Source organism: Bacillus sp. 37MA, assembly GCF_000372765.1.
Lineage (GTDB): Bacteria > Bacillota > Bacilli > Bacillales > Domibacillaceae > Domibacillus > Domibacillus aminovorans.
Genome location: NZ_KB889752.1, coordinates 1,599,806 through 1,830,491, shown reverse-complemented (window position 1 = coordinate 1,830,491; position 230,686 = coordinate 1,599,806). Strand labels below are relative to the sequence as shown.

Sequence of the window (230,686 nt, the reverse complement as noted above, 5' to 3'; positions counted from 1 at the left end):
GCCCCCGGACAATTTCAAAAAGCAGTCTATACACAAGAAGCTCCATATACTTGGACAGATGCAGCGATGAATACGTTCATCCTCATCACTATTACAGCGGCAATCTATTTAGTCGGGCGCGGCATCCTTCGCAACTCCACATATGGAAGTTCTGTCTAAAGAGGATCGAAACGGGAAGCCGGCGCAGGACATATGGTCAACGCGCCGGTTCTTCTATTTGTTCGATCATCGATGATACGATAAAATCGTCCATCATAAACTCACGCTTCACTTCACCGAAGCCTTCAGCGAAATAGCTGCGTACGATTGACCCGTCTTCACTGATTTTTTCCAAAACAACAGCGTGATCAAACGTTTGAAGCGGGGTCTCGAGGGGAGACGAATCATCGATCACTGTCCAGCCGTCAAACGACTGTCCCACTTCAAGCGGCAGCTGCAAGTACGTATACAGTGGCTTGAGGCTTTCAAGCTCTCCATCAGAAGGCACATAATCCTCATATTGCTCGCCTTCCTCGCGCACGACGACAATCCGCTCATCCTTTACACGAAACGTCCGCGTCATCACCGTCCCGCCATTATCTTCATACACCGTCACATGACGATCATCATGCCATACCGTCCGCGCCGTATACGACGCAAACTCATTCCCTTCGCCCACAAAATGGGCTATTTGACCATCTTTCAAGAAATAAGATGAAAGATTCACTTTTAAAGGAACATTTGTTTCTTTTTCGATTACTGGTTTCTCAACCGGCGCAGGCACCTGAACAACTTCATCCCCACAGCCAGCCGCAAGCACAACAACCGCAAATAAAAACGGTCTCCATTTCACCAGCACCCACTCCTTTTAAAAAGGATTCAGTCTCATTCGAAACAAAGCGCCCGCTTCAAATGTCATCTGTCTTTCTCTATACCCCAATCAAAAGAAAAAGAACAAATTATTCTTGATTCTTTTTAAATGCTAAAACAGCATTATGGCCGCCAAAACCAAACCCGTTTGAAAGAGCATACGTGATCGGTGCCCGAACCGCATGATTTGGAACATAATCAAGATCGCATTCCGCATCTGGATTGTCCAAATTGATCGTCGGGGGGAGGATGCCATCCATTAAACTTTTCAGTGTAATGACCGCTTCAATGCCGCCAGCTGCGCCAAACAGATGGCCAGTCATCGATTTAGTTGAACTCACTTTCAACTCATAAGCGTGCGCACCAAAAGTATGTTTAATCGCATTCGTTTCGGATTTGTCACCTTCAGGTGTGCTCGTTCCGTGCGCATTAATATAACCGATGGCAGAAGGGTCAATCTGTCCCATTTCAAGCGCTAACTCCATTGCACGAGCGGCACCTGTAAAATCAGGAGACGTAATGTGGTGAGCATCTGTCGTCGATCCATACCCCACAATCTCGCCTAAAATGGTCGCGCCTCTTTGTTTCGCATGCTCATACTCTTCCAAAAATAAAATGCCAGACCCTTCAGACATGACGAATCCATCTCTATTTTGATCGAACGGACGACTCGCCTGCTGTGGCGTGTCATTTTGCGTTGACATCGCTCTCATCCGCGAAAAACCAGCAAATGCGAGCGGATTAATCGGCGCCTCCGCACCACCAGCTAAAATCGCATCTGAATAGCCGTGCTTAATATTCAAAAATGCTTCGCCAATCGCCTGATTTCCCGTCGCACACGCAGAAACAGGAGAGAAGCTCGGCCCTCTAAACCCGTACTTAATGGCAATGATCCCGCCCGCCATATTGCTGATCATCATAGGAATCATAAAAGGAGAAACCCGTCTCGGACCGCTATCACGTAAGCGCGTATGGTTTTCTAAAATCGTATCGATGCCGCCAATCCCCGAGCCAATGTACACGCCGACCCGTTCCTTATTGATCGTTTCTAAATCAAGATTCGCTTGATCAAGCGCTTGTTTAGCCGCAGCATACGCATATTGGGTAAACAAATCGTATCTGCCAGCATCCTTCTTATCAATGTATTGTTCAACAGGAAAATCCGTCATATATCCGCCAATGCGCGTCGCCATTTCGCTGTACTCTTCGGACTCCAGCTGGCGAATGCCCGACTTTCCATTCTGAATGTTTTTCCAAAACGTATCCACATCATGTCCTAAAGCGGAAATGACCCCCATACCTGTGACAACCACTCTGCGTTCCATTTACAAAACTCCTTTTTCCTTCAATTTTACCATAACGTTCATATAATTTAAAAAAGCGCAGCTCACTAAAAGATGCTTTGACATGCTTGAATACTAACTTTCTAGCCCGTCACTGTCAATGAAACTGTGCTGTTAAAAGGACAAAATGACAACACAAGACAAGCGTGCGATTCAAACCTGGTCTGCCATATGAAAAATGGGGAATAAACGACCGCGTGTGGGAAAGTGAACGCTCTAATCTAAAAAGCATGATGGGAGTCCATCATCATACATATATAAAGGGAGGAAGTAGAAGGAGGGGATAAGAATGGAAAAAGATGAAAAATACTTGAGAGCGAAAAAAAGGGTAGAAAATCTAAAGGCATTTTACATCCATCTCACTGTTTATGTTTTAGTAAATACGTTTCTTTTTGGAATTAATCTGTCTTCTAACGCGGGAGATTGGTGGTTCTTATATCCACTTGGCGGTTGGGGGATTGGGCTTCTCGCACACGGTATATCGACCTTCGCGTATGGTAAATTTGGGGTAGAGTGGGAAGAACGAAAGATAAAAAAGTATATGGAAAAAGATGAACGAATCGACTGAATAAAGATCTATCGCTACATTTGAAAGATCCAATTCCTGTCCAACATATTTAAAAAAGGGGCTCAGCGTTGAGCCCCTTTTTTGTGTCATTCCATATTCACACCTTTTTAACAAATTCAGATTTTAATTTCATTGCTCCAAAACCATCAATTTTGCAATCAATATCATGATCTCCATCAACTAAACGTATACTTTTTACTTTTGTTCCTATTTTTACGACGGATGAACTTCCTTTTACTTTAAGGTCTTTAATGACTGTGATAGAGTCACCATCGTTTAAGACATTTCCATTCGCATCTTTGACAATCTTTTTATCATCACTATTTTCAGTTTCTGATTCTAAAGTCCACTCATGAGCACATTCTGGGCAAACAAAAAGACTTCCATCCTCGTACGTGTATTCTGAATTACATTTAGGGCAATTTGGCAAATTAGACATAATTTTATTTCCTCCATTCGTTATCGTTCATTCTAATTATGTAAGAATTATTTTCAATTTCAAAAGAAGAACAATGACGAAATTGAAATAGACAAAAAACATATAGGGAGTGCCTTATATGCTTATATACTGCCATAGACACCTCATATTGACAACCCTTCCGCTTTATTGTTACCGTACAACTTGACGGTTGGGGAATTGGGCTTAACCCACGGAAAAATGAAAGATAAATGAATCGATTGAATCAAGATCCTTCAAGAGAGTGTAGGGGCCAGTATTGGCTCCTTTTTTCTTTGTTTAAAGGGAGTTCGACAAAAGGACGAAGCGAACTTCTGAAACAAAGCAGGCGATTCAAATATGGCCTGTTTCAGAAAAGGGGGAATAAACCGACAAAAAATCCTACAGTTCTGGTAAAATAGTAGGATATAGATGAAATGAGGAGGAGTATGATTGGATGAAAAAGTACTCTTACAAAAAATCAATAATATGTCCATTTGGAAAAAAAGAGATCAACGGGCTCCTCACAAACCATTATTAATCCTGTATGCACTGGGCAGATTGCAGCAAGATCAAGTGAAATATATTCCATATGTTGACGTGAGAGAAAAATTGGAAGAATTGCTGATCGCATTTGGACCAATTCGCAAATCCTATCATCCTGAACAGCCATTTGTCCGTCTGAAAAATGATGGAATTTGGGAACTCGATATGCCAGTTGACCAAAATTTCACGAATAAAAAGCTGATGGCAAATAACGTGTCCGGCGGTTTTACGGAGGAAGTATTTGATCTTCTTTTAAAAAAGGATCACCTTATTCAGGAAGTGGCTAACATCGTCTTGAATACACATTTTCCTGAAAGCATTCACGAGGATATATTACAAGCTGCGGGACTTGATTTCAGTTTGACAAAAACGAAATCACGCGATCCAAAATTCAGAGAAAAAATTCTTCGCGCCTATGGCTATAGCTGTGCCGTCTGCGGATTTAACGTCCGACTCGGTCATACGCTAGTGGCGGTTGAAGCAGCGCACATAAAATGGCACCAGGCTGGCGGGCCAGATCATGAAGAAAACGGCATTGCACTCTGTTCGCTTCATCATAAGCTTTTTGACAGAGGGGTCTTTACGCTATCTGATTCGGGGCTGTTCATCGTGTCAGAGGATGCGCATGGAACGCACGGATTGAATGAATGGCTTATGCAATTTCATGGAAAAGCCGTAAGAGGACCGATTCAAACGATTTATGAACCAAATAAACGCTATCTGGATTGGCATGTAAGAGAGGTATTTCGGGGGCCTGCGAGATATACGCTTAATTAAATGAAGGATAAAGTAAAAGGTTTTATGAGAGGAGCCAGCACTAGGTGAGTAAATTGATGCAAGAGCGAAAAGCATTCAGGAAACACTTCACAACGCCAAATATGGCATTGACTATTATCAACGAGAATACAAATGGGAAACGAAAAATATTAAAGAGCTACTGGAAGATCTTGAAACAAAGTTTAGCGATAATTACGACGCCAACCATGAACCGAGAGAAGTTGAAAATTACGATAATTATTTCTTAGGATCAGTCGTCATCAGCAACAAAGAAGGAAAGAAATCAATTATCGACGGCCAGCAACGGCTTACATCTCTCACTTTATTATTAATTTATCTTCACAATATACAAAAAGATAGAACGGGAAGAACAGTAAACGTAAGTGAGTTGATTTTCTCGGGAAAGTATGGAAACAAGGACTTCAATCTGTTTGTAGAGGAAAGAATGGAAGGGATGGAAGCACTTTTTGAAAAAGAATTAGCAAGCAACATCTGGAACTGGTCTTTCTGTCGTCCTACAGTCCGCATTTCAACCTGAAAGAATCTGTTATCAACAATATCTTTTTTGAAAGATTACGCTCGCCGTGCGTGCATTTATCCGCAAAGTCAGCCAGTACCCAGAAGATATTATTAATCATTGGTGTATGAAGCCGTAAATTTAAAGTTCAAGTATCATTTTTTAATGTGAATGTTTATTCCGCACTTCACTCTTCTAACGTGATACACATCTCCCCATTCTTTTTAATCCATACTCGCTGATGAGCATCAGTATATTTAAATTTCCACATTTGCCGATACCATTGCATTTCTTTTGCCTGCACAGGCAATCCGATTTTCACACGGTTAAAGCCAGTACCCATTTGAATGTTTTGATAAGATGATTGGTTCGCCCAATGGAGTAAAAGATAAAGGATATCTTCCGGTTTTCGACAATCCGCTAGTTCGATGTTATCCATCACAAGACATGTCAGGTCTTCAGTAAGCCAGATCCATGATTGTGCCAAAACTTTGGACCCTCTTTCAAATACTAGAAATCCGCTGTCAGGATTGATAAGTCCTTCAATCATGCAAGCTTCCCCCGTACCGTCCAGCCGCTGGCAGCAAGCGGTCAATACACCCAGCATTATTTGCAGTTCATCATTAGCGTCTAGAATTCGGACTTGTTCATTTTCATTTTTATAGGGAGTGTCTTGAATTCTGCATTTAAATGGCTGAATGAATATTTCCGGGTATTTTCGTTTAGCTAGTTCCCATTCGGTGACGGCTCTGTGATTGAGAATATAAGCTTTCATTTCAGCTAATGACTTGCCTCTTGGGAATTTAGGATGGTTCCACAACCGGGCTACCGAATGAATAGCCAGGTTATCCGTCGCCCCTGCATGACGAACAATCCATTGCTTTAAAGCTTCATCTTGAAACGGAATCGCTGGCAGGCCTCCGACAAAATTATAAAGATCTTTCCCGTGTTTTCTTAATGTAGCTTCTACATCGTAAATTTGATTGCCAAAAGCCAGGCTGATGAAGACCTGGTATTGAGGATCCAGCTCTTTTATCGTCAAAGCATATTTCATGCTTTTCACATTGAAATTTGAAACAACAAGATCCGTGTTCAATGCTTCTGTTGCTGAGATAATTATCGGGAAAACTTTAGGGATTCTGCTAAAACGGCTAATAAATTGCTTATATAATTTCTTTACTTTTTTCATAGTCTCAACGTCGGTTATTTTTGCAGTATCCATTTTATTCTCTTTAATCAAATTGTCCAGTATATTGATGAGTTCGAAAGGAACGTTATGGTTAAATAGAGATTGCAGAACGAACCAATCATTAACTAACCCTTTTTTGTTCCTCACGAATGAAACACTCCTTGTATGGTTGTATTTTTGTTCATATGTATTGTTTTGCAGCATATCTACCTTATTTGTTTCATCTTATGTGCTGCAATTTTGGTCGCAACGGCACTTGTCTATTACCTGGTATAAATTTATCAAAAAATAGGCGGGAACACCCCTATCTCAAGGAATGTGAAGGGCGTTAGCCCAATGAGTAGGTGGGGGATGAATCGCCTTCGGACAAGGGATCGCTTTAGCGGTCTCGATTGTCCGATACTTGTAAACCTTTGCGAATCAATTCGTATACAGCCCCAGCAAAGCTGGAAATATAATTTTCTGCTTGGTACTTTTCGATTTCCGCTACTAAATCAGGAATTACGTTCTTTAAACCGAGGATGTGGCTTTTCTTATTTTGTATACGGATAGGGATAGCTTGACACAACGAAAGCATTTGGTTTAATTTTGGATTCAAAGAAATGGAGAAAGATAGTAGGAATTTAAATTAATCTAATACAATTTAGATGGGAAAGCATGTGATATTCGTTCACTGTCTTTCCTGTATATATAGTTATAAGGAAAGGGGACGAATATACTGATTAGGAATTACCTTAATGATAAATTAAAATTAAGGTGCATCTTCAAAGGCACGCATTAGTTGTTTTTAAGACGCCTAAAAAAGAACAACACTAATACTTAATAGAAACGTGATAAAAAAACAGAGCTCGGCAATAGCTCTGTTTTCATGATCTAGCTTAACTATTAAATAATATCCAAAGGCATTTTTTTACGGGGTTTTGGAAAAACGTCGTCAAGACGATTTAAGTCTTCTTCTGTAAATTGGATTGTAGCAGTTTCAGCATTCTGAATGACATGCTGTTCTTGTACAGATTTTGGAATAGCCATGACATCATTCGTACGTAGTACCCATGCCAGTGCGATTTGCAAAGGTTTGACATTGTATTTTGCAGCCATCTCTTTGACAATTGGGTCGCTTATCAATTGGCTTCTTAGAGAACCTCCTTGAGCAAGAGGGCTGTAAGCCATAATGGGCATATCCTGTTCTCGGTGCCATGGTAATAAATCAAAATCAATTCCTCTTGAACCTAGATGATACAGTACTTGGTTTATCATACAATTTCGCCCGTTTGGAGTATTCCATAACTCATTCATATCATCTGTATCAAAGTTAGATACTCCCCACCTTAAAATTTTCCCTTCTTTCTTCAGTTTTTCCATTCCTTCAATCGTTTCTGCTAAGGGAACACGCCCTCTCCAGTGTAAAAGATATAAGTCTAAATGGTCTGTCCCTAACCGTTTCAAACTGTTTTCACAAGCTGTTGAAATCATATCTAAACTGGCATGATGAGGATAAACTTTAGAGACTAAAAACACATCTTCCCTAAGTCCTTTGATTGCTTCTCCAACTAATTCTTCAGAATCACCATTTCCGTACATTTCAGCTGTGTCAATTAGCGTCATCCCTAATTCCAATCCTAAGCGTAAGGCTTTAATTTCCTTATCTCTCAATTTGGGATTTTCTCCTATCTGCCAAGTCCCTTGACCTAAACTAGGAAGGAAAGTGTCATCAGGCAAAGTTACTGTCCGCTTTTTTAGGTGATTCTTTATTTCCGCCATTCTTTTTTCAGTAAGTAAACTCATTGAAGATCTCCCCTTTCTTTTTAATAGTTGGGAAAAGATGATCCATTATGTTTTCTTTCATTTAACCATGTACATTTTACCTTTCATCCTTTTATCGTGGAAGTAAAATGCATTATCAATTAAACATCTTATTGTCTTATGCACAGAAGAAAACAAATTTTTTAATACGGAAAGATAAGGAATGCTGTTTAAGATAAAGGTAAAGGAAGAAAAGGGAGGCTATTATAATTGAGAGGGCGGTGAAAATAGATTGATTGATGCATCAATAGGCTGAAAAGCATGCTGTCTTTCGTTTCGTGCATTTCCTGTATATACAGCTATAAGGGCTTACGCCGTTTCAAAAGACGTTTTCATGTATACGCTATACAGTACGGGCCAGCGATCGATGGCTCTTCACATATACGGCATCCGTCAGGCGACGGGTGCAATTTTTTTGTTCATTACTCCGGCCACAACGAGTTTAGCAGTCGTATAAAACAAGCTGTCGGAAACGATGATGATAGAAAAAATAAATTCATTTAGAAAAGGAAAAGGGGAAAGGTACCGGCAAGAGACATGGGTAACGGCGATAAAGAGGGTCCAAAATGAACAAGAGCCTTCCATCGATTTTATTATCTTGATCAACGCCATCGTTTATGCCGTTTTTGTGTTTAAGAAGCGAAGAACTGGATATGTTGACCGATATTTTGAAAAAGCATGTAAAGAGCAGTAATATTGATAATCCTTATCTTATTATAAAATCAACATTTTAACCTTTATCCTTTTTGTATGCAAAAGAACAAAATTATGAAGAGGCTTTATTTTATGAAGATCTCTCAATGAAGCTTGGGATTAATCAAAAGTTAAAAAATAAACTCTTCTGTAATAGAATGTTATGTCCTTGTAAAGAAGGGTACTATTGGAGTGTAAGAATAGAATAGGATAACCACTGTGAAATAAAAACGGGATAGACTTAGCTGAGCTTCGTACTCATCATGAAGTTTTGTCCATCATCTGTGTTAGACTAGATAAAACCAACAACAAGCCTTAAAAAACAGGAAAAGAGGTCAAAAATGTTTAAAAAAATAATGAAACAAATCAAGCAGCTCTCCCAAGGCAGCAGCGAGCGGAGACATGGCCGTTATCGCGGAGGCAGCAGCAGTGACCGAAGAAATCGTCATTATCGTGGAAGCAGTAGCAGCAGCCAACGAAATAAACGATCTCCGATGAGTGGGAGTAACCGTTATAAACGAAAGGGTCGAAGCAGCAGCTAATTTAGGCGGTTAATGGACGTTTTCGTTCGCTTTAATTGCAGCATGAAGATCGGCTGACATGTCTCTCGTATTTGAATATGGTTCTGTGATTCCTAATAACCTTTTCAGTAAGTGAACGGTTTCCTTTTCTAAAGAAAGTTCTTCTGTCCAGGGAAGGGCTTTTTTGTTTTTGGAAGAGTAGGTCGTGTAAAGCAAATATAAAAGAATTTCGCCTAAATCATAGTAGTCCTGTTGTTTCATCTCTAGAATATGTTGTTTATTATGTAAAGAACGGGATGCTGGATCCATGGAGACGCTTTGCTTGGACAAACCGAAGTCGATTAAAAAAGGCTTCTTGTTTTTGAGTAAAATGTTCGGTATACGCAAGTCTTGATGGTAAATGCCTTTTTCGTGAAGATCATCGACTAATTCGAGCAGGTGAGCAAGAAAGAGAAGAGATTCTTTCTCGTTAAACGTTTTCTTATTTAAAAAAATCTGGTCTTCTAGGTTGTCCCCTTCCATGAAACTCATGACATAAAAAAAAGAGCCGTTAGTTGAAAAATGTTCATATAACATGGGCATCTTTTTGTGGTTTAGCGTACGCAAAATCGAAATTTCATTTTCAAATAGCTCTACCTCTTTTTGGTTACGGCGCTTACTTGGCCGAAGCTGTTTGATCACTCTATTCTCCTTTGTTTTCAAGTCTTTGCAAAGATAAACCATCCCATAGCTTCCCGTTCCTATCACACTCAAAACCTCGTATTGATCGTTCAAAACCGTTCCTTCTTTCATCGGTATATCAATAAAAAACTGATATATTTTTCGAATGGAACGTAAAATGGACATTGTTCCCACCTCTTCTTTTAAATTAGGAGATGACATATAGCTTAAAATTCTTTCATGATCAAACTCTTGAGTGCCTTAAGTATACAACTTGGGAAGAATTTTATGTACTACAGCTACTCTAGATCGTCTATATTTATCCGGACAGAAAAATGTAGGTCACGTACACTTGACCTAAAACAGCTGGGAAATCGAAAAAAGAAGAAGCTGGAACGCCGCACTTTCACGCTAGAATTCAACAATAAATGATGCAGCTGCATCAGAATGGGAAATTGCCGTCTGAATTTTATACAATTTAGATTTGAATTTAGTTCACTAAATTTCCGGTATACATAGCTATAGGGGGCTTACGCCGTTCATGTCCGGTTATCCGCGATCAACGGTGCCCGACCGGCCATACCGAGTGTGGACGCCGTATGAAAAAAGGAAAACAGTTACGGATGGATAGGCTCGTTACAGATGAACAGGAAGAAGATCTGTAACACCCATGATCCGTTATAGGCCGCGGTTTAAGACTGTTTTACAGATCCAAAAAAGATCTGTAACGCCTTCCATCCCTTATCCTATATAGGTTTATTCTTTCTTATATAAGAATGTTACAGATAAAAGAATACATAACAATATAAAAAAATAATGAATATAGAAAATAAAAACAGAAAAAGTTCTGGCGGAGGGGATCTGTAACGATGTTTTATCTTGGGAAGAAGTATTAAACTAAGGACATGGCCTTTCTTATTTTGTATAACGATTGGCATAGTTTGAAGCAACGAAAGCATTTGGTTTAATTTTAGGTTCAACGCCCATGGATTCCATTCTAGCGACCATTTCTTTTACAAATTCACTTGTTTTGTTTCGTTTACCGGCTCCAATATCAATATGGCCTTCCATCGTGAATGTTGCCCCTTCGTATACAGCAGGAAGAACGATATTGATTAACTGATTTTTTCTACCTTCCGTAAACATAGAAACAATTTCCTCCGTTAAAGATAATTCTTGGGAAATCCGTTCGTGCAATTGTGTCATTCTTCTAGGGATGATCACTTTACTTATACATGCCCATACACCATGTCCTTCCTGCTGTATCACAATCCCTGTAATAAAAATGGTATGTGCGGTATGAACTTGGGAATCTGTACCTATCATTAATCGATACTTGCCCCTTGGATTTATTGTCATGAACCTGACAATATGATTGAAAACATCTTCAAATGACATATTATTTTCCTGGAGATTTTGAAATGAATGATTATAAACTGGAAAATACTTCATATTGTAGCACCACAGCTTTCCTTACTTATTGATAAAATCAACATGACGGAAATATAGTAAAATATATATGCACTCTCCATACATCATATGGCAAATGTTTTGCTGTCGTGCAGGGGAAAGGGAGACTATAGCCATCCAAAGATAGGGACAAGTTTTCGAAACTGACATTTTATTTGAAGAATGGCTATTACCCAAAATACACTTGAATTCTTTAGCTATTCAACGAATGCACGCTTTGTGATGTGTTTCCTTGCTTGTTCCCACCAATCCTATCATGTACATTATATAAAGAAAAGCACTAGGCGGGTGGTGTTAAATATGGGACATAAATATGAGTTTATTGAACTTCAAGAAAATTTACCTTTTAAAATGTTTATCAATAGTGTGAATTATATTCCATTTCATTGGCATAAAGAAATCGAGCTTATTTTTGTTGTACAAGGATCTATTGAGTTAACTGTAGAAAGTAAGCGATATGTACTGAATGAACGAGATTTTATTGTGATCAATAGTATGAACGTGCATAAAATTGATAAAACCGATTCGGAAAATGTGTTGTTAACGTTACAAATTGATCTAGAGCTGACGAATCATTATATTCCTGAATTAGAAAAAGTAATATTCCACTGTAATTCACAAGATACAGAGCAACAAGAAGCATATGATATTATTCGGCGTTATCTTGCACAATTGGCCTGGGAACTTAATAAACGTGTAAAAGGATATCGATCAAATCTAGTGGGGATTCTTTATTTATTAATTGGCTATTTATTTCGCTCTTTTCCTCATGAATTGAAAGATGAGAAAATGATTCTATCCAATAATCATGATATGGAACGATTAAGCCAGATTATTCAATACATTGATGAAAATTATATGCGAAAGCTGTCATTAAATGAAATGGCTGAACGAGAGCATCTTAGTTTTTACTATTTTTCGCATTTTTTTAAGGATAAGATTGGCGTGCCTTTTAAGAAATATTTAACTTTAATCAGGTTAGATAAAGCAGCGAGCCAGTTGTTAAAAACAGATAAAAGTGTCTTGGATATTTCCTATGATTGCGGCTTTGCGAATAATAAAGCGTTTAACAAGAGCTTTAAAGATAAGTTTGGGATGACGCCAACCAAGTATCGTCAGCAGCATATGGAGCATCAATCTCTTCTTCCGCCGTCAATCCCATTAATTATCGAGGAAACGCCTAATGGCATTTATTCAGATGTTTCTAAAGTAAACACCTTAGAAAATTTATTTGAATATTTGCCTAGTGAAGAGACTCATGTAGCGAATCAACTTACTACGCTCGACCAACTTTTTGTGGAAGTTGATGTAGACCAGTCTGGACAACCGTATGTGCCATATTGGCAAGTATTAACGACTGCGGGAAGAGCATCAGAAGGTCTTCGTGCCGATTGGCAAGAACAATTTCTTATGTTGAAAGAAGAATTAGATTTTCAGTACATTCGTTTCCATGGAATCTTTAATGATGAAATGATGGTTTATCATGAATCTCCTGATGGAAAAAGTATTTATAATTGGAATTACGTAGATAAATTATACGATTTCTTGATTAAGATGAAGACACATCCTTTTGTTGAATTAGGGTTTATGCCGTCTAGTTTAAAACGTTCGGATGAGACGATATTTTGGTGGAAAGGCAATATTGCTCCGCCCCATGACATGAAAAAATGGATCGATTTAGTTGAGAATTTTATTCGTCATTGTATTCAGCGTTATGGAATTGAGGAAGTGAAGAATTGGTATTTTGAAGTATGGAATGAGCCGGATTTAGAAGGAATCTGCTGGGCTGGGACCCGTGAGGAGTATTTCGACTTTTATCAAGCGACAGCGAATGCGATTAAGTCCGTTTCGTCTGAATTGAATGTAGGAGGTCCTGCTCTCAATTATGGCACAGCCTTGCAAAAAACGTGGCTGACAGATTTTCTTAATTTTTGCGAACAAAACGAAGTACCGATTGATTTTGTTTCGTTTCATATGTATTCAGAATACATTGATACAGAGAAGATGACATCCACTAGTTTAACCGAAATCAAGCAAGCGACTTTTTATCAAGAAATTATTAACAGTGTGCAAGAAACATTGTCTCGTGTTGATCGAAACGATTTAAGTCTGCATGTTACAGAGTGGAATTTTTCTCTTTTTTCGCGGAATCTTATTCACGATACGATGTTCATGGGTCCGTTTATTCTCAAGCATGTCCTTGATTCAATCGGCAAGATTCAGTCATTAGGATTTTGGACATTTACCGACATCTTTGAAGAATTTCTTGCAGGTGCCTCGATTTTTCATGGTGGGTTTGGCTTGATGAATATGCAAGGACTAAAGAAGCCATCCTATTACGCCTATTATATGCTGAAAAGATTAGGGTCTCATATTCTTGTGAAAGGTGAACGATATATCATCACGAAACAAAATGAGGACATCCAAATACTAGCCTTTAACTATAGTCATGTGGATCAACTGTTTATGGAAGGTGACTGGTCTGGTATTACGGAAAAAAATCGGTACAGTGTGTTTGAATTAAAAGAACAAGTAAGTCTTGAATTGACGATCCATAACTTATCCGGAGTTTATAAATATACGCACTATCAGTTGGACCGCAAGCATGGCTCTGTCTTCGATGAGTGGTTAGCAATGGGTGCCCCTGAATCTCCTTCCGTAGAGGAAATTAATTATTTGAAAAAAAGAAGTGGGCCAACGATTCGAACGGAACAGCTTGTTATTGATTCCTCCTTCCAAGTGACAATGGAAATCCCGTCTTTTGGTGTTCAATTAATTACCCTTAACAAAATCATCTAATGAAAAAAAGGCATTCTTGCTAATTAGCAGGGGTGTTTTTTGTTGTCTTTTGATTTTCCCTAATGTGAATGTATGATTCGATTTATAAAGACAACAAAAAATGCCGTAAAACTCAACAAAATTTACAATGTAAACGTTAACAATTTACATTAAAATGTGATTGTAAGTTCAATTAACACAAATAGCTTAGAAGAAATACGATAAATAGATTCTACATCAGGAGATGAAGAGATGATGGAAATAGATGAAATCTACTCAACGCTAACATTAGAAGAAAAGGTATCCCTACTATTCGGAAAAGGGATGTGGGAGATTGCTGGTATTCGCGACATTCCAGATGTGATTATGGTAGATGGACCTCATGGTGTTCGTAAACCAATCGACATTCATACTACTGGAATATTCGAGGGGAATAATGCAGCGACAGCTTTTCCTATATTAGGAGCGCTTTCTTCAACTTGGAATGTCGATTTAGCCTACCAAGTAGGAGAAACATTAGCAAATGAATGTCACCATTACGGTGTTCATGTACTCTTGGCACCTGGGGTGAATATCAAACGAACTCCATTAGGAGGCAGAAACTTCGAGTATCTTTCCGAAGATCCGATTTTAGCAGGTGAAATAGCTAGTGCTTATATTAATGGTTTACAAGAAAACGGAATTGGTACGTCTCTTAAACACTATGCAGCGAATAATTCTGAATTTGAACGGATGACGATTAGTTCAGAAGTTGATGAACGAACACTACGTGAAATTTATTTAACTGCTTTTGAAATCGCTGTGAAAAAATCGAATCCTTGGCTTGTCATGACTTCTTATAATAAAGTCAATGGTTACCGCTCGGAAGAGAACCCGCTTTTAATGAACCAAATTTTGCGAAGTGAATGGAATTATAACGGTGTAACGATTTCCGACTGGGGAGCTGTGACGAATCGCTTAAAAGGATTGCAAGCTACACTAGATATTGAAATGCCAGGACCATCTCTTTCTAGACAAAAACAATTAGTCGAACAGATTCGTAATAGCGAAGTCGATGAGGCTGTGGTTGAAGCTAGTGTGAAACGAATCCTTGAATTAGTTGTGAAAGCGATTGAAGGGAAAAAATTTGCGAAAGACACTTATGACTTCGACCAACATCATTTAATCGCAAAGCAAGTAGCTGTTGAAGGAACAGTGTTATTGAAAAATGATAACGATGTCTTACCGATCAAAAAAGAGAAAACGAAATCGGTGTTAGTGATTGGCCAACATGCAATTAATCCTCGGATCGGCGGTAAAGGTGGAAGTGCAATGGTTACGCCGTATAGCTTAGACATTCCATTGGAAAAAATGAAGGAAATTGCTGGTGATGATATTACGATTCATTATGTGAGTGGATATGATGATTTTGATCCGAGTAAAAACGAAAGGAATCAGAAAGAAGCGATTGCTTTAGCGAAACAAGTAGACAAAGTCATTATCTTTGCCGGAATACCAGAAGAATTAGAGGAGGCAGAGGGATTTGATAAGGAAGTGACTAAATTGCCAGAGTCACAAATCAATCTTATCTTATCTGTTGTACAAGAACAACCGAATATGACAGTTGTCTTATCGAATGGTTCGCCACTAACAATGACTGGCTGGATAGATCAAGTACCTGCCTTAGTTGAAGGCTGGTTCGCTGGACAAGCAGGTGGAAGTGCGATTGCTGATATCTTATTCGGTTTAGCCAATCCATCGGGTAAGCTGTCTGAAACATTCCCTGAACATATGGCCCATAATCCGGCGCATTTAACTTCCCCAGGTGAAAATGGCAAGGTTCATTATCATGAAGGAGTCTTCGTAGGCTATCGTTATTATGATAAAAAGAATATCAAGCCACTGTTCCCATTTGGACATGGTTTATCTTATACAGAGTTTACGTATGAATCGATTCAAGTGAATAAAAAAGCAATAAACGATACTGAAACAGTTGAAGTGTCTGTAACGGTTCGTAATAGTGGAGCAATGGCTGGAATGGAAGTGGTCCAACTTTATGTTCATGACTACGAATCTAGTGTGATTCGTCCATTAAAAGAACTAAAGAAATTCGAAAAAGTTCATTTACAATCTGGTGAAGCAAAGCAGATTACCTTTACATTAGCGAAACGTGATTTTGCATTTTATGATATGGCTTCTCAAGGATGGCGTGTTGAAACAGGATTATTCGATCTTTTAGTTGGACGTTCCGTATCGGACATTCGTTTATCGACTACAATTCATGTAACATCGACTGAAGTGAAGAAGCCTGTATTTACACAAAAAAGTTTAACAAAAGAATGGTTACAAGATGAAAATGGCAAGAAAATTATTATGGAATTCTTTGCTCAACTTAGTGACGAATTGAATGTGAAAGATAAATACACCTTATCTTTTCTTAAGGAATGTCCAATTCCAGCGGTGATTTCTCTATTCGGTCAAAAATGGATGGATACCAATGATGCTGGTGCTGCATTAGATCAGTTGATTGCCCAAGTTAATCATGAAAATAAAACTTCTGAGGGGGGATTGTAAGTGAATAAGTTAATTAATTGGATGAATGAAAAGTTTGCGCCCAAATTAAACAAGTTTACAGAAAATGTGTGGATTTCCTCCATTTCAGAAGCGATCATGATTATATTACCAATGATCCTTGTTGGTTCATTGTTAACCTTATTCTCGATTTTAAATGATTTTATCTCTTGGCTGCCTAATTTATCACCAATAACGACATTCAGTTTCGGATTATTTGGCTTGTTTATCTCTTTCCTAACGCCATACTATATTATGGATAAAAAAGGCTATGATAAAAACAAGATCATTGCTGGTGCAACTGGACTATCACTATTTTTAATGCTCTTATCACCAACAATCTCAGATGATGGGAACATTAGCTTTATTTTAGAAAGACTTGGACCAACTGGCATGATGAATGCACTAATTGTCGGTATGTTCGTCGGCTTAGTGATGAGTATTTTTAAACGCTTTTCATTCTTTAAAAAAGGCAGTGAGCTTCCGGAATTTATTATAGAATGGATTGATTCATTAGTTCCGATTACCTTTATTTTACTTGTAGGTTGGGTATTTATTTATCAACTGCAAATTGATATGTTCGATGTGATAGTAGGAATGCTTCAACCACTTACGTTAATTAGTCAAAGCTTTGCTGGATTTGTGATCATTAATTTCATTCTCGTTTTCCTTTATTCATTTGGGATGAGTCCATGGGTATTAATGCCAATCTTAATGCCAATCTGGCTACAAGCGATTAATGAAAATGCTTCACTTGTTGAACAAGGATTAGATCCAGCTAATATTAACACATTTGAAACGTTTTTCTCTGGCTGGCTTGGAGTCGGAGGTTTAGGTGCAACACTGCCATTGGTGATTTTGCTACTCTTTGCGAAATCCTCTCGCTTAAAATCTATTGGGAAGACAACACTCGTTCCGTCCTTATTTAATATTAACGAACCAATCGTTTATGGAGCAGTTGCCTTTAATCCAATCTTAATGATTCCTTTTTGGCTAAATGCATTAGTATCACCAATCATTGTATACATTGTTCTTAACAGTGGACTTGTTCCAATTCCGAGCATGCTATTCCAGCTCTGGTATACGCCACTTGGTATATCAACGTACATTATTTCAGGGATAACTGGATTAATTTTACTAGCAATTGTTTTAGCGATCATGTTCCTCATTTGGTTCCCATTCTTTAAAGTGTACGACAAACAAGAATGGAATAAGGAACAAGGAAAATAAGAAAATATGTATAGTTAGTAGAAATGGACTTACCTCTGTCCAGTATACAGCTTTAAAAAAGGCTATGACCATATTCACGAAAAAGGAACGGAACGAGACATCATCGAGCATATTGAAACAGAGAAGGCGCATCATCCAGTCCAACTGATGGACCGTGTATTAAAGGTGCCCAAAAGCACGTAATTATCATTCTTTCCACAAGAAACCGAGCGTCTACGAGGGAGAAAATCAAGCGATTACAGAAAGAATTCGAACGATTCACAAAGCCAGCGATGGACGATATGGCGTCCTGAAAATTCATTATCATCTGTGCGGAAATCGTGTGGAGAAATCGAAGCAATTGTTTGGGAAAGGCAAGACAAAACAATGGATGTATTTTTTAATGATTTTATGGGTTTCTTCCTTGTTAAGACACCCAGAACCATTCATGCATCTTCCTTATAATGAATCGAATAACAGCCAAATCCACATACAGAAACCTAACAAGAAAACCATCTGCTTCTTGTTTCGTATAAACCTTTACTTTCTCTCATATATGAATATAAGAGGGGAATTGGAGGTGGTGGAGTTTGGTATCAAGAAGTTTAAAATGGACGACAGGCGGTCTTGAGGCTCTTTTGGGCATTCCTTACATCAGTCTTGCATTTGTCGTATCATGGGAGTGGCGTCCGCTTGTTATTATGTTATTTTTACACATGTTCGCTTTGTTTTACAGTGCGAAAGAAAAAACCAACAAAACAGCTTCTATCTTAGGGATTGTCACATCCATCGTCGGGTGGATTCCTGTTGTCGGCGTGGGCATGCATCTTGTCTCCGCGTTCTTCTTACTAAAAAGTGCAGCCAAGCATAAATCGGTCACGGAACAAGAGACACCGACAACGTCTAATTGAAATGCATAGGATGAAACAACGCGTGACTTGAATCAAAATAATCCTTTTGTCACAGGAGAGCAGCATAGTCCTAAAAAAGACCTATTGCAGGCTTATTTGGCATATCTTTCTTTAGTCACATGGACGATTATCTTGTAGAAATGGATCTACTTTAAGTACTCATTGATGTTAGCTTGATGGGAATGTGGCCATTACACCTACATGCATTTTCGTACGCTCATGCTGGACACATGAAAGAAGCAGGAAACATAATTGGTTCCTGCTCCTTTTTTTACAAAGACGTAATCCACATGCGTTGAATGATTATTCATGATGATCATATTTGAATTATTAATTGCCTTCTGTTAAATCTGAACTCACTTCTTCTAATAATGGCGGAATAGGTAAAATGACATCGACGGTTGTTCCTTTATTGATTTCACTTTCAATTGTGATCTTTCCTTGATGCTCTTCAATAATTTTATAACACATCATTAGTCCTAAGCCAGTTCCTTTTTCTTTGAGACTGTAAAAAGGTTCTCCAAGGTATGGAATACGCTCTTTTTGAATCCCACATCCTTGATCAATACAACGAATTAAAACGCGGTTGTGGTCGAGTTTCATTACTTGGACCACTATTTTTCCTCCACTTTGCATCGCTTCAATAGCGTTTTTAAAGATATTGATAAATACTTGTTTTAATTGATTCACTTCGCATCGAATTAATGGAATTTCGGCTTCCGCCTCAATGATGATTTGTATATTGTTCATGATCGCTTCAGGATAAACAACAACTGAAACCTGTTCGATTAACAATCTTAAATCTTGGAGTCGAATAGTGACAGCCTGCGGCTTAGCTACTGCCATAAATTGATTGGTAATTGATTCAATTCGGTTGATCTCAGATACCATCACATCCAAATACCAATCATTGTTTTCACTTATAGAAGATTGTAATAAACTCAGAAATCCTTTGACGGAAGTCAATGGATTTCGAATCTCATGGGCAATTCCTGCTGATAATTGGCCGATTACAGCAAGCTTCTCCGATTTTCTTAATAATTCTTCCGTTTGCTTCAGTTCTGTGATATCACGTCCTATGATCACAAGTGCTTTACGCCTGCCATCAGGATAAAAAATTGGAACCTTAATAACATCGAAAATAATTGATTTGCTATCAGATTGTGGAATCACTTCTTCACTTCGGGTAACACAGCCATTTTCCCACGTTTTTTGATCTGATTTCTCACAACAAGATAATGTATCTCGATAGAACTCATTATAGGCAGCCAATTCACTATCTTTTTTACCTTGATAAGGAACATTCTCAAACTGAAAACAAGAAATAGCATAATCGTTCGCTTCAAGCCATCTTCCTTCACCATCTTTAAAGAGAACAACATCAGGCATGGCATTAATTAAAGTACGTAATCGTTTCTCACTTTCTTTCAATGCTTCTTCCATTCGTTTATGTTCCGTAATATCCCTTAAGATGTATACAAAAGCTGTCACATTTCCCTTCGCATTTACAATTGGGGAAACGAAGCTGCTAACATCAATGAAACTTCCATCTTTTCGTTGCCTAATCGTATCAAACGACATAACATGCCTGCTGTTCAATATTTTTTGATGGATTTCGTTACACTCATCAATCAAAAAATCGGGAACGATAGATAGTTGTCTTCCTATTACTTCTTGTTCAGTCCAACCAAATACTTCTACAAAAGCTTCATTCACTTTTATGACATTACATTGTAAATCGAAAATAATAATAGAATCCACTGTATTTTTAAGGAATAAGCCCAATTGTTGTTTGGTCGATTGCAGATCTTCTTCCATTTTCTTATTTTTGGTAATATCTTTTACAATTCCATAAACTCCAACAATCTCATTATCTATAAAAATCGGGAAATTATTTACTTTTAAATCTACTCGGTATCCATTTTTGTGCTTAAACGCCATCTCATATTCCTGTGGCTTTCCTTTCATTGTTTTTTCAAAATATTTCAATCCGTTTTCTAGATAATCTGGCAGAAATAGTGATGGAAGTGTAATCTTTTGAAGTTCTTCAACCGTGTATCCAATCAATCTCTCCAAAACCGGATTCGCATCCAATAAATTTGCCTGTAAATCACAAGAATAGATACCATCAGGATGATGATCAAAAAGGGATTTATAAAACTCTGCACATTTAATCGATTTTTTCACCATAACTTGTTCCTTGTCATTAAGATTGGGAGTTAAATCCCTACTATTTATACTTGATAAAGATTGGAGCGTTCCATCTATCACACTAGGGAGGGAATATTTTGTAGCAAAGGATATGTCCTTAGAACTTGGTATGGTTGGAGGAATAACGTGAACAACGGCACCGATAGGCATTCCTCCATAAATATACGGGGTTAGTTCAAAGCGCCAAATTCCTTTTGGATGTTCATATTCCCAATGTTTCCTTGAGGTTAAGGATAGCGATAGAGAAGGGGTGCTGACCAAGAAATGGTTCGAATCGATCAAACCTTGTTCATATAAAATAGGAGATGCTTTAATCACTTTCCATCCGCGATCTAAAACTACTAAATAGGACTTTGACTGCCGAGAAATATTTTGGCTTTGATAATATTCGAATAGCTTAGAGCGTTCCAACTTTAATTGGTTAAGCAGCATCCGAGCTCCATCTTGTGCCGCTGAAGTTACTACTGACAAAAAATGAGGATGATTGACTGCCCATAGCCCTGTTAAATCAATGACTCCCAAAATTTTTTGGGTAGCTGGATCACGGATAGGAGCAGCCGTACATGTCCACTTTTGTACCTCTTGACAAAAGTGTTCTCCAGCAAACACTTGAATCGGAGAACCGGTGGCAATTGCTGTTCCAATAGCATTCGTACCTGCGTTATTTTCTGCCCAAGATGAGCCAGCGACAAAATTCATATCTTCAGCTTTGAGCATTAAAGACAAATCTCCGTCTAAATAAACAATATCGCCGGAAGGATTACAAAACGTTATCAAATGGCCGGAATCCATATACATATCCTTTAATTTCGTGAGTACCGGTTTTAAAGTGCGAAATAAGGGATCTGTTGACACATATTCCTTAATTTGTTCTTCATTGAGGTTGATGGAAGTCTTACTTTGAAGCGGACTGATTCCATGTTCCAAACAACGTTGCCATGAATCATACATTAAAGATCGGATTGTTGGGGTTGTGTTATTACCAGTAATAAAATTTTCCCATTCATGTTCAAGCTTTAGCTTTTCTATTTTCGGACAAGTATACTTATCCAGAGCTATTAGGTTATTCATTACCATAGCTATTCCTCCAAATAAATGTATTATCATGGATTTTACGTCAAAATGTTAGTGGGACCCCTGTAACGAAAATAAACAACCTTATTCATTCTGATCAGAATAATAAGGTTGCTTACACTTATTTCCTTACTCATTATGTTTATTAACTCTTTCATTGCTATAGAATCTTATTTTAAGAGGGCTTAATGATTAACTCATACTAGAGTTTTAAAACCAAACTAATACCCAGCATATACATAAGCATGACTTCACCTGCCGTTAGTATCACCCACTTTTATATATTAGCTATAGTTTGTTAAGCATACAAAAAATTTTTTTTGTTGTAAATACTTAAAATTATAAATTTTCAAAAAACAGATTTTATTGTAAACAGATTAAGCAAAAGCCTAAAATGATGGGAGTGAATGGTCTCCATTTTACTGGACAAGCGTCATCAGTGAATACCAAGCCTCAGGATGACCATCGCTTTTCCAGTCTACATTTGCTCCGATGTCTTGATTCTTTCATTAGGAGTACAGATGATATGAATAAGAAAAAAAGGAATGTTATAGATAAGGCGTATGAATTATTTATTGAACGGGGATATCATGCTACGTCCATATACGAGTAACGCTTTTCAAAAGGAGCAGGCAACAATGGCAGTGAAATGGTTAAAAATGTATGCCTTTGAATAGCTATGTGGATAACGATAAATGCCATTTCTCTCATCTTAAAACTTTTCGAATTTAAAAAAGAAAGCGCAACGTTTCCGGGGTGGTAATCACCATTTGGAAGCGTTGTGCATTTTAAATAAAAGCTTCTTGGGGAATTTTTCAATGAAACGTCAAACAGGTTTATTTATTGTTTCTTATCCCCTTCTGGAGCATTGACATCTGGATCGAGCTGATCATCGATTTCACCATCCCCAATCCCATTATTTTGATCGAGTCCATCGTCTGGATTGTTGTTTTCATTCGCAGGATTGTTTTCTGGATCGAGCTGATCATCTTCGCCATCATCCATTCCATTATCTTGATCAACGCCATCGTTTACACCGTTGTCTTCATCGACAGGGTTGTTTTCTGGATCTAACTGATCATCGACTTCACCGTCATCCACTCCATTATCCTGATCTTTTCCATCTGCACACCCGGCTAGTCCGCCAAGTGTTAATGTAGCAGCCATTCCACCAACGATTAATTTCTTTTTCCATTTAAAATCCATTTCTATGTCCTCCTTTATCTAAATCTGAATTATTATGTAGCATACCCGTTGTTTTAAAGTTTAAACAAAGACGAAATATCAACAGGAATGCTTAATAAAGCCTTTATGAAAAGGTGTAAAATTCCTTCTACGGAAGTATTTTAGAAATAAAATTGCATAATCGTTTTTATCGATTTTTCGTTAAGTTATCGGAATAGGCAGGTATTAATAGGAAACTAAACGAAGTTATTCAATCAATTGCTATTCTCTTATTTATGATCATGATAGGGGCTATTCTCAGGAGTTGATTTTACGATATGGACGGTCGGGGTGCTTATGCTTCAACGGAATAAATTTTTTGATATCCAAACATTCGAATCCATAATTAACATACCAATTATCGTGATTGTAGGAGGATTGGTTATGGCTTATTTTCATGTTAAACCTCCGTTTTTGATCATTAATCTTGTGGATTAATTAGGAGCACTATTAGCGATGTTTTATATAGGGATGCTCGTCATGACGTTACAGGGGACAAAAGTGAAAGAATACGGATCGAAAGTATGGCTGCCTTTAACAAATAAATTGTTCATTTTTCCTGCACTAGTCGCTTTGCTCATGATCTTCTTAAAGAGGAACCTATTTTTAGCCGAACGGCCATAAATAAATAAGCAGCCAAGTGCTTTTTTAACAAAGTCTTGGCTGTTTTTCCTATTTATAGTAACTAAATTTAACCTAGAACGAATTAAAAACGAAAAGAAACGATTATCTAAATATATACAAATGATGTAAGAGAATCCTTTTTCTTTATTCATCTCCTAGCGGCTGCACCTGCTGCAATCGCTCCTTATTTTGATTTAACTGCTCTTGAAGTCTGTTAACGGGTTCTAGATGCTCACTGTTTTGGAGCGCATTATTGAGCGCATTATCTGCCCGATCCATCACATTTTGTGCTTGTTGAATCAATTGCGGAGTAGGATGCGATTGAGCTTGTTCTACAGCTGTCGTTACATGATCTACAGAATTACGCAATTGAGAGATGACATTTTCATTTTTCCAGCTCACTTTCGTGTGGTCCACCATAGTAAAATCCTCCATATCATTTTTTTGATAATAGTACGCTCTTACTATGCAAAAACAGCCCCTTTTTTATTCATAAGTTTTATACATTCATTCCAACAAATTTATTGGGCACTCTATCTTTCGTCTCGTGATGACAGAACTTGTTTTACATGCTTTAGACAATGCTGTTTCTGTCTAACAGACGGAGCCTGACCTCATTTTGCATATGGATCTTGGCTTGCCATACACGAGTAAAGATGTTGGCCAGGCGCTTGAAAAACAAGAAATCATTCTGTCTTTTAACCGCAAAGGATGCCTGTACGATGTGTTCGAGTTATTGACTTAAGTCCAGTTTGACTTATAAACATTTAAGGCGTTTATTGTAAGTTGTTTAGGGATTTTTCATAAATATTTTAGAAAGTTTTAAGATATGTGTGATAAGGTTCTTTTAGATTATTAATGAATGATCTCTAAATGTGAAAGTGTGGTTTGTAAACGAGATTTTCGAACTTTAAGAACAAGCCAATTATCAATAAAAATTTTCTAACAGAGTGAAAGGCGGATAAGGAGTGATTAATCATATCGATTAAAACGAGATTTTTGTTGTCTTACGTTGGAGTGATACTTATCTCTATTGCTTTACTGTTGGTAGCAGGGTTTTTAATTATTTTTACGATTACAGGCGATATAAAATCGATAGAGCATTTTTACAAAAAATCGTATGTTCAAAAACCATTAACTACAGTAGAAGAAAGTGTGTTTCTCGATTTAAAGCTATTGGCTAAAAATAATCCTGAGCAGCTTCTAAACGAAGAGCAGCTGAAGAAGATTGAACAGAAGGATATCGAAATTGTCGTTAGGAAAGATACGAATGTCGTGTATGCTTCCCCAACACTTGACAAGCAGTCATTGCTTAAGTCTCTTCCTGGATTTGAAGAAACGAACATTAATACGCGTGATACGATAAAAATGGAAAAAAATTTTTTCACGTATGTGAAGTTTGACTTTTATTTTTCAGATAAAAGCAAAGGAAGCATTTTTGTGTTGACAAAGGCAAGTTCCTATGCTGAGTTGATCCGAGAGTTGTTTCCCATTTTATCGGGCCTGTTGCTTTTTCTGTTTATCATGATTATTGGACTTTTGAACTATTTAGTTTCAAGAAGCATCATTAGGCCCATTTCCATTCTTAAAGAAGGTGCAGAACGAATCAAATCAGGCGATTTAAATTTTGAAATCAAGGTTACTTCGAATGATGAAATCGGACAATTGAATCAAACGTTTGAAGAGATGAGAATAAAATTAAAGGAGTCTGTAAATCTCCAGCTTCAGTACGAGGAAAATCGAAAAGAGCTTTTGTCCAATATTTCGCATGATTTGAAGACACCCATTACTTCGATTATTGGATATGTTGAGGGAATCAAAGACGGTGTGGCAAATACTCCACAGAAAATGGACAAGTATTTATCAACTGTATATTTAAAAGCAAGAGATATGGATTCATTAATTGATGAACTGTTTTTATTTTCAAAGCTGGATTTAAAAAAAGAGCCCTTTACTTTTGAAACTGTCGAACTGAATAACTATATGAGAGACTTCGTTGAAGAACTTTATCTCGATTTACTTCAACAAGGAATCCGGATTGACCCTCAACTTATAGATCAGCCTGTTTATGTGACAGCAGACAGAGAGAAATTAAAAAGAGTAATGGCTAACTTAATCAGCAATTGTGTGAAGTATATGAATAAAGATCAAAAGAACATTATCATTTCTCTACAGGAAGGAATGAATGATGTCACTGTACAGATAACAGATAATGGGCATGGAATAGAACCTTCCGCTTTACCTTACATTTTTGATCGCTTTTACCGTGCTGAACAATCCAGAAATTCTCAGACAGGAGGAAGTGGCTTAGGACTTGCAATCGCAAAACAAATTATCGGGGAGCATGGAGGGGATATTTGGGCTACTAGTGAGATAGGAAAAGGCACAAGTGTCTTCTTTTCTTTAAAGAAAGGTGAGAAAATGTGAAAAAAATATTACTTATTGAAGACGAAGTAAGCATTGCAGAATTGCAAAGAGATTATTTAGAAATTAATGATTATTATGTCGATATTCAACATACAGGTGATGGTGGACTTCAACAGGGTCTTCAAGGAAATTATGATTTAATTATTCTCGATATTATGCTTCCAGGAGTAAATGGATTTGATATATGCAAACAAATACGCGCTGTTAAAAACATTCCTATTTTGCTTGTATCCGCTAAAAAGGAAGATATCGATAAAGTTCGAGGTCTCGGTTTAGGGGCAGACGATTATATTACTAAGCCATTTAGTCCAAGTGAACTAGTAGCAAGAGTGAAAGCGCATTTAGCACGTTATGAACGTTTAGCAGGAAGCCAAGCGATAACAAATACCATTTTTGTCCATGGGATTTCGATTGATAAGTTGGCTCGTAAAGTTCATATTAGCGGAGAGGAAATTCCATTTACTACGAAGGAATTCGATTTGTTAGTGTTTTTTGTGAAGCACCCTAATCAAGTGTTGAGTAAAGAGCAGCTTTATGAACGTATTTGGGGGTTGGAGTCAGCTGCAGATGTTTCAACTGTGACTGTCCATATCAGAAAATTACGTGAAAAAATCGAGAGAGATCCTGCACATCCAAAATTTTTGGAAACCGTTTGGGGTGCAGGATATCGCTTCAATGTTTAAATAGTGTGTCTCATGTCCTGTCACAAAGGTGGCGGGATTTTTTTATAAATATTAAGAACTTTTATTAATAAGTTTATCTTTTTTTAAGAAATTGTTTAGAGGGAGTTTAAGATTAAGTACTAACATACATTTTAGACGGAATCACAAAGTCCAACTGAAAATTTATAAGGGGGGAATTCTCATAGAACCTCAAAAATTTTTGGAACAAGCAATGTCATTGGCTCGTCAGAATGTAGCATGGGTCAAGAGCAGTGACAATACCAAATAATAATAGGGGCGCGTATTTTATGAGGAAGTGGCTAGCAGCAGTTATAGGATGCATGATCTTCCATCAAGGGTGTGTCTCAGATGACAAGGAAGAGTCCAAAAAACAGGTAAAGGAGGTAGAAGTAGGAGTGGATGAACAACTTATTCAAGCAGCTGATCGTAAAGAAACTGAAACGATAAGCAAATTGATTAAGAAAGGGGCCGATATCAATACACAGGACTCAGAAGGACGAACTGCCACTATGATAGCGACTTATAACAATGATGCCATGACCGCAAAAGTTCTGATCGACGCGGGTGCGGACGTCAACATCCAGGATGACATGAAAAACAATCCGTTCCTGTATGCGGGTGCGGAAGGATACTTTGAAATTCTGAAGCTTACGATTGATGCAGGTGCCGATCCAACGATTACTAACCGCTATGGAGGAACTGCTTTGATCCCTGCTTCGGAACATGGATATGTGAATGTTGTTAAAGAACTTCTTACCAACACGGATACCGATGTTAATCATGTAAATGACCTAGGCTGGACGGCTTTATTAGAAGCAATTATTTTGAATGATGGAAATGAAAAACAGCAGCAAACGGTGCAATTGCTTATAGATCATGGGGCGGATGTGAACATATCTGATCATAATAATGTGCCCCCTTTACAACATGCACGTGAGAAAGGTTTTAAAGAGATTGAACAAATTTTGTTAAAAGCAGGAGTAAAATAACTATTGTACAAGCCTTCATCAGTGAAATCACATGGTTTTATTGAAATGATTATCAATAAACAAAATTAAATAATTAGGAGCTGACAACATGAATAAAAAAGCAAAAATATTATCACCTTTACTACTCGGATTAACATTAGTTATAACAGGATGTAACACGAACACACAAGACACCCAAAGTGAACAGAAGCAAGAACAACCTCAAAAAGAAACACAAAACGAAGCACAAATTAAGGAGTTACAGCCGTTAAATATGATGACATTACAAATAACATTTACTGAGCCATTACTTGAGGAAGATGTAAATACAGAAAACTTGGAAAATATTAAGAAAAACTTTGAATTTGATAATGATATGAGCATTGTCAACGTTCCACGATTAAAGACGGGTACAGAAAGTACCTATATTGTGCCCGTGACAATCCAAAAACCAGGAACCGCATATACAGTTAGTTATAAAGGCGAAGAAAAACAGTCCTTTGAAGCGAGTAAGGAGAAAATCAATATACGTCAAACCAAACAGGTTACAAACGATACATTTGAAATTGAATCCTTTAAAGAAGATGGCGTAACCGATTATGCGAATATTATTGAAGCGTATCGGGCTGATAGAGGTGATTTGGCTTTTCAAGTAGATAACGAAAATAAAGATGAAAATGGAAAACAATATCAAGTGATCTCATCTTTACGAGATCGTGTAGTTACAATGACATCGGATAAAGGGGAAAAAATCACAGCAAATTATGTTCCGTTTACCCAAGCTGCAGATGGCAGACAAGCGCCAAAATTCCGTTTACCAGAAGGGCAAACATTAACGCCTGGTACAGAATATACGGTGACATCTGATTGGGCAACGATCAAGAACCCAACCTTTACTGCTGAAGAGATTGCTCCTCTTACAATCAAGTCAGCAGAAGCAATTGACAGCAAATCGTTCCAAATAACAGTAGATAAAGATCCGGGTATGGAGTTATTTGCTGGTCGTAAAGTGCAATTAAAAGGTGATGACGGCAGCAATATAGAAGCCCAATATCGCTTCTCCTCCCGCAAAGGACCTGTCGGAATCTTTGATGTGCTGAACGATAAAACATTGCAACCAGGCGTCAAATACACAGTAGTACCAATGAACAATTGGGCAACTGCAGATCATGTATCTTTAATAGCTAAGTAGAATTAGAAATAAAAGGAAGAGAGGCGATTCATCGTTTTTCTTCCTTTTTTATTATTTAAGGTCTTTGAGATGGAAAAGAGGGGTATGGTAAATAATTCTTCTGTTTTTAGTAAATGTTTTGCATCAGAACCATTTTCCTGAATACGTATTTGATTATAATATTGTTATTCCAAACGATCGCTTATTGGAAATTATCGATAAACATGTACCCATGCTTGAAGCATTCCGTGAAGCAGATCATATCCTTTGTAGAATACGTCTCCAGCATGGTACAATACTCCTGTACAGACTGCTTTTTGAAAATGGAAGATATCATGAGACAACATATGGTACAAACAATAATACAAATAAACTTACTTAAGTTATATTTCTGAACGCTTCCGGACAAAGTCCGGGGCGTTTTTTTGAAAGGAAGTAAAAAATGGTGAATGACGAAAACTTTTTAAAATTAAAACAAACGGTGGACACGCTTATTACCTATAAGGAAAAAGGTGTGGACGTCAGTGGAGCGGATTATCCTGTTTACATAAAAGAGATAAAGAGGTATTGGCAATTGCTTCGGGTGGAAGAACTCGACGCAGTGAAGCTATTTATATTTAAGCAGAATATGTTCGAGATGACGCCGAGTGAACGGTCGGTTGTACTTGGCTCGTTCGGTATTCAATTGACAGATAAGGATAAAAAGAAAGGGATCACAGGTGCGATGGAGCGACTGTACAGGCACTATCATAAGCCGACTGTACGCGCGCGCGTAGAGCAAATCGTTGCATCGTCGGTACGTGAAGCGGCGGTCGCGTTACGAAAAGAGGAGACGATGGCAGATGCGTTGGCGGAACTGTCACTTGTATCCATATTGTTCACGGCACTAAACGACCAGCGCTCAGACTGGATGGACGACTTGATTAAACACGCCCCGCTCGAGTATGTGAAATTGCAAATAGACCTGTTGACCTTTGCCAGTGATGTTCCGAGTGATGTCTTTTCTTTTAAAAAGACGCAAGATATAGCCCCATCCAACCTTCTAGACGACGAACGAAATGATGGGGAGAAAGACCGCGAAATAGCAAAATTGACCGAACAGGTTCGTTTGTTGCAAAAGGAAAAAGAGGACATACAACGTGAATTGGATTCTTTTTTGGAAGAGGCGACGAAGGAAGTGACTACGCTGCAAGAAGAGTGCAATATATGTCATGATGTCGTGATGCAACTGAATGATAAAGTGGAACAGCAGGCGCTTGTCATTCGCACGTTGAAACGTGAAACAGATGGACAGAAAGAGGAACCTATTCTTGATTTACGTGGTGCGGTTGTCGCATTCATCGGTGGGGAAAAAGTGCGCCATTTCCAAAAAGTTGTTCATAAATACAACGGGAAAATGAACTTTGTATCAGAAACCGATTTGACACTTGTCGACGGTGCAGTAAGCCGGGCAGACGTCGTTTTTTTTATGCACGGTTTTGCGGGCCATTCACTTTATTATAAAACGAAAGAAGCGGCAGCCAAATACGATGTTCCGTTTGAATATGTAAACACGACAGGCGTCAGCGGATTTGAACGACAATTGAAAAATTTTATCGTTCAAACCATTTGAAAGAAGGAGTGATAAGGTGTTGGAACTGTTAATGATAACGCGGACAGTGCTCGTTGTCCTGCTTGTTGTGCTGATCGTAATATGGCTTCTGAAAAAATTATTCCGATTGGCTTTTTTTGCGGTGGTGATTTTGGGGATTTGGTATGTGTGCACGCATTATTTTGGGCTCTGATGAGGGGCTCTTTTTTGTTTTGATTTTTGGGAGAATAGATAAAATCCACTTTCCATCCGATTGTTGAATCTCACCTTGCCCATACGAATAGCATAACGTATGGGCAGAGAGGTGAAGACCGTTTTTGTCTGTAAAATCTCGTGATCCAGTGCCGAAATATAATTTCACTAGAGGGAAGTGATAAAGATGCAATTTTTTTATACGGTTCGTCCCGGTGATACATTGTACCAGATTGCGAGGCGATGGGAACTTCCAGTTGAATCCGTTATTGCGGCAAGCAATTTGACGCCTCCCTATACGATTTTTGTGGGGCAACAGCTGTCGATTCCGCCTGGTGTCAATGCATACCGCGTACAGCCAGGAGATTCGGTCAATCGGATTTCTCAAATTTATGGAGTACCGTCAACCGTGATCATTGAAGCAAACCGGCTTCAGCCCCCTTACGTTATACAGGCCGGTCAGCTACTGAATATTCCGCCTGGTGTCCCTTACTATGTCGTGCAATCCGGCGATACACTGTTTCAGATCGCGGGACGCTATAACGTGACAACGGGAGGACAAAGTAATTACGAGCTGATCCGGCAGGTCAACCGACTTCCATCCTCGACCATTTTTCCGGGAATGAAATTAGTCATTCCTTACGCCCCTCCTGGTGATCGAGGGCTGATTGTGTATACATCGGATCGCGGCGGACATGACGATATTTGGTTATATCATCCTCAAAATGGAATGAATGTGCAGCTAACAAACGAATTAGGCGACTCTTTCTCGAAACCGATATGGTCGCCGGACAGCCGTAAAATCGCTTTTGTAGGGAAGAACAGAATTCTCTATGTTATTTTTATCACTACCGGTTCAATAGCCCGTATTGATCAGTTGGAGGAAGGGGCGGAATTAGGTTTGGGTTGGTCGCCGGACAGCCAACAATTAGCCTATACGAAGCAGGAACACATGGTTTTGTATAACGTCCTATCACACGAAGCGCAAAGCATTAGGCAGCCTGGTGCATCCGATGTCGGATGGTTTCCAAACGGGACGGAACTGCTGTTTCAAGCACCAGACGCATCGAGTATAAGTCAGCTTTTCCGTATTCGAACAGACGGAATGGGTAAACAGCCAATCACAAGAAACACGGACGGTCCTCTCCATAATGCTCGTCTATCTCCCGATGGAACATTTGCGCTTTATACAACGCCTGGTGCTAGTATTTCGATCATTCACACCGTAGAGCTCTCAACAGGCAATGTGTTTGAAGTGAAAGGAGGTCCGCTTGCCAAAAATTATTTCCCGGAATGGTCTCCTAACTCTTCGCAAATTGCTTACAGCGCGACTGCTTTTGACGACAGAGGATCTTTCTCGCAGATCAGAACCGTAGGACGCCAAGGAGAAAATGATCGGATAGGGGCGATCTCCAATTGCTTTGCGACACCTGTTACCTGGTCACCAAATGGTAGAAAAATCGCTTATCTTTCCGGCTGCAAGGAACAGGAGTTTGCCAGTGAGATGTGGGTTCTCGATCTCCATCACCCTGTTCCCATTCGCCTTATCGAAGGAGTTAGGATCATGTCTCTGCAGTGGTCACCTTTGCCGATTCTTGATTTATCGAGAAAGACATATACGAACCCAGTCTACAAAGTTAGATTCCAATATCCATCGCACTGGCAAAAAGTAAACGATGAAAGATATGAAGGGGGTGAAGGCTTCTTTCAAATTTCAGCCATTTCCGCCGGTCAAAACATAGATGAGGTATGCCGTAGTGAAGCTTTTCATCGTTTAATGCCCTATGGCTCAATGCCCCGTATCGTTAACACACAAATTCAACATGAACAGGCATGCACCATTTTTCCTTCTGCTGACCAATCCACTGAAATGAAGGGCCAGGCAGCTGTGATTGTCAAGTATCCAAAGCCGATTGAAATCCAAGGGGCAACTTACAATTACTTTATCTTATGGGCAGACAAGGAGCATCTAAACGAAATATCCTCAACATTGATCTTTTTACTGTGAAAGGATGGATAGTTGATAACTTCGAAACGGACAAACATAGAAAGTCTGAAAAAGTTCTCCTGCCAGGGAGAGCTTTTTCAGACTTTCTCATAAATATTGATTTATGGGAGACGATATAAACATCCATTTGATTAAAATAAAGGACGTGAATATAATGGATTTTGTTCATGGACAGGAATCACTCATGGCCATTCAATGGGTTTTAAGAGCAGTTGTTGCTTTTTACTTTTTGCGGCTAAACAAACAGAAAATACATAATCTAATGCAGCATAAGGACATTATGTTGTATTAAAAAGCCCACATATTTAAAATATGTGGGCTTAAACCGTTGATACTTTCTGACAGCTTATTTATAAATCTGTTTCAGGCGCTGGTGTTGCCCCTATATTTATGGGAATGGGGATGAGAGCCGTTAACGGTCGTTACCCCTTGAAAAGTATGATAATGCCCACCATTAGGTAATGGAATAGCAGGACCAGTCAATCCTCGGATTTCATGTTTGTGTCCATCATCAAATGAAGTAATCGTAAAGTATCGATGAGTATGGGGTACTCCGGTAGGCGCAGGTTCCGTTGTTCCAGCATAGTGATGATGATGCCCTTCATTAAAAGAGGTCACTCCTGAAAAATGATGGATATGGACGGGTACGGGCCGGCCATTCCATGTCGTAATATACAAATGGTGAGAATGGCCAGAATCTGAATTTGAATCGTCTGAATGCATAATCAAACCAGTAACCGGTATTTCCATATGTGTTTTTCGCCACCTTTCTTATCCTTCTCCTACACTTTATGAAAATGAGGGCCAAGAATTCCTCCTTTAAGAGTGCTTGATTTTATTATGGCGATTTTAATTGGAAACATTATTGCCCATCCTTTGTCGGATGAACAATTGGGACTAAAGGGATCTATGATAACGATGACTGTCTTAGTTCTTTTATATAGCTGGTGTATTTTTGAGTTTAAAATGGGTCAAATTAAGACGCTGGCTTGACCCTTCCCCTTATCCACTCATAATAAAAGTCAAAATAAAGATAGAAGAAACATGTCAAAATGAGACCGTTTTTTATCAAAGGAGGATAAAGTTTAGATATCAACTAAAATGGTTGCTTTTATTAGAGCGGTGCCGACTGTGCTATGGGTACTGATATTCACGGTTGCCGCCGGTTTAGGAGCCCAGCTGCAGTAATTGGCATGACCTTTCATCCCATCGGCTACTAAATCAAGGTGTATTCAGAGTCATTCGAAAAATTGGATCAAGGAGTGATTGAAGCCCTGCAGGCAAGCGGCGCCAATTGGTGGCAAATTGTCTTTCAAGCGGTCATTTCTTCATCCATCACTTATATGATTTCCTAGACGTTCCTCCGCTTTGAAATTAACTTTGCGGTAGCAATCGCCACGGGAGCAGCTGCAGGAGCCGGAGGAATCAGGTACGACATGTTCATGGCTAGCAGCTTTTATTTAGATATGAGGGAAATCGGAACCATCACCTATTTTATCCTTGCTGTTGTCATTACTCTTGAAAATGTTGCGATAACAATAAAGAGGAAGCTGAAGGCGGTGTAGGGATCGAACTGCATAAACAAAAACTCCTGCTATCGAATCAATAGCGGGAGTTTTTATATGAACCTTCAGCAAGTGTGCCGGCAGCTTTTTCAAGAAACGAAAAAGCTGCTTACAACAAATAATACAACTGCTATTACTCCTCCAATAGCTGAGACCTTCAATTTATAGCGGGCATAGTCAACAAGGTCCATATCCAAAATGGAGGCAGTCGTAATGGTCGTATCACCAAGAGGGGAGGTGATTGCCCCGAATGCGCCGCTTGCAAAGACAGCGCCGACTGTTAAAGGAATGGATGCATCCGTTGAAACAGCCAGTGTAATTCCCAATGGCATGAACAGTCCCCAGGTTCCCCAAGAGCTTCCAATAAAATAACCGACGATAGAACCAAGCACAAAAATGGTAGCAGGAGTCAGAAAAGCAGGCAGAAAGCTTCCGAGTGAGCCGCCGATAAACACGGAAAAACCAAGATCCTCAGCAGCCAGTGTTAATGCCCAAATGAGAATGAGCAGGCTGATTGCTTCCATCATTTGATTGCCGCCATCGTAAAAATGATAGAGAATTTCATTCATCTTTACGCGTCTGATTATGTAAAAAATAAACGTTAATACGAGAGTAATAAAAACAGCCAGCAGCATCACAAATGTAGCATCCGCCATTGAAAAGGCTTCAAAAATGGTGTTAGCTCCTTGTGTCATACCGTCCTGCCATAACAGATAGAGTGAAAGTGCCAGCAGCAAAAATACCGGGAAAATCAAATGCCATGGCTGCGCTTTAACGAGCGATAATTCTTTCTTAATCCCCATCCGGTGAAACTCATGTTCTTTTTCTTCAAGGTCTGAATGGATTTCCTTATTGCTGCGGCCCGTCCTTTTATGTGGCCAAAATGTCTGCACAATCCCAATAAGCAGCATAACGATCGCATAAAAGTTAAACAAAATACTTAATAAGAACACTTCATAAGGGGACATGCCAAGGTTAAGGCCACTGATTCCACCCTCAACCAAAGAAACCATAAACCCGACAAAAGCCGTCGCAACCGGCAGCAGTACGATGACAGACTCAGTAGAAATATCGAGTGTCATCCCTACTTTTTGCTTGGAGAGGTGCATTTTTTTAATTAAGGACTTAATAATCGGTCCAATCATCATAATCCGAAACATCGGCATCATGAACGTAAAAGGGATGGTCATCCAAATAAAGACCAGAAGGCTCCTTTCCGTTTTAATCCTCGTACCAGCCCACTCCGAAAAACCTTTAATTCCGCCTGCAATATTCATCATTCCAACGAGACCGCTAAATAAATATAAAAACCCGATGATTTTGATATTTGTTTCATCTGAGAGGGTTGTAACAATGTAAGAAACAGATTGCTCAATACCAGCCAGCAATCCGCCTGACACGATTATGGAACCAATGAGAATGCCTACCACAAGCCCGGGCAGGATATTTTTAAGCCAGATAGACATCGCGATGACGATCATAAATGGAATAATAGAAAGCCATGTTTGATCCAAAATTTACCTCCTCCATTGAATACGCCATTACTGAATTAGTATAGCCAGCGGAGTGAGCTCCATTCATAGAATCTCGTTAGCTCATGGTTAGCTAAGCAGGCACCTGAATTAAATTTCCCTCATGTATTCCCCGCGTTCTTAATAAAATGATCATAGAAGCAAGTAGCCGGTAAAATGGCGTGGATCATTTTTAGCTTACCCTTTCATGCCCTGTATGGCATTTTCGGCAAATGGTATTCCTCTCCAAATAAAAAGCATTCATACATATTCTCTATGGAGGAATGGTGGAATCAAGGCGTTACGGATTAAGGATTTAGCTGGAAAAGCAGGGACGTCTCCTGCTTCCATTTATAATTATTACGGGAGTAAAGAGAAATGATTATATAAGGTAATGAGAGGATTTTACGAACAACAGATTGACGCATTGAAAGGCCTTGTAAGTAATGAAGAACCTTTTATTGAGCAATTAAATGGTTTTTTTCTTCAAAAACCTAAAGATACAAACTTGCTCAGAAAAGACATTATGGAGGAGATTCTTAAATCCAATAGTGAACTAAACTCATTGGTTAAGGAATATCAGCAGAAAACCATTCCTATTTTCTTAGAATGGATTGAAAAGGGACGAAAACAAGGATACGTAAAAGAGGGAATCTCTAACGAACTTATATTGTATTACTACAACATGATGGCAGCAGCGATGGAGAATTTATATAAGCAATTGGCGGACCACCCGGATATTGATCAGATTTTTCAGCAACTAAAACACATGTTTTTTATGGTTTTATCAAGGAATCAGAGTAGTGTCCGACACGCTAGTTCGGTTCTGAAAACCTTAGGGACAGTTGCAAAGGCCGAGATTATAAACAACATTTTATTATGAATTCAAAATAAAGATGGAACAAAATCATCCTCGCTTTTGTTCCATCTTATAAAAAATATAGGCGTTATTTTGTCAGTTCTACTAGCCAGTCTTTAAAATCGACTAACCGCTGGTGCTTAGGCGCCTGATCTGTTCCCGTGATAATCAGGGGTACCTCAGAATCTATTTTGTGTAAGGATCCGTGAGCTGCTCCCCCAGCGTGATTGGGGCTATGTGTTCCGACAAATTCATACCCGGGTTTTGCATCAACGATGATATATTGGCCTTCGTGTGAATGAAGTGCTCCATATAGTCTTGCAAGGGCATCAGGGTAATCATCATAGTTGATTTCATTTTGTTCATTGACGGATAAATCCAAAACGGAACGATCTCCTTTCAAATCCCAGGATTGTCCATACTGATCTGTGTATGGGCCGTTAGGTGAAAAGGTAAATGGTTTATCGGATCCTTCCGCCAGTACATAGCTGATATTGTCCTTTTTCCAAGCAATGAAATCAATTCTGGAATCCGTTTTTAATTTTGATGTAATGTCAGATATCTCAATCCTTTCATCTTGTATATAAATGTACGCCATCCGTTCATTGACAGCTAAAGCCAGTTCCTTGTTAGACGGTTGATCCGGGTTCCAAAAGGTATATTCATCCAGTAACGTGTTTAAATCAATCAGCGCCTTATTGCGATCCTTTATAATAGCGGATTGCCCGCTGTCGCCATGCACAATCCAAATGGCTTTTTGAATCGCGTCATCCCATGATGAATAGGCGTTCAAAATCGTCTGAAGCTGTTTATCCACTTCTTCAATCCCTTTCTGTTCCTTTGGCCCATGTTCATGAACTTGCTGATCTAGGTTCGGGAAATAGGCAAGAGTGAAGGCAGGCAATTTATCTTTTTGAATGAAGTATGTCAGCTCATTTGACGTGAATTGATTATTGATGCCCATCGATTGCCACACATAATTATACCGGTCATTTTCCGGGTTGAATTGTGACAAGCTCCCCATGGATAGAAGGGCCGGTCCGTTTACTTCTACGTCTTGTGGCAAAAGGTTCATCCCTGAAACAAGTGTTGGAATATGTAAACGATGAGTTTGATCTCCACGATGGATCAGACCATTTATAGAAGCGGATTGAATATGACTTTTCGCCAGCTCCTCATAAATGGTAGGTATATTCTTGTTTAAATGCGTCTCGTTTAACTCGATGAGGCCATCTCTTACCACATTTTTTATGCCGAGGTTCCACATTTCGCTTTTTCCGCCTCCATAACTAATGAGACGGTTTTCATCTTGCTTAAACCAGCTAAGACCTGGGATCTTATGCTTATCAGCGTAAGTACCCGTTAAAAGAGTACTGTCAATGGTCACGGACATCGTGGGATAAGAGCTGACCATTTCAGGAAGATACTGTCCATGTTTCATTAAAAATTCGAGTGCGGGCGCTTTCCCTTCATCTATTGCTTTTTTCAACGGCTGATCCATTAGGGAATCGATTGCTAATACGACTACTGGTTTAGGAGCTGCCGTGATGGAAACTTTATTTAGATCTTTTGTGGGCGTAATCAACAAATACCAGCCTAGACCGGCGATAAAGAAAAAGAAAATAATAACGGACACGAATATTTTGCGTATCATGACGTCAACCTTTCCTTGATGAATATCGTTAGTATGGATAAAAAGAGGAGGGTGGATACTTAATTGAAAAAATAAAAAGCTTATAGAACGGCCTTGATACAGGCCGTGTCTATAAGCTAAGCTGTTTTAATTTGATTTATTACTTACACTTTATTTGACATTGTTCGGTGTTTGATTTGATGATTGCTGTTGAGAAGCTTGATTATTCATCATTCCTTGAAGGGGCTGTGCCATTTTTTGTGTGGCCTGTCCGTTCATCATTCCTTGTGTAGCCTGTCCGTTCATCATTCCCTGCGCAGCCTGTGGAATTTGTTGGGCTGCGGACCCAGTCATGGAACTCATAATGGTTTGCAGGAACGGCTGGAAAGTTCCACTGCGCAATCCTCTTGCTATTCCAAAAATAGCCGCACCTATTGCACCTAGTGATAACACAGAGCTGAGCATGCCGTTTCGATTATTCACTAAACATCCTCCTCCTTCTTCTTGTTTTGAAAAAGCTTTTTTATTATGTGAAAGCAGGCTGTAATTATTCTGGGTTTATTTTCTTCGTTCTGTATAACTCCTGCTTTTATTTAGGTAAATGAGGAAAATGAAGATTTTTCAAAGGATGCGGAAAACATGAAAATGATTGGTAAAATTACATACTAAACCATCTTGTAGATCAACGTATTATACTTTTTTCATGAACTGGATACATTTAAAAAACATAGAAAATCGTCTTTTTCCTCATTCTAAAGAGGAAAAGGGACTAAAATATCAGTTAACACCTACTTCAACAGTAGTGAAAGGAGATATCGATCAACTGTGGGAAGTAGCAAAAGACATGCATCAAGAATCCAGTGACTGAATACGACGGTACCCGTAATAACTCCTGCTTTTTTGCCTCAACATTGCCCAGCAAGAGACGTTGCTATTATGGCAAGCAATCATGCCCCGACGAAGGAATGAGTGTAGAATACATAAATCATCATGCTGGTATAGCCGTCGTCGCCCAATGGCTCGATTATCTCTACTCCAACTAAACTAAACGGAGCAAACGCAATTAGCCTTTACGCCCTTTTGGTGAATGTTTTCGTATTTTATGCAAATGCAGTAAGAATAATAGCAATGGCATTAAGAGTGCCATGAATGATGATGCCAGGAATGACTGAATGAGTCTTTTCGTATGCCCAAGCAAAGATTAGACCAGATGCGAAAGCGACCGGTAAAACATTAAATGTTGGGATACGAACAATCATGAAAATGAAAGAACTCGCATTGATCCCTGCAGTCATCCCATAATGACTTCTCAGCCATCGATAAAGGAAACCTCGATATAAAATTTCTTCATATTATATCTTTGAAAATAAGTAGACCGTTCAAGTAATTATTCTAATGTAATTTAAAAACTAGTCTATCTAACCTTTTTTCTTAAACTGCTCTAGACAGTTTTTGCATATGCACGTTTTTCTTAATTGATCAGGTGATACAAGATCAAAAATCTTTTTTGGAAAGACTTCTTCGTGACACCAACATATTCCTATTGATTTATCTTTAGAATTGCAGCAATGATTGCTTTTACCGCAGAGCGGACAACTCTCAGATTCATTAATCCCTACCGTCATGTTTGATCACCATCTTTATTTTCTATATTTCACCTAATTATACCAGGGTGTCAGCCCCCTCACTTTATACGTCCATTATAATCAAATATACGTTCCTTTTGTAAGTGACAAGCGTTGAAAAGACAAAAAAAGTCGAACGATTGACGCACCATAGGACATGCCTCGTTCGACCTTACTCTCAATCCCATCTCTAAAGACGATGGGATTTCCCGTTCGGAAAATCTGTAAAATTGATTAACTGCAAACCATTTGAAATAGAAGGAAGTGCCTTTTCGATATATTGCTCCGCTGTGAGATGGCTATTATGCTGTCAATCGACAGAGGCCAATACCCCAGCTTAACATGACTGAACCGATTCGAAGTGTTTCAAGATTCTCCGGCAGTTGATTTTTCCTTAATAGCTTATAAAACAGGTCTTCTAGCTCCGCCTTTAATTTTGTTTCGATTTTAGACATAAAGGCATCGTAACAACTTTCGACGTGTTCGCGGAAGATCTGCCTTACTTCGGTCAAGACGTATTCAACGCTTTTGGAAAAATGCAAAACGCAGAAGATTTATTAGACGTCGAGTAACGTATTTTAGCTGCTAAACAAAAAGCAATGGATGCGTTAACAGCTGCCGATGTAGTTGTTTTCGCGTTCCCATTATGGAACATAACAATTCCAGCGAAAGTACAAACATTTATTGATTATATGTATTGAGAAGATTGCAAACACATCATTTGCTCAATCAGTTAAGAAATAGTAATGTAGGATGGAATTAAAATAATACTGAATTCTGATCCTTACCAAAAATCTGTCATGATGAATAAGGAAAAAGAGATAGAGAAAATATTTTAATCTATAGGGGTAGTACCACCTTTATCACCATTTCCACGCCAAGGTTAAAACCTTTGCCATATAAGAAATTTCCTTAAAATGGTCGGTTTAGGAAGGTTGTAAAATACAATTACTGGAGGAATTATAATGTCAAATACACAAACCACCAATACCATCGAACAGCAAACCTTCTTCGATGTTATTCGGGAACGTCGTTCCGTTCGTACGTATGACCCATCAGTGCAGATCTCGCGCGAAGAAATGACCGAAATACTGGAGCAAGCAACATTGGCTCCTTCGTCTTCGAATCTGCAACCATGGCGTTTTCTAGTAATCGATACACCGGAGCTGAAGCAAAAGCTCCTGCCGATCGCGTTTAACCAACAGCAGGTAGTCGACGCGTCGGCTGTTATCGCTGTGCTCGGCGACGTGGAAAGCTACAAGAAAGCTGAGAAAATTTACGGACAGGCAGTCGAATCAGGCTTTATGCCTGAGGATACGGCTAAGTCATTCATCGAGCGTACGGTCGGCACGTACTCAAGCTTGCCGCCTGAAGTGGCTCGCCAAATCGTATACACGGATGGAGGCCTTATTTCGATGCAGCTCATGCTTGTCGCCCGAGCCAGAGGTTACGACACCGTTCCGATGGAGGGTACGATAAAACAAAGTTCTTTGAAGCGTTTGGCATCTCCGGACAGTACGAGTCGGTTATGCTCATTGCTATCGGTAAAGCAATGAAACCTGGACATCCGACTACACGTCTTCCTATCGAGGATGTAGCTTTCTTTAACGAAATGCCATCGGTATAAGCAAGCATAGTGTAAAAGAAAAGACCTTCGTGTACGCTTTACACCGATGCTCGAAGGTCTTTTACATTAGTATGTTGATTTGGCACACTTGGCACACTAAATTTCCGGTTTATGCAGCTATAGGGGGCTTATGCCGTTTCGGAAGTCAATCTCATGTATACACTACATTATGGGTCAGTGATGGCCCCCCTCACATTTACTGCATCCGTCGGACGACGGGTGTGGTTTTTTTGCATCTATCGCTCATATTTGTTTATCCTCAATCATCAGCTTAGAAAATCTAAAATGAGGAAGGAAATCATTTATTAAATTTTATAGTATACTTCTTGACACTATTTGATAATAAAGTGCGTACTTTATTTTCTAAACATTGGCACATATAATAAGTATAGCATCAAATTAGTAAAAAACTAACAAACCATTAGAAGGAGAGACATATCCATGAAATTACAATTAGCACTTGATCTTGTCAACATCCCAGAAGGTATCGCTGTCGTTAAAGAAGTAGAACAATTCGTTGATGTCGTTGAAATCGGCACACCAGTTATTATTAACGAAGGCCTTCGTGCAGTAAAAGAAATGAAAGAAGCATTCCCTAACTTAACAGTTCTTGCGGACTTGAAAGTAATGGATGCAGGCGGTTACGAAGTAATGGTAGCCTCTCAAGCAGGCGCAGGCATCGTAACGATTCTTGGCGCAACTGATGATGCAACAATTAAAGGTGCTGTTGAAGAAGCGAAAAAACACGGTTCTGAAATCTTGATCGACATGATCAACATTAAAGACCTTGCAAAACGCGCACAAGAAGTAGACGCACTTGGCGTAGATTACATCTGTGTACATACAGGTTACGATCTTCAAGCTGCAGGTGAAACACCGTTTGAACAGCTTAACACAATCAAAAGTGTCGTGAAAAACGCGAAAACAGCTGTAGCAGGCGGCATTAAATTAGAAACACTTCCAGGTGTTATTGCAGCACAACCGGATCTTGTTATCGTAGGCGGCGGCATCACAGGCGCAGACGACAAAAAAGCAGTTGCGGCAGAAATGCAACGACTCATTAAAGGTGCAGTTACAGCTTAAATTAAACGAACCACTTTTAAATGTAAGATGAATGAAAGCCGTCTCAACGAGGAATCTCTTGAGGCGGCTTTTTCTCATGAAATGGAGCTGTACGGATATGACGAAAGAATTGTTGTATTTGGTGCTGCAGGTGTTAGCGAAAGCTGCTTTAAAGGCATTTAAAGAGATAATAAGGAAACACTTTTTGTTTGTTTACCAAAAGTTAAAAATTTATAATCAATTCTTTCCAGGAGTTGTAAGGACAAAATCAAAAACAGTGCGGGTTTCAGTGTATGGAGACTTGCGTTGTTTTTATTTGTTTTACAAACAGACATGATAGTGGCATCCTTTCATTTCTCGAGTGAATATGAACGTAAGAACCGGGAAAGCTATCGGTGGTTCATTATAATTGGAAGGGAGATGATTAGATGGTTAAGCGTAAAGCTGAAAGAAATGCTGTAGAAAAATATGCTAAGACCCCGAAAAAAAATGTTACGGAAGCAGATTACTCTGTAGAATTTGCTGATGGGGAAGATCCAATGAAAGGGGCAAATCGTAACTCTAATCTTGGCCGGAAAGGCAGAGGCAATTGACGAAAAGAAAAGTTGGATCACAATGAGTGTAGCATTAAATTAGTAAAAAACTAACAAATCAATTAGAAGGAGTGACATATCCATGAAATTACAATTAGCACTTGATCTTGTCAACATCCCAGAAGGTATCGCTGTCGTTAAAGAAGTAGAACAATTCATTGATGTCGTTGAAATCGGCACACCAGTTGTTATTAACGAAGGCCTTCGTGCTGTAAAAGAAATGAAAGAAGCATTCCCTAACTTGACTGTTCTTGCGGACTTGAAAGTAATGGATGCAGGCGGTTACGAAGTAATGGTAGCCTCTCAAGCAGGCGCAGGTATCGTAACAGTTCTTGGCGCAACAGATGATGCAACAATCAAAGGTGCTGTAGAAGAAGCGAAAAAACACGGTTCTGAAATCTTGATCGACATGATCAACATTAAAGACCTTGCAAAACGCGCACAAGAAGTAGACGCACTTGGCGTAGATTACATCTGTGTGCATACAGGTTACGATCTTCAAGCTGCAGGTGAAACACCGTTTGAACAACTTAAAACAATCAAAAGTGTCGTGAAAAATGCGAAAACAGCTGTAGCAGGCGGCATTAAATTGGAGACACTTCCAGGTGTTATTGCAGCACAACCGGATCTTGTTATCGTAGGCGGCGGCATCACAGGTGCAGACGACAAAAAAGCAGTTGCGGCAGAAATGCAACGACTCATTAAAGGTTGAGTTACAGCTTAAATTTAAATATGAAATAATCAGCTTTATTAAAGCTGGCGTTTCGAAAAGTACTATCCACTGTAATTACAAAAAAATATACCGATAATGTAATGATAAGACATTCTATAAGGAGCTATTCCTTGTAGAATGTCTATCGTTTTCTAAAAAACACTTATATTTTATGAAGGAGGAAAAAAAGAATGGATAAAGCCACTCCTACCCCTGTAAAAGTCGTGAAAGTTCCAAATCGGCCTATAGCAGACCGTTTCCCATGGCCGTTTAAGGGAGACACGCATGACTTTTCTAATAATTCCAAACCACTAGAGCCCCCAATTATGCTTGATATTACTCCTGAATATGTTGAAGAAATCAAACTGAAAAGGGAACTTCTAGACACCAGAAAAGAGCAAACGTATCAATCTGCTCCGCATTCTTTTGAAGCACAATGGGAAATTTTAGAGATGACTATGGATGAAATGGCATCCATTTTTCCACACTATTTCAGTGTTGTTAAAAACGGAAATGAGTGGACATTCCAAAATCACATACTTGGGGAAGAACAATCTTTTACTTTCGGAGATAATTCAACTTTACCGTATGAGCCGTTAGACTTTATAGGCCGCCATGTTCAAGCAGATTTGATTTATCTTGCACAAAGAGATGGGGATCTGTACTTAGACGCCGGACAATTATGTTTTCCGGCCAACTGGTCGCTTAATTTCGATTTCGGGATGGATTTTATGTCTATTCATTTTCCTGTGCCATCACGTTTTACGACAAGCGGTTTAGCTGAGAAAATTCGTAATTTTATTATGAGAATGGAACCTGGAAAGCCGTGGACTCGATTTAACTGGACAGTGACTGTTGAGCCAATTCTTGATTCATCTCCTGAAGCATTTGATGAATGGGGAATAAAAAAAGATAACGTAACAAGTGAAAATGCAGGAGAATTGGTTTATTTCAGAGTAGAAGATCAAAAGCTCTTTCGACTTCCGCGCAGCAATGGAATTTTGTTTAGTATCCACACACATTTAATTAGACTAGATGAAATAGCTAAAAATCCTCAGTGGACGAAACAATTAAATAATATATTGGTTACTATGGCTGACGATATCACCGAATACAAAGGATTCTTATCTTATAAAGATAAATTAGTCACATATTTGGAAAACACGGTAGAAGAGACTTCTTCAAATTAATCAAATTGTTGTATTTGGATAGCGGGCTTCCTTAAAGATAGAGGCAATTGACGTAAAGAAGAAAAGCTAACTCGGTTACAATATTAATTTGTGGTTCGCTTGGACTGCAACTTAAAAATAGAAGCAATCGGCGATTCGCCGGTTGCTTCTATTTATTTTGTGTTTTTCTTTTTAGCTGCGTTTTCCAGTTTGCTTTTTGGCTCTTCAGCGAATTCCGTATCTCCGTAACCTTGAGGAGTTACACTAGGAGCTTTTTTGCCTCTATTACTTTTTTTGCTATTTCCCATCTTTCTCACCCCCATCTAGATACCACATCAATTGTTTTTAGCTCGAATTGTAGTATTTCCAAAAAGAATAAATATAATCCCTTTATTTTGCACTGAGGAGGGTAGTATTCTTTGTTAACACCGGTAGCCCGGGAGGGCGTATCTTTGAGGATCTAGTAACAATCTAAGAAGAAAAAGAAATAGTCCGCAAGATATATGGAACGAATTTCAGAAAAATTATAAAAATAGTTTGTTAAATAATTCATTTAATCCCTTTAAATTTGATCCATAAACACGTATAGTGAACATTCAAAGATTATTTATCTGTTTGAAATTTTGGAAAGGTATTATATGATAAGTATTGTATTATTATATTAAGTTAAGAAATATTGGATTTTTATACGGAAGAATGAAAATTAAATAATTAATTTAAAAGTGCCCGAAGCGTCATGCTCGGGATAATAGGGAAATCGGTGAAAGTCCGATGCAGCCCCCGCTACTGTAACGCTGATGAAATTGTCAAAACCACTGGTTTAAAAACTGGGAAGGGACAAGAGTAAATAGAAGCGTAAGCCAGGAGACCTGCTTTTAAATGAAAGTAATACTTTTCGGAGGGAAGGGTAGAGGCGATACAGTATATGGAGATGCATTTTATGCTATTTCATTTTATTGAGCTTCTTAAAAAACCTTAACTCAAAGAGTTAAGGTTTTTTTATTCCCTTCTACGATACAGGAGGTAACATATGACAACATGGAATTTAAAAGGGACAAAGTCTCATCTGTTCATCTGCAACGGAAGTAGTTGTATGAGAAAGGGCGGCGAAGAAGTGACGCAAGCTGTTCGTGATGAAATTGGTTTACTAGGGTTAGATGAAGAGGTTCATACGACAAGAACTCGTTGTAACGGAAGATGTAAAGATGCTTGTGTTGTCATTGCTTATCCAGAGGGTACTTGGTATCGAGTAGATTCACCTGAAATTGGTCGCCAAATTGTTCGGGATATGCACGAACCTATTCTTGAAACGCATAAAGTGTATCAATTTGTGAATGGAGAAATGTCGCCTAATCCAGCTGCTTCCGCTCTTGTAGGGATTTCAAAGAAAAAGTAGAATCCTGTTACAAATTATGAAAGGAGATGTTTGTATGGAACAAAAAGGGAAACTATTTGTTGTTGGATTTGGTCCAGGAGACTTTAAACATATTACGACGCGGGCTGTAGAAGCGCTTCAAGAAAGTGATTTCATTATTGGTTACAAAACGTATGTGGAATTGATTCAAGACTTATTGACAGATCAAGCGGTTATCAGTACGGGAATGACCGAAGAAGTATCGAGAGCACAAGAAGCAGTAAAACAAGCGGAAAATGGCAAGAAAGTGGCGGTCATTTCAAGTGGTGATGCAGGGGTTTATGGAATGGCAGGTCTTGTGTATGAGGTTTTGATTGAAAAGGGCTGGAAAGAAGCAACAGGTGTTGAAATCGAAATTATTCCGGGCATTTCAGCGATTAACTCTTGTGCATCGTTGCTGGGTGCACCTATTATGCATGATTCTTGTACAATTAGCCTTAGTGATCACTTAACACCGTGGGATCTTATTGCCAAACGAGTTGAAGCAGCGGCACAGGCCGATTTTGTCATTGCGCTTTATAATCCACGCAGTGGTCGGCGAACAAGACAAATTGTTGAAACACAGAGAATTCTACTTAAATATCGTTCACCAGAAACACCAGTAGGGCTAGTGAAAAGTGCATATCGTGAGCGTCAGGATATTGTGATTACGAATCTAGCGGAAATGTTGAATCATGATATTGGTATGCTCACAACCGTTGTGATTGGGAATTCATCGACGTTCTTATATGACAATAAAATGATTACGCCTCGTGGCTATCAAAGAAAGTATACGCTGAATGCAGAAAAGCAACCATTGAAACCGCATCAACGTTTACAAAAAGAAGCAGAACCATGGGCGATGGATCAAGAAACGGGCCTAACACAAGGCTCTTATGAGGAAGCGGCTGTCGGTTTGTTGACGAAAGCGCCTGCGCCTGAGAAAAAGAGTACATCTTTTGAAATAGCGATGGAAGCTTTGTCGAGAGTGTCTGGTCAAAGCGCTGCGCAGTCTATCACTCCACCATTAGTTCAACAAAAAATGGAATCGTTGTTTGAACTAGCTGTTAGTCCGGGTGTGGCGAATAAGCAATTTACACCAAGGCAAATGATGATGCTCGCGGAAGTTGTTGGTGAAAAAGGAACGATGGAATACACGCCGAATCACAAAATTATTTTAAAAATTCCAACAACTGAACCAGATAGAATTACGGAAAAGTTGCAATCAGTTGGCTTCTTACTGTCTCCAATCGGCGATGTTGTTACGCTGAAAGCATGCGACTTTTGTGATGGTGAAAAAGCAGAATCGATTCCTTACGCGGATGAAATACAGCATGTGCTTGGTGGAATCGAGATACCGAAGGAGCTTAACATCGGGTTTAACGGATGCGGCATGGCTTGTTATACGGCAGTAAGTGATGATATTGGAATCGTCTTCCGTAAAGGGAAATTTGATTTATTTTTAGGAGCAAAGCCGGTCGGTCGAACCGCTCATCCGGGCCAGCCAGTTGAGGAAGGAATCGAACCAGGTCGTCTCGTCGAATTAATTACGAATATCGTTGAGGAATACAAACAAAACGCGCATCCAAATGAACGACTATTTAAATATTTCAAGCGAGTGAAAAAGATTCAAGGCTATCAATATCAAGATATGGCGCCAAAAATTAAAATAGAGCCAGCACCGTGCGGAGATTAATAAAGAGGGGGAAAATGACGAATGAAAGCAGTATTATTTGTTGGACATGGAAGCCGATTAGAAGCTGGGAATAAAGAAGTGAGGGCGTTTATTGAACAATTAATCCCTACGATGGATGATCGCTTACTCATTGAAACATGTTTCCTTGAATTTGCATCGCCTACTATTTCACAAGGGATTGACAATTGTGTAAACAGAGGGGCTACAGAAGTGATTGTCATTCCAATTATTTTGCTGCATGCAGGTCATTCAAAACTGCATATTCCAGCTGAAGTCGAGGATGGTAAGACGAAGTATCCAGATGTTCAATTTACATATGGACAAACGATTGGTGTTCATCAAGAAGTATTATCGATTTTAACGGATCGTCTTGAGGAAGTAGGTTTGGATACGTCTGCTGAACATACTGACACGGCTATTTTGTTAATTGGTCGTGGTGGCAGTCACGCGGATGCGAATAGTGATTTTTATAAAATCTCCCGTTTGCTTTGGGAAAAGTTAAATGTTAAATGGGTCGAAAGTGCTTTCATGGGTGTGACGGCTCCACTAGTGGATGAAGGAATCGAACGTTGTATAAAGCTTGGTGCAAAAAAAGTGGTGATGTTACCGTACTTCCTGTTTACTGGCATTTTAATGGAGCGAATGGAGAAGATGGTGTCGGGCTATCAACAGCAATATCCCGAGCAGGAATTTGTCTTAGCTGAATACTTTGGCTACCATCCGAAACTACAAACGATCTTGAAAGAACGTGTAACGGAAGCGATCGAAGGAAAATCGAGTGGAGCTCGTGATTTAGAAAACTATCGTTTATTTGCGGAGGAGCATGGTCACGCACATCATCACCATCATGACCATGATCACGACCACGACCACGACCATCATGACCACGACCACGATCATGATCATCATCACGACCACGACCATGATCATGTCCACGAGGTGGAGAAGTCAAAATGATTTTGTTCTTGGCAGGCACAAGTGATGCGAGGGAATTAGCGATTGAAATGAAGCAGACGGGTTTGCAAGTTTTGGCAACAGTAGTGACGGAACCAGCAGCGAAAAGTTTGCAGGATGCGGGAATAGACACTCAAATTGGGCGGCTAACGGCAGTTGATATGGCGTCGCTCATTGTTGAAAAAGGATTTCAAGCGGTCGTCGATGCAAGTCACCCGTTTGCTGAAGAAGCTTCGAAAAATGCACTTCAAGGAGCGAAAGAAGCGAATGTTCCTTACATTCGCTATGAACGAGAAAGTCAACGGTTCCAAGATGATAAATTAATTCTTGTTAATGATTATGCTGAAGCAGCCAAGCTTGCTGCAACAAAGCGGGGCGTTATCATGCTGACAACAGGTAGTAAAACGTTAGAGATTTTTGCAAAAGAATTAGTGGGTCTTGAGGATACTAGACTCATTGCGAGAATGCTGCCGCGTATCGATAATATGGAAAAATGCGCGGAACTTGGCGTTGAACAAAAAAATATCGTCGCGATTCAAGGTCCGTTTTCAAAGGAGTTAAATAAAGCACTTTACAAACAATATAATGTCACCTTGATGATTACGAAGGAAAGTGGCAAAGTCGGTTCGGTTGATGAGAAGCTGGAAGCCGCTTTGGAATGTGGCATTGAAACGATTATGATTGCTCGTCCAAACATCAACTATCAAAATGTGCATTCTAACTTTGAAGATGTGATTAGCGATGTGCAGCAACAATTAAACAACAATTAGGAGGAAGATACGATGGATTTCAAAACAGATTTCAAACCATTAACAGTTGATCCTGACAAAATTTATGACTATAGTTTTGCCATCATTGCGGAAGAAATGGGGCCACATGATTTTACAGAAGACGAATGGAAAATTGTCCGCCGTATTATCCATGCGTCAGCAGACTTCGAATTAGGAAAAAGTGTGATCATTCACCCCGATGCCATTAAAGCTGGGGTAGAAGCGATTCGTAAAGGAAGACATGTGATTGCTGACGTGCAAATGATTGAAAGTGGAACTGGGAAAAAACGTTTCGAAAAGCATGGTGGGGATCTGCATTGTTATATTGCAGACGAAGATGTAACGATTGAAGCTAAACGCCAAAACACGACAAGAGCAATTATTTCGATGCAAAAAGCTGTACGTGAAAACGAAGGTGGCATTTATGCAATCGGGAATGCACCAACAGCTCTATTAGAACTTATTCGTTTGATTAAAGAAGGAATAGCTAAGCCGGATTTGATTATTGGAATGCCTGTAGGCTTTGTTTCTGCGGCAGAATCAAAAGAGGAGCTAGCTAAAATTACGGAAGTTCCTTTCATCACGAATGTTGGGCGGAAAGGTGGAAGTACCGTTACAGTAGCAGCGTTAAATGCGATTTCTCTTTTAGCTGATCAGGTATAAAATCATGCAAAAGAAAGCCAAGAAGGACCCATCTGAAATGAGACATGGCTATACAACAGGGGCCTGTTCAACAGCCGTAACGAAGGCAGCTTTAACAGCTTTAATTACCGGTGAAGAGCAAGAAAATGCGACCATTCATCTACCTGTTGGACGTGACGCTACTTTTACAATAGAAAAATGTGAAATCACGAAAGACTCAGTGAGTTGTGAAACGATTAAAGATGCTGGTGATGATCCGGATGCGACTCATCAAGCACTTATTATTTCTACAGTGAGTTGGTTGGATACACCAGGCATTATTTTGGACGGAGGAGTCGGTGTTGGTCGTGTGACCAAGCCGGGTCTTCCTGTTCCAGTCGGTGAAGCGGCGATTAACCCAGTGCCGCGAAAAATGATATTAACCACTGTTCAACAGACGTTAGAAGAGTTTCAGATTAATAGAGGTGTGAAAGTCGTTATTTCTGTTCCGGCTGGTGAAGAAATTGCGAAGAAAACATTAAACGGCCGACTAGGAATTATAGGTGGCATCTCGATTTTAGGGACAAGAGGCACCGTAGTTCCTTTTTCTAGTTCTGCCTATATGGCAAGTATTGTGCAAGCGATAAGCGTTGCCAAGGCAAGTGGCTGTGAGCATCTCGTCTTAACGACAGGTGGCCGCAGTGAGAAATATGCGATGGGGTTACTTCCTGATTTACAAGAGGAAGCTTTTATTGAAATGGGTGATTTTGTCGGCTTCTCATTAAAGCAATGCAAAAAACAAGGAATCAAAAAAGTCACACTTGTTGGGATGATGGGGAAATTTTCAAAAGTTGCGCAAGGCGTCATGATGGTTCATTCGAAAAGTGCGCCAATTAATTTTGACTTTCTCGCGGAGCTGGCACGCGATGTTGGTGCTAGTGAAGAGCTTGTAGAAGAAGTGGTGAGTGCGAATACCGCTTCTCAGGTCGGCGAGCTTCTGTCTGAGAAAGGTCATGATGCATTCTTTGATCATCTTTGTGAAGCTTGCTGCTACTCGTCACTCCACCATATCAAGGGTGGAATAGAAATGGGAACGGCGATTTATTCAATGAAGGGACAATTATTAGGAAGGACTGTTGGTATTGACTCAATCGATGAAATTAATTGGGATCGGGGATAACGGTCAAGAAAGCTTGTTGCCACAATATGCCGAGTGGATTGAAGAAAGCGAAGTGCTTATTGGTGGTGAGAGGGTGTTATCTTTCTTCCCGAATTATCAAGGAGAGAAGGTCGTCGTGAAGGGTGGTTTAAAAGCGATTGTTGAGCGATTGCAAAAAGAAACGCGTCCAACTGTTGTTTTAGCTTCAGGCGATCCGCTTTATTACGGGATTGGTGGCTATCTTTCTAGCAAAATGAATATAGAAGTGTATCCATATTTAAGTTCTGTCCAACTTGCTTTTTCAAAAATGGGCGAAAGCTGGCAAGATGCTTATTTAGTCAGTGTTCATGGTCGAAGTATAAAAGGATTGGCACAGCGAATAGATGGTAAAGCAAAAGTGGCGTTACTCACGGATGAAGAGAATAGTCCTAATCGTATTGCCGAATATCTTCTTTCTTTCGGTATGACGGAGTACCGCGCATTTGTCGCGGAAAACTTGCAGGGGGAAAACGAAAAGGTAGGCTGGTATGAACTCGAAGAAATGGTTAATCATGAGTTTTCTTCGTTAAATGTTGTGATTTTGAAAAAAGTAGCCGATGGACCAAATTGGACGCTAGGTATTGATGATGAGGAGTTTTCACAACGTAAGCCAGACAAAGGATTAATTACGAAAAAGGAAATTCGTGTGTTAAGCCTTTACGCATTAAACCTGCAGAAAGATAGTGTTGTTTGGGATGTTGGAACGTGTACAGGTTCGATGGCGATTGAAGCAGCGAAACTGGCTCCAGAAGGGCACGTTTTTGCGATTGAAAAGAACGAACCAGATTTAGACAATTGTTTTCAAAATCAACGCAAGTTTCGTACTGATTTAACGGCGATTCATGGAAAAGCACCGCACGGGTTAGAAACTTTCCCTGATCCGGATGCGATTTTCATCGGAGGAACCGGTGGCGAAATGGTCGATTTGATCCAAACATGCTGTCATCGCTTGAAAGAAGGCGGACGAATTGTTCTCAATGCAGCTACGATTGAGAACTTGTACCGGGCGAATGAAGCTTTTGCACAAGCTGGCTTTCAAACGTCGATCATGCATGCACAAATTTCACGGAGCAAGCCTATCTTAGGGATGAATCGTTTTGTTCCACTTAATCCAATTTATATTATTACGGCACAACGAAAGGAAGTCACGAATGAGTAATCTCGGCACATTATACGGTCTTGGCGTTGGTCCAGGAGATCCAGAGTTAATTACAGTTAAAGCGTTTCGCGTTATTCAAGAGTCACCTGTTATTGCCTATCCACGAAAACGTAAAGGCAGTAAGAGCTATGCGCATCGAATTGTTGAAGTATATATTCGTCCTGAAGAGAAGGAAATGCTTGGCCTTGTTTTTCCAATGACGAAAGACCAAACAATTTTAGATCGTGAATGGAATGGGACGGTCGAGAAGGTTTGGCAAAAGTTGAATGAAGGGAAAGACGTTGCTTTCGTTACAGAAGGTGACCCGCTTTTATACAGTACGTTTATTCATATGATGAAATTAATGCAAAAATTGCACCCGGAAGTGGAGATTAAAACCGTACCTGGAATTTCATCCTTTAACGGTTCAGCTTCAAGGCTCGGTATTGCTTTAGCGGATGGCGATGATCATGTTGCGATTGTTCCCGCTCGCGATGACTACGAAGAAATGAAAAAAGCCATTGAAGATCATGACGCTGTCGTGTTTATTAAAGTGGCTAAAGTGATTGATTTAATGATTACCGTTTTAAAAGATTTAGATCTTTTAGATAAAGCATCTGTTGTTACGAAGGTTACGTCTGACGAAGAAGTAATTTGGAAGGTCAGTGAGCTAGAAGGAGCTGAGCTTGAATACTTAACATTAATGGTGGTGAGAAAATGAAGAAGATTTATATAGTAGGAGCGGGCCCGGGAGATCCGGATTTAATTACGGTTAAAGGTTTACATATTCTTCAAACGGCAGACGTTGTTTTATATACAGATTCATTAGTAAATGAAGAATTAATTGCAAAGGCAAAACCTGAAGCAGAAGTGTTAAAAACAGCTGGCATGCATTTAGAAGAAATGGTGAATGTCATGGTGGAACGTGTAAATGCAGGTAAAATGGTCGCTCGTATTCATACAGGAGATCCTGCGATGTATGGGGCGATTATGGAACAAATTGCTCTTTTGAAAAAGGAGGAAATCGGTTATGAAGTGATTCCGGGGGTGAGTTCCGTATTTGCTTCTGCTGCGGCAATCGGTGCGGAGCTGACGATTCCAGATTTAACCCAAACACTTATTTTAACAAGAGCCGAAGGACGGACACCTGTTCCAGAATTCGAGAAGTTAAAAGACCTTGCAAGTCATCATTGTACAATCGCTCTTTTCTTAAGCGCAACATTAACGAAGAAAATTGTGAAAGAACTGCAAGCTGCTGGTTGGAAAGACGAAACACCTGTTGCAGTTATTCAGCGGGCATCATGGCCAGATCAAAAAATTGTCCGCACAACATTGGTAAATCTAGATGAAGATATGCGGAAAAATGGGATTCGCAAACATGCGATGATCTTGGCAGGATGGGCATTAGATCCAACTATTCATGAGAAAGATGAATATCGCTCGAAATTATATGATGCGAGCTTTACACACGGATTTCGTAAAGGGATAAAATCATGATGATTGAATTGCAAGAAGGAATACAGCCGTCTGTTGTCCAAAAAAATTCCTATGCAATTGTAGCGATTACGAAGCATGGTGTTGAACTATCCCGCCGTCTACATACAGTGTTTACTCATTCAGATTTGTATTATATGAGTAAGTTTGAAAAAGGCGATGAAGAGCATAAGCATATTCAGCTTTTTTCAGGAAGCGTGCGGATGTTACTGCCCACGCTTTTCAGGCAATATAAAGGCATTATTATGATTATTTCTCTCGGTGCCGTTGTGAGAATGATTGCTCCGATTTTAAAAGATAAAAAAACGGATCCTGGTGTTGTCGTTATTGATGATCGAGGAGAAAATGTAATTAGCGTATTATCCGGACATCTAGGTGGTGCAAATGAGCTTACTCACGAAGTAGCAGCCGCTTTGGATGCAAGAGCGATTATCACGACCGCTTCAGATGTTCAAAAAACGATTCCTGTCGATTTATTTGGCTCTCGCTTCGGTTGGGTATGGGATTCAGCAGAAAAACTAACACCTGTAAGCGCGTCGGTTGTGAATGAAGAGCATGTCGCGATTGTTCAAGAATCAGGAGAACCCAATTGGTGGATGTATGATAGACCACTTCCAGAGCAAATTATCAGCTATCCTTCTATTGCTAAAGCGATCCAAGCAAAACCAAAAGCCGCTTTAATTGTTACGCATCGTTTGTTAGCGAAAGAAGAAGAAGTGATTTTGGAAAATGGGATTGTGTTTCGACCAAAAACGGTTGTGATTGGCATGGGATGCAATCGCGGAACCTCAGCAGAAGAAATTGAGCAAGTCATTCTCGATACACTCATTGAACTGAATATTTCTATTAAAAGCGTGAAGGCACTTTGTACGATTGATTTGAAAAAAGACGAAGTAGGCTTGCTTGAAGTCGTAGAGAAGTACGGCTGGGAATTTGTCTATTATCCGCCGGCTGAATTAAACACAGCAGCTATTGAAGCACCATCTGATACCGTGTTTAAATACACAGGCGCTTATGGAGTCAGTGAACCGGCTGTTCGCTTATATTCAGGAGCCAAGCAACTTGAGCTCGTTAAGAAAAAATCAGGCAATGTCACGATTTCTGTCGGTGTCATTCCTTTTTAACAAACAAGAGATCATGAAATTTTCGAGGCGTTTTGGTGTCTAGCTCCAGGCGCCATCGGCTTGAGGTCATAAGCTAATCGCTTCGGAAGGCAAAAGCACCTTCTGTCAGCGTTCATCTTATGCTTGTCGCCGATTACGGGCACCTTGCGCTTTTCTTAAACGGAGGAAACGGTATGAGTACAAGAAGATTAGTCATTGCTGGGACTGGCAGTGGGGTCGGTAAAACGACGTGTACAATCGGCATTATGGCCGCGTTGCAACAAAAAGGCTATACCGTACAAGGGTTTAAATGTGGACCGGACTATATTGACCCTTCTTATCATACGGCTGTTACGGGCAGAGTTTCGAGAAATTTAGATAGCTGGATGTTTGAGCATGGTACTGTACGTGAGATGGTTGCACGAGCAAGCGAGGGTGCTGATATTTCAATCATTGAAGGTGTAATGGGCTTCTATGATGGGAAAAGTCCATTAGAGAATACAGGCTCAACGGCTGAAATTAGCATGATTACGGAAAGCCCAGTACTGCTTATTGTGAATTGTGCTAGCATGGCGCGCAGCGCAGCGGCTATCGTTAAAGGTTTTCAAACGTTGGCGACCGGTCCAAACATTGTTGGAGTGATTGCGAATCAAGTCGGTAGCGTTGGGCATTACAATATTGTGAAAGCAGCCATTGAGCAAGAATGTGCTGTGCCAGTGCTTGGCTATATGAAACGGGAGCAAGATATTGATATTCCTAGTCGCCATTTAGGGTTAATTCCAGCCATTGAACGAGGTGAACTTAATCCGTTTTTTGGAAGACTCGCAAATCTAATTTCGGAAACAATTGATGTGGATCGACTATATGAATTAGCAGAAACGACGGAAATGACGAATGAGTCTTCAGGTTTATTTGAACAACGTGAAGATCAAGGTGTTTACATCGCTGTTGCCAAAGATGCGGCGTTCAATTTCTACTATCAAGAAAACCTTGAATTATTAGAAGCATACGGGGCGAAACTGACGTATTTTTCTCCATTAGAAGGTGAGGAAATTCCTTCTGAAGCGGATGGTTTATACATAGGGGGAGGTTTTCCCGAAGAGTTTGCGGCTGAGTTAGCGCGTCATGAACGTTCAAAAGGGTCGATTCGAACTGCGATTACGAACGGTTTGCCGACGCTCGCTGAATGTGGAGGCTTTATGTATTTAACAGAGTCGATTGCTGATACAGCAGGTGTTGAGTATCCGATGATTGGACTGATTCCAGGGAAAATTATGATGCAGAAGAAACTAGCTGCTCTTGGCTATCGTGAAATATTCGGAACAGAAGGGAATTTCTTAATTGATCCGAATCAACAAGCGAAAGGCCATGAGTTCCACTATTCTACATATGAACGAGCTGAAGGTTTGCCATATGCGTATGAAACAAAAGGGCGTTTTGGTAAGAAGCAAGAAGGATATTTGAAAGGAAATCTTGTTGCCGGTTATACTCATTTTCACTTCGCTTCTAATCCGGGGCTTGTTGAACGTTGGATTACGGCATGTGTCAACTATAAGCAGAAGGCATCGAAGTAAACATGGTTTACTTGAATCATTGAAAAGGGGGATTACGCGATGAAAAAAGGAAAAGTCTATTTAGTCGGTGCAGGACCAGGTGATCCAAAGCTATTGACGGTTTATGGGCTCGAATGTATTCAAACATCGGATGTAATTGCCTACGATAGGCTCGTTAATCCGAAATTATTAGAATATGCAAAAGAAGGTGCTGAGCTAGTCTTTTGTGGGAAATCACCAGGGAGACATCATCTCATTCAAGATGAAATACATACACTTTTAGTGGATAAAGCGATGGAAGGTAAAACGGTGACCCGTTTAAAAGGGGGAGATCCGTGTGTGTTCGGACGTGTTGGGGAGGAAGCAGAAGTGCTGGCTGAACACGGAATCGAATATGAAATTGTTCCTGGCGTGACGGCAGGGATTGCAGCACCAGCGTATGCGGGTATTCCTGTGACACATCGTGATCATGCCTCAAGCTTTGCTATTGTAACGGGCCACGGCCGTGATAGCAAAGGGGAGGATCATCTCAATTGGCCAGCACTTGCAACGGGTATCGATACAGTTGCTTTTTACATGGGCGTTGGCAACTTAGAATATATTTGCAAACAACTGATTGCGAATGGAAGACAGGCGACAACACCAGTTGCGGTCATTGAATGGGGAACAACGGAAAAACAAAGAACGCTTACTGGAAATCTTCAAACGATTCATGAATTAGTAATAGAGGAGAACATCCAAAACCCGGCAATGGTACTCGTAGGTAAGGTTGTCCAATTACGTGAAAAAATAAAATGGTACGAAAAAATGCTAGAAGCAGAAACCATTACGACCTGAAAAAGGAGAGATAAAATTTGTCTATTATTCAAGCATTGAAAGAACGTCGCGCCATCCGAAATTATGAGAACACGCCAGTCGAAGATGAGAAAATTGAACAATTACTAGAAGCAGCGACATTTGCACCGAATGATCGTCTACGTGAGCCATGGAATTTTTATGTGATGAAAGATGAAGCGAAGCAGCGCTATGAAACATTAGCAGAGGAATTTTTGCAACAGCGTTTTCCGACAAAGCCAAATTTAGTAGAAAGCTCGCTGAAAGTGATTACTTCGACACCGGTAGTCATTGTCGTAACGGCAGATCTTGTTCCAGGTGATTCCGAAGCCTCCGAAGATAATATATTTGCAGTATGTTGTGCGATTCAATCGATGTGGCTTGCTGCAGGGGAGCTTGGTCTTGGGTTTGTTTGGCGTACAAGAGGAGTGGGTCTTGTTCATGATGAAAGAATGCACCGGTTTATCGGATCACCAGAAAATCAAAAAGTGGTAGGGACGATTTTTATCGGGTATCCGAAAGCAGATCAAGAAGTGCCAGCGACGAAACGAACTCCTTATACAGAAAAAACAGTTTGGCTCTAAATTAATCGAAAAGAGGTTGTTACGGTGACGGGTTCTGGTGCAAATGCTTATTTGCATCAGAACCGTTAAAATTCTATATTGAAGGTGAGAATATATGTTTTTAAAAAAGTCTAAATTAGTCACTTCTATTGTTGGACTATTAGTGATTCTAACAGTCTTTGTTGCTGGTTGCAGCAACACAACAAAAGATCAAGAAAATACATCAGATAAAGATAAACCAAAAGTTCTTACTTTTTCCTGGTCTGGAGATATAGGTGACTTAAATCCGCATACATACTTTCCAAATCAGTGGTTTTCGCAGGCTATGGTATATGAACCTCTTGTTTACTACGGTGAAGGCGGAGAAATTCAGCCTTGGCTGGCCGAGAGTTGGGATGTATCGAAAGATGGAAAAGAATACGTATTTCATCTGAGAGAAGATGTTAAATTTTCTGATGGTTCACCATTTAATGCTGCTATCGTCAAGAAAAACTTTGATACCGTTTTAGCTAATGCGGAACAACATGAATGGATGGAATTAATTAATCAAATTAAAAGTACAGAAGTAGTGGATGAATCTACATTTAAACTGAATTTGCACAAGCCGTATTATCCAACTCTTCAAGAACTAACTTACATAAGACCGTTGAGATTTGTAGGAGAAGGTGCTTTTCCTGACAGTCAAAACACATTTGAAGGGCTCAAATCTCCAATAGGCACAGGTCCGTGGGTATTGAACGAATATAAGGAAAATGAAGAGGCTATATTTACAAGAAACGAACAGTATTGGGGGACAAAACCGAAAGTAGACAAGGTAGTTGTTAAAGTCATTCCTGACGGTGAGTCTAGAGTATTAGCTTTTGAGAAAAAGGAAATCGATCTTATTTTTGGTAACGGGGTCATTAGCCAAGATTCATTCCAGTTTTTAAAAGATTCAGGAAAATATGAAACTAAAATATCAGAACCTACAGCTACAAGGGCGCTGCTTTTTAACACGAACAGAGAAGCGATCAAAGACATTAAATTACGGTCAGCTCTCCAACATGCTTTTAATAAACAAGCCGTCATCGATAATATCTTTTACGGTAATGAAAAAAAGGCTGATACTTTGTTTGCACCTATGTTGCCATACACGAATATTAGTGTAAATCCTTATGAATACGATGTAGAAAAAGCAAAACAGTTACTGGATGAAGCCGGATGGAAACAAATAAAAGGAAAACCATTTCGAGAAAAGGATGGAGAAACATTACAACTGGAATTACTGTTTATTAGTACAGACAACATTCAAAAGGCGATCGCAGAATTTATCCAAGGCGATTTTAGAAAACTGGGGATAGATATTAAGTTGACTAGTCAGGAAGAAGAGACTTTTTGGACAACCGCATATCAAGGCGATTTTGATTTATTATTTACAGCAAGCTGGGGTGTACCGTTTGATCCACATTCCTATTTATCAGCTATAACGAAAAGCTCGGAAAACGGAAGTCCAGATTACAAAGCTCTATTAGGTTTGCCGGCAAAGAAAGAAATAGATGAGAAAATTAAAGAAGTATTATTAAGTACAGACGAAGAAAAGAGAAAAATGTTATATGAAGATATTTTAACTACATTGCACGAACAAGCTGTTTACTTACCAATATCTTATCAGTCTAATGTAGCGGTTTATCATAAAAATATTAGCGGAGTAAATTTTTTACCTCAAGAATATGAGGTGCCTTTCACTTCAATTAATGTTAAATGAAGTGAGGATACTTTAAAAACGGATTAAGGAGTAATAAATGGGCTGGTTTATTGTTAAACGTCTTACCAGTTTAATTCCAATATTATTTGGGATTTCTCTCATCACTTTTATCCTGCTTCACTTAACTCCTGGAGATCCGGCCGTAGCTTACTTAAGGGCGTCACATATTCCTCCTACGGATGAGGCAGTGGCTGCTCTTCGAGTGGAATTAGGGCTGGACAAGCCCCTTTATGCCCAGTATGTAGAGTGGTTGGGAAAAGCGGTGCAATTGGATTTAGGGATGTCTTATTTGTCAAAGAAATCTGTATGGGGCGAGATCATGTTACATTTCTTCCCGACAGTTCAACTAACATTTGCTTCGTGCATCCTTATTGTTGTTATTAGTTTACCGATAGGAATGATGTCTGCTATTTTCAAGGGAAAATTGGTTGATCAGTTGAGCAGAATAATAGCCTTTGTTAGTGTCTCTATGCCTGCTTTTTGGTTTGGATTTCTCTTGATCTATTTTCTATCCGTAAAGTTAGACTTATTTCCTGTATTAGGAAGGGGCACTTTTGCTCATTTGGTGCTTCCTTCCTTGACGTTGTCTTTTGCTTATATAGGTACGTACACGCGATTGCTTCGGGCTAGTATGCTAGAAAATTTGAACGAGCCATTTGTAATGTATGCCAGAGCGAGAGGATTGAGTGGAAGATTAATCGTTAGCAGGCATGTCTTAAAAAAATCCTTATTACCTGTGTTAACTGGACTTGGCATGAGCTTCGGGAACATGCTAAGCGGGGTAGTTATTGTTGAAACAGTTTTTGCTTGGCCCGGCATGGGACAGTTATTTGTCACGTCTATTTTAAATCGGGATTACCCGATGATTCAGGGTTGTTTATTGTTTATGGGTGTGATCTTTGTAGTCTGTAATCTCCTAGTGGATATCGCCTATTCTTTCCTGGATCCCCGTATAAGATGGGAAGGAGAGAAATAAGGTATTGAAAAACGTGAAGCGAAAGTTGCTGTCACATAAGCTCATGATGATCAGCAGCATGATTATTTTCATCATGACATTATTGGCTCTTTTCCCCCCTATTTTGGCTCCAAATGATCCGAATCTGATTGATATCACTCATAAATTGCAAGGGTCTTCCTCCAAGTTCCCATTGGGGACCGATCATTTAGGGAGATGTATATTATCTAGACTAATCTATGGGACACGGACTTCGTTGGGAACGGCTTTCCTTGTTATGGGGTTGACGATGATGATTAGTATCCCGCTTGGTATTTATGCAGGTTTTAGAGGGGGTTGGGTTGATTATCTCTTTATGCGAATGTGTGATATTCTCATGGCATTTCCAAGCTTGCTTCTGTCCTTAGCTTTGATAGGAATTTTAGGACCGGGTCTTGGTAATCTGATTTTGGCGATGGTGCTTGTCCATTGGGTTTTTTATGCTCGCGTCATTCGAGGAATGGTTCTTAGTGTAAAGGAGCAAAACTTTATCTTAGCGGCCAAAGTATGCGGAACCCCAAGGTTAGTCATTGTTATAAAACATATTTTACCTGCTATTATCTCTCAAGTGGTTGTATTAGTCTTTATGGACATCGGAGGAGTGGTTTTAGCTATTTCTAGTTTCTCCTTTCTAGGTTTTGGCATACAGCCGCCAGGGGCAGAGTGGGGGATGATGATCAATGACAGTAAGCCGTTTTTTAGAAATGCACCTTCATTGATGCTGTATCCGGGGATGATGATCTTAATCGTTGTGATTGCTTTCAACTTGTTCGGCGAAGCCTTGAGGGATGCTCTTGATCTAAGAAGGGAATAGAAGGGAGAATGGAAGATGGGGCAGCAACCCATTCTAACTGTAAACAATTTGAACATAGATGTCTCAACACCGTATGGAGTGACTCGCACTGTCCATGATGTAAGTTTTAAGATTGAGGCTGGGAAAGTGTTTGGCCTCGTTGGAGAGAGCGGATCAGGGAAAACGATGACGTGCATGTCTCTATTAAATCTTTTACCCGATGAGGCAAAGGTGGTAAAAGGGAGTATCCAGTTTAGAAATAAAGACATTCTAAATTATTCAGAAGAAGATATGAGAAAAGTACGGGGCAGTGAGATCGCCACGATTATGCAAAATCCTATGACCGCCTTTAATCCTGTGAGGACGATCGGACGGCATTTTATTGAAACGCTTAGGACTCATTTGCCTATCACTAAGCATCAAGCGCGGGAAATGGCCGTGGCTTATTTGGAAAAAATGGACTTGCCTTATCCAGAGAATTTGTTGAAACAATATCCGTTTCAGCTAAGCGGCGGCATGCTGCAGCGTGCTATGATTGCAATCACCATGTCATTAAATCCATCTATCCTCATTGCTGATGAGCCGACGACCGCACTCGATGCGACAAATCAACTCCAGATTTTGAAACAGTTGAATTGGTTAAGGGAAGAATACGATACAGGCATTTTATTGGTTTCGCATGATCTAGGTGTGATTGCTCAGTTGGCTGACGAAGTGGCTGTGATGTATGGTGGTTATATCGTTGAGAAAGCACCAGTGTTTAAGTTATTTAATCGCCCAATGCACCCATATACCCGAGTCTTGTTAGAGTCTAGAATTGGATTAACGAGAAGAAAGACAAAGATTGTAAAGCATATAAGCGTTCCTCCTCCTAATCTAATAAATAGAGAAAATACATGTCCATTTTTAGAAAGATGTGAGGATGCAGACCACACTTGTTCAAGTTATAATCTTGAATTGAAAGAGTATGAAAAAAATCATCTAGTACGATGTCTAAAATCAGGATAAAGAGTTGGGTGAATGAAGAGTGAGCTTGCTTGAGTTGAAAGGTATAAAGAAAACATACTTGCTCGGGAATTCGGTTTGGGGGAAGCGCAAAACGGTTGAAGCCGTTAAAAACGTCTCTCTAACTTTGGAAGAAAGAGTATGTTTAGGGCTCGTAGGAGAAAGCGGATCGGGCAAGAGTACCCTTGGTAAAATCATTCTAGGACTGGAAAAGCCGGATCAGGGAGAGGTATGGTTTCAGGGGAAGAATCTTTCTAATTTAAAAGCAAAAGAATTAAAGGAATTACGGCGAAATCTGCAAGTTGTCTTTCAGGATTGCTATAGTTCTGTTAATCCAAGACTAACTATAGGAGAGATTATTGCTGAGCCGTTAAGAAATTACGAAAGGCTTACGTCTGTTCAAGAGAAAAAGAAAGTACAGGAGCTTTTAGAGATTGTTGGGTTATGTACAGAAGATATTCATAAATACCCTTATCAGTTCAGTGGAGGACAGTTACAAAGAATCAATATCGCAAGAGCGATTGCATTAAAGCCAAAGTTAATTATATTTGATGAGGCTGTCAGTGCTTTAGATGTTCTTGTCCAAGTACAAATACTAAATCTTTTGGCACAATTAAAAGAAGAGTTTCATCTGTCATACCTCTTTATTTCTCATGATTTACAGGCAGTCAATTACATCGCAGACCGTCTAGCGGTCATGTACAACGGGGAGATTGTAGAGTGGTTGGATAATATGGAACTGCTTGAACGATTAGAACATCCTGTTTCTAAAAAGTTATTGTCTTCCGTGTTACTCCCATATCCAGGACATGGGTCTGATGCGAAAATGATTTACTAGAAGCATAAGTCGTAAGAAATTCCTTTTAACTTCTGCATTAAAAGATGGAGAGGTGTTTGTAACTGGAACACCTAAACAGTATGAACAGATTACAATAGTAGATAAGTTTATGGCAAAGAGGTACGTTCAGTTTATTATGGATTAGATCTAAAGCAATTTGCTCTATTTAAAAAGACTAAAATGAGTATAACAGAGCAGGAGGGATAAATAGCAATGAAAATTTCAGGTGTACCATTAGGGTGCAACTACATTGATTTATGGAAGGAAAATATGAAGGAATGGGATGGAACTCTTTCTAACCGAATGATTCATGATGAAGCGGAAGAAGGTTTTTGGCATTCTTTTATGGAAAAAAAGAAACAAATGGGCGGGGACTACATCAATTCTTATGCTTATAGAATTCAAGAAGAGCTCCTGACGTTGTTACGTACGAATGATCGTGTAGTAGAAATTGGTCCCGGTTGGGGAAATTATACATTCTGTGTGGCTGAAAATGTTAAACATCTTACATGTGTGGATAGCTCTCAGAGTGTTATCAACTTCTTAAGTGATGAATCTGAAAAGCATCAATTAAACAATGTAAGCTTTATAAATGACAAATGGGAACATATAAGTATGAAGGAAAGTTATGATGTAGTATTTGGAGTAAACTGCTATTATCGTATAAGTAATATAGAAGAATCATTGCTTAAAATGAATAAGGTTGCATCCCGGCTTGCTATAGTAGGAATGACAAGTGGGCCAGAAAAGCCTCACTATGTAAATTTACATAGAGAACAAGGTTATTCTATTAAGTTTAGACGTAGAGACTACATTCATTTACAAAATATTTTGTACCAACTCGGTATTATGGCTAATTGCAAAATTATTGAAATACCAAGTGTTTCCATATACCCATCATATGAATCTCTTATACGTGATAATGTAAGTAAAATTTTAACAAAAGATTATAACAAACAAGAAGTTGAACAAGCTTTAAGTCCATATGTTATAGAAAAGGATGGAAGATATGAATATCCATATACTTTTCATGCTGCATTAATTTATTGGAAACCGATAAAATTTTGAGTTGCAAAATACTGTAAAGCTAATTAAGTTATTTTTTTAAGAATATAGATAGATCTGGAAGTTGAGGTTTTGATGAAATAACGGTCAAAACATCCGGGACTATGCCCCGGACGTTATTGACTGTGTGCTGCGCTCATTTTTGCGCTCATAGGCAATGAGCGTGCATTCTAACTCACTTTCCAATTGCTGTATTCTTTCCGTTTGTTCAGACGATAATTGTGCAATTTCGAAATTTTCAATCATTGTTATTCACCCTCCTGCTTGTAGAATCCCCGAAAATAAGAAATTTAAAGTAGTTAGTTTCTCGTATATTTATCATTTTTTAACAGTGATGAAAATGATCAACTAGCCGTTTTAGGCATAATGATTGAAGAAAGCGGGTCAAATTCTGTTTCGAGTGAACATGAACGTACTATTTGCTTTGAATATTGATACATAAAATAAAAAAGTATCAACTACCTCAAATTTGTTCAAGATAACAAAAAAGGAGGTGTGATACGATGGCGAAAGATGTTCTTTGTGAAGTCAACAATTGCAAGCACTGGAGTTCAGGAAACAAATGTCAGGCTGATTCCATTTATGTCGTCAGCCATAAAGGCAAACAAGCATCTAACAGTGAAGAAACAGATTGCCAAACGTTTGTACCAGAAGTTTGATTTTCTCAGGGTAACCATTCATTAGGTTACCCTTTATTTTTTATAGTATTAATAATAAGTATCATTTTCATGTGTATTTACGAAGTTTTATTTTGTAAACCTACTAGCAGTCTTTTTAAAAAAATAGCGTTCTACCTAGTTATTATTTATCTCTATAAACGATTCGTAGGAGATATCCTTTTTCTAGGCAGTTGACATGTTTTTAAAAAAATTATAATATATAAACATTAGGAATGAACGTTCATTCCTTGTTGGGGGTATAGCATGACAACGAAACGAGAAGACATTTTAGCTGCTTCATTAGAGCAGTTTTCCATACGTGGGTTTGACGGAACGACAATCCCTATGATTGCTAACCGTGCAGGAGTGGGGGCTGGTACGATTTACCGGTACTTTGCTGATAAAGAAGCGTTGGTGAATGAGCTATTTCAACATTGTATGAAGCAGCTAACAAAAGTCATTCAAATCGATTTACAGAATAAGTCTACAGATGAACAATTTCGTTTTTTATTCCATCAATTTTTTCATTTCTCTAAACAGAATCCTCACGTCGTGCGTTTTATTCAAAGTCAAAAAGGGATGCCCTATTTAAATCAGGACAGTGAAAATGCTTATCAAAACCTGATCGACTCTATTGAGAGAATTATTATAGAAGGCCAGAAGAAAGAAGAGGTATATGAATTTCCTCCTAATGTACTCATTTCGTTTATTGTCGGAGGCATCATTGAGGTTTTGAAATTATTTGAAAGTGAGAGTCTAGAGGATTCGACAGAATTAATTGAACGAATGGGCACTTTCGTTGCACGAGCAGTACGGATTGACTAACAATCCAACTGCTGTTGTTCAGAAAGGAATGAATATTCATTCCTTTCTGAACTGATAAAAAGTATCAAAATAACATAGTGTTTTAAAAAACCTTATACAAAAAAGAATGAAAAACAATTAACTTGTAAAGGATGGTTTATATGAAGAAGATTCCGAAACCTAAAACGTTCGGTCCGCTCGGCAATATCCCTCTTATCGATAAAGAAAAACCAGTTCAATCATTTTGCAAACTGGCAGATGAGTATGGTCCCATTTTTGAATTTGAATTTCCTCGTACAACAAACACTTTTGTTTCCAACCATCAATTAGTAGCAGACGTTTGTGATCCATCACGTTTTGATAAACATCTTTCGTCGCCGCTGAAAAAAGTTCGTGCATTTGCGGGAGACGGTTTATTTACGAGTGAAACGCAAGAGCCTAATTGGCAAAAAGCTCATAACATACTCCTGCCCAGTTTTAGTCAGCAAGCGATGACGGGATATTACCCGATGATGTTGGATCTTGCTTTGCAGCTAGTTCAAAAATGGGAGCGTCTTAACCCAAATGAATCAATTGATGTGCCAAAAGATATGACCAACCTTACACTTGATACGATTGGGTTATGCGGTTTTAATTATCGATTCAACAGTTTCTATCGTGAAAAGCCACACCCATTTATTACGAGTATGTTTCGAGCACTGAACGAATCGATGAACCAAACACAGCGCTTAGGTTTACAAGATAAACTGATGGTACTGACAAAAAACCAATATAAGCATGATATTAATGTGATGTTTTCTTTAGTGGATAAAATCGTTTCCGAGCGTAAAGAGAATGGCCATCAAGGTGAAGATGACCTGCTCTCTCTTATGCTTAATGCGAAAGATCCGCAGACAGGCGAGAAATTGGATGATATCAATATTAGATATCAAATGATTACTTTCTTAATAGCAGGGCACGAGACAACGAGCGGCTTGCTGTCATTTGCTCTCTACTATCTTTTAAAGAATCCAGATAAGCTTAAGAAAGCATACGAGGAAGTGGATACCGTTTTAACAGATCCAATTCCTTCATATAAACAAGTGAAAAATCTTAAGTACCTTAAGATGATACTCAATGAATCTTTACGATTATGGCCAACTGCTCCAGCCTTTTCATTGTATGCAAAAGAAGATACGGTCATTGGGGGGGAATATTTGATTGAAAAAGGGAGAAGTGTTGCCGTTCTCATTCCGAAGCTGCATCGTGATAAAGATGCTTGGGGAGATGATGTGGAAGCGTTCCGGCCTGAGCGCTTTGAAGATCCGAGTAAAATCCCTCACCATGCGTATAAACCATTTGGAAATGGGCAGCGTGCTTGTATTGGAATGCAGTTTGCTCTTCAAGAGGCGACACTCATTTTAGGCATGGTTCTTCAGCATTTTGAATTGATTGATCATACGGATTACGAGTTAAATGTGAAAGAAACATTAACGTTAAAACCAGACAATTTTACGATTCGTGTAAAATCAAGAAAAAAACAGGTGGCTTTGGCTGTTTCTAGTCAGGAAACAGCACCTGCAGAAGAAAAGAAGTCGAAAAGTGAGTTTACACAGGCTGTGGATGGCCACAATACACCATTACTTGTGCTTTACGGATCAAATCTTGGAACAGCAGAGGGGATTGCAAGAGAGCTTGCGGAAACAGCCCGCTATCAAGGATTTCAGAGTAAAGTAGCCGCCCTTGATGAATATATAGGAAAACTGCCTAAAGAAGGGGCCGTTTTGATTATCACATCTTCGTACAATGGGAAAGCGCCTGATAATGCAGCTGGGTTTGTAGAATGGATCGGTCAGGTGGAAGCCGGAGAGTTTAGAGGAGTGAAGTATGCTGTTTTTGGATGTGGAAACCGTAACTGGGCAAGCACATATCAGCGGATCCCTCAATTAATAGATGAACAAATAGCTGTCAAAGGAGCAAAGCGTATTGTTCCGATAGGTGAAGGTGATGCAAATGATGATTTTGAAGCACAATTGGATCATTGGCACGATCGATTGTGGACCGATTTAATGAAAGAATTTAATTTGAAAGAGACAGAACAGAGAGAGAAAGGTGAAAGTACACTTACTGTGGAGTTTGTGAATGGGCCGATAAGTACATCACTTGTCGCAACGTACGACGCCTTTTCAGCACAAGTGAAGGAAAATCGTGAACTTCAAACAGAGAAGAGTGAACGGAGCACACGCCATATTGAAATTCTTTTGCCGGAAGGTGCAGCGTATCATGAGGGTGATCATCTAGGTGTCCTTCCACAAAATAGAGAAGAACTTGTAGAGCGTGTTCTAGATCGATATCGATTAACTAGAAACGATCATATCATTCTCAACGGAAGTGGACGCAATGTTTCACATCTTCCGCTCGGATATCCAGTCAGTGTATATGATTTGCTTACTTGCAATGTGGAATTACAGGAAGCGGCGACGCGAGCACAGCTTCGTGAATTAGCCTCCTTCACGGTGTGCCCGCCTCATAAGCGGGAATTGGAAGCTCTTTTAGAAGGAGAGGAGTATAAGAAAAAGGTTCTTCAAAAACGTCTCACGATGCTTGATTTACTTGAGCAATATCCGGCTTGTGAGTTGCCATTTGATCGATTCATAGAGCTTCTTCCATCATTAAAAGCCCGATATTATTCCATTTCCAGTTCACCTAAAATGTTTTCAGAATCTTTAAGTATAACGGTAGGGGTCGTATGTGAACGAGCATGGAATGGACGGGGTGAATACAAGGGAGTTGCATCAAATTATTTAGCAGATCGTCAAATAGGAGACAACATTACTTGTTTTATCCGCACGCCACAATCGGGATTTCAATTACCGGAAAATCCTGAAACACCTGTCATTATGGTTGGTCCAGGGACTGGGATTGCGCCATTCAGAGGCTTTTTACAAGCTCGACGGATTCAGAAAGAAGAGGGGAAAAAGCTGGCGGAAGCACATTTGTATTTTGGTTGCCGTAATTCCGAACAGGATTATCTTTATCGTCAAGAATTGGAACAAGTTGAACAAGATGGATTAGTAACGCTGCACACGGCTTTCTCTCGTTTAAACGGACAGCCGAAGACGTACGTTCAGCATTTAATGAAACGAGACGCGGCTGCATTAATTCATTTACTTGATGATGGGGCCCATCTTTACATTTGTGGTGACGGAAGTAAAATGGCGCCAGATGTAGAGGCAACTTTGTGTCACGCTTATCAAGAGGTTCATCGTGTAGGCGGACAGGAAGCTGAAAATTGGCTAGAACAATTGCAAAGTGAAGGCCGATATGCAAAGGATGTTTGGACAGGAATATAAATCATCATTTAAGGAGCTGTGTCAAAAGTATGTATTTTGACACAGCTCCTTTCCTTTTTTAAATGGAACGTCTAGTGGTGGGATTTCTCCTTGTTTTGGCGAATTTTTGCTGGGAGATAGCGGGATAAAGTGGCCGAGTGGCGGAATAAGTTCTAATCCAGCCGATCTTTTTACTTCTGAGACAACCCCTTCATTTTTGCTTTAAACGAGTTGTTTTAGGGAATACATAGTTTATTCATCTTCCGGATTGACAGCTAATATCAGCCATGGTAAAATTATTTTGAATTAAAGATATATGAATTAAAGATATTTAGTTGAAGAAAAAATTCGGATTAAAAAATGAGTTCAATAAGAAGAGGTACCTTGCTTTAAAAAACAAAATGAGCACAAATTAAGGATTAATTGGAGGAATACAAAATGAACGAATTAAAAGGAATACATCACGTAACGGCCATTACAAGCAGTGCAGAAAAGAACTATGAATTTTTCACGTATGTGTTAGGGATGCGTTTAATAAAGAAAACCGTTAACCAGGATGACATTCAAACGTATCACTTATTTTTTGCAGATGACACGGGTAGTGCAGGGACAGATATGACGTTCTTTGACTTCCCTGGCATTTCAAAAGGCGTACATGGTACAAATGAGATTTCAAAAACATCTTTCCGCGTACCGAGTGATGCAGCAATAGAGTATTGGGCCAAACGATTTGATCGTTTAGAAGTAAAACATACAGGAGTAAAAGAACAATTTGGTAAAAAGACACTTTCTTTCGTTGATTTTGATGACCAACAATACCAATTGATTTCAGATGAAAACAATGAAGGCGTTGCGGCTGGTACACCGTGGAAAAAAGGACCGATTCCTTTAGAATACGCTATTACAGGATTAGGCCCCATCTTCGTTCGTATCGCTGAATTTGATTACTTTAAAGAAATGCTGGAAAAAGTTCTCTTATTTAAAGAAATAGACAAGTCCGGCTCCTTTCATTTATTTGAAGTAGGTGAAGGAGGAAATGGTGCGCAAGTCGTGGTAGAAAAAAATGTGATACTACCTCAAGCGAGACAAGGATTTGGTACCGTTCACCATGCAGCATACCGTGTTGAAGACCGTTCTGTTTTAGAGGAATGGATTAAACGTATGCAAAGTTTCGGATTTCAAACGTCTGGTTATGTCGATCGTCACTTTTTCGAGTCATTGTACGCAAGAGTGGCACCACAAATTTTATTTGAATTTGCAACAGATGGTCCAGGATTTATGGGCGATGAATCGTATGAAACGCTTGGAGAAAAATTGTCTTTGCCTCCATTTTTAGAACCAAAACGGGAAAAAATTGAAAAATTAGTACGCCCGATTGATACAGTAAGAAGCACAAAAGAATTCATTCAAGAATAAAGGAAAAAGTCTGGTGAGGATTGATTGCCCATCAGACTTTTACTATGAAAAATTACAAGAAAAAATCAACCAGCCTACATTCGAGAAAAAGAATGTAACGAATAGAACATTAGATGTAACCGGGACACATTAAGACTCCTCTTTTCCGACGTTTGAAAAAATAATCAAAGAACGATAGCAGTATGTTATTTTCATCCTAACATCCAATCAAAGAGTAAAGGGCGGAAGCTAAAATGAAAAGTTTTCTTTATGAAGCTCAAGCTGCGAGGGTTATTTTTGGGCCAGGGGAAATAAAACAAGTGCAGACTGAACTGGAAAAGATCAGTGCCAAAAGGGCTCTCGTTATTTCTACTCCGGGTCAAGAAGAGCTTGCTAATAAAGTCTCAGATTTAATTGGTGATTTATGTGTGGGAATTCATGCAAAAGCGGTTCAGCATGTCCCGACGGAAAAGGTTGAGAAAGCGTTAGAGATTGTGCGGGCGCTTCATGTAGACAGCCTCGTTCCAATTGGTGGAGGTTCCTCCATCGGCTTAGCGAAAGCCATTGCTCTGAACACCTCTTTGCCCATTGTGGCGATACCTACTACATATGCGGGATCGGAAATGACACCGATTTGGGGACTCACGGAGAATGGAATCAAAAAGACCGGAAAAGATCTCGTCGTTAAGCCGAAGACGGTCATTTATGATCCTAATCTTACGGTCAACTTGCCAACACTTGTGACGGTAACGAGCGGAATGAATGCGATCGCTCATTGTGTAGAAGGGCTGTATGCAGAAAATGTAAACCCCATCATTTCTCTTTTAGCCGAAGAGGGAATCCGTGCTCTTCATTCAAGTTTACCGGCTATTTTAGCTGATCCATATAATATAGAGGTACGCTCGGAAGCACTTTATGGTTGTTGGCTGGGAGGGACTGTTCTAGGATCTGTAGGGATGGTCTTGCACCATAAGCTATGTCACGTATTGGGAGGTAGTTACAACCTTCCACATGCAGAAACCCACTCGGTCATGTTACCGTACGCCATCTGGTACAATGCCGCCCACGCATCGAAAGCGATTAAATCCATTGCACGCGCACTTCGTGTAGAGGAAGAGGATGTAGCGGGTTCTCTTTTTGACTTGACTGAATCTCTAGGTGTCCCTACGTCGTTAGCTGAAATTGGGATGAAGGAGAGTGATTTGGATCAGGCTGCAGAACTGGCTGTGAAGAATCCATATTATAACCCCCGGTCTATTGAGCAGCGAGCAATCCGGAAATTACTGGAGTATGCTTTTACAGGGAAACGACCTTTAAAAGGGATTGAAATTCAAGGAGAAATCAATTCATAATCAAATTAAAAAATGATGGGAGTTTTAACAATGCTCTTTCGTAATGCCAAAAATCAACATTCTACATGGTTGCAGCAAGTACATAAACAAGTGAGTCTTTAATGGCTTTAACGGAGGAAACAAGTGCAAGTGTAGAAGACTTAATTTTTAAAAGCAAGAAAGTGAGTGAACAAGGCCAGCAAAGTGCTGAAAAATCGAAAACGAGTCAAGTACTCGCTGAAAATTCGAATTAAATAATCCTTTGAGTTTATGTCACTTTGGCAGTATCTTCTCCATACAATTCGTCCATATGTTTTACGTGTGACATCCCCCACTCATGTAAAGCACTTATTACAGGAACTATACTTTGACCTTAGGAAGAGATGGAATATTCGACTTTTGGTGGGATTTGTTAATGAAAAGTCTAGTAACACCTTTTGTTGAGAATACAAGCGGTATGAACAAGATTCCTCGATTTCTCATGTTCATAAAACATTGCAAAATTAGGAAGGAAGCTGCTTCATACAAGCTTCCTTTTCTTTTAGAAAATTGACTAAGTTAGAGACAATTAGACTGTTAAACGGAAAAATAGACTTTCATCCTTTTTTCTTTCAGCTATCTTTGATATTATTTCTAAAATGATCGTAATCAGTTTTAATGTAACGAAATAACTTTGCGTTGCCGCCATGATCTGGATGAGTTATTTTTAATAACCCTTTATATTCTGATAAGACATCTTTATTACTCGCCAATTTTGAAAGTCCTAGTTTTTTACTATAATCATTTGATTGAGTAGTGGAGTGGAAATGGTCTCTTTTATTTTCTTTTAATTTTATTAATTCATTATGTAATTCAGTATTTTCTTTTAATAAATCCGTTGTTTCATTTTGTAATTTCCTTGTCACATTCTTTAGTATTACAATTTCCTTATTTAGCTTATCTAACTTATCTCTTTGCTGGATTACTATATTTTTTGCAGTCTTATGAATTTCTTCAATTCCTTCTATATGCTTATCTTGTGTTTTTATTTTTAATTTCAATTGGTGTATGATCTCGTCCTTATTTTGATTAGTGTGCTCATTTATAAACAGCTTTGAGGCTGTGTCATCAATTATATATTCAGTTGTCCTATTCGTGGTTCCGTCGTATTTAATCTTACCTTCATGCAGCCAACGTCTAACAGTTTGAATACTCATACTTTTGGTTAATCCTGCATCTTTTAACAGGTCAAAAGCTTGATCTGTGTCATCAATTATGTATCCAGTTTTTCTATTTCCAGTTCCATCGTATTTAATTTTACCTTCACGCAGCCAGCGTCTAAGAGTTTGAATACTCATACTTTCTGTTAATCCCGCATCCTTTAACAGGTCAAAAGCTTGATCTGTGTTCACGACGTTCCCCCCTATCCCTTTTATTATGCTATGTAATGTTACATTAAGTGATATTAGTCTATTATAAGAAAAAATGAGTCGTTTTTTGTACCATATCGCAAAATGTCAATCATTCATAATCTTTATTACAATTTTGACATAAAAGGTTATTGTGTATTGATTCGCCCAATACCGAGTAAAACACAAGAAATTGAGATTGCTCCGATTCTGAATACGAAGGATTAAGGCAAAATAATCGAATTGCTTCGCATCGAAAAAGAATTACAAAATCAAGCTGCACATCTTGCATAGTTTGTTGTCTTTCCGTTTGTTCAGATGCACTTCTAAATGAAAAAGGAGTTTCTTCAATTAGAGAAGAATGATTTAGAGGTATACGCAAATACCAATATTGAGGTGTAACCTATGTTGAATAATGAAATAACGGAAACTTTGCACATTGAGTATCCGATTATTCAAGCTCCTATGGCAGGCGGAGTAACAACTTCGGAATTAGTAGCCGCTGTTTCGAATTATGGGGGTCTAGGAACAATTGGAGCCGGTTATATGAGCCCGACTCAAATGCGTAAACAAATTAAGGAGGTAAGACAGTTAACATCAAACTATTTTGGAATAAATGTATTTGTTCCTAACGAGTTTAATGCTTCAGAGAGTGAAATAAAGTCAGCTAACCATTTATTACAACCGATTCGTGAGCAATTGAATGTACACGAAAAAGATCAATTTGAACGGCCTAAATCTAAACGTATGTTTGAAACATTTAATGAACAAATTAAGGTTGTGATGGAAGAAAACGTTCCTATTTGTTCCTTTACATTTGGTGTTCCTTCTAAGGAAGTTATTGCTGCGTTAAAACAACAGAACATTATTTTGATGGGAACAGCTACAACTGTAAGGGAAGCAGTCGAAATTGAAAAGATCGGAATGGATATTGTTGTTGTCCAAGGTAGTGAGGCTGGTGGACATCGAGGGCATTTCATGAATAGTTTTCAGGAGAGTTTAATTGGATTAATGTCACTTATTCCACAGGTAGTTGACTCCGTAAGCATTCCGGTTGTTGCTGCTGGAGGAATTATGGATGGGAGAGGGTTAATGGCTTCGATCTGCTTAGGAGCAAAGGGTGTGCAGATGGGTACGGCTTTCTTAACTTGTATTGAAAGTGGAGCTCATCATGTACATAAAGAAGCCATTCTTCATTCTAAAGAAGACGAGACGGCTTTAACTCGTGTATTTTCAGGTAAATGGGCGAGAGGCATTAAAAACAAGTTTATTGTGGAAATGCAGGAACATGAAACGTCTTTTCCGGATTTTCCAATTCAAAATACATTAACTCAAGCTATTAGAAAAGCATCTACTTCACAAAATAATCACGATTTCATGTCCCTTTGGTCTGGTCAAAGTACAAGGTTAGCTAAAAATCAAACCGTTGAAATGTTAATGAAAAATATGATGGCTGAAGCGACAAAAATCAAGAAAGATATATAGAAAGGTTGAACCGGCGCTTATGTCTCTTGGGAAATGAGCTACACACCGAGTGATTTTTCTTTAGTAAACAATGGACATACGGTTCAAGCGAATGCCGCAAAAACCGATAATGTCATTGTTGTAGAGGGTAAAGAATATACACTCGTACAATATCACTTTCATACACCAAGTGAGCATCAATTTATTGACATGTCTAAAGAGCAAATCGATGCATTCCGTCAAATTTTCCTAGATAACCATCGACCTATCCAAGCCTTAGAAGGTCGTGAAGTGATAGAGAAGTAAATGCCGTGGAAGAACTCCATTTCTTAAAAGAGAGCAAAGAGTTCTTCCACGACTTATTTAATGTAAATAACTGACGATCTGTTTGACAGCTTGTTCACCGGCATCTTCCCATTTGTTTTTATTTTTTATTTGTCCGTCTGTATCTAGAGGGTCTTGGAACTGATTAAATCCTGTGGCAGTTGCTAATGAACTTTCGTCGTTGTCCAAACCAGTATTGACGACATGTTTGATCACAAAGGGTGTTTGAAACTCAATCGAAGCATCGCAATTCTCGAGTTCTCCATCCACCACAAGAAAAGGGATTCTTAGATAAATGGTCTCTCCTCCATCACGCCACAAAATGGAATCGAAGCTCCCTTGCTCATAATCCCAATGCCCTCCTAAATCATACCCAAGATTTTTAAGCGTATCCTGCATATCACCAAAGTAGGCTTTTTTTCCTTCAAGATCTGTTTGTAACTTTAACATGATGATCCACTCCCTTTAAAGTATTCAGTAGTTATCCTTCACTAAAAATAGAACGAAAATACGTAAGCATGAAATTAAAAAAAGAGCTCTGAATACGTTCACTTATAGTGCGCGGTCATGGGGCTATGTATGACTTAGCAAAAAGTGAGAATTTGCATCGTATCGTTAATACAAATTATGAGAAAAAAGGGATTTAACGGAAATAGCCTATGCCGTATGGACGGATGACCAAATTGTTACTATCCGGGATCTTTTTTCTTCTGAATGAATAGGGGAAGAATTAGTAAAAGCCCTTAAAAAAGAAAATAATAGAAAATATTTGTTGGGGAGAACTGGTATACAAAGAATTAAAGCTTGAACCATATAATTTTCAAAGGGATATCCACGTTTTTGTGAGATATCTCTTTTTACTGAACCTTACGCTGTTTCAATAGAGAAGCTCTTATTTTTTCATACTTTCTGTCTTACGGCTGAAAATGTGAAAAAATGAGGGCTCTTTATATATAAAAATTATCTTGGGGAATAATACAGCACAGGAGATGATAACATGTATTTTTTGTTAAATGCACTGGGAGTATTAGTTATTCTAGGTCTCATTTACCTATGTTCACCAAATAAAAGAAAAGTTAAATGGAAATCCATTTTGACATTGTTGATTGTTGAACTACTTATGACGTGGTTTATGTTATCGACTAAAATCGGGACATGGGTCATTAATCAAATAGCATCATTCTTTACATGGTTAATTACTTGTGCAAATGAAGGGATCTCTTTTGTATTCCCATCCGTCATGGCTAACGAGCAGGTTGATTTCTTTTTTAGTGCATTAATGCCGATTATCTTCATTGTCACCTTCTTTGATATTTTAACTTATTTCGGAATATTAACATGGCTTATTGATAAAGTAGGCTGGATCATTTCTAAAGTATCAGGTTTGCCAAAGCTTGAGAGCTTCTTTTCCATCCAGATGATGTTTCTTGGGAATACAGAAGCATTAGCAGTCCTCCGCTATCAATTAGCGACTTTAAGAGAACAGCGTCTGCTAACATTTGGAATTATGAGCATGAGCAGCATCAGCGGTTCGATTATTGGAGCTTACTTATCCATGGTGCCTGCAACCTACGTATTTGCCGCAATCCCATTAAACTGCTTGAATGCTTTGTTGATCGCAAACATGTTAAACCCTGTCGATGTGAGTAAAGAGGAGGATATCGTTTATGTTCCTGCTAAACATGAGCGAAAAGATTTCTTTTCCACCATCTCAAACAGTATGCTTGTTGGAATCAGAATGGTCATCGTCATCACGGCGATGGTTATTGGATATGTAGCCCTAACGGCTAGCATAAATGGAATTTTAGGATTCGTCGTTGAAGGTTTGAGCATTCAGAAAATATTCTCTGTTGTTTTTAGTCCATTCGCGTACTTGCTTGGTTTGTCTGGAAAGGACGCCATGTATGTTGCTCAATTAATGGGGATAAAGCTTGCTACCAATGAATTCGTGGCAATGCTCGACTTAAAGGATAAGATTAGCGGGCTAGCTCCACATACCGTTGCGGTTGCGGTCACTTTCTTAACTTCATTTGCCAACTTTAGTACAGTCGGTATGATTTATGGAACGTTTAATTCTATCCTCAGTGAAGAAAAATCACATATAATCGGAAGAAATTTTTGGAAGTTATTGGTGAGTGGAATGGCTGTTTCGTTGTTAAGCGCTATGGTTGTTGGATTGTTCATATGGTAACCAATAAAGAATTTTTATGCTAGTGGAGCGTCTAATTGAAACAATAATTTAGAGAAGATTTTACCGAGAAGCTTATTAGAGAAGTTTACGAAATACAGAAACTTATCTATTGATAGTGAATTGAAGTTTATATCAAAAGCTAAATTTTAAATGTTGTTCAAGTCTTTCAATTTAGGGAGTTGTTATTGGTATAACTTACAATTGAAGGACTTCGATCTTGCTTTACTTGACTTTTGTAATTTTGCAACGTAAGATAAACACAAATAAAATATTAATTCAATGACGAGAAAGAGTAATTATGTAATTCTTATCCAAAGAGAGTTGACAATTTGCTGAAAGTCAACGTTAAGACCATAATGAAAATCCTCTCCGAGAAGCAAAGCTGAAAACATATAGGCTTTGACGGTATTCTACCGATAAAAAGAACACGTATGATAGTACGTAGTGAGATGAATTAAAAACCACTGCTTATGGTTTTTTATTTTTGTTATCAAAGGTTATATAGCCATATATATAAACTCGATCCTACGTAGTTAGGGATCGAGTTTTTTTATTTTAAAAATGAGGTGGTCGAAGTGAAAGAAACTCCTTTACAAAGAGAACGAAGAATCAGAGAAGACTGGAAGAAAAATGATACTTTTCAAAAATCTATTTTGAGCAGAGAAGGTAATGAAACCTTTGTATTTTATGAGGGACCACCAACTGCCAACGGTATGCCGCATGCAGGTCATGCATTGGGCCGAACAATTAAAGATTTTGTTGCCAGATATAAAACAATGGCAGGATATCAAGTAATAAGAAAAGCTGGATGGGACACTCACGGTTTGCCTGTAGAACTAGGAGTGGAAAAACAATTACAAATCCGTGGCAAAGATGAAATTGAAAATTATGGTGTAGAGCGGTTCATTGAAAAATGTAAAGAGAGCGTTTTTGCTTATGAAAAAGAATGGAGACAATTTACCGATTCACTTGGCTATTGGGTAGACATGGGTAATCCTTACATCACTTTAGAGAATAGTTATATCGAGTCAGTCTGGAACATCCTTTCAACTATTCATCAAAAAGGCTTCTTATATAAAGGACATCGTGTCGTCCCTTACTGTCCAGATTGTGAAACATCACTCAGTTCCCATGAAGTTGCACAAGGATACAAAGATGTTACAGATTTATCGGTAACTGCAAAGTTTCGCGTAGTTGGATCAGAAAACGAGTATCTTTTGGGGTGGACAACAACCCCCTGGACACTCCCTGCTAATGTTGCAATTGCTGTAAATCCAGACATGAACTACGCCAAAGTGAAGAGAGACGCAGAGGTATTTATTGTTGCCGAAAGCCTGGTAGAGACTGTTATGGGAGAAAGTTATGAAATTGTTAGTGTCTTGAAGGGTAGGGACTTGGCGGGTATTTCCTATGAAGCACCTTTTGACTTTATTTCTGTTTCTAAAGGACATCAGGTTGTGGCTGCTGATTTTGTAACAGACACAAGTGGAACGGGTCTTGTTCATATAGCACCAGCATATGGAGAAGATGATTACCATGTAGTTAAAAATAATGAATTTGATTTTGTGAACGTTGTTGACAGCAAAGGCTGCTACAAAGAAAACGTAACACCTCTTGCGGGACGATTTGTAAAAGATTGCGATGTAGAAATTATCAAAATGCTGTCAAAAAGTAATTTGTTGTTTGAAAAACAAAAATACGAACATAGTTATCCTCACTGCTGGCGCTGTGATAGTCCTCTTATTTACTACGCAATGGAAAGTTGGTTCATTAAAACAACGGCAGTAAAGGAACGTATGCAATCAATAAATCAATCAGTTGAGTGGTTCCCTCACCATATAAAAGACGGAAGATTCGGGAAATTTTTAGATAACATGGTCGATTGGAATATCGGAAGGAATAGGTATTGGGGTACACCGTTAAATATTTGGCAGTGTAAAGAATGTGGAAATGAACTGGCTCCAAATTCAATCGAAGAGTTGCAGCGCCATGCCACTAGTGTTGTGCCAAACGATATTGAGTTGCACAAGCCATATGTAGACGAGGTGCACTTAAAATGTTCATGTGGATCGACTATGAAAAGGACAAGTGAAGTTATAGATGTTTGGTTCGATAGTGGTTCTATGCCTTTTGCACAATATCATTACCCTTTTGAGAACAAGGAATTATTTGATAAACAATTCCCTGCAGATGTTATTGCGGAGGGTGTGGACCAAACACGGGGTTGGTTTTATAGCTTACTTGCGGTATCAGCTCTGTTTACTGGGAAAACACCATATAAACGTGTACTCTCTTTAGGACATATTTTAGATGAAAATGGCCAAAAGATGTCTAAGAGTAAGGGCAATGCTCTTAACCCGGTAGATCTTATTGAAGAATTTGGTGCTGATGCGTTGCGATGGGCTTTGCTCGCTGATAGTGCACCCTGGAATAACAAACGTTTTTCTAAACAAATAGTCAGCCAGGCTAAATCTAAAATTATTGATACATTGCTAAACGTACATTCTTTTTATTCTATGTATGCCAAAATTGATCAATTTGATCCGAGTGTTGACCTTGGTGGAACTCGTTTAATCTTAGACAATTGGATTCTGTCCCGGTTGAATACCGTCACAGGAGAAGTAAGAAAGAGCCTAGATGCTTATGATTTTACAGGAGGTGCAAGAACTATTTCATCTTTTGTAGAAGAGCTAAGTAATTGGTATGTGAGAAGATCGAGACAGCGTTTCTGGAGTAGCGGTATGAGTGAAGATAAGAAGGCTGCCTTTAGTACACTTTATGAAGTACTTGTGAGGGTGTCTCAATTAATCGCACCTTACACACCATTCATTGCGGAAGACATCTATTCAGATTTAAAAAAATCAAGTGTTCATCTGTCAAATTATCCAAAACCTGACGACAAACTCATAAATAAAGAATTAGAAAAGGACATGAATGGCGTTTTACAGGTTGTTGAGCTAACAAGATCGGTAAGAAATACAGTTGGTATTAAGACCAAACAGCCTTTGGCGAATTTATACGTTCTATCATCTAAACAATCAGCCATCTCTAACTTAAATTCGTATGCGTCGATTATTAAAGATGAAACAAACGTCAAGCAAGTTCATTTTAGTGCTGATCATTCTAGGTTGTTACAATATAACCTTAAATTAAATTTTCCTGTTGCTGGACCAAAGCTTGGAAAAGTAGTTGGTGAAGTTCAAAAAAAGGTTAATAATTTCAGTAGAGAAGAAATTAATGCTTTGCTTGAAAATGGCCATGTTAAAATGACACTAAAAAATGGTCAACTAATTAAGCTTGATGAAGAAGATTTTATTGTACAAAAGATTGCAAAAGAAGGATTCAGTCATGCGGAGAGTGAATCATACCTTGTAATTCTTGAAACAATCCTAAATAAGGAACTAAAAGAAGAAGGGATGATTAGAGAAATAATAAGAGCTGTGCAAACTTATAGAAAAGAATTAAATCTACCGGTAGATTTAAGAATTAATTTATATATGAGTATAGCCCCTGAAATGCAGGAAATGCTCATGAGATATGACTCGCTATTGCGGAGTAATCTCATTCTAAATTCCATTTTTTTTAAGGAAGTTGCGGGCATGAAAAGTTTCAAAGTGGAAGGAGAAGGTTTAGGATTATTTATTGAAAAATAATTGTTTATGGAAGGGGCTGTCTCAAAAGTCTGTGAAAACTGATTTTTGAGACAGCTCTATTTTTGTGCATAATCTGGTGTTATGTTAACACTTAATGAATATACATGTATCGTATATTCGTTGTTTTTTGGTTTGAGGAGTTTTTATTAAACTTAGATACTATTTTAGATAGTTAGTTTATGATATGAGCTAACGATTGGCACCTTGTGTTTTGTGCACACATTTTCGAACACCTACATATTATTCTGATGAAGAGGTGGTGAAAATGAAGGATATAAAAAATCCAATCGAAACAGAAAAACAAGAATGGCGCAAACAACAAACAAAGCGAAGACTGAAGACATGGTTAACCATATTTTCTCCCATATGTCTTTTGCTTATTTGGCAATTTTTATCTCAAAGTGGACTGATTGACGCACGATTTTTCCCGCCACCCACCGCCATTATTTCTACATTTATTGAATTACTCACAAGTGGTGAATTGTTTCATCACATAAACATTTCCTTGTTTCGAATCTTCGCTGGTTTCTTACTAGGTGTCATTCCTGGGATCATCATCGGTTTGTGCATGGGCTTGTATGCACCTATTCGACATTTTATTTCTCCTCTTATTATGGCGTTAATGCCCATTCCCACACTTGCTTTATTACCGATTATTTTAATCATCTTTGGCATTGGTGAAATGTCGAAAGTCGTCACCATTGCGGGAAGTGTTTTTTTTCCCGTTGTGATCAATACAGTCGCGGGTGTCATCTCAATCGACTCCATTTACTTGGATGTGGCCAAAAACTACGGAGCCAGCAGGAAAGACTTCTTTTTGAAAATCGCTTTACCTGGCTCGCTTCCAGTCATGCTAGAAGGGATTCAGATGGGGCAGGCCATCGCCTTGCTGACAATAGTCGCAGCTGAAATGATGGGGGCAAGGTCAGGAATTGGTTATTTGATTTGGACGTCCTACAGTGCCTTTTTATTAAAAGAAATGTTTGTTGGATTGATTCTTATTTCGTTTTTTGGTTATATCTTTTCATTGTTATTACGGGGGCTGCAACGAAAACTAATACCATGGAGGTGACGACGTGAGCCCGAACCCCAAAATATCGATTCATGAATTGACGAAAGTGTTTTATAAAAAACAAAATAGCGTTACTGCGCTTGAGAATATTTCAATTGATATCGAAGAGGGAGAATTTGTTTGTCTCGTTGGACCGAGCGGTTGTGGAAAAACAACATTGCTTCGCATATTAGCTGGACTTGAAAACCAAAGTTCAGGTGATTTCAAAATTGAGAGAAGTAATGAAGATCGTCCGAACCAGTCTATGGTGTTTCAAGAACGAGGCGTTCTGCCGTGGTTAACGGTTGAAGAAAATGTAGCGTTCGGCCTGAAGATGCGTCATTTACCAAAAACGCATGTAAAAGAACGAACAAACTATTTTTTGAATAAAGTGGGACTAGCAAAATTCGCAAAAATGTACCCGAAAGAGCTGTCCGGTGGGATGAAGCAACGGGTCAGCATTGCAAGAGCATTTGCGAATGATCCTGAAATTTTGCTGATGGATGAACCATTTGGGGCGTTGGATGAGCAGAACCGATATATTTTGCAAGAAGAACTGTTATCCATTTGGTCTGAAACAAAGAAAACGGTGTTGTTCATTACGCATAGTATAGACGAAGCGTTGTATTTAAGTGATCGGGTATTACTCATGAGTGCACAACCTGGCAAAATCATTGATGAGGTGAAAATAGATTTGCCGCGGCCAAGAAAACTGGAAGACATGCGATCAAATCCAGTAATGTCTTCTAAATTTTTGGATATTTGGCAGCATTTGCAGGTGGAAGTACAAGGGTCAAGAATGTGAAGGGGGCGTATTAATGAAAAGGTGGTTAGGGATGTTAGGCGTTTTACTTTTACTGGCGGGGTGTGCGGAAGAGGGATCGATGAAGATCAATGACGACGTAAGTAAAGATAATCCGTCTGGCGATTTAGCACCTTTAAGTAAGGAGACGAAAGTTGTCATTGCGGAAGATGGTTCTGCGTCAGGCGCAGGTTTTTATATTGCCAATGAAAAAGGATATTTTGATGATTACAACATTGAAGTGGAGTTTGCGACATTTTCGAATAGTGATGATATGTTACCAGCCCTCGCATCCGGTGATGTGGATATTGCAGGCGGCATATCGTCCGCGTCATTTTTTAATGCTATTGCCCAAGGAATTGATGTGAAAATTATCGCCGATAAAGGGCACAATGAAAAAGGAAAATCGTATTTCACGTTTGTTATAGGTGCTGATAAACAAGGTGAAATAAAGGACTACAGTGATTTGAAAGGCAAAAAAATTGCCGTTTCCACTGAGCATGCTGTGGATGATTACATTTTCCATCAAATGCTTGAGCACGCAGGTCTGACGAAAGACGACGTTGAATTTGTGATTATGTCTGACTTTGGCAACATGATGGCAGCCATCGAAAATGGCTCGATTGATGCGGCGCTGCAAATTGAACCACTCATTACACAAGGTGTAGCAGAAGGCATTCACGTTCGTTTCGGTGATGCAACCGATTTCGCACCGGAAGCACAAATCGCGATGGTACTTGGATCACCGCAATTCATGAAAGACGAACAAGATGTGTCGTTACGCTTCATGGCCGCGTATTTAAAAGGGGTTCGTGATTATAACGATGCCTTCAAAAAAGGCGAAGGGAAAGACGACATTATCGACATCATGACACAATACACCGCTTTAAAAGATGCTGCCGTTTGGGAAGATGTATTTGTGACAGGGCTTGATCCAAATGGCAAGATGTTCATTGACGATATTCGCGATCAGTATGAAATGTATAAGAAAAATGGAGCCATTCGTGGGGAATTCAATTTTGACGAAGCGATTGATACGTCCATAACAGAAAAAGCAGCCAAGATTATTGGAGAATATGAATAATCATTAAAACGATAGCGTAAGAATAGTTGCGATTGTGCAACTATTCTTGCGCTATTATCGTGAAATAAACCATTATAAAAATGTTTTTCATATGATGTGAAGAATGATTAATAACATTGATTGCAAAGCCTATAAAAGGATTAGAAATTAATTATGTAAATTAAACACCTTTTGCAATGCTAAGAGAACACCATAATGATCATTATCCTCTGTTATCCAGTCAGCGCTCTTTTTTACAGAGTCGGGAGAATTCCCCATAGCGATACCTAAGCCAGCGGCCGTCAACATTTCTATATCATTTGTGCCGTTTCCAATTGTTACGACTTCGTCCGAGGCGATGCCCAAGTCATTGATTAGAGGCAATATACCGGTCCATTTTGAACCTGAAGGAAAAACTTCCAGCCGGTCGCCTTCATCAAAACTGGCTGCATCATTTATTTCTTCTTTCAGAACTGCGCGGTGTTCTTCATTGAGATATAGAGCCAGACGATGAGCATCGCAATTAGTATCTAGGACATTGGATGGTTTGGCTTTCGGGAGCAAGTATTCAACTCCAACCGGAGGATGATTAGAACGAGCAGAACGATCAGAAAAATGGACATACGTTCCATTGAATTCATTTGTTTTTTCACAAAGAGAAAAGGCTAAATCAGCAGGTATTTTCGTGTCATGAATAATGGTATTATTCGAGATTACGTAGGCCCCGTTATAAACAACGTAATACGAGCATCCAAATTTTTCTCCATATATGATGGATCCATCCAATGATCGTCCGGACGCTAAGCATACTAAAACATTTCTTTGTTGCAACTCTTGAATTGCCTGAATGAGCTTTTCCTCAAATTCATCGTTAGAGTTTAAGATGGTTCCATCGATATCAAGAAATACGATACGATACATTAGAAATCCCTCCATTTTGTACAGGTGTGCAAAGAGGCAGAAACCTGTTTCTTTAATATGATATACAATATACAGATTTTTGTATATAGAATAACTTGTTAAAATTTTTTTTAAAAAAGTTGTTGTAAACGCTTTTTTTATGGTGTAGAATTCAAACTAGAAAATACAAAAAATCGTATAATGATCTGGTTGGTGAAATGTAATGTGGGAAAACTTCTATTCAAAGCAAGGTCTTATCCTGCAAAAAATAGCAGAAGAGTTGTTATTCATAGAGATAAATGAACGATTGCCGAAAGTCAGTGATTTTTCGGAAAAGTTTGCGGTTGGCAGAGGCACTATACAGTCTGCCCTAAAGATTTTAGAAAATGAAAAATGTATTAAACTTGAAGCGCGAGGACATCTAGGTACTTTTTTAAGGTTTAAAGACATTGCCAGCTTATTGAAGTTCTCCGGAGCGAATCAAATACTAGCAGTAATGCCGCTGCCTTATTCTAAAAAGTATGAAGGTCTTGCAACCGGATTCACTTCGGTATTGGAAGGTTTGGGGCTCTCACTTAATATTGCGTTTATGCGTGGCTCAAAGCCCCGTCTTGAAGCAGTGCGAGAAGGCAGATATGACTTTGCTTTAATGTCGAAGTTTTCTGCGATCGAAGACTTGAATGGTGAAACAGATTGCCATATTGCATTAGGGTTTGGCGAAAATACTTATGTATCAGAACACGCTGTCATCTTTTCTGATCCGAAAAAGAAAAAGCTGGCTAACGGAATGAAAATCGGGATTGACAGTTTATCTACTGACCAAAAGATCTTAACGCATGCAGAAGCAAGTGGACTGGATATTCAATATTTGGAGTTTAACTATATGCACTTACTTCAGCATTTAAAAGCAAATACGATTGATGCCATGATCTGGAATATAGATGAGATCGATTCGGCTTCTCTAAACATTCAGCCACTTTCGTCCCCGCTTGCTATAGAGTATGAGAAGCAAATGAATGAAGCGGTGTGTGTAATTAGAAGCGATAATCGAAAAATGGATTACATCGTTAACCTACTTTCTCGGAATAAAATAGTGGAAATTCAAACTAGCGTAGTGAAAGGTGAAGTTATTCCTAAATACTAATTTTTTTTCGAACTAAAATACAAAAAACTGTATATTGATTATTTTTCATTTAAGGAGGTGATGAAATTCAACTGATTAAGCCAGTTATAAACCGTAAACAATAAAAATCAGTGCTTGCAATAATTAAACACTTTTTGTCATTACTGATATTTATAATAAAAATCACGCTGGATTGGAAGGGGAAACGAAAATGGATGTAAGTTTAAATGAAAGACTTGATTTGTTGCATGATACAAATCAAATAAGTGAGGATATTTACAATCGGTTACCGGCTATTTTTGAAAAGGTCGAGGAGTATTTGGGAGTAAATCTGAAAGAGGAAAATGCAGGCTCCTTTGCAAGCCACTTGTCGGTTGCTTTACAAAGAATCTCTGAACATAAACCAGCAGTGGACATTTCAAGCGAACTCGAAAACGTTATTCAAACGAACCGTGATTATTATCAATTTGCGAAAGATTTGCTGAGAGATAATAGTCAAACAGGTGCAGATATTGGTGCTGAAGCGGCATTTATTACATTATACTTCTGTTTATTAACAGGAAAGGAGAATGCGTAATGTTAAGAATCGTAGTTGGAGGACTTAAGAAAGATGTTATTGAAAGAAGCGCAAAAGCTGCAGGTGGAGATCAAGTAGAGGTTACGATTACTTCGGATTTTGAAGGCGCTAAAAAAGTAAAAGCTGGAGAGGCTGATTATTATTTAGGTGCTTGTAACAGCGGTGGAGGGGCAGCCCTTTCTGTAGCAATCGGTATTTTGGGATATGGGAATTGCTCCACTGTTGCAAAAGCAGGCGGAAAGCCTAATGCACAGACAATTGAAAAGCTAGTTCAAGAAGGGAAAATTGCCTTCGGTGTAGCCGTTGAAAGTATTGAAGAAGCTGTACCGCTGATCGTTAACAACTTGCTCAAAAAACATGGTCTTTAATTTTTAATAGGGGGGCGGTACTATGAGTATTTTACAAAATGTATCATTTATGGAAATCTCTGTTATTATGCTGCTTACAGCATTAACAGCAGTGGCAGCTCATTTAGGAAAGGCGGTATTTCATGATGGAATCCGCCCGATTCTTCCTGAGTATTTAGAAGGCAGAATGAAGCGTTCTGAGCTTGCTTCGATTTCATTTGGCTTAAGTATTGGATTTATCGTTTCTGTAGGCCTTTCCTTTGCGGTGTCCTTTGAGTTGTTAAATCCATGGCTGCTCTTTCTTCCTACGGATATTTTAGGCGTTATGGCCACTAGATGGTGGATAGCAGCTGCACTTGGCGGAGCATGGGGTCTAGTTGCCCTCTTTGGACTTACAGGTGTACAAGCAGCCTTTACTTTATTGCCAATTGATTTACTCGGTGCTCTAGGTGAACTTTCAACGCCAGTGCTTGTTGCTTTTACAGCGTTCCCAATTATTGCGATTTTATATCAATTCGGTTGGGTTAAGGCATCGATATCGGGGCTTATTGCCTTGGTTGTTCGCCAGCTACTTCCAGTTGTAGGTGGCGTCTATACCGATAAAGCCGAAATGAACGTGGAGCAAGCCAGTCAATTAACGGGTATTTCATTTGCAAAAGATGCTGAATTTGCAGAAAAGATTGATGCATTAAAAGCGGGAGCTGGGCAAAACCAGCAAGTACTCGATTTGATATCACAAGCTGCAAATAATTACTCATTAGGTACGACCATTTCCAGTTTTACAATGCAAGTCGCTGTTTTAATGTTAATCGGCATGATTCTCTTAGTCAGTTTTGCTATTATAAAAGATCTTAAAAATAAAGGTGATATTGTTATTAACAGTGAAGAAGAGAACATTTTTGATGCCCGTACAAAAAGAATTTATAAAGGGATTCCTCTTTTAGCAGGAATCGGGGCGCTTCTGGCAATGGCGGCTAATCTCGGGTTGATGACTGGTTCCGAGGTTTCAGGTCCAATCCTTCAACAAGCATGGGATGCCACAGGTCAAGAGCAAAGAGAGCTTTTACAGAGCGCTGCGATTGCAGATATTATCCGGGGGATTAGCTTTATCCCATTAATCGTTACAACGGCTATTGCCACAGGTGTTTATGGGGTTGTAGGTCTAACATTTGTTTTCCCTATTGGCTATTTATTACCAAACCCAGTCCTAGCAGGAATCGTTGGAGCTGTTTGGATTTGTTTAGAAATTGTTGCTTTGCGCGGAATTGGACGTTTTCTGCAACGATATCCATCATTACGGGAATCATCCGATAATATTCGTTCATCGATGAATTCCATGATAGAGCTAGCATTGTTTATCGGTGGAGCATTTGCTGCAATGAAGATGGCACCGGATGCAGTAGGATTGTCACTGACCATTTACATTCTTCTATACGCTGCAAATGAAGGTCTTGGACGTCCGATTATGAAGCTGGCAGCAGGTCCAGTTGCCATTATCTTAACAGGAATTATTCTTAACCTGTTATATGTTCTTCACCTAGTTTAAATCAATTGAAAGATAAGTTTATCGCTTTTCTTTTAGGAGGAATTTAGCATGAAAGTTCATTCCGTTACAGGAGAAATAGATCCACAGCATATCAAAAATACGATGATTCATGAGCATCTCGTCTTTGATCTATCGGGTGTCAGACAAGAAGAGGATAAAGATTCTACTCTTGTTGATTCTCCAGAACTTGATCAAGAAATCGAGAAACTTAAAAACTCTGGAAGCAATACGATTGTCGAAGTTTCTAATATTGGCATGGGACGGAACGCACAGTCTTTGTATGAGATTGCCAAAAAGCATGATCTGATTATTGTTGCGTCGACTGGATTTTACAAAGAATCCGTTTATCCCTCCTTTGTGTTTGAAAAATCGGTGGAAGAACTTGCAGACATTATGATTCAAGACATTTTAGAAGGAATGGATCAAACAGCTATTAAAGCGGGCTTGATCGCGGAAATTGGCAGTAGTTATAAAGAAATTACGGAAACGGAAAGAAAAGTTTTCCATGCATCCATCATGGCTCATCAAAAGACAGGAGCTCCGATCAGTACACATTGTGAGATTGGAACAATGGGCAAAGAGCAGCTTGCTATTTTTCAGGAGAAGGATGTACAGATGAACCGTGTATCTTTTGGACATCAGGATTTAAATGAAGATATAGAAGAACAACTTCTTCTTTTGCAAAGCGGTGCCTATATCCAGTTTGATACGATTGGCAAAAACAGCTATCGAAAAGACACGGACCGCCTTCGCAATTTAATTGAATTACTCGATCAAGGATATGAAGATCAGATTATGCTTTCCTGTGATATTACGCGGAAATCTCACTTGAAAAGCTACGGAGGACATGGATACAATCATCTTTTTGAGTACTTTATCCCTGCCCTTAAAGAAAATGGAGTATCGAATATAACAATTGATAAACTACTTATTCATAATCCGCGTGCGTTCTTAGCTTATTAATACTTTATCTCTAGTTGAACACAGAAAGTCAAATAACTCGTTTTGAGTCAGAAAAAGGGGCAGCGTATGAAGAATAAATACGAACAATCTGTATTGGAAAATATGACGTTAGAGGAAGCAAAAGGTCTACAATTCCGGTTGTTGGATGAAGTGACTAGAGAGTTCTCAAATAATGAATTTTTTCAGATTGGTGATGTAGGGATTCAGCCAGAACATCATCGCCCAATAATAACGGCACGCGTTGAAAAAGTACTTGCCCGGACATTTAAAGCAGAGGCTTGTGCATTAGTGAGAGGGAGTGGGACCGGAGCAATCCGGGTCATTCTCAGCGCGCTGCTTGAAGCGGGAGATCAATGTATCACTCATACTGCCCCTATGTATACAACGACAAAAGAGACATTCCGTTTGATGGGGTTAAAGCAAAACCGAGTTAATTTTAATGACAAAGAAGCGCTCCTGCATGCTCTGGAACAAGATAAAGATTCGAAGGCTTTCTATATACAGCATTCTCGTCAACAGCCAGGGGATGTTTACGATTTAAATAGAGTTATTTCGCTCATTAAAGAAAGACGCCCTGATTTACCAGTTGTAGTAGATGACAATTATTGTGCAATGAAAATGAAAGAAATCGGAACCGATTTTGGAGCGGATTTTTCAACTTTTTCGGGATTCAAGTTGCTTGGACCAGAAGGAATCGGCATCATTTTAGGCAGAAAAGAAACCCTCGCCCGAATTCACGAGCGAAACTATTCTGGCGGTGGACAAGTCCAGGGTTTTGAAGCGCATGAACTGCTTCGAAGCCTGGCTTTTGCACCGGTTATGATCGCTGTGCAAAATGAACAAGTCGAAGAACTGGCTCTTCGTTTAAATAATGGAGAGGTTCAAGGAATAAAAGAAGCATACATCACAAACTCACAATCTAAAAACGTGATTGTAGAATTTGAACAGCCGATTGCATCAAGAGTAATTGAAACAGCTTCTAAATATGGAGCAGCCACTTATCCGGTTGGTGCTGAATCACGTTATGAATTAGTACCGATGATTTATCGAGTATCTGCGAGCTTTTTGGAAAGCGAACCTGAATTACGACAACATGGGGTCCGGGTAAATCCAATGAAATCTTCTGCAACCACGGTGATTCGAATTTTACGCAATGTAATAGAAGAAATATCAAGGGAGTGACCAGCCCATGTTTTTAAATATGACGCTGAAACGAAATGAAGGACTAGTAAAAGCAGCCGTGAAACTTCATCAAAATGGGGAAATTCCGGCAAACACTTATGTCATTGACGCAGACTCACTTGAGCATAATGTGAAGCAGCTGAGTAAAACAGCAAAAGAGCATGATTTTAATTTGTATTATATGACGAAACAAATTGGCAGAAGCGGTTTTGTCGGTCAGTTGATCGAACAAAATGGAATTGAACGTGCTGTGGCGGTTGATATTGACGAAGCATTTGAGCTAAAAAAAGAACAATGCCATATCGGGAATATCGGTCATATTGTTCAGCCGGGCAAGTCACAATGGGAAGAAGTATTAACGAAAATTCAGCCGGAAGTTGTCACTCTGTTTTCTGTTGAAAGAGGGCAGCAGTTATCTGATGCGGCAGAGAAATTAGGACTGAAACAAGATGTCATTCTCCGAGTAATCAGATCGACGGATATGGTATACCCAGGTCAATTTGGAGGGTTTTTGTTAGATCAGCTTGAAAGATCTTTGGATGAACTTCTCATACTAAAAGGAATTAATGTGATTGGCATTACGAGTTTTCCAGCTGTTCAAATAAACGAGCAAAAAGATGATTTTATTTTCACATCTAATATGGAAACATTAAAGATGGCACGCAAAATTCTTGAAAATAAAGGAATTAACGTTACACATGTGAACGCTCCAAGTGCAACAAGTTGTTATACGATTTCGATGCTGAAAGAGGCTGGGGTGACTCATGGGGAGCCAGGTCATGCGTTAACAGGAACAACGCCATTACATGCATTTAATGAAGATTTACCAGAAATTCCAAGCATTGTTTACGTATCAGAAATTTCTCACATGGACGAAGCAAACGCCTATACAATAGCGGGTGGATTTTATCCGCGTTCAAATGTAGAAAACGCATTATACGGAGCCAATACAACTGATATTGTGAAACAGCGAACAAAGGTGCATGAAGCATCACCTGAAAATATTGATTATTACGGCTCCTTAGTGCGGGAAAACAACATGAATGTTGGCGATTCTGTTATTTATGCATTTCGAACTCAAATCTTTGTCACGAGAGCACATGTAGCATTCGTAAGAAATGTGAATTCTCAAAAACCAGAGGTTATTTATTTTCAAAGAAGAGGGATGTAAGAAATGAAAAGAATGACATTGCTTGTTTTAGATGGATTTGGTGTAGGTGCTATGGATGATTGTAAAGAAGTAAAGCCTGAAGACGTGACGGCCCATACGTATAAGCATATAAGAGAAACAATCGATCTGAAAATCCCTACTTTATACGATCTAGGCTTAGGCAAGATCGTAGACGATGCGGGTACGCCGAAAGCGGCCTATGGCAAGAGCAACCTGGCACATCCCGGGGCAGATACATTTATGGGACATCAGGAATTAATGGGAAGCAAACCTGGTGTTCCTAACAAACGTTTAATGAAGGATGTAGGGCATCAAATCAAGGCAGCGTTAGAAACTAAAGGATATGATGTGCGTCGTCCCATTGACGGGGCAACGCTCTTACTTGTCAATGAGGCTGTTGTGATCGGAGACAACCTTGAATCACAGGTGGGAAATATTATTAATGTTGTAGGCGATTTAAACCAGTTAACTTTTGAAGAACTGACGAAAATCGGGAAAATTGTGAGAGAAAATGTAGATACAAGCAGGGTAATTGTTTTTGGAAATGAAAAGACGAATATTGAGACGATTTTATCTGTTGTAAAAGAGAAAAATTCTGGTCAGCAATGGGGAGTCGATAGTCCAAAAGCAAATGTGTATGGAGAAGGGTACCAAGTTCTTCATTTAGGATATGGGATTGATTTCGAAAAGCAATTTGCCTATATGGCAGAATTAAATGAAATCCCTGTATATCGGATTGGGAAAACCGCGGATGTTATCCATGCGCGTGGTGCTAAGTTTCCGATTGTAAACACAAAGGATGTGCTGGAGACGTATCGAGAGCTTTACGATAAAAGTGAAGAGAATGCTGTTTTCCTTGTAAACGTTCAAGAAACAGACTTGGCGGGGCACAAGGAAGACAGTGAATGGTACAAGGAAGTTTTAGAGGAATCGGATCGATTTTTGGCTTCGTTTCTCCCAGAATTAAGCGATCAGGATATCTTAATTATCACGGCCGATCATGGCAACGATCCAACGATTGGACACTCTAATCATACAAGAGAGCAAACCCCGATTTTAATTGTAGGACCAACGATTAAACAGGTTTCAATTGGTACTAGAAAGACGATGGCCGATATCGCAGCCACAATGGCTGAATACGCAGGTATCGAAAGTCCGGAATTCGGCAATAGTTTTTTAAAGGAAATTATGTAAGATAAATTTGGTTTGAAACATGTCTTTTAACGAGAGGAATGAGATGAATGAGACTTGTTAATGTTAAAAGTCATGAAGAAATGAGTACTTTTGCGGCCGGACGTATTCTGGAAAAAGTGAAGTCCGGTTCAAGCGTATCGCTTGGTTTGGCAACAGGCGAGACACCCGTGCGGACGTATGAATTATTAATCGAAGACTATAAAAAAAATCACACGTCTTATCAACACGTGAATTCTTACAATTTAGACGAATACGCAGGCATTGCGCCAGATCATCCAAATAGTTACCATTACTTCATGCATGAAAATTTGTTCAATCATATTAATATACCGAAAGAAAATATTCATATTCCAAATGGGCGTGCTGATCATATTGAAAAAGAAGCGAAACGCTACGAATCCATCATTGATGAAATTGGCGGCGTTGATTTGCAGCTATTGGGGATAGGTGAAAACGGTCATATTGGCTTTAATGAACCGGGTACACTTTTCGACACGGTCACCCATATAGTGGAATTGACTGAATCCACACGCCAGGCAAATGCCCGCTATTTTAATGAATCCTCTGAAGTCCCGACTCATGCAATAACAATGGGTATTGCCACCATTTTAAAAAGCAAAGAAATCATGCTTCTTGCATCGGGTAAACAAAAAGCAGAGGCGATTTATCAAATGTTCACAGGAGAAATTAGTGTGAATTGTCCCGCTTCTGTATTACAGAATCATCCAAATGTTATCATAGTAGCAGATGAAGAAGCGACTTCCAAGTTAGAAAAGAAGTTAAATTTTAGTTGATTAGAGTTTACTGCATATAAGAAAAGAGCCCGAATTAAAAATCGGGTTTTTTCTTATATGCTTTGAGACGAATTCTATAATTACATAAGTTGGATTCATCCTTATTGCATATGCTACAATTTGTAAAAATGATATGAAAGAGGTGCTGAGAAAAATGAAGCCCGATTTGAAATTTGATTTCCATACCCATCACGACCGCTGTGGACATGCCGCGGGAAATATACGGGAGTACATAGAAGCTGCTATTGATTATGGACTGGATATGATCGGGATTTCCGATCATTCACCTTATTTCTTTAGTGAAGAGGATCATCTGTATCCGGGTATTGCCATGGCTAAAACTCAATTTTCGGAATATGTATCAGAAGTTTTGCAGTTGAAAAAGGAGTATAGCGGGAAAATTGATGTTCTATTAGGTGTAGAATCCGATTTCTTTCCCGAACATGCAGATTTATATCGCCAGCAGTATGATTTGTACCCGTTTGATTACATTATCGGTTCGGTACATGTTGTAGATGGCGTTAATATTTTTAAAAGAGGCCGCTGGGAAGGCTTGTCGGATAAAGAAAAACGGCAAACGAAAGAAAATTATTATTACTTAATAGAGGAATCTGCCCGGAGTGGATTGTTCCAAATTTTAGGTCATATTGATGCGATGAAAGGTTTTTATCCTTCCTTTTCGGCCATTCAAACGGAGGCGATTGACAAGACATTAAAAGTTATTGCAGAATATGATCTAGCGATAGAAGTGAATACGTCGGGGAAGACAAAGGACTGCGGTGGATGGTATCCGGCAGATGAGATCCTCGAGCGGGCACTGCATTATGGCGTAAAAGCCACATTTGGATCGGATGCTCACACGCCAGACCGTGTAGGTGATGATTTTGAGTTGGTGAGACAACGACTTAAAGAAATTGGATATAAAGAGTGGGCCTATTTCAAGAGTAAAAAAAGATTTCTTACAACATTATAAAAGGGTGCCAAATGAGAAGAAGTCAAATTAACTGCGATTGGCTCCGAAAATAATAAAGGCCGGATACATCATTCTTTTTTCGCGTCTGTCTTTGCCTGAGTGCATGTTCTACATACCTTGAGCATTAAGAATAGATCTAAAAAAGGCACGGCTCGCGTTATTGGGCAGTGCCTTTGTAAACATTTTCCGGTTTTAGTATTCTCTCATGTAGACGCCTCAAACATTATTAGAAAGTTCTTGAGCAGCAAAGATGATATCTTTATTTCCTTTCAAATGAAAAAAAGGGATATCCCTATTACAGGAAGTCCCTTTTCTCATTATTTATTAGACTAAAGTTGAAACATTGAAACTCGCTCTTTTTTGCCATGAAGGAAGGAATCCAAAATAGTATGGTTAGGACTGCCTATCACATTTTTACTTTATCGGTATTGACAACACTCTTCTCGCCATATGCTTTTTGCCAATCGTCACTGAAGGATTGAACATTTGCTTCCGTTGCCGGGTGTGTTAGAAAACCTTTGATAATATCGGGTGCAGCTGTCACACCGTGCGCTCCATCTAGACAAACGTTATGCACTTGTTGAACATTTTTAAAACTGGCAGCCAGTACTTGGCAGTTATAGTGATGCTTCTCTAATAGTTGTGTAATCTCTTTCACTACGTTGACACCGTTTCCTGTAAGGTTATCGATTCGATTCACGTACGGTGCTACATAAGAAGCGCCTGCTTTTGCTGCTACATATGCTTGTAAAGGCGTATAGACAGTCGTCCCTAGTGTGCGTATTCCTATCTCTTTTAACGTTTTAATCGCCTTTATCCCTTCATTCGTAACAGGTATTTTAACGACCACATTACCTGGTACGGTCTCGCGTATATACTTCGCCTCTTTAATTATGTCTTCTGCCTTAAACGTAAGTGTTTGGACGAATAATTCTCTTTCATTTCCGATCACTTCGCTAATTTCCTTAAGCAATGGCAAAAAATCCGTTTTTTCTTTTACAATGATACTCGGATTTGTCGTCACTCCGTCAATTGGATAATAGTCAATGAGTTCTCTAATCTCTTCTACATTCGCTGAATCAATAACTAATAACATATGGATAACTTCCTTTCCTTGTGACTTCATTTAATAGAATTCTCCAAACAAACGCCGATCCCTTTCTTTTGACGACATATGCACTTAACAACTGAAAGATGAATAAAGTAAAGCAGTAATCTTTTTTCAACAAAATCAAGAATGAGGTGAGAGAAGATGTCATCCTATTTCTCTAATGTCCTTCAATATGTTATATTAAGATATTTCTTCTTTAACAATCGGGCGAAATTGTGAAGTAACGAAAGCCCAATTTCTCATAATAGCATTGAGAGATTGGGCTGTTAATATTCGGCTAACCCCTTATGTTGTAAATAATAGGCATATTCCTGGCTGTACCCCATGCCCATCAAGCTAAGTTAGAACCATACCCCAAAAACGAAAAAACGCTATGCTTATCGTAAGAAGTTTACGAGAAAGGATGGTGTTTTTTGATGAATGATGTCATTTCAGGTACTCTAGACTATTTAAGCCCGATTGAATACAACCGGTCGTCCCTTAAAAGAGTTGTCTGATTAAGTATTGACAATTCAATAACATGGGTTAATACGTTCTGATCAAAGAAGTTCGGGGATACTAGAAATATTTCGCTATACGGCCCTTAAAAGCCTCCTAGATTTATTTTGGGAATGTTTAAATATTCATGAGAGTTTTTTAAGAAAGCTTAAGAGAATTGGAAAAATGAAAGCGTTTCCAGTTATGGCTCTTATTAATCATTGCTTTAAAAAGACTTAATGGGATAATGATAATAGGGGACTACTCATAGTGGTAGACAAGTCCTTATTTTAATCGGTACAGCTAAATAAAGAAATGTCAGGTGACATAGAATAAATACAGGAAGGAGTAAGTCGCATGTTGAGAAATGGAGATTGGGTTATTGCTCAGATCGATAATTATCAGGTGATCGGTTTTATTGAGATTATTTCTGTGGCGCGCAATGAGGTGTTTATCACAAAAGTAGCAAATTACGTTGAAGGTGTGATGCACTCGATGAAACCAACACCGAAACTATTTACCATAGATCGCGTTGAAAAACTCAATTTAACACTTGAAAAAGAGGATTGGGATTGTTTGATTGATCTGGCCATTCAGACCGGTGACGAGAGATGGTTCGATCAACTGGCTGAAAGAATGTTACTTGATGTACAAGAAAAAACAAAAATACCGTCAACTCCCTCTGACATCAAGCTTAACGGCTTTTGAAGTGGGAGCTTGTAAACAGTCATCTAGTACAAAATTCGTCGTGTCAGAATAGTCCTTCCATTTTATGTGTGTCCAAAATATCCAAACAAATAGAATAGATTAGCAAGAAACCATCGACTGTTTAATAAGAAAGTACCTAAAAGCTAAAAGAGAGATTGAAGCAATCCTTAATGAACGATCCTTTGAGGATTTATTTAAACCTGCCAAACCAGTTAAAACTGTTTACGTAAAAGGAGCAAAACCACACAACAAAAGACGCAAAAAAATAATGGGAAATCAGCATTAACCAAAGTGAAATAATCTAAAACCCAATCACGATTTTGTTTATTGGTAATTTTAATATAGAAATAGCTCTCAACACGGTTGGGGGTTATTTTTTTATTCAAACTTTTGATCAAACTATTTGTAGACCGGTGTCCGTGAAACTATACTAACTCCCATTTACTATTTTCGGAAAATTGGGATTTGTGTAAAAGAACAGACTTGGATATAATATACTTAGTTGAGAGATAATTAATAGTAGGGGACAAGAAATGAATACATGTAGTCGTTTCCTTCCCGAACTTTATTGTAAAAATCGATAAAATCCTTTTGAGTCTAAAGTGGGATCTCACTGCCCGTTCATGCAGGAAAAGTATGCGCTTTTTTAGATAATATGGAAAAATACACGAACGGAGGACAAAATGATGATTCATTTACAAGACAAAACATTTAACTGTGAAAAAGAACTTACTCTTTCTATGTTTAGTGGGAAATGGAAAATGCGTATCTTGTGGCATTTAGGGAAAGATGGAATGAAGCGTTTTGGCGAACTAAAAGCGTTAATTCCAGGAATTACTCAACGAATGCTAGTGAGTCAATTACGAGAACTGGAAGAAGATCATCTTGTCCATCGTGAAGTTTATCCAGTTGTTCCGCCTAAAGTAGAGTATTCACTAACTGAAAAAGGAGAAAGTTTATTGCCTATTCTAGAACAAATGGATGAATGGGGAAAAAACTATATGGAAATCCATGCAATGAGTGAATTGCGGAGTAATGGAACTCGATAATGGAGAGATATTATTCGAATTAAAACGCAAAGGTTTAGTTAAGAGGACAAATAGTAGGAAAGACGGTAGAGTTAAAAAATTAGTTTGACCGATAAGGGTAAACAGTTAGAGGAAAGCCTATGAAGCATTAAAGAAGAAGTGAAAGCACAATTAGCACAGTACATAACCGAGAACCAACTTACTCTACTTATAGAATATTTAAAGTTAGTTAGAAAAACTTAGTGGATTATCTAATCATGTAGCAAGTATGAAGTTGCTAATATTAACAAATATCTGAAATAATTAAAATAAAATGACGGTGTCAGTCCCCAATACAGTAAAAAATGGGGGACTGACACCGTTTTATTAATAATTAATTTTTGTCGTGTCTTTCGGGATCTAGTGCGGATCGAACAAAATGGAAAAATACATTGCCAATTAGTGCAAGAATAAGAAGAAAACCTATCGTGATCGTCCATAAATAAGCCAAGAAAACCCCTCCTTTTTTGATGTATATGCATGCCGATAAACAAAATTTCCGTTTGAGCATGTATTTCAACAGGTCAATTTCATCTTGAATGTACATAAGGTAGTAAAGCATTTGTCATTTTAAAAAGGAGGGGACAAGATGTGTGGGAGAAAACGAAGCTGCACTGATCCTCATAAGAAACGACCGAATATCCTCATCTTAATGGTTGATCAGGAAATGCTTAAAGTCTTTAAAACCCTTCAACAATCGAGTTCCTATAAAAATACAATGCAATTAGATGGAGGACGGACAAGCACCGTTTTCACGGATGTAAAAGCAGCACATGGAGCGAGCGGATATATTCAATCTGCTTTTGAAAGCGGCATTATTCAAGGTTTTCCTGATGGATCTTTTAAACCGAATGAAAAAGTGATACGTGGACAAATGGCGATTTTTTTGTCGAGAGCATTTGACTTAACAGAAGAATCACCTATATAAAAGTGAAGACCAGCTGCATACGCAGCTGGTTTTTTAGTTTTAAAAATAAACAGCGTTTGAAGAAGAGTTAGGCCACGGTCTTTAAAAAGACGCTGTGGACTGAAATTTATTCTGAACAGCGGGACACAATAGAAGAAACAAGTTAAAAAGTAGCCATTGCTCAACAGGAGCAGAGGTTATTCACAATAGGATTTCTTACTTTCCATGTTCCTTTAAAGATTTCGCTTTGGTCCAATCTATTTCGAATGGACGTGGATTGAAAACCTTTATCAATAAATAATTGATGAGCCGTTTTTAGCCCAAACTAGTTTCCTGACGTTCATATTTCCGCTTTTTTGTTTATACTCTCTGTACAAATATTCATAATACTCATTTATAAAGTATATATAAACTCAATTATTAAAGGGATATTTTTATATTGTAATATTTGAACTGCTAGTATATTATAGTCTATACATGAAATATAAGTACAAAAAAATGAACTGTAAGTTTATAGGGGGAACTATAATGGATCACGCTATAAAAAAGACTGATCGTCCACCGTATGGGCTAATCGCTGTACTGATGATCGGAGCTTTTATTAGTTTTTTAAACAATACGTTACTAAATATCGCACTGCCGTCGATTATGAAGGACTTAAATGTAGGCCCATCGACTGTGCAGTGGCTAACGACAGGATTTATGTTAGTAAATGGGATTTTGATACCTACTACGGCTTTCTTAATTCAAAAATTTTCTGTTCGCCGTTTATTCTTAGTAGCTATGGGTTTATTTACACTCGGGACCATTCTTGCTGGTTTTGCCCATGCATTCCCTCTTCTATTAACGGGCCGGATGGTTCAAGCCTCTGGTTCGGCCATTATGATGCCATTGTTAATGAATGTCATGTTAACGAGCTTTCCTGTGGAAAAAAGGGGAGCTGCCATGGGTGTTTTCGGTTTCGTTTTAATGGGTGCACCAGCGATTGGTCCGACTTTATCGGGCTGGATCATTGAACATTATGACTGGAGAATGCTTTTCCACTTTGTCACGCCAATTGCAGCTGTTATTGTTTTGATTGGCTTTTTTGTACTTAAAGATAAAAAGGATAAAGTGGATATCCGCCTGGATTTATTTTCGCTTCTGCTATCAAGCGTAGGCTTTGGCGGATTGCTATATGGATTTAGTTCTGCTGGTAGTAAAGGCTGGGATAGCCCCCAAGTCTATGGGACGATTATTGTTGGAGCTCTTTCATTAGTTTCGTTTATTTTACGTCAATATAAATTAGACAGACCAATGCTTGAATTCAGGATCTTTCGGTACCCGATGTTTGCCTTATCATCGGTCATTTCTATGGTTCTTATGATGGCCATGTTTTCTGCTATGCTGCTGCTGCCTATTTATGTTCAAACCATACGGGGAATATCTCCAATAGATGCAGGGTTAATGATGTTGCCAGGGGCGATTTTGATGGCCGTCATGTCACCAATTACAGGGAAATTATTTGATAAGTATGGAGGACGTGTATTAGCGGTCATTGGCTTAATCATTACAACGGTCACGACTTATTATTTCAGTAAATTAACTCTTGATACTTCCTATACACATTTAATGATTTTATATTCTGTACGGATGTTTGGGATATCGATGGTGATGATGCCGGTTTCGACGAATGGCTTAAATCAATTGCCCAGACGCTTTTATCCACATGGTACGGCTATGAACAATACGTTACAGCAAGTATCAGGCGCCATTGGTACGGCGTTGTTAGTTACAATCATGTCCACTCGTACGGAAACACATGCGACTGAAATGGCTGCAAGTGCTACGGGAAATGTGGCAGGGCAGCCAACAGCTGAAATGCAACAACAAATGGCCATGAAAGCCATGTTAGAAGGAATTAATGATGCTTTCTTAGTGGCTACTTTTATTGCAGGTGTAGCACTTGTTCTTGCTTTTTTTATTAAACGAGCAAAACAAGCAGAAGATACACTAGAGGGAAAACCGTCTAGTGGAAAGATTAAAACAAAATTGGTGGATAATTAAACGTTGATACCTGTTGTTAATTTCTGTTAAAGTATTTGACTCCATTCGTAAAGCATTTTCTAAAACAAAAAGAGAGGAGAAATTGTCATATGATGATTTCTCCTCTCTTTTTTTAAATGAGAATAGTGCTGTGATCGTAGATTAATTAGAACTTCTTTTAAATTTCGTTTCACCACGAAAAAAGGGAGGATTCATGATCCACCCTTTTTTTACTTCTATTATAATGGTTTTTATCGCAACGTTTTTAATGCACCGCTCCATGCGATCACTTGGTCAAGCATGCCATTCACATTATCAAGGTGTAAGTCAGCTGGTTTGAAATCCGTTCCGTTTTCAAAGTCTGTAAATAATGACAATGTTGGATGTGTACGAACGTCTGCAACGAGTAATTCTCCTAAGATTCCACGTAAATGCTCAGCGGCACGGGCTCCACCTGTTGAGCCATAGCTTACGATACCTGCTGCTTTATTGTTCCATTCATCACGCGCTGAATCAAGTGCATTTTTCAATGCCCCTGTAATGCTATGATTGTATTCTTGAGCAATGAAGACGAATCCATCTAAGCTAGCAAGTTTTTCTGACCAAGCTTTGATTCCTGGTTCATCACCAGCCGTTGTAAATACAAATGGTAAATGGAAGTCTGCGATATCAACGATTTCATAATTTGCATCTCCACGTTTGTCAGCAATTCCTTTTACCCATTCTCCTACTTGTGGACTTACACGTCCTTGACGAGTGCTTCCTAAAATAATTCCGATATTTAATTTTGACATTGTTTTTTCCTCCTCATTAGTTGATTTACCAAATAATTTGTCTAAAAAACCCATATACTTCACCACCAATAAAGTTGTGTTTTAACTAAAATTTATGAATAATATCAACCCCTTTATCTGGAATTGAATATTCCCTATAATGTTCTTTTCTTAAGGAAGGGGTTTTATTCTTAAATTTTAATTATCTTAAATTTGAATATCTTGAATATGAGGTAATGTTAATACACTCCATTTCATTTGTCAAGACATTGAATCAAATTTAAAAAATGCAGATGGTTCCCAGTATAAAAAGCTGGCAGACAAGAAGGAGGCATCGTCATGTTAAGAAAACTTGCAGAATGAAAAGAGCGAGTGCTTATTTTTACTAATAAGAAACGAAAAAAAAAGGGATATCCCTATTATAGGATGTCCCTTTTCTCATTATCTATCAAACCGAAGTCGAAGCATGGATCGCCTTTGCTGCGCTTTCTTTCTTGCCGTGCAGGAAGTAGTACAGAACAGTCGTTGCCAGGATCACAACACCCATGATGACATACAGAGTACTGTAGCCAGTTAATGGAATGATGAATCCAAGTAGATAAGGACCGAATCCAAGTCCTGCGTCAAGAAATATAAAGAAGGTCGACGTAGCCAGTCCCATGCGATGAGGAGGGGTCAATTTAACGGCAATCGCCTGGGTGCTTGACTGCATATTACCGAAGCCGAGGCCAATCAGGAAGCCGGCTAATAATAAAGTGATGCTTTTGTCTGCTGAACTTAAAAGCAACATTCCAGCTCCAAAGATAAGAAAGGCGGGATACATAATAAAGTTCGCGCCTTTTACGTCCATTAAGCGGCCTGTGAATGGGCGTGAGGCTAATACGGCTGCTGCATATACGACGAAGAAGAAGCTTGCTGTATTCACCAGGTCGATTTCAATGGCATAGAAACTAATAAAAGAAAGGACGCTGGAGTAACAAAAGGCGATTGCTAGAGTAATGAATGCGATGGGCAGTGCCTTTGGCTCAATAAAGCTGGAAAGATTGAATCCTTTTGTTTCAGCATTTTTTGTTGATGCTTCTAGTGCCGGCACATATACGAAGAATGCAGTGATCAAACTGATGATCCCTAAAGCAAGGCAGAAACTAAAAATCATTTGGAAGCTTGTGTGCTGGCTCATATATAATCCGATGAATGGTCCGATGGCAGTAGCCAGTGTCGCACTCATGCTGTAGTAGCCGATGCCTTCTCCTTTTCGTGTTGCCGGGATAATCTGGGCTACAATCGTTCCGGTTGCTGTGCTCGCCACGCCGAGTGCAATACCATGGATGAAACGGTTAATAAGCAGGAAGGTGATCCCGAAATTGACAAAATATAAAAGTGTCGTCAACGTAAAAAAGATTAACCCAATGAACAACGTTCTCTTGCGGCCAATCGAATCCATAATGCGGCCGATAAACAGCCGCCCAATTAAAGTTCCGATAATAAAAATCCCCGATATAAGTCCGGCCTGACTTGTAGAAGCATCCAATTCATTTACTGCGTAGACCGCGAGGGTCACCATTAATAAATAAAAGATTAACGTTAAGAAAAAATTGACGGAGGAAACAATGATAAAATCCTTTGTCCACAGTTTAGGTCTTGATTGATTCACTTTATTATCCCCTTACTCTATAATATTGTTCCGTATTTCTGTCATAATGCGGATGGCCTCGAGCTGCTCCTCCTCCGAGATACCTTTTAAAATATCCTGTTCAAATTGGTCAATCGTCACACGGACATCCTTATAGATGTTTTTACCAAGCTCTGTTAGCTGCATTCTTTTTTCGCGTCTATCTTTGCCGGGGACATGCTCTACATACCCGAGTTCTTCCAAGCGATGAATGGTCCTCGTAACGGTAGGTTTCTCTACATATTGATAATTAGAAAGCTCTACAAGCGTTGCAGAACCGTTGTTGAATAAATAATACAAGGTGGACCATTGCGCTCTGTATAGATCATGCTTGGCGAGCTGGGCATTAAGTCGATTCTCAAAAGGCCGGTACAATAGCAACAGTTGTTGAAAAAATTTTCGATAAGTCTTGATTAGAAACACTCCTTTATTAAAAAAGTTATCGAAGGTAATAGTTAACGTAGGTAACTATTTTAATATACAGATACGATCGCTATATGTCTAGTAAATGAATGGGTATTTCATTTACTTAGAAGGGGAAGCTATGGATCATGTCCTGAAAAAATGAACGGATAGTAAAAGTGAATGAGGTAAGTCCGGTTGTATCTCCTTATATTGCTTCCAAACATGCGGTAGTGAGACTTACAAAAGCGCAGCTATTGAATCAGCAAGTGCTAATGTACGTGTAAATTCAATTCATCCATCACCCAGGAAGCAATCTTGGCCAGAGTAGTAGGCGTTATTTTAATATATATTGGCGTTGTAATCGTTCAACTTTTTAAATACAATCGTAAAAGGACTCAAGCATTAGCCTGAGTCCTTTTACGATTAATTGAAGTTATTTATTCGTTCAACTTATATTATCCAATCATATAAACTACTTTCGTAAAGCATCAGCGAATCTTTTTGTAATATTTTGTGGTCTTGTAATTGCTCCACCTACTACTACTGCATGAACATTGATATTTAAAACAGAACGGGCAATTTCTGGCGTAGAGACGTTTCCTTCCGCGATGACCTTTGCCTTTTTAACTTCTTTGACAATTTGTTTAATTACAGCATAATCGTTATCGTCAATTTTCAATCCACTTGTTTCTTCCGTGTATCCATATAAAGTGGGAGCTATAATATCAAACCCAAGATTGTCGGCAGAGATCGCTTCCTCGACGGAGGAAACATCTGCCATTAGAATAACATGGGGATATTTTGATTTTATCTCCTTATAAAATGATTCTAATGTACTTCCGTCAGGTCTTATGCGTGAGGTTGCATCTGTTGCAATAATTTCTGCACCTGTTGTCATTAATGCATCAATTTCCTTCATAGTGGGTGTGATAAAAACAGGATTCTCTCCATAAACTTGCTTGATGATTCCGATGATTGGAAGATCTACTTGTTTTTTTATTTCTAAAATATCAGAAACAGAGTTTGCACGGATTCCGATTGCTCCACCTTCCTTAGCGGCTAAGGCCATACGTCCCATAATGTATGAACTGTGTAAAGGTTCACCCTCTAATGCTTGACAGGATACAATTAATCCTTTATATAGTTGATCTACTACTGGTTGCATGTAAAACACTCCTTGTACAGATAGATTCTATTCTCATTGATCCAAGTACTCTTCAACTTCGTTTTTAACAATCGTCACTTGTGGACCGTAAATAATTTGTACGCCAGTTCCTTTTTTAACAATACCTTTTGAACCTGTTTGTTTAATAATACCTTCATTTAATAATGATTCATCTTTGACTGTGACACGCAAACGAGTTGCACAACAATCCACTACATCAATATTATGTGATCCGCCTAAACCTTCAACAATCGTTTTAGCACGCTCAGTAGCTGCTACTTGATTATCGGAAACAGCTTGTTCCTCATCTTCACGACCAAGGACTTTGTAATTGTTTTTCTTAATGAGAAATTTGAATGTAAAGTAGTACAAGAAGAACCATGGAATACCGACAACTAATACATAGAGCCAATTGGTTTTATCTACTCCTTGGAGAATACCAAATAAGACGAAATCAATGAATCCACCAGAGAAGGTTTGTCCAATTGTGATATTAAAGATATCAGACATCATAAAAGCTAATCCGTCAAATAGAGCATGGACGAAATAAAGAACAGGAGCGACAAATAAAAAGCTGAATTCAAGTGGTTCGGTTATTCCTGTTAAAAAGGAAGTTAATGCAGCAGAAAGAAGAATTCCTGCGACTATTTTTTTATTCTTTGGCTTAGCACAGTGATAAATAGCGAGTGCTGCCCCAGGTAGACCAAACATCATCGTTATAAACCTACCAGACATAAACCTTGAAACTCCCTCGTAATATTGTTCCGTTTGAGGATCAGCTAATTGCGCAAAGAAGATGTTTTGGGTACCACTAATCAATTTCCCGCCAATCTCCATTGTGCCACCTAAAGCAGTTTGCCAAAATGGCAAATAGAAAATATGATGTAGGCCTAAAGGACCTAGCATTCGTAAAATAAAACCATAGAAGAATGTTCCGATTGTTCCTGTGCTCGTCACTAACGAGCCTAATTGATTAATGAAAAGTTGGAAATAAGGCCAGACGACAAAAAGAACGGCTCCTACAAAGATCGATGTAAAGGAAACAACGATCGGAATGAATCGAGATCCTCCGAAAAATCCAAGAACTTGAGGGAGTTCAATTTTATTGTATTTATTGTGGAGTGCGGCTGCGACAATCCCGATGATAATCCCGCCAAATACTCCTGTTTCCAGTGTCTGAATCCCAACAGCCATACCCTGTCCGGCTCCAGCTAAATTGTCTTTGGCAAGTTGCCCAGTAATAGAGAGCAAGGCATTTATCGCACTATTCATGACAAAATATCCAATCATGGCAGCCAATCCAGCCGTTCCTTTATCTGAACGAGCTAGACCAACCGCAACACCGACTGCAAAAATAATCGGTAAGTTACCAAATACAATACTTCCTGCCGAACTCATAATCGTAAAAATCGCTTGAAGCCATACAATATCTAAAAATGGATAAGCTGAAACCGTATTTGGGTTTGATAGCGCACCGCCTATACCAAGCAGCAAACCTGCAGCGGGTAAGACAGCGATTGGGAGCATAAACGACTTCCCAAATTGCTGAGCTTTTTCAAAAAACTTTCCCATAAGTACTACCTCCTATAAATTTATTGAGCGGATACTATACCGTAATCTCCTTGTCTTACTTCACCCTGTTTTTTCACAGTGATATTTGTTGCATTAGTAAATATCACTGGTGTGACAGTAGAAGGAGCAGAATTCTTAATGTACTCAAGATCAAACGTCAACAATTCTGTTCCTTTTGAAATTTGATCTCCTTCTTTAACGAGAGCAGTAAAGCCTTCGCCTTTTAAATTGACGGTTTCTAAACCTACATGAATTAGAATTTCATACCCTTGTTTTGATTTAATTCCAATTGCATGTTTAGTCGGAAAGACATTCATAATTTCTCCATCAACCGGTGATACAACTGAACCATTTGCGGGAATAATGGCAAAGCCATCACCCATCATTTTCTCTGAGAATACTGGATCTTCAACTTCTGTAATCGGAATGATTTCACCTTCAATTGGCATGACAAAGTCTTGATCATTTAGGGGCAACAGACCTGTTGTACCAGATGGTCCAGCTATATCCTTTTTTACTTCTTTCTCTTTACGCTTAAAAAATCCAAACATGTGAATAACACTCCTTTTTTGATTTTCTGGCTAAACGGGTTGAAAAGGCTTACTAAGATAAAAATAGCATAGCATCTTATAGTTATAGATGTCTATACCATTTTTAAAATTTTTAAGCCCGTTTTTTATAAAACAGATAAATGCGTATCGATTTTTAGTGTATAATTCAAGAGGTACTGGTGATAGTCAATTAAATAAATTAATTGGTATAGACAACTATACTTTAGGAGTGTTAAGATATAATTAGATGAGAAAGGATGAAATTTCAATGAATCCAAAAGGTAAACCTATTTTGCTCAAGGGCATGCAAATATATTCTGAAGATATGAAAATTGAACGTGGATATATCAAAATAAAAGATCAGAAAATAATGGAGTTTGGATCACTTGAAAAAGTAGACAACGAGGAGCAATTTGACGTTATAGAAGTGGCCTCTACTTATAAGGCGATTCCTGGTTTTATCGATGTTCATATTCATGGAGCCAATGGTGCTGATGCAATGGACACAACGGAGGAAGCATTAGATATAATGGCAAAAGCACTCCCACAAGAAGGTACAACTGCCTTTTTAGCAACTACAATGACACAAAGTGGTGTGGCCATTGAAGAAGCATTAGCCAATGCAGGTAATTATATTTGTGATCAGCAAACGCCAGGAAAAGCTGAAATAATTGGAATTCATCTTGAAGGTCCATTTGTAAATAAAAAAAGAGCAGGTGCACAACCACTGAACTATATCATCGATCCAAATGTAGAGGATTTTAAAAGATGGAATAGACTAGCGAAGGAAAAGATTAAGCTCGTTACGTTAGCACCCGAACAACCAAGAGGTTTAGAAATGGTGAAGCATTTAAAAGAGAATGGGATCATTGCTTCCATCGGTCATTCTGATGCTACCTATAATGAAGTAATCGAAGCGATTAATGCAGGAGTCAGTCATGTGACACATCTATTTAATCAAATGCGTGGCATGCATCATCGCGAACCTGGTGTAGTTGGAGCCTCTTTTTTGTGTGATGAATTAAAAACGGAACTCATTGTTGATGGCGTTCATGTTCGACCAGAAATGGTCAAGCTTGCTTACCAACAAAAAGGGAAGAAAGGGTTAATTTTAATAACAGATTCAATGCGTGCAAAAGGTTTGAAAAACGGTATCTATGATCTAGGTGGTCAAGATGTGACCGTTAAGGATGGAAAAGCGGTTCTTTGTGATGGCACCCTTGCCGGGAGTATTCTGAAATTAGGACACGCAGTGAAAAATGTTATAACTTTTACAGGCTGCTCACTAGAAGATGCCATTGAAATGGCTTCTGTCAATCCCGCCAAACAATTAAATATCTTAGATCACAAAGGCAGTATTGCGGTAGGGAAAGATGCAGACATTGTCATTTTGGATGAAAATCTAAATGTAGTGATGACATTTTGCCGCGGAAAGCGTGCCTTTCACAGCGAAGGAGAAACGATATGAATATAATTGAAGTAAAAGACTATCAAGAAATGAGCAAAAAAGCTGCTGAATTTGTTCGTGATAACGTACGCCGTAATCCAACGATCAACCTAGGGTTAGCAACAGGTGGAACACCTGTTGGAATGTATAAACAGTTAATTGAAGACCATCAAAAAAACCACACGTCTTACAAAAATGTAACAACATTTAATTTAGACGAGTACATAGGGCTTTCAGAATATAATCACAATAGCTATCGTTATTTCATGAACGATCACTTATTTGATCATATTGATATTCAAATGTCTAAAACAAATGTACCTCATGGGAATGTGAATGATTTGAAAAAAGAATGTTCAGATTTTGAACATTTGATTAAAGAACATGGTGGAATCGATCTTCAAATCCTTGGAATTGGAAGCAACGGGCACATTGGATTTAATGAACCTGGCACATCTTTTGATAGCCAAACCCATATTATCGACTTAACTCATTCAACTCGAGAAGCAAACGCAAGATTTTTCGGCAATCGTGCAGAAGTTCCTGCCCAAGCGATTACGATGGGGATTGCAACCATTATGAAAAGCAAAGCAATTCTGCTACTAATATCAGGTACTAACAAAAGAGAAGCTTTTTTCCAACTCGTACATGGTGAGATCAGTGAAAACTTCCCCGCATCTGTATTAAGAAAGCATTCATGTGTTACAATTATTGTAGATGAAGCAGCACGTGGGAATGTACAGGTTTGACGGTACACCTATGATAAATACCTGTAACGTATCATTAAGTAACCTGCTCAATGAAGCTTCATTCATGTTTTTTGATTCGCATGGAAAGGATACAGGTGAATGAAGAATGATTAAAAAGAATGTCCCTATTCCTATTTATTATCAAATAATAGAACTTATTCAAGAACAAATTGAAAAAGGTGAGCTAAAGCCAGGAGATAGTCTTCCCTCTGAAAGAGAGTTTGCAGAAAAATACCAAATTAGCAGAATGACCGTCAGGCAAGCTTTTACTCAACTTGTAAACAATGGCTACTTACATCGATTACAGGGAAAAGGGACTTTTGTTGCTGAACAAAAAATCGAACAGACTCTTCATGGCTTAACAAGTTTTACTGAAGATATGATAGCACGAGGAATGGAGCCAGGTAGTCAACTTATCCACTTTGAAATCATTCCTGCGACAAGTCAAATTGCGAGACAGTTAGCCATTAAAGAATATGGGCCTGTATATGAAATTAAGCGAATTCGTTTAGCAGATGATGTTCCGATGGCGCTAGAAACAAATTATATTTCGGCTAATCTTATTAAAGGACTAACCGAACAAATTGTAAATCAATCTTTATATGCGTATATTGAAAATCAATTAAATTTCAGAATCGATCATGCTTCCCAAGTTATTGAATCGTCCGTCGCGAATCAAATGGAATCACAACATTTAAACATTCAAAAAGGCGCACCAGTCATGCGTATTCAAAGAAATACATTTCTGCAAAATGGGACTCCTGTTGAACTTGTCAAATCATCATACCGCGCAGATCGTTATAAGTTTATGATTCAGATGAAACGGTGAAAATGAATAAAGGTGGGAAATTTTCAGCATGTTCAATCACTATTTTCAAAAGTTGAGGGAACTATTAGACATTGTCGAAAAAGATGAAAAAGAGAAGGTAAAAAAAGCGGCTCAAAAGGTTTCAGAATGTGTCCAACATGATGGAATCATTCATCTATTTGGCTGCGGTCATTCTCATATGATTGGGGAAGAGTTATTTTATCGTGCAGGTGGGCTTGCTCCTATCAGTCCAATACTCATTGAAGATGTCATGCTGCATAAAGGAGCAGTACGCTCGTCACAATTAGAAAAACAACAACATTTTGCCGAGCAATTCATGATTCATGACAGGATTCATCCAGAAGATGTCGTGATTGTTGTCTCAACGTCTGGAAGAAATCCTGTTCCGATTGATGTTGCTGAAATCGCTAAAAAACAAGGTGCTTTTGTTATTGCTATAACCTCTCCAAGCTACGCCAAAAGCCAATCATCCCGACATGAAAATGGACAATATTTATATAGTTCAGTCGATCTTTCGATTGATAATCATATTGAAGTCGGAGATGCACTTATGACACAAAAATCCCTCGATGTACCCTTTGGCTCAGGCTCAACAGTTATTAGTGTGGCTATTGCGAATGGAATAATGGTCGAAGCCGTTAAGATCATGCTCGAAAATGACTTTACCCCCCCTATATTTAAAAGCGGCAACATTGACGGAGCCGAAGAACATAATAGAGAACTGATCAATAAGTACAAAAGCCGAATTCCGATGCTGGAAATCTAACTTATTTCGTCTAATCTGAGACATAGTCGATCAAGAAAAAGGTTATTCTTTTTCTTGATCAGCTATTTTTTCATGAATCTCTGCTTCAATTGCCTGGACGTGTTCATCTTTAAGCTCTTGATGGGGATGAGGATGGAACCATTGTATTTCCCCTTCATGGACAAAGCCTTTATATTCTTCACCTTGAATTTGAATTGTAAATTGTTGACGTTCATGCAATCTTCCCTCAAATGCTGGAGTGAGTTCGACGTTTTTAACACCACTAGTCGTACTATGTTCTTTCATCAGCTTATAGATACTTTTTTCTAAAGCATCCGTTTTATCATCACCGATCATTTGCCTCGGATGTGGTTGAAGCCATTGAATTTCCTCATTGTGAAAATGACCTTTAAACTCACTACCATGAACTTTAACTGCGAATTCATAACGTTCGTGAAGACGATTTTCAAATACAGGCTCTACTTCAAACTCTTCTAGTTCGTTTTTATCAGACATTGTTTACACTCCTTTTAAAAGCATTCTCTTTGAGGTATTCCCTAGATTCATAATAAGTATTCTCTTTTTCAGGTACATTCATTTAAAGGTTAGGCATTCGCTTTTGGGCAAATAAAAACAGCCATGTGCTTAAAACGAACGGCATAGTGAGGGGTGGCAGACCATATGGCAGTAAGAAGCTATCCAGACTTGCGGTGATCAGCACAGATGTTGCCGCCGCCATAAGACCGGAAAAGGGCATACGCTTCTTTTTGTTATGAAAGACGTCGGAAATGGCGAAAATCGTTAATATGGCGTTGTAACCGTATAACCCAGAATACAAAGCGGAATGTTCACCACCGATAAAAGAACTTGCGAGATCCCTTTTAGTGAAGCGGAAAGCATGGCGAGCAAGCTGCTTGCAATGACATGTTTTACATAAAAAAGCTCCTGACCTTAAAATATCTAGCAAAAAACCAACGTTTAATATGTAACAATTGATATATGTGAGGTCATCTTATATTATTTAGCAGAAAGAAATCAAAAATGTTGATACAAATGGAGGAATTTATATGCACTTGTTGCCTCGTGAACAGGAAAAGTTATTAATTGTTGTGGCAGCGGATCTGGCAAGGCGCCGGAAAGATCGAGGACTGAAACTGAATCACCCGGAAGCGGTTGCGTTGATTACGTATGAAATTTTAGAAGGAGCTCGTGACGGCAAAACGGTTGCCGAGTTAATGGAGTATGGGACGACGATTTTAACGGCAGACGATGTCATGGAAGGCGTGGCAGAAATGATTGATGATGTGCAGGTAGAAGCGACGTTTCCAGATGGAGTAAAACTGGTGACTGTCCACGTGCCGATACGATAAGGGAGGGATTTTTGACATGATACCTGGAGAATACATTTTAAAGTCGGACGATATCGTTTGCAATGTAGGACAGGAAACGAAAAAGATTTCCGTTTTGAATAAAGGAGACCGTCCTGTGCAGGTAGGGTCCCATTTTCATTTTTATGAAATTAACGAAAGTCTTGAATTTGATCGAGATGCTGCCTTTGGATTTCGCTTAAATATTCCAGCGGGTGCAGCTGTTCGTTTTGAGCCGGGCGATAAAAAAGAAATACAATTGGTCGCATTCACAGGTGAAAGACGTGTATATGGATTGAACAATAAAACAGAAGGATCATTAGACCGGGGGTAATACACATGAGCTTTCGTATGACGAGAAAACAATATTCTGATATGTACGGTCCAACGACAGGCGATGCCGTTCGTCTAGCGGATACGGATTTATTTATTGAAATTGAAAAAGATCATACGCAATATGGAGATGAAGTCGTTTTTGGCGGAGGTAAAGTGATCCGTGATGGAATGGGCAGTCACCCGCTTGCCGTTCGTGCCGATAACGTTCCGGATCTTGTTATCACAAGTGTCATTGTTTTGGATTATACAGGTATTTACAAAGCGGACGTAGCTGTTCGTGATGGCAAAATTTTTGCGATTGGAAAAGCGGGCAATCCGCTTTTGATGGATGGTGTCGATATCGTGATCGGTGCATCCACTGAAATTATTGCTGGGGAAGGAAAAATTTTAACAGCAGGCGGAATTGACACACATGTCCATTTTATTAACCCTGCTCAAGTAGAAACAGCTCTAACTGCTGGATTGACAACGCTGATCGGTGGCGGAACAGGACCAGCGGAAGGCTCAAAAGCAACGACGGTTACACCGGGTGAATGGAATATTCACCGCATGCTTGAAGCGGCAGAAGATATGCCGATTAACGTCGGCTTCTTAGGAAAAGGACACGCCGGTGCAGAAGAGCCGCTTGCAGAGCAAGTTCGAGCTGGTGTGATCGGGCTGAAGGTTCATGAAGACTGGGGGGCAACACGTTCAGCAATTGATTTGTCTTTAAAAATCGCTGATGAATATGATGTTCAAGTCGCACTCCATTCCGATACATTGAATGAAGGTGGTTTTGCGGAAGATACAGCGGCCGCATTTAAAGGCCGTCTTATTCATACGTACCATACAGAAGGAGCCGGCGGCGGTCATGCACCGGATATTATTAAACTGGCTGGCTATCCGAATGTGCTTCCTGCTTCGACAAATCCGACGCTCCCGTACACGGTGAATACGATTGATGAGCACCTTGATATGTTGATGGTGTGTCATCACTTAAATCCGGATATTCCGGAAGATGTGGCATTTGCCGATTCGCGGATTCGGGGAGAAACGATTGCAGCGGAAGATATTTTGCAGGATATGGGTGTGTTTAGTATTACGAGCTCCGACTCACAAGCGATGGGCCGTATTGGAGAAGTTGTTTTACGGACATGGCAAACAGCGGATAAAATGAAAAAACAGCGGGGCAAATTTGAAAATGACAATGGCGTTGGTGATAATAATCGTGTGAAACGTTACGTTGCGAAATATACAATCAATCCAGCCATCGCACACGGAATTTCCGAGTACGTCGGTTCGATTGAAGTTGGAAAATTCGCCGATCTTGTATTATGGGATCCGAAATTTTTTGGTGTAAAACCGAACATGATTTTAAAAGGCGGCCAGGCTGTCTATAGTTTAATGGGCGATGCCAATGCATCCATCCCGACGCCTCAGCCAATTTTGTATCGTCCAATGTACGGGACAATGGGAAAAGCAAAATATAAGGCCTCTATTACATTCGTCTCAAAGGCAGCGTATGAAGGCGGCGTTCATGAAAAACTAGGACTTCAAAAAACAGTCCTTCCTGTACACGGCATTCGATCATTGTCGAAAAAAGACATGAAATTGAACGATGCAACACCTGAAATTACGGTCGATCCAGAAACGTATGAAGTACGTGTGGATGGCGAACATATTACGTGTGACCCGGTAGAAGTCGTACCAATGGGGCAACGCTATTTCTTATTTTGAGGTGAAAAGATGATTATTGAGAAAATTGTGGGACATATTGATGAGCTTGATCCGGAGCTTGTTGCCCGTACACATAAAGAAAAAGTGTATTTAGAAAGCAGTGACTTAGTGAAACGCATTCAGCGCGTCAAAACGGATCATGGCCGTGAGATTGGCATTCGTTTAAGCGAATCCCGTGAGTTAAATGCGGGCGACGTGCTGTACATGGATGAAAAGAATATCGTTTTGATTGAAGTATTTCCGGACGACGTTATCGTTATTCAGCCGCGAAGCATGAATGAGATGGGAACGATTGCTCATCAGCTTGGCAACCGGCATTTGCCAGCCCAATTTGAAGAAGATCAGATGCTCGTTCAATATGACTATCTTGTCGAAGAACTACTTGAGGAGCTCGGTATCCCGTATGCGCGTGAAAAACGAAAAGTGAAAAAAGCATTCCGGCATATAGGACATAGTCATGGATAACTATTTGCTGTCTTTATTTCAGCTATGTGATTCCAACTTGCCGACAGGAGCGTTTAGTCATTCGTTCGGTTTGGAAACATACATACAGGAAAATAAAGTACACGATAAAGACAGTTTTTCAGAATGGCTGCGGATGTATGTAACAGGGCAGCTCGTCTATACAGATGGACTGGCCTGCCGTCTTGCTTTTGAAGCGCTTGAACGAAATGATGCCGAGGAGATTTGGGCGCTTGACCGGAAAATAACGGTACAAGCTCTTCCGAGAGAAACGAGAGAGGGCACGTATAAGATAGGGGAGCGCATGTTGACCATCGGAAATGATCTTTATCCAGCTCCTTTGCTGTCTCTGTATAAGGAAAAAACAGCGAACGGAGAGGCATTTGGTCATCCTGCTATTGTATTTACAATGATTGCTCACCAGTTAAATGTGCCGGAGAACGTCATTTTATCTACTTATCTTTATTCGACAATCTCGGGTCTGACTCAAAATGCAGTACGCGGTATACCACTTGGTCAGACGGCCGGTCAGTTTATTTTACGTGATATTCAGCAATCGATCACAAAAGCGGTCGAACAAATCAGGACAATGGACATCGCTGACTTTGGAGCTGTGGCCCCGGGTCTGGAAATTTCTCAAATGAAACATGAACGGGTACATATCCGTATTTTTATGTCTTAATAATGAAAGGACGTGCTTTTAATATGGAACCGATTAAAATTGGTGTAGGCGGCCCGGTTGGTGCCGGTAAAACAATGCTTGTCGAAAAATTAACGCGTCACATGCAGGGTGATATTAGCATGGCGGCGATTACGAACGATATTTACACGAAGGAAGATGCTAAATACTTAATGAACAATGGTGTTTTGCCAGATGACCGAATTATTGGCGTTGAAACAGGAGGCTGTCCTCATACAGCGATTCGTGAGGACACGTCAATGAATAGTGCGGCGATTGAAGAGTTGAAAAAACGCCACCCTGATTTGGACTTGATCTTTGTGGAGAGCGGTGGCGATAACTTGGCGGCTACATTCAGCCCTGAACTTGTTGATTTTTCCATCTACATTATCGATGTGGCTCAAGGAGAGAAAATTCCGCGCAAAGGCGGACAAGGAATGATTAAATCAGATCTTTTCATTATAAATAAAATCGATCTTGCTCCGTATGTACATGCGAATCTGGATGTAATGGCTGCTGATACGAAAGTATTCCGAGGCGAAAAACCATTTATTTTCACGAACTTGCAGGACAATACAGGTTTGGATGAAGTCATTAACTGGATTAAACAAAACGTTTTACTCGCAGGGTTGAATTAAGATGGACAAATGGACAGGCGTTTTGCGTCTGAGCATGGAGAAAAAGCGGGATAAGACGGTAACAAAACAAGTATATTTCCAAGGTGCATTTAAAATGCTGCGTCCCCATTATCTTGATAACAGCGGACAAGCATGTTATTTTCTCATTAATCCAGGAGGCGGATATGTAGATGGGGACCGTTACCGGATGGAAATTACACTTGAGGAACAGGCTGAGCTGATCTTGACGACACAGTCTGCGACGAAAGTTTACAGAACACCGCATACACCCGTTCTTCAAGAAAATGAAATCATCTTGAAAAAAGGCAGTGTGCTCGAATACATACCTGATCCGCTTATCGCCTATCGTGATGCCAAGTATAAGCAAAATACGATCATTCAGATGGAGCGTGGGGCCACCCTTTTTTATAGTGATATTTTAACACCGGGCTGGTCTCCAGATGGAGAGTGGTTTCGGTATGATTTGCTTCAATTGAAAAATGAAATTTATTTAGATGAAAAATTGATTATGTTCGATCATTTAAAACTGCAGCCCGATGAAGCTGGTGTGGACGGGATCGGTTATATGGAAGGATATACTCATCTAGGTTCGATGATTGTGATGAGTGAACAAGTAAATGAGGACGTTCTTCAACGATTATACAGTGTAATCGGAAAAGATTTAGACGAGTGTAAAGCAGGACTGTCTCTATTGATAGAAGGTGGCTTTACATTGCGTATACTGGCTCATTCCACACAAAAAATTGAAGAACTCATGGCTGCTTGCAGCTCGTTTCTTCGAAAAGAATGGTATGACCGCGATCCAGTGGCTTTACGAAAATATTAATAAATAGACGATCAACATAGTAAATCGCGTATGGCAAGGTGGGGCATACACGTTTAGTTCTACTGCAAAAAGAAGAGCTGGAATGGTGAAATTGGGCACTGAATCTCGTGTCCAAAAGGAAAAAGAAAACGAACTACTTACTTTCACCAACCTAGAAGAAGCATTGGGGCTGGCTGTTTTATTTGTATAATAGGGACGTTTTTAAAAGGATTTCTTTTGAAAACGTCTCTTTTTTGTTTTTTAAGAATGTAAAGCGATGGTTAATTAGCAGAACGTTTGCTACATTTAAAATGATAAGTAAAATATGGATGAGATAAGGGGATTAAAACTTGTGAAGATACTATTTCCGTTACTTGCAATCATTGGCGGTATCGCCGTTGCCGCTCAAAGTCAAATCAATGGAGGACTGGGGAAAAAAACAGGCATCCTTGAAAGTTCGTTTATTTCGTTCGGTATTGGAACGCTTGCTTTGTTCTTTGCAGTCCTGTTCTTCGGAAAAGGCAATCTGTTAGCCGCAACGGCAGTCCCAAAGTGGCAATTGCTCGGAGGATTGTTAGGTGCTTTATATTTGACGATTTCGATTTTAGTCGTACCAAAAATTGGCGTGGCGTCTACTTTCGCCGCGGTTATTGCCGGACAAATCGTGATGGGCGCGATTATTGACCAATTTGGGCTATTTGGTGGAATGCGCATGCCAATTGATGCGAAAAAGGCCGTTGCGATCTTCTTGCTATTTGTTTCGCTCTATTTGTTTAACCATAAGTAGACGTCCATAGTCATCACAGATTCGTCCGGTCAAACGCCATAACACTAAACGTGCCTGTAAGAAGGTCACAAATTCTTTATTTATCACATGTGACACGGAAGAAGAAATTAACCGCATTTATGAAAAATTAACGGAGGGCGGGAGCATTTTAATGCCGTTAGATGATTATTCCTTTAGTAAGAAGTTTGGTTGGGTTGCTGATCAGTTCGGTGTTTCATGGCAATTGACCCTCCCAAAATAAATGATGTAAATGGAATGAGGATAAATAAAAAAGTCGATTCTATTACAGAAAATCGACTTTTTTATGTTGTCGTTTACAAAATCAAAGGGAGTCAAAAAAATATTTGCTGCTGGGCCTTTCCACTGCATAAGCTTCCATTACTTTTATCCACGAATCTTCATGTTCTTTACCGAGTTGATTAAAAATCGACTCCATTTGTTCAATTTGAACTTCAGTCAGCTCATCTAACAATTGTTTGCCGCTTTCTGTCAGAAACAATCTTTTAATGCGCTTATCGCTTTCATCTGTATCGGTGATGATATATTTTTTATCTTTTAATTGTCGAAGAGGTCCGTTTACGGCTTGTTTCGTTACTTCGAGGAGAGTCAGTAATTCGTTGATACTGAGTCCGGGAAGGTTGCCAATAAAAAAAAGAAGACGATGGTGAACTCGCTGGATATTATATTTTTCGGCAATGATGTCTGGCTTTTCATTGAAACTGCGATAGGCGAAAAAAAATAAAGCGATTTTTTTAAAATGCTGGTTATCATGAACAGTATTTGACAAGGCAATGAAACTCCTTTTTGTTTTCAGAATATCAAAAAAAACAAAATAGGTCAAAAACATTGACATAATTCACAGGGAAGGGCTAAAATGATTGAGGCAAAAATATTGACCTAATCATTTTATTGGCGCTTGTATTTATAACCTGTAAGGAGGGGAAAATCGTGTTCTTTTGATTTGTTCAAGGTGAACGCGCATTTGTCTATGAAGTTCATAAAGGTTTTTCTGCAAATTGTAGTGTTATATATATTTTACATCGTGGGCGTTTGGTTGTCTGATAGGCTTCATTTGCCACTTCCGGGAAGTATAATTGGATTATTGTTATTATGGTTAACTTTAATGTTTAAGGTTTGTCCAGTGAATTGGATTGAGTCCGGAGCGAATTTTATTCTCTCCTATTTGCCGTTATTTTTTATACCGGCTACCGTTGGAGTGATGAATTACTTCCATGTTTTCGCTGGAAAAGGGATCTTTTTAATCTTGATCGTTGTTCTTAGTACGCTTATCACGATGACAATAGCCGGTTACACGAGTCAATATCTTGCTCAACGTGAAGAGACGAAACGAAAGGAATTAAAATCATGGAAAGAACGCTTATAGCCATTCTGATTATTGTTTTAACGGTTGTGATTTATCTCGTTATGAACCGACTTTACTTTCGTTTTCATTACCCTATTTTAATGCCAGCCATCACAGCAGCCGTTTTGATCGTTCTAATTTTAATCGGATTTAATATCCCTTATCAAACGTATATGATCGGAGGAGACTGGATTAATCTGTTGTTAGGTCCGGCTGTTGTTTCTCTAGCCTATCCATTATATAAACAGAGAGTAACCTTATGGGAAAATTTAGTCCCGATTATGGGCGGATTATTCATCGGTACGGTCGTAGGAATGACAAGTGGGATATTGTTTGCTAAATATTTAGGATTCTCTAAGGAAATCATCTATACACTGTTACCTAAATCCGTTACAACACCTGTCGCGATGCAGATTGCCTCGGATTTGGGCGGCATACCTTCATTAGCTGCGATATTTGTCATGATCGCTGGATTTACAGGTGTTATCTTCGGACCGAGTCTATTAAAGGTTTTCCGAATTCACCATTTCATCGGCCAGGGGGTCGGATTTGGAACAGCTTCTCATGCGATTGGCACAGCGAAAGCATTCGAATATGGAGAAAAAGCAGTCTCCATGAGCTCTGTTGCGATGACAGTCTGTGCAGTCATCGGTTCTTTATTAGCTCCTCTCTTTGTATGGATCTTTTTAATGTAACAGTTTAAAAAAGTTAAACTATTTTCCCTCTTTAGATATGATTGTCTAAAAAGGAAGGCGGTTCTCTCGTTTAACTTAATTCATCTTCTAAAGGCTAGTAAGAAAAAAGCATTGAGCTGATTTATACAGCTCAATGCTTTTTTTGTGAAATCAATTAATTAGGAAGTACTATTTTAAAAAGCGTATAATAAGGAACTGAAAAGCTTGTTCTTATCATTTAAATTAAGAAGGAGTTCACACGAAATGAAAAGGTTATGTATAATCCCATGTGGTGCTAAAAAGATATGGGATGTCGATCCATCGAAAGGGGCTACGAAAGCACGCTATGTATATAGGAGCCCATTTCACACTGCTTGTCAAAAGTATGCAACGGCATTTTTTAGTGATTGGGTCATTCTTTCAGCTAAACATGGATTTTTATTTCCAGATGATCTAGTGCTTGCTAATTATGATGTAGCATTTGGTACAAAGAAAGATGACATCATCACATCGGAAACTTTACGTCACCAACTGAAAGAAAAAGGATTAATGGACTATCAAGAAATCATCGTATTAGGAGGAAAAAAGTACAGGAAAGTGATAAGTGAAGTCTTTGATGAATCGTATCATTTTACTTACCCCTTATCCGTATGTAAGGGGATTGGTTACATGTTGCAACGATTGAACAAGGCAGTGGAAAGCAAGGAAGAGATCAAATGATTTCATCTGAAACAATATGCAAAATTCAATAATAATAATTAAATAAACCGATTTTAAGTAAATTTTAAAATGGTGATATAATCATTAGACAATGTTTAAAAAGATAAGGGGATAAGTTTCACCATACTATCAACATCATTTTAGGGGAGGAGGCAACATGTGAAGAAATTAGCAGTCATGGTCGTCATAAGTCTATTTTTAGTAGGATGTAGCAATAGCACATATGACAAAGCTATGGAACAGGCAAAGCTAGCGTTAGCAAATGGAGAATTTGATAAAGCGTTAGCGTCATTTGAGCTAGCATTAGATGAAAAGCCGAAAGATGAAGAAGCAAAGGTATCCTATGAAAATGTAGTCGCGTATAATCAAGTGAAAGAAGATATTGAACATGCTAAATGGGATGATGCTTTAACGAAAGCCAATCATCTACTTAAAGAAGAAGCATTAGTGAGCAGTATGAAGAAGGGCTTAGAGCAATTCATCACAACGGCAGAAACAAGTAAAGAACAAGATAAAATGGTATCTGAAAAAGTAGCACAAATAAAAAGTGTAACGAGTGAAAAAAAGTATCGTGAAGCTCAAAAACTTATCAGTGAACTAAAAAAAGACGAAAGTATCAAGACTGTATTTGAACGCTTTTCAAAAGAAATAAATGAAATGGAACATACAGTGAATGATGAAATAATAAAACAAGAAGCGGCCGAATTAGCGGTAGAAGCAGCAGAGCGAGCCGCTAAGGAAACAGTGCAAACGATTGCTTCTGCAAGTAAAAAGAACGTGTACTTACAAAAACTACATGAAATTGAACTAAGCTTAGCTGATTTAGACTACTTGTATGAGAGTGGAACAACAGTAGAAATGAGAGAAGCAGAAAGCAAAACGTATACAAGATGGGATAATGCCTTAAATGAAATTTATAGCGTGCTAAAAATGCAGCTGTCTACTAGTGAAATGAACAGTTTAAGGGAAAAACAACGTGAATGGATCACGTATAGAGATAATACTGCAGAGGCTGAAGCAGCTCAATTTAAAGGCGGAACATTTGAATCTGTACAATATCTAAGCACACTAGCACGTCTTACGAAAGAAAGATGTTATGAGCTAGTGAACATTTATATGAAGTGATTTTTATTTTTCAAAACTTCTGACACATTGCATAATAATCAAATAGAAGTAGAATTGTTGAAAGAATAATAAATTGGGTGAGAGGAAGTCGTTTATGTCGGAAGAAAATGTGACGAGAATAGAGTTAAATGGTAAAGAATTGATCCTTATTGGCACTGCTCACGTATCGAGGCAAAGTGCGGAACAAGTAAAAGAAGTGATCGAATCTGAAAGACCCGATTCTGTTTGTATAGAATTAGATGATCAACGGTATCAATCAATCATGGATCGAAATAAATGGAAAGAAACCGATATTTTTAAGGTCATTAAAGAGAAGAAAGCCACTCTACTTTTGATGAATCTCGCCATATCTTCCTTTCAAAACCGTTTAGCGAAGCAATTTGACATTCAGCCTGGACAGGAAATGATTCAAGGTATTGAATCAGCGAAAGAAACTGGCGCGGATTTGGTGCTGGCTGATCGGAATATCCAAATTACGTTTTCACGAATATGGCATAATCTCGGGCTGACGGGGAAAGCTCAGTTGCTCACATCCGTTTTTTATAGCATTTTCAGCAAAGAGACGATTACAGAAGAAGATATGGAAAAAATGAAATCGAAGGACACGCTTAACGCCGTTCTGACTGATTTGACGGAATCTTTCCCGAAGTTAAAGGTGCCTTTAATTGATGAGCGGGATCAGTACTTAGCACAGAAAATTAAAGAAGCTCCGGGTGATAAAGTGGTTGCGGTTTTAGGCGCTGCACATATTCCGGGCATTACAAAAGAAATTTATAAGGAGCATGACGTAGAAGCTTTATCACAAACACCACCTAAATCAATTGTCCCTAAAATAATTGGCTGGGCGATCCCATTGCTCATTCTTTCCATCATTGCCTACACCTTTTTTGCGAACCCGTCTGCCGGTTTCGATCAAGCGTTAAGCTGGATTTTATGGACGGGCATTTTGGCAGCCATTGGCGCTGCCGTTGCTTCTGGACATCCGCTCGCTATTTTAGCTGCTTTTATTTCAGCCCCGCTTGCCACATTGCATCCGCTGATTGCAGCCGGCTGGGTTTCAGGAATTGTTCAAGCGTATTTCCGCCGGCCAAACGTTGGCGATTTTGAAACGCTTTCAGAAGATGTTTTTACCATTAAAGGCTTTTGGCATAATAAAGTGACGCGGGTCCTGCTCGTGATCGTCTTAACTAACATAGGAAGTTCGCTAGGAGCGTTTATAGGCGGAGCGGACGTTATCCGCGTGTTCTTTAAAAATTTGTAATCAAGCAGAGGCTTCCAAAAGGTATAAGAAGCGGCCGGTAAAGTCATCTAAACGGCAAATGGTGTTAGTCCCCTAGGGTATTAAAGCCGGGAGGGACAGACACCATTTTTAGTATTTAGTAATGAGCCAGTATACGACCCCTATCGGAAGGTACATGTTCAATTAATTAGTGGGAAGCCGCATTCGATAAGGGCTACTAACGTATAAAAAGCCATTTATGCAATCGGCTTTTGAAGTATATTTGCGTGGCATAAACCAACGTTATTACTTTGCCGTTTGGAATACGCGTTGAGTCATTTCATTAAAAACCGCTCTTTATACAATTCTAGCAGTGAGGGAATGTTGTTAAGACGAAATCGATAAAGAATAAACGAACAGGAGCTTTTCTATGGATGAAAAAGACTACGATCGATTGCTTCGTATTAAAACGGTAGGTACGCTTGAGGGGCTAAGTCGATCGGTTCATTATAACCGTTATGAAGCGACACCTTATGAGGCACTAGATGAGCTATTTGCGGAGTATGATTTAAAGAAAACGGATCAAGTCGTGGATTATGGGTGCGGCAAAGGCCGGCTGCCCTTTTACGTTCATCATCGTTTTCACGTAACGGTTACGGGGATTGAAATGAATGGCCATCTATATCAGGAGGCGTTAGAAAATCAGGCGAGTTACATACAAAAAATGAAGAAGGCGGGCGGCAGCGTTCATTTTGAACGCGGTTTGGCAGAAGAATATAAAGTGGAGCAGGCGGATAACCGGTTTTATTTTTTTAATCCATTCTCCATTCAAATTTTTATGAAGGTCGTCGATAACATACTGCGTTCGGTTGAGCAGCAGAACCGATCCGTAGACTTGATCCTCTACTACCCAACGACAGAGTATGTCCATTTCCTCGAAACGAGCACTGCTTTTGCCCTTTTTAAAGAAGTGACGGTATCAGATCTGTATGAACAAAATGAGAATGAGCGATTTTTAATTTTTCGGCTGTAAGACGTAAAAGAAGGATGCATCAAAACGTTAATGTTTTGATGCATCCTTCTTTTTTACCATTCCTTTGGTTCATAGTCTAGATCGGCGAATAATTGATTGCGTTCTTTCTTTGTTAAGTCTCTCCATTGTCCGATTGGGAGATTGTTCAAATGAATATTCATAATTCGCGTTCGCTGCAGTCTATAGACATCATACCCTAGTTCTTCACACATGCGGCGAATTTGACGATTTAAGCCTTGTGTCAAAATAATTTGAAACTCATATTTTGATAGCTGTACGACTTCACAAGGGAGCGTTTTTGTACCTAGAATGTGAACTCCTTCTGACATCTGCTTCAAGAAGTCCGGGCTGATGGGCTTGTCTACTGAAACAATGTATTCTTTTTCATGTTTATTTTCGGCACGCAAAATTTTGTTGACAATATCCCCATCGTTTGTAAGGAGTATTAAGCCTTCTGAATCTTTATCTAGTCGTCCAATATGATGGATGCGCAAAGGATGATTGACTAAATCAATAATATTTCCTTTTACTTTTTTTTCCGTCGTGCTCGTAATGCCTACAGGTTTATTTAACGCAATATAGACATTATTTTTGGCAATCCCAATAGGATTTCCGCTTACGCGAACGTCGTCTCCAGGCTCGACCTGGCTGCCAATTTTTGCAATTGAACCATTTATTGTCACTCTTCCATCATTAATTAATTTATCTGCTCCGCGTCTAGACGCTGTGCCAGACTCGCTAATGAATTTATTAATTCGCAGGTTAACCACATCCTCCTGTGTAAAGTATTTAAGATAATCCACCTCCTATCTTAAAGGAAAAAAGGTTTTTTTAGCAAGGAATCCTCGTAATGAATTTTTTAAAGCGATTGAAAATAGTTAAAAAAAGATGTAAAATGGAACAAATTAAATAATGATTGCCTATTCAATAGCGATTAAAAAACAACCTTTTTTAATATAACTGATGAATGACTGGCTGTCTTAAACAAAAAACCGTCTATAATGGATGGTTCTGTTTAAGGCAGCCTTTTTTCGTGTATTAAAAGGAACGGATTCAATCAAAACGGCCAGGCGATCATTAGAGATTGAATAATACAATTTACAGGGAGGCGACGAGCATGACGAAGATGAAAAAAAATATTGAAGATGCCCTTTCTTGTGTGGTGAACTTAGGGATTGGAATCCCAACTATCATTGAAAACAGAAGAGCATAACATAAAAAATATTTTTTTGATTTCCCCAAAATCAGTTAGCTGATTTTGGGGATTTTTTGGGGTTCGATGCTTGTGCTCGGTGCAACCATCATCCACATCAGTCAAATTCTTTATACACTTTTCCGTAACGCAGTACATCGTAAATGGCTTTGCCGTCACTTGGGTTATTTTCGCCGTAATCGATCGGGATGATAGCAAAAAACACGAGATAGACAGAAAAGTAGACGAACTGGTAAAAAAAGAGATGCGCGTGTAGAACCCCAGTATAAATTAGCCCGTTAATAATCAAGATGGACAACATATTGAAGATAGGCCCCCCAGCATAAATAAGCGCATGCTTCCAGCGGCGGTCCTGGCGAATTTTTTCGTAATAGCAGGCCGCGTCAATGAAATACAATTTCCGGATTTCGAGTCCTTTTATTTTAATAAGTCTGCTCCCGCGGCCAATTGTTAATGTCGTTTTTCCGCCGAACAGGAATGCGAAAAAGGCATGACCACCTGTATGGACGAGAAGAGTCAGCGGCAGCGTAATAAAGAATGCCCAGACGAACGTTCCCATGTCATTAAACGTAAACAAAGTACAAAAACTCCTTAGTGAGAAAATAGTGGTTATATTAAGTGTTTACCTCGTGTTTATCGATTAAAACACGATAGATTTATTTAGCCAAAATATAACACTCAGATTTAAACATACACAAAATAGTATGAATAGACGAAATCCTAAAAGATAAAAGGAGAATGTGTAATTAGTCTCAATTGATGAAAAATATAACAACTTACTTGACAATGATAATCAATATCAATTAAACTCATACCTGTAATTAACTAAAAAAAGGGAGTGTCTGATTATGATCACATGTAATACGGAGAACAAGTATTTAGAATTCCAGAATGAGAAAGAATCTAATGCAAAGTCTTATCCACGTCATTTCCCCTTAGCGATTGAGAAAGCTGAGGGCATGATGATAACGGATGTGGAAGGAAATGTTTTTTATGATTGTTTATGTGGTGCAGGAACACTTGCTTTAGGGCACAATCATCAAGTGGTAATTCAGGCGATAGAAGATGTGTTAAAACAGCAAACACCGTTACACACGTTAGACTTAGCAACTCCTTTAAAAATCGAATTTATGCAAGAAATATTCTCTATATTACCTAAAGAGTTAAGGGATTCTACTAAAATACAATTTTGTGGTCCGACAGGTGCTGATGGGGTTGAGGCAGCGATTAAATTAGTGAAGAATGCGACGAAAGGGAAGTCTATCTTGGCGTTCCAAGGTGGTTATCATGGATCGACGCAAGCAACGATGTCAATGAGTGGTAATTTAAGCAAAAAACAACATTTGCAAAGTTTACTACCGGATGTTCATTTTTTACCTTTTCCTTATGAATATCGATGCCCATTTGGTATTGGCGAAGAGAAGACAGCTAAAATTAGTGCGCAATATATAGAGAATTTATTAGATGATTGTGAAAGTGGGATCGCTTCTCCTTGTGGCATGATTTTTGAAACAGTGCAAGGAGAAGGCGGCGCAATTCCAGCCGATATTGAATGGTTAAAAGAAATGCGGCGTGTTACGGCAGAGAGAGGGATCCCTTTAATTATAGACGAAGTTCAAACAGGAATTGGAAGAACAGGTGAAATGTTTTCTTTTGAACACGCAGGTATCGTTCCAGATGTCATTGTTTGTTCGAAAGCGATTGGTGGAGGTTTGCCAATGTCAATTATTATATATAAAGAAGAACTAGATCAATGGAATCCAGGTGCACATATCGGGACATTCCGAGGCAACCAATTAGGCATGGCTACTGGGTTAGCAACGTTAAAATATATGAAAGAAAACGATGTACTCGAAAATGTAAACGTACGCAGCAAGCAAGTTTTCGAACGATTGAATGAGTTACAAGAAAAATATGAAGAGATTGGGGATGTTCGCGGAAGAGGATTGATGATTGGGGTTGAAATTGTGAATCCAAAAGGCCGCAAAGATCGATTAGGACATTATCCACAATATGAAGAATTGGCATTGAAAATTCAAGAGAGATGTTTTCACAACGGTTTAATTATTGAAGTAGGAGGACGTTACTCAGCTGTGATGCGTTTCTTGCCGCCATTAACAATGACAGAAAATGAAACAGCAGAAGTGTTAACGATTTTTGAAAAATCGGTTGTTGAAGCGATTCAAATCATGAAGACAAATGATTAAGATAGCCAAATTGAAAAAGCATTCTGTACTATTTGCCATCTTGGTCGGTGCTTTTTCTTTAGTTTTGACGAATAGCGCTTTTAATATTTTATTACCGAGCTTCATTCAAATGTATGGTATATCCACTGCATTTGGCGGATGGATTATTACACTGTACCTTTTAGCGATGACGATCACCATGCCGTTGACTGCTAGTATTGTCGATCGTCTCGGTAAAAAGAAAACCTATATTTTAGGAATTAGTTTATATGGTCTGTTTTCTATGATCGGCGGTTTGTTTTATCAATATGTACAGATTATATTGTTAGTACGCTTTATGCATGGTATTGCTGCTGGTTTGATGATTCCGCTGTCGTTAGTTTTGTTATTTGATATTTACAGTAAAGATGTGCGTGGAAAAGTGACGGGGATATGGGGGATGTTATTAACGATTGCACCAGCTATTGGGCCAGCGTTTGGCGGTATCATGATTCAATTCGGTGAGCTAAAATATTTATTTTGGATAAATGTTCCGTTTGCGCTGCTTTCATTTATACTGTGTTGCAGGCAAATCAAACTCGATCAACCAGCACATAAAAAAACAATTCGTCTTAAAAGTATTTTATTAATGGTTTTAGGAATTGGTGGATTAAGTCTAGGCATTCAACTATATTCAAATCCTACTTTTCCAAGGTGGTTAATATGTGTATTGCTTTTTTTAGGACTAGTTATTTTGATTCGTTTTATTCAAAAAGAAAACGGACAAAAAGAACCGTTAATTCGTTGTAAGTTATTACGTAATCCAATATACGCTATTACAGTCATTATGTCTGCGATACAGGCATCCGTTATGTTTGGGGTTATCTTTGTTATTCCATTGATGTTACAGGAGGTGTTTCATTTATCCCCTTCTATAACGGGTGCCATGTTTATTCCGGCAGCCATTTGTACGAGTTTGTTTGTTTGGATCGGTGGAAACTTAATGGATTCGGGCAAATCGTTACATTTTATCGCTTATGGCATTGGCCTCGTTGCCATTTCAGTATTGTTGTTTGCATTTGTTCCGAAAGAGACATCTTTACTGGTCATTGTCTTCTTAATGGCCGTAAGAGGAAGTGGTATTGGATTATCAAATATGACCGTAACCACCATTGGACTTAATTCATTAACAGATGATGATCTGCACGAAGGATCCGCCTTGTCGAATACGATAAAACGTTTAGCCTCTTCCTTTGCAGTTATGTTATTGACCGGTTATTACGACATTCGTTGGCAAATGATTAGTCGAACAGGAGAGAGTGCTCAATACGCAAAATGGATGGCATTAAAAGAAGAGTGCATCATATTAGGATGTTTTATGTTAGTAACGCTACCGTTAGCATTGTTTTTAAATAGAAGAAAATTAGATGTGGGTGTTGAAAATGGCAAATAATAAACGATTGAACAGTCGAGAACGAGCAAATTTCCATACGTGTAAGACATTATTGAATTGTTATATTAGAGAGTTTTGTAGTAAAGACTCGAGCTTATTTACGGTGAATCAAAATAAGAAGACGTATTCTCTTTATTTCCCGGCGAGTGATGCAACCATCTCAGGTGTTCTTTCGTTTTATTCAGAGATGGGTGAGCATGAATATGAATACTATGATGTAAATGATGATCGAGAGCTTCATTATGCTTATTTAGTTCAATTGATTGTGAAAGAGTTAAAGCATGATAATCCAACAATTACGGATAAACGATCGATTGATTTTTTAACTAAAGTGAATAATAGCTATCATAAATTAGCTTTATTTTTAAATCAGTCAGCTAATCAGCACAAATGGAATTATGTAACATCCGAACAATCTTTGGTATATGGGCATCCGTTTCACCCTTTTCCGAAAAATACCGAAGGATTTACAGAAGAGGAAGTGATACAGTTTTGTCCTGAGCTCCATACTTCTTTTCAGTTATGTTATTTAGCTGTTAGAAAAGATGTTTTTCAAGAAGAATGGGTATCAAAAGAAAGAAAAATAGAACTGCATGAAAGTGTGGAAGCGCATGTACAGCATGTGCTTAAAGGGAAAAGAGACGATTATAACATTTTGCCCATTCACCCATGGCAATATGAACATGTGAAAACGCTGAAAGAAGTAAAGGATTATATCGATCAAGGGAAAATGACCCCACTCGGTCGCTTTGGTCCGGTGGCTTATCCGACATCTTCAGTGCGTACAGTATTTATTCCGGAGATGAACTGTAACATTAAGCTATCGTTAAACATTCAAATAACGAATATGATGAGAAACAATAATAGAGAACAAATGCGTAGAACGTTGGATGCGACGAATTATATATTGGAGAGAAACTGCTTCCAAAACGAAGTACACACAACGATCGCATATGAGGTAGGCGTATGTACTTGTCAATTTGCCGATGATGATGTAACTAAATTATTTACGATCGTCTATCGTCCAATTGAATTTGATGAAACGGCAACGTATGTTTTGTCTAGTTTAGTGGAATCGCCTGTTGAAGGAGGTCCATCTCGATTAGGTTCGATGATTGATCATCGAACGATAGAGCAATGGTTCATCCGTTATTTGGAAATATCACTGTTGCCTATTGTTCGTTTAGCAGAAGAGAAAGGCATTCACTTTGAAGCCCATTTACAAAATTCTTTATTGACGATAAAAGATGGAATGCCTCATGTCTTTATTATTAGAGATTTAGAAGGTGTAAGCGTAAATAGAGAAAAGGTTGAAGAGGATGTTAATACGACAGGCCCTCTTTTCTATTCAAAAGAAGCGGCATGGGCACGCACTTCCTATTATTTTATTGTGAATCATTTAGGCTCTTTCATTCATGCAATTGCTAAAGATACAAAAGTAGACGAAAAATATTTTTGGGCTATTGTACGCCGTGTTCTCACGCAAGAATATGAAAACAATGAAAATGAATATGTACGTCATTTACTAACGACTCAGACATTTGCCGCTAAAAAAAATATGATGAGTTGTCTTATTGGACAAAGTGAGACGCCATCTTACATTCCAGTGAACAACGTAATGAAGAAATTAGGGAGTGAAATGTATGGAAATGCTAAATTATCGGTCTCAAGAAAAGTCATCATTCATGAATGAAGTACAAGAAAGAATAATGCGCCAAACGATAGAGGCATTCATATATGAAGAAATCATTGAAGTAATAAAAAACGGAAGAGAGTGGTCTTTTACAGGAAAAAGCGCTACAGGTGATGCCGTCTATTATTCATGCAAAGCAGATGCCAAATGGTCTTTCGACAGAATAAAAATAGAAAAAAATTCGATAAAACGAGAAGGAGCGAGATGCACGAATCTCTATGAATTTCTTGAAGAAATCATTCAGAACAATCTGAAAGGTGACTATACGAATCAATTCATTCATGAATTATTGGAGACTTTTGTAAAGGATAGTCAGTCTAAGTCATTTCAATTGGACCAAATGCCAGAACAAGATAAGCATTATGAAGCGTTGGAAAGTCATATGGTAGATGGTCATCCGTATCATCCGAGCTATAAATCAAGAATTGGTTTTTCTTTAGCAGATAACTTTGCCTATGGGCCAGAATTTAATCAAGACGTTTCGATCTACTGGGTGGCGGTCAATGAACGGCTAATCGATGTCAACGTTTCGCAAGAGATGTCAGTGGATGAAATAGTTAAGCATCATGTAAAGAATGAAGATCACAACAAGTTTATGGAACTGATAAAAGAGAAAGGGTGTCAAGATACAAAATACGTTCTTTTACCGGTGCATCCTTGGCAATTAGAGCATCAGATTCAATCTGTCTTTGCTCAACAATTGAATGATAAAGATATTGTAATAGTAGGAGCATCTAATCATACGTATCGAGCGCAACAATCGATTCGTTCGTTATCTCATCGCGACAATACACATGCACCGTATATAAAATTGCCGTTAAGTATAACCAATACGTCAACGAGTCGTATTCTTGCTCACCACACTACTCAAAATGCACCACTCATAAGTGACTGGTTAAATAAAATTGTTCACCAAGATTCGTTCTTATCGAATGGGAAAATAAATGTGTTAAGAGAAGTGATGGGTGTGTCTTTTCGATACGATGAACTGCATCCTATTCAATATCGTTCGACTTATGGAACGCTTGGCGCCATATATAGAGAAAATGTTTCGACCTACCTTGAAGAGAATGAAGAAGCGTGGCCGCTAAATGCTCTATCCCATATTCAAAAAAACGGCGAATCTTTTATCCAGTCAGCGATTGATCAATATGGGATTGAGGCGTGGAGTGATGCATTGATTAACGTTGTCACGCTTCCGATTATCCATCTGCTGTATGCCCATGGAATCGCACTAGAATCTCATGCCCAAAATATTATTTTAGTCGTTGAAAACAATTTCCCAAAACGCATCATCATTAAAGATTTACATGATGGTGTTCGCTATACACCGGAACACCTTTTGAAACCGGATTGGGCACCGACATTACATCCGGAGCCAGAAAGTCACCGGAAAGTGAATCGATACTCGTTTATCCAAACGGAAGATGTTTCAGAAGTAAGAGACTACACATATGATGCTTTTTTCTTCATCTGTATGACAGACATTTGTTTCGCGCTTGAAAAATTGGGGTTGAGTGAACAAGAGTTTTGGCGTAAATGTGTAGAAACGATTGCGATGTATCAAAAGAGTTACCCAGAAATTAAAGGGCGATTTGACCTTTTTAATCTATTTTCTGAAGATGCCCTAATCGAAGAAATGACGAAGCGGCGTATTTACGGTGATGGTCGGTTGTACTTCCGCAAAGTGAAAAATCCTTTGTTGCGGGCAAAGGAGTCATTGGAATGAAAGTCAATAAGCTCAAAGAAAAAATAAATAGAAATCAATCTGTTTTTGGGATGTTTGTATCTATCCCGCATCCTATTATGATAGAGCTCATTGGCCATGCGGAATTTGATTTTGTCATTATTGATTATGAACATGCATCCACGAATATGGAAACGATTGAAGAGATGGTTCGCGCAGCAGAGTTAGTCAATATTACGCCGCTTGTCAGAATATCGAAAGTGGATCGGAATGAAATATTGAAAGTGCTTGATTGTGGGGCTCAAGGTATTGTCATCCCCCATGTTCAGCATAAGGAACAAGTGGAAAAGGCCGTTCACTATGCTTACTATCACCCGATTGGTATGAGAAGTCTTAATAGCGGCAGACCAGGTGTTTTTGCTAAATATTCTTTAAATGATTATATTGCGAAAGCAAATGAAGAAATAATGATTGTTCCGATGATAGAGAGTTTGGAAGGCATTCATGAAAGTGAATCAATTTTATCTTCACCCCATGTAAGCTTTGTTTTAGAAGGAGCGGCGGATCTGTCCCAGTCTTTGTCCGTACCATGGGAGACAGATCATCCAGAAGTTCAACGACATTTAGAAGAATTATATGAAGTATCAAAGCGATGTAAAGTGCCTTACGCCATTGTGTCTAGAAATCATCACAATCATAAAAAGTGGGCGGAAAAGGGGACTAAGATTTTTGTGTTAGGGGACGAGAGAGGGACAGCATTTCGTGCCTATATGGAAAAATTAGCGGACTATCGAAATATAACTGGAGGACTGTATGAATCGTTATATAAAGAAAATAATACATGAAGTACATGAGCAAAGTACAGATCCGATATGCGCTTATATTTATGACTTAGAAGGCATTCAACAACACGTACGCAATATGGTAAAAACAATGCCGAAGCAAACGAACTTATTTTATGCGATTAAAGCAAATCCAGATAAGAGAATTATTCAGGCATTGTTACCGTACGTGAAAGGATTTGAAGTGGCATCAATAGGCGAATTGAAAAAAGTAAGAGACGTTTCCAAAAGCGTACCTATTTTGTTTGGAGGACCAGGCAAGAAAGATTATGAACTTGAAATGGCTATGAAAGAAAACGTCTCTTATATTCATGTAGAAAGTCTTTTGGAATTAAGGAAATTAATCATGTTGGCGAAAAAACGGGATAAGCATATACACGTTTTATTACGTATGAATGTAAGAACAAAAACATTACCTAAAACGAACATTTCAATGGGGGGACGTCCAAGCCAATTTGGCATCGATGAACAGTTAATGGAAGAGGCCCTCTCTATTTTGAAAGAGAGAGAAAATACGCATGTTCATTTAAAAGGTTTTCACTTCCACTCATTATCCAATAACATGCAAGCAGCGTTACATGTAGAAATGATCCATCATTATCTTCAAAAAGTAGAACAGTGGAAGCATGCATATGGATTAAATATTAACGTCATTAATGCTGGAGGTGGTTTTGGCGTCTCTTATGATGAAACACCTGGATTTGACTGGCCGCTTTTTACGTCGTTATTAGCACAAAGCGAAGCCGTGCAAAACTTAGGTGATACACAACTATTCTTTGAACCAGGGCGATTTATCGTTGCTGACTTTGGTTATTACGTGACAGAAGTAATAGATATCAAAATGTCAGTAGATCGCTGCTTTGCTGTCGTAAGAGGCGGTACGCACCATAATCGATTACCCGCTTCTTGGGGTCATAATCATCCATTTTCCGTTGTACCACTAGCAAGGTGGCCTTATCCGTTTCAAAGGCCCGAAATAAACAATTCGAACGTAACGATAGTAGGTGAGTTATGCACACCAAAGGACAGGCTTTATGAAGATGCCAATGTGGAAAGGATGCGTGTTGGAGATGCCATTGTATTTAAGAAATCAGGTGCCTATTGTTGGACCATTTCTCATCATGACTTTTTAGGTCATCCACATCCGGATTTTTACTATATAACAGAAGGGAATCAGTATGAATAAAACAACCACTCAAACAAAAAATGTGACGGCTGAACAACTTATTATGAAAGACGTAATGAATGCATTCATTGCAGAGCAATTTTTTCACATTGATGAACAGACAACAAACATGCTTTCAAATGCACCGAATACGATTCAAAAACTTTATCACGAAAGTAAACAATCATTGATTTATATGGATGCATTATGTTTTCTTGTGGAAAAAAGTTATAGACAGGGCTATCAATGGGTGTCTGGTTCATCTATTTATAAGAAGGTGGATCGTAGTTGGGTGGAAATAAGTTCGCCTGTAGAACTTAGTCAATTTATATTGCATCGTACGCTGTCTAAAGAAGCCTATGCACATCCAGGTGTGGCGGATTTCTTAGAAGGATTAAATGTATCCATTCAGCAATTGAATCTTAGTATAAAACAGATGGAAGAGAACTCATTTAGTACACCTAAGTCCCCTTATGACTGGTTTGTGAAAGGCGAGATGATTGCCTCTTTACGAGACCGGCCCTTTCATCCTTTGTCGAAAGCGAAAATAGGTTTTACATCACAAGATTATCAAAACTATATGGCTGAATTTGGTAAGCAGACGACTTTATGTTGGGTAGCTATATGTAATGATTCAATCGTAAAAGGGTGCCAAGAAAATGAAATGGAAAGTTTTGATGTGCTGAATGAGGAGCAGAAATCGATCATCGCAAATGAGTTAATACGGAAAGAAATAAAGAAAGAAAACTATACGATTATACCCGTTCATCCGTGGCAAATGACCAATATGATCTTACCAAATTTCAAAAAAGAATTAGCGGATCAAACAATCATCATTTTAGATTCAAAAGTAGGCAATTTTTTGGCGACCTCTTCTGTACGTTCATTACTATCCCCTCAAGCATCAACGAAAATGTTAAAGTTACCGATTAGTGTTACATCTTTAGGTGCCGCCAGATATTTGCCAGTCGTTAAATTATTAAACGGGATAGCCGGAGAGCAAATGTTTCGCCAAGCAATAGCGTGCGATAAGACGCTTGCCGATAGAGTATTCTTATGTGAAGAAAAACATTGGTGGGGATATATGCCAGAGACTTTGGGCCTTTTTGATGATCATCCTCGTCATTTGGCCGCCCAAGTGAGAGTGTATCCACAAGAAATTATGAAAAAAGAGTATAAAATCATCCCCATGGCTTCTTTAGGTGTTGTGATGCAAGATCGTCATTTTTTAACGGAAATCATAGGAGAAAATTTATCAAATGAAGATGTCCTCCACTTTTATACGGATTTAGCCGCTGCATTTTATGATATTACGATGAGGTTATTTAAAGTCGGGATTGTACCAGAAATACATGGTCAAAATTGTTGTGTCGTACTGAAGCATAAGAAAATAGTTGGGTTATTATTTAGAGATCATGATTCCGTGCGCCTGCATCAACCGTATTTAGATAAACATCAAATTAAAGATCCGGCCTACCATATTAGACCAGGTTATTCCAATAGTTTATACAATGAAACGATTGAAAAGTTAATTTACTACGTTCAATCTCTTGGAACACAAGTAAATTTGGCTGCCATCATGGAATCGTTATCGAGTGTGTATACTATTCCAGAAAAAAGACTTTGGCGAATTACTGAAGCGAAATTAAGAGAATCGTTACAAACAATCGATATTCCAGAAGCGGATAGAGAAATCCTTCACTATGAACTATTTGAAAATAAAGAGTGGCCAGTGAAGTTAATCATTCGTCCATTACTAGAAGCGGATGGTGTACCAGGAGCAATGCCATCTGGAAAAGGCGTTGGACACAATCCGTTTTATTTACAAGAATAAGGAGGCTTCTATGTTAACGGTTAACGATAGAATAGAAAAATACTCAACCGATGAAATAGAGAAATTTAAAATGGTTAGTACGTCTACGATCGGTCACTTTACTGATTTTGGTTTTTTGGCGAACTATGAATGTACGATCCGGGTGACGAAAGTGTCTGGAGAAGTGACAACAGTCAAATTATCTAGTGGAGATGGTTACCCGTTAAATACTGCGCTTCAACAAGCTAAAAAAGGAGATATTTTAGTTATTGATACGTCAGGCAATAAAACACATGCTTGTTGGGGAGAATTCAGGGCGAGGAAAGCAGAAGAAATTGGACTATCTGCGGTTATAGTAAGTGGAGCCGTAACAGATATTTCCTATTTGAGAACGAGTCGTGTACCTGTGTTTTATGAGTCGATTTCTCCAAAAACGACAAGAGTATTAAAGTTGGAGGGAGAAGTGAACACGGCAGTAAGTGTGGGGAACGTCGTTTTTGAATCAGGTGATTATGTTATTGCGGATCAAGATGGAATTTTCAAAATTAACCAATTAAACTATAAAACGTTAATAGAGTTGGCGATTGAGAAAGAAAAAAAAGAAAAATTAAAAAGATTGGAAAATAATGCTGTACATTATGAAAAAAAATAGTATCATATAAGTGAAAATGATTATCAATACCAAGTTGATGAAGTGTACTGGAGTGCAAGGGCTGGTTATCAATCTGCGAACTTAATGCTCGACATTTTATATGACATTTATGAATTGAAAAAATAAGTGAAAAACTTATGACAATCGTGAACCTGCTGATGAAATGAACGATCCTCGTTCATCATTGGAGCAGGTTCTCTTTTACTGTTGGACGAAATCAAAATTGAATGGTGATTAAATGGTACAACCTATAAAGCTAGATAAGGGGAAGATAGTTGGCTTATGTTTGTTAATCGTTTTATTAATGATTTGTATGTTATTAAGTTTGATGTTCGGGATTACGTAGTATACGTTGGCTGATATTTACAACATGATTACGTCATTTAATACACAAGATATAATGCATATCATATCATTATTTGGAAAGAACGCTTTCCCACGGCTGATGATTGCGGTCGTTTCATTAGCAGTAATTGAGAACGTTGCATTTGTCGGTTTGATCATTTCGCATGTAGCGAAATCCCTTGTCGGGGATGATTGTCGGCGCTTCACTTGCTGTAGCTGGTTAATTGTGCAAGGGATTATTCGAAATTTAAGAAGAATTGTGCGCCATCAACATCACTCTTATTCATTACGACAGCTGGCATCGGTGCGATATTAGTTGTACTTGCAGACTGGATCGCGCGCATTGCCTTCCAACCGTTAGATATTCCAGCAGGTGTTTTTACATCAGGAATCGGCACACCATTTTTTCTTTATTTACTGATTAAAAATTGAAATTCATTTTGAGGGTGATATAAATGAGCAGTATTGTGATGAACGAACTGAAAACGTTTGATATACATATGGAACATGAGAGGCTCACGGAAATTGAGATAACAGATTTATTAAATGAAGAAAAATGTTTATCATTTCTACGAAAGCAAATGATCGAGATAAAAGCACCGAGTTTATCCGTCACAGCTTCCATGCTTTCGAAAAGATATGCTTATCTCGTCGTGTCTTCCACTTTATACAGTATGGTCGAATTCAACTGTGCCCTTCATTTGCCGGTAAAAGCGTGTGCATTAAGTAAAGAACGTACATTATGTATTCAAGCAGGCATGTGCAAATGGCAGGAAGTAAAGAGCATGGAGAGGGAAAAATGGCGTGAGAACGTGCTACGTACCCTTTTTTCGTCTCATATTACGCCAGTTTTAAACATATTGAAAAAAACATCCCGCGTTCCGTCGTCTATATTGTGGGAAAACGTAGCCATTCGGATTAACTCTATTTACCGGAAAACATTAGCGAAAGAAATGGATCCAGTTAAAATTGAACGGTTAAACAGCGACTTTCATTTTTTGAAAAATGCGAGTGGGGATCTGTTTAATTTAAAAGAAAACCCGATTAAACAGTATTTAAAAATAGGAGAAGAACTTATCGTAAATCCATGCCGAAAAACGTGCTGCATGTACTATAAATTAGAAAAGGATGTTGAAGGAATCGGTTATTGTAGCAATTGCCCCATTAAAAGTAAGCAAATAAAAGTGAGTGATTCATACAATAAACGAGATTAAAATAAATGTGAAAGATATAACACTAGCATATGGCAAAACGACAATAATTGATTCATTAAATGTAGCCATTCCTAAAGGAAAAATCACCGTTCTCATCGGCCGAAATGGATGCGGGAAATCAACTTTGTTACACGCCATTGCCCGTTTACTAAAACCACAAACGGGCAGCGTCATTCTTGACGACCAAGACATTTTGAAAATGAAATCAAAAGAAGTCGCTAAAAAGTTAGCCATTTTACCACAGTCACCGATCGCCCCAGAAGGCGTAACGGTAGTACAATTAGTGAAACAAGGCAGATATCCGTATCAAGGTACATTCAAACAATGGACAAATGAAGATGAAAACGCTGTTCATCATGCTTTAACAGTAACGAGTATGAAAGAATTGCAAGATCGATACGTTCATGAATTATCTGGTGGACAGCACCAACGAGCTTGGATGGCCCTGAATCTTGCACAAAATACGGATACTATTTTATTAGATGAACCAACAACGTATTTAGACTTAACCCACCAAATCGAAATTTTAGACTTGCTCTATGATTTGAATAGAGAAGAGAATAGAACAATTGTCATGGTTTTACACGATATTAATTTAGCTTGTCGCTATGCAGATCACCTCGTAGCGATAAAAGATCAAAAAGTGTTTATTCAAGGTGCTCCCAAAGATATGATAACGAGCGAAAACATAGAACGTATTTACGGATTAAAATGCTGCATCGATATAGATCGTCAATTCGGTACGCCGATATGTTTCCCAGACGGAAAAGGAAGAAAAATAAATAACATATGAAAATAATGGATGAACTGGATTTTAATAGAATCATATTTTGGTAAAAAATTCATCTTATATTACAAATATTATTGGATTTGTCATTATAACGTAAAACAAATTAATGTTTCATTTTGGTAGAATCAGAATAATAAGGGAAACAAAGAGATTAATAGAAAAAAAGAATCCGGGAGGTTTATGGTGAATAGTTGCAGAAAAATAATCATTTCAATTATGGCAGCAATGATGTTTTTAACCTTTTCTCCGATAGCATCTTTTAAAACAGAAGCTGCATCAATCGGAGAATCGATCGTAACCTATGGAGAAAAATTCATGGGCGTCCCATATGTTTTTGGCGGGACGACACCAAATGGATTTGATTGTTCCGGATTCGTACAGTATATTTACAAACATGCGGCAGGTATTTCACTGCCACGTACAACAGACGAACAATATAATGTTGGAACTTCAGTAGCAAAAAGTGATTTACAACCAGGAGATCTTGTTTTCTACGCAAATACATATCGCAAAGGTATTTCACATGTTGGAGTGTATGCCGGTGGAAACATGGTATTAAACGCAACATCAAGCAAGGGAATTGATCTTGTTTCACTGAATCATCCGTACTGGGGTCCGAAATACGCAGGCGCGAAACGCATTTCGGATGAAGCACAGACACCAGATTGGTTTACAGATATCGATAAATCTTCATCTACATACACAGCTATTAAAACATTGTCAGATCAAGAAGTGATTACAGGATTTGAAGATTATACATTCCGTCCAAATGAAAAAGTAACACGTGGACAAGCAGCAGCAATTATTAACCGTGTTTTGAACATCGAACCGAAAGTAATGAGCCATTTTACAGATGTACCAAAATCAAACCGTTTCGCTTACGATATCGCAGCGATGCGTGAAGCAGGGATCATCACGGGATTTGCAGACAAAACATTCCGTCCTGAAGCAGAAATGACACGAAACGAAATGGCCCTCATCATCAAGCGTTCATTTGACCTCAACATGTCACAAACAGCTGCAGCAAGTGTCAGTTACTCAGATATCGATGCGAGTCACTGGGCTTTTGAAGGCATTGTGGCAATGGCTATGATCGATAAAACAGGTATTTTCGCAGGTGATAAGTTCTATGGAACGCATCATGCGACACGGGAAACATTTACTGTCGCGATTTATAACGCAATGAATGCAAAATAAGAAAGAAAACGAGAGGTCGTCCTAAAAAATTAGTGAATAACTGGTTTTGGGGCGGCTCTTTTTTTGTACCTCTAAATAAAATTTTACTTTAATTACAGTAATAAAGAATAGTCAAAACTATTTATTCGTGATTTAATGAATATATCTATTGATGAATAAATTTACAACTATGAGAGTTTTGACTAAAAGGAGAGGGAGAAAATTGGTTTATAACAGTAAATTAACAGACGACGATTCCATACAATGGTTTTCTAATGAAAAAGATGAGATAAGACTTTTAATTGATAAAAGCGGACGAATAAAATATATAAACCCTGTTATGGAGACTGTTTCACAGCATATTGTTGTAGATATAATAGACCAGAATTTACTTGAATTTATTCATCCAAATGACAAAGAAAAGACGATAGAAAACCTCTTTTATTTACAACCCCCTCATAGCTTTACCCCCTTCATAATCCGCTTTCTTCGTAAAGATGGTTCATACTGTAAACTATACTTTGCTTCGGCAGAACTGTCTGAAAGAGGATGGATTCAAACAATTGTATATAATAAAAACAGGGAAAAAGAAAAACATCTTAAAAACGATTCTATTATTAACGTAAATCATCCTTTGTTTACGATGTCAGACAGTTCTGCTGTGATTATAAGTTTAGACGGTCGGGTGATGGCTGCGAATCAAGCGTTCGAGAAACTGTATGGATGGACATTAAAAGAGATAAGTGATCAATTCCTTCCAATTGTTCCGGAGCATCTTATAGATGAATTTAATGAATTAAAAGAACGGGTGACAAATGGAGGGAATGTTGTCCATTATCCGACATTCCGATTGAAAAAAGATGGTAGACTCTTGCCAGTCACACTCTCCCTATCTGCGGTGAAAGATGATACAGGTAAAATTAAAGCATTATCGTCCGTCACACATGATCGGACGGAGTATTTGGAGACACAAAAGATAATCGAAAAACAAAAAGAATTGCTGATAACAAGGGAAAAAGTGATGAGCTACATTACGGAAAATATTAAAGAAGTTATTTGTCTATATGATATTAGTAATAGGAAGCTTCTTTACAAGAGCCCTTCTTATGATAGTTTTTGGGGAGTCAGCGACGAAGAGCTACTTAAAGATCCAATGCAGTGGCTCGAGAATCTTCATCATGAGGATCGAGATAAATTGATTGAATTTCATAGGGCGACGGATAACAGTCCGAAAGAATTAGAGTATGAAGTCAAAGGAGACACAGAAGAAGAAACACGCTGGATCTGGTCAAAAATAACACCGATTTTGGATGAAACAGGGACGGTCATCCATCACATGTGTATATCACAGGATATGACAGATATAAAAAAAAGAGATAACATGTTAAAAAAACGGGATGAATTAGGAATCATCGGGCAGCTGGCAGCCGGCATTGCCCATGAAATTAGAAATCCACTAACAGCCGTAAAAGGATTTATACAGCTTCTTAATGAAGAAACGAATAATGCTTACAGCGATGTGATCTTGTCTGAACTTGAACGAATCGAATTTATTATGAATGAATTTCTCATGCTGGCAAAGCCGGAGCAGGAAGCGATCATGAAAAAGCAATATATAAATGATTTGTTAAAAGAGATGATTGCATTTATGACACCAGAAGCGTTGTTGAATCAAGTGGAAATTAAAATGGAATTGGATCAAGGGCAGCCAATCGTTCATTGTGAACCGAAACAGATTAAACAAGTGATCATGAATCTTGTGAAAAATGCCATTGAAGCGATGCCTTCTGGCGGAGAAGTTCGAGTCACAACAAGAAGAGAAGATGGATGGATAGCTATTGATATAAAGGATCAAGGAATAGGGATACCAAAAGACAAACAAGTTTACCTTTTTGAACCATTTTATTCAGAAAAGGAACGCGGGACAGGTCTCGGTTTAATGGTAAGCAAAAAAATTATCGAGCAGCATAAAGGAAAGATTCGAATTTTCAGTAAAGAGGGGTCAGGCACATTAGTACAAGTTCTTATGCCTATAGAAAATAAGGATTTATATCATTAAAAAATAGGTGTCCGGTATAAAAAACAATCACATCATTAAACTGGTTTAATGATGTGATTGTTTTTGTTGAGCGATCAAAAAATGGATGATTAACGGCTCATCTCTGCCAAGTTTTCCATATGTATGGTGGAGTCAACTGTTAGCATTAAGTCTCTTCTTTTTATTTCTATTTCAAGCAGGTGAATAAAATCTTTGTCTAACTTTAGTGTTAGCGCGTCTTTGTGTGCGATCAACAACTGTTCATCTGATAGATATAGCTTCTGCATATACCCAACTGTCACTTTTGAAGGTAAAAAAATCCAAAATCTGTCTAATCTCTCTATTCCAACATCGCCCCGCTTCAACACCCATACCTCCAATTTATGAGGCGGCCCAGCCATCATAGTCATTTGACCTTAGACCTGTAACTTTGCGTCCTAACCTTTCGATTAGTTTGCCTTTATCTGAATTATTTATTATCAACACAATGATACCACACGATCAATTAAATGAATATGAAAAATGATCACTTGAAATGCTCTCTTGATCGAACGGATGAAACCCCAAAAGTTTTCTATATTCGACGTAATAATTTTATTTATTTTACAATATTTTCATAATAGGTGCGTTATAATAATATAAAGCGCTTTCATAAAAGGGGGAAGATCATATGATGAATTATGCAGCAGGTTTAACATGTTCTACTTGTGGGAAAAAGATATTAGAAAAAGATTTAATCGCATGGACTGAAAAAAACAATGTTGTGCACCTCATTTGTGATACTGTTCAAATAAGTGAAGGGGTAAGATTTATGGGGCGGGCAGAAGAGTTGAACGAACAATTTTTGTGAATGTTTTTATACCTTCGACAAACCTGCTTTTTACAATTCCAGATAGAAGCGGGTTTGTCTTTGCTCCTTTTCTTCCTACATATGCTAGTGAATCAATTTCAGGTGATTTGAATTCTTACGTACACGTAGAAAAAAATTACAGTATAAATAGTAATAATTGGTTCTTTTTTAGGTAACTTTTTGCTATATTTATACTAAAGAAGGTGATGTACTTGCTATCGGAAGTCGGAGGAACGAATATAGATTTTCGCCAATTAATTGATTATTCATTTAATTCGATTTTAATTGTTGAACAAGAAGGAAAAATTATTTATTGTAATAAAGCCTTTGTTGAATTACTCGATTTTTTTTCATCTAATGAAGTGATACAGAAAAATTTATTTGCGTTTGTTTCCCCGGAGTTCCATGTTTTGTGTAAGCAACAATTAAAAAACGTGATTGAGAAACAAGAAATAGCGGGACGAGGGGAGAAAAAGATGATTAGGCGTGATGGGGCGCTTATTGATGTAGAATTAATGGTAGTTCCTTTTAATATGGAAGGAAAAGTTTTAGCTCAACTCATTATTCAAGATATATCTTCCCGTAAAGCAGCAGAAAAGCGATTAACTGATCAAGAACAATTAGCATCTATCGGTCAAATCGCAGCAGGTATTGCGCATGAAGTGAAAAATCCATTGACAGCGGTCAAAGGGTTTTTACAGCTATATCAAGAAGACCATTCACATCCGTATTTAACGACAATGAATGCGGAGTTAGATAAAGCATTGGATACCTTAAAAAATTTATTACAAGTATCCAAACCCGATCTACAGGATGAACCATTTGTCCAAATCAATATATGCAAAGAAATACAGTCAATCCTATTTTTATTCCAGGACAGATTGTATAGCGTAGAAGTAGAGATAGATTTAAAAGATTCCGAGAAAACAATAAAAGGAAAGAAAAACTTATTCATTAAAGCATTTTACAACTTAATGACAAATGCACTGGATGCGATTGAAGGCGAAGGGAACATTAAAATTGAACATTATTATAAAGATGGCTGCAACCATATCATTATAAGTGATACGGGAATAGGGATACCAGAAGAAAAAATCCATATACTTGGTACACCATTTTTCACGAGTAAAAGTGAAGGAACCGGTTTGGGACTGACGCAAGTCTTTACAACGGTACAAGAGCATGGAGGAAACATTGCTGTTCAAAGTGTCCTTGGGGAAGGAACAACTTTTCATATACAAATTCCTATTACTTGAAAGAAAACCGGTTGAACCGGCAATGAAGAAAGATTTAAGCAGACACGAATCAATATACATAAAATACAACATTTATTAAATCAATACTTTGTGGACAAAAATAAAAAATGCGTTTTCGGATCAAGTTTTGAAATGAAAACGTGTTTTTTTATCGAATAGTACCTTGCAATAAATAGTACCGAGTAGTATATTATTTTCAACCGGTATTTTTTATAAGTTAGTACTGTATAATATATAGTACTGAGAAGGAATGAGGGATGTAACTTTGAATGTACAATTTAAAAAAGGTGTGTTAGAACTATGCGTTCTCGTATTACTAGATAAGCAAGATCGGTACGGGTATGAACTTGTTCAAAAAATATCTGAACAAATTGCCATATCAGAAGGCTCTGTCTACCCATTGCTAAGACGTTTAACGAAAGAAGAATATTTTACAACCTATTTACAGGAATCATCAGAAGGTCCATCACGTAAGTATTACAAGTTAACGGACAAAGGGAGAATGTATCTTCGCGAGCTTACCCGGGAATGGAAGGAATTTTCAAACGGTGTTAATCAATTAATAAAAGAAGGTGTCAGTGATGAATAAAAAACAATTCTTGAATAGTTTAGACGAATCTTTACAAAAACTTTCTTCAGATGAACGGCAAGATATTTTACAGGACTTTGAAGAACATTTTGCTAATGGAATAGCAGAAGGAAAAAGCGAAGAACACATTTCAGCTACTCTCGGTTCACCCAATCACATTGCAAAAGAACTACTTGCCTCTTATCTTCTTGAAAAAGCAGAAAAAACGGAAACGACGGGAAATATTATTCGTGCGATGTGGGCGGTGATTGGATTAGGGTTTTTTAACGTAGTCATCGTGCTGGGACCATTTATCGCAATTGCAGCATTGGTTTTTGCCGGGTGGGCGTCAAGTATTGCGTTTATTGCTTCTCCTTTGCTTGTATTTATGAATGTCATTTTAAATCCAGATACATTTATTCTATTTGATTTGTTCTTCTCGATGATGCTTTGTGGACTGGGCTTGTTTATTGCCGTAGGCATGTTTTTTATTACGAAGGCACTCATACGTGGATTTGTCCGCTATTTAAAATTCAACACGAAAATGGTTAAAGGTGGATTAAAACATGTTTAATATAAAAAAAATATCACTCATCGCACTCATTCTTTTACTCATGGGCGCCGCGGGAAGTTTCATTACATTTAAAAAGATGAATCACTCTGTTTCTGTATTGGAAGAAAAAGGGATAACTAATCAAAACATTACACGTTTGAGCGTGACGACAGACAACGCTGCTATTGAAATCATCCCCACAAATAAACAAGAAACAACAGTAGAGGTGTCAGGAACAGCGAAGAAAAGCTCGGCATATACGTTCTTGGCTGACGTAGAAGGAACGACACTTTCGGTCCAGTTAAAAGAGCGACAGACAAAACTTTATAACTTTGATTTTATATCAACGTCATTATCATTGAAAGTATATGTACCTGAAAAAGTGTATGATTCACTCAGAATTTCCAGTGATAATGGACGTGTTGAAGCGGCGAATTTACGTGTGAAAGAAGTGAAAGTAAAAGTAAGCAATGGGCGTGTAGAACTGCGAGATATTACGGGCTCTACTATCACTACTGAAACAGACAATGGGCGTATTCAAGCAGAAAATCTTGATGTGAAACAAGTGAAAGCAACGACAAGTAATGGACGCATTGATCTGAAAAATGTATCTTCCTCAGCTGTTTCAGTTAAAGCAGATAACGGAAAAATCATATTGGACGATGTGAACGGTAAGATTTTAGGAAAAGTAAAAAATGGGATGATCTCTCTTATGACGAATCATTTAGATCGCCCTATTGAATTTGAATCTGATAACGGTAATATTAAGATTCAAACGGAAAAAGAGCCGACAAATACGACATTTGATGTGAGTGTTGATAACGGAAAAATCGATCTTTTAGACGGGTACAAACCGAATGAAATAATAGGGGATGGGGATCACTTCATTAAATTAACAACGGCGAATGGGAAAATTTCTATAACGAAGCAAAAATCAATAAATAAATAACACTCATTATTAGAATAGCTGGAATAAAGCGGTCTGCATCGTGCAGATCGCTTTATTCTATTCATAAGAAAAAGAGAAGCAGTAAAAGTGAATCCTTTGTGAAGATTATAAACGAAGGTGTTAAATTTACGTTATATATGTTAATATATTCTAGGAATTAGTGGTAAATATTTCGAGTGGAGGCAGAAAGGTGAAAAAAAGTTTAATCATTGTTGGGTTAGCATTTTGTATGTTAATTACTCTTTTTGGAGTGAATAGAGCTGCGTATGCGGCGAATTTTGTCGATGTTCCAGATCGAGCGTCAAAAGAAGTGAACTATTTGTCGATAGGTGGAATTGCCAACGGATCGTCGGCGACGATATTTGGTTCTGAAAAAAAAGTAACGCGTATGGAGGCTGCTGCATTCATCGGCCGAGCGCTTCAGCTAGATGGCACAAAGCGTGTTACAAGCTTTAAAGACGTCGGTTCTGGTAGTTTTGCTTCAGGTTATATCCAGTCGGCTGTTGAAAAAGGCATTATTTCCGGCTATGAAGGTGGACGGTTTTTACCGTACAATGAAGTGACACGCGGAGAAATGGCTGTCATGTTATCAAAAGCATTCGGTTATAACTTTGGTGGGAAACTATCTGGTGCTGCGAATGCATTGACATCACGTGGTATTGCAAGTGGAGTGGCAGATGGCTCATTTGGTGTGGATCAGATCATTAAACGGGCAGATTTCGCTGTTTTTCTTGCCCGTGCGATGAACCCGGAATTCCGTACGAAAGAGTTTTCAAGTTTTACGAAAACATTATGGACGAATACAGGTGACTTAAATGTTCGTTCAGGTCCATCTACATCGTATCCATCTAAAGGAAAGTTAGCAAAAGATGTAAAAGTGATCGGTGCGCACAATATTGCAGGCTGGACTTATGTGAAATCAGACAGCACAATCGGCTTTGTGAGCACAGTTTATTTACGTGACACAGAAACAGCTAGTGCCGCTCAACCGCCGGTGACAGGAGCGGATTCCCGCCTTTCTAGTCAGACGATTATTTTGGATCCGGGTCATGGGGGCAGTGATCCAGGTGCTGTCGGATTTGGACTGAGAGAAAAAGATGTGGTGCTTTCGACAAGTTTAAAAGTGAATAAACTGTTAAAGCAAACGCCATTCAACGTGAAAATGACACGTTCAGATGACCGTTTCATTACGATTAATCAGCGTTCTTCTTTTGCAAGAAATAATGGCGGGAATATATTCGTCAGCATTCATGCAAACGCCGCCTCGTCGTCAAGTGCAAACGGGACGGAAACCATTTACTCTTCAGCTGCTAATCCGCATGGTGCAGATAGCAAACTGCTTGCAACAAAAATCCAGAATCGTATGATCGAAGCATGGAAACTGAAAGACCGTAACATAAAGAGTACGAGACAACTAGGCCGCAGTTTGGGTGTTTTAGATAATAATAGCGTGCCGGCCGCTCTCGCAGAACTTGCTTTTATCTCCAATAAAAGTGAGAATGACATGTTAAAATCAGACTACTGGCAGACGGTCATGGCGAAAGCAATTTATGATGGTATTTTAGATTACTATAAGGCAAAAGGCTATCAAGTCGACCCGCTTTACGTAGTAGGAAAATAAGAAGCGATGAAGGTTGTCCCAAAAGTCAGTGAATAACTGATCGGGGCAGCCTTATTTTTGTTTGAAAAGAATAATTTAGCGTTGTGCACGTTTCGAAAATACTAATAGTTTTCTATTTTATCTCCAAAACTTTCAATTTACTTGATAGAATAGATGTGCGAATATGGAATAGAAAGGAGATTTTCACATGAGAAAATGGTATCTAGTAGTAATGGCACTTATGTTGATCAGTCCAACACTTTTGCCGGCGAAAGCAGATGCAGCCGCGGCTGTCTTTGATGATGTTTCGCCAAAGCACCGAGCGTATGAGGCTGTCTGGAGTTTGGACTCAAAACGAGTGTTTGAACCGGATGAAGACGAGATGGTTCGTCCAGGAAAGTATGTGACGCGAATGGAAGCAGCGGTAATGCTCTCGCGCATTCTTGGACTGGAACGAAAGACGAATCACGCTGGATTTCGTGATGTAACGGTGCTAAATAAAAATTATGATGAAGTGGCAGCACTAGCAGAACGGAAAATTTTGCAAGGATTTACGGACCGGACGATGCGGCCGAATGATATTTTAACGCGGGCACAAATGGCGAAGTTAATTGTTGATGCGTTTGGTTATGAGCAAAAAACATCGTTTACACTGCCGTTTAAAGATGTGAAAACGTCTAACTGGGCGGCACCTTATATTGAGGCATTAGTCCGTCATAAGGTAACAGCTGGAACGACAACAACAACATTTTCGCCAGATAAAAAGTTGACGCGTGCTGAATTGATGATGTTTTTAGACCGCGCACATAAAGCGAAGCCAGTGAGTGCGTACAATAATCAAGAGATTTTGAGTTTAATTCGGGAAGTGCAAAATAAAGCGTCTTCGATTATTTATCATTATTTATATGTAAACGAACCAAATGGCAGCCGGCCTGCTTTTTCAACGTTTAAACAAGAGTTGACGCCTTTTGCGGAAGGCAAGATGCTTTCGATGATGGAAGAGTATTACAAAGTGACATGCACATATTGTGATTGGATCGTTTATAGTGAAGTATATGATTGGGGTTTGCCATATGAAATTATCGAGCGGAGCAATGAACGTATAACAGTAAAAGTCCGTTACCCGGCAGGCATGGATGAAGCAGCCTCAGAAACATGGACAATTGTGAAGCGGAACGGCCAATGGAAAATGAGTGAGCTTCCTAAATACACAACCGCATATGACGATCCATTTAATTTAACGGTGGCAGAAGCAGAAAAATATTTAATTAGTGCGTATGAAGATATATATAGTTATGAAAAATATCGTGAGTACGTGCAGAACATTTCATATATGAAAACAGATAGAAAGGGACATTACGAATTTTTGATTGAAACAAATGTGGATGATTACTATGTTTCCATCGATCCAAAAACAGCTACTCTGGAAGAATTGTAAAAGACAAGTCTGTCAGATAGAGCCAACTGCATATGCGGTTGGCTTTTTCGTTCTATTTATTCTCCGTTTTGCTTAATATGAACGTCATTTAAAAAATAAAAAATAATGATATAAAATCATTGACGTGAATAAATAATATGTGATATTATATTAAATTTGACAAAAAAATAATATGTGATAACCTTAATAGAGATAGCAAATCTGGAGGTGGATTCATTGTTTCAAGTAGGCGATGAAATTTTTTATCCGATGCATGGAGCAGGTGTCATTGAAGCCATAGAAGAAAAGGAAATCCTTGGGGAGAAGAAGCAATACTTTGTGATGACATTTACCATTAATCAATTGCAAGTGATGATTCCTTTGGAGAAAATGCAACAGTCATCGATCCGAAGGGCTGTTGATATACGGACAATGGAAAGCATTTTACGCTTTGTTCATCATGGAGAATCTGGAGAATCACTCTCGTATAAGGAGAGATATAAGGTGAACATGGAGAAAATGAAAACAGGTAAAACGAAAGAATGTGCGGAAATCGTACGCGATTTAACACGTATGGATAAAGAAAAGGCACTGAATTCAAGTGAAAAGGTCATGCTGCGTAATGCAAGAAAATACTTAATTAGTGAAATGGGATTAATTAACGGGATCACGGAAAATGAAGCAACTGATTTATTGAACTATCGAATTGCGAACTAGAAACATCAGGCTGTACGTTTCTTTTGAAATAAATAATCGATTGTGTACTCTTTTTAACAATCAGCCGAAAAGCTTTTTTTTATGTGTATCACCATAAAAGTATAGTCATGAATGAGAAAAAGCCCTAAAACCGGGCGATTATTTATACGTCCCGGTTTTAGGGCTTTCTTCGTTAAGCGAGAGTAAGGGCTACGATCACTTATCGGATTCGTCTTTGTTATCCGTCTCTTCATTAAACCATAGTGGATCTTGGTTATCGACTTCACCATTGTAGTTGATCAAGATCTCTTCTCCTGCTTTTATATCTGTGTAAGCATAGAAGTCAAATGTATGGTTATTAAAGTTAATATCATACGTGGCATTCGGCGTATAGGAATGGTTAAACAGCATGCCATAGCCTAATACGAAAGCGGTATGGTTTTGGCCGTATTCAAACGCATAGTCATCAAGAAGTGTTTTTTCGATATGAACGTGCTGCTCATTCGGATACGGAATAACGGGTGCTTCGTGCAGCAACTCACCTTTTGCGATATCACGTTTCGCAAATACTCCTCTATTGAATTCCCCATCGCTGAGCGTGGAAGTTTTAATCTCAATCATGTTCGTCACCTTCGCGTTCTTTTTCCAAAGTATTTGATCTTTTAAGGATGACAGTTGATCCGGCTGAATGCAAGTATTTTCATTTGTTAACAAGAACATTTTTATGAATGTTTCATTTTGTAGAGGAGCATCTTCTGTTAAAACCGGTATAATGAAAAGAAAGATGAAAAAGAAAGGGGGGATCAACATGAACAGTGTAGAATTATGGATCGCGCGTGTCATCGAGCAAGCAGGCTGGATCGCGCCCATACTTTTTATTTTATTACATTTGCTGCGTCCCATTCTTTTTGTACCGGTCGTCGTCGTTTGTGTAGCTGGCGGGTACTTATTTGGATTTGTGAACGGCACACTTTATTCCATTATCGGCTTATCGCTCATGAGCGCGGCTTTTTATAAAGTAGTCAATCTTTTTCCATCTGTACGAGAAAAGTTGCTTACACTAAAAAGAAAAGTGTTCAAAGATCAAAAGGTGACGGTTGGGCAAGTGATGATTTTGCGTATGATGCCCTTTATTCATTTTCATTTATTATCTCTTTATTTAATAGACATGACGAAATCGTACAAAGAGTATATGTATTATTCTGTTTTAGGTATTATCATTCCATCGATGGTGTATACGGCATTTGGTCAATCGATTACCGATATGCCATGGTATATATCGTTTTTATTTTTAGCCTGTTTAATAGGCTTGTATAGTCTACTGGGAAAATTAAATGAAAAGAGGAAATTAAAAACAAGGTAGGGAAGGAAAAACCGGATCATCCGGTTTTTCGCTTTTAGTGGGTCCGTTCAACGTGCAATTCGATCAAATTTCCATCTGGATCTGCGCAGAAAATTTGCGCGAAGCCGCTTTTGCTGTTCGGTTTCTCAAGCACAGAAATGTTATGGCTTTGTAACCAATGAAGTGTTTCACCGTAATCATGAATGCGGAGGGCGAAATGGCCTTCACGGCTTGATAATGATTTGTCAGCGCGAATTGTTTGCGACTTAGGGATAACAAGGAGATGGATTTGCTGCTCACCAGCCGCGAACCAAGCGCCTTCAAAGTCAAAGGGAGGGCGTTTGAGCTCTTGTAAGCATAAAATATCACGGTAAAATTGTTTCGCTTTTTCAAGATCGGTGACGTTGACGCCGATATGATGGATTCCTTCATATGTAATCAAAATAGAAGCCTCCTTTTTATTTCCATCATAGCATATGTCTTCTCATTGTTCGGCTTTTTTCTTATTCGTTAAGCTAAAAAAGGTATAATAGAAGAATCAAAACGGAAAAGGTGTTTTATTTTATGAAAACGTATATTGTCGTTGGATCGGGCATTCTAGGCGCTTCTACCGCTTATCATCTTGCAAAAGCAGGAGCGAATGTGACATTAGTCGATCGAAAGGATCCGGGACGGGCGACGGATGCAGCGGCGGGGATTGTCTGCCCCTGGCTTTCGCAGCGCCGTAATCAAGCGTGGTACACATTAGCAAAAAACGGAGCCAAATACTATGCTTCTTTAATTAAGCAATTAGAAGCTGATGGTGAAAGAGATACAGGGTATAGCCGAGTAGGCGCGATTAGTCTTCATACAGAAGATGGAAAACTGGATCAAATGGAAGAACGGGCATATAAGCGGCGTCACGAAGCTCCGGAAATCGGTGAAATTACTCGTTTAACACCGGCTGCAACGAATCGTTTGTTTCCACCTTTAGCCGAGCAATATGGCTCTGTTCATATAAGCGGCGCGGCGCGCGTAAACGGGAGGGCGCTCCGTCAGTCTCTTGTGAATGGCGCCAGAAAACAAGGTGCATCTATTCTTCAAGCAGATGCCTCATTAATCTATGAAGACAACATCGTCATAGGTATTAAGGCAGGAGAGAGGACGTTACGATCTGATCATGTGATTGTCACGGCAGGTGCCTGGGCAAACGAGCTGTTGCAGCCGCTCGGTGTTCGTTTTTTAGTAACGCATCAAAAAGCGCAAATCGTTCATCTCCATCTACCGGATACGGATACGAGTAGTTGGCCAGTTGTCATGCCGCCAAATGATCAGTACATTCTTACATTTGAAGGCGGCCGAGTTGTTGTGGGTGCCACACATGAAAATGGAACCGGATTTGATAACCGGGTGACAGCAGGTGGACTACATGAAATTTTTGGTAAATCGTTATCGGTGGCGCCAGGTCTCGCCAATAGCACGATGCTTGAAACGAGAGTAGGATTTAGGCCATTCACACCTGGTTTTCTTCCTGTGATCGGTGCAATGCCTGGTTATAAGGGATTGTTCATTGCGAATGGACTCGGTGCTTCCGGATTAACGGTAGGTCCTTACCTCGGTTCGGAACTGGCTAAGCTTGCTCTTGGCAAACGAACAGAAATCGACCTTCGTCATTATGAGGTAGCTGGAGCCCTTGAATAGTTGAATAAAAGTAAAGCATATATAAGGATGGGGAAATTTGAACAAAAATAGAAAGATACAATCGTTTATTTACACATACGCATTCAGTAAGGAAGAACGTTCGTTATGCCACATGGAAATGCGCTCGCTTTTTGGAATCGAATCCGAGTCGAAGCTTATCAAAAGCACAACCAAAATCGATCCGAGCCGGAGTCCGTTTATAAAGGAGCGGATTGACGTCATGTTTGAAGGGGACGGCCTGCCGGATATTTTAGAGCAAGTTAAGCAGATTCAATTATTTGAAGAGACATTCAAAGTCCTCTTCGTTAAAATTAATGATCTGGATCAATCGGAAAAAATAGAATATGAGGAGCGGCGTGTGATTGAGCGGGAAATAGGCATGCATATTCATGGAGAAGCCGATATTCATCATCCGGATCATTCGTTTGGCATTGTGACAATGGGCGGCCAGTGGTATTTCGGAAAATATCAGAAAAGCGAATCTGTTTGGTTTCATCACTTGAAAAAACCACGTGAATATTCCACGGCACTTAGCACAAGGGTAGCTAGAGCCGTCGTGAATATTGCCGTTCCGAACCCTCATGGCGTCCGGGCAATTGATCCATGCTGTGGAATCGGGACGGTATTGGTGGAAGCACTCTCTATGGGCATTGACATTGTCGGCCGTGATATCAATCCTCTTGTCACGAGCGGATCAAGGGAGAACATTGCTCATTTTGGGCTCGAAGGTGACGTAACGTTGGGCCCGATCGCCGATGTTTCGAGCAACTATGATGTAGCTATTATTGATTTACCATACAATCTTTATACGCATGTAACACGAGAAGAACAGTTCTCCATTCTCCAGCATGCGCGCCGTTTTGCTCAAAAAGTGGTCGTAATCACGATCGAAACTATCGATGAGATGATCGAAGAAGCTGGATTTGACATTACAGACCGCTGTGTGGCTAAAAAAAGCTTATTTTCAAGACAAATCATTGTTTGTGAATAACGCCATAAAGGGTTGTCCCAAAAGTCAATAAATAATTGACTGAGGGCAGCTCTATTTTTTATTTAAAAAAAGCTCACTAAAACGAGCCATTCGTCGCGAAAGGTAAGCTTCCGTAGCTGAGAAATCAATGAGGAGAGACATTCTTTTTTTAACGATACTTGTGAGGATTTAATCGTAATAATTACGTTTTAAACATCATAACCATGAACGTGCATATATCCAAAATACACACCTGAAAGGATTGAGTAAAAAATGAACGGAGAGTGGAGGGGCAGATGAATCGTTCAGTTCGGACTCATTTACTGGATGTTACAGGATTCATTGTGATTGCAGCAATTACTTATTTCGTTGTTTTTAAAGAGTTGATGAAGGTGGAAGGCATTACATTTCATATTCCGTCCTCTTTTTTGCAGCTAAATACGATTTTTTGGAGTATTTTAATTGAAGCGGTGCCGTTTGTTTTGATTGGCGTGTTAATTGCCGGGTTTATTCAAATTTTTGTGAGCGAAGATCGGATAAAGAAGTGGATTCCGAAAAATCGATTCGCAGCGGTGACGATGAGCTGCGTAATCGGAGCCTGTTTTCCAGCCTGTGAATGCGGAATTGTGCTGGTTGTCCGCCGGCTCGTCGCGAAGGGCGTTCCCATTTATGCCGGTGTCGGGTTTTTATTAACAGGGCCGCTTGTTAATCCAATTGTGATCTTTTCCACGTACATGGCGTTCGGAAATGATATAAAGATGGCTGGATTGCGAATGGTGGTCGGTTTTGCAGCGGCGATGATCATCGCTTTAGTCGTGAGCCTGTTTTTTAAAAAGAATCAGCTGAAAGTGCAGCCGTATCAAGAGACGATACGTGAACCGAAACAAAAAGCTTCTTTTTTCGTGCGGATTTGGGAGATGCTCAAACATTCCATTGATGAATTTTTTGACATGGGAAAATACTTAATTTTAGGCTCGTTTTTTGCTGCATTTGTTCAAACGTACTTATCTGCTCAATCCCTTTTGCAGGCAGGGGAAGGGTGGGTTTCATCGACACTCGTCATGATGGGACTTGCTTACGTCTTGTCCCTTTGTTCGGAAGCAGATGCGTTTATCGGCGCCTCCTTCCGTCATATGTTCCCAACGTCTTCCATTCTTGCTTTTTTAATTTATGGTCCAATGATTGACCTGAAAAATACGTTCATGCTGGTAAGTGTCTTTAACATGAAATTTGTCATCAGTTTAATTGTATTGATTACGATCACTGTTTTTACATGTGTCAGCTTCTTAACCTGGTTGTAACAGGAGGAAAAAACGCTTATGACATTTCATTTACAGCAAGCCTTCAGGGCTGTTATATTAGCTGCTTTCGCCTGTTTTATAATGAATCTTCATTTAAATGGAGATATTGAAAAATATGTAAATCCCAAATATGATCTGTTCAGCCAAACGGCCGCTTATATATTTTTCTTGCTTTTTATCATTCAGTTTTTTCGAATATGGAGCAGAAAGAATAAGCATGAACACCATTGTCATCATGGATGCAGTCATGATCACGGTCATTCCAGATCGCCAGTTAAAAAAGTTATCACGTATTCCATTTTGACCTTCCCATTAATAACCGGTTTTTTATTACCACCGCAAACACTAGGTGCGGAGGTTGCAGCTAAAAAAGGGACCGTTTTGACGTCGAAAACAGCCGGATTTCAAATGCAAGGAGAAACAGAACTTGATCCATCTCTTTATGTTCATGAAGGAGTAGTTGTCGATCGAAAAGAAATAAAGCAAGGAGAATATGACGAAAACATGAAGCGTTTAGACAATGACCATGTCATCAATATGGAAGATGAGGTGTTTGAACCGTATTACGGGCAGATCAACGCAGAACTTGAAAAATATATCGGCCGAACTGTGAAGATGAAGGGCTTTGTTTATAAAGAGGAAGGTTTCCAATCCAATCAGCTTGCCCTGACGCGATTTTTAATTACGCATTGTATTGCAGATGCAAGCAGTATTGGATTTTTAACGGAGTTTGACGAAGCTTATACAGTAGAACAGGATACATGGCTAGAAATAGAAGGAATAATTAAAGTTACACAGTACGACGGTTTTAAGATGCCGATATTGAAAGTCACTTCATGGAAAATAATATCGGAACCAGACGAGCCATATGTGTATCCGGTGTATATCAAAATAAAATAAAAGACTGTTTCTCTCTTAGCTAAAAAATACAAATACAGCCAAAATCACAGCCTTTCTTTCTTCAAAGAAAAAGGCTTTTTGTTATGTTGATGATAAAATAATTAAAACAAATAACAGTATATGTATAATTCAAATAAAAAAACCAAAATAATCAAATAATCAACGAGTAAACAGATATTTGTATAGAACGATTTTTTTACGGGCATAACGATAGAGAGAAATTTTTGAAAAGGTGGCTGAAAAAGAATGACATTAAAACTAGTGAAAATTGTCCGCACAAATCCGGTTTATAATAAGTGGTATGAACAAAACTTAAACGAAACGTTTCATGTGATGGATGACGGGAGGGAGAGATATATTGTTATCTGGCCAGCATTTGAGCGCCGAAATCGGCGTAGTATCCCAAAAAGTCTTTGTGAAGTAGTGGAAGGTGAAGAGAACGACGTCCTAAATAATCCCGTTGCACGCGATTATTTAGGAGAATGGGCTCAGCCGCTTGAAGGAGAAAAATGGTGAATAATAACGAAACACATTGTGTTCAATGTGTGTAAAATATTAGATAACCCCTAAAAATAATCTATTTGAAGGGGTTTTTTGTCGCCAATAAAAGGATTTATGAAACAAACCGAATTAGGGAAGTCTAGGGGGAGATATTTAAAAAAAAAGGAGGTTTTACGTGTGCATCGATCGTTTTTATTGTTGCCTTCTTTGATCGCATTCATCTTTCTTTTTACCTCTGTTGTTTTAGCTGAAGAGCAGCCAACGAGAGAGGAGCAACTGAATGCACGGATGGGATATTATATAAAGTATGAGAGCATTATGTTACCGTGGTATTACTTGGCCGCAGTGGATCAGTTTGAACGTAATATTCAACAAGTGCGCACGGACATTCCTGAAAAAGAAGGCGTTATCGCTATTCAATTTTCAGATGAGGTATGGGCAGGGATGCTTAATCCAAATAAAGAAGATACGGTCCCCCGATCCATCACTTTCTTTAACGGAAAAGGACGGGATGGTAATCAAGATGGCATTGCGGATCCGGACAACGATGACGATGTGATGTATACGATGGCTGCCTACTTAAGTGAATATGGACATACAGAAAAAAATGTTAAAAAAGCGTTAATGGATTATTATGGGCGTAAACAAACGGTCAATCAAATTATGACCATTGCGAAAATTTATCAACATTTCCAAAAAATACATTTGGATGAGCATGCTTTTCCTGTTCCTGTTGAACATAACTTTAGTTACCGGGGCACATGGGGAGCAAGTAGAGGATGGGGAGGCCGCCGGATACATGAAGGGACCGATTTATTTGCGGATTACGGCGTCCCTGTGCGGGCGACATCATACGGAATCGTTGAAATAAAAGGGTGGAATAAATATGGAGGCTGGCGAATTGGTATTCGCGATATTCACAATACGTACCATTATTTCGCTCATTTAGCTTATTTCAGTAAAGAGATTAAAAAAGGAGATATCGTTAAACCGGGAGATGTGATTGGATACGTTGGCAGCTCTGGATACGGAAAAAAAGGGACGTCTGGTCAATTTCCTCCACATCTTCACTATGGCATGTATAAAGATAACGGCCGGAATGAATGGGCATTTGATCCGTATCCATCTCTAAAGCTTTGGGAAAAGCAGGAACGGGAGGCTCGCAAGTAAGCTTCCAAGTATATACACGACAAGAGATCGCTCTTGTCGTGTTTTTTGTATGTGCAGACTTCAACAGATTTAATCATATAAAGGTTTTTTTATTAATAAACTGAATGGAAAACAGGAAGGAAAGCGGGGGTCTAAATGTGAAAATTCATGTAGTGAAGAGAGGGGATTCGTTATGGGGCATATCCCGCCAATATGGGATCAGCACCACCGAGATTGTCAGTGTGAACAGTCTGGAAAATCCTGAAACGCTAGTCATTGGCCAGGCACTACTCATTCCAGAACCGTATCTTCGCTATACCGTGCAGATAGGGGATACGCTTGCAAACATTGCGGCTTATTATGGAACAACGGTGCAGGAAATCATGCAAACGAATAAGATGACAAATCCAACTAGCCTTTACCCTGGTCAAACCATTGTGATACCGGTGATCTATCATACCGTAAGAGCAGGAGACACCTATTACAAGATCGCAGCTAAATATGGAACGACGCCTGAAGCGATTGTACAGGCGAATCAACTAACAACTTCTTCTCGCCTTTATATAGGACAAAGGTTGAGGATTCCGACTGTACCAAAGCCTATCATTGATGTGAATGCGTTCACGTACACATTCGGGCAAACCGGTGCGCAGCAAGTACGTGAAGTGGCTTATGATCTGACTTATATAACTCCATTTGGATATCGAATGAAGGAAGATGGCAGCTTAGAAGGCATTGATGATGGTCCGACGATACAGGCAGCTCAGTCAACGGGTGTCGTTCCTATCATGGCCATTACCAATTTTTCGAGTACAGAAGCAGGAACCGACCTTGCACACACTATTCTTTCGAGCCCCGATTTAGTGGAAAAAGTATTGACCAATAGTATAAAAGTGATGAAGGATAAAGGATATAAAGGACTGAATATTGATTTCGAGAATGTGGCACCTGCAGACCGTGAATTCTATAATCGTTTTCTCGAGCGGGCAGTGGACCGTTTGCATCCTGAAGGCTACTTTGTCTCCTCCTCTCTTGCACCAAAAACGAGTGCCAATCAAAAGGGATTATTAGTTGAAGCACACGATTATCCTGCACACGGGCGGATACTTGATTTTACTGTGCTCATGACCTATGAATGGGGGTATAGGAAGGGACCGCCGCAAGCGATTTCCCCGATTGATCAAATAAAACGTGTCCTTGACTACGCTGTGACCGCTATCCCAAGAGATAAAATTTTATTAGGGTTTCAAATTTATGCACGCGACTGGCTTGTTCCGCATAAAGAAGGGCAGGAAGCAGAGACATTTGACATGCAGGAAGCGATTAGACGTGCTGTCAAATATAAGGCTGAAATAAAATATGATGAGGTTACTCAGTCTCCACATTACACTTATACAGATGATCAGGGACGCTCCCATGAAGTCTGGTTTGAAGATGCTCGCAGTGCCAAAGCTAAATTTGATTTAGTGAAAACGTACAAGCTTAGAGGTCTCAGTTATTGGGTACTTGGGTATCCTTTTCCTCAAAATTGGGCTCTTCTTGGTGACACCTTTATTGTCCGAAAAAGGTAACGACCCCCCATAAAAAGTTTGTTTTTCTTTTAAAAAATAAGGCAGCGGGTATAATGTTTAAAGAATCTAATTTAAAAAGGATATAGGAGGGGAAAGCAATATGGAAAAAGTTGAAATAGGCGATATTTTTACGTTAATTGATGAGAACGATCAAGAGCAGGAAATCGAAGTGCTTGGAACGATGAATTTAGAGGGGATAGAATACGCGGCTGTCGGATTTGTGGAAGAAATTCAAGAAGAATCGGAAGAAGATATCGATGTCTTCTTTTTAAGAGTGGAAGAGGATGAGCAATTATCTATTATTGAGAGTGATGAGGAATTTGATCAAGTATCTGCTGCGTTTGAAGAAGCAGGAGAAGCAGGAGAAGAATAAAGAGACGATTGGAAATGAGGCTGTCCTAGTCAGTGAATAACTGACTAGGACAGCCTTGTTTTTATTGATAAAAGAGAAAAAGCGTACATACACTTTAGGAAGAGCGGCGATAAGGAGGAAACGTATGGATATTGTTGTGAGAGCGGGCGATTCATTATGGTCTTACAGCCAGTTATTTACTATTCGTCTTCAGCTTATTAAGGATTCGAACAGGGAACTTCAATCGGATCGACTATCAGTCGGACAAAGGATTCGGATTCCAGGTTTTGTTCTGCAAAATTATCGAATAAAGAGTGGAGATTCCCTGTGGCGTATTTCAGAGCACTATAAGATCCCGATTGATGCTATTATGCTGGCAAATCCTGGACTCATTCCTACTCAATTGCAGATCGGGCAAACGATTCATGTACCGCTTCGGGTTACGTGGCGGATTGTACAGGGAAAACAACCGTACGATTATAGTCAAATGATGACGGATCTGAGGCAATTACGAACCGTATATCCGTTTTTACGTGTGCCTTCGATCGGCCGTTCTGTGCTTGGGAAGGAAATACCTGAAGTGACGATTGGAAATGGGATGAAACGGGTTCATTATAATGGTTCATTTCATGCCAATGAATGGATCACAACACCGGTCATCATGACGTTTTTAAATGATTATGTTTTATCACTGATCAATCTACAGCCGATCCGGGGGCTGTCAACCTATCGTTTATATAAAGAAAATTTTTTATCTATTGTGCCGATGGTGAATCCGGATGGTGTAAACCTTGTGTTAAATGGACCGCCTGCGGATGAGCCATGGAAAAGTAAAGTGATCGAATTAAATAAAGGCAGCGAGGACTTTTCGGGATGGAAAGCTAATATTCGCGGTGTAGATTTAAATGATCAGTTTCCAGCGAAGTGGGAAGAAGAAAGAGCGGATAATCCGAAAGAGCCGGGACCGAGGGATTATGGAGGGGAACGGCCATTATCCGAACCAGAAGCGATCCAGATGGCAGAACTGACACGAAGACGGGATTTTTCCAGAGTGCTCGCTTTTCATACGCAAGGAAAAGTTATTTACTGGGGGTTTGAGAACTTGGAGCCGCCGGAGTCGGAAATCCTCGCCAAAGAATTTGGCCGGGCCAGCGGCTATGAGCCTGTTCAAACGATAGAAAGCTATGCCGGATATAAAGATTGGTTTATCCAGGATTGGCGGAGGCCTGGCTTTACGATTGAGCTTGGCAGTGGAACGAATCCGCTCCCAATCACACAATTTGATGAAATTTATCAAGAAGCGCTCGGTATTTTTTTGGCAGGATTGTATATGTAAGACGTTGACCCGATTCAGTTTTATAAAACGGATGCGATTCTTCCATAAGAAGATCGCTTTTTTTATCAGGTATATGTGACGTCAATTATAGAATTTTTCCATTCAGTAGTCGTACAAGCTATTCCCTCTGAATAAGATGCAAAGACATCATTTTAACGGAGGACTGTTTCATGAATTCAATATTCACCTATATTTTTTTAGGCGTATCTTTAGCTGCACCAATAGGTCCCGTTAATGCTGCGCAATTAGATACGGGAATTAAAAATGGATTTTTTCATGCTTGGATTTTTGGTCTTGGTGCTTTAGCAGCCGAGGTCCTGTATATGATCATGGTTTATGTTGGGGTTGTCCAATTTATTGAATCTCCTTTTATGAAAACACTTCTCTGGTCGTTTGGATGTTTCGTTCTTACGTACACCGGAGTGGAAAGTTTGCTAACGGCCAACAAAATTGAAGTGAATGTAAGAAAGGGAAAGACGATCCCTCTAAGAAGATCGTTATTGTCTGGGTTTTTCATGTCGCTGTTGAATCCATTAACGCTCCTTTTTTGGTTAGGCATATATGGTTCCATTTTGGCAGAAACAACCGAATTATTTACAGGAAGTCAAATCTTTATTTATAGTATCGCTATTATTATTGGGAATCTCTCCTGGGATGTAATGATGGCAACAGTATCCAGTGTCGCACGAAGGTTTTTATCCATGAGGCTATTAAAAATCATTTCCATTCTTTCTTCCTTATCGATGATTGGATTCGGGGTCTACTTTGGCATACAGGCTTATCAGGCGCTATTTTGATCCGCTTAAGCAGGGCTTTCATTCGTCAATAAAATGAAAAACCAATTAAAAAGCAGCATTAGCTCTACAACGGTTGTAATATATTCGTACACTTTTTCAGGCAATTGTAAAGAGGTAACAAAGGAAAGAATAAGCACGACGTAATCCGAGCATCACTTTTCCAGGATGTGGATTTATGTAATTGAAAAAGAAAAGAATACTTGCATAATCAAAAGGACCAAACAGCTATTTTAGCTGAATGGTCCTTTTCCTAACAAACGATCAGTCTCTTGAATCAATGGTTTCGATAGGGACGTTTGTTTATCCCACATTACGGTAATACTTTTTTTGCGCTTTCTCTTTTGACTACATGTTCTAAATACGTTAACAGCTGTTCTCTCATATCACTTCTTTGCAGCCCCATTTCCGTGTTTGCTTTTAAGTAACCGAGCTTATCTCCAATATCATAGCGGCTTCCTGCTACTTGCAGGGCATAGATGATTTCGTCACTACACAATTCCCGTAAGGCATCTGTTAATTGAATTTCATTCCCGGCTCCTTTTCGTCCTTTTTGTAAAAGGGGAAAGATCGAAGGCTGTAAAATATATCTTCCCATAATCGCAATGCGTGATGGAGCCTCTAACAAGGAAGGCTTTTCGATTAAATTATGAACCTCACATACATCTCCAATTTGTTCCCCAGGAGCAATAATTCCATATTTACTCACTTCAGACGGTTCAACCGTTTGGACCCCTATCACATTGGCATGATATTCGTCGTAAACGTCTATTAACTGCTGTAAGGCAGGTTTTTTAGACACCATAATATCATCGCCTAAAAGAACGGCAAAAGGTTCCTTCCCAATAAATTGTTGAGCGCATAAAATGGCGTGACCCAATCCTAAAGGTTCTTTTTGTCTAATATAGTGAATATTTGCTATGTTGGAAACTTCTTTTAACTCTTTCAAAAGGTCAAATTTTTCTTTTTCAATAAGCGCCTGTTCTAGTTCAATTGACTTATCGAAATGGTCTTCAATAGAGCGTTTATTCCGTCCAGTCACGATAATAATATTTTCGATTCCAGATTGAACTGCTTCTTCAACAATATATTGAATAGCCGGTTTATCAACGATCGGCAACATTTCTTTCGGCTGTGCTTTCGTTACGGGCAGGAATCTTGTACCTAACCCGGCCGCGGGAATAATCGCTTTTTTTATTTTCATGAATGCTCCTTTCAATCTATATGCCTTGTTGCCCGCTGTCTATATAAGATAGTGGGCAACAAGGCACACTAATTAAACTAATACTTGCTGATAAGTTCTTTATCAACTATTGTGTAGCCTCTTGAGTTTTCAAAAACATATTGAATGACTTTTATAAATTCATTTTTCTCCAGTTCATTGAAAACGATTTTGAAAAATAATTTGTTATCTTTTTCATATATGTCTTGAATAACGCCGCCAACTCCTGACAGCTCTGGATTGGAAAGCTCGACCAGATCGCCTAGTTTATATGAATCATTCACAAGATAATCATTTTTGTACAAAATAATTTGATTGATCGACATTTGGTAGATATTAAAGGTCGAATGACTTTTTTCAGACAAGTTGGATAACCAAACGTGAGAATTGGTGAATGTAATGTTTTCTTCACCATCCGGTTTTGGTCGTTCCATGCAGACAAGAATACTGACAAAGATACTACTAATGTTGTAGCAGCACCAAATTAAATTTACAACGATAGAGGAATAGGAATACATATTGTAATACATCTTATATAAACCGAAGATGATCGCTGAGATGGACAGAATGAATAGGATGATGTGAGGTAGAGCGAGCGTAAAGTGAAAGTATTTGGAATCGGTCTTTTTCTCTTTTGACGTAACATTAAAATCGAGCTGTCTTTTCAAGAAAAATTCAGCGAAAGCGGCTTTAGCGAGATAAGGTGCTAACGATACTTCATATATATTCGCCCAGTACATCGTTCGATGGTTTTGAGAGAGCAGCTTAAAAATCAAGAATGATGCGATAAGAGAGGGACCTGCAAATAAAAGTAAATCATAAACATTTGTTGAAACGAACGGAATGCCCGTTAGCAGAAATATAATCGGTGCGATGATAAACATAAGCTTTTGAAGACCACAAAACCAATAGAGGATGCCACTGAAATAAATAAGGCGCTGTGATACGTTTAGTCCTTTTAGTTTTGTAGGACCCCATTTTTTCATCACTTGAATATTGCCTCGTGCCCACCGTTTTCGCTGCTTCACTAAATCACCAAACGTATCGACACTCATTCCGAACACTAACGGTTCATTGACGAAGACCGTTTCATAGCCTTTTGCTTGAATGATAATGCCTGTCGCCAAATCTTCTGTTATACTTCCGGTTGGAAAACCGCCAATATCTTCGACTGTACTTCTTCGGAACACCGCATTTGTTCCAACATGCAGCACGACGTTAAAAGCAGCCCGGCCAGCTTCAACAAAACGCATAAAGAAATCTTGCTCATTCGGTATTTCTTTAAAGTATCGCAAGTTATTTTGAAAAGGATCGGAGTTATAAAATACTTGCGGCGTTTGGACAAATCCGACATTTTTCTTGGTGAAATACCCCATCGTTCTTCGTAAAAAATAACTTTTCGGAATCATATCCGCATCCAGCAGCATGACAAATTCCCCGTTTGTTTTGTTAAAAGCATTATTTAAATTGCCGGCTTTTGCATGTTCATTGGATTCACGGGTGATGTAGCCTACATCAAACTCTTCGGCAAGCAATTTAATTTCTTCTCTGTTCCCATCATCACAAATATAGATGGATAATTTCGAAGCGGGATACTTTAACGACTTACAGCCCGCAACGGTTTTTTTGAGTACATCGGCTGGCTCATTATACGTAGCGATAAATACATCAACAGTAGGGGAAGTGCGAAATAAGTCCATGCTTTTAAACTGAATTTTATACTCCTTTAAAAATGTTAAACGAAAAACGTTGGACTGAAAAAAATCAACAAATTCAGATAAAAATAAAACAACGCCAAGGATGATGGTTAAGGTACTGAACATTGGAATGGTTTCTAAACCTCGCCATAAAATGTACGCGGAGTTACAGAGGACAGCCGTGAGAATGAAAAACAGTTTAAATTTTTTCCATTTACAGGCTAATAAATACAAGAGGAATAACAACAATACGATGAGGATGGTCAAAATGACTTTCGCATTCATATTCGTTACTTGCATTGCAACTTCCATTCCGATCCCCCCGTTTATGAGGCGGCCCAGCCGTCATAGCCACTTGGCCTTAGACCTGTAACTTTGCGTCCTAACCTTTCGATTAGTTTGCCTTTATCTGAATTTTTAATCTTAAAATAATGATACTATCCCCCATTCAAGTTAAATGTATGAAAGGGCGCTCGTTCTTATTCAGATGAAATCTAAAGAAGCAATTGTATAATAAAAAGGACAGAACAGTAATATTGACTGATCCGCCGCTCATTTAGATTTTAAACTGAAAAGAATGAGTAAAATCCCGCTTATGAGACAGATGCTTTTTGTTAAAGGGATTTTTTCTGCGAGGCCCGCTATGCCTATTCCGGTCGTGACGATCAAAATAAAAGGACCGACTAAGGCAAGTAAACTGTTGATGTAAAAAGCTTTTTCTAAATCATTCAATTTAAGCATCAACATCGCAGCAGTTATCTCGATACTACCTGAAATGAGTCTCAATACAATCATGAAGAGAAGTGCTTTTTCAATAAAAAGGACCATCTTATCACCCTTAGACATCTATTTATTCATCATCTATATGCATTTAGCGGGTGAACTAGATCCATGAAAATGAATAAAGCAGCAAATGAAAACGTTCAGTGATCATAGTGAACCATTCCATTTTAGTAGGGTGAAAAGATGAGACGTACGTTCATTTTATTCGCTCATTTGCAGCATTTGGTGGGAGATTTTTGAATTCAGCATGGATCAATTAGTCGGACGGACTTCTCAAAGCGGAGGAAATACAGACACAATGACGGACTGAATGGCAGATACTGTCGACAGATTTCTTGTGGCGGCACGGGCAGGATGGTGGAAAAAGAGAGAGCAAGATCTACACTTTCTTGAATGTAGAAGTTTCAAGAAAGTATTTTTATTCGTTGAAAACGAGTAAAATGAATAGTGCTTCGATATGTTTTGATCAATGCGGGGAGATGAAAAGAACTAAATGGCTTCTTCTTTTTTTACCATTATTTTTAATACAGTTTTACAATTAGTTTCTTTAATGGGATTTATTTTCGTAATTGGATTTATGCTGGATTTTTTACAAAAACAATCGGTTACGTATTTATACCGAACGTTTAATAAGAAAGGCTATTTAGTAACGGCCTGGATCGGCACACCTATCCATGAATTCGGACATGTCATCATGTGCCTGCTATTTAGACATCGGATTAAAAAGGTGCAATGGGTTCCAACTAGAGGGGATATACATTATTTAGGTTTTGTGGAGCATAGCTACAACCCGAGAAGTCTGTATCAGAAAATAGGCAACTTTTTTATCGGGATCGGTCCTTTTATTTCAGGCGTAGTGTCCTTAATAATTCTTATGTATTGTTTCGTTCCTGAATCCTATCGCCTCTATACAGCTTATTTAGAAAATCAAGTTCAGCCAGAACAAATAAGCCTCGATATGGTGAAGAGTGTGTTACTATCTTCGGGTGTATTGTTTCAAAGCTTGTTCACCATAGGAAATATCGTGAATCCGTTATTCTGGCTATTTATTTTCTTTGCGATAAGCATATCGACACATATCGCTTTAAGCAAAGAAGATATAAAAGGGGCCGCAACGGGAATTTCTTCCGTATTCATTGTATTGCTAACGTTCAATTTACTCGGAGCTTTTTTCCATTTTGACAGCAGTAAAATGATTTCTACCCTTACAAGCTATCATGCGTATACAATGGCTTTTGCCAGTTTAGCCATTTTGTTTTCTTGTGTCACTTTATGTATTTGTTTTATACTTTACATCGTAATGCATAAAGTTAAACGGCGTTAACTGAAAAATAAAGAGCTGCGATCCGTAGCTCTTTATTTATTTGAAATTCTTATAGAGTACCTTCATAGTAATTTGTCAGCCCACTTTTCTTCGGCCAATTCACCGTTTATTTTAACGCCTATTTCATATCCCTGTTCCGCCGCCCCGATCAAGCTTGTGAATGAATTTTTAGCATCTCCGACAATAGAGAGTCCTTTAATATTTGTTTGGCCATGATCACCTGTTTCATACTCACCATTCTCATTTAAAGGAACACCAAGAAGCGCAGGAATCATGGAAGCCTGCTGCTCATTGGTCGTTACCCAAAATCCGCCTTTACGACGGACTGCATCCCCATTTTGCAAGATAATTCTTTCTAGATTTCCTTTTGTTGATTGGAATTCGATGATGGGGGATTCGATCAGCGGAATGTTATGTTGAATGAGTTCTTGTTTTTCTTCTTTCGTTATATCAGCTGTTCCATTTGTAAAAGCGATTAAATCTTCACTCCAGTTGTAAATGAGTTTTATAAAAGGCAATAGACCTTTTCCGTTTCCAAATACAGCTAAAGGCTCATCTCTTCGTTCCCAGCCGTCACAGTAAGGACAGTGAAAAACCGTTTTTCCGTATACCTCTTGGAGCCCATCAATGGCCGGTAAATGATCTTTCATACCGGTGCCGAAAACGATCTTTTTGCTTACCATTGTTTTTCCGCTTTTTGTTGTTGTGATGAAAACATTGTTTTTTTTCTCGACTTTTTCGATGAAATCTTCTGTAAATTTAACATTTTGATACTTTGTTAGCTGTTCATGCGCAATTTTTCTAAGTTCTGATGGTTTTATCCCATCTCTAGTTAGAAAACCGTGTGAAGCAGCCGTTACATAGTTTCTTGGTCTTCCATCATCAATGACTGTCACATTTTTCAAAGATCTACCTAAAACAAGGGCGGCACTTAATCCGGCCGGGCCGCCTCCTGCAATCACAACATCCAGAATGTTAATTTCTCTTTTTTTCTTCAAATTTATTCAATTCCCTTTTTTATATCGTCCATTAAGTAATTGACAAACGTATCGTCATTTACAAGCGAGACTGCATAATTTCGTTTTAAGAAATGTTCCCCTTCATCAAAACTTGTAAAGGTCTGATCCATTTTTGTTTTATTCTGTACAATTGCCCAGTCAAGATCGTTTACTGGATAAAGAAGAAAGGCCTCTTCCATCCGGTTTTTATACAGCGAACCGAACGAAGACCGTTTCAAGTTATAACGATTTCGTTTTGCATCTTCCTGCAATGGTTCAAGATGAAACGTATCTTTCACAAACTGATTATAAGCTTCATCAGTTAAAGAGCAGCCTGCTGCTTTTGCATGCCCGCCTCCACCAAAATGACCAGCCACTTCAGACACATCAATATGATCGTGGATCGTTCGAAATCCTACTCGTTTTCCACCCATATTTAAAATAGCAATATAATCAAGATGCGGATATTCTTTGCCAAGTTCATTTCCAAGCTCTGAGTGATAGGATTCCGCATAAACGATACCTGTAAAATGGCCGCCCATTTGAATTTGAACGAGTTCCCGCTTTTTCCGGCGGATATAGCGTTCGATTTTATTTTCTTCCATATCAAGCAGTTTCTTTTCAAACTCATCAAAGCGGAAATGATCGTTTGATGTAAGTCGATGGAGCATTTTTTCCTCAAATTCTTCAATCGAAAGTAAAAAGAAGAGAGCGTTGAGCCGTCTTGCTTCCTGGTTGTTATTTTTCTCCCACTCCCACGTATCATACTGTCTAACGAGTTCTACAAATTCTACTGTGACGTTTGATGGCTTTATTAGTTGATGAGTAACAAGATATTCATAAAATAAAGAAGTCGCTGAAGTTAAATGTCCTTCGGCGTCCTCCACCACTACATGCCCCCATTTATAACGGTTAAAATGCAGAGCCGTTTTATGGTGATCAAGTAGTTGTATGTTTCCTCCGCCTTGATAAAAAGCATCCAGTCTTTCTTCATTTTCTTCATTTACAGACAAATCTGTAATAATTAAGGCTGTATTTTTATCATTATTTTCCAAAAACCACTCAACTTGCGCGTTGAGACTTGAAATGGAATTGTAGCGGACTTTCATCTGATCCCCAAAAGCGAGCTTTGCTAAAATACCACATCCGACTCCATCTAAATCATTATGAGACAACAGTTTATACATGTCTTCACCTCAGAATGTAGTATGGTTTCAAAAAGTGAAAATTATTGATAAAACAAATATGTAAACAAAAAAAAGGCATCTTCAAGAATGAAGATGCCAACTGTTATAATGTAAATCTGCCTTCTAAATCATCAAACCCTTGGTCGTTATGTTTTCTTATTTCGAAAGTAAAGCCATCATGAGAAAACACACTGACTTTATAGTTTTCACCAAAATGTCCTTTTACATCGTAGATAAATCCAATGTAGCTAGCTCCTTCTCCCGGTAAAAACTCTTCCTCAATAAAATGAACTTCATTATAGAAAAATTCTCCATGTAATAATTTCTGTGTGATTTTTTCTACTGAATTTAACAACTGACGTGTCATTTTTACTGCTACTGCATTCATCTAATTTATTCATCCTATTCTTTTTTTAAATAGTTTATTCTAATCAAAGTTTCGTTTTCGATTTAAGTTGATATAATTTGATTATCATATATAAGCAGTATTTAATCAAAGCGAATGTAAGCGGAAACATTGATGGTGTAAACGGTAACATTGGCAATGAAAGCGCACAACATGAGCCATTTTCTCATCCATTCATCTTTTTTTGCATAATATCTCTCATTTTCGAAAAAAGGGAAGAGATAAGAGCACCATTTTAAGAAAAACCATGTATGTTTCTCTATTTAAAGTTGCATGAAGACAGGGCATTTTTTATCTTGACAAGATAGAATAGCTGTTATAGTCGAGAGTTAATCTGATATGATGATGTACAACGATAAAATGAAAAAAGAGGGATGATCGAAGTGAAAGAAACGATTATTTTTTTACATGGGGTTGTTGGAAATAAGAATACGTTTAAAATCGAAATGGACAAGCTAAAAGACCAATACAATTTGATTGCCTACAACTTTTATGATCCGGATACGTTAGGAAAAGATCATCCCTTTTCTTTAGAGCTATTGCTCGAACAGCTCTATACTCACTATAAAAACAATGGATTAGCAGCCGCTCATATATGTACATTAAGTTTTGGGTGTATACCTGCAATGGCTTTTGCTAAAAAATATCCGGATATGGTTACAAGTTTAACATTTGTCGGAGGATACTTTTGCAATGTCCCCTCAAAATTGCATATGAAACGTGCTCAACTATATAAAGAAAAACAAGAATTTGACTATACGACATGGTTGAAGCGATATGCGAAATCATTAAATCCAAATAAAAAACAAATACCGGAAGACTCAGAAGCTATTTTTGTTAAACATGCTCTGATGCTCCATCCTAATGTTCTTGAAAAAGCCATTCAGATACAACTTGAGTTCGATACAAGAAAAGTATTGAAAGGAATGAATTTACCCATTTTATGGGTGATGGGAGAATATGATAAATTGTATAAAGAAACGCTTTTAGAATTAAAACACTATGTTCCTCAAATTGAATATAAAGAGCTGGAAAAGGCGGGTCATGCCGCACATATCCATCAGCCAGAACAGTTTATGTCTGTATTTAAACCATTTCTTGAAAAAAACGAAATAAAAGTTTAGATGACATGTAAATTATTATATTGAAAAAGAACTACATGCCGCTCATATATGTACGTTATAATGACAAATACGGAAAAAGGAATAATGATAAAATAGTTCATTAAAATGTGCGTAAAATCATCCATTTTTTAATAGCAGCAGGGGGGGAATGTGAGAATGTCAATAAAGAAAAAACTACCATTGATTTTTACAATATTGGTCTTATGTATTTTAATTGCGAATAGTACAATCCACTATATACGATCTAAAAACGCGCTACTTGAATACAATGAAAGAGAAATAGCGTTGGTTACTCAGGAAGTTTCTTATCAAGTAGAGAACGCAAAAGAGGGGTCATTATATGTAGAAAATATTATTGGAAGAGAGTTAAGAACGGCCGCTCTCGCCATAAAAAAGTCGTTGCCACCGAATCATGAAGATGTAACAAATGAACAGTTGAGAACGCTTGCGGATGAGCTAATGGTATCACATATCACATTATTGGCTCAAACCGAGGACGACATTGTCGGTGTAAAATCTTCTGATCCACATGAATTAAATATGTCAACGAAGGAATGGGGGTACTGGTATAAAGCCTTTCAGCAGCTCTTTGCTTTATCACCCGTCACCGCTCAAGAAGGTTTAGTGCTGCCTCATTATTGGTCTGGCCCTATTGAAGTTGCGGCAAGTAATCCTAATCATATAGATAAGTGGGGATATTATTATGATGGATCTACCAATTATATTATCGACCCTTATTTACGTGATAGCCAAGTATTAGAGTATGAGAAACAATTTGGGCCAGGAGAAGTCATGGATCGTTTCAAACGCGAACTTGATGGTGTACTGGAACTGACTGTCTTTAATCCGAAATACTTTGGTCAAGAAGAAAGAATTATTAATAAAAACGGAGAAAGCTTTATTCGGATCGCTGATCAACCCATTTGGTATGGAACGTATCAATACAATAATCAGCAAGTAGATGCAAAGTTAGTTCAAAAAGCGATACAAACAGGAGAAACGCAAACGTATATTGAGGAAATAAATAATAAAAATATCCAGAAATCACTCGTTCCGATTGGAGTAAATACGGAGGAACCATACGTCATCGGCTTAACGTACGATTACAGCTTAATAGAGGAACAGTTGAAAGATGAACTGCTAAAGCATCTGTTACTCTCTGTTCTATTTATTTTAATTGCATTCGGAACGAGTTTTATGTTTTCTCGTTCTATTACAAATCCGATTAGATATATCGTTGAACGGGTAAACGAGATCGCTGCGGGGAATTTTGGTAAAGATTTAGTCTTAAACCGTAAAGACGAACTCGGTCATCTTGCTCAAAATGTAAATGCACTGTCAAATTCTTTACAGACCTATGTCGCGGATTTAAAAAAGAGCCAGGAAGTGATTGAATTTCAAGCCTATCATGACCCGCTGACTGAGCTGCCTAACAGAAGATATTTTCAAGAAAAGCTGAACGAGATGATTGACAATGCGAAAAATACAGACGGCACGGTCGGCGTATTATTTCTTGATATAGACCGTTTTAAAGACGTGAATGATTCATTGGGACATGTGAGAGGGGATCAATTAATACAGCTTATTTCTAAGCGGATAACCGATTTTCTTCCTGAAGAAAACAGTGTTTTGACAAGGCAGGGCGGCGATGAATTTGTTATTTTATTTTGCAACGTTGACTTAGAAGAAGTGAAGAGGATGGCAGGAAACATTGTAGCGGCTATTAAACAGCCTTATTTTATAGAAGGAAATGAAGTAAATGTAGGTGCGAGCTGTGGGATGAGTTTGTATCCTGAACATACAGAAGACCCAGAGGCACTTATGATCTGTGCAGATGTCGCAATGTATGCTGCGAAGAAACAAGGCGGCAATCAAGTGATCGTTTATAATGAAGAAATAAACAAAGTGAATAAAGAGAAGTTAGTAATTGAAGCAAGTTTGAGAAAAGCGATTGAACAAGGAGACGTTGAAGTTCATTACCAGCCGAAAATAAATGCCAGTGAAAATGTCATAACAGGAGTAGAAGCATTGCTAAGGTGGACAGACAGAGAACTCGGATTTGTATCACCGGAAGTATTTATATCGGTGGCAGAAGAAACGGGGTTGATCCATTCATTGTGGGAATTAGCGATGAAGCAAGCTTGCTCCCAAGTAAGCGAGTGGAATAAAAATCGATTGCAGCCACTTCAATTAGCCGTTAACTTTTCAGCCAAACAATTTCTTGATCCTGCGAGTATAGTCAAGAGAGTAAAAGAGATCCTTTCCGACTGTCAATTAGCACCGGAACATTTTGAAATAGAAATTACAGAAAGTACGTTACTTTACAATTTAGAAGAAACGATCAAAGCATTAAAAGAGATGCAGGAATACGGCATTTCCATTGCGATTGACGATTTTGGAACAGGCTATTCGTCGTTAAGTTATTTAAAAACATTACCGATTGATTGTCTAAAGATCGATCGATCATTTATTCAAGACATTACGGAAGATTATAGCCAATCTGAAATAGCTGAAGCCATCATCAATTTGACCCGAGGTCTCAAGTTAAAGGTCATAGCAGAAGGTGTTGAGGAAGAATATCAAAAAGAATTTTTGTTGAAGAATGAATGCGATCACATGCAAGGCTATTTATTTAGTAAACCGCTCTGCAAAACGGATTTGGAACAATATCTTCGTGAGAACGATTTAAAATAAGTGCTGTCTAGCTCCTTCCTGAATGGCTTCTTATCTGTTGGATAACATAAGAAGATCATTCAACAGTGAAGGAGTGTAGAAAATGACGTTAGTCCGTCTTGGTTACGCTGCCATGAGTATGAATGTGAAGAACGGTTCTCCTTCTCAAACGATGACCTATACTCAATTTTTAAAGAATGAAGACAAAGGAGCAGCGATAAGTAAGTTGGAAAGAATAGCTGTATCCAATTTAACGAACTGCTTGCGGCTGCTGCGGCACAATGCTGCTCATGATATTGAATTTTTTCGGTTAAGCTCTAAATTAATACCGTTGGCTAATCATCCCGATCTTGCTGATTGGGACTATATGATGCCACTTGCGGAGAGTCTTGATTCCATACGATCCTTCCTGCATAGGCATCCCGGCATGCGGATCGACTTTCATCCTGACCATTTTGTCGTACTGAATACACCGAAAATCGATGTGTTTAAAACGGCTGTTAAAACACTGAATATGCATAAAGCGCTTCTTCAAGGAATGGGAATGGAACCTGAACACCGCTGCGTTCTACATGTAGGAGGTGCCTATAATGACAAGGACAAAGCGCTGGAACAGTTCATTGATAACTGGGGGACTATTCCGGTGCCGCTGCAAAATATGATCATGTTGGAGAATGATGATAAGACCTTTACATTAAGTGAAACGCTGTATCTTTGTGAAAAGATAGGGGGGATCCCTATCGTATTTGATTATCATCATCACCTTGCCAATCATGAAGAAGGAACGCAGTGGGGAGACGAGTGGCCGCGTATTGTGGCAACGTGGAAAAAGTCGAAACTCCCTTTAAAAATGCATATTTCAAGTCCGAAGTCTGAGAAAGAGTTCAGAGCCCATGCAGATTTTATTGAGGTAAAGGGATTTATGAATTTTCTCAATCAAGTGAAAGGCAGCATCCCACAAATCGACGTCATGATTGAAGCGAAACGAAAAGATGATGCTTTATTTGCATTAATGACGGATCTGAATCAGGAATCAGGAATTGAAGTTGCAGGAGGAGCAAGCTTTTATATACGATGAGAAGATTTGACTAGAAAACAAAGGCGGCATAAATGATTCATTCATTTATGCCGCCTTTTCGTTAAATACGCTTTTTATCATCAACAATGGCTCTGAGTTCTTTATTAAACAACTCATCATTGCACACAACATATTCTTTCTTTTTGTTCACGTACTTTCCGTAATCAGGAATAGCGATTCGATCAAATTCGCTGACGAGCTTCCGTAAACTGTTTGTCAGCCATTCACCGGACATTGGCGATCCATGCCCGGTGATGGCGATAGATGGTTGTAATGTTTCTAATTTTTTAACGGATTCCCATGCTTCTGGCCAATCTGTCGTGAAATATCGTGGCGGCCCATTTATTTCCTGTTTCTGTGTGATCACGTTATAGAGCGAATCTTGCTTAACTGTCACAAACGGTCCACTTGCCGGAACAAAGAGATATGTCCGGGTGTATGTCCTGGTGTGTGTACCCATTCCCAACCTGGCATTTCAGGGATGCTGCCATCAGGAGGAAAAGGCTTTAAGTATTCTCTGATATTAATGGATTCATGAGGGAACAGTGAAGACATTTTCGCTACAAGGCCGCCTTCTACGGAAGGATCGGGTTCCGGGTAATCCATTTTTCCAGTTAAATGATGGAACACGCCACCGTAAAAATGATGTTTATCTCTTTTTGTCGGGGGAATACTCTTTGTGGACAGGATTATAAAAGAATGGAGAGGGATACATGATGGCGAAAGATAAATTTGAACGAATGGATGAACAGACACCGCCGCAGACGCAAAGTCAGCAGCCTGGTATTGAATCAGAAATGACACCGGCGCCGATTTATGATGATCAGGAGTATGAAGGATCCGGTAAATTAGTCGGTAAAGTCGCGCTCATTACAGGCGGAGACAGCGGGATCGGTCGTGCGGTCGCGGTTGCCTATGCGAAAGAAGGCGCAAATGTTGCGATTGCGTACTTAAATGAAGACGGTGATGCAGAGAAAACAGTGAAGTTAATTGAGTCATACGGCGTCAAAGCATTGAAAGCGGCGACGGATATAAGTGATGTCGAGAACTGCAAAAAGCTGGTCGAGCAAGTAGTTTCCGAGTTTGGCGGATTAAATATTCTCGTGAATAATGCGGGCAAACAGTTCCCGACAAAAGATTTTTTAGCCATTACACCAGAGCAGCTGCGTGAAACATTTGAAACAAATATTTTCTCGATGTTTTATTTGACGCAGGCTGCACTAAAACATATGAAAAAGGGAGATGCGATCGTGAACACGTCCTCTGTGACAGCGTATCGCGGTTCACCTGAATTAATTGATTACTCAGCGACAAAAGGGGCGATTACATCTTTTACACGTTCCCTTGCAGCGAACCTCGCCGCTCAAGGCATTCGTGTCAACGCTGTAGCACCGGGCCCAATCTGGACGCCGCTTATTCCAGCGACATTCGATGAAAAAAAGGTGGCAGAGCACGGGGCGGATACGCCGATGGGACGCCGTGGCCAGCCGTCTGAAAATGCACCGGCGTATGTGTACTTGGCATCAAACGATTCCACATACGTCACCGGTCAAACGATGCATATTAATGGCGGCGACTTTATTACTTCATAAAAGGAAGGTGCCCGCATTACATTATATAAGATAAAAGAAAAGGAAAGATAAAAGCCGACATCGTCGGCTTTTATCTTTCCTTTTTATTCAAAAAATACACTTGGATATTCAACAACTCCGGAAACATTATCAAGAGTATGTTCACGTAGCTCCAATGCCATGAATGCTTCTTCAGGTACTTCGAAAGGTGCTTTTATTCCCCATAAAGAGGCTTTTTTGAATCCAAGTTTCGGATAATATTCCGGGTGCCCTATTACAACAACAGAATTGTATCCCAGTTCTTTTGCTTTTTTTAATGCTTCAAGCATTAAAAGCCTTCCTATTCCTTTATTTTGGTACGCTGGTAAAACAGAAAGAGGGGCAAGAGCAAGTGATTCTGCAAATTGATTATCATTAATAATTTTTATTTTAGATAAAAGAATATGACCAACAATTTCATTATGCATTGCCACTAAAGATAATTTCGGAATGAATGCGTCGGATTTTCTAATACGAGACACCAATTCATGTTCCTTTTTATCACTGTACTCCATATTAGCAAATGCACTCTTGACAACTTTTTCAGTCACTTTGGAATCTTCCGGTAGTTCTTGCTTAATGGTTATGTTCATTACTACTATCTCCTCATTCATATAGTTATATTTTTTCTAGTTACTCGTAATTTATCAAATTTGTTTCATGCTTTGTTCGTATAACAGCAATCCCACCAGCGTTATGATGACGGGATTGGTTTAAATTAAAATTCTAACTTCTCCTGTTGAAGAGTCCGTTTTTTCATCTGTTTAAACCGCAGCTTTCGCTGGTAATGAAAAATAGTCATTAAAACAATACATTCAGAAATGGGAATTGCCAGCCAGACGCCTGTTAAACCGAACAGTGGGGGCAATACATGCAGCAATGTCAGCATAATGATAATTTCACGCGCGGCCGTAATCCAGATCGCCATCCGTACGTGACCGACCGATTGATAGTATGTCATCATGACGAAATTGATGCCCATAAATAAGTACGCAATGAAAAATAATTGAATGCCGCTCGTCGCAAGTTCCGTAACAGCGGCCGGAAAATCCCCGAAAATCGAGACGATCGGTCGTGCTGCGAACTGTCCGATGAGGAAGAAAAGGAAACCGGTACCCATCGTAATCCAGACAGCAATTCGAACCGTTTCTTTCTTTCGTTCTTCGTTTCTTGCCCCATGATAATAGCTAATGAGCGGTTGAATTGCAGACCCCATGCCGAGAAACATCATCAGCATGACGCTATGAACATAATTTAAAATCGAAAAGGCAGCGACACCACTTGTTCCAGCCATTTTTTCCAAAATGATATTATGTGAAATCGTGAAAACAGACACACCGATTTCAGCGAGAAAGCTTGGAAACCCGATGGCGACCATCATGAAAAACAGGCGCTTTTTAAATGAAAACCGGACAAGTTTTAAATTGCTTTTTGGACTGAAAAAATGTGTCGATAACACAAGAATAGCTGTAGCACCTGCAAGGACAGTCGCTGTTGCCGCACCAGCAACACCGTAATCAAGCACATATAAAAACAAATAATTAAGCGCAATGTTCGCAACGGCTGCAATAACGAGAGCGGCCATTGATACGTTCGGTGCGCCGTCATTCCGGATAAACACGCTAAACACGCTTTCAATTGTAAAGACGAATCCAAACAAAAGAAGCACCGTCATATAGTCAGAAACATAAGGATACGTTTGTGTGTTGGCACCGAGTGCGTAGGCGAGCGGCTCACGGAAAAAATAGGCAGCGATGCCGATGAAAAGGGTCACACCAAAAATAAAGACGAGTGACTGGGTGAAAATAGCTCGTGCCTGTTCTGTTTTTTTCGCACCCATCGCAATCGAATATCGCGTAGCTGCACCGACACCAATCCCGAGTGAGATGGCAATGAAAATCGTGTAAACGGGTCCAGCAATTCCAACACCAGCAAGCGCTTCAGCTCCTAACCGGTTGCCAACCATAATACCATCGACGACGACATTGACAGCCATTAAGAGCATACCGACCATAGAAGGGATTAAATAACGAATAAACATACGGCTAACTGGCTGGTTGTCTAACATTTCGAGCGTGCTTTGATGGGCACTCATTTTTTCTCTCCTTTTGAGAATAAAAAAACTGTTTTTGTTTTTTTAGTTTTTTAAAGCGAAGGAGGGCAGTCTGATTTTATATAACCAGACTGTTCCAGTTTACATATCTTCTTTTTTGACGAGACCGAACAAAATAATATCTACGATTGAATTTAGTGCTTCTGTGACCGTGATGCTATTTTCTTGGAAAAAGCGCCGGTCGAGTGTAGCATTCGTAGCGTCGATGATCAACTTCATAATGAGCGGGACATTGGTATGAACGATAAGTCCTTCCTGAATTGCCTGTTCAATGAGCGCACGCAAATCATCCCATTGGTTGAGCGCAGTGTACATTTTTTCCCACTGAGCGGGGTAGTAGCGCTTCATTTGATCTAAAATACGTAGATCATAAAATTCATTGTACGAAGGGACGACCGCGATCGTCTGTTTAATTTTTTCAAGCAATGTGAGTGTAGGATTTTCAATGATCCGGTCGGTACGCTCATCAAATTCAGCGAGTGTCGAGTCGATGATCGCATCTAAAATATCGACTTTGGATGAAAAGTGCTCATATAATGTCCGTTTACTAATGCCAAGCCGTTTTGCGAGATCATCCATCGTAAATTTCATGCTCTTGTCGTGAATCTCTTCGATGAATGCCTTCATAATGCGGTTTTTCACGTATCAATCCCCCATATAAAACTATTGAAACAAAAATAGTTTTTTAAGTTCTAAGTTTATTATATACGTAAGAAAAAAGAAGTTCAAATTTTAGATAATTATCTATCCGAATAGAGCACGATTTGCTAAAATAGGCAGATGTGTCAAAAGAGGATCTAGAAAGAAAGTGAGGATTATATACATGACCGGTGATCAGCGGAGAAAAATGATTATTTTAATGATCAATATGTTTATTGCGATTGGAAGCTTCGGCATTATTATTCCGATATTGCCGGCTTATTTGGAATCGATTAATGAAGGCGGGATGGCCGCTGGGCTCATGATCGCCATTTTTGCGGGAGCACAGCTTGTCTTTTCACCGATTGCCGGAAAGTGGGCGGATGATTACGGCCGCCGGAAAATGATTATTTTCGGATTGACCGGTTTGTCTTTATCTATGTTTGTTTTTTATGCGTTTGATTCAATCTGGATGCTATATGCATCACGTGTCATCGGCGGTATCGGAGCGGCCTTTTTAGTCCCGGCGATTTTTGCATACGTCGCAGACATTACTACATTTGATCAACGTGCGAAAGGCAATAGTTTCATTTCGGCTGCGATGTCATTTGGCATTGTAGTTGGCCCTGGCATCGGTGGATTTTTAGCTGATTTTGGATTGAAAATGCCGTTTTTGATTTCAGCTGTCATCGCGCTTGTGGCGGTACTGTTTTCCGTTTTCATGTTAAAAGAACCGGACCGTCAGCCGCAGCCGGTCGTCGCTGCCCACCCAGTGAGCGAATCGATGGCGAAAAAAATAGCTCGTTCGGTGAAAATGCCGTATTTCATTCCACTCGTTATTACGCTCGTGATGAGCTTCGGTTTGATGGCATATGAATCGGTGCTTGGCTTGTTTGTCGATGATGAATTCGGTGCGTCTCCACAAGATATTGCGCTTATGGTGACATCAACCGGGATCGTCAGCGTGATTGTGCAGCTGTTTATCGTTGATCGCCTCGTCACCCGTTTTGGTGAAGGAATAGTGTTGAATATCTTTTTAGCTGTCGCCGCATGCGGGTTTTTATTGTCTGTTTTGGCGAACAGTTACATGTTATTTTTTGGTATCTCCTTGCTTATCTTCCTTGCAACATCGATTTTGCGGCCGGTGTTAAACACACTTATTTCAAAACTAGCCGGCGACGAGCAAGGATTTGCGATGGGGATGAACAACATGTACATGAGCATTGGCAATGTGCTCGGTCCAACGTGTGCAGGTCTATTGTATGACGTAAACATTATTTATCCATTTATATTAGGGTTAATTTTGCTAGTGGCGACATTGCTTATTACGATCGTCTGGCAAAAAAGAGCAATGAAACAAAACGTGCTGTCTTCTTAATAGAAGGCAGTTTTTTTATGGAAGGAAATGAAAGAAAGACGACATGCAAGTTAACAACTAGTTTGAAATTTTTAAAGCGCTTCCATTGACTTTTTGAACTGTATAAAATAAAATTACAGTATGCTTTATCGAAAAAAGGGGGAATATGTCGATGAATAGTGATTTTACCATTGCTGTCCATAGCTTAGTGTATTTAGCTAATTTGCCCGAGTATATGGCGAGCAGTGAAGCGATTGCTCATAATGTGACGACAAACCCTGCGCGTATACGGAAAGTAATGAGTATCCTTCGAAAAAAAGGATTTGTCAAAACGAAAGAAGGAATGCGTGGCGGGTATTTGCTCAGCTGCGATCCAGAGAACATTACATTGGCAGACGTGTATCATACGGTTTCATATGGCACCCTCCAGCCTAATTGGTGTACAGGCGACCCGGATGATACGTGTCCAATATCGTCTAACACGCAAGTCGTGATGGACCATATTTTCAATAAAGCCGAAGATTATTATGAATTATACTTAAGCCAGTTTACGGTAGCCTCCGTATTGGACAAAATAAAAACGCACAGTTAAACGATTCATAAAGGGGTGGGATGAAATGGAAAACAACATGCAGTTTCAAGTAGGAGACTGGGTACAAGGCGAAACGTGGGACAAACAGAGAATCTACGGATATGTCGTAAAAATAGAAGACCCAGAAGATATTATGAAAGTATATATCATTGATTCAGTCAATAAAGAGCTCATCGGACGGATGATTCACGTGTTGTCGAAGTCGATTGAAAAAGTGCCGGATACCGTTGCAACAGAAGAAGCGGTGCTTGAGCAGCTTATTGACATGGCGTTATTGACGAAAGATGAAGAGTGGTTTGAACGACTAATCGCGCAGCTTAAAGTCGTAAAAAAACAGTATATTTAAACGACAGGGGACCCATTTATGAAAGAAAAATATGCGCCGTTATTTAAAAATTTTACGTTTAAAAGTGGCGTCGAACTTCATAATCGCGTCGTTATGGCACCGATGACGAACTGTTCCGCTAATGGAGACGGCACCGTGTCAGATGCAGAACTTGCCTATTACGCACGCCGCTCGAGTGGTGTTGGAATGGTTATTACTGCCTGTACGTATGTGACACCGAACGGGAAAGGCTTCCCTGGTGAATTTGGCGGTGACCGTGACGAGATGATACCAAGTCTTAGGCGTCTAGCTAAAGCGATTAAAGGTGAAGGGGCCAAAGCGATTTTGCAGATTTTTCATGGTGGACGAATGGTGCCTGCGAGTCTAGTTGATGGAGATGTCGTCAGTGCAAGTACTGTACCAGCAGCAGGAAACCCAATACCACGTGAATTGTCTGCTGCAGAAGTAGACGCGATTGTAAAAGCATTTGGTGAAACAACGAGACGTGCCGTTGAATCGGGCTTTGATGGCGTGGAAATTCACGGCGCAAACGGATACTTAATTCAGCAATTCTTTTCACCACAAACCAATCGCCGTACTGACAAATGGGGCGAACGCCTGGCATTCCCGCTTGCAGTTGTCGATGAAGTAAAAAAAGTGGTTTCAGAACATGCGAAAACACCATTTGCGGTCGGCTACCGTTTTTCTCCAGAAGAGCCGGAAACACCGGGCATTACGATGGCTGACACATTGGAACTTATTGATGCATTAAAAGAAAAAAACCTTGATTATTTACACGTATCACTGGGTGAATTCTGGTCGGTGCCAAGACGCGGCGTTGATGACTCCCGTACACGCCTTGAAATCATTCGAGAGCGTGCCGGTGACAGTGTGCCAGTGATTGGCGTCGGCTCGATCTATACAGCAGATGATGCGCTCCAAGCATTATCAACAGGTGTGCCGCTTATTGCGATCGGTCGTGGCTTAATCATTGAACCGGATTGGCTTCAAAAGATTGAAAATGGCCAAGAAGATCAGATTGTCACAAAAATCGACAAAAATAATCAAGACCAACTCGTCATACCGAATCCGCTCTGGAATATGATTGTCAATACACCAGGCTGGTTCCCAGGCGTTTAACAATCGGCAGTTACTAAATAAAACAGTCTGGATAATTCCAGGCTGTTTTTCTGTATAATAAGAAAGAACGATCATGACAAAATAATCGAGGTAACGAATGAACAAACAATCATTTAACGACTTTTCATTAAGCAGTGACATTAAACGAGCGCTTAAGGAGCTAGGCTATGCGGAACCGACAGACGTGCAGGCCGCAGTTATTCCGGCGGCGCTTGAGCAGAAAGATGTCGTCGTGAAATCGCAGACAGGGAGCGGCAAGACGGCGTCATTTGGCATTCCGCTTTGTGAGCTTGTGGACTGGGAAGAAAATAAACCGCAGGCACTTGTGCTGACACCGACGCGCGAGCTTGCAGCGCAAGTAAAGGAAGATATCACGAACATTGGCCGCTTTAAGCGGATTAAAGCGACAGCTGTGTACGGCAAGCAGCCATTTGCTAGACAAAAATTAGAATTAAAGCAAAAAACACACGTTGTCGTTGGCACACCAGGTCGTGTACTTGACCACATTGAAAAAGAGACGCTAGTGACTGAAAAAATTCAATATTTGATCATTGATGAAGCGGATGAAATGCTCAATATGGGCTTTATCGATCAAGTGTCAGCGATTATTGAAAAATTGCCTTTAGAACGTGTGACGATGCTGTTTTCGGCGACGTTGCCGGAAGATATTGAATCACTTTGTCACCGCTATATGAAGAACCCGGAAGAAATCGAAATGCAAGCAGCTGGTTTAACGACAGAGAACATTGAACATGCAGTGATCATGGTGAACGAAGAAGAGAAGTTTTCCTTGTTAAAAGACATTTCCGTTGTGGAAAATCCGGATAGTTGCATGTTGTTTTGCCGGACGAAGGAACGTGTGGAGACGTTGTTTGATGCGCTCGATGAATCCGGATATTCATGCGGCATGCTTCATGGGGGAATGGTGCAGGAAGATCGGTTTGACGTGATGAATCAATTTAAACGGGGTGAGTTCCGCTATTTTGCGGCGACGGATGTGGCGGCGAGAGGGATTGATATTGACAATGTTTCGCTCGTTGTCAATTACGATGTGCCACTTGAAAAGGAAAGTTACGTTCATCGGACGGGGCGGACAGGGCGAGCAGGCAATGTAGGGAAAGCGATTACGTTTGCGACGCCGCATGAAGGGAAGTTTCTGACGGAAATCGAGTCATATATCGGATTTGAGATACCAAAAGCCGATCGTCCGTCGAAAGAAGAAGTGGCGGCAGGGCAGGCCGCGTTTCATGAAAAAAGAAATGCGCGTCCAACGTTGAAAAAAGAGAAAAGTCGTGAACTGAATAAAGATATTATGAAGTTGTACTTTAACGGAGGCAAGAAAAAGAAAATCCGAGCTGTTGATTTTGTCGGGACGATTGCGAATATCCCCGGTGTGACAGCAGACGATATCGGGATTATTACGATTCAAGATAATGTGTCATATGTTGAGATGCTGAACGGAAAAGGCCCAGTTGTGTTGAAAGCAATGAAAACGACGACAGTCAAAGGGAAACAATTGAAAGTACAGAAAGCGAGAGTTGAATAAGCAGGAAGATAAAAAGCTTTTGGCTGCAGCCAAAAGCTTTTTTGTGTGTGTGTATTAACAGAAAATTGTTTATATTTGCTATTGACAAGAAAATTGTTATAGAGTTAAAATGTTTCATAAGGGCAACTCTTTAATATGAGTACATATAACATGTATACATGAAACAAAAATACATCTGCTCTTTTTTAAACTAAAAGTTGCCTTAGGGAAAAATTTTAAGATAGAGAGAAATTATGATTTGAAGGGAGATGATGAGAATGAAGCCAGTACTTCATGTGTCAAACTTATTTGTTTCTTATCATGGGAATGATGCGATCCGCAATGTCAACTTTTCCGTTAAACCAGGAAAACTAGTCGGGATCATTGGACCAAATGGAGCGGGAAAGTCAACATTATTAAAAGCGCTGTTGAATTTGATTCCAAGAGATAAAGGAGAGGTTTTATTTCATGGGAAATCATTTGCAGATATAAGAAAGTCCGTTGCTTATCTCCCACAAAGAAGTCAGATTGACTGGGATTTTCCGATCAACGTTTTAGACACGGTCATAATTGGTACATATCCGGGTCTGGGCTTTTTTAAAAAACCTCGTAAAAAAGAAAAAGAATGGGCACTTCAATGTTTAAAAGAAGTCGGAATGGATGGTTTCAGTAAGCGGCAAATTGGTGAACTCTCAGGTGGTCAGCAGCAACGTGTATTTTTAGCAAGAGCGCTTGCTCAAAAGGCAGACATCTTTTTTCTTGATGAGCCATTTGTCGGGGTGGATGTTTTAAGTGAGGAAACAATTATTCGTATTTTGAAGAAACTCACGAGTATGGGGAAAACCATTTTCGTCGTTCATCATGACTTAAGCAAAGCAAATGAGTATTTTGACCAACTCCTTTTATTAAATAAAGAACTCATTCAATTTGGTGATGCGAACATTGTTTTTCAAAAGGAAATTTTAGCTAGAGCCTATTCCGGTCAGTTTTCATTTCTCGAGGAGATGGGGGTGAACGCGTAATGTCATTCATTGACGCAGTTATTCAATACGAGTTTTTGCAAAAAGCGTTATTGACGTCTACAATGGTGGGGATTATTTGTGGGGTCATTGGCTGTTTCATCATATTAAGAGGAATGGCCCTGATGGGAGATGCCATTTCGCATGCTGTTCTTCCAGGGGTGGCCATTGCGTATATGCTCGGGGTTAATTTCTTTGTCGGAGCAGTCATTTCAGGCGTCGTAACAGCTATGGGTATTGGCTTTGTCAGTCAAAATAGCCGGATTAAAAATGATATCTCGATAGGTATCATGTTTACCGCAGCTTTTGCTTTAGGTATTATTTTGATCACATTTATGAAAAGCAGTACAGATCTTTATCATATCTTGTTTGGAAACGTTTTAGCTGTCCGGCCGTCGGATATGTGGATCACGCTTGGCATAGGAATTTTTGTTTTATTATCCGTCTATTTATTTTATAAAGAATTGCTTGTGTCGTCATTTGATTCGACAATGGCACAGGCGTATGGATTGCCGACAAAGTGGATTCATTATTTTTTAATGACATTGCTGACGATGGTGACAGTAGCCTCTTTGCAGACAGTCGGCATCATTCTTGTGGTCGCGATGCTAATTACACCGGCTGCGACAGCCTATTTACTAACGGATCGATTATGGATCATGATTTATTTGTCCGCTTTTTTTGGTGTCATTGCATCCATTGTAGGATTGTATTTTAGTTTCACTTATAATTTAGCTTCAGGCGCGACAATCGTACTTGTTTCTACTGTACTTTTCTTATTGGCCTTTTTCTTTTCGCCAAAACAAGGAATTTTGTGGCGCGCGATAAAATCAAGAAATAAAAAAATGTCACTTTCGTAAAAGTGTGGAGGAGAAGAAAATGAATCATTTTTTAAAGCTGGTACTTATCAGTTTAATGGCTATTATTTTTATGGCAGGCTGCAGCGAAGAAAAGCAAGGCAGCTCAGAAACGAAAGAAGAAAAATTACAAGTTGTCACAACGTATTCCATTCTATACGACATTGTTAAAAACGTGGGCGGCGATCGAGTAGAAATACATAGCTTAGCCCCAGTAGGATCAAATCCGCATGAATACGATCCGCTGCCGGTAGACATTCAAAAAGCAACGGATGCAGATGTTATTTTCTATAATGGCTTAAATTTAGAAGCAGGTAATTCGTGGTTTGAAAAACTGCTTGAAACGACAGGGAAAGCAAGTGAAGATGCACCGGTTTATCGTATGAGCGAAGGAGTCGAGGCAAAACATTTAACAACGAAAGGAAAAGAAGAAGAAGAAGACCCTCATGCATGGCTTGATATCCGAAATGGCATCAAATATGCAGAAAATGCACGGGATGGTTTGATCGAAGTAGATCCTGAACATGCGGCAGTTTATGAAGAAAATGCGAAAGTGTATATAAAACAATTACAAGAACTTCACGAGCAGGCAGTGGCTGATTTTAATAAAGTCCCAGAGGAAAAGCGCTTCATTGTCACAAGTGAAGGGGCTTTTAAATACTTTAGTGCGGCATACAACTTCCAGGCAGGATACATTTGGGAGATCAATTCAGAAAATCAAGGAACACCCGAACAGGTAACGAAAGTAGTGGAATTAATCAAAGCCAAGAAGCCTTCTACTTTATTTGTTGAAACAAGTATTGATCCACGCAGTATGGAAATGGTTTCATCGGAAACAGGAGTGCCCATTGGGGGAACCTTATTTACTGATTCTTTAGGAAAACCAGGAGAAGATGGCGATACGTATATTAAGATGATGAAATCGAATATCACTGTCATTCTTGAAAATCTATAAAAAGAAAGTTCAGATGCTTGAAAACGGCTGCTTTGTTCAGCCGTTTTCTTTTTTTATATGAAAATGCTAGCGTACAGCGGAAGGGAGTTTGAGAAGAACGAACGCATCATTTTTTACACCGAAATCACTTTAAACAACACTAAATTATCTTTTTAAAACAAAAAAAAGAGCTGTCCTTAGTCAGTTATTCACCGACTTTTAGGACAGCTTCCTTTCACTTTACTTTTTCAAAAAATGTCTCATCGTACGCATCGAGATAAACGTCGGCTTCAATGTCGGCGTTTTGGAACGAAACGGTTTTAAGACCTGCTTCACGAGCGGGGATTAAATCAAGCGAACGGTCGCCAATCGCCCAATCAAGATCGTATTTTTCGTTTAAATAATGATAGGCAGCCGCATCCGGTTTACGTGGAAATCCATCATCTTCTGGACTGACAATTTCATCAAAGAAGTCAATTAACCCCCATTTTGTCAGCAATTCAATCGTTGATGCTTTCGTCCTATGTGTGACGATGACGTTCACATCAGCTGCCGCCAAAATCTCTTTTATGCCATCAAATGGAGGACTGCCTGCTTCAGATTGCTTATGATCCAGCTCTGTAAAAAGCGGCCGGAAATCTTCTGAAATACGATACTGCTGGAAGGCAAGTTTCGAGTTTCTTTTCAGCCAGCGAAGTGCTTCGTTCCGGTCGGTTGTCTCGCCGTGCGCCGCTTCATGTACCGCGATAAAACTATTGAGAATCGCTGGATATGTATCAAAAATGGTTCCATCTAAATCCCAAAGTAACTTCATATCTCTCAATCTCCTTTATACATCATAACCTCATTGTACACTATTTTCAGACAATAATAACATGGTTGTTTACACAAATAATTCACATAAAAAAGAAGAAATATAAATAAAGCAGAAAAAGAAATACATGAAACTGATTTGTCGGAAAATAATTATTATTTAATGAAAGCGGTTTAGGAAAGAATGAATGCTTGCTATTTACATGAGAACACGATATCTCTATATAGAGAGGAAATTGTTCGATCTATACAGGGAGGATACAATGTCTAAAGTAATTGCGATTAATGCAGGAAGTTCGTCATTAAAATTTCAGTTGTTTGAAATGCCAAAAGAAGAGGTATTAACAAAAGGGTTGGTAGAACGAATCGGTTTATCTGATTCTGTTTTTTCGATGTTAACTCCTGCTGGTTCTACAGATAAAGAAGTAACAAACATTCCAGATCACGCGGTTGCCGTTCAAATGCTGCTAAGTAAATTAGTGTCTAAGGGCATCGTCGCATCTCTTGACGAAATTGACGGCATCGGCCACCGTGTCGTTCATGGCGGAGAAGCATTTAATGATTCCGTGTTAATTGATGAGGCGACACTTGCGCAAATTGAAGAATTATCAGAACTTGCGCCGCTGCACAATCCGGCTAATGTTACGGGTATTCGTGCTTTCCAAAACGTATTGCCAAACATACCGTCGATCGCAGTATTTGATACAGCATTCCATCAAACGATGCCAGAGAAATCCTTTTTATACAGCCTGCCATATGAATATTATACAAAGTACGGCATCCGCAAATATGGTTTCCATGGCACTTCACATAAATACGTAACCGAACGCGCAGCACAGCTGCTTGGCCGTCCGATTGAACATTTGCGTTTAATTTCATGCCATCTTGGCAATGGCGCGAGTATTGCGGCGATCGAAGGTGGTAAATCAATCGATACATCGATGGGCTTTACACCGCTTGCGGGCGTACCGATGGGCACACGTTCAGGAAACATTGATCCTGCTTTAATGCCATTCATTATGGAGAAAACGGGGCAAACGGCCGATGAAGTGCTTGATATATTAAACAAAAAAAGCGGCATGCTGGGCATTTCTGGTTTATCGAGCGACTTGCGTGACATTACCAAAGCTGCTGATGAAGGAAATGAACGAGCGGAAACAGCGCTTGAAGTATTCGCAAACAGCATCCATAAATACATCGGTTCTTACGCAGCAAGAATGTCAGGTGTTGATGCCATCATTTTCACAGCCGGCATCGGTGAAAATGACATTGCCTCACGTGCTCGTATACTCCGCGGTCTTGAATTCATGGGTGTTTACTGGGATTCCAGTCTCAATAACGTTCGCGGACAGGAAGCGCTTATCAGTTACCCGCATTCACCGGTTAAAGTGATTGTGATTCCAACAAATGAAGAAGTGATGATCGCCCGTGATGTACTACGGTTGACAGCGATTTAATGTGGTATATCAACGTTTACCAACACTTCTTTTAAATTGAATACCTAAAATTTGATGGTCATTATAACCACGGCCATTTTTTACCCTAACCTTCTTTTATGCTTATTTGATAAGTGTGAAAGGAGGTTTTTTTGCTTGTCTAAAAGGGGAAAATTTCCCCTTACAGGTTTGGACAGCGTCCAAGGTTTTGCTTTTGATCTTGCACGCTTTAGCGTGCTTTTTCGCTTGCGAAAAAAAGAAGGTTGGTTTTGATATGATTAGTTAGGATGTAAAGGTAAGGTAAGGTAAGGTAAGCAAAGCAGAGAAGATTAGATAGGCTGCTAACGAAGTATTTTTTTGTTTTTGGCAAAGTCTTTTTATCATAAGACGCATAATCTAAGGATTTGACCTTAAAAAAATGAAATTAGTAGAACATGAATGGAATACAAAAAAACCTTGATATATTCAAGGTCAAAAATGTAAAAATAGTTTTAATTAATACCATTTATCATACCTGCCTGTATACGTGGTTTGAGAAACAGCACTCCTAGCTTGACCAGTCTAGTCTAGTTATACGTATATTGAATTTCCGGAAACTCTTATCTAAAACCTTTTATCGAATAGCCATACATTTTTGCTAATTCTTGGAATGATTTGTCTGAATAAGTGATTGTCACAAGTGTTCCGTTAGCGACTTTATCATATAGCTTAACAATGTCGTTGTTATTCATTCTGATACATCCAGAACTAACGTAGCCACCAATAGAGGCCGGTTGATTAGTTCCGTGGAGTGCAAATACATTTCCTGTTTCAGTTCCCCAATTTCCCGGTACACTGAAGCCAATCCATCGTGCGCCAAGAGGATTATTTGGTGAACCACCAGGGATATTTTTTTTGTAATAAGGTCTATTTTTAACCATATTCACAACTTTAAAATGCCCAACAGGGGTGAGATCCCATGTGCGACCTGTGCCTACTGGTGCAACCATTTCAATAAACCCATCGTTGATAAACACCATCTTATTATAGGCTTTGTTGATTATGATAAGGTCATTGTTTTTTTCATTATTAGCTTCCACTTTCGTGGATAGAATACTTACTCCCAATGCTAGTGATGTTAATACTACAAATAGAGTTTTGAATAACTTTTTCATCAACAAATATATCACTCCTATGGTTTTGCAACCCAGCCATCATAGTTTAAAACCTTAGATCTGTAGCTTTGCGTCCCAATCTTTTGAATGGTTTGCCTTGATCTTTTAAAATATTAAATTATGATTACAATTATATTACAAAATTTTTAAATGTCACGAAATATAAATCAGAAAATATCAACATTTTAGGTAAAACAAGGAAATTTAGTAGCTTTTTAACACCATCTGAATAATCGGATCGGTGTTTTTAGTTTTTTATAAATAAATATGAGCATAGTCCTTTTAAAAAGGAGCGATGCTACATTTTGGCGATTGTCAATGGTAAGCGGACCGAAGGGAGCATTAAGGAATTGACAATCTCTCTATGCCAAGACCCTCTTGGCATTCAAACAAACGTATTTGTTTGACGCCTACCGGCGAGGGAGCCCCCTCAAAAAAGTGAAGGGGTTGAGGGAGTTTTTTGGATGGGGTTAAGGGGAAAATTTCCCCTTACAGGTTTGGACAGCATCCAAGGTTTTGCTTATGATCTTGCACGCTTTGGTGTGCTTTTTCGCTTGCGAAAAAAGGGGTCGTAGACCTCACACTTTGCGATGCAAAGTATAGGTCAGCTATACTTACATAGAAGTTACGCCGAAAAAAAGATCAAAACCGGGGGTGCTGCCACATGAGTTTTGTGGTCTGCAGAATGGATAAAATGAAGGCTCCGGCGTTGAGAGGAATTCAATTTCATAATCAAAGAGAACGGGAAAGCCGGACGAATTTCGATGTCGTTTCGCCAGATCTGGATATTTTCGCATTCAGGACATTTCATAAGCGTTCCACCTTATTTCGGTACTTAACAAAAAAGTCTTTTATCGGTAAAACAGCGAAATAAGAAGAAACGTCTACATCAACTAATAAACACTCATCATAAATTAAAAACTTCTTTGAGGTTTTGTTCCTCTCTGATTTAGGAAATTTGCTAAATCTAAATATAAAGTATACCGTGCCTCATCAATAGATCTTTCTACTGAAAAACGCCCCACAAAGCAAAGCTGTTCCACCATACTTGGAACGTTTCCAATGGGAATTATCATTGCCGTTAGCGATGTTTGTGCTATTCTTTGTTGGTTCGAGGGAATAAGTAATCAAGGGCCGTTTCTTCTGCTTCCAATCAAAGCTGGAGAAACGGCCTCCTCGTTTAAAATAGTTTAACAAGTTCATCAAAGGTTTCAATTGCATAATCATATTCATTTACTTGTCCAAATCCGTACTTGGCGTAGACAAATGGAATACCGGCGAATTGGGCTGCCTTTCGATCCCCTTCCGTGTCACCTACATAGACAGGTTTGGTTAAGTGATTTCGTTCCATGATTAATTTAATATTTTCTCCTTTTGAAAGACCTGTTCTCCCTGGATTTTCATAATCTGTGAAGTATTTTTCTAATTGATGAAACTTGTAAAATGCTTCAATGTATCCATCCTGACAATTGCTTACAATGAAAAGCTTATATTTCTGTGAAAGAATCCTCAATACATCTTCTACTTGGTCAAAAAGAACCCCGCCCTGTTCTCCTAAAAATGTATTTTCTGCTAGGCAGCTTTCTTCTAAAAATCGATTCCGTTCTTGATCATTTAAGTCCGGAAACAGTTTTTTTCCTATCTCGGGAACTTGAAGTCCCATGACACTCTGAAGATCTTCCTTCGTTATGTCCCTTTTGATTTGCTTGTAATCCTTCATCAAACTATTCCACGCCAGCAGGACCGTGTCTGTTGAATCCCATAATGTCCCATCTAGATCAAAAATCATGCTGTCCATATATTTAAACTCCTTAAACTTATTTTGTGATTTCAATCAAAGTCCCATATAAATCAAATATGACTGATCTAATCATTTTGCATTCTCTCCAAGAATCATTATTTTTAGCTATTTACCATATTTCTGGAATAGAAGGCGTGCATATGGCTAAAAAAGGGCAACTTATTTTACGAGACAAGTCTATCCAAAATCAAGTGAAGTTCATCCATTAATTATTTGGAATTACTGCGTAAACCTCGATTCCCTTAGGAATCTGTACGAATCTTTCAAGATCATACTATATTTGCACCAGAACCAATAATATTTTCCTACTTATTTTTTTGAAGGGTTCTAATACGCTTTTCTCATAAAGATTTTAACATTAAAGCAGCCAGTGCTGCTTTTTTTAATGAGTTAGAATATGAAATGAAATTTATAAAAAAACAATTAAAAGGAGTGTTCAATTTATGAAAACCTATGTAACGGTATGTTTTGAAGAAAATGAAAGTAATCCTGGAGAAACAATCATATATGCAGGGCCAAGTAAAATTGAGGCATTTTCAGTTGAATTTGCAGAAAAGGTATATGTGTGGATTAATGGATGGGAAATGGAAGTTTACATGCGCGGAGAAGAGCCTTCTTCGGATAAATGGATATTAGAATCCAACGAGGTTGAATCAATAAAAAAAGATATAGATTGGATAGAAAAAGATATTGAAAATATAAGCAAGCAACTAGATGAAAGGAAGCTTGTACTTAAAGAGTATAAAGAGATTTTAGAAGAACTTTAATTGATCAGATACTCCCTATTTTGGGAGTAGTTATATAAAAAAGCCCTCCGGCAATGGGACTGACCCCTGTTTTCGAGACAGGGATCAAAATACCTTTTAAGCAGTCAGCTGCCGGTACGTGACCGGCGGCTGATTGTTTAATTTTGCTTGAATACGGATATGGTTATAATAGTGAATATAGTTTTCGACAGTGTGCACAACGATGGCGGTCGTCGTGCTTCGAAGCTCGTCGAGATAGAACGTTTCAGACTTTAGCGAGGCATGAAATGATTCGATCGGGGCATTATCAGCGGGCGTCCCTTTACGGGACATGCTCATGGTAATGCCTTTTTCTTTGACTTTCTGCTGGTACGCTTGAGACGTATAAACAGCTCCCTGGTCACTGTGCAGAATGCATCCTTCGGGCAGGGATGGAAGCTGCGACAGGGTATCGAGCACAAAATCGGTATCCTGGCAGTCTCTAATAGAGTAGGCAATGATTTCGCCGTTGAATAAATTCTGGATACTGGAAAGATACATTGTTTTCTGTCCAAAAGGCAAGTAGGTAATGTCCGTTACGAGCCTCTGAAGGGGCCGATCTGCCTGAAAGTTACGATCCAGCAGGTTGCCTGCTGTATAGTGAGGCTGACCTATTTTTCGTCGCTGCTTTCTTTTCACACGGCACTACCAGCCATACTTCTGCATAATACGCTGCACAGTTTTATGATTGATAAGGATTTCCTGATTCAGTAAAGCCGTCATTTTCCGGTAGCCATACCGAAATCGATTTGCCTGGCACAGCATGCCAATCTTTCGTTCAATTGTCTGCTTAGATGTTTCTGACTGGCACTTACTCCTCCAGCGATAATACGTGGATCTAGGAATGCCAAGATGCCGGCATATTTCCCTGACGGGCATACTGGTTTTGAAGTCTTCCACTAGTTCTACGGCTGTCTCCGGTACCACTACCTTTCCAATTCTTCGTACTTTTTAAGAATTTCAATCTGCTGTTTCAAATACCGGTTTTCTGCCTGAAGTTTCTCTGTTTCACTTTCATGTTCAGGCCCTTTTCCGAAGGAATGCTGCTTTCCAACTGGCTGTTCAAACCGGTGAAGTTCGCCTGCTTTGTATCACCTCATCCATGTTTTAAGCTGTGTCCTGTTTCGAATGTTTAATTCCGCCATGACTTCTTTGACAGGTATCCCGGCCAGCCGCATCTTCACGGCCTTCATCTTTACTTCTGCTGGATAGCTTACTCTTGTGCCCACAGAAAAAACACCTCCAAGTTGGTTTTTTAGGTAATTACATACCCGTTTTTCAACTTAAAGGTGTTTTTATTTGTCTCACTCTATGGGGTCAGTTCCGCAACAGGGTTAGGCTCTTTTTATTGCAAAATTAATGTGAAGGAAACCTTTTTAACAACTGGCTTAAGAGACGGAAATTTTGGTCACACATTGGTCACGAGCTTGTGACCAATTCAGCGATACTGATTAAATAGTTATGAATTAATGCTTTAGATTCCTTAGCTCAGCTGGGAGAGCGCTACCTTGACAGGGTAGAGGTCGCTGGTTCGAACCCAGTCGGGATCATCCAACTAAAGAACTTGAAGCCTTTATATATCAAGGGTTTTAAAGAATTATACCACTTTTATTGAGTGGTATTTTTTATTGAATTTCGTTCGTGGCAACACTTATTACGACCCCAAAAAAATAGTTTGATCAAGACGGTTAGAAGCATCATGTTGCATATTAGGAAGCAGATGTCCATACGTATCCATTGTCGTAGTAATTTTACTATGGCCTAGTCTTTCTGCCTTCTCTGTCAATGTTTTAAAAATCCTTATAAGATTACGAGGGTGATAAGGAGCACCATTTTCAGCACAAATAACTAAATTCAGATCATTATCTTCTGATGAAAGAATCCTTTTTCACTATCTTGTTGTTCTTTATGTTTGAGCAGCACTTTATTCGTACTAGGTGACACTGTAATAGATCTTACACTGCCCTTGGTCTTTGCCTCTTTTTTGATTGTTTTTCCATCGTGTTCTAGGGTTTGATTTACGTACAAAATCTGTTTTTCTAAGTCTACATCTTTCCGTCTTAATCCAACTCTAACTACTCGTTTTTGAACAGGTAGTGTTTTCGACATGTGTTTCTTCCTTTACATAAGAATCTATCATTTTTCCATAAAATTGTAACATAAATGAAGTAGGATTAGAAAATAACTAAAAGGGTACAAATTTATTAAGAAAAACTTACCAGTTGTAAGCATTTGTATAACTTGTATATACAAGTTATACTGTAAACACAACCTGTATATACAAGTATAAAAGAGGGGGGTTACCTATGGCTAACCAAAATTATAAGGAAACTATTTTTGCGCCACTCAGTGGAAAAGTCACACCAATCGAGAATGTTCCCGATCCAACATTCTCTGGGAAAATGATGGGTGATGGTCTGGCAATTGAACCGACCGATGGAAAAGTCGTTTCTCCTGTTGATGGAGAAGTTATCTTAACTTTTCCCACAAAACATGCGGTGGGTGTAAAAAGTAAATCAGGGATTGAATTATTAATTCATATTGGTCTAGAGACCGTTAATATGAATGGTGAGGGCTTCGAAGTTCACGTCAAACAAGGGGATAAAGTAAAAGTCGGGGATCCGCTTGTTACGTTTGATCTGCAATTAATTAAGGAAAAAGCCGCAAGTCATATTACTCCAATCATCGTAACTAATGGAGATAAGGTTGACTCCTACGGGAAAACAACGGATAGCACCGTTATTGCTGGCGAATCAACCCTGCTCCAACTATCCATTCAAGGTGAGGATATACCCGCTGACAAACCGATTGAAAAGAAAAAATCGGGACAAGGGTTGGAGTATAGTGAAGATGCCAAAAAAATTGTTGCAGCTGTTGGTGGCATAGAGAACATTGATGCTGCCACACACTGTGTTACAAGACTGCGTTTTGCTCTAGCCGACGAAGGGATCGTGGACAAAGAAGCACTTGATTCTCTTGATGTCGTAAAAGGCACTTTCTCTGCAAATGGTCAATTTCAGATCGTGATTGGACAAGGAACCGTTGATAAAGTGTATAAAACAATGGTACACGAAACCGGAATACAGGAAGCATCTAAAGATGATGTTAAGGCTGCGGGTGGTAATAAGCTAAATCCATTGCAGCGTGCTATTAAAACACTGGCAGATATCTTTATTCCGATTCTTCCAGCCATTGTGACAGCCGGTTTACTTCTTGGTCTTAATAATATTTTAGTAAACCCTATTTTTACAGATGAATCTATCGTCGAGATGTACCCTTCATGGGCCGGTGTGGCAGACATGATTAATGTAATTGCCAATACGGCATTCACCTTCCTGCCAGCGTTAATTGGCTGGTCGGCAGTGAAACGTTTTGGAGGCAATCCTTTATTAGGGATTGTTCTAGGTTTAATTCTCGTACATCCGGCATTAATGCCTGCCAGCGATTATGCACTAGCGGTTGCAGAGGGTAATGCACCAACATGGAACTTATTTGGATTTGACGTGAATATGATGGGCTATCAAGGACAAGTCTTGCCGGTATTAGTAGCGGCTTGGGTTTTGGCCAGCATTGAAAAATGGCTGAAAAAACGGGTGATTGATTCCTTGCAATTATTAGTTGTTGCACCTATCGCACTGCTTGTTACTGGTTTCTTAGCTTTCATCATAATCGGACCAGTTACTTTTACAATCGGTAGTTGGATTACAGATGGATTAGTAGCGATTTTTGAAGCGGCACCACTCATTGGTGGTCTTATCTATGGTTCTCTTTATGCACCATTGGTTATAACAGGGATGCATCATACATTCCTTGCCGTTGATTTACAATTGATTGGGAGCACTGGAACGACATTCTTATGGCCAATTGTTGCCTTATCTAATATTGCCCAAGGTTCTGCCATATTTGCCATGTTCTTAGCAGCAAAAGATGAAAAACTGAAAGGTTTAGCAGGAACTTCAGGTATCTCGGCCTGGTTAGGTGTAACAGAACCAGCTATGTTTGGTGTCAATTTACAATATCGCTATCCATTCTTTGCAGCCTTGATTGGAACGGCCATTGCAGGTGCCTTTATAACAATAGGGAATGTCCAAGCATCTTCTATTGGGGTTGGGGGAATTCCTGCATTTCTATCGATCGATAGCGGAATGGGTTCCTTCCTACTGGGAATGTTAATAGTCATTTTGATTCCATTTATCATTACGTTAGTGATTGCAAAACGAAAAATTAAAAACTAAAAATACATGTGAAATGAGGAATGAGAATATGAGTGAAGCATGGTGGAAGAAATCAGTCGTATACCAGATTTATCCCAAAAGTTTTTACGATACGACTGGAAGCGGTACAGGGGACATTCAAGGAATCATTTCAAAGTTAGATTATTTAAAAAAGCTAGGTGTCGATGTCATTTGGTTGACACCTATATACAAATCTCCCCAAAATGATAACGGCTATGATATTAGTGATTATTATTCCATTGATCCACAATACGGGACAATAGATGATTTTCAAGAATTGCTGAATGAGACACATAAACGCGGGATGAAACTAATCATGGATCTCGTTGTGAATCATACATCCACACACCATGAATGGTTCCAACAGGCCTCATCATCAAAGGACAATGAGTTCCGTGATTTCTATATTTGGAAAGACGCTGTAAATGATGATGTGCCAAATAATTGGATATCCAAGTTCGGTGGTTCTGCATGGAAATGGGACGAAAAAACCGATCAATATTATTTACATTTGTTCGACAAAACACAAGCTGATTTAAACTGGGAGAATGAAGAGCTGCGTGAGAAAATCTTTGAAATGATGCGTTTCTGGGCAGAAAAGGGAATCGATGGATTCAGACTCGATGTGATTAACCTTATTTCCAAAAATCAAGATTTCCCAAATGATGATTCAGGGGATGGACGAAAGTTTTATACAGATGGTCCGAGAATCCATGAATATTTATATGAAATGAATCAAAACGTTTTTTCTAAGTACAGTATGCTTACGGTTGGAGAAATGTCATCAACTACTCTAGAAAACTGTGTGTTATATACCAATCCAGAACGCGAAGAACTATCCATGACCTTCCAATTCCATCATTTAAAAGTCGATTATCCGGATGGAGAGAAATGGACTAAGGCTCCGTTTGACTTCTTGAAATTAAAACAGATTTTATCAGATTGGCAAGTTGGCATGCATGAAGGGGATGGTTGGAATGCACTGTTTTGGTGTAATCATGACCAACCTCGAGCTATTTCCCGCTTTGGTGATGACGAGAAGTACCATAAAGAATCAGCCAAAATGCTGGCAACAACGCTTCATATGATGAAAGGTACACCCTATATTTACCAAGGAGAAGAAATAGGAATGACTAACCCAAATTTCTCTTCCATTGAACAATATCGTGATGTGGAATCCTTGAATGCGTATCGGGAATTACGAAGTAAGGAAATGACAGACGAAGAGGTTATCGGCATTCTTCAGCAAAAATCTCGTGATAATGGACGAACACCTGTACAGTGGTCAGATGATGAACAGGCCGGATTCACGAGTGGAACACCTTGGATAGGGGTAGCCGATAATTATCCTGAAGTTAATGTTGAAAAAACATTACAGGATCAGGATTCCATTTTCCATCATTACCAGCAGTTAATTCAATTGCGTAAAAAGTATGATGTTATCACGTACGGAGACTATGTGTTACTTTTTGCAGATGATCCACAAATCTTTGCCTATACAAGAAATTGGAATGGAGAAAAGCTACTAGTGATCAGTAATTTCTATGGTAAAGAGGTCAATGTTGATTTAGAGGCCCATATGACAGACACACATCCAGAAATCCTGCTATCCAATTATAACGATTCTCCCGAGAGCTTGGGACAATTACGCTTAAGACCTTATGAATCGATTATCTATTATCTGAAGTGAAGGGCAAAAATCATGCAAAAGAAATATTTAACAATCTATAATGACTTGGTAGAAAAAATTCAGAGAAATGTGTGGCCGGTTTCAACCATGCTTCCGTCTGAGAATGAATTAACGGTTCAATACCAGACATCACGAGAAACGATTCGAAAAGCACTGAACCTGTTGTCACAGAATGGCTATATTCAGAAAATTCGAGGGAAAGGTTCAATTGTCATCGATATTCATAAGTTTTCATTTCCAGTGTCTGGGATCGAGAGTTATACCGAACTAACTAAGAAGCTGAATTTGAAAAGCAAGACCATCGTGCACAAGATTGGATATTTGAATTTGGAAGACGAGTCCATGAAACTTCTTAAATCAGATTCTACAGATTCTATTTGGGGTGTTGTTCGTACCAGGGAAATCAACGGTGAAAAGATTATATTGGATAAGGACTATTTTAGTGAAAAATACGTACCATTACTATCTAAAGAGATCTGTGAGAATTCAATCTATGATTATATTGAGAATGGATTAGGACTTGTCATTGGCTTTGCCCAAAAGGAAATCGTAGTGGAGTTCCCAACAGAAGAAGACCGTGAGCTCTTAGACCTTGAGGGATTCTCTAATGTCGTAGTGATAAGAAGTCAGGTTTATTTAGATAATACTAACCTTTTTCAATTTACTGAATCAAGGCATAGACCGGATAAATTTCGTTTTGTGGACTTTGCTAGAAGAGTTAAAAACTAGGGGTTGTTATCTCCGAACGTGTCAGGCCTTCATATACATATTAGTGTTTAATGCTTGATTAGACGCTAGGTATTGTGATAGGATGCCTGACACTTTTGCTTTTAGGAGACAGCCCCTTTCGGTTGGAGGGGAATTTTTATGAATAAAAACTGGTGGAAAGAAAGTGTTGTATACCAAATTTACCCTAGAAGTTTTTATGACAGTAATGGGGATGGAATTGGCGATCTTAAAGGGATCATCGAAAAACTAGATTACTTAAAGGATTTAGGCATTGATGTTATTTGGCTCTCCCCTGTATACCACTCCCCCAATGATGATAATGGCTACGATATATCCCATTACCAAAAGATTATGGATGAATTTGGGTCAATGGAAGATTGGGATGAACTATTGCATGAAATCCATCATCGTGGGATGAAGCTAGTGATGGATCTTGTCGTTAATCACACCTCTGATGAGCACGAATGGTTCGAGGAAGCAAGGAAATCCAAAGACAATCCGTATCGTGATTATTATATTTGGCGTTCTGGTAAGAATGGAAAGGAACCCAATAATTGGAGGTCATCTTTCGGTGGTTCTGCTTGGCAATACGATGAAAATACGGATGAATATTACTTGCATTTATTTAGTAAAAAACAACCGGACTTGAACTGGGAAAATCCGAAGCTACGGGAAGAAATATACAGGATGATGAGATGGTGGCTTGATAAAGGAATTGATGGATTCCGCATGGATGTGATCAATTTGATTTCAAAAGTTCCCGGCTTACCAGATGGTCCTCAGAAAGCAGGCAAAACCTATGCATCTGGTAGTAAATTTTACAGAAATGGTCCACGTATTCATGAATTTTTACAGGAAATGAATAAAGAAGTATTATCGCAGTATGATATCATGACGGTTGGAGAAATGCCTGGTGTCGATGTGGAAGAGGCAAAGAAATATACAGATTATCGACGTAATGAATTGCAGATGGTCTTTACATTTGAACATATGGGTTTAGATGCAGGTAAGGATGGTAAATGGGATCTCAAACCATTAGCGTTACCAGACTTAAAAGAAAACCTCTCAAAATGGCAAACGGGTTTACATGGCACCGGCTGGAACAGTCTTTATTGGAATAATCATGACCAGCCGCGAATCGTTTCGAGATTTGGGAATGATCAGAAATACCGAGTAGAGTCTGCAAAAATGCTGGCAACATGCCTCCATATGCTTCAAGGAACACCTTATATTTATCAGGGTGAAGAAATTGGAATGACCAATATTCATTTTGATGCGATTGAAGACTACAGGGATATTGAAACACGTAATATCTATCATGAAAAAGTAATCGAAGGAAATGAAGACCATCATTCTGTCATGGAATCTATATATGCCAAGAGCAGAGATAATACACGGACACCCTTCCAGTGGAATGATCAACTAGCAGCTGGATTTACAACCGGAGAGCCTTGGATAAAAGTGAATCCAAACTACGAGGAGGTCAATGCTGAAAAAGCCGTTAATGATGAAAATTCCATTTATCATTATTATCGAAAGTTAATCCAACTTCGGAAACAGCACCCCATTATCGTCTATGGTGACTATCAATTGATTTTACCCGATCATGATCAGATTTTTGCCTATATTCGTACATACGAAAAAGAAAAATTACTAGTTATTACGAACTTCAGTGGAAAACCAGTAGCTTTCCAATTACCAGAAAACGAGGAGTTTACACCTAAAGAACTTTTAATAATCAATTACGAAAAAGAGCTTGAATATAATCTAAGGAACCTTACATTAAAACCTTATGAAGCAAGAGTCTATTTAGGCATATGAAATGAAAAACATTAGCTGATACGATTTCGGCTAATGTTTTTCTTTATCATAAACTTTTCAATGACTTTGAACGCTGTTTTTTAAAGAGAAAATTTGTTGCTAACTTCACTATTGAAGATGTTAGGCGATTTATTGATTGGCAATTGAATGAAAAGGAACAATTTAAAGAAGTCCGCTTCAGACATGAAAAGAAAGTGGGCGTTTCCGTTGGTTCTGCTAATTTATATCTTCAGTATACTAAAGCCGCATTTACGACACTTCAAAATGAAGGATATCTTGATAAAAATGTTTGGGAGCCATTAAAAAATATTAAGAAGCAACAGGAGCAGGTTGATACATTATCTGAAGATGGAATTATGAAGATGTTAAATGTTTTGGATAGGTTTTAACGAGCTATTAAAATTTAACTTAAATAATAATGAGGAAAAACTTTTTCCCTTTTTTTGCTAATTTATAATAAGGGAACAGAGAAAGTTTTCCCAATGGACCTTATAGCAGTTGAGAATAGCTACAAAATTAAGAACAGTGAGTATCTAAAAAAGAAATAAACATTTCCGATCAGTTTGATAAAAAGTGCTTAAGCATGGTATAAGTGTAGAAGAAGCAGGGACATTTTGCTTTTTAATTTTGGGATAAGGGTTTGGTCTGGTGTCCCATAATGAGAGGATTGGAATTTGAATATGAAAGATAATTTTTGGCGTGATTTACCACGACCTTTTTTTATACTAGCACCAATGGAAGATGTGACGGATGTTGTTTTTCGCCATGTGGTGAGTGAAGCAGGCTGTCCTGATGTGTTTTTTACAGAGTTTACAAACACGGAAAGTTATTGTCACCCGGAGGGGCATCATAGTGTGCGCGGGCGTTTGACTTTTACAGAGGATGAACAGCCAATTGTAGCCCATATATGGGGGGATAAGCCTGAATACTTTCGGCAAATGAGTATTGGTATGGCGAAACTAGGCTTTCGGGGAGTAGATATCAATATGGGCTGTCCTGTGCCTAATGTGACACAGAATGGGAAGGGGTGCGGTCTTATCCGTCGGCCGGAAGTTGCAGCAGATTTAATACAAGCAGCAAAAGCAGGGGGATTGCCCGTAAGCGTAAAGACAAGGCTTGGTTTCACGGATGTAGACGAATGGCATGACTGGCTAACACACATATTAAAACAAGACATTGTTAATCTTTCCATTCATCTGCGTACAAGGAAGGAAATGAGCAAAGTAGATGCTCATTGGGAACTAATCCCAGAGATCAAGAAACTTCGTGACCAAGTGGCACCAGATACACTCTTGACGATCAATGGAGATATCCCTGACCGTCAAACTGGCTTAAAGCTCGCTCATCAATACGGTATTGATGGGATTATGATTGGGCGTGGTATTTTCAATAATCCATTTGCCTTTGAAAAGCAGCCGAAAGATCATAGTAGTAAGGAATTGCTTGATCTCTTAAGGCTGCATCTGGATCTCCATGATAAATATTCAAAATTAGAGCTACGTCCGTTCAAGGCTCTTCATCGCTTTTTTAAGATATATGTCCGTGGGTTTCGAGGGGCAAGTGAATTAAGAAATCAATTAATGAGCACAGAATCAACAAATGAAGTGCGTGCATTGCTCGATAACTTTGGGTCAAAGAATCTTGATGGGGTGGGAGAACAGTAGAAGTGTCCCGATTCAAGGTAAAAGCGAAGTAGGACGTTAAACTGGTGTGCCCCCAAAAAGTTAGAGTTTATACTAAGCAGTTAATTGGCTGGTGTGAAGGCGGTATTGAACCGGACTCATTCCCGCCAATTTTTGCTTTATACGCTTGTTATTATAGTAATCTATATTAGGTTAAAAATATAATTTATACTTCATACTTTATTTGTCCAACCCCTCCCAACTACTCTTGCATTAAATATAGAGAAAGGGAGGTGAAATTATATGAGTATGGAGGACGTTGTTTCAATTGGAGCAAATTGTCTTGTTGAAATCAAAAATCGCTTTTTTCTTTTAGTGGAAATCGAAGTGGAAGCAGGTAATGTTGAAATCGAGGAATTCGTATTTATCGAATTATCAAAGCGAGAGGCCAAAGCAGTGTCTCGTGCAGGAGTTGAGCCTTGTACTATAAAATCTTGTATTCCAAGATCGGATGATTTAGAAGTAGAGTTTATTTGTATTTTGATTGTAGACGGAAAAGCATTTGAAGTGTTTGATGTTGAAAACGACACGGACGAAGCAGTTCTTGTCAAAATTTCATTAGAAAAGGCACGTGATCGAATTCGTCAAGGGGCAAGACGATGCACTGTCATTGAAAGATTGTCACATTGACATTAAGTTTTTTTTCGCGTCTAGTATGTAGTCTTTTATTTTTAACTAATTTATTATTAAAGGACTGTAGAAATAGTCAAGGCGTACTACACGCCTGCCAGTTTTAAAACTCCTAGGTCAACTTTCATCGGTTGACTTCCGTATTTTATGAGTGGGGAATTTCCTCACTCTATTTTTTTATTCATATTTTGTAATGATTGGAGGGTTAGGAATGGATTTAACACAACTTCCACCTGAAATGTGGGTACAGGGTATCTTCTGTATTTTATTCGTGTGGCTATTGAAGAAAGTAATGGATGAATCAGTGATACGAGAAAATAAACTGTACACACAGATCGAAAGGCAAAACGAGACACAAGATAAAATTGTTGGCTCACTTGAACGATTAGAAAAAGATGTATACGACATTAAGAATAAGGGAGAATAGGAATGGCAGAAATCAGCAACGCCTGAATCATCCAGCTACTCGGACAACAAAAAAGGTTTAAGTACGATTGACAATCAATGTTTAAACCTTTCTTAATATGATTATGTAATTTTTTAAACAAATACGATGTTAGTCTAAAAATGTTTTAGGAGATTAATGATTTATATTTTTTAATCGTTTTTAAAAGGTTCATTCTTAACGTAAATCAGGATATTTGTAGGATGCAAATTAACGATTGGAATTATATTTAGAAAGACTTCATTTATGACAATAATTTAGAATAGTGAAGCGGTGCCGAATATAACATGTTGTAAACAGGGTTAAGAAGGCGGTTTTCATTTGTGTTGGAGTTGTGAGTATTGCAAACGATAGCGTTAAGTGATCTGTTTTTCCCTAATAAGAAAGAACTGTTTTTTATGATTTTCATTACATAGAATAGCTTCGAATATTTACATCACTTTAATGGATGTTTACTTATTTTTAATAGCAGATTAACAGTTTTCCCTTATAGTAAATGTTGTCATCATATTAAATTAACTTTCGGAGGTTATGTAGATGTTTAAAAATAAGTTAACAAAAAAGCTTCTTCCAATTTGTGTTCTATCTACACTTGCATTGGGTAGCTTGGTTGGAACAATCCCTAATACAGACGCACAAGCCTCAGAAAAAAATCATGAGAGAAATAATGATAATACGAAAATTAAAAATGTTATTTTCTTAATCGGGGATGGAATGGGTGTATCTTATACTTCAGCTTACCGTTATTTAAAAGATGATCCTTCAACACCTGCGGTTGAAAGAACAGAATTTGATAAGTATCTTGTTGGACAACAGATGACATATCCAGAAGATCCTGCACAAAACATAACAGATTCTGCTTCTGCCGCAACAGCAATGTCTGCCGGCGTAAAAACATATAATGCAGCCATTGGGGTGGATAACGACAAATCTGAAGTAAAAACCGTATTAGAGACTGCAAAAGAAAAAGGCAAAGCAACAGGTCTTGTCGCTACATCTGAAATTACACATGCAACACCAGCATCATTTGGTGCCCACGATGAAAGCCGTAAAAATATGAATGCTATTGCTGATGACTATTATGATGAATTAGTGAATGGCAAACATAAAATTGACGTTCTTCTCGGTGGTGGTTCTTCAAACTTTGTTCGTCCTGACCGTAACCTTACGGAAGAATTCCAAAAATCCGGATTTAGTTATGTAACAAACAAAGAACAACTATCAAAGGATAAAAACGGACAGGTTCTCGGATTGTTTGCTTCGGGCGGTCTGCCAAAAATGATTGACCGTACAGAAGATATTCCTTCTCTTCAAGATATGACATCATCAGCCATTCAACGCTTAAACAAGGATAAAGACGGCTTCTTCTTAATGGTCGAAGGAAGCCAAGTAGACTGGGCAGGACATGATAATGATATTGTTGGTGCAATGAGTGAGATGGAAGACTTTGAAAAAGCGGCTAAGGCTGCACTTGATTTTGCTAAAAAGGACAAGCATACCCTAGTTGTTATAACAGCTGACCATTCAACTGGCGGATACTCTATTGGTGCTGATGGAGTCTATAACTGGTTTGGCCAGCCCATAAAAGCGGCTAAGCGCACACCTGACTTTATAGCAGCAGAAATTGCTAAAGGGGCAGATGTTGAAAAGACGTTAAAAACATATATTGATCAAAATCTATTAGCATTAACAGCACAAGAAATTCAATCTGTTAAAGAGGCAGCGGCGACTAAAAAAGTCACTGATATCGACAATGCCATCGAAACAATTTTTAACAAGCGTTCTCATACGGGCTGGACAACTGGCGGTCACACAGGTGAAGACGTACCTTTATATGCCTACGGACCTTATAAAGAACGATTTGCAGGACAAATTGATAATACAGATAATGCTAAAATTATCTTTGATCTTTTAGGCGAATCAAAAAATAAAAAATAACACGCATTAATAAAAAGATCCCGTTGCTCTCTAAAAGCAGCGGGTGCTTTTATTATGCTGAAATTTTAGGGGGATTCCTTTGAAAAGATTGTCTTATATCTTGATTTCTCTATTAGTTCTTACTGGCTGTTCAGCAGCAAATAACGCTGAGAATCAAGCTACTGAAGATCAAGTGAATACAATTGACCAAACAGAAAAATCGGACCAAACTATAAAAAAAGATGTATATGTGCCCAACCCGCAAATAACGGACGACATTAATCTTGTGACAGTTGGAGAAACCGTAACCGATGATAAAGGAGAGCTCATACTAAAATCTTATAAAAACATCAATAAAACGGTTAATATAGGCGCGGTTGAAATGATCGTAAAAGAAGTAAAAGTGATGCATTTTGTTCCAGATTACAGCATGATTGATTTTTTTCATGCCTATACTCATGAAGAAGAGTTTGACTTTGTTAAAGTAGGTGTAGCAGTTAAAAATACATCTAATGAGGATGTAAAGTTCACACCGGTTGCTTTTGTTAAGACGAGCAGCGGTGAGCACAAAACATGGGAAGAGGACATTTATCTCGAAGAATTGAATGGAGAAATACAAAGAAACGGTGTTAAGAAAGGCAATATGGGCTTTATACTTGAAAACACGGATGACATTAAATCAATTGAGATTCTAACAAGCGATGTTGTTAATAACAAGGACGTAAGTGTCGAAAAAGCGAAAAATATAACAATCGATCTTTAATGGAGAGCCCGTTCGTAAAAGTACACCTTAATAGACTATATAAAATGAATGATTTAACGTCTATTAATTATATAAAATAAACCTTCATAAACGAATATTAAATAATTTACCTTTATATACTAAGATGTAAAATTATAAAGGCTTTCGAGCAGCTATCAAAATATTATATTGCATTAAAAATCCCCCAAACTTTAAAGAGTTTGGGGGATTTTGTGATGGATATATCCTTTATTTAGGAGATGGGAATCTAGCTGCTTCAAAGTGGCTAGAATTAAGCCGAGGAGGCGTAGGATTATCTGGCACGATGATACCATTCACAGATGCTTGGGCAAAGACCTCTACCTGATCTCTGGCATTTAAATTAAGGATTGTAGAAACAGCAAGTATATTTGTGAAATTTGGTAGTGGTCCAAAGAAATCATTATCAACTGCTACATTAATGCCATTTACACGAATACCTAACAAAACGCTATGATTTACATCCGCGGCAGGATCAAACGCAATAGTTGCAATGATGGAATATACTCCATCTTTTCTTGGAACAAATCTAGATGCAATAGGATTATATTCATTCGCTAGATCGAATTGCTGGTTGTCAAATAAAACTTTCATAGGCACGTCTGCGATAAGAGCTTGAGGTATAGATTTAGTGGCTCTAAAAGCTGATGCTCTTACTAGTTTATTTAACTTTCTATCTTTGCAGGGTTCTTTCTTTTTACAATCATGCTTGTGATCATTCATATTATCTCACATCCTTTCATTCTTTTACTTCATATTATTCAGTAAGTGTCATAAGTTCTTGTACACTTTTCTCTGTTACTTTGAAAATATTAAATAATTTTCAAAGTAACAGAGAAAAGTGTTGCGTTGGATAACCCCACCAGTAGCGATCACTTTTTTTATTTGTTTACCGCGTATCTGAAACAGGACGACAAAAGTGAAAATACAATTAAGGGTTATATCTAGAGTGTGAAAGGATATATGCAATGGTTCGATCAATCCAAAGGAATGGAAATCAGCAAGCTGCATCGGCAGAATGTGAAAGAATATGTATCCTATGTGCAGACGGTGAAAAATGTAAAACCCAAAACGATTAATACCAAATTGAATGCGCTCGCTAAGCTGAATGAATTTCTTGTCAATGAAGGGATTCAATCTGATAGGGTCTTCACAAAAAAAGAATATATGAAGGTGCAGCAACCATTTGATTCATTAGCGAAAGTGGAATATAAAGATATCGAGCGGTTCCGACAAATGATACTGGACAGCGGAAACAAAAGAAATTATGCGATTGTGACCGTTTTAGACTATGCCGGATTGTAGATTAGTGAAGCCTTGAATTTGAAATTGCAGGATATCCATATGAGCAGCCGGGAAATAGATATAGTGAAAGGGAAGGGCGATAAAGCCCGCACCGTTTACATGAGTGATAAAGTGGAGGAAGCGTTAAAAGATTGGTTGGATGAAAGAAGAAGTGATTCTGACCATCTTTTCGTAAGCAATAGAAATAAAAGAATGGACAGAACAACGATCAATAAACTGTTCAATGACTATTCAAAGAAAATGGGCAAAGAGATAACACCGCATGCACTACGCCACTTCTTTTTCCTACATTAAAAGACAAGTATTATTCAATTATGTATTAAGTCTTTGTTGTGCAGAGCGGTTCAGTTACATGAGCCGCTTTTTCTTTATTTTATTAAAAATAAATACATAAAGTGCAGCCAATTAAAATTGTTATATGAGAACAGTTTTAATTGGCAGATAATGCAGATTCTAAATTAAATAACTAATTTTTAAGTTGAAAGCCGTAGATAGCATTCGTCAATCTATATTGAATACGTTCAAATGCTTTTGCTTCACGTGATTCAAGTTGATTAGATTCATAATAAGGATGCTCACCAACACTTTGATAGCAATAGTAGTAGTTATTGTACTTTTTAATTATATCGTAAGGTGCTGTTTCATAGTAATCCCAATTTGATGCGGGAATGATATGAATTGAAGCAAGGTAAGGTTCAAACCCAAGATGTGCGGTGTTATTGTAATAAAAGTGTGTTGAACGAACGCCATCCTCATTTACCTCATCTTCAAAAATTACTTGCGACTTCATGTAGTTGGGCAATTCAATCTTATAGTTAAAACTATCATTGTAAAAAGTAAACGTTTTAAAGTCATCACTTATAACTTTTGCTAAGAAGACAGAAAACTGAGCACGGGTAAGCGTTGCACTTGGTCTAAATGTGCCATCAGGATAGCCTACAGTGATATTATGTTCTGCAAGAGCGGAAATGTATGGTCGTGCCCAATGACTTGATGATACGTCTTTGAAACTAACATTCTTGGTCGCTTTTAATTTAAAAGCAGATACAATCATCCTAGCCATTAATTCACGTGTCATAGGCTCATTTGGTTTTAAATGAGTACTTTTTGGAAAAATCCCTTCATCCATAATAGCCGCAGCATGTTTATAACCACTATTCATTGTAGATAAATCTTTAAATCCGGGATTTGGTCGGTTTGATAAATCTAAATTTAATGCATTGGCTAGTAAAATCATTGCTTGTATTCGAGTTACAGGTGCCTGTGGACGAAAAGAATCGTCATAAAAGCCATTAATGATTTTTTTGTCCGTTAAGTATGTAATTTCATCTTTTGCCCAATAGGTATTGTCAACATCTTTGAATGCAGCTGAAGCAAAAATAGCACTGGTGAAAAACAAACAACAAGCTATCAGCATACTAAAAAGTTTTTTCATAAAGATCCCCCCATTTTTAAATTAGTTAAACTATTCAAGGACTCCTTTACATTACCAAATATCTATAATAAAGGATATAATTAAATAGTAAATATTTCAAACAAGAGAATAATTAGTCACAAAGAAAGCAAAATCCGAACATGTCATATTGGCATGTTTTTTCTTTTTCAATGAGCAGCATGATAAAATATAATTAAAAGAATGTGCGAGGGATAGAAATAATGAGTAATTTTAAATAGATATATCGAATATAGATGATTTTTTAATATATTTTATAGAATTGAGGATATAGTATGAATAGTTTTGTTGTCATGCAAGGCCACACATATCAAGAAGAAAAAGAGCAAGGTATTATTTGGTCACCTCAAAAAGATAAAGGGGGCAATACGCCGCATTCGTGGTTGCGCATGACCAATGTGAAGGAAGGCGATAGATTCTTCCATTATGTAAAAGGAAATATCAATGCAATTAGTGTTGCAGTATCAAACTGCCAAGAAGCAGCTAAGCCAACTGCCATACAAAATTTCGAGCAATGGGGAGAAAATGGCTATTTAGCACAGCTTCAATATCATGAATTAGAAATGCCTTTAAACATACGTACGAATTTCGATGCATTGCTGCCACTTCTACCGCTTAAATATTCACCATTCCAACAAGATGGTAATGGTAATCAAGGTTACTTATACCCATGTAATGAAGAGCTAGCGATTAAATTATTAGAGCTTATTAGTGATCTTAATATTTATGAAGTAGAGGTAGAGCAGCTTGAATTAGCGATGGGCACAGTCCGTCGAACAGAGCGTAATACAATTGTACCAATAATTGCTGAAACAGAAGCGGAAGCGAAGGCGAAAATTCGTTTAGGTCAGCAAAAGTTCAAACGTGAATTATTGCCTTTATGGGATCATAAATGTGCACTTTGTGGAATTGAACTACCTGCGTTATTACGAGCAAGTCATTCAAAGCCCTGGAAAGATAGTACCGATGTAGAGCGAGTAGATCCGTTTAACGGTGTGCTTTTATGTTGCAATCACGATGCATTATATGATAAAGGCTATATCGCATTTGATGGACAAGGACGACTGCATATTTCATCTCAAATACCAGAAATGGATTATGTCAAATATAATATTCATCCAAAAATGAAGATTGCTCGATATGAAGAAAATAAGCCGTATTTCAAATGGCATAAAAGGGATATTTTTCAATATTAAAATCCTACAATAAAGGCATAGAGTATGACTTACTTTGGTGGCTATAAGGAACATTTCTTTTAAAAAAGCTGTCAAAGCTTTTTCAGTTACCACAACCAAAGTGATATTCATGAGGACTGCATGAACATTATTTTAAACGACCTCGTGGAGCTGATGAATCCCCGCTATATTGAAGTAAGGGGAAAATTCACACCGCGTGACGGCATATCCATTGACTCGTATACGAATTACGGACGTTCAGGGACGAAGTATGAGAAGATGGCGGAGTACCGAATGATGAACCATGATCTGTATCTAGAGACGACTGATAACCGGTAACGGGGCTGAAATGTGACCAGAAAAACCGCTGTTTTTCAAAAAATGTGATCGGGAATGTGATCAAGTGATTCAGAAAATAGCAGGATGTGACCACTACATTATACGTAAAGATGAGGTATCTCTGAATGGAGGTATCTTTCTTTTTATTTATTAATTTTGTTGTTATATGCTTTATTTAAAGTCTAAGGAGCATTCTTAAAAAAGGTTTCCATGCACTACAAAAGCGAGAGGAGCGAATTATGAAAGGATATGTAGGTGTTACTTCTAGGGAATGGTTTATGTATTTATCAAATAAAGATAACATTAGTGAAGTGAATTTTTGGCGTAAAAACACGGATAATTTTAACGTATTAACAAAGGATGAACCATTCTTTTTTCTAGTGAAAAATGAAAAAGGTGTAAAAGGTGAGAGAACTATACTAGGCACAGCAACCTTTGAAAGATTTGAAACATTAACAGTAGCCGATGCGTGGGATAAATATCGAAATGCTAACGGTGATGAAATTAAAGAAAGTTTTATCACAAGAATGAACGATATGTTCGGTACTGATACGTCTACGGCTAAAATAGGGTGTATTATACTGTCTAATTTTCAAAGGTTTGATAATCCCGTGTATTTAAGTGAGGTAGGCATTGAGTTTAAAAATAGTGTTGTGTCTGGAAAGGGTGTAAAGGAAACAGAAGCAAATTCAATTTTAGAATACGGTTTTGCTAAACTGCAAAATACGTTAAGAAAACTAAAGGAGTTAAACACTATTGGATTTACGGAAGATGACGAAAGTTTTCCGGAAGGGAGGCCTATGTTGAAACTACATTTAATTCGAGAACGAAATACCAAAGTTATTAAACTAGCAAAAGAAAGATTTTTAAAGTTGCACGGCAAGCTATTTTGTGAAGTGTGTGGATTTGATTTCGAAGCACGTTAGGGCAGGATTGGTGAGGAGTACATAGAAGGTCATCATACAATACCTATTTCTGAGATGGATGAAATGAACGAACAAAAGTACAGGATATAGCCCTTGTTTGTGCAAACTGTCATCGTATGCTGCATCGTAAAAGACCATGGTTATCTACTATTGAACTTAAAGGGTTATTAAAGAAAGGTAACGTGTCTTCCTCAAAATCGAAATATTAGCAAAGAATAAATATTACCAAAAAACACTTATATCCAATAGTATCGAAATATGGTACTTTTATTATAATATAAAAGGTTCATGTTTAATCAAAGTAGATGGAACGTTAAAATAAAAAAGTCTTGTGGGAGAACGTGATGAAAAAATTATTTTTGATAACAGTGTTAGTTTTGGTTTTAAGTGCTTGTGGTGGTAGAGATTTGTCTAATGTAAAAACTTCATTATATGGGCATTGGAAAGACGAAGAATCAGACACTCATTACTATATTAGCGATGGGAGCTTTATTCAAGTAGATGATGAGGGTCAAGAAGAAAAAACGTATAAAGTATTAGAACATGATGAAGTGAAAAATATTATACAAATTAGAGAAGAAGGCGAGGATGGTTCAGGATTTATTAGAGAAATTACATTTGATAATGATGAAAGAACATCTGCTGAAGTATTAACTGACTCATCCACATTCGAGTTTGGAAATGAAGTAGGCGGATCAGAAGATGCTGCATTGAATGAATTTGTAAAGCAGACTATCAAAGAAAATATGACCGTTCAAGTATTTGAAGAAAATTGGGAATATCTAGATGAAAAACAAAATCCATGATTTAAATTATCGACTTATTGATACAACTGTTTTTTATCTATAAATTAGTAAAATACAACATAACTAAAACACGTCAATTAATGGTGTGTTTTTTCTATGTCATATTTTGTGTAGAGTAAAAAATGCGAAATGTCGCTGTATCCTACACAAGGGAATGACACTTTTTCAAATACTAATAATTACTTAATTTTTTTGCTTCCTTTTTCTTCAATCCACGTTTTTTCATTTCCAATTTTATTATGGATAAGTTCTTCTTACTTTCAATGTACTTATTGAGATCATAAAATGATTGTCTTTGTTTAAAATATTTTCGTTGCTGTTTGTATTTAATGTACATATCTGCTAGTTCTTTGTTTGTTAGTGCCATCGCTACTCACTTATGCCTTATATTAAGTATACATTTTTTTTAGGTTAAACAATTTTTCATTATAATTCAACAGTAAATTTTTAGGGATTTCATCTTTTTTTGATGCGTAAAAAGAGTTTTTTAAAACACTCTTTTTAAAAATATTGTTGTTTTCAATTGCCTTTTATCTTTGTGCTGATGATTAACACGATCCAAGACAACAATCCAATCAGGTAGACAGGTAACACAAATATTTTCATTACCTTCATCCACGTAAACTCATTAAAGCCATTCGGAGGGAAGGGCGGGTTTACACTCGTGATAAAATAACCAACAACAGAACCAAAACCTAAAATTAAAAATATTTTATAATGCTTATTTTTGTAAGCTAAATACGGCAGTGGAGTAAAGAGAAGCAAATAAATGATACAAGTGAAAAAAATGTAAACAAAAGTCATACCATCACTTCTTATTATTCTTAGGTGTACGAGCAAGTACTGCCGTTAGTGTTGTCGCTACAACAAAAATAAAAATAACATAGAAAAAAGGGATGATGAAATGATCGTAAAACCAGGACATAAAATTCCACCTCTGTTTTTTCTTTAGTATGCACAATAAAAGTTGGGGCTATTAATTCCCCATATATTTAATTTTTAGAGGAGCGTTTGAGCAGCAAAAAAATGAATCGTTTTTTCGTATACTGCATATTCCATTCATCAAAAACAGTTGGTATTTATGCAAAATTGCTGTACTAGTGGCGAATGAAACAGGGCTGAAAAGGCTGATTGGATGCGAATGTATAGAATTTGCATATCGAGGTTTTTCTATTGAAACGGCTAGTTCGGGACGTAGCAAAGCTGCAAAGTATTTTAAATTATTCTCATCCATCCCTCACACTGGACTGTATCGGGATGACGGTAGAAGAAATTGAGAAGGATTTTGAAACATTCAAACTGTAACACGTCAATTAATGGCGTGTTTTTTTGCAGTCAATAGTCATGACTAGTTATCATAATTTTGTAAAATATTATAATATAAATTACATAAAATAAAGGAATTGGAAATTATATATGGAATAAGTAGGAGCTGAAATAAATAGAAGAGGGGAATAAGTAATGAGAAGAGTGGTGAAAGTTGCACTAAGTTTTATTTTATTGACTAGTTTGTTGTTACCATCTATTCAAGCAGAAGCAGCAGGGAAATTTAGAGACGTTGCAAGTAATCATTGGGCAATAAATCAAATTGAATTTTTAAGTAGTAAAGGAGTAATTAGTGGTTTTAGTGACGGAACTTTTAAACCAGAAACGAATGTAACACGTGGTCAAGCGGCGATCATGCTTGTTCGAGCATTAGATTTAAGTCTCTCAAATCGCTCAAACCCAGGTTTTAAAGATGTATCAACAAAGCATAGTGCCTACAAATACATTGCAGCGATTGTAGATGCCGGGATTTACCCTAAAGGTGCAAAATATGAACCAGACAAAACACTGACACGTGAAGAAATGGCACGGATGCTTGTGAATGCCTATTCGTTCAAGGGACAAAAGAATGTGACGTTTTCGGATGTATCAAAATCTTATTGGGCACAACCATATATCAGTTTACTTGCTGAAAATGGAATTACTGCTGGGTTTTCAAATGGAACATTCCAACCAAAAGGTGCTGTCACACGTGCTCAATTTTCAGTCTTTTTAAGTCGTTGTCTAGATGATCGATTTAAGGTTGAGCCAGTAACAGGGAATAACGTACCTATATTGATGAAAGATATTAAGTTTGGAATGACATACCAGCAGGTCATAAGCAGGGAAACAAGAGAAATATCTTATAATTTTCCTACTGGAGTTGCGTATTATGCAGAAAAATATGGTGTTAACACCTATCTTGATTATTTTTTTGAAAATAACCAATTAGACTATATAATGTACGATTTTAATCCAAATGATGATTATTTTTCAGATGATGAACTATGGGATATATATATCGCCTTACAAGAAGTGGCAGCTAGTGAGTTTGGCGGCACGTATTATTACGATGAGGGGAATTATGGCGATTACGTTTCTTATTCAAGTTTGTGGTTCATGAACGGTTATGAGGTATTTCTCTACGTTACAAATGAAGACGGAATCAACCAAATAACTTTATCGTATCAATTACCGAGTTACACAGGTGCTTCAGAACAAGACAAAAAGAATCGACTGAATCATTTGATTCAAAAAGCTAAGCAACATAGTCAGCAACTTAATGAACATTAAAACTTTGAACCGTCAATTAAGGCGGTTCTTTTTTATTCTGCTAGATGTACCAAAATGGATTCTAAGCCGTCAGGTCATGCTAATTTATAAACTTTACAAAATTACATAGTCGGGGGTATTAATCACCAAATGATCGAAATGCTCTTTATAAAGAAATATATGTACTCTTATCCGTCCGATCTGTGTTAAGTCTTGTCTCGTACGCTTAGTTAAAGGTGGCTTGAAATCGTCTTAATAGAGAGGATTCTTACGTATAGTTCATAAATGTATCAAATTGTACTTTTATACTGTATCAATCTTATTTTACTCATACTTTTTTTCACGTTTTTCTTCCCATTTGGGGTCATCCTTCCAAAAGTAAACATCTTCTTTTATGTTCAATCTTTCTTCATTAATGATGATCATATCCTCATTAAGCCACTGGACATCCGTTCGGTCTTCATCGTAATTGAGATAAATATTTCTTGTTTCTTGAGTAGGATAGACCACTTCACCTCTCATTTGGAAACGACTTGTAGCACCGCCCTCCTGTACCAAATACATCCGAATGGATGATTGGTTACTTGGAGAAGGAACTTCTTTCTCAAGTGTTCCCTTTGCCCAATCCTCTGGATCGGGGTATTGAGAATTGTTGAATGCTACTATCAGCAAAAAAATAACAAGAATAACAGAAAATGAAACCCAGCCAATAATAATTGTTTCTTTTTTCAAAGGAAAGCCATTCATCTAAAAAACTCCTAACGCTCTTTTTCTCTCTTCTGTTCAGTCACTTGTTAAACAAGGGCTTATTTCAAAAAAATCACCAATCTATATCCGTATAAATTTCTGAAAGAAGTTGCCCTTCAATCGTCCCATTTTCAAAAAGAGCCTTTGATGTATCAAATTCTTGGGTAATAGAACCTCTACTTCGAGTAAGATAATACCCATCTACATTTTGACTTATCCAATACTCTTCATTTTTGTAATCAAAACTAAATTCTTCTCCCCAACCCACACGTTCTTGGAGTTCTAAAAACTCATTCCAAGTCATTTTTTCACCTTCCTTAGCAAGGCTTTATAAATAGTCTTCGCCTAACTCGATCCTTTAGTAGAAGAAGAAGTCTCCTTCTACTTTTTTAAAATCAGTCCATAATTTTGTATCATTGACATCGTATTTTTCTTTTTTTAATCTTTTTACCATTAATTAAATCCCAAAAAAGTTAACTAGTAAAAACTAGTTAACTTTATAATACGAAGGCACTTGTTAGTTCAATAAGAAGACAAGTGTCACACTCTTCAAATAGCTAAAATAGCTTTTTAATATTTTTAAAACAAGAAGTCATTCCAATTAAAGAAGTTGCTTCTATTACTGTGTCGTCGGTTACGGGAAGTTCGACGATTTCTACTAGTGCGTCGTTGGTTACGAGAAGTTCGACGTTTTCTACTAGTACGCCGTAGGTTACGCGAAGTACAACGTTTTCTACTAGTACGCCGTTGGTTACGAGAAGTTCGACGATTTCTACTAGTGCGCCGTAGGTTACGCGAAGTACAACGTTTTCTACTAGTGCGTCGTTGGTTACGAGAAGTGAAACGTTTTCTACTAGTACGCCGTAGGTTACGAGAAGTGAAACGTTTTCTACTAGTACGCCGTAGGTTACGAGAAGTGAAACGTTTTCTACTAGTACGCCGTAGGTTACGCGAAGTACAACGTTTTCTACTAGTACGCCGTAGGTTACGCGAAGTACAACGTTTTCTACTAGTGCGTCGCTCGTTACAGGATGGATCCTGGAACATGAAGTTGCCTAATCCAGAGCGATGAGCCCTTTTAACTGCACTTTGTATATCATCCTTAGAGAAATTTGACATATTCGTCCCTCCTTTCTTCTTCTTAGTTAGAGAAAGGAAACGGATACATATTTTTTACAAAAGAATCCTACCAGTGATGGTGAAAATTCCTTCTCCTTCTATAAGGTACGTAGCTGTCTTAAAAGTGATAAAGACAATTGCATACTCTTTTTAAAAATAAATATTAACTATCTTTTAGTGGCATCATTCATTTTTATTTCATATGAATAAAATAAAAATGGAAGGGAAGGGTTCGTATGGATAATGGCATGAAAATACCTGAATATCAGCTCTTTATTCATCCTTTAGATTTAAGGGAACTTCGGAACGATATTTGGTGTGATGATCCGGTTGCTGCGAAGCTAACTCTTAACAAAAAGAAATATGACATTGATATAGCCTATCGTGGCTCCCATATCCGGGATTTTCGAAAGAAATCGTATCATGTCTCCTTTTATAAACCAAGTACTTATAGAAATGCAAAGGAAGTTCATATAAACGCAGAATACAAGGATCCATCATTATTAAGAAATAAATTGTCCTTGGATTTTTTTAATGAAATTGGGTGCCTATCTCCTAAATCTCGATTTGTTTTTTTGAAGCTTAATGGGAAAAATGAGGGGCTTTATTTAGAATTAGAATCGGTAGATGAATTTTTTCTTGCAAATAGGCAACTGCCAAAAGGACCTATATTTTATGCGGTGGATGGTGATGCCAACTTCTCGTTAATGAGTGACCTTGATAAAGAAGTAAAGAAATCCCTCGAGTTTGGATATGAAAAAAAAATTGGAACAGCTCAGGATGAGTATAATCTACAAGAAATGATAATAAAAATTAATACCATTTCAAGGGAGGAATTTGAAAGAGAAATCGTGAAGTATCTGAATGTTGATAAGTATCTCCGTTGGCTGGCTGGTGTAATTTTTACCCAAAATTTCGATGGTTTTGTTCATAACTATGCACTTTACCAGAATGGGGAAACCGGGCTATTTGAAGTCATTCCCTGGGATTACGATGCTACGTGGGGGAGAGATGTAAATGGAGAAGTTATGGACGAAGATTATTTAAGAATCGAGGGATTTAATACGCTCACGGCAAGAATTCTCGATGTGAAAACATTTCGAGGCCAATACAAAAACCTGTTAAAAGACATTTTAAGCAATCAGTTTAATTTAGAATATATGAAACCTAAAATACAAGGTATGCATGATCTAATAAGACCATATATTCAAAAAGATTCATATGTAAAAGATAATATCCATATTTTTGATAAAGAACCGGATTATATATTCGATTATATTGAAGCCCGTGCAAATTATATAAGCAACAGATTAGATACGTTAGATTAGGGTTGTTTTTTGGCGATAGCACTGACGGTTGATAAAAGGGTCTTGTCAGCATTTATGAACCGTCCCTCAGATTTTGGACAATGATAAAAAGATCTAGGTTATTAAGCTGTAAGTAGGTGACTCCGGTATTTAACGGGAGTCATTTTCTTTAGGTACCATTGATACATTTCGGGTTGTAGTCGTGAAGATATTCATCAATAACTTCTTTTAACTTATCAAAACTCTGACAATCTTTATAATCTACTTCATCTTTCATAGATGAGACAATTTATTTCAAGATAAAAAAATCCTCCCTTGATCAAAAAAGGAGGATTTTTCAAAGTTAAGACGAGTATAAAAGCATTTTTATTTTTCTAAAACTTGATTTATCACTTTACTCGGTTTGCTGTTATTTAACTTTTTGTAAATTTTCTAAAACTTGATTTATCACTTCACCTGGTTTGCTGTTATTTAGGTTTTTGTAAATGCAGCTTGCCGGTTTTTCTCGTAAGGTTTCAGCAAAAGCGATGGCCAATTCGGTTTCACCCGCTACATGGATCTCTATCCAGCCTCTTTCTTTCTTCAATCGTTCTACGTTCGTACCCATGCCTTTAAAGAACCTTTTCAAGTTTTCTTTAAGCCGGGACTCTAAAAAGTCTACTTTACTACTCCCGATTACATGTTTCCCATCGGGATCCATGTTCTTCATTTCTCCCCATTCTTCAAGGTTGGGATTGAAACTGTAAGAAAAATCTTCTTTGACCATTCCCATTGCTGTATCCAATATTCGAACTTCCCCGAAGCTGGGCAAAATGATTCCTGCTTCTGGATATGCTTTGTGCATATATTCCAATTCTTCCAGAACTGGATGATCTTCCCAATGGAAGCTTGATTTAACAGGGACTTGCACATAGTGAACCGACCATAATTTCGGGTTCTTTGAAGCGAAAATGACGACTCCTTTGTGCAAATCATCCTTATTATCATCGATTTCTTTTAATACTTTTTTCTTAGCTTCTTTAAATAATTTTAATTCAGTTTCATTTTTGGAATCCGTTAAATACTTATCTAAATCCTTTAAACCGTTCTTTAAATGAATTTGCCATGCACCGTTTAGCTGGTCTGGATCACCTGGGTTGGTGTTTAAATAAACACTCAATACGCCACGTTCACCACTGTGATATTTTTTTAAGATCTGGAGTTCTTTGTTTAGAGTCATAAATTTATTTTACCTCCTCAAATTTCTCTAGGTTACCAGCATGCCCTTCGAGTGCCAAGTATAAAACTAAGTCTTAGTCACAGGTTATTGATTAAACAAAATGATTAAATGACAGAACAACGTATAAATATTTAGATATTTTCTCATACTTCTTTTTATTTATTTTGCTTCGTTTTCAATACATCATCCATTAAAATTCTTCCGTATCCTACTCTGTCCAAGTCATTCTGCAATAACAGCTTATACATATTCATCACCTCAAAACATAGTATGGCTTCAAAAAATGAAAATTATTGATGGTGACTAATTTTAACTGAATGGCAAAATAATAAATAACTGTTCAAGCATTTTTTGTATATATTAATTATTTTTTGTCAAATAATCTGTCATTGAACAGTCCATGTAAATCTGATGTGTCTATCACTGGTTTTTGCACCGGAACCAGCATTTTCCTCGTATAACTTCTCCTAACTAATTCAAAATATAAATAGCAAATTGCAAATAGAAAGGAGCTTGGATTAACATGAAGAGATACTCGCTCCTCATGATTGTAACAATGTCAATAGTTAGTGTACTGATCTCCGGCTGTGCATCTAAAGAGGAATCCACAGGTCAAATGGATTATGAAGAAACAAAGAAAATGGTTGTGGATATATTAAAATCAGATGATGGAAAAAAAGCACTCCAGAAAGTAATGAAGGATGAAGAAATGAAGAAGGTCCTTGTCATGGATCAACAGATGGTAACAGATACAATTCAAACTACCTTAACATCTGATAAAGGGGTAAAATTTTGGCAAAAGGTCTTTGAAGATCCTAAATTTACTGAAAGCTTTGCAAAAAGCATAAAAGAAGAGCACGAAAAAGTAATAAAAGGTTTAATGAAAGATCCTGAATATCAAAAAATGCTTATAGAAGTTTTTCAAGATCCTGAAATGGAAAAAACGTTGCAAACTTCAATGAAAAGTCAAGAATTCAGGAAACACCTTCAAGATGTGATAATGGAGACATTATCAAGTCCTTTATATAAAGCAAAAATACAGGAGACTTTATTAAAAGCTGCTGAAGAGGTTGGGCAGCAAGGTGGGCAATCTTCTGGGCAAAAGAGCGGTAGTGGCCAAGGAGAGTCAGATGGCGGTGGTGGCGGCGGTGGCGGTGGCGGCGGACAAGAGCAAGGTGGTGGAAGCTAAACACCCGCACAGGTTTTAGTGCAAAAAATATATGAAATAAGAAAATGCACGTAAAAACAATTAGCACTCATTTTATATAAAATGAGTGCTTTATGAGATTTTTCGCTTGCTATCTTTTCAATTGAGTAGTAAAGTGATGGAAAGGTTAGCGATGGGGAGGAAAACGAAATGCGTAATAATACGATGGGCTCGTTAATCTGGTTACGTTTAATGCGTTTTACGAACCAAAGTAACCAGCTGTCGAATGACTTTTTAAAACGTTTTGATTTAACAACAGCTCAATTTGATGTACTCATGCAAATTCGCATTTATCAGCCACTCACGCAAATGGAGTTAGCCGAAAAAGTGACGGTTACGCAAGGTGGTATTTCGCGTATGCTCGTACGTCTTGAAAAAGAAGGTTATATTGTACGTAAGCAAGATTGGAAAACGAAAACGATTAGCCTCACAGAGAAAGCTGAATCTATTTTAGAACAAGCAATGCCGGAACAACTTGCCTTTCAATCGTCATTTTTTGACGATGTATTAAACGAAGAAGAACAAAAAACACTATACACACTGATGACACGTGTCCATAAACATAGTCAAAAAAAAGAATTACCGCCTGAGTAATTTTTTTTACATCATCATTTGATTAGTCAAGTTATAAAAAGGAGGAACAACGATGTATACAATTTCTGGACATCATCACATTTCGATGATTACAAAAAACGCTCAAATGAATCATCAATTTTATCAAAAAGTATTAGGGCTACGTAGAGTGAAAAAGACTGTTAATCAAGATGATCCTTCTATGTATCACTTATTTTACGGAGATTTAACAGGTAGTGCGGGAACAGAGCTGTCGTTTTTTGAAATGCCCATTGCTGGAAGAACAACTCGTGGCACAAATGCAATCACACAAATTGGTTTACTTGTCCCGTCATTTGAAAGTCTCGTATTTTGGAAAACACGTTTTGAGTTATTAGGTGTAAAGCATGGTGAAATTACAACATATGCCGGCCGAGATGCTTTACATTTTGAAGATTCGGAAGGCTTACGAATGATTTTGTTAAATAATAACGGCGAAGAGGTCCCTGAAAATTGGTCAGCATGGAAAGACTCCATTGTTGAGCAAAAGCATCGTATTTTAGGAATGGGCACAATCGAAATAACCGTGCGTTACTTAGATCGCTTAGCGAAAACATTAAAGGACATGTTGGGTTATGCAGAAGTGTCTCGTTCTGATAAAGAAGCAATTTATCAGTCTGTTGCAGGACAGTCATTTGGAGAGATTGTCGTCAAACAGAAGGAAGGGCCAAGTGAGAAGCCCGGAAAGGGAAGTATTCATCATTTAGCAATTCGTGTGAAAAACGAAGATGAGTTGCGCTATTGGGATGAGGTCGTTAAAGAAAGTGGCTTCCAGTCAACAGGGATTGTGGATCGTTTTTACTTCCAAAGCTTATATTTCCGTGAATCAAACGGTATTTTATTTGAAATTGCGACAGATGGTCCTGGATTTACTGCAGATTCAACGGTCGAAGCGCTCGGTAAAATATTAGATTTACCACCATTTTTAGAAGAACGACGTGCGGAAATTGAAGCAAAGTTAGCACCACTTGATTAAAAAGGAGGGAGTAAACATGGAACAATATCGTATTGATACAAATAAAGGACTTGAATTCGGTTTATATTCGATAGGCGACCATTTACCGAATCCACATACAGGCTCCATGATTAGTGCCAAACAGCGTATTCAAGAATTAATTGAGGCGAGTAAGCTAGCAGATGAGGCGGGGCTAGATGCATTTGCTGTCGGTGAAAGTCATCAAACGTATTTTACAACACAGGCGCATACGGTCATTTTAGGGGCGATCGCACAGGCAACAAAAAAGATTAAAATTGCTAGCTCGGCAACGGTGTTAAGTACGTCAGACCCCGTTCGTGTGTATGAAGATTTTGCGACACTCGATTTAATCTCAAAAGGTCGAGCTGAAATTGTTGCTGGGCGTGGCTCACGCGTTGGGGTGTATAGCTTGCTTGGTTATGATGTGCGTGATTATGAAGAATTATTTGAAGAAAAAATGGAACTTCTGATGAAATTAAATAAAGAGGAAAAGGTAACGTGGGAAGGTCAATTCCGTGCACCGCTTGAAAATGCATCCATTTTGCCGCAGCCTCTAAATGGTCATATGCCAATTTGGCGTGCAGTAGGTGGCCCACCTGCTAGTGCGATTAAAGCTGGATATGCAGGTGTACCGATGATGCTGACAACACTTGGTGGTCCTGCTATCAACTTTAAGGCCTCAGTTGATGCGTATCGTGAGGCAGCAGAGCGTAGTGGTTCTGATCCAGCAACTTTACCAATTGCCACAACGAGTTTATTTTATACAGCAGAAAATTCACAGGATGCACTTCGTGAGTACTATCCACATGCTAATTCTGGTATGCAGGCATTACGTGGTGGAGGCTATCCGAAGCAACAGTTTGCGCAATCTACAGATTATCGCGATGCGTTAATGGTTGGTAGCCCGCAACAAATTATCGAAAAAATGCTCTATCAATACGAATTATTTGGTCAACAGCGCTTTATGGCACAAATCGATTTTGGTGGCGTGCCGTTCGATAAGATTGCGAAAAACATTGAGTTGATTGCAACAGAAATTATGCCAGCGATTAAGAAACATACAGCTGAAAAATAAGGAGCGTTTAGCGGAAGACACAGTGCTACTTGTTGATGTATACTCAGACATTCATCAAGCGAAAAATGCGGAATATGATTTTTAATGAGGATAATGCATTGGATGGAGGAACTGTAAATCGATTACGAAGAACTCTCTATCGGCTACTTCATTTTTAATGGCGTGATATTAAAAGAGGGAGAGTGAAAAGCAATGGGACATTCTCATTCGCATGATCATAGTCACCATCATGGAAGCAGTAATAAATCTGCTTTAAAATGGGCGTTCTTCTTAATCAGTACGTACATGATTGTGGAAGTCATCGGCGGGATCATGACAAACAGTCTGGCGTTGCTTTCCGATGCGGGGCACATGTTAAGCGACGCAGCTGCACTTGGTCTTAGTTATGTTGCTTTGACATTCGGACAAAGAGCAGCATCGAGCAAAAAAACATATGGCTATAAACGCTTTGAGATACTGGCAGCCTTTATTAACGGCATTACACTCATGGCCATATCGGTTTATATCTTTTTTGAAGCATACCAAAGATTGATAAATCCGCCTGAGGTTATCAGTGGGGGGATGCTGATCATTTCCATTCTTGGTTTAGTCGTCAATATTGTGGCTGCCTTTATTTTAATGAGAGGCGATAAAGACGAAAACTTAAATGTGAGAAGTGCCTTTTTACACGTTATAGGGGATATGCTTGGATCGGTCGGGGCGATTATTGCAGCCTTATTCATTATGTTTTTGGGTTGGAATTTGGCGGATCCGATCGCAAGTATTATTGTGGCCATCTTAATTATCATCAGCGGGTACCGTGTAACAAGAGATTCCTTCCATATTCTAATGGAAGGTGCGCCTTTAAATATGGATATTCAAGAAGTAAAGAATAAGCTGCTTTCACTGGATGAAGTAAAAGAGGTTCATGATTTGCATGTCTGGTCCATCACATCCGATTTTCCAGCACTCAGCTGTCATCTAGTGATCAATCAGGATGAAGATTATCAAATGGTTTTATCAAAAGCGAAAAAACTTCTTCTCGATGAATTTCATTTGCATCACGTCACCATTCAAATCGATAAAGAAGGCGGAGAAGATTGTTCATCAGAAGATCATTGTAATTAAAAGATGCAGTGATCTTTCAGAAGAAGTTAGGTGTCTTAATACGAACGATACGTGCGGCCGTGTGAGAGGAGATCGGGGAGGGTGGGAGTTGGTCACTCCCCTCCCACTCCATATATGGTATCAGAATTAAAAAGCTTTATTGTCCATTAAAAAATGCTTTCTCCATTCCAACGGGTTTTTACGAAGCCATTTTGCGACATGCTTCAGCACATTTTTGACAATGATCATGATCATGTTTCTTACACTCATTACCGCATGCTTCACAGATCTCTGCACATTCCAAACAAGCTTGAATACAATCATGGAAATTATGGTTCATTGTCATTCCTCCTCTTTACTGTTTTACATAACTACTATTACCTTTCTTTTTTTCTTTAAATGTAAAAAACAAAACTCCACGATTTCTGCACAATTCTTTTACATAATGAGCATATTCACACTTATTTGAATAGAAAGAAGGTATGTGATAAAAAGCTGATATTGCAGGGATTAAACGCTGGAGCAGATGATTTTGTCACAACGTTTCCAATCGACGAATATTTAAGAACGGCGCGAGGATATGGTTATAGGTGGAAAAGCGATACAGAAAAAATCAGAAATAATAACGAATATGCACAAAATCTGCACATTTAACGGATAAGGTAAAAAGAATCAGTCATTGAATGGAGGAAAAAGTGGATGGAAAAAGGATTAAAAGGATTTGTACTTGTGGCAGCACTATCAACCGCATTGGTAGCATGTTCGAATGATGATTCGAATAACATGGATGATCAAAATATGGATGGCATGGATGGCATGGACCATGAAAGCATGGATGAGGAAGGAAAGAAGAGGAGCGGTATATCTGATGAAAAATTAGCCGAATTTGCGACGGCACCAGAGAAGCTGAATGAAAATGCACAGGAAAACCTACTGACGACGAATACAAAAAATACAACACGTTTAAATACGCAAAATCCCGTTCAAGCGTCTATTCTTGCATCACAGACCATTTGGCCGGCAACGCATGAAGAAAACCAGCCGGGTACGGTGATCTTAGTGCCAAAGGACAACTGGCAGGTTGGGCTGGCTGCAGCGGACCTGATTCATCATCCGAATAATGGGCCTGTTTTGCTGACAGACAAAAATGAGCTGGCTGCAGAAACACTGAATGAGATCAAACGTTTGAATCCAATAGGAAATGAAGAAGGTACGCAGGTTATGGTGATGGGAGACATCTCAGATAGCGTAACGAATCAGCTGGCTGATTATAAGGTAGAAGCCATTGAAGGTACAGAACCAGCACAATTTGCGGCAGATGTTGATGAAAAATATGCAGCCGTATCAGGCGGTGAATATCCTGAAAGTGTCATTATTGTATCAGCTGATGAGGAAGCAAAAGCGTATTCCATACCGGCCATTAACTGGATTGCTCATATGCCAGAACCCGTTTTATATGTGACGAAAGACGGCATTCCGGAAGAAACGAAAAAAGCATTGCAGAAAAGAAAAGAAGCCACTCTCTATATTTTAGGTCCGGAGTCGATAGTGTCGAAAGAAACCGAAAGAGAACTGGGTGATTACGGAGCTGTTACACGCATTGCAGGTGAAGATCCGGTATCAAACTCCATTGAATTCGCGAAGTTTAAAGATGAGGAAACATCATTTGGATGGGGCTTAACAGAGCCGGGACATGGTGTATCATTTGTCTCAAGCGCAACACCTGATCTCGCTCTTACAGGAGCACCTTTCTCGCATTTAGGAAAACATGCGCCGGTGATCTGGCTCGAAGATGGACAAGTGACTGAACCGGTGTATAACTTCCTTGCGACAATAAAGCCGACGTTCCAGGACGATCCAACACAAGGACCGTATAATCATGGCTTTATCATTGGCAGCCAGGAAGCCATTTCTTTTGAAACACAGGGCATTATTGATGAGAAGCTTGAAATTGTACAGGCAGACGGAGAAGGTCACGAAGGCCATTAAAATAACTTTTCCCAATCATAGCCTCGGCCATCCATTCACATGGCTAGGGCTATGATTTTTGTTTTTACCATACTGAACTAGAAGTGAGATGTATAGTCTGCAACTAGTAAATTGATTTCAATTCTCTATAAATTCTATACAATATAAACGTACACTTGAACGTAAGGAGTTAAAGATAAAATGAGAAAATCGATTTTAATCGTAGACGATGAGTGGAACATGAGGAATTTGCTTAAGATTCATTTAATGAGCGATTATGACCTCGCGGAATGCAGCAATGGACAAGATGCGATTGCACTCGTTCAAAAACATTTGTTTGATTTAATCCTTTTAGATGTGATGATGCCTGAAATGGATGGGTGGGAAGTATGCAAAGCAATTCGAACAATGAACACCACACCGATCTTGATGCTGACGGCAAGAAATGAATTGAAAGACAAAGTGCATGGGCTGGAAATTGGCGCGGATGATTATTTAATCAAACCGTTTGAACTAGAAGAATTATTGGCGAGAGTGAAAGCATTATTAAGAAGATCGGACCATCATGCTCCGATGGTTGATGACAGCTCGATCGTGTTTGGAAATGGTTATTTTAAAGTTGACCGGGACGGCTATCAAGTATTTTTAGACAATGAAAAACTGGATTTAACCCCAAAAGAATATGAGTTTATTGAAACGATTGCACTGAGTCCAAAAAGGGTCTTCACACGTGAGGTACTGCTTGATCTTTTATGGGGATTCAATGATTCACGTGATATGAGGACTGTAGATAGCCACGTGAAAAATATTCGTATTAAAATCAGAGAAACGGGATCGAATTATAACCCTGTTCAGACGGTTTGGGGAGTCGGTTATAAATTTCAAGAGCCGGATCAAACTATATGAAATTCAACAGCATTACGATAAAGCTGGGCGGCAGCATCATGATCTTATTTCTGTTGGTTCTCTTCCCCTTGATTTATACGATTGATCAACTGTTTACTGCTTTTTATATGAATCAGCAGCAAGAACAAATAGAGCAATTTGCAGATAAGTATTCAGTCACGATTTCAGATGTTGAAGATATAAATTCCTATCATATGTTTGACATGCTCTCTGAATTAATCAATGCAGATCTTTTTGTTTTTAACAAAGAAGGAGAAATTTTAAAATCAACGGTAGGACTAGAATTTGAAGCAGGAAATGAAGTGATGAAGGAGCTGTATAACCCAATCTTTCAAAATCAGTCAGTTGGCATGGAGTATACAGAGCCGGAAACTGCAGATAATCTTTTCTATCTAGCTGGTAAACCGATCATTGTGGACGGTGAGGTAAATGGGGGACTTGTTGTCGTTTCAAATATGGATAAAGTAAACACCTCTATCGATCAAGTCCGAATATGGCTATTTATATCGGTCATTGGTGCGCTGTTTATCGCGATTGGCTTCACTTTTTTTATTTCGCGTAAATTATCTTCACCTCTTTTGAAAATGGAAAAAGCAACCCGTGAAATAGCAAAGGGAAAACTTCAAACCGATCTTCCTATACTAACAAAAGACGAAGTGGGCAGCCTGGCCGGGGCCATCACCGATTTGGGGAAAGAACTGGAACAATACCGGACAAGCCGAAGTGAATTTTTTGCCAATATCTCGCATGAATTACGTACGCCAATTTCTTATATTAAGGGTTATTCAGAAGTGCTGCGGAAAGGAATGGTTCAAAGCGAAATGGAAAGAAATCTATATTTAATGATTATTGAGGATGAGTCCACCCGGCTGGCGGCTCTTATCAATGATTTGTTTGAACTGGCAAAAATGGAAGAAGGCAAGCTGGATTTGCATCCCGAATGGATCGAAATGGATGATATTTTAACGAGCGCGATCAAAAAAGTGTCTCTTAAAGCGACAGAGAAAAAGATAGCGATTCTCTTGCAGCCGTCACACGATCATCTAATGATATATGTAGACGCCATCAGGCTCGAACAAATCATGATCAATTTAATTGAAAATGCCATTCGATACAGTGAACCGGAAACAAATGTGGACGTTTATACACAAGTACACAGAAACCATCTAAAGGTTTTTATTAAAGATCAAGGTATAGGCATACCAAAAGAAGATATCCCATTCATTTTTGAGCGTTTCTATCGCGTTGAGAAATCACGATCAAGAGCATCTGGAGGAACCGGGCTGGGACTGGCTATTGTAAAAAACCTCGTTGAACTGCTCGGCGGAGAGATTGAATTAAACAGTGCATCAGGAGAAGGAACACTGTTTACATTATCTTTTCCAATCGATCAAAAAGTGAGAATGGATAAATGAAAAAAATAATCAATGTCGTGATACCGTTGTTGTTCATTGTGTTGGGGATAACTTGCCTGACTATGTCCAGTACCGTTTTTCACACATACAATCCATTGCATCATATTTTAAAGTCATTTTTTTGCATATGCATTTTTCTGATCGTTCCCATTATTTTTGGACTTCTTTCCATCCATGTACTTAAAAAAAGAGGGAAAAAATAAAGTGAGGAAGCAGCGCATCTATCATTGTGCTGATCCCTCACTTTATATAGTTATTTCCTTCAAGTTGTTATTGAATATTATTGCTGTTTTTTCATTGGTAGGATGCTTATCAATCTCTCTTAATTATAGGGAACGTGATATTAAATCATCGCTCCATACTAGCATAAACAGTCAGATCATCGGGAAAAATAAGGATTAGCTCGGTATTATTTAGTATGTTTTTCATCATCATCCGCCATTAACCCGCGTGTTGACTGTTTAAATTCTCTTAGTGTAGTTCCAAGCGATCTCCCTAGCTCAGGCAACTTCGAAGGACCAAATATAATGAGAGCAGCTATACTGATTAAAGCAATACTACCTGGACCAGCCATCAAAATCCCCTCTTTTCTATTTAATAAAAAAGGCAGTAAAGTACATAATTAACATGCCGACAGTAAATCCGGTTAGGTTGAGCCACGAAACGGATGGCTCTCTATACAAGCGATGATCATCAATAAGCATTTTGGTAATCACATAAATAACTTGAAGGATAGCCCCCGCACCAATACCTAAAAATAAAGCGCCTAGTATTGGTGAAAAGATAAATCCTCCGAACCATGTACCAAGAATAGCCGGCGCACCTGCAACCGTTCCAAGTAGAAGAAAATCTCTTCCTCGGGGCTTTGATTTCAACAAAGGTGCAGCGATGCCAATTCCTTCTGTTATATTATGCAGGGTAAAGCCCACGATTAAGAAGGTTCCTAGTGCAACAGATCCTAGAGCAAAGGAAGATCCAATAGCAAGACCTTCACCAAAATTATGAAGACCAATTCCAGTGGCCATTAAAAGAGATAATCGAAATGGGGAGTACCCCTTAGCTTCTTGCTTCCGACGCTGGTATTGATCAAACGCAATCAGTAATAAAAAGGTTAGCGCTGCTCCAATAATCACGACCATGTTTCCTTGTAAAATGGAGGGCGCTTCTGCACCGATTTCAAACCCATCAGCTAAAGTACCAATGAATAAAAATAATAAAAGACCGACCGTCAAGGCAAGAATCATATTGATCCATTTCCGGTTAAACCGTTTCATGAAGGGGTACCACATTAATCCTAAAGAAATCGGAACAATACCAACGTAGAAGCCAATAAAACCGTAATTTAAAAAGTTATCCCAGTTTAACTCTGGGGTAAGGGTTGCAGCATCAACTCCACTTTCAATAACGATTCCATTAGCGGTAATTAACTTAATCCCATGAGGGTCTCCCTCTACCCAGGGATAGTTGATAAAGACGG

The 230,686-nt window shown here is 38.7% G+C and carries 226 protein-coding genes, 1 tRNA gene, 9 pseudogenes and 4 riboswitches (2 of these 240 cut by a window edge); of the genes and pseudogenes, 174 read left to right on the top strand and 62 right to left on the bottom strand.

Annotated features, from left to right (window positions below):
• On the top strand, nt 1-159 hold the final stretch of the coding sequence (locus A3M5_RS0110240; protein WP_018393673.1) for a hypothetical protein. Its footprint begins 276 nt before the window's first position; the window shows 159 of its 435 coding nt (coding positions 277-435); its start codon lies off the left edge, out of view; it ends in the stop codon at nt 157-159.
• Between the two features lie 37 nt (nt 160-196).
• Here the strand turns inward: A3M5_RS0110240 and A3M5_RS0110235 are convergent, their stop codons facing one another.
• Together A3M5_RS0110235 and fabF are read right to left on the bottom strand one after the other, a co-directional pair.
• Entirely contained in the window at nt 197-832 is a 636-nt protein-coding gene (locus A3M5_RS0110235) for a hypothetical protein (RefSeq protein ID WP_018393672.1), read from the bottom strand.
• A 106-nt stretch (nt 833-938) separates the two neighbouring features.
• A complete protein-coding gene (fabF, locus tag A3M5_RS0110230; protein ID WP_018393671.1) occupies nt 939-2,174 on the bottom strand; it encodes a beta-ketoacyl-ACP synthase II in 1,236 nt (411 codons plus the stop codon).
• 307 nt (nt 2,175-2,481) lie between these two features.
• Here fabF and A3M5_RS0110225 point away from each other — a divergent pair, with 307 nt between their 5' ends.
• Complete coding sequence (locus A3M5_RS0110225) at nt 2,482-2,760, top strand: 2TM domain-containing protein (RefSeq protein ID WP_018393670.1); 279 nt, start codon at nt 2,482-2,484, stop codon at nt 2,758-2,760.
• A gap of 97 nt (nt 2,761-2,857) precedes the next feature.
• Here A3M5_RS0110225 and A3M5_RS0110220 read toward each other — a convergent pair whose 3' ends face one another.
• A complete protein-coding gene (locus tag A3M5_RS0110220; RefSeq protein ID WP_018393669.1) occupies nt 2,858-3,199 on the bottom strand; it encodes a zinc ribbon domain-containing protein YjdM in 342 nt (113 codons plus the stop codon).
• Nucleotides 3,200-3,649: 450 nt separating this feature from the next.
• On the opposite strand from A3M5_RS0110220, the gene A3M5_RS0110215 reads away from it, so the two are divergent.
• Nucleotides 3,650-4,519, top strand: a complete 870-nt coding sequence (locus A3M5_RS0110215; RefSeq protein ID WP_018393668.1) for a phosphorothioated DNA-binding restriction endonuclease — start codon at nt 3,650-3,652, stop codon at nt 4,517-4,519.
• Nucleotides 4,520-4,571: 52 nt separating this feature from the next.
• Entirely contained in the window at nt 4,572-5,057 is a 486-nt protein-coding gene (locus A3M5_RS24745) for a DUF262 domain-containing protein (RefSeq protein WP_082193894.1), read from the top strand.
• Nucleotides 5,058-5,223: 166 nt separating this feature from the next.
• On the opposite strand, the gene A3M5_RS0110205 is transcribed toward A3M5_RS24745, so the two are convergent.
• Together A3M5_RS0110205 and A3M5_RS0110200 are read right to left on the bottom strand one after the other, a co-directional pair.
• The gene (locus A3M5_RS0110205) at nt 5,224-6,372 is read right to left on the bottom strand and encodes a hypothetical protein (protein ID WP_018393665.1); all 1,149 of its coding nucleotides are present in this window, start codon (nt 6,370-6,372) and stop codon (nt 5,224-5,226) included.
• A gap of 738 nt (nt 6,373-7,110) precedes the next feature.
• Entirely contained in the window at nt 7,111-8,010 is a 900-nt protein-coding gene (locus A3M5_RS0110200) for an aldo/keto reductase (protein WP_018393664.1), read from the bottom strand.
• Nucleotides 8,011-8,503: 493 nt separating this feature from the next.
• Here A3M5_RS0110200 and A3M5_RS0110195 point away from each other — a divergent pair, with 493 nt between their 5' ends.
• Nucleotides 8,504-8,722: a hypothetical protein gene (locus tag A3M5_RS0110195; protein WP_018393663.1), complete on the top strand. Its 219-nt coding sequence runs from the start codon at nt 8,504-8,506 to the stop codon at nt 8,720-8,722.
• A 550-nt stretch (nt 8,723-9,272) separates the two neighbouring features.
• Here A3M5_RS0110195 and A3M5_RS0110185 read toward each other — a convergent pair.
• Complete coding sequence (locus tag A3M5_RS0110185; RefSeq protein ID WP_018393661.1) at nt 9,273-10,088, bottom strand: protein kinase domain-containing protein; 816 nt, start codon at nt 10,086-10,088, stop codon at nt 9,273-9,275.
• 729 nt (nt 10,089-10,817) lie between these two features.
• Nucleotides 10,818-11,354, bottom strand: a complete 537-nt coding sequence (locus A3M5_RS0110175; RefSeq protein ID WP_018393660.1) for a ribonuclease H-like YkuK family protein — start codon at nt 11,352-11,354, stop codon at nt 10,818-10,820.
• Between the two features lie 318 nt (nt 11,355-11,672).
• On the opposite strand from A3M5_RS0110175, the gene A3M5_RS0110170 reads away from it, so the two are divergent.
• The 4 genes from A3M5_RS0110170 (at nt 11,673) to A3M5_RS0110155 (ending at nt 18,820) form a co-directional block, all read left to right on the top strand.
• Complete coding sequence (locus A3M5_RS0110170; RefSeq protein ID WP_018393659.1) at nt 11,673-14,171, top strand: GH39 family glycosyl hydrolase; 2,499 nt, start codon at nt 11,673-11,675, stop codon at nt 14,169-14,171.
• A 231-nt stretch (nt 14,172-14,402) separates the two neighbouring features.
• On the top strand, nt 14,403-16,703 hold the full coding sequence (locus tag A3M5_RS0110165; protein ID WP_018393658.1) for a glycoside hydrolase family 3 C-terminal domain-containing protein: 2,301 nt from the start codon (nt 14,403-14,405) through the stop codon (nt 16,701-16,703).
• A complete protein-coding gene (locus A3M5_RS0110160; RefSeq protein ID WP_018393657.1) occupies nt 16,704-17,930 on the top strand; it encodes a PTS sugar transporter subunit IIC in 1,227 nt (408 codons plus the stop codon). It begins immediately after the preceding gene.
• Between the two features lie 569 nt (nt 17,931-18,499).
• Entirely contained in the window at nt 18,500-18,820 is a 321-nt protein-coding gene (locus tag A3M5_RS0110155; RefSeq protein WP_018393656.1) for a hypothetical protein, read from the top strand.
• Between the two features lie 330 nt (nt 18,821-19,150).
• Here A3M5_RS0110155 and A3M5_RS24735 read toward each other — a convergent pair whose 3' ends face one another.
• Nucleotides 19,151-22,108: a PAS domain S-box protein gene (locus tag A3M5_RS24735; protein ID WP_018393655.1), complete on the bottom strand. Its 2,958-nt coding sequence runs from the start codon at nt 22,106-22,108 to the stop codon at nt 19,151-19,153.
• A gap of 837 nt (nt 22,109-22,945) precedes the next feature.
• The gene (locus A3M5_RS22820) at nt 22,946-23,311 is read right to left on the bottom strand and encodes a hypothetical protein (RefSeq protein WP_018393654.1); all 366 of its coding nucleotides are present in this window, start codon (nt 23,309-23,311) and stop codon (nt 22,946-22,948) included.
• A gap of 474 nt (nt 23,312-23,785) precedes the next feature.
• Here A3M5_RS22820 and A3M5_RS25390 point away from each other — a divergent pair, with 474 nt between their 5' ends.
• Nucleotides 23,786-23,953 carry a hypothetical protein gene (locus A3M5_RS25390; RefSeq protein ID WP_018393652.1) on the top strand — a complete coding sequence of 56 codons (168 nt, stop codon included), beginning with the start codon at nt 23,786-23,788 and terminating at the stop codon, nt 23,951-23,953.
• 144 nt (nt 23,954-24,097) lie between these two features.
• Here A3M5_RS25390 and A3M5_RS0110125 read toward each other — a convergent pair whose 3' ends face one another.
• A complete protein-coding gene (locus A3M5_RS0110125) occupies nt 24,098-24,373 on the bottom strand; it encodes a hypothetical protein (protein ID WP_018393651.1) in 276 nt (91 codons plus the stop codon).
• Nucleotides 24,374-24,572: 199 nt separating this feature from the next.
• On the opposite strand from A3M5_RS0110125, the gene A3M5_RS26445 reads away from it, so the two are divergent.
• The 9 genes and pseudogenes from A3M5_RS26445 (at nt 24,573) to A3M5_RS26165 (ending at nt 33,285) form a co-directional block, all read left to right on the top strand.
• Nucleotides 24,573-24,698: a hypothetical protein gene (locus A3M5_RS26445; RefSeq protein ID WP_286130610.1), complete on the top strand. Its 126-nt coding sequence runs from the start codon at nt 24,573-24,575 to the stop codon at nt 24,696-24,698.
• Between the two features lie 233 nt (nt 24,699-24,931).
• Complete coding sequence (locus tag A3M5_RS0110120; RefSeq protein WP_026221668.1) at nt 24,932-26,380, top strand: sensor histidine kinase; 1,449 nt, start codon at nt 24,932-24,934, stop codon at nt 26,378-26,380.
• Nucleotides 26,377-27,063 (top strand): response regulator transcription factor, encoded by a 687-nt coding sequence (locus A3M5_RS0110115; RefSeq protein WP_018393649.1) that lies wholly within the window; start codon nt 26,377-26,379, stop codon nt 27,061-27,063. Before A3M5_RS0110120 ends, A3M5_RS0110115 begins: the two co-directional genes overlap by 4 nt.
• Nucleotides 27,064-27,350: 287 nt before the next feature.
• Complete coding sequence (locus tag A3M5_RS0110110) at nt 27,351-28,052, top strand: ankyrin repeat domain-containing protein (RefSeq protein ID WP_063974903.1); 702 nt, start codon at nt 27,351-27,353, stop codon at nt 28,050-28,052.
• An 88-nt stretch (nt 28,053-28,140) separates the two neighbouring features.
• The gene (locus tag A3M5_RS0110105; protein ID WP_018393647.1) at nt 28,141-29,223 is read left to right on the top strand and encodes a hypothetical protein; all 1,083 of its coding nucleotides are present in this window, start codon (nt 28,141-28,143) and stop codon (nt 29,221-29,223) included.
• Nucleotides 29,224-29,374: 151 nt separating this feature from the next.
• Nucleotides 29,375-29,470, top strand: a pseudogene (locus A3M5_RS26840) (hypothetical protein); the annotation flags it as partial.
• A 174-nt stretch (nt 29,471-29,644) separates the two neighbouring features.
• Nucleotides 29,645-30,814 (top strand): DUF2325 domain-containing protein, encoded by a 1,170-nt coding sequence (locus A3M5_RS0110095; RefSeq protein ID WP_018393645.1) that lies wholly within the window; start codon nt 29,645-29,647, stop codon nt 30,812-30,814.
• Between the two features lie 358 nt (nt 30,815-31,172).
• The gene (locus A3M5_RS0110085; protein WP_018393643.1) at nt 31,173-32,993 is read left to right on the top strand and encodes a LysM peptidoglycan-binding domain-containing protein; all 1,821 of its coding nucleotides are present in this window, start codon (nt 31,173-31,175) and stop codon (nt 32,991-32,993) included.
• A 154-nt stretch (nt 32,994-33,147) separates the two neighbouring features.
• Complete coding sequence (locus A3M5_RS26165; RefSeq protein ID WP_231373233.1) at nt 33,148-33,285, top strand: hypothetical protein; 138 nt, start codon at nt 33,148-33,150, stop codon at nt 33,283-33,285.
• A gap of 71 nt (nt 33,286-33,356) precedes the next feature.
• Here the strand turns inward: A3M5_RS26165 and A3M5_RS24730 are convergent, their stop codons facing one another.
• On the bottom strand, nt 33,357-33,743 hold the full coding sequence (locus tag A3M5_RS24730) for a YmaF family protein (RefSeq protein WP_082193892.1): 387 nt from the start codon (nt 33,741-33,743) through the stop codon (nt 33,357-33,359).
• Nucleotides 33,744-34,094: 351 nt separating this feature from the next.
• Between A3M5_RS24730 and A3M5_RS26160 the strand changes: the two are divergent.
• A pseudogene (locus tag A3M5_RS26160) lies at nt 34,095-34,558 on the top strand (PhnE/PtxC family ABC transporter permease); the annotation flags it as partial.
• An 89-nt stretch (nt 34,559-34,647) separates the two neighbouring features.
• On the opposite strand, the gene A3M5_RS0110055 reads toward A3M5_RS26160, so the two are convergent.
• On the bottom strand, nt 34,648-36,072 hold the full coding sequence (locus A3M5_RS0110055; protein WP_018393640.1) for a Na+/H+ antiporter NhaC family protein: 1,425 nt from the start codon (nt 36,070-36,072) through the stop codon (nt 34,648-34,650).
• A 205-nt stretch (nt 36,073-36,277) separates the two neighbouring features.
• Between A3M5_RS0110055 and A3M5_RS26650 the strand changes: the two genes are divergently transcribed.
• Together A3M5_RS26650 and A3M5_RS0110050 are read left to right on the top strand one after the other, a co-directional pair.
• Nucleotides 36,278-36,451, top strand: coding sequence for a TetR/AcrR family transcriptional regulator (locus A3M5_RS26650; RefSeq protein WP_082193891.1), 174 nt, complete (start codon nt 36,278-36,280; stop codon nt 36,449-36,451).
• Nucleotides 36,452-36,463: 12 nt separating this feature from the next.
• Nucleotides 36,464-36,952: a hypothetical protein gene (locus A3M5_RS0110050; RefSeq protein WP_018393639.1), complete on the top strand. Its 489-nt coding sequence runs from the start codon at nt 36,464-36,466 to the stop codon at nt 36,950-36,952.
• A 64-nt stretch (nt 36,953-37,016) separates the two neighbouring features.
• Here the strand turns inward: A3M5_RS0110050 and A3M5_RS0110045 are convergent, their stop codons facing one another.
• A complete protein-coding gene (locus tag A3M5_RS0110045; protein ID WP_018393638.1) occupies nt 37,017-38,582 on the bottom strand; it encodes an alkaline phosphatase family protein in 1,566 nt (521 codons plus the stop codon).
• A gap of 150 nt (nt 38,583-38,732) precedes the next feature.
• Nucleotides 38,733-39,044: a hypothetical protein gene (locus A3M5_RS0110040; protein WP_018393637.1), complete on the bottom strand. Its 312-nt coding sequence runs from the start codon at nt 39,042-39,044 to the stop codon at nt 38,733-38,735.
• A gap of 220 nt (nt 39,045-39,264) precedes the next feature.
• Here A3M5_RS0110040 and A3M5_RS26645 point away from each other — a divergent pair, with 220 nt between their 5' ends.
• Nucleotides 39,265-39,429, top strand: coding sequence for a thiamine-binding protein (locus A3M5_RS26645; protein ID WP_155894767.1), 165 nt, complete (start codon nt 39,265-39,267; stop codon nt 39,427-39,429).
• Nucleotides 39,430-39,661: 232 nt separating this feature from the next.
• On the opposite strand, the gene A3M5_RS22805 is transcribed toward A3M5_RS26645, so the two are convergent.
• From A3M5_RS22805 to A3M5_RS25380, 3 genes are all read right to left on the bottom strand, one after another.
• Nucleotides 39,662-39,904 (bottom strand): CPBP family intramembrane glutamic endopeptidase, encoded by a 243-nt coding sequence (locus A3M5_RS22805; RefSeq protein WP_082193889.1) that lies wholly within the window; start codon nt 39,902-39,904, stop codon nt 39,662-39,664.
• Between the two features lie 75 nt (nt 39,905-39,979).
• Nucleotides 39,980-40,186, bottom strand: a complete 207-nt coding sequence (locus A3M5_RS24710) for a cysteine-rich CWC family protein (RefSeq protein WP_082193888.1) — start codon at nt 40,184-40,186, stop codon at nt 39,980-39,982.
• Between the two features lie 302 nt (nt 40,187-40,488).
• Nucleotides 40,489-40,641 (bottom strand): hypothetical protein, encoded by a 153-nt coding sequence (locus tag A3M5_RS25380; RefSeq protein WP_155894700.1) that lies wholly within the window; start codon nt 40,639-40,641, stop codon nt 40,489-40,491.
• Between the two features lie 9 nt (nt 40,642-40,650).
• Between A3M5_RS25380 and A3M5_RS24705 the strand changes: the two are divergent.
• From A3M5_RS24705 to A3M5_RS0110005, 7 genes and pseudogenes are all read left to right on the top strand, one after another.
• A pseudogene (locus A3M5_RS24705) lies at nt 40,651-40,884 on the top strand (NAD(P)H-dependent oxidoreductase); the annotation flags it as partial.
• 267 nt (nt 40,885-41,151) lie between these two features.
• A complete protein-coding gene (locus A3M5_RS22800; protein ID WP_082193887.1) occupies nt 41,152-41,742 on the top strand; it encodes a nitroreductase family protein in 591 nt (196 codons plus the stop codon).
• A gap of 512 nt (nt 41,743-42,254) precedes the next feature.
• A complete protein-coding gene (hxlA, locus tag A3M5_RS0110025) occupies nt 42,255-42,896 on the top strand; it encodes a 3-hexulose-6-phosphate synthase (RefSeq protein ID WP_018393635.1) in 642 nt (213 codons plus the stop codon).
• Between the two features lie 97 nt (nt 42,897-42,993).
• On the top strand, nt 42,994-43,212 hold the full coding sequence (locus A3M5_RS0110020; RefSeq protein WP_155894699.1) for a hypothetical protein: 219 nt from the start codon (nt 42,994-42,996) through the stop codon (nt 43,210-43,212).
• Between the two features lie 91 nt (nt 43,213-43,303).
• Nucleotides 43,304-43,468 (top strand): protein YkzP, encoded by a 165-nt coding sequence (ykzP, locus tag A3M5_RS25805; protein WP_018393633.1) that lies wholly within the window; start codon nt 43,304-43,306, stop codon nt 43,466-43,468.
• A gap of 82 nt (nt 43,469-43,550) precedes the next feature.
• A complete protein-coding gene (gene hxlA, locus A3M5_RS0110010; RefSeq protein WP_018393632.1) occupies nt 43,551-44,180 on the top strand; it encodes a 3-hexulose-6-phosphate synthase in 630 nt (209 codons plus the stop codon).
• A gap of 191 nt (nt 44,181-44,371) precedes the next feature.
• Nucleotides 44,372-45,370, top strand: a complete 999-nt coding sequence (locus tag A3M5_RS0110005; RefSeq protein ID WP_018393631.1) for a heme-dependent oxidative N-demethylase family protein — start codon at nt 44,372-44,374, stop codon at nt 45,368-45,370.
• A 152-nt stretch (nt 45,371-45,522) separates the two neighbouring features.
• Here the strand turns inward: A3M5_RS0110005 and sspL are convergent, their stop codons facing one another.
• Entirely contained in the window at nt 45,523-45,657 is a 135-nt protein-coding gene (sspL, locus tag A3M5_RS0110000) for a small, acid-soluble spore protein L (protein ID WP_018393630.1), read from the bottom strand.
• Between the two features lie 395 nt (nt 45,658-46,052).
• Nucleotides 46,053-46,240: riboswitch (cobalamin riboswitch) on the top strand.
• A 139-nt stretch (nt 46,241-46,379) separates the two neighbouring features.
• On the opposite strand from sspL, the gene A3M5_RS0109990 reads away from it, so the two are divergent.
• The 19 genes from A3M5_RS0109990 (at nt 46,380) to A3M5_RS0109900 (ending at nt 65,108) form a co-directional block, all read left to right on the top strand.
• Nucleotides 46,380-46,745, top strand: coding sequence for a (2Fe-2S) ferredoxin domain-containing protein (locus A3M5_RS0109990; protein WP_018393629.1), 366 nt, complete (start codon nt 46,380-46,382; stop codon nt 46,743-46,745).
• Between the two features lie 34 nt (nt 46,746-46,779).
• Nucleotides 46,780-48,438, top strand: a complete 1,659-nt coding sequence (gene cobJ, locus A3M5_RS0109985; RefSeq protein WP_018393628.1) for a precorrin-3B C(17)-methyltransferase — start codon at nt 46,780-46,782, stop codon at nt 48,436-48,438.
• A 21-nt stretch (nt 48,439-48,459) separates the two neighbouring features.
• On the top strand, nt 48,460-49,395 hold the full coding sequence (locus tag A3M5_RS0109980) for a sirohydrochlorin chelatase (protein WP_018393627.1): 936 nt from the start codon (nt 48,460-48,462) through the stop codon (nt 49,393-49,395).
• Nucleotides 49,392-50,162 (top strand): precorrin-6A reductase, encoded by a 771-nt coding sequence (gene cobK / locus A3M5_RS0109975; RefSeq protein WP_018393626.1) that lies wholly within the window; start codon nt 49,392-49,394, stop codon nt 50,160-50,162. Before A3M5_RS0109980 ends, cobK begins: the two co-directional genes overlap by 4 nt.
• 12 nt (nt 50,163-50,174) lie before the next feature.
• Nucleotides 50,175-50,825: a precorrin-8X methylmutase gene (locus A3M5_RS0109970; protein WP_018393625.1), complete on the top strand. Its 651-nt coding sequence runs from the start codon at nt 50,175-50,177 to the stop codon at nt 50,823-50,825.
• A 4-nt stretch (nt 50,826-50,829) separates the two neighbouring features.
• Nucleotides 50,830-51,963, top strand: a complete 1,134-nt coding sequence (locus tag A3M5_RS0109965) for a cobalt-precorrin-5B (C(1))-methyltransferase (protein ID WP_026221667.1) — start codon at nt 50,830-50,832, stop codon at nt 51,961-51,963.
• A complete protein-coding gene (locus tag A3M5_RS0109960) occupies nt 51,926-53,140 on the top strand; it encodes a bifunctional cobalt-precorrin-7 (C(5))-methyltransferase/cobalt-precorrin-6B (C(15))-methyltransferase (protein WP_026221666.1) in 1,215 nt (404 codons plus the stop codon). Before A3M5_RS0109965 ends, A3M5_RS0109960 begins: the two co-directional genes overlap by 38 nt.
• Nucleotides 53,133-53,840, top strand: a complete 708-nt coding sequence (gene cobI / locus A3M5_RS0109955) for a precorrin-2 C(20)-methyltransferase (RefSeq protein WP_018393622.1) — start codon at nt 53,133-53,135, stop codon at nt 53,838-53,840. The genes A3M5_RS0109960 and cobI overlap by 8 nt, the downstream gene beginning before the upstream one ends.
• Nucleotides 53,837-54,616: a precorrin-4 C(11)-methyltransferase gene (gene cobM, locus A3M5_RS0109950; RefSeq protein WP_018393621.1), complete on the top strand. Its 780-nt coding sequence runs from the start codon at nt 53,837-53,839 to the stop codon at nt 54,614-54,616. The genes cobI and cobM overlap by 4 nt, the downstream gene beginning before the upstream one ends.
• The gene (locus A3M5_RS0109945) at nt 54,616-55,737 is read left to right on the top strand and encodes a cobalt-precorrin 5A hydrolase (RefSeq protein ID WP_026221665.1); all 1,122 of its coding nucleotides are present in this window, start codon (nt 54,616-54,618) and stop codon (nt 55,735-55,737) included. Before cobM ends, A3M5_RS0109945 begins: the two co-directional genes overlap by 1 nt.
• 173 nt (nt 55,738-55,910) lie before the next feature.
• On the top strand, nt 55,911-57,290 hold the full coding sequence (locus A3M5_RS0109940) for a cobyrinic acid a,c-diamide synthase CobB (RefSeq protein WP_018393619.1): 1,380 nt from the start codon (nt 55,911-55,913) through the stop codon (nt 57,288-57,290).
• A gap of 39 nt (nt 57,291-57,329) precedes the next feature.
• Nucleotides 57,330-58,106, top strand: a complete 777-nt coding sequence (cobA, locus tag A3M5_RS0109935) for a uroporphyrinogen-III C-methyltransferase (RefSeq protein WP_018393618.1) — start codon at nt 57,330-57,332, stop codon at nt 58,104-58,106.
• A gap of 17 nt (nt 58,107-58,123) precedes the next feature.
• Nucleotides 58,124-58,687 (top strand): nitroreductase family protein, encoded by a 564-nt coding sequence (locus A3M5_RS0109930; RefSeq protein WP_018393617.1) that lies wholly within the window; start codon nt 58,124-58,126, stop codon nt 58,685-58,687.
• 94 nt (nt 58,688-58,781) lie between these two features.
• The gene (nikA, locus tag A3M5_RS0109925) at nt 58,782-60,410 is read left to right on the top strand and encodes a nickel ABC transporter substrate-binding protein (protein ID WP_018393616.1); all 1,629 of its coding nucleotides are present in this window, start codon (nt 58,782-58,784) and stop codon (nt 60,408-60,410) included.
• Nucleotides 60,411-60,447: 37 nt separating this feature from the next.
• Nucleotides 60,448-61,386 (top strand): nickel ABC transporter permease, encoded by a 939-nt coding sequence (gene nikB / locus A3M5_RS0109920; RefSeq protein WP_018393615.1) that lies wholly within the window; start codon nt 60,448-60,450, stop codon nt 61,384-61,386.
• A gap of 4 nt (nt 61,387-61,390) precedes the next feature.
• A complete protein-coding gene (gene nikC, locus A3M5_RS0109915) occupies nt 61,391-62,218 on the top strand; it encodes a nickel transporter permease (protein WP_018393614.1) in 828 nt (275 codons plus the stop codon).
• 15 nt (nt 62,219-62,233) lie between these two features.
• Nucleotides 62,234-63,205, top strand: coding sequence for an ABC transporter ATP-binding protein (locus A3M5_RS0109910; protein ID WP_018393613.1), 972 nt, complete (start codon nt 62,234-62,236; stop codon nt 63,203-63,205).
• Between the two features lie 19 nt (nt 63,206-63,224).
• On the top strand, nt 63,225-64,040 hold the full coding sequence (gene nikE, locus A3M5_RS0109905) for a nickel import ATP-binding protein NikE (protein ID WP_018393612.1): 816 nt from the start codon (nt 63,225-63,227) through the stop codon (nt 64,038-64,040).
• A 213-nt stretch (nt 64,041-64,253) separates the two neighbouring features.
• The gene (locus A3M5_RS0109900) at nt 64,254-65,108 is read left to right on the top strand and encodes a class I SAM-dependent methyltransferase (protein WP_018393611.1); all 855 of its coding nucleotides are present in this window, start codon (nt 64,254-64,256) and stop codon (nt 65,106-65,108) included.
• Between the two features lie 99 nt (nt 65,109-65,207).
• On the opposite strand, the gene A3M5_RS25375 is transcribed toward A3M5_RS0109900, so the two are convergent.
• Entirely contained in the window at nt 65,208-65,351 is a 144-nt protein-coding gene (locus A3M5_RS25375; protein WP_018393610.1) for a hypothetical protein, read from the bottom strand.
• Nucleotides 65,352-65,608: 257 nt separating this feature from the next.
• Here A3M5_RS25375 and A3M5_RS24045 point away from each other — a divergent pair, with 257 nt between their 5' ends.
• From A3M5_RS24045 to A3M5_RS26440, 6 genes are all read left to right on the top strand, one after another.
• Nucleotides 65,609-65,764 carry a DUF1540 domain-containing protein gene (locus A3M5_RS24045; protein ID WP_018393609.1) on the top strand — a complete coding sequence of 52 codons (156 nt, stop codon included), beginning with the start codon at nt 65,609-65,611 and terminating at the stop codon, nt 65,762-65,764.
• 264 nt (nt 65,765-66,028) lie between these two features.
• A complete protein-coding gene (locus tag A3M5_RS22795) occupies nt 66,029-66,589 on the top strand; it encodes a TetR/AcrR family transcriptional regulator (protein WP_018393608.1) in 561 nt (186 codons plus the stop codon).
• A 131-nt stretch (nt 66,590-66,720) separates the two neighbouring features.
• Nucleotides 66,721-69,900: a cytochrome P450 gene (locus A3M5_RS0109880; RefSeq protein ID WP_026221664.1), complete on the top strand. Its 3,180-nt coding sequence runs from the start codon at nt 66,721-66,723 to the stop codon at nt 69,898-69,900.
• A 417-nt stretch (nt 69,901-70,317) separates the two neighbouring features.
• Nucleotides 70,318-71,295, top strand: coding sequence for a ring-cleaving dioxygenase (locus A3M5_RS0109875; RefSeq protein WP_018393606.1), 978 nt, complete (start codon nt 70,318-70,320; stop codon nt 71,293-71,295).
• A 233-nt stretch (nt 71,296-71,528) separates the two neighbouring features.
• Nucleotides 71,529-72,626 carry a maleylacetate reductase gene (locus A3M5_RS0109870; RefSeq protein ID WP_018393605.1) on the top strand — a complete coding sequence of 366 codons (1,098 nt, stop codon included), beginning with the start codon at nt 71,529-71,531 and terminating at the stop codon, nt 72,624-72,626.
• A gap of 101 nt (nt 72,627-72,727) precedes the next feature.
• Nucleotides 72,728-72,859 carry a hypothetical protein gene (locus tag A3M5_RS26440; RefSeq protein WP_018393604.1) on the top strand — a complete coding sequence of 44 codons (132 nt, stop codon included), beginning with the start codon at nt 72,728-72,730 and terminating at the stop codon, nt 72,857-72,859.
• Between the two features lie 357 nt (nt 72,860-73,216).
• On the opposite strand, the gene A3M5_RS0109855 is transcribed toward A3M5_RS26440, so the two are convergent.
• Nucleotides 73,217-73,996 (bottom strand): hypothetical protein, encoded by a 780-nt coding sequence (locus tag A3M5_RS0109855; RefSeq protein WP_018393602.1) that lies wholly within the window; start codon nt 73,994-73,996, stop codon nt 73,217-73,219.
• A 402-nt stretch (nt 73,997-74,398) separates the two neighbouring features.
• Here A3M5_RS0109855 and A3M5_RS0109850 point away from each other — a divergent pair, with 402 nt between their 5' ends.
• Together A3M5_RS0109850 and A3M5_RS0109845 are read left to right on the top strand one after the other, a co-directional pair.
• Entirely contained in the window at nt 74,399-75,478 is a 1,080-nt protein-coding gene (locus A3M5_RS0109850) for an NAD(P)H-dependent flavin oxidoreductase (RefSeq protein WP_018393601.1), read from the top strand.
• Between the two features lie 33 nt (nt 75,479-75,511).
• Nucleotides 75,512-75,763, top strand: a complete 252-nt coding sequence (locus A3M5_RS0109845) for a carbonic anhydrase family protein (RefSeq protein ID WP_018393600.1) — start codon at nt 75,512-75,514, stop codon at nt 75,761-75,763.
• Nucleotides 75,764-75,820: 57 nt separating this feature from the next.
• On the opposite strand, the gene A3M5_RS0109840 is transcribed toward A3M5_RS0109845, so the two are convergent.
• Nucleotides 75,821-76,231 (bottom strand): YugN family protein, encoded by a 411-nt coding sequence (locus A3M5_RS0109840; protein ID WP_018393599.1) that lies wholly within the window; start codon nt 76,229-76,231, stop codon nt 75,821-75,823.
• A 547-nt stretch (nt 76,232-76,778) separates the two neighbouring features.
• Here A3M5_RS0109840 and A3M5_RS0109835 point away from each other — a divergent pair.
• The 5 genes from A3M5_RS0109835 (at nt 76,779) to A3M5_RS0109815 (ending at nt 84,562) form a co-directional block, all read left to right on the top strand.
• Nucleotides 76,779-77,972 carry a nucleoside transporter C-terminal domain-containing protein gene (locus A3M5_RS0109835; RefSeq protein WP_018393598.1) on the top strand — a complete coding sequence of 398 codons (1,194 nt, stop codon included), beginning with the start codon at nt 76,779-76,781 and terminating at the stop codon, nt 77,970-77,972.
• Nucleotides 77,973-78,538: 566 nt separating this feature from the next.
• Entirely contained in the window at nt 78,539-81,625 is a 3,087-nt protein-coding gene (ileS, locus tag A3M5_RS0109830; RefSeq protein WP_155894698.1) for an isoleucine--tRNA ligase, read from the top strand.
• Between the two features lie 265 nt (nt 81,626-81,890).
• Nucleotides 81,891-82,697, top strand: coding sequence for an ABC transporter permease (locus A3M5_RS0109825; protein ID WP_018393596.1), 807 nt, complete (start codon nt 81,891-81,893; stop codon nt 82,695-82,697).
• A 4-nt stretch (nt 82,698-82,701) separates the two neighbouring features.
• Nucleotides 82,702-83,481 carry an ABC transporter ATP-binding protein gene (locus A3M5_RS0109820; protein ID WP_018393595.1) on the top strand — a complete coding sequence of 260 codons (780 nt, stop codon included), beginning with the start codon at nt 82,702-82,704 and terminating at the stop codon, nt 83,479-83,481.
• 13 nt (nt 83,482-83,494) lie between these two features.
• Complete coding sequence (locus A3M5_RS0109815; protein ID WP_018393594.1) at nt 83,495-84,562, top strand: ABC transporter substrate-binding protein; 1,068 nt, start codon at nt 83,495-83,497, stop codon at nt 84,560-84,562.
• A gap of 147 nt (nt 84,563-84,709) precedes the next feature.
• Here the strand turns inward: A3M5_RS0109815 and A3M5_RS23760 are convergent, their stop codons facing one another.
• On the bottom strand, nt 84,710-85,462 hold the full coding sequence (locus tag A3M5_RS23760; protein ID WP_018393593.1) for an HAD family hydrolase: 753 nt from the start codon (nt 85,460-85,462) through the stop codon (nt 84,710-84,712).
• Nucleotides 85,463-85,664: 202 nt separating this feature from the next.
• On the opposite strand from A3M5_RS23760, the gene yhfZ reads away from it, so the two are divergent.
• From yhfZ to A3M5_RS0109760, 10 genes are all read left to right on the top strand, one after another.
• Complete coding sequence (yhfZ, locus tag A3M5_RS0109805) at nt 85,665-86,585, top strand: GntR family transcriptional regulator YhfZ (RefSeq protein WP_018393592.1); 921 nt, start codon at nt 85,665-85,667, stop codon at nt 86,583-86,585.
• A gap of 190 nt (nt 86,586-86,775) precedes the next feature.
• Nucleotides 86,776-87,141, top strand: coding sequence for a PRD domain-containing protein (locus tag A3M5_RS0109800; RefSeq protein WP_018393591.1), 366 nt, complete (start codon nt 86,776-86,778; stop codon nt 87,139-87,141).
• Entirely contained in the window at nt 87,141-87,509 is a 369-nt protein-coding gene (locus A3M5_RS0109795; RefSeq protein ID WP_018393590.1) for a DUF2620 domain-containing protein, read from the top strand. Before A3M5_RS0109800 ends, A3M5_RS0109795 begins: the two co-directional genes overlap by 1 nt.
• A 22-nt stretch (nt 87,510-87,531) precedes the next feature.
• Nucleotides 87,532-89,034, top strand: a complete 1,503-nt coding sequence (locus A3M5_RS0109790; protein WP_018393589.1) for a YhfT family protein — start codon at nt 87,532-87,534, stop codon at nt 89,032-89,034.
• Nucleotides 89,035-89,082: 48 nt separating this feature from the next.
• A complete protein-coding gene (locus A3M5_RS0109785; protein ID WP_018393588.1) occupies nt 89,083-89,997 on the top strand; it encodes a phosphotriesterase family protein in 915 nt (304 codons plus the stop codon).
• A gap of 66 nt (nt 89,998-90,063) precedes the next feature.
• The gene (locus A3M5_RS0109780) at nt 90,064-91,179 is read left to right on the top strand and encodes an aminotransferase class V-fold PLP-dependent enzyme (RefSeq protein ID WP_018393587.1); all 1,116 of its coding nucleotides are present in this window, start codon (nt 90,064-90,066) and stop codon (nt 91,177-91,179) included.
• A 7-nt stretch (nt 91,180-91,186) separates the two neighbouring features.
• The gene (locus A3M5_RS0109775) at nt 91,187-92,350 is read left to right on the top strand and encodes a YhfX family PLP-dependent enzyme (protein ID WP_018393586.1); all 1,164 of its coding nucleotides are present in this window, start codon (nt 91,187-91,189) and stop codon (nt 92,348-92,350) included.
• Between the two features lie 3 nt (nt 92,351-92,353).
• On the top strand, nt 92,354-93,544 hold the full coding sequence (locus A3M5_RS0109770) for a phosphopentomutase (RefSeq protein WP_018393585.1): 1,191 nt from the start codon (nt 92,354-92,356) through the stop codon (nt 93,542-93,544).
• Between the two features lie 47 nt (nt 93,545-93,591).
• Nucleotides 93,592-94,338 (top strand): glucosamine-6-phosphate deaminase, encoded by a 747-nt coding sequence (gene nagB, locus A3M5_RS0109765; protein WP_018393584.1) that lies wholly within the window; start codon nt 93,592-93,594, stop codon nt 94,336-94,338.
• Between the two features lie 154 nt (nt 94,339-94,492).
• The gene (locus tag A3M5_RS0109760; RefSeq protein WP_018393583.1) at nt 94,493-95,311 is read left to right on the top strand and encodes a histidinol-phosphatase; all 819 of its coding nucleotides are present in this window, start codon (nt 94,493-94,495) and stop codon (nt 95,309-95,311) included.
• Nucleotides 95,312-95,717: 406 nt separating this feature from the next.
• Here A3M5_RS0109760 and A3M5_RS0109755 read toward each other — a convergent pair whose 3' ends face one another.
• Nucleotides 95,718-96,407 (bottom strand): transaldolase family protein, encoded by a 690-nt coding sequence (locus A3M5_RS0109755; RefSeq protein WP_026221662.1) that lies wholly within the window; start codon nt 96,405-96,407, stop codon nt 95,718-95,720.
• A gap of 849 nt (nt 96,408-97,256) precedes the next feature.
• On the opposite strand from A3M5_RS0109755, the gene A3M5_RS0109750 reads away from it, so the two are divergent.
• The 4 genes from A3M5_RS0109750 (at nt 97,257) to A3M5_RS0109730 (ending at nt 101,627) form a co-directional block, all read left to right on the top strand.
• Complete coding sequence (locus A3M5_RS0109750; RefSeq protein WP_018393581.1) at nt 97,257-97,607, top strand: hypothetical protein; 351 nt, start codon at nt 97,257-97,259, stop codon at nt 97,605-97,607.
• A gap of 686 nt (nt 97,608-98,293) precedes the next feature.
• A complete protein-coding gene (gene hxlR, locus A3M5_RS0109745) occupies nt 98,294-98,656 on the top strand; it encodes a transcriptional activator HxlR (protein ID WP_018393580.1) in 363 nt (120 codons plus the stop codon).
• Between the two features lie 607 nt (nt 98,657-99,263).
• A complete protein-coding gene (locus tag A3M5_RS0109735) occupies nt 99,264-99,602 on the top strand; it encodes an S-layer homology domain-containing protein (protein ID WP_018393578.1) in 339 nt (112 codons plus the stop codon).
• A gap of 507 nt (nt 99,603-100,109) precedes the next feature.
• Nucleotides 100,110-101,627, top strand: a complete 1,518-nt coding sequence (locus A3M5_RS0109730) for a DHA2 family efflux MFS transporter permease subunit (protein WP_018393577.1) — start codon at nt 100,110-100,112, stop codon at nt 101,625-101,627.
• A 230-nt stretch (nt 101,628-101,857) separates the two neighbouring features.
• Here A3M5_RS0109730 and A3M5_RS0109725 read toward each other — a convergent pair whose 3' ends face one another.
• From A3M5_RS0109725 to A3M5_RS0109700, 6 genes are all read right to left on the bottom strand, one after another.
• Nucleotides 101,858-102,454, bottom strand: coding sequence for an NADPH-dependent FMN reductase (locus A3M5_RS0109725; RefSeq protein ID WP_018393576.1), 597 nt, complete (start codon nt 102,452-102,454; stop codon nt 101,858-101,860).
• A 373-nt stretch (nt 102,455-102,827) separates the two neighbouring features.
• The gene (locus A3M5_RS0109720; RefSeq protein WP_018393575.1) at nt 102,828-104,033 is read right to left on the bottom strand and encodes an MFS transporter; all 1,206 of its coding nucleotides are present in this window, start codon (nt 104,031-104,033) and stop codon (nt 102,828-102,830) included.
• A 12-nt stretch (nt 104,034-104,045) separates the two neighbouring features.
• Nucleotides 104,046-104,465 carry a MarR family winged helix-turn-helix transcriptional regulator gene (locus tag A3M5_RS0109715; protein ID WP_026221661.1) on the bottom strand — a complete coding sequence of 140 codons (420 nt, stop codon included), beginning with the start codon at nt 104,463-104,465 and terminating at the stop codon, nt 104,046-104,048.
• 463 nt (nt 104,466-104,928) lie between these two features.
• Nucleotides 104,929-105,621 carry an N-acetylmannosamine-6-phosphate 2-epimerase gene (locus A3M5_RS0109710; RefSeq protein WP_018393573.1) on the bottom strand — a complete coding sequence of 231 codons (693 nt, stop codon included), beginning with the start codon at nt 105,619-105,621 and terminating at the stop codon, nt 104,929-104,931.
• Between the two features lie 33 nt (nt 105,622-105,654).
• Complete coding sequence (locus A3M5_RS0109705) at nt 105,655-107,193, bottom strand: maltose/glucose-specific PTS transporter subunit IIC (protein ID WP_018393572.1); 1,539 nt, start codon at nt 107,191-107,193, stop codon at nt 105,655-105,657.
• Between the two features lie 20 nt (nt 107,194-107,213).
• The gene (locus A3M5_RS0109700; RefSeq protein WP_018393571.1) at nt 107,214-107,744 is read right to left on the bottom strand and encodes a PTS sugar transporter subunit IIA; all 531 of its coding nucleotides are present in this window, start codon (nt 107,742-107,744) and stop codon (nt 107,214-107,216) included.
• A gap of 268 nt (nt 107,745-108,012) precedes the next feature.
• Between A3M5_RS0109700 and nagA the strand changes: the two genes are divergently transcribed.
• The 4 genes from nagA to A3M5_RS0109680 all read left to right on the top strand — a co-directional run bounded on the left by nagA (nt 108,013) and on the right by A3M5_RS0109680 (nt 111,535).
• A complete protein-coding gene (gene nagA, locus A3M5_RS0109695; protein ID WP_018393570.1) occupies nt 108,013-109,212 on the top strand; it encodes an N-acetylglucosamine-6-phosphate deacetylase in 1,200 nt (399 codons plus the stop codon).
• The gene (gene nagB / locus A3M5_RS0109690) at nt 109,209-109,940 is read left to right on the top strand and encodes a glucosamine-6-phosphate deaminase (protein WP_018393569.1); all 732 of its coding nucleotides are present in this window, start codon (nt 109,209-109,211) and stop codon (nt 109,938-109,940) included. The genes nagA and nagB (A3M5_RS0109690) overlap by 4 nt, the downstream gene beginning before the upstream one ends.
• 106 nt (nt 109,941-110,046) lie before the next feature.
• Complete coding sequence (locus A3M5_RS0109685) at nt 110,047-110,769, top strand: GntR family transcriptional regulator (RefSeq protein WP_018393568.1); 723 nt, start codon at nt 110,047-110,049, stop codon at nt 110,767-110,769.
• A gap of 28 nt (nt 110,770-110,797) precedes the next feature.
• Nucleotides 110,798-111,535, top strand: coding sequence for an SIS domain-containing protein (locus A3M5_RS0109680; protein WP_018393567.1), 738 nt, complete (start codon nt 110,798-110,800; stop codon nt 111,533-111,535).
• Between the two features lie 42 nt (nt 111,536-111,577).
• Here A3M5_RS0109680 and A3M5_RS0109675 read toward each other — a convergent pair whose 3' ends face one another.
• Both A3M5_RS0109675 and A3M5_RS25800 read right to left on the bottom strand, forming a co-directional pair.
• The gene (locus tag A3M5_RS0109675; protein WP_018393566.1) at nt 111,578-112,030 is read right to left on the bottom strand and encodes a hypothetical protein; all 453 of its coding nucleotides are present in this window, start codon (nt 112,028-112,030) and stop codon (nt 111,578-111,580) included.
• Nucleotides 112,031-112,112: 82 nt separating this feature from the next.
• On the bottom strand, nt 112,113-112,481 hold the full coding sequence (locus A3M5_RS25800) for an urea transporter (RefSeq protein WP_269765899.1): 369 nt from the start codon (nt 112,479-112,481) through the stop codon (nt 112,113-112,115).
• A gap of 100 nt (nt 112,482-112,581) precedes the next feature.
• Between A3M5_RS25800 and A3M5_RS0109670 the strand changes: the two genes are divergently transcribed.
• The 9 genes and pseudogenes from A3M5_RS0109670 to A3M5_RS24695 form a co-directional block, all read left to right on the top strand.
• Entirely contained in the window at nt 112,582-112,884 is a 303-nt protein-coding gene (locus A3M5_RS0109670; RefSeq protein WP_018393565.1) for an urease subunit gamma, read from the top strand.
• Nucleotides 112,885-112,900: 16 nt separating this feature from the next.
• Nucleotides 112,901-113,215, top strand: a complete 315-nt coding sequence (locus tag A3M5_RS0109665; RefSeq protein ID WP_018393564.1) for an urease subunit beta — start codon at nt 112,901-112,903, stop codon at nt 113,213-113,215.
• 5 nt (nt 113,216-113,220) lie between these two features.
• Complete coding sequence (ureC, locus tag A3M5_RS0109660) at nt 113,221-114,933, top strand: urease subunit alpha (protein ID WP_018393563.1); 1,713 nt, start codon at nt 113,221-113,223, stop codon at nt 114,931-114,933.
• A 9-nt stretch (nt 114,934-114,942) separates the two neighbouring features.
• The gene (ureE, locus tag A3M5_RS0109655) at nt 114,943-115,398 is read left to right on the top strand and encodes an urease accessory protein UreE (RefSeq protein WP_018393562.1); all 456 of its coding nucleotides are present in this window, start codon (nt 114,943-114,945) and stop codon (nt 115,396-115,398) included.
• Complete coding sequence (locus A3M5_RS0109650) at nt 115,391-116,077, top strand: urease accessory protein UreF (RefSeq protein ID WP_018393561.1); 687 nt, start codon at nt 115,391-115,393, stop codon at nt 116,075-116,077. Before ureE ends, A3M5_RS0109650 begins: the two co-directional genes overlap by 8 nt.
• 23 nt (nt 116,078-116,100) lie before the next feature.
• Complete coding sequence (ureG, locus tag A3M5_RS0109645) at nt 116,101-116,712, top strand: urease accessory protein UreG (RefSeq protein WP_018393560.1); 612 nt, start codon at nt 116,101-116,103, stop codon at nt 116,710-116,712.
• 1 nt (nt 116,713) lies between these two features.
• Nucleotides 116,714-117,538: an urease accessory protein UreD gene (locus tag A3M5_RS0109640; protein ID WP_018393559.1), complete on the top strand. Its 825-nt coding sequence runs from the start codon at nt 116,714-116,716 to the stop codon at nt 117,536-117,538.
• 331 nt (nt 117,539-117,869) lie between these two features.
• A complete protein-coding gene (locus A3M5_RS0109630) occupies nt 117,870-118,304 on the top strand; it encodes a DMT family transporter (RefSeq protein ID WP_018393557.1) in 435 nt (144 codons plus the stop codon).
• 73 nt (nt 118,305-118,377) lie between these two features.
• Nucleotides 118,378-118,545, top strand: a pseudogene (locus tag A3M5_RS24695) (VOC family protein); the annotation flags it as partial.
• Nucleotides 118,546-118,626: 81 nt separating this feature from the next.
• Here the strand turns inward: A3M5_RS24695 and A3M5_RS0109625 are convergent.
• Nucleotides 118,627-119,091: a MarR family winged helix-turn-helix transcriptional regulator gene (locus A3M5_RS0109625; protein WP_018393556.1), complete on the bottom strand. Its 465-nt coding sequence runs from the start codon at nt 119,089-119,091 to the stop codon at nt 118,627-118,629.
• 201 nt (nt 119,092-119,292) lie between these two features.
• Between A3M5_RS0109625 and A3M5_RS0109620 the strand changes: the two genes are divergently transcribed.
• The 6 genes from A3M5_RS0109620 (at nt 119,293) to A3M5_RS0109595 (ending at nt 124,438) form a co-directional block, all read left to right on the top strand.
• Complete coding sequence (locus A3M5_RS0109620; protein WP_026221660.1) at nt 119,293-119,688, top strand: CidA/LrgA family holin-like protein; 396 nt, start codon at nt 119,293-119,295, stop codon at nt 119,686-119,688.
• Complete coding sequence (locus tag A3M5_RS0109615; protein WP_018393554.1) at nt 119,670-120,362, top strand: LrgB family protein; 693 nt, start codon at nt 119,670-119,672, stop codon at nt 120,360-120,362. The genes A3M5_RS0109620 and A3M5_RS0109615 overlap by 19 nt, the downstream gene beginning before the upstream one ends.
• A gap of 243 nt (nt 120,363-120,605) precedes the next feature.
• The gene (locus A3M5_RS0109610; protein WP_018393553.1) at nt 120,606-121,061 is read left to right on the top strand and encodes a DUF6884 domain-containing protein; all 456 of its coding nucleotides are present in this window, start codon (nt 120,606-120,608) and stop codon (nt 121,059-121,061) included.
• 159 nt (nt 121,062-121,220) lie between these two features.
• A complete protein-coding gene (locus A3M5_RS0109605) occupies nt 121,221-122,186 on the top strand; it encodes a lysozyme inhibitor LprI family protein (protein WP_018393552.1) in 966 nt (321 codons plus the stop codon).
• 94 nt (nt 122,187-122,280) lie between these two features.
• A complete protein-coding gene (locus tag A3M5_RS0109600) occupies nt 122,281-123,447 on the top strand; it encodes a TraB/GumN family protein (RefSeq protein ID WP_018393551.1) in 1,167 nt (388 codons plus the stop codon).
• A 388-nt stretch (nt 123,448-123,835) separates the two neighbouring features.
• Nucleotides 123,836-124,438: an SAM-dependent methyltransferase gene (locus A3M5_RS0109595; RefSeq protein ID WP_018393550.1), complete on the top strand. Its 603-nt coding sequence runs from the start codon at nt 123,836-123,838 to the stop codon at nt 124,436-124,438.
• Nucleotides 124,439-124,491: 53 nt separating this feature from the next.
• Here A3M5_RS0109595 and rluF read toward each other — a convergent pair whose 3' ends face one another.
• Both rluF and A3M5_RS0109580 read right to left on the bottom strand, forming a co-directional pair.
• Nucleotides 124,492-125,208 carry a 23S rRNA pseudouridine(2604) synthase RluF gene (gene rluF / locus A3M5_RS0109590; protein WP_018393549.1) on the bottom strand — a complete coding sequence of 239 codons (717 nt, stop codon included), beginning with the start codon at nt 125,206-125,208 and terminating at the stop codon, nt 124,492-124,494.
• A gap of 540 nt (nt 125,209-125,748) precedes the next feature.
• The gene (locus A3M5_RS0109580; protein ID WP_018393547.1) at nt 125,749-126,228 is read right to left on the bottom strand and encodes a hypothetical protein; all 480 of its coding nucleotides are present in this window, start codon (nt 126,226-126,228) and stop codon (nt 125,749-125,751) included.
• Between the two features lie 271 nt (nt 126,229-126,499).
• On the opposite strand from A3M5_RS0109580, the gene A3M5_RS0109575 reads away from it, so the two are divergent.
• The 14 genes from A3M5_RS0109575 (at nt 126,500) to A3M5_RS0109515 (ending at nt 142,705) form a co-directional block, all read left to right on the top strand.
• Nucleotides 126,500-127,858, top strand: a complete 1,359-nt coding sequence (locus A3M5_RS0109575; protein ID WP_018393546.1) for a diaminobutyrate--2-oxoglutarate transaminase — start codon at nt 126,500-126,502, stop codon at nt 127,856-127,858.
• On the top strand, nt 127,851-129,269 hold the full coding sequence (locus A3M5_RS0109570) for an MFS transporter (protein WP_018393545.1): 1,419 nt from the start codon (nt 127,851-127,853) through the stop codon (nt 129,267-129,269). The genes A3M5_RS0109575 and A3M5_RS0109570 overlap by 8 nt, the downstream gene beginning before the upstream one ends.
• Nucleotides 129,270-129,372: 103 nt before the next feature.
• Nucleotides 129,373-130,962, top strand: coding sequence for an IucA/IucC family protein (locus A3M5_RS0109565; RefSeq protein WP_231373232.1), 1,590 nt, complete (start codon nt 129,373-129,375; stop codon nt 130,960-130,962).
• Nucleotides 130,913-132,691 carry an IucA/IucC family protein gene (locus A3M5_RS0109560; protein ID WP_018393543.1) on the top strand — a complete coding sequence of 593 codons (1,779 nt, stop codon included), beginning with the start codon at nt 130,913-130,915 and terminating at the stop codon, nt 132,689-132,691. The genes A3M5_RS0109565 and A3M5_RS0109560 overlap by 50 nt, the downstream gene beginning before the upstream one ends.
• Nucleotides 132,688-133,494 carry an HpcH/HpaI aldolase family protein gene (locus A3M5_RS0109555; protein ID WP_018393542.1) on the top strand — a complete coding sequence of 269 codons (807 nt, stop codon included), beginning with the start codon at nt 132,688-132,690 and terminating at the stop codon, nt 133,492-133,494. The genes A3M5_RS0109560 and A3M5_RS0109555 overlap by 4 nt, the downstream gene beginning before the upstream one ends.
• Complete coding sequence (locus A3M5_RS0109550) at nt 133,463-134,677, top strand: type III PLP-dependent enzyme (protein WP_018393541.1); 1,215 nt, start codon at nt 133,463-133,465, stop codon at nt 134,675-134,677. Before A3M5_RS0109555 ends, A3M5_RS0109550 begins: the two co-directional genes overlap by 32 nt.
• Complete coding sequence (locus A3M5_RS0109545; protein WP_018393540.1) at nt 134,670-136,490, top strand: IucA/IucC family protein; 1,821 nt, start codon at nt 134,670-134,672, stop codon at nt 136,488-136,490. The genes A3M5_RS0109550 and A3M5_RS0109545 overlap by 8 nt, the downstream gene beginning before the upstream one ends.
• 10 nt (nt 136,491-136,500) lie before the next feature.
• Nucleotides 136,501-137,121 carry an RraA family protein gene (locus tag A3M5_RS0109540; protein ID WP_018393539.1) on the top strand — a complete coding sequence of 207 codons (621 nt, stop codon included), beginning with the start codon at nt 136,501-136,503 and terminating at the stop codon, nt 137,119-137,121.
• 352 nt (nt 137,122-137,473) lie between these two features.
• Nucleotides 137,474-137,782, top strand: a complete 309-nt coding sequence (locus A3M5_RS25370) for a hypothetical protein (RefSeq protein ID WP_155894695.1) — start codon at nt 137,474-137,476, stop codon at nt 137,780-137,782.
• Nucleotides 137,683-137,898 (top strand): iron chelate uptake ABC transporter family permease subunit, encoded by a 216-nt coding sequence (locus A3M5_RS26640; RefSeq protein WP_082193964.1) that lies wholly within the window; start codon nt 137,683-137,685, stop codon nt 137,896-137,898. The genes A3M5_RS25370 and A3M5_RS26640 overlap by 100 nt, the downstream gene beginning before the upstream one ends.
• 23 nt (nt 137,899-137,921) lie before the next feature.
• On the top strand, nt 137,922-138,680 hold the full coding sequence (locus A3M5_RS22780; protein ID WP_018393537.1) for an IucA/IucC family C-terminal-domain containing protein: 759 nt from the start codon (nt 137,922-137,924) through the stop codon (nt 138,678-138,680).
• Nucleotide 138,681: 1 nt separating this feature from the next.
• Nucleotides 138,682-139,473, top strand: a complete 792-nt coding sequence (locus A3M5_RS0109525) for an ABC transporter ATP-binding protein (RefSeq protein ID WP_231373279.1) — start codon at nt 138,682-138,684, stop codon at nt 139,471-139,473.
• A 177-nt stretch (nt 139,474-139,650) separates the two neighbouring features.
• Nucleotides 139,651-140,667 carry a C40 family peptidase gene (locus A3M5_RS0109520; RefSeq protein WP_034298549.1) on the top strand — a complete coding sequence of 339 codons (1,017 nt, stop codon included), beginning with the start codon at nt 139,651-139,653 and terminating at the stop codon, nt 140,665-140,667.
• Between the two features lie 202 nt (nt 140,668-140,869).
• Nucleotides 140,870-142,705 carry a PAS domain-containing sensor histidine kinase gene (locus A3M5_RS0109515; RefSeq protein ID WP_018393534.1) on the top strand — a complete coding sequence of 612 codons (1,836 nt, stop codon included), beginning with the start codon at nt 140,870-140,872 and terminating at the stop codon, nt 142,703-142,705.
• A gap of 89 nt (nt 142,706-142,794) precedes the next feature.
• Here A3M5_RS0109515 and sda read toward each other — a convergent pair whose 3' ends face one another.
• A complete protein-coding gene (gene sda, locus A3M5_RS0109510; protein WP_018393533.1) occupies nt 142,795-143,049 on the bottom strand; it encodes a sporulation histidine kinase inhibitor Sda in 255 nt (84 codons plus the stop codon).
• 19 nt (nt 143,050-143,068) lie between these two features.
• Nucleotides 143,069-143,153: riboswitch (cyclic di-GMP riboswitch) on the bottom strand.
• Nucleotides 143,154-143,354: 201 nt separating this feature from the next.
• On the opposite strand from sda, the gene A3M5_RS0109505 reads away from it, so the two are divergent.
• The 8 genes from A3M5_RS0109505 (at nt 143,355) to A3M5_RS0109470 (ending at nt 150,594) form a co-directional block, all read left to right on the top strand.
• The gene (locus A3M5_RS0109505; RefSeq protein WP_018393532.1) at nt 143,355-143,534 is read left to right on the top strand and encodes a hypothetical protein; all 180 of its coding nucleotides are present in this window, start codon (nt 143,355-143,357) and stop codon (nt 143,532-143,534) included.
• A 212-nt stretch (nt 143,535-143,746) separates the two neighbouring features.
• Complete coding sequence (locus A3M5_RS0109500) at nt 143,747-144,790, top strand: two-component system sensor histidine kinase NtrB (RefSeq protein WP_018393531.1); 1,044 nt, start codon at nt 143,747-143,749, stop codon at nt 144,788-144,790.
• A 265-nt stretch (nt 144,791-145,055) separates the two neighbouring features.
• On the top strand, nt 145,056-145,379 hold the full coding sequence (locus A3M5_RS0109495; RefSeq protein WP_018393530.1) for a PadR family transcriptional regulator: 324 nt from the start codon (nt 145,056-145,058) through the stop codon (nt 145,377-145,379).
• The gene (locus A3M5_RS0109490; protein WP_018393529.1) at nt 145,372-145,932 is read left to right on the top strand and encodes an HAAS signaling domain-containing protein; all 561 of its coding nucleotides are present in this window, start codon (nt 145,372-145,374) and stop codon (nt 145,930-145,932) included. Before A3M5_RS0109495 ends, A3M5_RS0109490 begins: the two co-directional genes overlap by 8 nt.
• Entirely contained in the window at nt 145,925-146,860 is a 936-nt protein-coding gene (locus tag A3M5_RS0109485) for a DUF4097 family beta strand repeat-containing protein (protein ID WP_018393528.1), read from the top strand. Before A3M5_RS0109490 ends, A3M5_RS0109485 begins: the two co-directional genes overlap by 8 nt.
• Before the next feature lie 190 nt (nt 146,861-147,050).
• Complete coding sequence (locus tag A3M5_RS0109480) at nt 147,051-148,481, top strand: N-acetylmuramoyl-L-alanine amidase (RefSeq protein WP_018393527.1); 1,431 nt, start codon at nt 147,051-147,053, stop codon at nt 148,479-148,481.
• 187 nt (nt 148,482-148,668) lie between these two features.
• Nucleotides 148,669-149,898, top strand: coding sequence for an S-layer homology domain-containing protein (locus tag A3M5_RS0109475; protein WP_018393526.1), 1,230 nt, complete (start codon nt 148,669-148,671; stop codon nt 149,896-149,898).
• Nucleotides 149,899-150,099: 201 nt separating this feature from the next.
• Nucleotides 150,100-150,594 carry a CarD family transcriptional regulator gene (locus A3M5_RS0109470; protein WP_026221655.1) on the top strand — a complete coding sequence of 165 codons (495 nt, stop codon included), beginning with the start codon at nt 150,100-150,102 and terminating at the stop codon, nt 150,592-150,594.
• A 195-nt stretch (nt 150,595-150,789) separates the two neighbouring features.
• Here the strand turns inward: A3M5_RS0109470 and A3M5_RS0109465 are convergent, their stop codons facing one another.
• Nucleotides 150,790-151,194 (bottom strand): SET domain-containing protein, encoded by a 405-nt coding sequence (locus A3M5_RS0109465; RefSeq protein WP_026221654.1) that lies wholly within the window; start codon nt 151,192-151,194, stop codon nt 150,790-150,792.
• A 187-nt stretch (nt 151,195-151,381) separates the two neighbouring features.
• Here A3M5_RS0109465 and A3M5_RS0109460 point away from each other — a divergent pair, with 187 nt between their 5' ends.
• Nucleotides 151,382-151,936: a TVP38/TMEM64 family protein gene (locus A3M5_RS0109460; protein ID WP_018393523.1), complete on the top strand. Its 555-nt coding sequence runs from the start codon at nt 151,382-151,384 to the stop codon at nt 151,934-151,936.
• Nucleotides 151,937-151,970: 34 nt separating this feature from the next.
• On the opposite strand, the gene A3M5_RS0109455 is transcribed toward A3M5_RS0109460, so the two are convergent.
• Complete coding sequence (locus A3M5_RS0109455) at nt 151,971-152,357, bottom strand: VOC family protein (RefSeq protein ID WP_018393522.1); 387 nt, start codon at nt 152,355-152,357, stop codon at nt 151,971-151,973.
• A 122-nt stretch (nt 152,358-152,479) separates the two neighbouring features.
• Here A3M5_RS0109455 and A3M5_RS0109450 point away from each other — a divergent pair, with 122 nt between their 5' ends.
• From A3M5_RS0109450 to A3M5_RS0109405, 10 genes are all read left to right on the top strand, one after another.
• Nucleotides 152,480-153,595: an NAD(P)/FAD-dependent oxidoreductase gene (locus A3M5_RS0109450; RefSeq protein WP_018393521.1), complete on the top strand. Its 1,116-nt coding sequence runs from the start codon at nt 152,480-152,482 to the stop codon at nt 153,593-153,595.
• A 37-nt stretch (nt 153,596-153,632) separates the two neighbouring features.
• Nucleotides 153,633-154,586: a TRM11 family SAM-dependent methyltransferase gene (locus tag A3M5_RS0109445; protein WP_026221653.1), complete on the top strand. Its 954-nt coding sequence runs from the start codon at nt 153,633-153,635 to the stop codon at nt 154,584-154,586.
• Nucleotides 154,587-154,861: 275 nt separating this feature from the next.
• Nucleotides 154,862-155,866, top strand: coding sequence for a permease (locus tag A3M5_RS0109440; protein ID WP_018393519.1), 1,005 nt, complete (start codon nt 154,862-154,864; stop codon nt 155,864-155,866).
• Between the two features lie 18 nt (nt 155,867-155,884).
• Nucleotides 155,885-156,766: a TIGR03943 family putative permease subunit gene (locus A3M5_RS0109435; RefSeq protein ID WP_018393518.1), complete on the top strand. Its 882-nt coding sequence runs from the start codon at nt 155,885-155,887 to the stop codon at nt 156,764-156,766.
• Nucleotides 156,767-157,012: 246 nt separating this feature from the next.
• Entirely contained in the window at nt 157,013-157,282 is a 270-nt protein-coding gene (locus tag A3M5_RS0109430) for a hypothetical protein (RefSeq protein ID WP_018393517.1), read from the top strand.
• A gap of 162 nt (nt 157,283-157,444) precedes the next feature.
• Complete coding sequence (locus A3M5_RS0109425) at nt 157,445-158,437, top strand: M23 family metallopeptidase (RefSeq protein ID WP_018393516.1); 993 nt, start codon at nt 157,445-157,447, stop codon at nt 158,435-158,437.
• A gap of 137 nt (nt 158,438-158,574) precedes the next feature.
• Nucleotides 158,575-159,987 (top strand): LysM peptidoglycan-binding domain-containing protein, encoded by a 1,413-nt coding sequence (locus tag A3M5_RS0109420; RefSeq protein ID WP_018393515.1) that lies wholly within the window; start codon nt 158,575-158,577, stop codon nt 159,985-159,987.
• Between the two features lie 100 nt (nt 159,988-160,087).
• On the top strand, nt 160,088-160,360 hold the full coding sequence (locus tag A3M5_RS0109415) for a DUF1292 domain-containing protein (RefSeq protein ID WP_018393514.1): 273 nt from the start codon (nt 160,088-160,090) through the stop codon (nt 160,358-160,360).
• Nucleotides 160,361-160,484: 124 nt separating this feature from the next.
• Nucleotides 160,485-161,675, top strand: coding sequence for a M14 family metallopeptidase (locus A3M5_RS0109410; protein WP_018393513.1), 1,191 nt, complete (start codon nt 160,485-160,487; stop codon nt 161,673-161,675).
• A 170-nt stretch (nt 161,676-161,845) separates the two neighbouring features.
• Nucleotides 161,846-162,472, top strand: coding sequence for a LysE family transporter (locus A3M5_RS0109405; RefSeq protein ID WP_018393512.1), 627 nt, complete (start codon nt 161,846-161,848; stop codon nt 162,470-162,472).
• A 310-nt stretch (nt 162,473-162,782) separates the two neighbouring features.
• On the opposite strand, the gene galU is transcribed toward A3M5_RS0109405, so the two are convergent.
• The 3 genes from galU to A3M5_RS0109390 all read right to left on the bottom strand — a co-directional run bounded on the left by galU (nt 162,783) and on the right by A3M5_RS0109390 (nt 166,216).
• Nucleotides 162,783-163,673, bottom strand: a complete 891-nt coding sequence (galU, locus tag A3M5_RS0109400; protein WP_018393511.1) for a UTP--glucose-1-phosphate uridylyltransferase GalU — start codon at nt 163,671-163,673, stop codon at nt 162,783-162,785.
• 77 nt (nt 163,674-163,750) lie between these two features.
• A complete protein-coding gene (locus A3M5_RS22775) occupies nt 163,751-165,700 on the bottom strand; it encodes a glycosyltransferase family 2 protein (RefSeq protein ID WP_018393510.1) in 1,950 nt (649 codons plus the stop codon).
• A 17-nt stretch (nt 165,701-165,717) separates the two neighbouring features.
• A riboswitch (cyclic di-GMP riboswitch) is annotated at nt 165,718-165,802 on the bottom strand.
• A gap of 138 nt (nt 165,803-165,940) precedes the next feature.
• On the bottom strand, nt 165,941-166,216 hold the full coding sequence (locus A3M5_RS0109390; RefSeq protein WP_018393509.1) for a YqhV family protein: 276 nt from the start codon (nt 166,214-166,216) through the stop codon (nt 165,941-165,943).
• A gap of 166 nt (nt 166,217-166,382) precedes the next feature.
• Between A3M5_RS0109390 and A3M5_RS26835 the strand changes: the two genes are divergently transcribed.
• Nucleotides 166,383-166,481 carry a DUF2238 domain-containing protein gene (locus tag A3M5_RS26835; protein WP_502685418.1) on the top strand — a complete coding sequence of 33 codons (99 nt, stop codon included), beginning with the start codon at nt 166,383-166,385 and terminating at the stop codon, nt 166,479-166,481.
• 183 nt (nt 166,482-166,664) lie between these two features.
• Nucleotides 166,665-167,495: a hypothetical protein gene (locus tag A3M5_RS0109380; RefSeq protein WP_018393507.1), complete on the top strand. Its 831-nt coding sequence runs from the start codon at nt 166,665-166,667 to the stop codon at nt 167,493-167,495.
• A gap of 62 nt (nt 167,496-167,557) precedes the next feature.
• Here the strand turns inward: A3M5_RS0109380 and A3M5_RS0109375 are convergent, their stop codons facing one another.
• From A3M5_RS0109375 to A3M5_RS0109365, 3 genes are all read right to left on the bottom strand, one after another.
• Entirely contained in the window at nt 167,558-168,493 is a 936-nt protein-coding gene (locus A3M5_RS0109375; RefSeq protein ID WP_018393506.1) for an NAD(P)/FAD-dependent oxidoreductase, read from the bottom strand.
• A gap of 2 nt (nt 168,494-168,495) precedes the next feature.
• Complete coding sequence (locus tag A3M5_RS0109370; protein ID WP_018393505.1) at nt 168,496-169,680, bottom strand: DHH family phosphoesterase; 1,185 nt, start codon at nt 169,678-169,680, stop codon at nt 168,496-168,498.
• A gap of 103 nt (nt 169,681-169,783) precedes the next feature.
• Nucleotides 169,784-170,068, bottom strand: a complete 285-nt coding sequence (locus A3M5_RS0109365) for a hypothetical protein (RefSeq protein WP_018393504.1) — start codon at nt 170,066-170,068, stop codon at nt 169,784-169,786.
• Nucleotides 170,069-170,460: 392 nt separating this feature from the next.
• Here A3M5_RS0109365 and A3M5_RS0109360 point away from each other — a divergent pair, with 392 nt between their 5' ends.
• The 3 genes from A3M5_RS0109360 to uvsE all read left to right on the top strand — a co-directional run bounded on the left by A3M5_RS0109360 (nt 170,461) and on the right by uvsE (nt 174,961).
• The gene (locus tag A3M5_RS0109360; RefSeq protein WP_018393503.1) at nt 170,461-171,210 is read left to right on the top strand and encodes an alpha/beta fold hydrolase; all 750 of its coding nucleotides are present in this window, start codon (nt 170,461-170,463) and stop codon (nt 171,208-171,210) included.
• Nucleotides 171,211-171,366: 156 nt separating this feature from the next.
• Complete coding sequence (locus A3M5_RS0109355; protein ID WP_018393502.1) at nt 171,367-173,904, top strand: bifunctional diguanylate cyclase/phosphodiesterase; 2,538 nt, start codon at nt 171,367-171,369, stop codon at nt 173,902-173,904.
• Nucleotides 173,905-173,986: 82 nt separating this feature from the next.
• Nucleotides 173,987-174,961, top strand: coding sequence for a UV DNA damage repair endonuclease UvsE (gene uvsE, locus A3M5_RS0109350; RefSeq protein ID WP_018393501.1), 975 nt, complete (start codon nt 173,987-173,989; stop codon nt 174,959-174,961).
• Nucleotides 174,962-175,100: 139 nt separating this feature from the next.
• Here the strand turns inward: uvsE and A3M5_RS26150 are convergent.
• A pseudogene (locus A3M5_RS26150) lies at nt 175,101-175,579 on the bottom strand (MBL fold metallo-hydrolase); the annotation flags it as partial.
• A gap of 98 nt (nt 175,580-175,677) precedes the next feature.
• Here A3M5_RS26150 and A3M5_RS0109335 point away from each other — a divergent pair.
• On the top strand, nt 175,678-176,553 hold the full coding sequence (locus A3M5_RS0109335) for an SDR family oxidoreductase (protein WP_026221652.1): 876 nt from the start codon (nt 175,678-175,680) through the stop codon (nt 176,551-176,553).
• Between the two features lie 83 nt (nt 176,554-176,636).
• Here A3M5_RS0109335 and A3M5_RS0109330 read toward each other — a convergent pair whose 3' ends face one another.
• The 3 genes from A3M5_RS0109330 to A3M5_RS0109320 form a co-directional block, all read right to left on the bottom strand.
• Complete coding sequence (locus tag A3M5_RS0109330) at nt 176,637-177,164, bottom strand: GNAT family N-acetyltransferase (RefSeq protein WP_018393497.1); 528 nt, start codon at nt 177,162-177,164, stop codon at nt 176,637-176,639.
• A 125-nt stretch (nt 177,165-177,289) separates the two neighbouring features.
• A complete protein-coding gene (locus A3M5_RS0109325) occupies nt 177,290-178,666 on the bottom strand; it encodes an MATE family efflux transporter (RefSeq protein ID WP_018393496.1) in 1,377 nt (458 codons plus the stop codon).
• A gap of 99 nt (nt 178,667-178,765) precedes the next feature.
• Entirely contained in the window at nt 178,766-179,326 is a 561-nt protein-coding gene (locus tag A3M5_RS0109320) for a TetR/AcrR family transcriptional regulator (protein WP_018393495.1), read from the bottom strand.
• A gap of 181 nt (nt 179,327-179,507) precedes the next feature.
• Between A3M5_RS0109320 and A3M5_RS0109315 the strand changes: the two genes are divergently transcribed.
• The 8 genes from A3M5_RS0109315 to A3M5_RS0109280 all read left to right on the top strand — a co-directional run bounded on the left by A3M5_RS0109315 (nt 179,508) and on the right by A3M5_RS0109280 (nt 187,093).
• Nucleotides 179,508-180,701 carry an MFS transporter gene (locus A3M5_RS0109315; protein ID WP_018393494.1) on the top strand — a complete coding sequence of 398 codons (1,194 nt, stop codon included), beginning with the start codon at nt 179,508-179,510 and terminating at the stop codon, nt 180,699-180,701.
• Between the two features lie 151 nt (nt 180,702-180,852).
• Nucleotides 180,853-181,272 carry an Rrf2 family transcriptional regulator gene (locus tag A3M5_RS0109310; protein ID WP_018393493.1) on the top strand — a complete coding sequence of 140 codons (420 nt, stop codon included), beginning with the start codon at nt 180,853-180,855 and terminating at the stop codon, nt 181,270-181,272.
• A gap of 25 nt (nt 181,273-181,297) precedes the next feature.
• Entirely contained in the window at nt 181,298-181,618 is a 321-nt protein-coding gene (locus A3M5_RS22765; RefSeq protein ID WP_018393492.1) for an IDEAL domain-containing protein, read from the top strand.
• A gap of 18 nt (nt 181,619-181,636) precedes the next feature.
• Nucleotides 181,637-182,737, top strand: coding sequence for an NADH-dependent flavin oxidoreductase (locus tag A3M5_RS0109300; RefSeq protein WP_018393491.1), 1,101 nt, complete (start codon nt 181,637-181,639; stop codon nt 182,735-182,737).
• Nucleotides 182,738-182,834: 97 nt separating this feature from the next.
• Nucleotides 182,835-184,283 (top strand): DEAD/DEAH box helicase, encoded by a 1,449-nt coding sequence (locus tag A3M5_RS0109295; RefSeq protein WP_018393490.1) that lies wholly within the window; start codon nt 182,835-182,837, stop codon nt 184,281-184,283.
• Nucleotides 184,284-184,540: 257 nt separating this feature from the next.
• On the top strand, nt 184,541-185,284 hold the full coding sequence (locus tag A3M5_RS0109290; protein ID WP_018393489.1) for a metal ABC transporter ATP-binding protein: 744 nt from the start codon (nt 184,541-184,543) through the stop codon (nt 185,282-185,284).
• Nucleotides 185,284-186,141 carry a metal ABC transporter permease gene (locus A3M5_RS0109285; protein ID WP_018393488.1) on the top strand — a complete coding sequence of 286 codons (858 nt, stop codon included), beginning with the start codon at nt 185,284-185,286 and terminating at the stop codon, nt 186,139-186,141. The genes A3M5_RS0109290 and A3M5_RS0109285 overlap by 1 nt, the downstream gene beginning before the upstream one ends.
• Nucleotides 186,142-186,160: 19 nt before the next feature.
• Nucleotides 186,161-187,093, top strand: coding sequence for a metal ABC transporter substrate-binding protein (locus tag A3M5_RS0109280; RefSeq protein ID WP_018393487.1), 933 nt, complete (start codon nt 186,161-186,163; stop codon nt 187,091-187,093).
• A 214-nt stretch (nt 187,094-187,307) separates the two neighbouring features.
• On the opposite strand, the gene A3M5_RS0109275 is transcribed toward A3M5_RS0109280, so the two are convergent.
• Nucleotides 187,308-187,886: an HAD hydrolase-like protein gene (locus A3M5_RS0109275; protein WP_018393486.1), complete on the bottom strand. Its 579-nt coding sequence runs from the start codon at nt 187,884-187,886 to the stop codon at nt 187,308-187,310.
• Nucleotides 187,887-188,148: 262 nt separating this feature from the next.
• On the opposite strand from A3M5_RS0109275, the gene A3M5_RS0109270 reads away from it, so the two are divergent.
• On the top strand, nt 188,149-189,342 hold the full coding sequence (locus A3M5_RS0109270; RefSeq protein WP_018393485.1) for an acetate kinase: 1,194 nt from the start codon (nt 188,149-188,151) through the stop codon (nt 189,340-189,342).
• Nucleotides 189,343-189,920: 578 nt separating this feature from the next.
• Here the strand turns inward: A3M5_RS0109270 and A3M5_RS0109260 are convergent.
• A complete protein-coding gene (locus A3M5_RS0109260) occupies nt 189,921-190,475 on the bottom strand; it encodes a L,D-transpeptidase (RefSeq protein WP_034299206.1) in 555 nt (184 codons plus the stop codon).
• A gap of 23 nt (nt 190,476-190,498) precedes the next feature.
• A riboswitch (cyclic di-GMP riboswitch) is annotated at nt 190,499-190,582 on the bottom strand.
• 557 nt (nt 190,583-191,139) lie between these two features.
• Here A3M5_RS0109260 and A3M5_RS26830 point away from each other — a divergent pair.
• Entirely contained in the window at nt 191,140-191,349 is a 210-nt protein-coding gene (locus A3M5_RS26830; protein WP_018393481.1) for a plasmid recombination protein, read from the top strand.
• A gap of 306 nt (nt 191,350-191,655) precedes the next feature.
• Here A3M5_RS26830 and A3M5_RS0109240 read toward each other — a convergent pair whose 3' ends face one another.
• Nucleotides 191,656-192,273 carry an HAD family hydrolase gene (locus A3M5_RS0109240; protein WP_018393479.1) on the bottom strand — a complete coding sequence of 206 codons (618 nt, stop codon included), beginning with the start codon at nt 192,271-192,273 and terminating at the stop codon, nt 191,656-191,658.
• Nucleotides 192,274-192,392: 119 nt separating this feature from the next.
• On the opposite strand from A3M5_RS0109240, the pseudogene A3M5_RS26140 reads away from it, so the two are divergent.
• Together A3M5_RS26140 and A3M5_RS0109235 are read left to right on the top strand one after the other, a co-directional pair.
• Nucleotides 192,393-192,485, top strand: a pseudogene (locus A3M5_RS26140) (IS6 family transposase); the annotation flags it as partial.
• 234 nt (nt 192,486-192,719) lie between these two features.
• On the top strand, nt 192,720-193,043 hold the full coding sequence (locus tag A3M5_RS0109235; protein WP_018393478.1) for a hypothetical protein: 324 nt from the start codon (nt 192,720-192,722) through the stop codon (nt 193,041-193,043).
• Nucleotides 193,044-193,139: 96 nt separating this feature from the next.
• Here the strand turns inward: A3M5_RS0109235 and A3M5_RS22760 are convergent.
• Nucleotides 193,140-194,290: pseudogene (locus A3M5_RS22760) on the bottom strand (IS3 family transposase).
• Nucleotides 194,291-194,538: 248 nt separating this feature from the next.
• On the opposite strand from A3M5_RS22760, the gene A3M5_RS0109220 reads away from it, so the two are divergent.
• Nucleotides 194,539-194,611: transfer RNA gene (locus A3M5_RS0109220), tRNA-Val, on the top strand.
• 304 nt (nt 194,612-194,915) lie between these two features.
• On the opposite strand, the gene A3M5_RS22750 is transcribed toward A3M5_RS0109220, so the two are convergent.
• Complete coding sequence (locus A3M5_RS22750) at nt 194,916-195,170, bottom strand: site-specific integrase (protein WP_018393475.1); 255 nt, start codon at nt 195,168-195,170, stop codon at nt 194,916-194,918.
• A 197-nt stretch (nt 195,171-195,367) separates the two neighbouring features.
• Between A3M5_RS22750 and treP the strand changes: the two genes are divergently transcribed.
• The 6 genes from treP (at nt 195,368) to A3M5_RS0109185 (ending at nt 203,200) form a co-directional block, all read left to right on the top strand.
• Complete coding sequence (gene treP, locus A3M5_RS22745) at nt 195,368-197,296, top strand: PTS system trehalose-specific EIIBC component (RefSeq protein WP_018393474.1); 1,929 nt, start codon at nt 195,368-195,370, stop codon at nt 197,294-197,296.
• A 28-nt stretch (nt 197,297-197,324) separates the two neighbouring features.
• Nucleotides 197,325-198,986 carry an alpha,alpha-phosphotrehalase gene (gene treC / locus A3M5_RS0109205; protein ID WP_018393473.1) on the top strand — a complete coding sequence of 554 codons (1,662 nt, stop codon included), beginning with the start codon at nt 197,325-197,327 and terminating at the stop codon, nt 198,984-198,986.
• Nucleotides 198,987-198,998: 12 nt separating this feature from the next.
• Nucleotides 198,999-199,715, top strand: a complete 717-nt coding sequence (gene treR / locus A3M5_RS0109200; protein ID WP_018393472.1) for a trehalose operon repressor — start codon at nt 198,999-199,001, stop codon at nt 199,713-199,715.
• 138 nt (nt 199,716-199,853) lie between these two features.
• Entirely contained in the window at nt 199,854-201,536 is a 1,683-nt protein-coding gene (locus tag A3M5_RS0109195) for a glycoside hydrolase family 13 protein (RefSeq protein WP_018393471.1), read from the top strand.
• 143 nt (nt 201,537-201,679) lie between these two features.
• Nucleotides 201,680-201,925: a site-specific integrase gene (locus A3M5_RS0109190; RefSeq protein ID WP_018393470.1), complete on the top strand. Its 246-nt coding sequence runs from the start codon at nt 201,680-201,682 to the stop codon at nt 201,923-201,925.
• A gap of 291 nt (nt 201,926-202,216) precedes the next feature.
• Nucleotides 202,217-203,200 carry a tRNA dihydrouridine synthase gene (locus A3M5_RS0109185; protein ID WP_026221651.1) on the top strand — a complete coding sequence of 328 codons (984 nt, stop codon included), beginning with the start codon at nt 202,217-202,219 and terminating at the stop codon, nt 203,198-203,200.
• A gap of 72 nt (nt 203,201-203,272) precedes the next feature.
• Here A3M5_RS0109185 and A3M5_RS26635 read toward each other — a convergent pair whose 3' ends face one another.
• A complete protein-coding gene (locus A3M5_RS26635) occupies nt 203,273-203,365 on the bottom strand; it encodes an IS3 family transposase (protein ID WP_082193962.1) in 93 nt (30 codons plus the stop codon).
• Between the two features lie 96 nt (nt 203,366-203,461).
• On the opposite strand from A3M5_RS26635, the gene A3M5_RS0109180 reads away from it, so the two are divergent.
• The 4 genes from A3M5_RS0109180 (at nt 203,462) to A3M5_RS0109165 (ending at nt 206,973) form a co-directional block, all read left to right on the top strand.
• Complete coding sequence (locus A3M5_RS0109180; RefSeq protein WP_018393468.1) at nt 203,462-203,848, top strand: hypothetical protein; 387 nt, start codon at nt 203,462-203,464, stop codon at nt 203,846-203,848.
• A 211-nt stretch (nt 203,849-204,059) separates the two neighbouring features.
• Complete coding sequence (locus tag A3M5_RS0109175) at nt 204,060-204,275, top strand: BhlA/UviB family holin-like peptide (RefSeq protein ID WP_018393467.1); 216 nt, start codon at nt 204,060-204,062, stop codon at nt 204,273-204,275.
• A gap of 555 nt (nt 204,276-204,830) precedes the next feature.
• Nucleotides 204,831-206,231: an alkaline phosphatase gene (locus A3M5_RS0109170; RefSeq protein ID WP_018393466.1), complete on the top strand. Its 1,401-nt coding sequence runs from the start codon at nt 204,831-204,833 to the stop codon at nt 206,229-206,231.
• A gap of 79 nt (nt 206,232-206,310) precedes the next feature.
• Nucleotides 206,311-206,973, top strand: coding sequence for a DUF4352 domain-containing protein (locus A3M5_RS0109165; protein WP_018393465.1), 663 nt, complete (start codon nt 206,311-206,313; stop codon nt 206,971-206,973).
• A gap of 228 nt (nt 206,974-207,201) precedes the next feature.
• On the opposite strand, the gene A3M5_RS0109160 is transcribed toward A3M5_RS0109165, so the two are convergent.
• Nucleotides 207,202-207,714 carry a complement C1q domain-containing protein gene (locus A3M5_RS0109160; protein WP_018393464.1) on the bottom strand — a complete coding sequence of 171 codons (513 nt, stop codon included), beginning with the start codon at nt 207,712-207,714 and terminating at the stop codon, nt 207,202-207,204.
• Between the two features lie 240 nt (nt 207,715-207,954).
• On the opposite strand from A3M5_RS0109160, the gene A3M5_RS23745 reads away from it, so the two are divergent.
• Both A3M5_RS23745 and A3M5_RS23740 read left to right on the top strand, forming a co-directional pair.
• Nucleotides 207,955-208,296 (top strand): site-specific integrase, encoded by a 342-nt coding sequence (locus tag A3M5_RS23745; RefSeq protein WP_155894694.1) that lies wholly within the window; start codon nt 207,955-207,957, stop codon nt 208,294-208,296.
• Between the two features lie 12 nt (nt 208,297-208,308).
• Entirely contained in the window at nt 208,309-208,590 is a 282-nt protein-coding gene (locus A3M5_RS23740) for a tyrosine-type recombinase/integrase (protein WP_286130597.1), read from the top strand.
• Nucleotides 208,591-208,762: 172 nt separating this feature from the next.
• Here the strand turns inward: A3M5_RS23740 and A3M5_RS23735 are convergent, their stop codons facing one another.
• A complete protein-coding gene (locus tag A3M5_RS23735) occupies nt 208,763-209,731 on the bottom strand; it encodes an S-layer homology domain-containing protein (RefSeq protein ID WP_018393461.1) in 969 nt (322 codons plus the stop codon).
• 293 nt (nt 209,732-210,024) lie between these two features.
• On the opposite strand from A3M5_RS23735, the gene A3M5_RS0109145 reads away from it, so the two are divergent.
• The 6 genes and pseudogenes from A3M5_RS0109145 to A3M5_RS23730 all read left to right on the top strand — a co-directional run bounded on the left by A3M5_RS0109145 (nt 210,025) and on the right by A3M5_RS23730 (nt 215,593).
• Entirely contained in the window at nt 210,025-210,945 is a 921-nt protein-coding gene (locus A3M5_RS0109145; RefSeq protein ID WP_018393460.1) for an HNH endonuclease, read from the top strand.
• 93 nt (nt 210,946-211,038) lie between these two features.
• Nucleotides 211,039-211,263, top strand: a pseudogene (locus A3M5_RS22730) (tunnelling fold family protein); the annotation flags it as partial.
• 239 nt (nt 211,264-211,502) lie between these two features.
• Nucleotides 211,503-212,189 (top strand): hypothetical protein, encoded by a 687-nt coding sequence (locus A3M5_RS26130; protein ID WP_018393458.1) that lies wholly within the window; start codon nt 211,503-211,505, stop codon nt 212,187-212,189.
• 344 nt (nt 212,190-212,533) lie between these two features.
• Nucleotides 212,534-212,995: a membrane lipoprotein lipid attachment site-containing protein gene (locus A3M5_RS0109130; protein WP_018393457.1), complete on the top strand. Its 462-nt coding sequence runs from the start codon at nt 212,534-212,536 to the stop codon at nt 212,993-212,995.
• A gap of 1,173 nt (nt 212,996-214,168) precedes the next feature.
• Complete coding sequence (locus tag A3M5_RS25360; RefSeq protein WP_502685411.1) at nt 214,169-214,300, top strand: hypothetical protein; 132 nt, start codon at nt 214,169-214,171, stop codon at nt 214,298-214,300.
• A gap of 156 nt (nt 214,301-214,456) precedes the next feature.
• A complete protein-coding gene (locus A3M5_RS23730; RefSeq protein WP_018393453.1) occupies nt 214,457-215,593 on the top strand; it encodes an S-layer homology domain-containing protein in 1,137 nt (378 codons plus the stop codon).
• Nucleotides 215,594-215,896: 303 nt separating this feature from the next.
• Here A3M5_RS23730 and A3M5_RS23725 read toward each other — a convergent pair whose 3' ends face one another.
• The 3 genes from A3M5_RS23725 to A3M5_RS26825 form a co-directional block, all read right to left on the bottom strand.
• A complete protein-coding gene (locus A3M5_RS23725) occupies nt 215,897-216,319 on the bottom strand; it encodes a DUF5412 family protein (protein WP_018393452.1) in 423 nt (140 codons plus the stop codon).
• A 73-nt stretch (nt 216,320-216,392) separates the two neighbouring features.
• Complete coding sequence (locus A3M5_RS0109100; protein WP_018393451.1) at nt 216,393-216,623, bottom strand: hypothetical protein; 231 nt, start codon at nt 216,621-216,623, stop codon at nt 216,393-216,395.
• Between the two features lie 275 nt (nt 216,624-216,898).
• Nucleotides 216,899-217,438, bottom strand: a complete 540-nt coding sequence (locus A3M5_RS26825; RefSeq protein WP_502685410.1) for a CotG/ExsB N-terminal domain-containing protein — start codon at nt 217,436-217,438, stop codon at nt 216,899-216,901.
• Nucleotides 217,439-217,674: 236 nt separating this feature from the next.
• On the opposite strand from A3M5_RS26825, the gene A3M5_RS0109095 reads away from it, so the two are divergent.
• Nucleotides 217,675-218,766, top strand: coding sequence for a CotH kinase family protein (locus A3M5_RS0109095; RefSeq protein ID WP_018393450.1), 1,092 nt, complete (start codon nt 217,675-217,677; stop codon nt 218,764-218,766).
• Nucleotides 218,767-219,154: 388 nt separating this feature from the next.
• Here the strand turns inward: A3M5_RS0109095 and A3M5_RS0109085 are convergent, their stop codons facing one another.
• The gene (locus tag A3M5_RS0109085; RefSeq protein WP_018393449.1) at nt 219,155-219,964 is read right to left on the bottom strand and encodes a VLRF1 family aeRF1-type release factor; all 810 of its coding nucleotides are present in this window, start codon (nt 219,962-219,964) and stop codon (nt 219,155-219,157) included.
• 523 nt (nt 219,965-220,487) lie between these two features.
• Between A3M5_RS0109085 and gerD the strand changes: the two genes are divergently transcribed.
• From gerD to A3M5_RS0109055, 5 genes are all read left to right on the top strand, one after another.
• Nucleotides 220,488-221,153: a spore germination lipoprotein GerD gene (gene gerD / locus A3M5_RS0109075; protein ID WP_018393447.1), complete on the top strand. Its 666-nt coding sequence runs from the start codon at nt 220,488-220,490 to the stop codon at nt 221,151-221,153.
• Nucleotides 221,154-221,321: 168 nt separating this feature from the next.
• Nucleotides 221,322-221,765: a MarR family winged helix-turn-helix transcriptional regulator gene (locus tag A3M5_RS0109070; protein WP_018393446.1), complete on the top strand. Its 444-nt coding sequence runs from the start codon at nt 221,322-221,324 to the stop codon at nt 221,763-221,765.
• 52 nt (nt 221,766-221,817) lie between these two features.
• Nucleotides 221,818-222,759: a ring-cleaving dioxygenase gene (locus tag A3M5_RS0109065; protein WP_018393445.1), complete on the top strand. Its 942-nt coding sequence runs from the start codon at nt 221,818-221,820 to the stop codon at nt 222,757-222,759.
• 16 nt (nt 222,760-222,775) lie between these two features.
• Nucleotides 222,776-223,834 carry an LLM class flavin-dependent oxidoreductase gene (locus A3M5_RS0109060; protein ID WP_018393444.1) on the top strand — a complete coding sequence of 353 codons (1,059 nt, stop codon included), beginning with the start codon at nt 222,776-222,778 and terminating at the stop codon, nt 223,832-223,834.
• Between the two features lie 192 nt (nt 223,835-224,026).
• Complete coding sequence (locus A3M5_RS0109055; RefSeq protein WP_018393443.1) at nt 224,027-224,941, top strand: cation diffusion facilitator family transporter; 915 nt, start codon at nt 224,027-224,029, stop codon at nt 224,939-224,941.
• A gap of 178 nt (nt 224,942-225,119) precedes the next feature.
• Here A3M5_RS0109055 and A3M5_RS26125 read toward each other — a convergent pair.
• Nucleotides 225,120-225,218, bottom strand: a pseudogene (locus A3M5_RS26125) (four-helix bundle copper-binding protein); the annotation flags it as partial.
• Between the two features lie 401 nt (nt 225,219-225,619).
• Here A3M5_RS26125 and A3M5_RS0109045 point away from each other — a divergent pair.
• The 3 genes from A3M5_RS0109045 to A3M5_RS0109035 all read left to right on the top strand — a co-directional run bounded on the left by A3M5_RS0109045 (nt 225,620) and on the right by A3M5_RS0109035 (nt 229,209).
• Nucleotides 225,620-226,909 carry a hypothetical protein gene (locus A3M5_RS0109045; RefSeq protein WP_018393441.1) on the top strand — a complete coding sequence of 430 codons (1,290 nt, stop codon included), beginning with the start codon at nt 225,620-225,622 and terminating at the stop codon, nt 226,907-226,909.
• Between the two features lie 180 nt (nt 226,910-227,089).
• The gene (locus tag A3M5_RS0109040; RefSeq protein ID WP_018393440.1) at nt 227,090-227,794 is read left to right on the top strand and encodes a response regulator transcription factor; all 705 of its coding nucleotides are present in this window, start codon (nt 227,090-227,092) and stop codon (nt 227,792-227,794) included.
• A gap of 38 nt (nt 227,795-227,832) precedes the next feature.
• Nucleotides 227,833-229,209, top strand: coding sequence for a sensor histidine kinase (locus tag A3M5_RS0109035; protein ID WP_196803559.1), 1,377 nt, complete (start codon nt 227,833-227,835; stop codon nt 229,207-229,209).
• A gap of 409 nt (nt 229,210-229,618) precedes the next feature.
• Here the strand turns inward: A3M5_RS0109035 and A3M5_RS0109030 are convergent, their stop codons facing one another.
• Nucleotides 229,619-229,783, bottom strand: a complete 165-nt coding sequence (locus A3M5_RS0109030) for a twin-arginine translocase TatA/TatE family subunit (RefSeq protein ID WP_018393438.1) — start codon at nt 229,781-229,783, stop codon at nt 229,619-229,621.
• A gap of 16 nt (nt 229,784-229,799) precedes the next feature.
• A protein-coding gene (locus tag A3M5_RS0109025; RefSeq protein WP_018393437.1) for a ZIP family metal transporter crosses the window boundary here: on the bottom strand, nt 229,800-230,686 show its 3' portion. Its footprint extends 280 nt past the window's final position; only the last 887 of its 1,167 coding nucleotides appear in the window; its start codon lies off the right edge, out of view; the stop codon is at nt 229,800-229,802.

Excerpts from the sequence above, each read along its gene's own strand:
- fabF (WP_018393671.1), bottom strand. The coding sequence starts at position 2,174 with ATGGAACGCAGAGTGGTTGTCACAGGTATGGGGGTCATTTCCGCTTTA.
- A3M5_RS0110225 (WP_018393670.1), top strand. The coding sequence starts at position 2,482 with ATGGAAAAAGATGAAAAATACTTGAGAGCGAAAAAAAGGGTAGAAAAT.
- A3M5_RS0110220 (WP_018393669.1), bottom strand. The coding sequence starts at position 3,199 with ATGTCTAATTTGCCAAATTGCCCTAAATGTAATTCAGAATACACGTAC.
- A3M5_RS0110200 (WP_018393664.1), bottom strand. The coding sequence starts at position 8,010 with ATGAGTTTACTTACTGAAAAAAGAATGGCGGAAATAAAGAATCACCTA.
- A3M5_RS0110195 (WP_018393663.1), top strand. The coding sequence starts at position 8,504 with ATGATGATAGAAAAAATAAATTCATTTAGAAAAGGAAAAGGGGAAAGG.
- A3M5_RS0110185 (WP_018393661.1), bottom strand. The coding sequence starts at position 10,088 with ATGTCCATTTTACGTTCCATTCGAAAAATATATCAGTTTTTTATTGAT.
- A3M5_RS0110175 (WP_018393660.1), bottom strand. The coding sequence starts at position 11,354 with ATGAAGTATTTTCCAGTTTATAATCATTCATTTCAAAATCTCCAGGAA.
- A3M5_RS0110170 (WP_018393659.1), top strand. The coding sequence starts at position 11,673 with ATGGGACATAAATATGAGTTTATTGAACTTCAAGAAAATTTACCTTTT.
- A3M5_RS0110165 (WP_018393658.1), top strand. The coding sequence starts at position 14,403 with ATGATGGAAATAGATGAAATCTACTCAACGCTAACATTAGAAGAAAAG.
- A3M5_RS24735 (WP_018393655.1), bottom strand. The coding sequence starts at position 22,108 with ATGGTAATGAATAACCTAATAGCTCTGGATAAGTATACTTGTCCGAAA.
- A3M5_RS22820 (WP_018393654.1), bottom strand. The coding sequence starts at position 23,311 with ATGGATTTTAAATGGAAAAAGAAATTAATCGTTGGTGGAATGGCTGCT.
- A3M5_RS25390 (WP_018393652.1), top strand. The coding sequence starts at position 23,786 with ATGTTTTATATAGGGATGCTCGTCATGACGTTACAGGGGACAAAAGTG.
- A3M5_RS0110125 (WP_018393651.1), bottom strand. The coding sequence starts at position 24,373 with ATGGTGGACCACACGAAAGTGAGCTGGAAAAATGAAAATGTCATCTCT.
- A3M5_RS0110110 (WP_063974903.1), top strand. The coding sequence starts at position 27,351 with ATGAGGAAGTGGCTAGCAGCAGTTATAGGATGCATGATCTTCCATCAA.
- A3M5_RS0110105 (WP_018393647.1), top strand. The coding sequence starts at position 28,141 with ATGAATAAAAAAGCAAAAATATTATCACCTTTACTACTCGGATTAACA.
- A3M5_RS0110095 (WP_018393645.1), top strand. The coding sequence starts at position 29,645 with ATGGTGAATGACGAAAACTTTTTAAAATTAAAACAAACGGTGGACACG.
- A3M5_RS0110085 (WP_018393643.1), top strand. The coding sequence starts at position 31,173 with ATGCAATTTTTTTATACGGTTCGTCCCGGTGATACATTGTACCAGATT.
- A3M5_RS26165 (WP_231373233.1), top strand. The coding sequence starts at position 33,148 with ATGGATTTTGTTCATGGACAGGAATCACTCATGGCCATTCAATGGGTT.
- A3M5_RS24730 (WP_082193892.1), bottom strand. The coding sequence starts at position 33,743 with ATGGAAATACCGGTTACTGGTTTGATTATGCATTCAGACGATTCAAAT.
- A3M5_RS26650 (WP_082193891.1), top strand. The coding sequence starts at position 36,278 with ATGCCCTGTATGGCATTTTCGGCAAATGGTATTCCTCTCCAAATAAAA.
- A3M5_RS0110050 (WP_018393639.1), top strand. The coding sequence starts at position 36,464 with ATGAGAGGATTTTACGAACAACAGATTGACGCATTGAAAGGCCTTGTA.
- A3M5_RS0110045 (WP_018393638.1), bottom strand. The coding sequence starts at position 38,582 with ATGATACGCAAAATATTCGTGTCCGTTATTATTTTCTTTTTCTTTATC.
- A3M5_RS26645 (WP_155894767.1), top strand. The coding sequence starts at position 39,265 with ATGAACTGGATACATTTAAAAAACATAGAAAATCGTCTTTTTCCTCAT.
- A3M5_RS24710 (WP_082193888.1), bottom strand. The coding sequence starts at position 40,186 with ATGACGGTAGGGATTAATGAATCTGAGAGTTGTCCGCTCTGCGGTAAA.
- A3M5_RS25380 (WP_155894700.1), bottom strand. The coding sequence starts at position 40,641 with ATGTCTAAAATCGAAACAAAATTAAAGGCGGAGCTAGAAGACCTGTTT.
- A3M5_RS22800 (WP_082193887.1), top strand. The coding sequence starts at position 41,152 with ATGTCAAATACACAAACCACCAATACCATCGAACAGCAAACCTTCTTC.
- hxlA (WP_018393635.1), top strand. The coding sequence starts at position 42,255 with ATGAAATTACAATTAGCACTTGATCTTGTCAACATCCCAGAAGGTATC.
- A3M5_RS0110020 (WP_155894699.1), top strand. The coding sequence starts at position 42,994 with ATGACGAAAGAATTGTTGTATTTGGTGCTGCAGGTGTTAGCGAAAGCT.
- ykzP (WP_018393633.1), top strand. The coding sequence starts at position 43,304 with ATGGTTAAGCGTAAAGCTGAAAGAAATGCTGTAGAAAAATATGCTAAG.
- hxlA (WP_018393632.1), top strand. The coding sequence starts at position 43,551 with ATGAAATTACAATTAGCACTTGATCTTGTCAACATCCCAGAAGGTATC.
- A3M5_RS0110005 (WP_018393631.1), top strand. The coding sequence starts at position 44,372 with ATGGATAAAGCCACTCCTACCCCTGTAAAAGTCGTGAAAGTTCCAAAT.
- sspL (WP_018393630.1), bottom strand. The coding sequence starts at position 45,657 with ATGGGAAATAGCAAAAAAAGTAATAGAGGCAAAAAAGCTCCTAGTGTA.
- A3M5_RS0109990 (WP_018393629.1), top strand. The coding sequence starts at position 46,380 with ATGACAACATGGAATTTAAAAGGGACAAAGTCTCATCTGTTCATCTGC.
- cobJ (WP_018393628.1), top strand. The coding sequence starts at position 46,780 with ATGGAACAAAAAGGGAAACTATTTGTTGTTGGATTTGGTCCAGGAGAC.
- A3M5_RS0109980 (WP_018393627.1), top strand. The coding sequence starts at position 48,460 with ATGAAAGCAGTATTATTTGTTGGACATGGAAGCCGATTAGAAGCTGGG.
- cobK (WP_018393626.1), top strand. The coding sequence starts at position 49,392 with ATGATTTTGTTCTTGGCAGGCACAAGTGATGCGAGGGAATTAGCGATT.
- A3M5_RS0109970 (WP_018393625.1), top strand. The coding sequence starts at position 50,175 with ATGGATTTCAAAACAGATTTCAAACCATTAACAGTTGATCCTGACAAA.
- A3M5_RS0109965 (WP_026221667.1), top strand. The coding sequence starts at position 50,830 with ATGCAAAAGAAAGCCAAGAAGGACCCATCTGAAATGAGACATGGCTAT.
- cobI (WP_018393622.1), top strand. The coding sequence starts at position 53,133 with ATGAGTAATCTCGGCACATTATACGGTCTTGGCGTTGGTCCAGGAGAT.
- cobM (WP_018393621.1), top strand. The coding sequence starts at position 53,837 with ATGAAGAAGATTTATATAGTAGGAGCGGGCCCGGGAGATCCGGATTTA.
- A3M5_RS0109945 (WP_026221665.1), top strand. The coding sequence starts at position 54,616 with ATGATTGAATTGCAAGAAGGAATACAGCCGTCTGTTGTCCAAAAAAAT.
- A3M5_RS0109940 (WP_018393619.1), top strand. The coding sequence starts at position 55,911 with ATGAGTACAAGAAGATTAGTCATTGCTGGGACTGGCAGTGGGGTCGGT.
- cobA (WP_018393618.1), top strand. The coding sequence starts at position 57,330 with ATGAAAAAAGGAAAAGTCTATTTAGTCGGTGCAGGACCAGGTGATCCA.
- nikA (WP_018393616.1), top strand. The coding sequence starts at position 58,782 with ATGTTTTTAAAAAAGTCTAAATTAGTCACTTCTATTGTTGGACTATTA.
- nikB (WP_018393615.1), top strand. The coding sequence starts at position 60,448 with ATGGGCTGGTTTATTGTTAAACGTCTTACCAGTTTAATTCCAATATTA.
- A3M5_RS0109910 (WP_018393613.1), top strand. The coding sequence starts at position 62,234 with ATGGGGCAGCAACCCATTCTAACTGTAAACAATTTGAACATAGATGTC.
- A3M5_RS0109900 (WP_018393611.1), top strand. The coding sequence starts at position 64,254 with ATGAAAATTTCAGGTGTACCATTAGGGTGCAACTACATTGATTTATGG.
- A3M5_RS25375 (WP_018393610.1), bottom strand. The coding sequence starts at position 65,351 with ATGATTGAAAATTTCGAAATTGCACAATTATCGTCTGAACAAACGGAA.
- A3M5_RS24045 (WP_018393609.1), top strand. The coding sequence starts at position 65,609 with ATGGCGAAAGATGTTCTTTGTGAAGTCAACAATTGCAAGCACTGGAGT.
- A3M5_RS22795 (WP_018393608.1), top strand. The coding sequence starts at position 66,029 with ATGACAACGAAACGAGAAGACATTTTAGCTGCTTCATTAGAGCAGTTT.
- A3M5_RS0109880 (WP_026221664.1), top strand. The coding sequence starts at position 66,721 with ATGGTTTATATGAAGAAGATTCCGAAACCTAAAACGTTCGGTCCGCTC.
- A3M5_RS0109875 (WP_018393606.1), top strand. The coding sequence starts at position 70,318 with ATGAACGAATTAAAAGGAATACATCACGTAACGGCCATTACAAGCAGT.
- A3M5_RS0109870 (WP_018393605.1), top strand. The coding sequence starts at position 71,529 with ATGAAAAGTTTTCTTTATGAAGCTCAAGCTGCGAGGGTTATTTTTGGG.
- A3M5_RS26440 (WP_018393604.1), top strand. The coding sequence starts at position 72,728 with ATGGCTTTAACGGAGGAAACAAGTGCAAGTGTAGAAGACTTAATTTTT.
- A3M5_RS0109850 (WP_018393601.1), top strand. The coding sequence starts at position 74,399 with ATGTTGAATAATGAAATAACGGAAACTTTGCACATTGAGTATCCGATT.
- A3M5_RS0109845 (WP_018393600.1), top strand. The coding sequence starts at position 75,512 with ATGAGCTACACACCGAGTGATTTTTCTTTAGTAAACAATGGACATACG.
- A3M5_RS0109840 (WP_018393599.1), bottom strand. The coding sequence starts at position 76,231 with ATGTTAAAGTTACAAACAGATCTTGAAGGAAAAAAAGCCTACTTTGGT.
- A3M5_RS0109835 (WP_018393598.1), top strand. The coding sequence starts at position 76,779 with ATGTATTTTTTGTTAAATGCACTGGGAGTATTAGTTATTCTAGGTCTC.
- A3M5_RS0109825 (WP_018393596.1), top strand. The coding sequence starts at position 81,891 with ATGAAGGATATAAAAAATCCAATCGAAACAGAAAAACAAGAATGGCGC.
- A3M5_RS0109815 (WP_018393594.1), top strand. The coding sequence starts at position 83,495 with ATGAAAAGGTGGTTAGGGATGTTAGGCGTTTTACTTTTACTGGCGGGG.
- A3M5_RS23760 (WP_018393593.1), bottom strand. The coding sequence starts at position 85,462 with ATGTATCGTATCGTATTTCTTGATATCGATGGAACCATCTTAAACTCT.
- yhfZ (WP_018393592.1), top strand. The coding sequence starts at position 85,665 with ATGTGGGAAAACTTCTATTCAAAGCAAGGTCTTATCCTGCAAAAAATA.
- A3M5_RS0109800 (WP_018393591.1), top strand. The coding sequence starts at position 86,776 with ATGGATGTAAGTTTAAATGAAAGACTTGATTTGTTGCATGATACAAAT.
- A3M5_RS0109795 (WP_018393590.1), top strand. The coding sequence starts at position 87,141 with ATGTTAAGAATCGTAGTTGGAGGACTTAAGAAAGATGTTATTGAAAGA.
- A3M5_RS0109790 (WP_018393589.1), top strand. The coding sequence starts at position 87,532 with ATGAGTATTTTACAAAATGTATCATTTATGGAAATCTCTGTTATTATG.
- A3M5_RS0109785 (WP_018393588.1), top strand. The coding sequence starts at position 89,083 with ATGAAAGTTCATTCCGTTACAGGAGAAATAGATCCACAGCATATCAAA.
- A3M5_RS0109780 (WP_018393587.1), top strand. The coding sequence starts at position 90,064 with ATGAAGAATAAATACGAACAATCTGTATTGGAAAATATGACGTTAGAG.
- A3M5_RS0109775 (WP_018393586.1), top strand. The coding sequence starts at position 91,187 with ATGTTTTTAAATATGACGCTGAAACGAAATGAAGGACTAGTAAAAGCA.
- A3M5_RS0109770 (WP_018393585.1), top strand. The coding sequence starts at position 92,354 with ATGAAAAGAATGACATTGCTTGTTTTAGATGGATTTGGTGTAGGTGCT.
- nagB (WP_018393584.1), top strand. The coding sequence starts at position 93,592 with ATGAGACTTGTTAATGTTAAAAGTCATGAAGAAATGAGTACTTTTGCG.
- A3M5_RS0109760 (WP_018393583.1), top strand. The coding sequence starts at position 94,493 with ATGAAGCCCGATTTGAAATTTGATTTCCATACCCATCACGACCGCTGT.
- A3M5_RS0109755 (WP_026221662.1), bottom strand. The coding sequence starts at position 96,407 with ATGTTATTAGTTATTGATTCAGCGAATGTAGAAGAGATTAGAGAACTC.
- A3M5_RS0109750 (WP_018393581.1), top strand. The coding sequence starts at position 97,257 with ATGTTGAGAAATGGAGATTGGGTTATTGCTCAGATCGATAATTATCAG.
- hxlR (WP_018393580.1), top strand. The coding sequence starts at position 98,294 with ATGATTCATTTACAAGACAAAACATTTAACTGTGAAAAAGAACTTACT.
- A3M5_RS0109735 (WP_018393578.1), top strand. The coding sequence starts at position 99,264 with ATGTGTGGGAGAAAACGAAGCTGCACTGATCCTCATAAGAAACGACCG.
- A3M5_RS0109730 (WP_018393577.1), top strand. The coding sequence starts at position 100,110 with ATGGATCACGCTATAAAAAAGACTGATCGTCCACCGTATGGGCTAATC.
- A3M5_RS0109725 (WP_018393576.1), bottom strand. The coding sequence starts at position 102,454 with ATGGGTTTTTTAGACAAATTATTTGGTAAATCAACTAATGAGGAGGAA.
- A3M5_RS0109710 (WP_018393573.1), bottom strand. The coding sequence starts at position 105,621 with ATGCAACCAGTAGTAGATCAACTATATAAAGGATTAATTGTATCCTGT.
- A3M5_RS0109705 (WP_018393572.1), bottom strand. The coding sequence starts at position 107,193 with ATGGGAAAGTTTTTTGAAAAAGCTCAGCAATTTGGGAAGTCGTTTATG.
- A3M5_RS0109700 (WP_018393571.1), bottom strand. The coding sequence starts at position 107,744 with ATGTTTGGATTTTTTAAGCGTAAAGAGAAAGAAGTAAAAAAGGATATA.
- nagA (WP_018393570.1), top strand. The coding sequence starts at position 108,013 with ATGAATCCAAAAGGTAAACCTATTTTGCTCAAGGGCATGCAAATATAT.
- nagB (WP_018393569.1), top strand. The coding sequence starts at position 109,209 with ATGAATATAATTGAAGTAAAAGACTATCAAGAAATGAGCAAAAAAGCT.
- A3M5_RS0109685 (WP_018393568.1), top strand. The coding sequence starts at position 110,047 with ATGATTAAAAAGAATGTCCCTATTCCTATTTATTATCAAATAATAGAA.
- A3M5_RS0109680 (WP_018393567.1), top strand. The coding sequence starts at position 110,798 with ATGTTCAATCACTATTTTCAAAAGTTGAGGGAACTATTAGACATTGTC.
- A3M5_RS0109675 (WP_018393566.1), bottom strand. The coding sequence starts at position 112,030 with ATGTCTGATAAAAACGAACTAGAAGAGTTTGAAGTAGAGCCTGTATTT.
- A3M5_RS0109670 (WP_018393565.1), top strand. The coding sequence starts at position 112,582 with ATGCACTTGTTGCCTCGTGAACAGGAAAAGTTATTAATTGTTGTGGCA.
- A3M5_RS0109665 (WP_018393564.1), top strand. The coding sequence starts at position 112,901 with ATGATACCTGGAGAATACATTTTAAAGTCGGACGATATCGTTTGCAAT.
- ureC (WP_018393563.1), top strand. The coding sequence starts at position 113,221 with ATGAGCTTTCGTATGACGAGAAAACAATATTCTGATATGTACGGTCCA.
- ureE (WP_018393562.1), top strand. The coding sequence starts at position 114,943 with ATGATTATTGAGAAAATTGTGGGACATATTGATGAGCTTGATCCGGAG.
- A3M5_RS0109650 (WP_018393561.1), top strand. The coding sequence starts at position 115,391 with ATGGATAACTATTTGCTGTCTTTATTTCAGCTATGTGATTCCAACTTG.
- ureG (WP_018393560.1), top strand. The coding sequence starts at position 116,101 with ATGGAACCGATTAAAATTGGTGTAGGCGGCCCGGTTGGTGCCGGTAAA.
- A3M5_RS0109640 (WP_018393559.1), top strand. The coding sequence starts at position 116,714 with ATGGACAAATGGACAGGCGTTTTGCGTCTGAGCATGGAGAAAAAGCGG.
- A3M5_RS0109620 (WP_026221660.1), top strand. The coding sequence starts at position 119,293 with ATGAAGTTCATAAAGGTTTTTCTGCAAATTGTAGTGTTATATATATTT.
- A3M5_RS0109615 (WP_018393554.1), top strand. The coding sequence starts at position 119,670 with ATGGAAAGAACGCTTATAGCCATTCTGATTATTGTTTTAACGGTTGTG.
- A3M5_RS0109610 (WP_018393553.1), top strand. The coding sequence starts at position 120,606 with ATGAAAAGGTTATGTATAATCCCATGTGGTGCTAAAAAGATATGGGAT.
- A3M5_RS0109600 (WP_018393551.1), top strand. The coding sequence starts at position 122,281 with ATGTCGGAAGAAAATGTGACGAGAATAGAGTTAAATGGTAAAGAATTG.
- A3M5_RS0109595 (WP_018393550.1), top strand. The coding sequence starts at position 123,836 with ATGGATGAAAAAGACTACGATCGATTGCTTCGTATTAAAACGGTAGGT.
- A3M5_RS0109575 (WP_018393546.1), top strand. The coding sequence starts at position 126,500 with ATGATCACATGTAATACGGAGAACAAGTATTTAGAATTCCAGAATGAG.
- A3M5_RS0109570 (WP_018393545.1), top strand. The coding sequence starts at position 127,851 with ATGATTAAGATAGCCAAATTGAAAAAGCATTCTGTACTATTTGCCATC.
- A3M5_RS0109560 (WP_018393543.1), top strand. The coding sequence starts at position 130,913 with ATGGAAATGCTAAATTATCGGTCTCAAGAAAAGTCATCATTCATGAAT.
- A3M5_RS0109555 (WP_018393542.1), top strand. The coding sequence starts at position 132,688 with ATGAAAGTCAATAAGCTCAAAGAAAAAATAAATAGAAATCAATCTGTT.
- A3M5_RS0109550 (WP_018393541.1), top strand. The coding sequence starts at position 133,463 with ATGAATCGTTATATAAAGAAAATAATACATGAAGTACATGAGCAAAGT.
- A3M5_RS0109545 (WP_018393540.1), top strand. The coding sequence starts at position 134,670 with ATGAATAAAACAACCACTCAAACAAAAAATGTGACGGCTGAACAACTT.
- A3M5_RS0109540 (WP_018393539.1), top strand. The coding sequence starts at position 136,501 with ATGTTAACGGTTAACGATAGAATAGAAAAATACTCAACCGATGAAATA.
- A3M5_RS22780 (WP_018393537.1), top strand. The coding sequence starts at position 137,922 with ATGAGCAGTATTGTGATGAACGAACTGAAAACGTTTGATATACATATG.
- A3M5_RS0109520 (WP_034298549.1), top strand. The coding sequence starts at position 139,651 with ATGGTGAATAGTTGCAGAAAAATAATCATTTCAATTATGGCAGCAATG.
- A3M5_RS0109505 (WP_018393532.1), top strand. The coding sequence starts at position 143,355 with ATGATGAATTATGCAGCAGGTTTAACATGTTCTACTTGTGGGAAAAAG.
- A3M5_RS0109490 (WP_018393529.1), top strand. The coding sequence starts at position 145,372 with ATGAATAAAAAACAATTCTTGAATAGTTTAGACGAATCTTTACAAAAA.
- A3M5_RS0109485 (WP_018393528.1), top strand. The coding sequence starts at position 145,925 with ATGTTTAATATAAAAAAAATATCACTCATCGCACTCATTCTTTTACTC.
- A3M5_RS0109475 (WP_018393526.1), top strand. The coding sequence starts at position 148,669 with ATGAGAAAATGGTATCTAGTAGTAATGGCACTTATGTTGATCAGTCCA.
- A3M5_RS0109465 (WP_026221654.1), bottom strand. The coding sequence starts at position 151,194 with ATGATTGAGATTAAAACTTCCACGCTCAGCGATGGGGAATTCAATAGA.
- A3M5_RS0109460 (WP_018393523.1), top strand. The coding sequence starts at position 151,382 with ATGAACAGTGTAGAATTATGGATCGCGCGTGTCATCGAGCAAGCAGGC.
- A3M5_RS0109450 (WP_018393521.1), top strand. The coding sequence starts at position 152,480 with ATGAAAACGTATATTGTCGTTGGATCGGGCATTCTAGGCGCTTCTACC.
- A3M5_RS0109440 (WP_018393519.1), top strand. The coding sequence starts at position 154,862 with ATGAATCGTTCAGTTCGGACTCATTTACTGGATGTTACAGGATTCATT.
- A3M5_RS0109435 (WP_018393518.1), top strand. The coding sequence starts at position 155,885 with ATGACATTTCATTTACAGCAAGCCTTCAGGGCTGTTATATTAGCTGCT.
- A3M5_RS0109430 (WP_018393517.1), top strand. The coding sequence starts at position 157,013 with ATGACATTAAAACTAGTGAAAATTGTCCGCACAAATCCGGTTTATAAT.
- A3M5_RS0109415 (WP_018393514.1), top strand. The coding sequence starts at position 160,088 with ATGGAAAAAGTTGAAATAGGCGATATTTTTACGTTAATTGATGAGAAC.
- A3M5_RS0109410 (WP_018393513.1), top strand. The coding sequence starts at position 160,485 with ATGGATATTGTTGTGAGAGCGGGCGATTCATTATGGTCTTACAGCCAG.
- A3M5_RS0109405 (WP_018393512.1), top strand. The coding sequence starts at position 161,846 with ATGAATTCAATATTCACCTATATTTTTTTAGGCGTATCTTTAGCTGCA.
- galU (WP_018393511.1), bottom strand. The coding sequence starts at position 163,673 with ATGAAAATAAAAAAAGCGATTATTCCCGCGGCCGGGTTAGGTACAAGA.
- A3M5_RS22775 (WP_018393510.1), bottom strand. The coding sequence starts at position 165,700 with ATGGAAGTTGCAATGCAAGTAACGAATATGAATGCGAAAGTCATTTTG.
- A3M5_RS0109390 (WP_018393509.1), bottom strand. The coding sequence starts at position 166,216 with ATGGTCCTTTTTATTGAAAAAGCACTTCTCTTCATGATTGTATTGAGA.
- A3M5_RS0109380 (WP_018393507.1), top strand. The coding sequence starts at position 166,665 with ATGGCTTCTTCTTTTTTTACCATTATTTTTAATACAGTTTTACAATTA.
- A3M5_RS0109370 (WP_018393505.1), bottom strand. The coding sequence starts at position 169,680 with ATGTATAAACTGTTGTCTCATAATGATTTAGATGGAGTCGGATGTGGT.
- A3M5_RS0109365 (WP_018393504.1), bottom strand. The coding sequence starts at position 170,068 with ATGAATGCAGTAGCAGTAAAAATGACACGTCAGTTGTTAAATTCAGTA.
- A3M5_RS0109360 (WP_018393503.1), top strand. The coding sequence starts at position 170,461 with ATGATCGAAGTGAAAGAAACGATTATTTTTTTACATGGGGTTGTTGGA.
- A3M5_RS0109355 (WP_018393502.1), top strand. The coding sequence starts at position 171,367 with ATGTCAATAAAGAAAAAACTACCATTGATTTTTACAATATTGGTCTTA.
- uvsE (WP_018393501.1), top strand. The coding sequence starts at position 173,987 with ATGACGTTAGTCCGTCTTGGTTACGCTGCCATGAGTATGAATGTGAAG.
- A3M5_RS0109335 (WP_026221652.1), top strand. The coding sequence starts at position 175,678 with ATGGCGAAAGATAAATTTGAACGAATGGATGAACAGACACCGCCGCAG.
- A3M5_RS0109330 (WP_018393497.1), bottom strand. The coding sequence starts at position 177,164 with ATGAACATAACCATTAAGCAAGAACTACCGGAAGATTCCAAAGTGACT.
- A3M5_RS0109325 (WP_018393496.1), bottom strand. The coding sequence starts at position 178,666 with ATGAGTGCCCATCAAAGCACGCTCGAAATGTTAGACAACCAGCCAGTT.
- A3M5_RS0109315 (WP_018393494.1), top strand. The coding sequence starts at position 179,508 with ATGACCGGTGATCAGCGGAGAAAAATGATTATTTTAATGATCAATATG.
- A3M5_RS0109310 (WP_018393493.1), top strand. The coding sequence starts at position 180,853 with ATGAATAGTGATTTTACCATTGCTGTCCATAGCTTAGTGTATTTAGCT.
- A3M5_RS22765 (WP_018393492.1), top strand. The coding sequence starts at position 181,298 with ATGGAAAACAACATGCAGTTTCAAGTAGGAGACTGGGTACAAGGCGAA.
- A3M5_RS0109300 (WP_018393491.1), top strand. The coding sequence starts at position 181,637 with ATGAAAGAAAAATATGCGCCGTTATTTAAAAATTTTACGTTTAAAAGT.
- A3M5_RS0109295 (WP_018393490.1), top strand. The coding sequence starts at position 182,835 with ATGAACAAACAATCATTTAACGACTTTTCATTAAGCAGTGACATTAAA.
- A3M5_RS0109290 (WP_018393489.1), top strand. The coding sequence starts at position 184,541 with ATGAAGCCAGTACTTCATGTGTCAAACTTATTTGTTTCTTATCATGGG.
- A3M5_RS0109285 (WP_018393488.1), top strand. The coding sequence starts at position 185,284 with ATGTCATTCATTGACGCAGTTATTCAATACGAGTTTTTGCAAAAAGCG.
- A3M5_RS0109280 (WP_018393487.1), top strand. The coding sequence starts at position 186,161 with ATGAATCATTTTTTAAAGCTGGTACTTATCAGTTTAATGGCTATTATT.
- A3M5_RS0109275 (WP_018393486.1), bottom strand. The coding sequence starts at position 187,886 with ATGAAGTTACTTTGGGATTTAGATGGAACCATTTTTGATACATATCCA.
- A3M5_RS0109270 (WP_018393485.1), top strand. The coding sequence starts at position 188,149 with ATGTCTAAAGTAATTGCGATTAATGCAGGAAGTTCGTCATTAAAATTT.
- A3M5_RS0109260 (WP_034299206.1), bottom strand. The coding sequence starts at position 190,475 with ATGAAAAAGTTATTCAAAACTCTATTTGTAGTATTAACATCACTAGCA.
- A3M5_RS26830 (WP_018393481.1), top strand. The coding sequence starts at position 191,140 with ATGAGTTTTGTGGTCTGCAGAATGGATAAAATGAAGGCTCCGGCGTTG.
- A3M5_RS0109240 (WP_018393479.1), bottom strand. The coding sequence starts at position 192,273 with ATGGACAGCATGATTTTTGATCTAGATGGGACATTATGGGATTCAACA.
- A3M5_RS0109235 (WP_018393478.1), top strand. The coding sequence starts at position 192,720 with ATGAAAACCTATGTAACGGTATGTTTTGAAGAAAATGAAAGTAATCCT.
- A3M5_RS22750 (WP_018393475.1), bottom strand. The coding sequence starts at position 195,170 with ATGTCGAAAACACTACCTGTTCAAAAACGAGTAGTTAGAGTTGGATTA.
- treP (WP_018393474.1), top strand. The coding sequence starts at position 195,368 with ATGGCTAACCAAAATTATAAGGAAACTATTTTTGCGCCACTCAGTGGA.
- treC (WP_018393473.1), top strand. The coding sequence starts at position 197,325 with ATGAGTGAAGCATGGTGGAAGAAATCAGTCGTATACCAGATTTATCCC.
- treR (WP_018393472.1), top strand. The coding sequence starts at position 198,999 with ATGCAAAAGAAATATTTAACAATCTATAATGACTTGGTAGAAAAAATT.
- A3M5_RS0109195 (WP_018393471.1), top strand. The coding sequence starts at position 199,854 with ATGAATAAAAACTGGTGGAAAGAAAGTGTTGTATACCAAATTTACCCT.
- A3M5_RS0109185 (WP_026221651.1), top strand. The coding sequence starts at position 202,217 with ATGAAAGATAATTTTTGGCGTGATTTACCACGACCTTTTTTTATACTA.
- A3M5_RS0109180 (WP_018393468.1), top strand. The coding sequence starts at position 203,462 with ATGAGTATGGAGGACGTTGTTTCAATTGGAGCAAATTGTCTTGTTGAA.
- A3M5_RS0109175 (WP_018393467.1), top strand. The coding sequence starts at position 204,060 with ATGGATTTAACACAACTTCCACCTGAAATGTGGGTACAGGGTATCTTC.
- A3M5_RS0109170 (WP_018393466.1), top strand. The coding sequence starts at position 204,831 with ATGTTTAAAAATAAGTTAACAAAAAAGCTTCTTCCAATTTGTGTTCTA.
- A3M5_RS0109160 (WP_018393464.1), bottom strand. The coding sequence starts at position 207,714 with ATGAATGATCACAAGCATGATTGTAAAAAGAAAGAACCCTGCAAAGAT.
- A3M5_RS23745 (WP_155894694.1), top strand. The coding sequence starts at position 207,955 with ATGCAATGGTTCGATCAATCCAAAGGAATGGAAATCAGCAAGCTGCAT.
- A3M5_RS23735 (WP_018393461.1), bottom strand. The coding sequence starts at position 209,731 with ATGAAAAAACTTTTTAGTATGCTGATAGCTTGTTGTTTGTTTTTCACC.
- A3M5_RS0109145 (WP_018393460.1), top strand. The coding sequence starts at position 210,025 with ATGAATAGTTTTGTTGTCATGCAAGGCCACACATATCAAGAAGAAAAA.
- A3M5_RS26130 (WP_018393458.1), top strand. The coding sequence starts at position 211,503 with ATGAAAGGATATGTAGGTGTTACTTCTAGGGAATGGTTTATGTATTTA.
- A3M5_RS0109130 (WP_018393457.1), top strand. The coding sequence starts at position 212,534 with ATGAAAAAATTATTTTTGATAACAGTGTTAGTTTTGGTTTTAAGTGCT.
- A3M5_RS23730 (WP_018393453.1), top strand. The coding sequence starts at position 214,457 with ATGAGAAGAGTGGTGAAAGTTGCACTAAGTTTTATTTTATTGACTAGT.
- A3M5_RS23725 (WP_018393452.1), bottom strand. The coding sequence starts at position 216,319 with ATGAATGGCTTTCCTTTGAAAAAAGAAACAATTATTATTGGCTGGGTT.
- A3M5_RS0109100 (WP_018393451.1), bottom strand. The coding sequence starts at position 216,623 with ATGACTTGGAATGAGTTTTTAGAACTCCAAGAACGTGTGGGTTGGGGA.
- A3M5_RS26825 (WP_502685410.1), bottom strand. The coding sequence starts at position 217,438 with ATGTCAAATTTCTCTAAGGATGATATACAAAGTGCAGTTAAAAGGGCT.
- A3M5_RS0109095 (WP_018393450.1), top strand. The coding sequence starts at position 217,675 with ATGGATAATGGCATGAAAATACCTGAATATCAGCTCTTTATTCATCCT.
- A3M5_RS0109085 (WP_018393449.1), bottom strand. The coding sequence starts at position 219,964 with ATGACTCTAAACAAAGAACTCCAGATCTTAAAAAAATATCACAGTGGT.
- gerD (WP_018393447.1), top strand. The coding sequence starts at position 220,488 with ATGAAGAGATACTCGCTCCTCATGATTGTAACAATGTCAATAGTTAGT.
- A3M5_RS0109070 (WP_018393446.1), top strand. The coding sequence starts at position 221,322 with ATGCGTAATAATACGATGGGCTCGTTAATCTGGTTACGTTTAATGCGT.
- A3M5_RS0109065 (WP_018393445.1), top strand. The coding sequence starts at position 221,818 with ATGTATACAATTTCTGGACATCATCACATTTCGATGATTACAAAAAAC.
- A3M5_RS0109060 (WP_018393444.1), top strand. The coding sequence starts at position 222,776 with ATGGAACAATATCGTATTGATACAAATAAAGGACTTGAATTCGGTTTA.
- A3M5_RS0109055 (WP_018393443.1), top strand. The coding sequence starts at position 224,027 with ATGGGACATTCTCATTCGCATGATCATAGTCACCATCATGGAAGCAGT.
- A3M5_RS0109045 (WP_018393441.1), top strand. The coding sequence starts at position 225,620 with ATGGAAAAAGGATTAAAAGGATTTGTACTTGTGGCAGCACTATCAACC.
- A3M5_RS0109040 (WP_018393440.1), top strand. The coding sequence starts at position 227,090 with ATGAGAAAATCGATTTTAATCGTAGACGATGAGTGGAACATGAGGAAT.
- A3M5_RS0109035 (WP_196803559.1), top strand. The coding sequence starts at position 227,833 with ATGATCTTATTTCTGTTGGTTCTCTTCCCCTTGATTTATACGATTGAT.
- A3M5_RS0109030 (WP_018393438.1), bottom strand. The coding sequence starts at position 229,783 with ATGGCTGGTCCAGGTAGTATTGCTTTAATCAGTATAGCTGCTCTCATT.